This window comes from Exiguobacterium sp. s102, from assembly GCF_018618635.1.
Lineage (GTDB): Bacteria > Bacillota > Bacilli > Exiguobacteriales > Exiguobacteriaceae > Exiguobacterium_A > Exiguobacterium_A oxidotolerans.
In genome coordinates this window covers 457,074-683,931 of sequence record NZ_JACSML010000002.1, presented here as the reverse complement: position 1 = coordinate 683,931, position 226,858 = coordinate 457,074, and the positions used below count along the sequence as shown (strand labels likewise).

The following is a 226,858-nucleotide window of genomic DNA, read 5'->3' as shown; positions in this document are numbered from 1 at the left end:
GCAACAGAAGCTGTCGCAGGGTTGATTCAATGGGCGCGACAGACAACAGCTGTCTCAAACATCGCTGCCAAAACGGATGCAACCAATCGAGGATCGATCCGCGTATTAGAAAAAGTGAACATGGAACGACTACAAGAAACGGATTCAACGATTTATTGGGAAATACAAACAAATCCGATTAACTAGTTCCACAACACCATGTGGTAGCGATATTATTGTCGCTACTTCTTTTTTCGTGTCGCTTCAAACATTTGATTGCCTTCAAACAAACAATCGCGTAACATCAAATGTAATAAATTTCTATTTCTAAATAAAAAATTGGTTATTTACAACCAGAAGGGAGCGCCCGACTATAAATCGTACAGCTTGGAAATACCCTGCTTTACTCCTGATTGGTGTCGGAATCTCGAACTTAGGCGCCTGGGTGTACTTCATTGCCCTCAATTTGATTATTCTTGATCGAACAAGTTCTGCGTTCGCGGTGTCACTTTTATACATGTTAGTTCCTGTCGCTTCTTTAATAACGAGTTTATGGTCAGGTTCTTTGATTGACCGGGTCGACAAACGTAAATTGATGATGCTACTCGATTTATCACGAGCACTCTTCATCGCCCTTCTCCCCTTTATCGACTCGTTGTTCTTCCTCTATATATTTGTCTTTTTGATCAACGTTGGCAGCTCCTTGTTTGAATCCACATCGATGATTTATATGACGAAGCTTGTCTCAAAAGGTAATCGTCAACGTTTTAATGCGTTGAAAAATTTCATTCAATCGTGCGGTTTCATTGTCGGTCCGACGATTGCCGGTCTCCTGTTCATCATGGGCTCACCGTCCCTTGCGATTCATATCAATGCTGTCGCGCTCGCCATTTCTGCCCTTATCTTATTTTTCCTGCCCGCTTTAGAAAAAGAATTGACCTTTGCGCAGGCAGAACGATTGAGTCTTCAAATGATTATCAGCGACTGGAAAGAAACGTTGCGCTTTACGAGCCAGCACCGTTACATCACGCTCGTCTACAGTCTCTTTTGCGTCATGATGATTTTCATGTCGGGTCTTGATTCACTCGAGGCTTCGTTTGCGACACGTGTGCTCGGTTTCTCGGAAAGCACCTATGGATTTCTTGTCAGTATCGCCGGGATCGGGATCATCTTCGGTTCCATCATTAATGCGACCTGCACGAAATGGCTGCGTCTTCGCTTTTTGATTGGCTTCGGTGCAGTCACTACGCCCATCGGCTATCTTCTATTCGCTACTTCCGATAACTTCATGGTAGCTTCCGCCGGCTTTTTCCTACTGACATTCGCTCTATCGTTTGCGAATACGGGCTTTTTATCGTTTTACCAAAACAATGTCCCGGTCAATCTCATGGGCCGCTTTTCAGGAGTCATCCATGTCGCCGAGTCACTCTTCATCATTCTCTTGACGGCGACAATCGGTTTACTCGCCGAAGCCTTTTCCATCCGCGCGACATACATCATCTTTTCAATTGGTTTTTTACTCATCGGTTTACTCACTATACCGCTCGTCTTTAACCGTTCGAAGCAAGATCTTTATGAGCAGCCAATCGAAGAGGAGATAAAAGTCTCGTAAGAAACAACAAACCGTTTCCTTCAGCCCTTCCTCATTTCCAATGTTTTTGACGGTTGTAAACGCGGCGCCGTCGCCTCGTACCAGTGATAACAGAGAATGATGATGAGCGCGAGATCAACGACATCTCCCCCGTAATACATCAGCATGGCCCCTTGTTCCGCTTCCACCTTCCCCACTCCACCGGGTGGATGAGCGTAGAGATATTTCGAAAGAATCTTATGCCCCGCCAACGCCAGTATTAAAATACCCGCCCGGTAGACGTGACTGTAACGGTGCGGCGTCAAATCGATATAGATCAGGGCACTTGTAAACAAGTAACCGGCCAGGAAGACGTGGAGATGGATCAGGGCATAGAGTGCAGTCGACTGATGCATCATCGGATAGAGTCCTGTCGTATAAAGCAGGTACAAGCCGCCGATGTTTAAAACCGTTGCCGTCATCGGGTGCGTCAAGAGACGAAGCGGCTGACTGTTCAAGACGCCCGTCACCCGTCTTGCCGCCTGCACGGGTAGCGTCCGTAACAATAACGTCACCGGCTTCGCAAACACGAGCAGGAGTGGTGCGAGCATCCCGAGTAAGAGATGCCCCGTCATATGTCCCGCGAAGTTCATGTGTGCCCAGTCTGCAACCGGACCGACGAGCGCAGCACCGGCACTCAGTATCCCGCTTCCCCAAAACACGTACCGATGGATTGGCCAGCGCCGGTAGTGATTGTTCGTTTTCCAGGCGGCAACCGGATAAACGAGAAGTAAGACGAGCACGAGGAGCATCACACTCGTTTCAAAACCGTTTCCCATGCCTTCATGCGTATGCATCACTTATTTTACCTCCTCTGTCGTCCGCAGTTGTTTCCCGGTCTGCAGGAATAACACAATCCCTCCCGCTAAAATAAGCGCAGCGATTGCATTCCAAGCGATATCATACGGAAGAAGTTCCACACCGTAACGAATTTGATGAATTGCGAAGACTTTATGATTGATCAGACCATCGTACAATTGGAAAAAACCTCCGCCGATCATCACACCACTGATCCACCGCTTCATCCAAAAGGCGGATCGTCTCCGTAAGTCCGCAACTAGAAACAGGGCTGCCACTGTCGCGAACCAACTGAATGCGTGAAACAGACCATCGGAAAACAGTCCGACCGCGGTCGTTGATTTGTCATAAAAATGATGCCAGCCTAACAATTGGTGAAAAATGACTTCGTCTAAAAATGCGACGAGACCCAGACCGAATAAAAAACCGGACCCGAGGTTGCGCAACGCATAACGCTGTTGATTTTTCTGCATGAACGGACACTTCCTTTTTTTAGATATACACTTCAACACGAATTTTCCCTCTTACAGGTGTGATAAACGTATATCTTCCAGGAAAATGACCGCCTGGAATGAAAAGATGCTTTCCCCCTGTCCATTTTTTTGATTTTGGTTAAATAATATTAATACCGTTCCTTTTATAATTTTTCCAAAAAGTGTATATTCAAAGTACTAGTCAAAAAGGAGGTTCCACGCATATTATGAAATTCATCAGGACACCCCGGAGGCCTGCACTAAAATGGATTCCCGAAAATGAATGGCCGGATGTATGCAGGAGCCGCTCCCTTACGATTCAGGATCATCCACAGGAATCTTTAATAGGACTGGCTTACAACAACGAAAATCAAGTCGTCCAAGTTACGCGCAATGTACACAAGTTAGATTTTATCTATTACGTCACGCTATTAGAGAATCCGCAAACGACCAAGTCGCTAATCTCATCCCGGTCACACATGACGATTGAATATACTAAAACGTATCATTGTAATCATAAAGAGGTTGCAACCTTTACGTTACTTGACGTCCACGTCCGCAAAGAAGGACTCGGCGAACGTAATCTTCTGTTAGAAGCTTTGATTAATGATGTACAAAAACGTCATCTTTATTATCGAATCAGCGGTGACTTTGAAATCGTCACGCATCATGGCCAAGTATCGACAGATTGTTTTACCCGGTACGGTTTTCAATTACATCAAAATGCATTGATCCTTCAAAATTTCAATGCCGAACTTTTTGTGACGTAACGATCTGATGATCAACGTCAATTATTTTTGGAGAGTGCGGTGACACACTATGAATCATATTCAATCATTTTTACAAAAAACGATTTATTTGACGGGGTTTTGTTTACTCGCCGTCGCTTGTATCGATTTGTTTAAGCGTCAGCAGACACGTGGACCGAAGTGGGTTTGGGGTCTCACCATTTTCAGTGTCAATTACATCGGCCCTCTCCTTTATTTAGCTTGGGGCCGTCACCCGGCAGACAATGTAAACAAGCAAAGCGCCGATTAAAAACACATCGCTATACAACGCCTGTCCTGCTACTGGAACAAGTATTGTACAGCGATGTGTTTTTTCCAAAAATAAGAGCTAGTCCCGCCCCCTTTTTTGTGTTATTTTGTATCTAATCAAATCGTACTATCACTTTAAAACAAGAGGTTACATATGCAACCCAATACAGAGACATTACCGATCGCATGCTGGAACACGATTACGACGTACCACAATCATCAAACGAAACAAGTCAATGCCTTCTTAAAGACGTGGGACCTCTCGCACACGATGTTCGAGGTCTTGCGCTGCTTAAAGTCGACGACGTGTACAAGTCAAAAAGAAATCGCCCGCCTGATTCATGTCACGGACGGGACGATCTCTCAAGGGATTAAAAAGCTGTTCGCCAAGCGACTGATCGAAAAACAACGTCACCGCAAGGTCAACTATTTCCATCTGACACCGGCTGGAGAACGGTTTTTAAACGAAGTCTTACCGAAGTACGAACGTTTTCAAGCGAATCAATTTCATGCCTTGACCACATCGCAACAACACGCGTTACATCAACTTGTAATGCAGCTCCATAGTACACAACAACAGGAAGGGGAAGTTCGATGAATCCACATGCTGCCTTTTCATCGATTGGACACTGGCAATCGATCCAACGCATCCACAATCGTTACGTCAAAGAAGTCAATGATACGTTAAAACAATGGGAACTCTCACGTTCTCAATTCGATATGCTCTATACGTTGTACCAACTAGAGAGCGCGACACAAAAGTCGCTTGAGACGACACTCGAGCTCTCGAGCGGATCGATTTCACAGACGCTTAAAAAACTGATGCAAAACCGACTCTTAACCCGTAAACGGATTGACCGTGAAAAACGGATCGTTCTGACGGCGGACGGGGAAACACTCGTCCAGGCATCCGCGCCGGTCATCGAAGTCATCGACGAGCGTTACTTTCAGTCCTTTACGAAAAACGATCATCAAACGTTTGATCAATTGTTGAACAAAATGCAAAACAGTCAATTTTGATAGCAAAAGGAGGCCGGCCGGCATGATTCTCAGACACTACACCCATCGTCAGTTTTTACCGGCAATCGTTGCCCGGGGCGGCATCTCTACAAACCTTCACACGGAAAGTCCGCATAGCGGTTATTTACTGTTTGAGCTGAACCCTATAACAAATCAACTCGCACAGACCGTCCATCAGTTCTATTCGAACTCAGAACCCCCTTGGGACGAGACGGATACGGTCGTCCTCGACTTTGACTTCGTCAAACTGCAGGCTGCCGGCATCGAGGTGCACAAGACACCGCATCACTTCGCTGACGACCTGGCGCCGAATCAACCTGCGGATTCTTTCCGCTTCGTTCAAAGCTTCTTGTCGCTCGGTTATTTAACGGAAGCGTCACGAGAGCAGCTGTCGGAATACTATTAGAATGCGATATGACTAGCTGACTTAGAATGGAAAGAAGGAATTGCTATCGTCATAGATGCGCAATTCCTTCTTTTTTCGTTCTATATTATCAGATTGGCCCTCAGGCAATAGTCTGAATGGGCCACTTTCTCAGGTTTGCCACTACAAGAGTGAAGCCTAGTTTACGTTTCATCTTCGGTTTTCCTCATAGAAAAATACCCTCGAAACCGTGCTCTGTTCCAGCCTCAATTCAAATTATTTTAAGACTTATTTTTTAGCAGTCGACAATACACCATCTGCAGTAAATTTTACAAATGCACCTACACAAATGGCTAGCATTACTGCACCTGCTTTTGTCTCATATGTACTCGTAAAGAATAATACAGCCGATATGATGATCGCTACGATGGCAGCCATATAGTATTTATTCAAAACCATCTTCTCCTTTCAATGTACCTTCACTAAATACATTACAAATACGTTGTCAATCAGTAAACGTCCGTCCGTCGCTAACGGTCGCCAAGCGTTCGGGCATTAGGAGCTTGCTAGCGTCGTTTTTAACAATTTTTAATCTTTACTACATAACGCGTTTATACAAGAACAGCATTGCCGTGTACGTAAGCATTTGCAAGCTAAACATGATCAATAACGCCGTCATGACATGTTGAATGAGATTAAAGTGAACGAGCGCTAAGAGAGAGAACGCATACACAATACTTAAAGCATAAGATGTACTGCCACTTTTCGACTGGACGGACCGTTGCCGCTCATCAACCGAATCGTTCTTCGGAAAAACTAAATCAACCGTTAACTGGGTAATGCCCGCTAAAATTAAAGCGATGCTGAGCGTGTCCGGTCCTTCAAATACAGCTAAGTATCCTCCATACAACAGAAAAGCAGCAGCTAGAAAACGCCTGAACACATTGACTCTTTTCATGATTCACTCTCCTCTTTTAGACGTCATTAACATATTTTTAATCGCGTAGACACAGTTCTACCTCTTATTTACGATGCAGCACACCCTCCCGATCAAGTCGGACATGCATCTGATTATCGATCTCTAACTCGAGCGGACTCGTCAGCGCTATTTTCGGTGAAAATAACCACGGCCGTCCGGCGCGCCCGAGCAACAGATGGGTTCCGTCTTCCGCTTCTCCGAGGAAGTTCAGGACATCCGGTTTGATCGGCTGAAGATCCCGCCGAACGATACCCAGTTCAGCAAATCTTGCCCCGACACCGGCGACGTCCGGCGTCGTCACGTTCATTTCACCGATATCGAGTATATCCTGTACGCTAAACGTTGAAAGCGACTTATCCGGATTGACATCACGCCGGGCAATCAATTCGACGACGTTCTCGTCCGGATCGTAAAAGTAGACGGAATGGGCATCGATGTTTTCGAAATAGATTTCGTCCGCACCGTCCTCGATCAATAACGGTACGTGCTGCTGCAACCAATTCTTCGCCAGCTGAAACGCATCTCCCGGAATATTGAACGCAAAGTGATATTGTTTCTCTTCCTGCATCGTGTCCTGTTCAAACCGAAGCTGACTCGTTCCGATTTGGACCGCAAAGGATGTTTCCGTTTCCTCGACGAGCGGAAAACTGAGTGTCCCAGTGTAAAAGTCCTGCATCGGTTTTACCTGATCCGTCCAAAGTGTCGCCACTGTAATTTTCATTCCGCATTCCCTCCATAGTGTTTCCCTTCAATTTCTTAGCTTCAGTATACAGTAAATGATGTATAATAATGGTTAAAAAGTAAGAACTCACCTATCGAAACGGAGGAAGTCAAATGAAACGGTATAACATTGAATGCGCAGGTACCTCTACACAGGTCACCGAATGGGGCGAACCGGACCGTCCGGTGATTTTTTGCCTGCACGGCCTCGGCGGAACAAGCCTCAGCTTCATTGAACTGGCTGATTCCTTGAAACATGACTACCGGATTGTTTCGATTGACGCCCCGGGTCACGGGAAAACGGAACCGTTCGCAGACGAAAACGACTACCGGTTTGCCCGCTTCTCCGATTGGCTGAACCAACTGTTTGAACTTCTACAAATCCAAGATTTCTATTTTCTCTCGCACTCCTGGGGTAGTTTCATCGCGCTCTTTTATCAGAAGGAACAGCCGGAGCGGGTCCGCGGCTCGATTTTGATTGACGGTGGGTATCAGAGTAAACGATTGCGCGGCACACCGCTCGAGCAAGAAGCTGCCTTTTACGAGACCGACTTCGAAGAATCGGTTGCGACACTCGAAGAGTTTTTAGACGTCGCTGTCTATGGACCGAAGATGCGCCGGTCGCCGTTACTTGACTTGGCCGGACAAGATTTCGTCCGGATGCAGGACGGACGGTATTACTGGCATGCCCGTGCGAAAACGGCGCGTGCGATCCTGGCGGCAATGTATCAGGACGAAATTCTCGACTTCCTCGACGACGTCCCGGGGGAAAACGTGCTGTTGCTGCGGGCGACGTTACCCGTCTCGGATGAACCGTTCCGCCAAGAAGCGATTGCCATCTGGCAGGAGAAAACCGGTGGGACGGTAATATCTGCTCCGTCAACTTCCCACATCTTGCACTGGGATGATCCGGAGGTTGTCCTTGAAGCGATTCGGAAAAACTGGTCAACGGATGATGTTTCCGCCCCCTTCACGAGATAGATGACATGGAGCTAATCATGATAGCTTGCACAAAAACAACAAGAGACGTCCCACGCCGAGCATATGCAAGGCATGGACGTCTCTTCTTACGTGACCTGCTGTTAGGCCACTACGATCAGCACCATTCGATTTGAAACCGTCCCCCGGGTCCAATCTGTTGCAGCAACGGCCGATCCGCCTCGATCACGCGACCGATGACATTGACCCGTTCGTCGCCCGCAAGATTCCGTTTCGTGACTTGCAATTCGCCGGCGTACCGTCCGTACTTAAGATTGTCGATCGTGATCGAGCCGACAGGCCGGTCTGATACGGTCGCGGGTTCTAATAATCCATTGCCCGGCCGACCGGAGCTACGCGACTCGACGGACCGGATGACGTCGCGTGCCGGATCCAGTCGATTCGTCTGTACGCGCGTCAACAACGGATCACCGCTTGGACCCGTCGCCCGGAGGACAATGATTCCCTCCTGATAGGCAGCAAACTGGTTCATCGTGCTCGCCGACAAACCCGGGTCCCCAATCAGAATCCGGTCGACGGATGCTTGAAGCTCGAGATAACAGGCAAACGGTGATCTCCTGCGGTGGACTTCGAGCGTCGGTAACGTTTCGTAAAGTGGACCACGCCGTTGTCCGTCTCCCGGAATGAACGCTTGGACACGGATTCCCTGCCCACGGAGCCATTCATTTTTATCATTGAACCAGCCCAGATCGAGTCCTGTTTCCGGTCGCGGATAATAGTTGTGCCAGGCCTCGATCTGCTCAAGGACAAGCCCCTCTGCTTTCATCGCAGCGAGCTCTTCTGCCGTCAATGTACTAGCGTTTAAGGCGACCATCATCTGTTTTGACAAGTCCGCGACCTGCTTCGGTGTCACGCCGTAGTCGACCCGCAGTCCGGTCACGCCCCATTCGATTAAGGTAGCAGCATCGTCCCACGTCTTGCCGAGTGCGGCAAGCGAACTCGGTGCGATATCCGCGACGAGTTCCATCTCGAGCTCCCGAGCGAGCGCCCCGAGCGAGCGCAAGCGCTCCGTATACAGCGTCGGGTCGTCTTCCGGAATATGTAATGAGGTAAAGATTGAGGTAAAACCAATTGTCCGCATCTGCCGGATGTTGTCTTTCGCCTCATCAGTCAATGGTTCACTTAAATAAACGGCGAGTCCTTTCATCTGCTTCACTCCTCTTGATTGACTGGATATTTGCTCTTAACGAATTGTTACTAAAGTACCAATATAAGAATTTTTTAGGAGGTATTCTACAAATTATGATACCATGAGGAGGAGATACTTAAAGGAGCGATTATCAATGAAACGAATTTTAATCCCATTGCTGTCGATTGTCTGCCTCGTACTGATTTGGAACGGCTACAGCCAACGTGCTGATTCAAAGGTGGACCTGTTCCACTACAAACATACTTATGTCGGCGATAACAGTGCTGTCGGAACGATCGTCAAGCAATTGGCACACCATCAAGAGTTGCGACAGATCGCTCTTGAAACCAAACAAACACCGTACGGAATCACTTTAGACTATAAAGAAATTGAGACAGAAGAAGTCGAACAAGAAATCAAAGAAACGGTCTTGTATAATGCAACCTATCTCTTTGCACTTGTCGATAATGTCGACCACATCACCTTTTCGTTCCCGGACTATACCTTCAAGGTGACGCGGGAACAGCTTGATGGGTGGTACAACACGCAACTCAGCACAATCGAACAGGAACAGGACTTGAAAAAGCTGATCCGGAATCAGCTGAAGTCCGATAAATCAGTGAATCAGTTTTTTGCTCATTGATTTTGAATGGGCCGGGAGCCAAAAAAAAGATGGAACATCACCTCAACCGTGATCTTCCATCCTTTTATTTCTTCTGAAATCCTCTATCCCCGTTAAATCCCGTCTGCCATTTCCTCCTTAAAGCCAAACCAATACGTAAACAGGAACCCTGCCGCGTATGAGATGACGAGACCAGCGATATACGTCAAGTACATCCCGTTATCAATCAACGGTGTCAATGATAGACCGGATACACCGATTCCAAGCGCCGTCGTCTTCATCGTCGCCTGGAACGCGCCACCGACGGCCGCTCCCATACAAGCCGTCAAGAATGGACGACCGAGCGGCAACGTGACCCCGTACAATAGCGGTTCACCGATTCCGAGGAAACCGACCGGAATCGCCCCCTTGATGATGTTACGTAAACGCTGATTCCGCGTCTTGACGAAAATCGCCAGTGCCGCCCCGACTTGTCCGGCACCTGCCATCGCGAGAATCGGTAAGAGTGGCGTATCGCCAATCGTGTTCAGGAGCTCCAAATGAATCGGTGTCAAGCCATGATGGAGACCGACCATGACGAGCGGCAGGAAGAATCCGGCGAGCACGGCACCGGCGAGTGGTCCACCGACTTCAAGCGTTGCATTGATGCCTAACATGATGCCGTCGGACAAGATGCCGGCGACCGGCATGATTGCATAAAGTGCCGTAAAGCCGACAATCAAGACCGTAAACAGCGGTGTAAAGATGATATCGATCGAGACCGGCATGAAGCGGCGGATGTGTTTTTCAAGATAGGTCATCAGCCAGGCGGCAAAGATGACACCAAACAACCCACCCCGACCGACGACGAGCGGTTCCCCGTATATAACGATGTCGACGAGTAACGGATTAAATAGAATCCCGCCGGCAATCGCTCCGAGGACAGGTGTGCCGCCAAACTCCTTCGCCGTGTTCCAGCCGACGAGGATCGCTAAGTAGGCAAAGACGGTACTTCCGAGTAACAATAGAATCTGCATCCAGGTCACTGTTGCATCGACTCCGGCATTCTTCGCGAAGTTCGCTCCGCCGTTGATGATTCCGGATGCGACCAGTCCCGGGATGAGCGGGATGAAGATGTTCCCGATCCGGCGCAAGAAGCGCTTGAACGGGGACTTTTGTTTCTCTTTAACTTTTTGCCGTTCGATCGCGGCCCGTTCCTCGAACGTCAAGTTTTCGTCGACCGATTCCTCACCGATTGCAAGTCCTGTCGTGCGGCTGAGATGATCCGCGACCCGGTTGACCGTCCCCGGTCCGACGACGAGTTGTAACGTCTCGTCATCGATGACACCCATGACACCGTCGATTTGTTTAAGTGCCTCGATGTCTGCTTTCGTCGGGTCTTTCAGCGACAACCGGACCCGTGTCATGCAGTGGGCGAGTTGCCGAATGTTATCCGTTCCCCCGACCTGTGCGAGGATGGCTTCCGCCAAGATTTCTTCTTTTTTCATCTTTTATCCCCCCTTAAAGTGCATCACGGACGAATCCGTTTGCGCGGTGCAAGCGTTCGACTGCTTCATCATACGATATGTCGGCTAAAATCATCACGATCGCCGTCTTGACGTGACCGTTCGCCGAAGTGAAAGTACGCGCTGCCGTCTCTCCGTCAACCCCTGTCGCTTCGACAATCATCCGTTTCGCACGGACTTCTAACTTTTCGTTCGTCGACTGGACGTCGACCATCAAGTTTTGATAGACCTTTCCGACGCCGATCATCGCCGCCGTCGAAATCATGTTCAGGACAAGTTTTTGTGCCGTGCCTGCTTTGAGCCGAGTTGAACCGGTCAAGACTTCCGGTCCGGTTTCGACTTCAATCTTGTACTGCGCGTGCTTACTGATGACTGCTTGTTTGTTACAGGACAGGGCAGCCGTCGTCGCACCGACTTCGTGTGCATAATCCAGTCCGCCGATGACATACGGTGTCCGTCCGCTCGCCGCGATGCCGATGACGGTGTCGTTTACGTTTACTTTAAGTGCCTGTAAATCTTCGACGGCAAGCGTCTGACTGTCTTCCGCCCCTTCGACGGCTTGAATCAGTGCCCGTTCCCCACCCGCAATCAGTCCGACGACCATGTCCGGCGAGACACCGAACGTCGGCACACATTCCGCCGCGTCGAGGACACCGAGTCGTCCGCTCGTCCCGGCTCCAATGTAGATCAGGCGCCCACCGGCCTGAAACGACGTAATGACCTGTTTGACGACTTCTGCAATCACCGGAATTTCTTGTCGGATGATGCTCGCAACCGACGCATCTTCTTCATTCATGACACGCAGAACCTCTTCGACCGCCATGTCATCCAGGTGCATCGTTCGTTCGTTTCGTCGTTCTGTCGCTAATTTATCTAACATCGTCAACACCCTCTCTACTCACTATGTAACCCTTTAAAAAACTTTAGTTTACTCCACTTAACAAATCATTAAAATTTTATTGCAAAAAAAGTCAGTAGGGAAAGCCCAATCCGATTGATTGAGCTCACCTATTCCCTTCACACTTACCGGTTCCAGTTCCGGAACCCGTCTCCAAACTCGAGATGAAGCTCCTCTTTAAACAGACCGTCCTCAAATTTCGGGACATCGACCGGCAGTTCTCCCTGTGGTTTCACTTCACCAAAGATGGCACGGATTCCTGCCGGTAAATTCGGTCCGGCCGATTTCGTGTTCCCGGCTTCCGAGTCGGGCCCGTTTGGATCGCCCTTGAAACCGTAGACAAGCAGTTGCGCTTTCGCGTCCGGTTGCACGGCGACATCATACGGATTCCGGAGACTGAGCAGGACGGACGGTGTGTTGGTCCGTTTCGCCTGACGGAAGACTTCCGCCGGTACATAATGATCCGCCGCCGTCGCTTTCAGCTTGTCACTGTTGTTGACGTTTGAGCCGACGATGATGTAGTCCGCCGCATCCAGCTTTTCTTGCAGATTCGGGTTTTGCTCCAGGTGCGGCGTCGACGCCGTATAATTTCCCGTCACGATGTTGACGTGTTTCAGGTTACCGGCGTTTTTCTCAAGCGACCGGATCGTCTTGACCATACTGTCCGTCTGATCTTTTGCCGGTGACAGGACGAGGATCGTCTCGCCTTTCTTTGGTTTAAGAGGCAGTGTTTTCTTATCATTCTTGACGAGCGTGACCGCGGCTTCCGTCATTTCTCGTTCAAGTGCTTTATGCTCCGGACTGCCGACGACCGTTTTTGCTTGTACGAGTTTTTCGTCGAGCGTCACCGCGTCGACTGTTTCGTTCCAAATGCCGCGCGTTGCTTTTAACGTCAAAATTCGTTCGACGGATGCGTCAATCGTTGCTTCCGATAATTGACCGGCTTCAACGGCTGCAATCACATCGTCAAAAATCGTCTCCAGTTTCGTCACATCGTTCGCAGATCTTAAAATCGTCGGCATCAAGGCGATATCGACGCCTGCTTTAAACGTCTTGATGACGGCTTCCGACTCCGTGAAGTTGTCGGCAATCGCCTGCATGTTCAAGGCATCGGTGACGACAAGTCCGTCATAGCCGAGTTCTTCGCGCAGGACACCGGTGATGACGTCATCCGACAACGTCGCCGGTAACGGGAACGTCCCTTGTTTGGACTCGACGACTTCATCCTCGATTTGCGGCATGCCGATATGTGCCGTCATGATCATGTCGATGCCTTCCGCAATCGCCCGTTTAAACGGAATCAGTTCAAGCTGTTGTAATGCTTCAAGTGATTTATCGACGACCGGCAGACCGTAATGCGAATCGACCGCCGTATCGCCGTGTCCCGGGAAGTGTTTCGCCGTCGCAACGACACCTTGTTCCTGGATGCCGCGTGTCATTGCCGAACCGAGTTCCCCAACCAGCTGTGGATCACTCGAAAACGAGCGGACGCCGATGACCGGATTGCCCGGGTTGTTGTTGACATCAAGGACCGGACCAAAGTTGACGTTGATGCCAAGCGCCTTCAACTCGGACCCGATGATACCGCCTGCCGCTTCCGCATAAGCCGGACTGCGGGTCGCCCCGATTGCCATGTTTCCCGGTAAGTTCGTCCCCGTCCCGAGGCGTGTCACGATGCCGCCTTCCTGGTCAATCGTCACGAACAGCGGAATGTCGTTACTCGCGTCACTTTTGATGACTTCCTGCAAGTCATGGACCAGTTTCGTCGTCTGTTCCGTTGCACTGACATTTTCCGCAAACAAGATGACGCCGCCTAAGTCAAACCGGTCGATGACCCGTCCGACTTCCGGTGCCAACTGCGTATGGTTGACCCCGTCCCACAGCCGGAAATCCGGCATGATCATTTGTCCGATTTTCTGTTCGAGCGTCATCTGATCGAGTTGTGCGTCGACCCGCTCCGTGACGGAGGTTGTCGTTTCCGCCGCGACCGGTTGCATCGGTAGCGACGCAGCGAGTAGCGCCGTCGTCAATCCGAGTGTTGCCGTCCAGTTGAGTTTCTGTCCCATGTGCTCAGCTCCCCTTTAATGAAATCATTGACCGTTATAAGACAATGTAATATAAAACATCGTTTTGACTGTACATCGCTCGTTGATCCGTAATTCGTGCGCAAGTTCCCCGTGTTCACCAACAGTATAGCAAGTCCTTATTTAAGAAACAATGTTTTAATTGAAAGCGTAAACAAATTAAAATAAAATTACTGAAATGAAATAAAAAAACCTACCTCGCTAAAGGTAGGCAGGTTGTAGAACAATTAAAAATCTGGTGTTCATGAATGTTTAGCCGCTCATTTCATTCTTTTCTCAAATCGCCTCTTAGCGCCAATCTTGTACGCCGCTACGCTACGATGCAGGGCTGGTTTTGGTTACCCTTTCCCTTAAAAGCGATTCATGTCGGAAATCACGTCAATGCCCTCGCTATCAAAAGTAAGAATTGGAACTGACATTCCAACCACTGAAGCAGCGGGCTTCCTAGCCATAAATTCTGTGAAGACAGACATCTAAATAAGGAAATTAAGTTGAAGCAATGATTTCGTTGACGATATCTGATAAGCGCTCTTTATATTGTTCGATTTCATATACTTCATTAATTTTATGTCGCACATTCGGTTCATCACGGAAAGTTATATATTTATTTGTTAATGAATTAAGGTGCAAACGACAGACCCATTTCCGATTACTATCATCAATGAGAATGTTAAAGTAGCTCGCGTTATCCCGATAAAAAATTCGATTTTTATCGACTGTCGATCCAAGTAACACCTTTACGGTCGCATAACCCTCAATTTCTTCTTGTGTGGTTTCAATCGAAGGCTGTGATGGAATATCTATAGCCGGTTCATCGATGGTATTTTCTGCTTCTAACTCTGATGAGGAAGGAACAGAGACCGTCGATGATTCCGAGTCTCCTGAAATTACATGTTTGATTCGTTCATTCATATTCTCATTCATGAACTGCGTAAACGCTTTTGAAACGATAGGTCTAAACTTATCAACCACAGTTTGCGTTTTAATCCCTTGATAGCAGTCTTGAATCAGTAATCTAATAAACTCGTCGCTCGGTAACTGTGATTGTGTTTTTAACTGTTCTTTAATCGCACTTAAATATTTTAGTTCCTCTGCTGTAGAGAGAATCGTGTTGACGTTAAATTCTTGTTTTTTAAATTTGTACAGCTCTTTGATTTCATTATCCTTAATGGTAGACAGTGTAATTTCAAAGAATGGAACAGTATCCATTACGTTGGGTGTTTCTAAATCCGTGTAGAATCGATAAGTGTCGCCATTCGTTAAAATAGCAAACTTAGCTTGTGTCGTTCCATAGTACCTAAACAGTTGCGAATCATGTTTCGTGAGAGGTTCTCGAATTGATTTAGCTTCAATAAGAATAGTCGGCTGTCCCTGATCCATGATTGCATAATCAACCTTTTCACCCTTTTTTATTCCGACGTCAGCAATATACTCCGGAGTGAACTCTGCCGGATTAAATACGTCATAACCCAACGTTTGAAAAAACGGCATAATTAAAGCGGTTTTAGTAGCTTCTTCGGTAGAAATCGAATGTTGAATTTGTTGAATCCTTTGAGAGACCAAACGAATATCTGAAGAAAATTTTTCCAATGTAAAAACCTCCTCATTTCATAGTTCAGTAAAGATGTATTTAAAGTGAACTAATGTTAATTCACATTATATAGGACTTTCCATTTACCACCAAGTAAAAACAGAAATTAACGATATTTAATCAGAAATTATCCGGTTCGCTTTATTTAACTTAGTTTGACGTGTAAAAATGATAATTACATAACTCGATTCACGTAAAGGAGTACTAAAGACATGAAAAAATTCAGAGGCAAACGGCGATACTTCCGAAATCTTCAAAAAGAACAACAACTCAGCGCCCATCCGCTCGATTTCAGTCCTGACAGCTGGTTCGATTTTTGGCACGTCCACCTCGATTTTGACGGACACGGAAACGGTCACCTTAAGATGCGAACAGCACATGTCCAGGCCTTGTTTCATCTGATGGATGAGTTAAACACCGCTCTTCAAACGTGGGGACAACCGTACCAGCTCTGGATCGAACTGTCCCAGCTGGATGCAGGATCGGACGCGGTTTTTATCCATACAAATAATCCGAACGACGATAATTTTCCGATTACCGATTCAATTTTAACGGAACCGACCGAAAGATTGCCGGACTATTTGCAAACCATCGAGGGTTTGGAGCAATACGAAATCCGGTTGTCCGAACGAATCACGTATGATCCGAACCGGAAGAGATCACGGATCACATGCTCGTCATCGAACGACGAGGGAGTCGTTACCCTCTTTAACCACGTACATACGGACGGTCCTATGAAAGAAACCGTCCGTCGATTGCGACTGACCTTTAAATTCTTTTGAAAAGCATTTTGGAGCAAACAAGGAACACGATCAGAAGTACGCCACCGAATATGAGATTGATCAGCCAAGGCAACGTTCCCATCAAGACTTCTCTTGCCGCACCGTTGAATCCGTAAACTAGAGTTGTGAACAACACCGCACTCATCAGCAGGATAAACGAAAAGCCGCTGTCCTGCTTTTGTGTATTCTTGGCAATCCCGCAACCGATGAGAAAAACAACCACTGCTCCAATTGCAAAATAAATGTAAAACCATGCATCGACAGACAGCATAAACGGACCAGCTCCTATTAAGAAATGAATTTCCTTAATAAGGAATTTTCCGTTTTAATCTCTAATCCTTTCGCACGGTCAAACACTTCAATCGTACTAACAAAAACGACCGCCTGAAATCAGGACGGTCGTTTTGCTGTGCAGTATGATGGTCCGCTTTAAGAAGAAACGACTTCCTCACCCGTCAAATCGATATGTCCTTCACCCCACGCACACATGGCGTCGAGAATCGGACGCAATGACCAACCGTAGTCGGATAAGGAATAGATGACTTTCGGTGGGACTTGTTCGTAGACGGTCCGGATGATGACACCGTCCTGTTCAAGCTCGCGCAATTGCTGCGTCAACATTTTTTGCGTGATGTTCGGCATCAGCTTTTTCAACTCACTCGTGCGGCGTTCCCCTTTGATGAGATGGCACATGATGACGACTTTCCATTTGCCTCCGATGACTTGCAGCGTCGCTTCGACCGGAATGTTATAGGCCATGCTGATTCTTCCTTTCGATTCTTGGAGTACAGCGGGACAGGTACTTTTTAGTGCCTATCGTACTTAAAAGTGCGTACTTCTCAAGTGCATTTGATGGGTTTATGATAACAACTGTCAACAGAAAGTACAAGTTGCTTTCGTCCATTGATTTGATAAAAGTAGGTAAGGTACTTTTTAGTGCCTATGGTACTTGAAAGTGCGTACTTCCTTAATTCAACTTGCCACTCTATGATGGGATGCAGAAGCTTCTCCTTTTCATCAAGCAGACTGGGCCCGGTCTGCCGGCAACAAACTGTTTTTTATTCATTTCAACCTTAGGAGGAATTATCATGAATCAATTAAACCCCCGTTCCGAACAGGAACAGGTTCCTAAAAACGGTCGCCTCGCCCTGCTTGCCCTTGCAATCAGCGCTTTCGGCATCGGAACAACAGAATTCGTCCCGGTCGGATTGCTTGCTGCCATCGCCGGTGACTTAAATATCGGCATCACTCTTGCCGGGTTGATCATTTCCGGTTACGCGATTGGCGTCGCCGTCGGTGCCCCGATTCTGACTGCTTTAACGAACCGGATGAACCGGAAAACGTTACTGATGGCATTGATGGTCGTCTTTATCGCCGGTAATCTCGTCTCTGCCGTCGCTCCCAGTTTTGAACTGTTGATCGTCGCCCGTTTTATCACCGCATTCTCGCACGGTGTCTTCTTCTCGATTGGTGCGACGATTGCCGTTCAGCTCGTACCGGCAGATAAAAAAGCCAGTGCCATCGCCTTGATGTTCACCGGACTGACGGTCGCAACGGTTACCGGCGTCCCGCTTGGTACGTTCATCGGTCAAGCGTTCGGTTGGCGCGCGACGTTCTTCGCAGTAGCCGCATTAGGTCTTGTCTCAATCATCGCCAGTTTCTTCTTAATTCCAAAAGACTTGAAACAATCTCCACCAGCGAAGTTTTCCGACATGTTTAAATTGTTGACGAACGGGCGTCTGCTGCTCGGTTTCTTAATCACTGCGCTTGGTTACGGTGGAACGTTTGTCGCCTTCACCTACTTGACGCCGATCATGCAGGACGTCACGAAAATCAGTCCGAGCCTGATCAGCATCATCCTGCTCGTCTACGGCATTGCCGTCGCGATCGGCAACGCAGCAGGTGGAAAACTCGCCAACGGCAATCCGATTAAAGCATTGTTCTATATGTTCATTTTGCACGCCATCGTCATGATCGCCTTGTCATTTATGATTCCGTTTAAAGTCGCCGGTATCATCGGCATTATTCTAATGGGATTGCTCGCCTTCATGAATGTCCCGGGACTGCAACTCTATATCGTTCAGCTCGCTGAAAAATATGTCCCGGCTGCCGTCGATGTCGCGTCTGCATTAAACATCTCCGCCTTTAACATCGGGATCGCCCTCGGTGCAACGATCGGCGGACTTGTCGCCGACACGATTGGACTCGTTCACACACCGTGGGTCGGTGGCATCATGGTCATTCTCGCCGTCATTTTGACTGCCGTCTCCCGTCGTCTCGAACACCAGTAAGGAGGAAATTTCATGTTTGACAATCATGCCAGTTACCGGCGGATGTACCGGGAAGGTGAGCTGACGCTCGGTCTCCACATTCCGCTGGAGAATTTTAAGATGCAGACACCGACCCTCGCGAAACAAATCGAGCTGGCACAAAAAGCCGATCAGTTTGGTTTTACAACCCTTTGGTTACGCGACGTGCTGTTGAAAGATCCTTATTTTCTTGATCCTGCCGTCGGTCAAATTTATGACATGTTGATTTATGGTACTCACCTACTCAGTCAGACGAAACAGATTGCCCTCGGAACATCTGCTTTGGTCCTGCCGCTCCGTCACCCGTTACGGGCTGCCAAAGAACTCGCGACGATTGACGCACTGTTCCCGGAACGGCTGATACTCGGTGTTTCGTCCGGCGACCGGCAAGCGGATTTTCATGGTCTCGGAATTGATCATCCGAGTCGGGGTGTCCAGTTTAAAGAAGCGTTACGCGTGATGGAGCAAGCATTGTATACGGACTACCCGACGATTCAGTCTGAGTACGGCGACGTCACCGGTGCGACACTCGTGCCGCGACCACAGAAGCGGATTCCGACGATGATTACCGGGTTTGCCCAACAAAACATGGACTGGCTTGCAACCAACGGGGACGGCTGGATGTATTATCCGCAAGGACCTTTGGAACAAGCAAAAGCGATTGAGGATTGGCGCCAGACGAGTCAAGACGCCGGAATGACCCGTTTCCGCCCGTTTTCGATGCCAATGCATCTCGATCTATCTGCTGATCCGGATGAAGAACCGACACCGATCCGACTTGGATTCCGAATCGGACGCAATCGTTTGATTGAACTGCTCCATCTCTACCGTGACCTAGGTGTCAACCACCTTTTCTTCGCCCTGTTCGACAGTGAACGACCGGCGGAAGAGGTCATTGATGAACTCGGAACCTATGTTTTGCCGCACTTCCCGCCGTTACGTTGAGGAGGTGTATCACATGATATCTGATATACGCGCACTTGACCATACGGTCCAGATCCTCGGGACCAAGTTCGAGATGCAGATTATTCGGGTGCTGTTGCAAGCTCTCTGTTCCTTCGAACAACTGACAGCAGTCGGATCAGCACATTCCACACCTGAGTTGACCGTTTGTCTCGCGCAACTCGAACAACGCGGAGTCATCGAACGACCGGCATCCATCTATCGTCTGACACCAATCGGCGAGAGTTTGCAGCCCATCTTTCACGCCATCGAAAAACAAACCCGGCATCCGTAAATGGATGCCGGGTTTTATGTCGTCGCGACGAGCGTGAATTCCCACGGGATGTTTTCGCCGTTCCAGCCCCGGTGCTCGTCCAATTGTGCGAGGGTGAAGCCGTTCCGGATGACCGTGTTTACGATCTCACTCATCGTATAGTGCCGCAGCATCACTTTCGGAAACTCCGTTTGCTCAGCGGGATCAAAATGTGATTGATAGGCGATTTTGTCTTCGTACACATCCTGATCGAAATAACGCGGGATGTACGTGTCTTCATCAATACAATGTTTGATCGGGTGATAGTCGCTTAAAATCAGCTTCCCGCCCGGCTTGAGCAAGGCAAACAAAATCGCCGCGAACGCCTCCAGATCATGAAAATAATGTAATGTCCCGCCTTCAAGATACAGGACATCAAACTGATGCCGGTACGTCTTCAAATTAATTTCATAGATATCTCCAACGATATACTCGAGGTGCGTCCCGGCACAGGCGGCAAGCTCAAGCGCATAACGGCGGTTTTCTTCCGAGATGTCGAAGACCGTGACGTCAGCACCGAGTAACGCCAGCGGAACCGCTTTGCGCCCGTTCGATCCGCAGAGATTGGCAATTTTTTTGCCGGTAACCTCTTTAAACAAGTGCTGATGTTTCTTCAGACTCGCTTTCGGGTCGTTCCTGATTGCTTTCGCCTTGTCCGCCGGCGTCCCATCGCGTTGATTCCAAAATTCATAGGCGCGGTATTCCCAGGCGGTTTTGTTGATGGCACTTGTTTTTTCCATACCAATCTCCCCTTTTGATTTTAAGACGAAAAAGTGTCTGATTGATTTTATAAACAAAAGCAGCACACTTCCTTCTTTACTTTAAGTTCATTTGAACCTATAATTTAAATATGAACAGAACACCACTTAAAAGGAGGAAGCGCTGTTGACACTATTGATTGTATTTTTAGCGATCGTCTTCATCATGCTCGCATTGGACCTTGGCGTATTTCACAGGAAAGCCCATGAGGTTTCGCTCCGCGAAGCCTGGACGTGGACGTTCGTCTGGATCGGACTCGCCGTTGCCTTTGGCGGTTGGTTATTTTATGCGCAAGGAAGCGACGCTGCCATTGAGTACACGAGCGTCTATTTCATCGAAAAGGCACTTGCGATTGATAACGTCTTCGTCTTCTCACTCGTCTTTGCGTACTTTGCGATTCCGTTGAAGTATCAGCACAAAGTCTTGTTCTGGGGCATTCTCGGTGCCATCCTCTTCCGCGTCATCTTCATCGTCGCTGGGGTATCGCTCCTTGAGAACTTCGCCTGGGTCTACTACATCTTCGGTGCGTTCCTCGTCTACACCGGTTACATGATGTTTAAGAACATCGGGCAGGAAACGTCGCTTGAAGAGAACAAGACGGTCCGTTGGCTTGAAAAACGTTTGCCGATCACACAGGACATCTCGTCCGGTAAGTTTACGCAGCGGATCAACGGCAAATTGTTCTTCACACCGCTGTTGATCGCGTTGATCTTTATCGAAATCTCGGATATCGTCTTCGCCGTCGACTCGGTCGCAGCAAGCTTTGCCTATTCGCGTGACCCGTTCATCATCTTCTATGCGAACATCATGGCAATCCTCGGCCTTCGCAGTCTCTACTTCGTCCTCGCGAACCTGATCGACCGCTTCTACTACCTGAAGCACGGACTCAGCTTCATGCTCGTCTTCATCGGGGCGAAGATGATTCTCGGTGATGTCTACAAAATGCCACTCTGGATGTCGCTCGGTACGATCGTCCTCGTCATCCTGATCAGCGTCTTCTACAGCTTCTACAAGACGAAGCCAGGAAAATAACCGATGACAGGAAAGGGAGAATGATTCTTCCTTTCCTGTTTGTTTACGTAAAAACAGCATCCCGGCAGGATGCTGTTATATACTTACTTCTTCATGTACCGTTCAATGATTTTCGTGTACAACGCGTCTAATCGGGCGTTTTCCTCGACGACGATCGTGTCTTTCGCATACATAAAGAGTTCGTTCGCTTCTTCGAATTTACCGGCGTAAATCAACAGGAACATCTTGCCACGCGTGTCCCCTAACCGTTCTGACGATTCTTCCCGCGCGTTTAACATCCGTTCACTGTTAAGGTCGATAATATCCGCTTTTGCATCCTTGCTGTAATGATTTTCCGTTAAATAGTTGTCCAAGCGCGTGAGATAGTCCCGGTAGCTGATCAGCGTCAACGCTTCGCTGATTGAACCGTACTGGCTTTCAAACGAGAGAACTTGTTGTTGCTCATAGTCTGTGATGACTTTGTACAGAGCTTGGCCCTGTTTCAACAACGCTTTTGATTTCGTCTTCAAGCGCGCCGTCTCTTTCTTTAAGGACGCGACACGTCGATCCGTTATCTTTTTCTCCTTCGCCGTGTTCACTTCAGGAATGAATTTTTTAAGTGCTTTGACTTCTTTGACCGCAGCTGCATAGTCTTTTTTATACGACTCGACTTTTTTATCAAAATCAGGTGAGAATACGCCCACTTCTAAACGGTCCTGGTGAAGCCCGAGTGAAAGTAGGAGATGAATCGCCACCCTCTCTTTCGGGTATATCCGTTGTAAGGAGGTGAACATCATGTTGACACACAAGGCCTACAAATTCAGAATCTACCCGACAAAAGAACAGGAAATCCTGATTGCGAAGACGATCGGTTGTTCGCGCTTCGTCTTCAACCACTTTTTAGCGAAGTGGGATGAGACGTATAAAGCGACAGGTAAAGGAATGTCTTACGGTTCTTGTTCAAAAGAACTTCCGTTGTTGAAGCAGGCGTTCGACTGGCTGAAGGAAGTCGATAGCATGTCTGTGCAGACGAACGTCAAACATCTTGTTAATGCCTTTGACCGCTTCTTCAAGAAGCAGAACGAACGACACCGCTTGCTAACACATTCCGTAATGTTACTTTTTTCATATGAACCGACCCTTTTAAATTAAGTATATATAAGGATAAATATCCCATTCTTTATTTTATCACTTGACATCTGAGTCGACCTACACTTTTTTAACCGTTTTCACTTTAATTTATCTTCCGGGATGAGGAGATAGATGCCGACAATGATCAAGATGCCAAATAAGACATAATCCATTACCGGAAGACCGCCTCCCCAAACAAGATCCCCCTCATTCGTAGCGATATATGCGCCTGCTTCCGCAATCGTGTCTGTCATTTTGTCGAGTTGGATAATCAGCATGCCAAACAAGATCGTTTGTACAAGAATAATGAGACCAATCCATTTTTTCATCTTATTTCCCCCTATGTATGGTTTGTAACAGCTTAATGATTTCCGAATACCGGTGTTTCAATGCAAAGTCGAGCGCCGTTCGCCCTTTTGCATCCTGATGATCCCGCTCTGCACCGTGTGCCAGCATGTCCGTCAAGACCATACTGACTGACGAGCATCAGCGATGAGCCAGCTAACGCAAACAGGAAAAGTACTCCTGACCAGCGATAAAAGCGCTCACGTACTGATTTCCCTTCGAGATGCGTCGGATAGAAAATCATCAGAACGACGAGCGTCATATACCCGGGATTGGCAAGATACCTGTCAGCGTCAGTAACCCGCTCAACATGACGAGAACAGCGCTCAACATGCGTAATTGAATGATCCGTCGGTCTGCGCGGTATTCAATCGCTTCTGATTGCGAAAACGTTGAGCGCATATAGCCGTCTTCCAGCTTCTCACGAATCCATTCTTTTTTCTGACGATAGGCGACAATCGTATTTCGACAGGGTACGCGGACAGTCGACGACTCTTCATTGATTTCCATCATGTCTTCACTATTCTTTATCTGTTCTTTGCGGGCAATCCCTTCCCGGTAAAACAATATTCGTCCTTCCTGGTGATAGACGATGTGGTGCACTTGATTGTCGATTTGTTTTAATAATTGAATCATTGTGCTCTCCCTTTACTTCGATTTATGTACTACTTCCAAAATGAGTCAATTCCTCATCTCAATCGTTTACCAGACAGAATTGACATAGTACAGTACGAACAGTCCTCCTGCGATACATATATAACCGTACTGTCTGACGGTCAACGAACAAAAAATGATCGTTCCGATTGAGAGTAGAATGCCGAACACGAATGAATCGATGTTGTCGACGTAACTCCCATTTCCCTCTAACGGCGTCTGCTTCGCATGCTTCGACCGGATGAAGTACGTTCCTACTATCAATAAGAAGAGACCGGCAACAAGACCGATGAATGGTAAGGTCATAAATATTTCCTCCAAGATATGTATCGTGTTCTATTAGTAGCTCGGTTCGTTTCATAAAAACATTATACTACTAACAAATACGATATTTTCCTTTATTAAGTTTCATTTATGAAAAAAAACCCAAATATTTTACTCAGGCAGATGATGCTCCCTACCGATACCATTTCCTCACGCTAACGTTGAGCGGCCCTGTCAACACCCATTCTTGGAATACGACATCCATGTCAATCAAGGCTGGCCGATCCGTCTAAAGAAAAAAGGTTAAAACACATCCCATTCGGGTGGTTTTAACCTTTTTTTGTAGCATCACCGATACTATTTACAATCGAGTCAGCTATTGACGACTTTTTCAGCTGTTTCTGCAGCCATGACCGATCGGTTGATTGACAGTTGTTCCCCTTCTTTTAAACGTTTTTTGAATTCAGCTGTCGCCGTAAACAGAACGTCTGTCGAAGAGTTAAGACCTGTCTCAAACGAATCTTGCAAGACTCCGATAATGAAACCGACGGCTACAACCTGCATCGCTATATCATTTGAAATACCGAATAGACTACATGCGAGCGGAATCAGGAGGAGTGATCCGCCTGCGACACCGGAAGCCCCGCACGCACAGACCGCAGCCAGGACGCTTAAGATGATCGCTGTTGGAAGATCGACTTGGATGCCTAACGTATTTACCGCTGCGAGCGTTAAGACGGAAATCGTAATTGCCGCGCCACCCATGTTAATTGTCGCACCGAGCGGGATGGAAATCCCGTATGTTTCTTTATCAAGGCCAAGCTTCTTACAGAGTTCCATGTTGACCGGAATATTTGCTGCCGAGCTCCGTGTGAAGAAAGCCGTAATGCCGCTCTCACGAAGACATTTGAAGACAAGCGGATAAGGATTTTGACGAACATTGATGAATACAATCAGCGGATTGATGATCAGTGCAACAGCGAGCATCGAACCAATCAAGACGAGTAATAAATTGAGATAACTAAGCAAAGAGCTGAGACCATTTTCCGTGATCGCTCCGATGACAAGCCCCATGATACCGAGCGGAGCGAGCTTGATGATCCATCCGACCACTTTAGCGATCGCGTCCGAGAAATTCGAGATGAACGTCTTCGTCGTATCCGAAGCATTTTTAAGCGCTAACCCTAAGACGATGGCCCATGCTAGAATACCGATGTAGTTCGCATTGATTAACGCGTTGACTGGATTGTCGACCACATTCAAGACGAGCGTCCGGAGAACTTCGACGGCATTCCCCGGAGCAGTCAGTTCTTCTGTATTTTGAGTCAGAGTAATATCTACCGGGAACAGGAAGCTAAACACGACTGCCACGATTGCTGCTAAGAACGTACCGAGAAGATACAAGAAGACGATTGACTTCATGTTCGTCTGCTGTCCTTTTTTATGCTGGGCAATCGACGCCATGACGAGGAAGAAGACCAGGACCGGTGCAACTCCCTTCAACGCGGAAACAAACAGTGTCCCAAAAATCGTTAAGGATTTTGCGGCTTCAGGAATCGATACAGCTAAAATAATACCAAGAATCAAGCCGATTGCAATTTGTTTCACTAAACTGATTTGGTTCCACATCTTCAACACTTTCATACTTTCCCCTCCAGGCTTAAAGCAAATAAATTATTTAGAATTTGAAAAACGACGATTTTCTCTTTTATCCAAAAAATTAGATAATCTATTCGTTCATTTTTCTAAAAATTCTCTCAGTTTGTTGTCCTCTATTTTTACACAAAACCTAAGAAATAAAAACTAGTTTTTTGCAAGAGAAACGATTCATTTAATCTGCTGCTTTAATCGAATACGGATGCAATCGGTTGCATAAATACAAAAGGAAGACCCTCTCGTTACGAGACATCCTCCCTTGGCTTTTCTTTTTTTTCGTTAAATTTTGCACTTAATATTAAAATTCGTCATATACTAAAAGAAGAAATGAAAGACGAAAGGAAGATTTGTATGTGGAAACCACTTTTATTTTTTTCTGTTTGGCTCAGTATTACCGTCCCACTTCTGTTAATCGCCGTCTTTACAATCTTCCAATCGCTTCTTACTTTTGATCAGAGCGGCATCATCATGCTCGGTATCCTCTTTGTCGTCACGGTCGGAAATGTGTACCTCGGCACCCGAGTTTGGCTGTGGATTGAAGATAAACTGTACAAACGAAAGCATTTTATGTAAAGTAACTGAACTAGGATGGTTTTAAAAGTTTTTCATATTTAGTTAACACTTATATTTTCTTCAAAGATGTTAATGATGAAGTGATTAGCTCTTCGCTTTCTATAACGATTGCAGTCAACCCTGTATCTGTTTTAGTTTCATGCCATTCATCTTTATCCCAGAATACGGCTTCCCCACTATGAACTTTGATATATTCATCCGTCTCACCTCTGACCCAGCCTTCTCCGTTTACAACTACAAGAAGCTGAGAAACAACAGCCTGATGATAACCGATTAATCCATCCTCATCTAAATGCACACATCCGATATGTGCTACTTTGTCTGTCTGTGTAATACGTGACATCACAAAATCAGAGTCGAACTTTGTAATTTTCTTACCCACTTCTTTATTAAATTGATAGATTTCCATATAATCCTCCCTGACCAACCACTTTTGAGTACGACGGCTTTGCGAAGATCAACCGCTACGTTTATGAGCTTTACAACTTTCAAGTATCATGTCGTTTCACGCACAATCAGTTCGAGTGGCATCGGCTGACTGACGGGAAGTTCTTTTCCCCGAGCCAACTGATCGAGCAATTGGACTGCTTCTTTTCCGAGTCGTTCAATCGGTTGGGCAACGGTGGTCATCCCCATTGCCTCCGCAATCGCCTGATTGTCAAAACCGGTCACAGCAAGCATATCCGGAATTTTAATACCTTCTTGTTTCGCCTGATGAATGATGCCGGCAGCGACATGATCGTTGCCGACAATCATCGCCGTTGGTCGGTCTGTGAGCGTCAACAACTGATTCATGACCTTTTGTCCATCGGCAAAGGAATAGTTCTCCTCAAAATACCAATCCGGCGAAACGAGTAGTCCGTGTTCCTGAACGAACGCTTCGAAAGCATGACGGCGAATCAAACCAACTCCGCTCGCCGGATTTCCGAGACACAGTCCGAGAGAAGAATGCCCCCGTTCCACTAAATGAGATAACACTGCTAAGACTCCGCTTTGATGATCAACAGCGACCTGCGCGAGACTTTCTTCCCGCTGTTCGCAGATTACGACCGGACCATCGCGTCGAACACGCTCAAGTACTTCCGGCGGACTGACTGACGATCCGATGATCAGCCCGTCGATTTGTTTATGCCGCAGTTGTGTAAACGACAGCTGTTCCTGTTTCCTGTCATTAAACGTTTGATGAATCAGCATCGAAATGTTCTGTTCGGCACAGGCAATACCGATGCCCTCGATCAGTTGACTGAAAAACGGATGGTTGATTTGCGGAACCATCACACCGATGACATTTGTTTTGCCACGCGACAAATGAACCGCATTTTGATTCGGCCGATAATCCAGTTGCTTCATTGCCCGTAAGACGGCCTCCCGTTTCTCAGCAATGACATACGGCTGATTGTTCAACACACGGGAGACCGTCGAGCGGGAAACGCCGGCTTCCTTTGCGATTTCAGTAATATTTGCCATCCTGTACTCCTTTATGTCCGACTTGAATCGAACGGAACGTTTCTAACGCCATGGCAACTCCATCGTCATCATGATGTCCTGTCTTGTAAGTCGCCAGTCGTTTAACGGTGTCTTCCGCATTCCCCATCGCAATACTTGTCCCGGCCACCCGAAACATCGGCAAGTCATTGTGATGATCGCCGATCGCTACGGTTGCTGTCAGTAGAATTCCCATCCGTTCAGCAAATTGTTGCAACGCCATTCCTTTATCACTTCCGCTCGCAGTCACCTCAAGGTTAAATGGGCCAGAGCTTGTAACGGTGCAGTTTCGTGACGACAAGTCATTTTGAATCTGTTTAAGTACGACTGCTTTCGGACTGACAATCATGAATTTCATGACTTGCGTGAAATTGACATCAGAGAAATACGTTACTTCCCGGACGCCATACTGCGTCAATTGAGGGTGCACGGATTTAAGAAATTTGTCAGCTTGAAACGACGGATTGGTTCCTTGTTCTTCTTTGATTTTTTTCATCAACTGATCCGTCGCGTCATACGTCATCAGAATTTCATCTTCCAAGTAAATTTGAAGATATACGTTCTGCTTCAGCAAGCAGTTCAAGATGGCTTCACTCTCATCAGAGGGAACATAAATATTTTTCCGTATCGTTGTTCCTTCATATTCTGCCCGGAGTTCAGCTCCGTTTGAACCGATGATCGGACAGTCAAGCTGATGCATCCGTAACAGGTGCGCTGCGTCAAACGCGGCACGTCCTGTCGCAATCACGACGATGTCTCCATTCTTCTGGCATTGCTTGACCGCTGAGACATTTCGTTCTGAAATTATATGAGTTGAGTGTAACAACGTGCCGTCTAAATCAATGGCAAATAAGCGCATGGTGTTCCTCCTTGCGGGATAATGTACTGTTCGTCTTCAGTATAGATTCTGAAACGCATCCCAGAGCAACCTCTTTGTTCCCATTCCACATAGGTTAAAATGAATGTCTCTTTTTTGTGAAATGGCTCATAATTACTCAAGTAGGGCTTTAATCTGCTTTGTCAGCTGTATCCTTTAATTTTTACCTCACCAATCACTTTACTCCATCACAGAAAGGCGGGTTCCGCTTCTATGACAACTGTTTACTTTGTAAGGCACGCTGAATCTCCGAAAACCGATTTGGATGAACGAACACGAGGTTTAACTGATGGCGGACAAATGGCTGCACAACACGTCACAACCTACTTAAAGGATAAAAAGATTGATCTGTTTTTCTCCAGTCCCTATCAGCGTTCGTTGTTGACGATTGAAGCGGCAGCGCATTATTTCGGGAAAGACATCTTGATTGAAGAAAACTTACGGGAATGTGCCTTTTCCGGACAACACCAGACGATGCCGCAAGCTGACGTCTATCCGCTCGTCCAACAGATGTTTACTGATCACGATTTTTCTCGCGACGGCTCGGAAACATTTCAATCCTGTCAGCACCGTGGAATTCAGGCATTGATGTTGATTTTGCAAAAGAACGCTGGAAAACGGCTCGTCATCGGCACGCACGGTTTCATCATGACTGCGATTTTTCACCACTTTGATGCTATGTACGATTTTAATTTTCTTCGCCAAACGACAAAGCCGGATATCTATCAACTTACCTTTAAAGGAACAGAGCTCGTAAACATGTCACGCATCACGTTATCTCTTTACGATTGATGAGACGTGATGAACTCGAGCAAAATCGGTTGTTCCGGCGGATTGATTCTGTCTGGTAAATTGTCGAGACGGAAGAACTTTAAGAGCAAGAATTGGTAGTCGGTTTTCGTTTAAGATCGTTGCCATAATCGAATACCCGACAATCCGGCAAAAAGGATTGTCAGAACACCAACCCGTTGAACTTTGGATTGGTAAAGAGGATCGGTCAGATTAACATCGAGCTGAAAAACGTGTGGCCATGGCATGAACTGTCCTTTTGTGACGATTTCTAATAAGGTGTACATCAAGATTAAGGCGAGCGCGTATTCAAACTTCTGAGTCCACAACATCAGACTCATCCCGACAAATAAAAATAACAACAGCAACAAGATATGATGAACATATACAAGAAATGGCAATGCGCTAAAATCTAATTCGAGAATTGTCGCCATCAACACGATGTATCCACCAAAATAAACGAGGAAAAACCTGCCTGCGTCTATCCAAATCCACTTTCGATACTGCAAAACTAACGTGTGATACGCTCCTTCTTCAAATAGAGGTTGGAGGTGTAACATAATGGTCCACGCCACACACGGAATAAACACGGTATGAACGATTTGAATTCCGGACGTCAGGCAATCCGATAACGCAGACACCTCCAACACAAGGAAGACCAGCACCGGAAGTAATGCAGCGACGCCGTGCAGTTTCCAATCGAACATAAATAAGTGATGGAGAATCTGCCTTTTCTTCATATAGCACGTCGCATGACTATCAAGTAGCCATCCATTAACTTCGGTTCGATTGTAGAAATGCCAGTCGCCTCGTCTTCTAAAAAACGTACTTCCACGACGTCCCCTTTTTCATTTAAATGTACGACACGCTCATCCTGCATCCACCTTCCAAGATCCTCTGCCATGACGTCAACTTGTCCGAGGTAGCCAACCGCTTGTGCTTTTAACTCGGTCGGAGTACCTTCAAACTGGACGGAGCCACCTTTGATAATCCCAATCTTTGTACAGAGGAACTCGATGTCCTCGACGAGATGCGAGGAGATGACAATCGTGTGGTCTACCCCCAACTCATGTAACAGATTACGAAAACGAATCCGTTCTTCGATATCTAAACCAGCTGTCGGCTCATCAAAAATTAAAATCTCCGGTTTCCGTAACAACAGTTGCGCAATACCGACCCGACGCCGCATCCCTCCGGACAACTCATTCATCCGTGTTTGTGCTTTGTCTTGCAGATTGACGCGTCTCAATGCTTCCTCCACCCGTTCCTGCCGCTGGTTCATCTCCATGATTCCTTGCAATAAAGCAAAATGAAGAAGTACTTCTTCCACTTTTAAAGTCGGATAGACATTAAAATCTTGCGGTAGGAAACCGACTCGATCGGAAACATCGGCATACTTTCTCCGGACAACGGATTGACCGTCAATCACAATCTGTCCGCCGGTAATCGACGTCAATCCACAGAGCATTTTCATTAATGTTGTTTTCCCGGCTCCGTTTGGACCAAGCAATCCATAGATACCTTCGATTTCTAGCGAGACTTGATGCAGAATGTGTTTTTTGCGGTAAGACTTGGACAGATGTTGCACTTCAATCATCCCTGTTCCCTCCCTTCTGCTTGGCATTCAACTCACGGTACCATTTCTGTAACAGCACCAACTGCTGGTCATGACTGCGATCAGAAAACATTTTGATCCAACCGTTAAGTTGCTTCATATCCCGTCCGGTTTGTTGAAGATAAAATGAATCAATCTCAATCGGTTCGAGTTTCAGTTCGATTTGCAACCAGTAGGCAAGTGCGGCATTAAACAGCTTCCACTTTGGATCTATTTTGACGTGGCTTGATGTCTCAGACCACATCAAGCCCGGTACATAGGCCGCAATCACTTCATTTAAACTTTGATCCAGTCTGAGGTTAGTCCCCACTTGCAACAACAAATGATGACTATCACAGAAACTGTTTCGCTCAAGGTTCGGCGAAATAAGCACCACCTTATCCGGAAAAATCACTTTTTTCCCAAACGTGCGCCGAATAACTGTATTTGTATGTTTCAGTACCTGTTCGACCGGCAACCAATAAGTCGAAGGATTGGACCAGGAAGAATCCGTTACGATCTGGATCCCTCTAGCTTCATAGGTCGACAGGTTCCCACGAAGCAACGTCACACCTGATACTCGTCCTATGTACGTATTTTCATCCTGTCTTGTTAAATTCGATACGAGATCATTCGGCAACTCACCTGTGATTCGCACATTCATCAGATTAGATCGGTCAACAATCAGATCAAGCGTCTCCACGCCTAAACGATTGATGGGCTCAACTTGGCGGGCCGGGTACCAATTTGTCGTCGCCGGCAGATACCATTCTTCCTCTGTCACCGGAAAATGAGGACTGTTGTGGAGTTGATAACGGATCGTCACGGTGTGCGTTCGTGCCTGCGGAGGAAGCGACATGCTAATAAAGTCGCCGTACTGTTTATACTGCAACTTTTTTTGTCCGGCTGATACGGATGTGATGTGGTACTCGTGCCATAAAGACAAGACAATATGCGCCTGATCTGACTGGATTTTCAGTTCCGCCTCCGTCTCTATCTGATTTTCGACAGGATTTAAAGTTAAATTCATCTTTTGAATCGTATAGTCCAAATTTTTATGATTCGGCTGAAACCGATAAGGTGTTTTATAATGTTGGGCTAGCTCAGCATCGTGACTCCGGTCAAAGGTCTGTTGGTTGTTCGCCAGCGCATAAGGTGAGATTATGATCAGCAGGCAAAGCACGAGTAATGAAATGACTACTGTCATCCATTGTCGTGACAATCTGAGGTGCCACTGACCAATTAACAGAAACAGAATGATACTTTGAAGCACGATGTGAATGAAGATTTTCAACAGTAATGCTTGGTTTCCAAGATATCCAACGAGCGGCACATATACACTACCAGGTTGCAAAGGACCGATAAACAGAAAACTGCGGTCTCCTTCCAATCCACCTTCATAAAAATAAGCAGAAAAGAACTCGGTATTCAGAGGTCCGAGGAACACCCAGATGAGAACCAATACAAGCATTCCAATTTTTTGTTTCCCGAAAATCATCGCACAATTTATTCCCCATAAGGCTGCGAGGACAAGTGGAAGAAAATAAAAAATCAAGATGTGCCGTAATATGTCCAGTTGGAAGCTAGACCACGGAACTTGTTCCTGATGAAAATAGACAAACATTCCTGTGGCACCAAACAAAAGAGCCATACCGGTAAACAGAGCATGATTCATGAGTATTGCTATCACGCGTTGATACTGAATCCGGACGATGTCTGGAAAAAGAATGCTTTGTCGGTACTGGATTTCATCCGCGACAAGTCGGTACATATAGACGGCAACCAATAACATGATTCCCTGCATCGGGATGACGAGCCCATCCAGTAAACTAGCAAAGTCCATATAGGTATAGGTTTCACGAATATCGGCAACAACTTTCATGAGAACACTAAAAGGAAACACCAGTAATGCCCCTATGTAAAACAGGCTCGTCCCCATCTGTTTTCCATAAAATTTTAGCAGTTCGCCTAAGATAATTTTTTTCATGATTGCCCCCCTCTTATTACATAAAAACCATGGTAAAGAGTAGGATTTTTCTTTTTGTCTCTTATCTATTTTACCACTATATGGTTTTAATCTTAATCAAATGTTAAAATGATGGAAATGTATTTTGGTCGCAAAATCAATACATGTTTTCAGAACAGGAGTCGAGACAAGTGATTGATCATAAAAAACAAATTGAAGTCCTGCTGTACGGAAATCCATTACAGTTCGCCTGTGAAACACTTGGTGTCCCGAATATGCGAAATCATTCCTACGCAGACGTTTTTACTGTCAGTCGAGCGGAAGTCTTGGCTTATACGGCGGTACACGGTATACCTGAACCATCTTCGACCGAATCCAATCGTTTGCTGGACGGATTTCATTATTATGAAGAATACGGTACGTGGTACACGTTTTTTCGGGAACGTGGCATGACGTTTGACCAAAAGAAGTTCAGCGACGAAACAATCGCCAAAGAATACATTGTATCGATGCTTCTGAAGCTGACCATGACCGGATTATATTAAATCCATGGAAGGAAGGGATTACTTTGACTACTTCTCCATTCCCCATCCTGCAAACCACAAGACTGACGCTCCGCGAGGTGACACCGCTCGACGCTCCGAGTCTACTGACGTATCTCGCTGATGAACGTGTCGTTAAACCGATAGGGCTCGCTCCCTTCCAAACGGAAGCCGATGCGTTGGACGAAATCAACTGGTATCACGCCATCCGAACAGAACAGACCGGTCTCCGCTGGGGCATCACTGAACATGCGACTCCTGACATCATCGGCAGTTGCGGTTTCTTGAACCGTTCTTCCCGGCATCAGCGGGCGGAACTCGGCTTTGAACTGAGTCCTGCTCACTGGGGTAAAGGACTGGCACAAGAAGCCGTTCGAGCCGTACTCGCACACGGTTTTAATGAATGGAACTTAAACCGGATCGAAGCGCTTGTTCTGCCGGACAATACGGCCACTCAACGGTTGCTCGAACGGCTTGGTTTCAAGCGGGAAGGACTGTTGCGTCAATACGAGAAGACACGCGGACAGTTCGATGATTTGTATATGTATTCCTTGTTGAAGACAGAATGGCAGGACGGCTCAATCCACAATAAAAACACGTCCTTATACTAGCGACGTGTTTTTGCGTTTACCCACGCGGCGGGAACGGATCATTGCCGTATGAATCTTTATCGCGGATCTGACCTTCCTTGTTATGAATGATCAGCTCGACCTGTTGTTTTTTCGCAATTTCCCGTCCGGCTGCGATCGCTTCTATTTGTGTCGGAAATCGCTTCGTTGCTCTCGATGCCCCTTCCGCAATGACCTGATAACCGCCATCCGGATGTGGTGTAACATGCTGATTCGCCATGCATTCACTTCCTTTTGAGTGGATTGTTTTATTTTGATTCTATCTTTGATACCCTTAACTGGAAATCTTCATTCATCCGGAGACGTTCTTAAATATAATAGGAAAGTACACAACAACTGCCAAGGAAGGAACACTTTATGAAACTAAACGATTATTTCCACATTCACTTCGACAATCCAGATGTTTTGGAAGAATCTTTTGCGGAGCGTCCACTGACACTCAGTCTCGACTTGCAAAAAGGACTTTACCAAATACAGGAGGATTCCGATGAACTGAATATGGCCTACTTTGAGAAGGTCTATCAAAAATCCCTCGCCTTGTTTGAAGATCTGTTTCAGGAAGACGACCGTCTGTACCTCATTGTACGTGTCAGAAAAGAAGTCCAGTCTCCTCCGGCGAAAAGTACGGAGATCTTTGAGCGTTATCTTAAAAATAACAAGAATCGATACGCGCTTGAGTTCGAAAAAAAGGCTGTCCGCGATGAGGAAGAAGTCATTTACCAATACGCCCGCTTATTACCGAGCAGACAGTCCATTCGTTATAAAAAGTTGCTTCAAGCAATCTGCAATCAGGACTTTCCTGAATTGTATCCCCGCTTTAAGTCGAGACAGACGTACTATCCTGAAATTTTTTTCGTCAACCCTGCCAAAGACATCATCCTGTATATTTTTGACGACCGGGGTTGTTTCATTCTGCTCAATGAGAAAGAGACCTTTTATCGTCTGCACGAAAAATATAGATCTGACCAATCAGAAGGCTTTCTTAATTGCTTTGACACGCAGTAAGTTCATGTATTGCACAACTCAGGAATCCGACCTAATGGTCGAAAATTGATTAGGCTACCCCCGTCGTCCCGACGGTTGAAGAAGCTAAGATGCGTTCAGCTTCTTGTTTGAGGTTCAGTCCTGCGTTCACATCACGGTCGTAGTGGATGCCACAACTCGGGCACGTCCATTCACGCAAGCCAAGATGTTTCACATCTTTGTGTTGATGTCCGCAACTGGAGCACAGTTGACTAGAGGCGAAGGTCTTGAGTCCGACATCGACGCCGACGGACAAGCCCGTCTTCGGCATTTCGTTGATCTCCTGCTTCAACAACGGGAGTTCTTTTGAGCAAGAACCGTAAGACAGTCCCTTACCTGTCGTGTTATACCTCTCATCCCACTTCGCTAAAAAGTGATTGAAGACGAAGCGCGAACAACCAATGGTTTTCGCAATCAGGATTTCATGCTCTTTTGTCGGATAGATTCTGAATGTGTAGGCCTTCTGTGTCAACATGATGTTCACCACCTTACAAAGGATATACCTAAAAGAGAGGGTCGCGATTCATCTCCCACTTTCATTCGGGCTTCATCCGGATCGTTTAGAAGTGGGCGTTTTTCCGCCTAATTCTGGTAAAGTATCCTCTAGTTCTCCTTTAATAATTGATAAGCTACCGTCTGTTTCAAGAACAACAGCTTTCACCTCCTCTAATCCCCCGATTCCTTTATTACGCACGGCTTGTAAGATTTCGTTCTTGCTGATTCTTTCTTTTTTCATAGCCCTTTCAAGAAATTCGCCTCTTAAATATAGCAATCGTGGTTCTGACTTAATGAGTTTATTGAATTTTTCAAAACGAACAGCTATGAATGTCATTATGAATTGCATTAAAATTAATAGAGTAAGTGCAGTCAATCCTTCTAATAAACTGACATCCTTACTAAGTAAAATAGTAGATAAAGTAGAACCAAGTGCGACTGTAATCACTAAATCGAAAGCGTTCAACTTAGTTAATGTCCGCTTCCCAGAAATTCGTAAAAAAATTATTAGACTGATATAAGCTAAAAATCCTACAGTGGTAATGCGTATAAAACTCTCTATTGTTATTGAAAACATTTAGTCATCCCCTGTCTTTTCAAAATTTCATGCTACTGAACCGTTAGTTCAGTCTGTCGTGGAAAGGCTCAAATTGAACTACCTCTACCTACGTTTCGCTTAGAGGTTAAGGTCTTGCCGTACCATTCCGCTTTGTATTCGAGCATGCGGAAAGTTTTCCTTTCTTATCCAAGGCCAACCGTTGACGACGAGAAAGCTTGCGTTGCTCACGCGCCAGCTTTTTCTCAAGCTAACGAAAAAAAAACGGTCATTCTTGTACACCGTGCCGTTCGACAGGATGGCGAAGGTCTTGAGTCCGACATCGACGCCGACGGATGAGCCCGTCTTCGGGAAGTTGAGACTTGCCCTGAATGTTCGTCCTATACGATTGAACAGGGTTGCACTTTGACTTGAAGCGTGGCCGTTCGTTCAGCTTCTTGAAGAAGCGGTCAAAAGCACCGTCAAGATGTTTGACGTTCGTTTGAATAGACGTGCTATCAACTTCTTTCAACCAGTCGAACGCCTGCTTCAACATCGGAATTTCTTCCGAACAAGAACCGTAAGACAGTCCTTTTCCTGTCATTTTGTATGTCTCATCCCACTTCAATAAGAAGTAATTGAAGATGAAGCGCGAACAACCAATGGTCTTCGCTATCAGGATTTCCTGTTCTTTTGTCGGGTATATTCTGAAGTTGTAGGCCTTGTGTGTCAACATGATGTTCCTCTCCTTGCAACGTATATACCCGAAAGAGTGGTTAGCGATTCATCTCCCACTTTTCACTCGGGCTTCACGCGGATCGTTTAAAAGTGGGCGTATTCTCGCCTAATTTTGAAAAACTGTCAGATAGACGTCACCGTGCTCTTCGAATAAAAATTTTTTGGTCAGCTTTCTCTTAACGGAAGAGGCGTTATCTGATAATCCTAATTACATTGCTTATGCTAAGCCTGACGACAAGACGACAATTGTGTTCTCTGATAATAATGGTAAAGAACTTGGTCAAAATACGATCATATTTGGTACAGACCCTGTCGATTTTGAAATCAACGTCAAAGGACTTCGGGTGACGGCTGAAGGACTAGATACAGTGTAGACAGTCATTTCACCCGTGTTAACAAAGTAATTTCCTTTCATACACCATGAACTCTCATCTTTGAAGTATTTCTTAAATTTAAGTGGCGCACTCAAAGGAGATCACACACGAAAAATACTGCACAATAAAGCACGTCCAGTTTGTATGGACGTGCTTTATTGTGCAGTTCTACCAAACTTCGGTCATCCACGTGGCGGAAAAGGATCATTTCCGTAAGAATCCCGATCGCGGATTTGACCTTCTTTGTTATGAATTATTAACTCTACCTGTTGCTTCTTCGCAATTTCACGACCTGCGGCAATAGCTTCTTTTTGCGTCGAAAAACGTTTTGTGGCTTTGGAAGCCCCTGCCGCTTTGACTTGATATCCACCATCCGGATGTGGTGTGACATGCTGATTTTGTTTCGTCATGAGTTCACTTCCTATCGTTAAAAATTCTCTTGCAAAAAAATGCTTTTATAGAAAGTACCCTTTAAGTTTAATTTTTATTTTCTTGTCTGAAACTTTTAAAATAATCGTTCCAATATTGATGAGATCTACCTGCCGCTTCAAAGTAGTGACTCGTGTTGTTTGACTTACCTTCTCTGATTCCTTGATAAATTCCAGCCACAACTGTTCCAATAAATTCACCTAACTCGGCAATTCGTTCTTCTTTAAATTTTTCCACACTGATTGACGTGTAAGTTAAATCGACATCAAAAGCATTGCTCAAATAATTTGCAAGTTCGTATTGAGTAATGGCTTCGCCATGAAGATTGTATATTTTAGAATCATGCTTATCTTCTATCATCATTTTTGCATACGCATAAGCCAGTTCAGTTCTTGTCGTATAGCCGCATCTGTTGTCGCCTGCACAATTTCGAATGCCACCTTCTTTAATATAGGAGTCGATGTATTCAACATCGGGTTCAATATATATTCCATTGCGCCCAATAACCCACTCTAACCCGCTATCGATTACATCTTGTTCAGTCTGTCGATTACTCTTAACAATTGGTGAAAATGCAGTCCCCTCCTCTGCTCCTTGTATACTAGTGTAGACAATTTTCTTGACACCGCTATTTTTAGCAGCTCGAATGACATTGCGGTGTTGAATTACCCTCTTATCAGGTGCATCCATACCGGATACAAGTAACAACACATCAATCCCTTGAAGTGACTTCTCTAATGCTTCCAGATCGTCGTAATCGCCAGGACGTACTTCAATCCCAATATCCATTGCTTTTTCAGGCGTTCGCGCTAGTCCGATCACATCGCTTTTAGGTAATAGCGAGACCGCTTCTTTAATTATTGCTTTTCCCAACTTACCATTCGCAGCCGATATTGCTATTTTCATTTTTTCTCCTCCTTCGCGTTTTTTAACTGTTTCTTAAAATACAGACTAAACGTAGTAAAAATCCCAAAATGAATCGAGTCTCAAATAAGAAACAGAATATCTTTTCACTACTAAACCTATCCGGATGATAGTGAGTATTTCCCTTACACGCCGTGCTTCAATCTGTTTACTTGTTAAATGACTATTTTAAAAAATCACTACTTTTTCGCAAATCATTTCCTACTCCCAGCCCGGTAAAGGGCGTGGCAATTGTTCTGCAAAGGCCCGGTAGCCGTCATACCGCATGATTTGGGTTTGCGGATGTTCGACTCGTTTCGCGATCTGTTCACCGATGATCCAGTAATGACCATAGTCTTCATCAATCAGACCGTCTTCCTTGGCCTCAATCGTCTTTTCAATTACTTCTTCGAGTGGATACAAGACCAGCCCCTCGTCACCTAACATAAACAGTTTTGCTCCGTCATGCAGTTCAAGAAAAGTCTGGTATTCACTTGGTAACGGTTGCTCGAACTCGGCTTGGAACGCTTGAAGTGTTTCCGGTCTGACCGGTTTTGGCAGATGGAACGTGGCTTGACCGATTGAATTGTAACTGCGCTGGATGAATGTCGATCCGTGGTTGATTTTCTGTTTGAGTCCATCTAGGACAACTGCGATTTGATTCATGATCTCCATCCTTTTTGTATCTCTATCTGAGGTTTGCTGATACGTCTTCCTCGATTCTACCATTTTACCAATAATTTGGGTGATTCGTCTTTCCTGTTTCTGTGGTATTCTTTTTCTAATCATAACGGTGCCTGTTTCACATCAGTCACCGATTCATTTGGAGGTGAACCATGCAGAAACAATCGTCGATGTTGCTGATTTTACTCGCAGCGATGCTGTGGGGCACGACCGGCACGTCGCAAGCCTTTGCGCCGGAAGCGGCTCATCCGATTGCAATCGGCGCCGTCCGATTAGCGGTCGGCGGATTCTTTTTACTGTGTCTCGTCTTACTGACGGGAAAGTTGACGCTGAAAGCTTGGCCGCTACAGACGATTTTTCTAGCCGCCCTCAGCATGGCCGCCTATCAGCCGTTGTTCTTTTCCGCTGTTCTCATGACCGGTGTCGCCGTCGGAACGGTCGTCGCGATCGGCAGTGCGCCGATTTTTTCCGGAGTCATTGAATGGTTGGTCTTAAAAAATCGTCCCGGTACGATTTGGTGGCTGTCGACATTACTTTCGATTGCCGGCTGTTTGCTGCTCGTCATGAATCAAGCGGCAGTCTCGGTCAATCCGCTCGGCATTTTGCTCGCTCTCGGTGCCGGACTCTCCTTCGCCGCCTACACGTTCGTCAGCCGGGATCTGGTGAAAACCCATCCGCCGCTGTCGGTCGTCGCCGTCGTCTTTACGCTCAGCGCCGTCCTGTTGTCGCCGCTCCTGTTCCTGTTCGACCTGTCATGGGTCTTCAGTCTGCGCGGTGCCGGTATCAGTCTGCATCTCGGAGTTTTTGCGACCGGTCTTGCCTATCTCTTGTTCGCAAAAGGGCTCGCGCATGTCTCGTCTTCGACTGCCGTCACGCTGTCTCTTGGTGAACCGTTGACCGCTGCCTTACTCGGTGTCTTTGTCCTCGGGGAAACGCTCAGCCTGTTGTCTTGGATCGGCATTTTACTTTTATTCTGCGGCATCGGATTACTCATCTGGTCGTCGCGTTCTTTACGTCAATCGGATATCCTCGAACTTGCTAAAGAAAAACACTCTTAAGGAGGAATAGTCATGCACATCACATTTGAGAAACTGTTGTACCGGGAAGACTATCAGATTGCACTTGATCACTTAGTCATAGATGAGAAAAACAGCGATCGGTTAGCACTTTATTTTCGCGGCCATACGGACGAAATCATGGTGCTCATCGGTGACTATTCCTGCAATTATTTTGAACTGTTGTTTGAAGCAGATTGTGTCTTACTCCGGTCGTCGGATTTGCATGAACTGGATGACGGACTGGAGTTCAGTACGGTTCCGCTCACCCTGTATCAGGACTCGGCACTTCTGACCTTTGCGACGGCCTGGATGGGCTTGAAGCGTGATCCGTCGCGCGACGGGACCCACTACGCCATCCGGGCATTCGAACAAGACTTTCATGTCCTGTCCCCGCGTCCGCCGGTCTTTACGGACCTTGGTCATAAGATGAGTGATTTTACCGTCAGACATTCTTTTAATCTGCCAAAGCAGAGTTGACATAAAAAAAGCCCTACCTCGCCAAAGGTAGGGTGATGCGATACGCCTGTCCGACGGCTTGCGCCGGACAGGACGTGGTTTCATTATACATAGCGCGCCAGTGTTTTTTCAATCGTCTGGATTGAATCGACCGGGGCAAACCGCTTAACGACCCGCCCTTGACGGTCGACGAGAAACTTCGTGAAGTTCCATTTGATGGTTGACGAAAGCAGTCCTCCCTGTTGCTGCTTCAAGTACGTATACAATCGGTGTTCTGCCGGGCCGTTGACGTCAATCTTCTGAAAGATCGGGAACGTCACGCCGTAATTCCGCTGGCAAAACTGCATCGTTTCCTCTTGATTGGCGAATTCCTGACGGTTGAACTGATCACACGGGAAACCAAGCACCTGAACGCCTTGCTCGGCATACGTGTCGTACAACCGTTGCAAGTCTCCGAGCTGACCGGCGAGCCCGCATTTGCTCGCTGTATTGACAATGAGAAGTACCTCTCCCGCGTAATCTTGTAATGAAACGGTCTGTCCGGTTGCGTCTTTCACCTCAATCTCATAGAGTGATGGCATCCCGTCGCACCCCCTTTTCCGTCAGTATACGCCGCTAGAAAAACTCCGTCTTTTTTGAACACGCGGCGAGCTGCTTACCAGACAGATTCTTCCCGGTCACTCAGCTTAATGACGAACGGCATGATCAGTAAAAAAAACATGCTGACATATCCGAGCGACAGATAATGCTGCGTATCTTTTGAAAGATACTGCTTCTCGCCACAGTTTGGGCATGGCTTGCCATGCTTCGCAAAGCCGACAGCCAGTACGTCTTTCGTCTTCCACTTGTAGTCACAATTTGTACAGCGTACCATCTCATCATCCCCTTTGCCCTCTTCTACTTCTTCTTCTCAAAGCAGGTTTCACGATTTCGATAATTTCTTATTTGATTAGTTTTCAAAATAATTTGACACATCATATTTTTTGTAAATAAAAGGAATTTTCGAAACCTTATGCAACGGTCTACCGTATAAAGTAATGTCGCTTCACTACATTGAGCTTACGTTCACTGAAGCGTTCATTCCTACATATTGACAACATACTAAACACTGATGGAGGTCATCCCGTTGAAAAAAGTAATCGTTCCTTTGCTCTGTGTCCCGTTCCTTCTGTTATCCGCATGTTCAGATGAAAAAGAAAAAGCAGTGACACATTCTGAAAGTAAAGAATTCAAATCGGAAACTGTGAAAATCGGTAAGGATAGTGAATTAAACATCGTGCCGCTGTACACGCCATATCAAACGTATTTGAAGGCATCTCTTAAAGCCGATACTTCAGAAATGGATGTAAAAAATTACGCAAAATATGTTCTTGGTTACATAGATGAGATCGGAAAGAAAGAAAACTTTGATACGACCAGTTTAAAAGGCTACTTCATGTTGCAATCAACTGCTTACGAGCAAGATCTGGTGGATCGGACAAACGAATTGATGAAACACCATGACGAAATCAAAGACATCATCATAAAAAACTATACCGCTGCAAATAAGGTACTTCCTAAAAAGAAAAGTACGATTTTCATCGCACCTGCCAACTCGGAGTATTTTTCTATGAGTGAATCCATGAAGGGAGTATTCGGCGCAGCATATAAAGACACGTTCATTCTGTATCTCGATACAAACTTCGATAAAAATATACTTGCCTATTCAATCGCGCATGAATACCATCACTTGATCCTTCATGATACACCTGAATATAAAATGAATGCGATTCTTGATTCAATCATCACCGAAGGCAAGGCCGATGCCTTTGCCGATCGTGTCGTCAAAGACGTTTCAACGCCATGGAACGTCCGAATGGATGACAAGACCAAGAAACATGTAGCAAGTCTGATTGAAAGCGGTGAAGCTACTTATGAAGAAGTTGTAGGCGGTAACCACCAAAAGGACATTCCCCAATGGAGTAACTACATCTTAGGACGGGATGTCATGGATCATTACTTTAAAACGAATCCTGACCGTTCCATATCGGACTGGACATTTGCAAATCAACACGATATTTTAAAAGGCTACAAGTACCAGGATCTTCTTGAGTGATGCGTAAGCAAAATAGTAGTGAAAAGAGCACAGATTCAATTGAGTCAGGTTCGGTGAATACAAAAAAATATCGTTGCAGGATGCTTTCTTAATCGTCAAGTCCGTCCTTACATTACGTTTGATAATGGCCGAATTGTCTTTTCGATGATGTCGAGAGAAGCCGGAATCTGAATCCATCTTTCCATCTCCGGGTCAAAATAAAGTCCCTGTTCTCGCATGGTTTCTTTACTGTTCATTTCATCATATTCTAAAATTTGATCCAGATTTTGATCGGACTCCTCAAAGTCATCGAACGGTCCCGACCCATAATAAAAGAGTAAGCCTTCTTTTGTATATCCCTCTAATTCTTGAACCGTTTCTTCCATTAATTCGAGTGGACGTATGCGGGCTTTCGCGTAATCAATAATTGTCGGATAAACGTCAAATGGTATGTCGTGTTCTAAAAATCGTTTCGAATACCATTGCCAAATCCATTTCCACTTACAGATGAAATACACGATGTATTCGACTTGTGATGTTTCTTCCAGCTCATGCATTTCGTAAGACAACGTGATAGTGTCTTGTTCAAGCTTGAATTCAATAATAAATTCACCATTCCGATTTTCATCTTTTAGAAGTTCATTGATTCGTAAATCGTTTAGTTCAAGATAGTCCAACAATGGGACTGGTCGTTTCGCTTCTTCGCGAAACAACACCCTTATATTTTTAATTACTTCGATTGTCATTTGGAACCTCCAAAAGGAATCAAACAAAAAAATCTTGCTTGATTCCAGTAGTTTTATCAAAACCAGGCACAAATCTGCCTATTTCTAAACATTAAGGACTAAATCTTCATGAAAATCATCACCGCGGTACCTAATGACTCTCTGTATTTCGTTGCATCAATTGATATCATACGTTTTTATTTTTTCTAATTCTTTTTCCTGATTCTTTTTCATTGCCTTTCGTCCGCGTGACCATTCCTCGAAAAGAAGGATCAGTCCGAATCCTAAAATTAAAATGTATGCAAGAAAACTGTTATACCCACCCTCAAGATAACGCCATGTCATTCCTGTCACGAAGAGGACTGGAATGATGACTCCGAGATATGGATTATTTTTACTTGATAAAAGGTACTGTAATCCCAAACCTGCTGCGATAAACAAAGCTGAAACAAGAACATCCATTAAGTATTGCTCCTTTCTTGTCTATATTTATCAATTATTTTTTTGGCATCATCTATGCTAATGCGGTCCTCAATAGCCATTTGCTTGATATATGCGATAAAGGGTTCATTCTCTGCCTTAGAGTTTAATTCGATTTTTTGAATGATTCGATCGACCCGAATTCTGACGGTCGGATAAGAAACGTTATAACCTTTAGCTAATTCTTTCAGTGATCCAGAACTCAAAATAAACTTTTTAATGAATTCTATTTCGTCAAGTTCTAGAGATAAAACCCACGCAGGAACTTCGTTTTTATTCATTATCCATCTCCTTCCTGTATATGTAGAATAGCCAAAAAATAAATAAAGTTAAAGTATTTTTTACATAAGTTAAAAAAATAAAGAATATTTTTTTGAATTATATTCAATTTTCACTTGAATACGTTAACTTATTCGTGTTAGTTTGGAGTTGTCAAATCGGAAAAATAAGGAAAAGGAGTTGTTGAATTTGAAAAGAACTGGAGAAATCGTGTTTTCTTTTATCGGTATCATTTTATTTGGGTCGCTTTGTATTGGTGGTTTTATGCTCTATGGAACGATTGGTGAGAGTGCTGGTACAAAAGATTTAGCAAAAGAATTTATTACAGACGAAAATATTAAGGACGTAACAGCTGCTCAAATCATCACCTTCTTACAAAATTTCTTTTTATACTTAGGAGCCATTTCACTTTTATGTACAGCAGGAGGAATCCTCTCAATCATACGTATCAGAAAAAATGAATCTGTCGGAAAAGTCTTAATCGCGACCGCCATTCTTGGAGGTGTACTCACCTTATTCGCAGGTTTCTTAGGATCAATCGCTTATTTGATTGCAGGAATCACAAACGTATCGAAAAATAAGAAGTTAGCTCGACAAAATTAAATCAACTTATAGAGATGAGGTAAATCAATGTTGGCTATTACACTTCGAGAATTTAAATCACTCTTCCAAAGCATAAGAGCAATCATCATCATTGTTGTTCTGTTCGGAGTGACGGTTGGATCCGCTAAACTGGTCAGTCAGTTTAAAAGTGAACTGAGCGGCTTAGGGTTAGGAGACAATGCTTATGTGATTGGATTGATGCTACTTCTCTTCTTGGCTGCACCGTTATTTGTGACGAGCATTTCGCATAGCAGTGTCAACAAAGAGATGGAATCTAAAACCATTCGATTCTTAGCGACGAAAACCTCTCGCGAAAACATTATCTTCGGGAAGTTTTTAGGGAATATCTCGTTTTGGGTACTTTGCTTAAGTATCGCACTCTTATTGATTGTTCCATTTTCTAAGTCATTTTATTTTGTAGATTTGATTCAAAGCATTATCTTCGTATCTTACTTCATTGGTCTATCGCTGTTCCTTTCGACAGTAGTAAGTAACTCTTCTTTGACCATGTTCGCAGGAATTGTCCTTTCTATCGCTTTACCAGTAATCGGCATGTGGAGTCTTCTTTCAAAGAACGTAGCAATCGATACAATTTCCTATTTAACTCCGTATTTTTACTACACTCATGCAAACACTTCTTACACGTATTTCGTTTTAATACATACAGTAGTCTTTGTCATGCTAAGTTTAATCATCTTTAAAAGGAGAGATCTCTGATGATAGCCCTTCGCGCAACGAATTTAACTAAGAAGTATGGAAACAAAACGGTCGTGAACAATTTAAATTTAGAAATAACAAGTGGCTCTATTTTTGGTTTTTTAGGTCAAAACGGCGCTGGTAAATCAACATTTATCAATATGATTACAGGACTTGTACGGCCTACCTCAGGTACTTTTGAAATATTGGGAGCGGCAGGAAATTCTTTAAATGATGTTCGAACACGGATAGGCGTTTTACCCGATTACTCAACTTTTTACGAAAATTTTACAGCGCTTGATCACTTGAAGTATTTCAGTAAGGTGCTTGGCCTCAAATTGACCACGGAAGAATTAAAAAATGTCTTAAGAGATGTTCAGTTAGAAGAAGCAATGAATACCAAAACAAAAAACTACTCATTTGGAATGAAAAAAAAGCTGGGGATTGCCCAAGCTTTGATCAATAAACCAGACATTTTATTTTTGGATGAACCGACTTCAGGCGTAGATGCGAACTCTATTCTGGGTATTCACTCTTTAATCAGAAAGGTAGCTGCTGAAGGTACTACTATTTTCTTGACTTCTCACAACCTGGACGAGGTCGAAAAGCTTTGTACAGAAATTGCAATCATGAACAAAGGTTCGATTCAGACAAAAGGTACCATGAGTGAATTAAGAAGTCAGTATCAAAAAAGTATCACCGTTTATGTGAAACATGAGATGATCGATAACGAAACTCAACAGAAGCTAACAATCGAGCTATCGAAATTAGTAAAAGTCTTAAGCATCTCCGCTACACATTCTGAATTCATCGTGCAACATGAAAGTGCTATTCCTGAGCTGAATAAGTACCTGGTTATGCAACAAGTAAATGTCTATCGATTAGAGGTAGAAGAAGCTTCCTTGGAAGAAATTTTCCTAAACTTAGGTGTAGAAGTACGTTCAGCATAATACAACACGTATTATACAAGCGTTTTATGCCGAAATCATTTTATGCGTTACTTGGATACAGAAAAGAATAGCCATAATTCTGAAGTAAATAAAACCTTAATACCGCAGGATAAACACGTATATCGTGGAAAGGAATACAGAATATAAAAAATAAAAGCTTGGAGACAAAAAAACATGTTTTATGATGAGTACGAACTGCTTGAGTTATTCGAATCCGAACCTGAAGAACTTTATCAAGAAGGAGCAGGGTCCTATATGTATAGTAAAATCGATAAGCTCGGGTTTCAGATATTACTGTATATCTCGCAATATGAAAATAAATGCATCGTCAGTCTAAGTAGTGATATATACAATTGGACGATCTTCGATTTTGAACTATATCATATAGAATCAATCAGAAATGAAAATGAGTGTTTAAAAATCCGAGACAATTCAGGAAAAACGGAAGTTGATATCCGATTTAAGCCACATTTCAGTTTAACTCACATCAGATGATCTGATTAAAAATATGATTGATTTTTTAAGATACTACTTGCGTAGGAGAACAGTTTCAAATGCGTAAATACTTATTGACTGGTTCTGTAATGATCATCTTTGCGTTTTTTTGTTCAATTCGAACCCTTATGTAATGAGCCGCCAGATCCCCGTGTCGAGATAAAGGGACAAAGTATTTTAACGGTCCAAGGTACATTTTGCTGGAGTGGCTTGTTTAGCAGTCAATGTGTAGACAAAATCTACGTAGACGGTCTGCATATGACTGAAAAAAGTAAACCGGTCACCGTCATGCCTAACGAGAAAATCCAGATTTCCTTCGATCCAGAACCTGATACAATCAAAATTTTTCAGTTTAACAACAAGAAGACCGGTAACTCTGTTACGTTAAAAAATAATCAACTGGTAACACCAAAAAATAGCGGAACGTACGCATATGAACTTCAAGCAAGATGGTCGGAGAACGGTGATGATCAGTTTGCTTTCTTGATCATGGTAAAATGAATAGCGAACGAATAGAGCTCGTGTATACTAACATCTAAATATATATTACAAAGGAGATGATAAGTATGAGTACGATTTCTAAACTTGTTCGCGATGCCGTCCTCGATCGTATTGAAGATGAGATGGATTTACAACTCTATCATGATTCCATGGCAGCATACCGTAAAAAATCAGAATCAATTTCGTTTGACGATATGATGAAGGAACTTGATTTAGAATAACAGCACCTGGTCGGGATGGAAAGAGACTTGTTGCAAATCGTTCGGGTGAATGGCATTATTGCATCGGCGACCCCCTTCTGATTGCTGACATCCAAAAGGAGAAAGTCGTCTTCTTGGTTCTTGAGATTGAATACCGTCGTGAGGTTTATAAATGATTATTATGAACAATTTATCAATTAACCCAGCAAGTATCACAATTTACTATAGTAAGAAGTCCACATCATTCCTCAAGTGTGGACTTCTTTCTTTTTAAATCCTGTTATCACAAGTTAGCAATAATTATCAAAAATTGATTAATCTAAACGACTATACTGAAGAAGAAATCAATACAGAAGAGGAGAGATTCAATTGATTATCGAAATCTGTACGTCTATCATCTCTGAAATCGTACGCAATATCGTTTTCTCAATGTCATTCAAGCGACGTCAGAAGACAAACGATTCAGGAAATAACTAAAGCGTCTTTGAAAGGATCTGACAGTAAAATATGAGTAGTACTCCTAATCAAGTAATGTTTGCTTATACATTTTTAAATCAACCTACTGCTCTTTCAAAACGTTCTGCAAAGGATATCCCAGCCATTCTTTCAATCGAAGCATCGTTCACTATAACAATGAACGATGACATTTATTTAGAAACCTCATTGTCCATTTTAGAGTTTTACAAATCTCTATACCGTTGGAAAGAAAAAATAACGGAAACGTCAGTCCCTGAGTTTCATTATTACTCAGTTGAATTTGATGCGAACGAAAAAGAAGCCATTATTTCGATGATTCCCTTTTCTAATCGAGGTCGTATTAAATCCATATGGGGTGAACATGATCGATATAATGTATTTCCGTTAGACATGTTAGTTTCATCCTTACTTGACCTAGAACAGAGGCTAAAGTCAGACATTGAAACCTACTTCAATGTCCAGTTAGATAAGTTCATACATCATATTCCTTACACTTTATTAAAGGAATGAATTTCTAATCAAAATTTGTATATTAAATGTTTTTTATCAAAATTAGACGAGAATACTCCCACTTCTAAACGTTCAGGGCGAAGCCTTAGTGCAAGTGGGAGATGAATCGTCTTCGGGCAAGGCGTGTCTTGCGACACGTCAATTGTCCAACACTCTTGGTTTGAAAACAATTAAAACCAGGAATAAAAAAAGTCATGTTCTTTGAAAACTGAAGATATGGCGTTGTGACAGGAAGTTCGTCTGTCACGTAAAATCTTCAACGTTCACCTTGCGGATGACCGAAGTAGCGAAAACCAAGCAGAGTAGGCATCCGTATAAAAGAAACGGACAAGATCAACGTTCAACCGTCGGGACAACGGGGTTAGCCTGATAATTTTTTGACCGCTAGGTTGTTGAATAACTCAAGAATCCTCCACCTCTTAGCGCAGCGTAGGTGGAGGTAGTTCAAGAACCCATGAAGAAAATTCGATTGTCAACACTAAACTAGACAATCTTCTTAAGGAGTGATTGTCTAGTTTAGTGTTGACAATCCAGCTCTAATTATCGGTCCGGCAGGGGGGCAGCGGTGCGATGAGGCCAAAAAATCTTTTCATGTTGTACATAAAGTAGAAAGAACATTACTACCTATCTAACAGGAGGATCAATTCACTTCGATCAGCTATCTACCCTCAAACCTTCATACACTTCACTACTTGTCTCACTAATACATGCTCCATAACACTCTTCTACATAGAAAAACAAGATGTATTTTCTTACCCGCAGTGGATCCGTCCACTGCGAATCTCTCATTGCACTTGGATTCGGGACGAATCCATTCCTTACTCGCTTGCACTCTCTTAAAAGAAAAACGTTTCGCCGTTTTTCGTCCATAAATCAGTAGAACATTTATTGACAACCAATTAATTAAAGGAACCGTGGATTTAGGATTTGAAGGGATTGACCCTTATTTCGGCTCGGGAAAAGTTAACATTTATGACACTCTATCTAAAAAATAAAGGGGAAGATTAAAATTAAAGAAATTAAAACTCTATCTATAGGCGCTTTAATCATTTCTGTCATACTTCTTGTATTTACCTCTCTTGAATTTGTTTTTTTAAAGATACTTGGTCTACATTACGAATCTTTATCAAGTTTACTATTCTTCTTTGGTGTATATCTAGTTTTGGAAATTCCAATCAATTTATTTTTAAAGTCATTATTGAAAGCCCTAGTCACTCTAAATTTTATAAAATCAAGTAAAGGTTTTATAGAGTTGATCCTAAATATTGCTAGTACGTTTGTACTTTTAAAAGTAATCACTCAATTTATAGATACTGTTTCTATTTCTCAAATAGGTATCCTCATTTTTTCTCTAATCACAGGCTTAATAGGATGGTTAGCAATTCAAAACGACTCTGAACCTCCAAAGAGAGGCACCAAAGAATTTGAAAATTTTAAAAAAAGAGGAAAATAATCTGAGAGTCATACGACCAATCAAATACAGTCCTATTTTAAAGTGCACCCCAGGAAACTTAAGAATGCATTTTTTCTATAACTATTACGACAGATTCACATGAGAACGAGACGTACTCTCTTAAATGATGCATATAACAATCAATTGAATGGGAACTTTTCCGTCGTAGTGACAAGTGTCGGTAACCAAGCTCATTATACTTCTTGACAGTTCGCTATTTTAGGTGAGGAGAACGAGCGATTGCATTCAGAGACATGCCCTTTTGATACATGGATTGAACAGAAGAGACAAGCATTTTACGATTAGAATCATCGGGCAAAAATTCTGTGATAGAGGATGAAAGTTCCTCTACCACAGACTGGCTCTTACAGATTGGTATACGACCAGATAGCACATTTCTACAAACAGTAACAATCAACTCCCACAGATTGTAAATCAGATAGAAACGATTACTCACTACTACAACGCCTTTTTTCTGAAATGTTTCTTGGTATCCTAGGAACCTGTCCGAAGAAGCTCGAACAGGCTTTTCAATCAATCCATCTATACATGTAATCATCTCGTCGGGATTCCATGAACGGAATAATTCGGTTGGACGATGGGTCTATGCATTGCAGATGATTGTCCCGTAACGATGTCCTTTTTTGAAGGCGAAGTCGTCAACCCCAATGATACACGGCTGTTCCGAAGCAAGATGAAGGAACTTGATTTAGGATGACTTCATACACCGTAGAGTTTGAGCACGGAGCTCAAAAGTCTCTCAAGAAGATGGGTCCCCAACAAACGCGGATCATCATGGAAAGGGACTCGTCTCGAATCGTTCGGGTGAATGGCGTTATCGCATGATGGCTGACATCCAGGATGAGAAAGTCGTAATCTTGATTCTTAAAATCGGCCATCGTCGTGATGTCTATAAATGATTATCACGACGAATACTGACTATTTAACGTAGCAAAAGCATAGTTACTATAAAAAAGAAGTCCACATCATTCCTCAGGTGTGGACTTCTTTCCTTTCATTTTGCTTCCCTTTACGCGATAGTTGTCTCTATCGGCATTTAAATCTAGAGATACTAGCCAATAACGGTCTCTTATCTATTGGTCAAAAATTGTTTATCATATTAAAGAGCCGAATCATGCTGAAACTAAAACCCAAATCCGAGAAGATTTTCATTTCGATCACTGATCAATTGATATTGCTACAACGGCACTGGCTTATTATTGATGATTCCGTTTTCATAATAGAAGCATTAATCCGGAAGAACTATTATGAAACTATCAATGGCTATAAGTAGTTCTAAATGAGTGAAAAGAACTTCAGTTTGTAGATGCTGCTAGACGAAGGAATGACAAATGCAGACAATAACGTTCCATTTTCTTATTTGTATAACAATTCCACATCCATTCATTCAGTCAACTGCGCCTTAATTCGTCATACGCCACTAGCGGAACTTTCTTCTTTGATCACTCTAAACTTCCCAAGATCACGTGTATTCATCACATGCGGGCCACCACAAATCTCTAGCGAGAAGTCACCCATCGAATACACCTTGACGTTTTCATCGTATCGGCTTTCGAATAGTCCGGTAGCCCCCATTCCTTTCGCCTCGTCTACGCTCATCTTCTTGATACTGATTGCTAGCCCTTTACTAATTTGTTCATTGACTAAATCCTCCACCCTCTTTATTTCTTCTTGGGTCACCTTTCGATGGAACGTAAAATCAAACCGTAGTCTTTCGACCGTGATATTGCTACCACGTTGTTCCACCGACTCCCCCAACACTCTTCTCAATCCTTCGTGCAGAAGATGTGTCGCAGTATGAAGCCTTGTCGTCTCAGTTGAACGGTCTGCTAATCCATCGTGTAATCCCCTTTTAAAATCCATTCACGCCTCAATTAAGATCGGATTTTTCGATATTCGAGCAACAGTGGTGTCAGATTCAGTCCAATCGACACAATCGTTAAGAACCACCAGGCGCGTTCCATTCCGGGAACAACGTCTGCCAAGGCCGCCCAGTCCTCCGCTTCGACCCAGCTCGCCAGTTGACTGTATTCCGCACACAGTGTGAGCGCCGTAAGCGATAACCCGGCAGCCATCGCCAGCTTATAGTCCTTGCCGATGAAGTACAAAATCAGATTCACCGCCGTCGCGAAGATGGCAAGTATCCCAAACAGTAGCCACATGACACAATTCCTCCTCTCCTTGTTGTGTTTCCTATTGTTATTCCTTTCGACAATCAATCAAATATTTTATTTCTTATCTTCGAGATAAAGTGTTTCGTCGATTTCTTCATACGTCGAAACATCACCATACGTTACAGTTAGTTCAGTGTCTTCTGACCACTCCCAAAAGTAGTCGCCTTGCGCGATGATAGCACGTTCTAAAAAACATTCGAAATTTAAATTTAACGCAACTGCAGTGTCCAGACCATCTGATGGATGCACGACCGTGATATATGGTTTTTTAAAGGAGTCTTCTGCATCTGTACATTGATTTTTATCAATTAAAATCCATTTCTCATCTATTTGACCTATGATCCAGTAGTTTCCTTCTGAGAGGATACCGTCTTCTGAATGGTGCTCTTCCGACATTTCGAGCATTTCCTCAAGAGGAAACAATTCTAGGATTAAATCAGATTCTGTTTCAAATAAACCGCATCCATTATGTAACGTTAAAAAATGTTTGTAGTCCCTTGGTAAAGAAAACGTATCTTTCAGGAAGTGTGAATCAATCTCTTTAGAAGTTAACGGTGTATTGAAGGTGCAAGTTGCCCATCCATTTCTCCCGTATCTCCCCATAATAAATCTCGGTTCGTTTTTGAACATTTGTTTGAGCAAAATCAACGTTCTTTCAATCAGTTTCATTTTATCTCCTCCTCATTTTTTTCGAACTATCATCACGCCAAAATATCCTCTTCAGTTTATACCTTTAGTTGGAAATAAAGATACTAGATTACAGACTTTATGATATGATCAACTCAGTGCTTTTATTACATTTATTACCTATTTTATCATTAGAAGGAGGGCTTTAGATGAGTGGTGATGGACTACTTTGGAGTGTATTATTACCAAGCTTAATCGCATTAAATGTATCAGCTATCCTTTTATACAAAAAAGGGAAAATGCCTTTATGGGGATCCGGCTTACTAATTGTCATACTCGGACCAATCATCGCTTTGATAACCGGTTCTGTTTTTTTAAAAATCGACCATAGTACGGGCGGATACGGTTTTGGAGCAGCTTATGCAGCAGCTTTTATTGGGTTCGTGATCGTTGGTAACGGGATCCTGTATCTCATCATCGGTCTCGTATTAGGGATTAAGAACTTCATTAAACGACGGCAAGTAAATCAGTCAAGATGAAAATACAGAATAGAAAAGGAACCCTAACTTCGAATCATAATGCACGGTCTGTTCACTTCAAATCCTGTATGCTCATGCGCTCCAACTCTTTTTCCTGTTTTTTTCTAAACACCTCTCGGCCTTTCCCCCACTCCGCTACCAAACAAAGCAAACCAAACCCTGTGATTAGCAAGTATTGTATTGTACTAACCGACTCGACGTTAACATATCGCCAAGTCATTCCTGCAGAAAACAACAATGGAACAACTGCCCCTAAGTACACATTCTTTTGACTCGATAATACATACTGCGCTCCGAGCACAGCTGCATAAAGTAAACCTTTTAGCAGAATATCCATTCCATTTTTCCTCCTAGTCGAGCATATTTTAAAACCACCAACCATTTATCAATATCAATAATTTACCATATTGAAACGGATGTTCATTCGATATTTATGATGATTACAATAATGTAAGTGAATACCTAAATGGAGAAAAACTAAAAAACAATTCTTCTCTTAAACGAGAAAAATCGCTTTTCGTCTTCACTCTCAAGTCCTTTTGGATGCTGTTCTCTATCCATATAAGGATGATGATTTGACTAACTTTAATGAAACCAAGCATAATGATAAACAGCAAAGTGTTACACAACTCGCTCTGCAACGAAAGGATGTTGGTTATGTCATCAAAAAAAGTCTGGACAGTCGAAGGTTATGAAGAGCACGGTGTCGAGAAACATGGAGAAGCAAGTTTGACTGAATCGTTTACGAATGAGGCCGATGCTCGTAAAGCTGCTAAAAAAATGGCGGATCAGCACGATGATCTCGATGTATATGTCATTTATACAAATACATCAAGCGGAAAAACAGAAGAACGCTTCTTCAATTCGGATGGATCTTACAGTGAAGAAGGATATGAATGGTAACAGCTTAGCCGTCGATTTGACGGCTTTTTTTGTATGACGAATTGTATGATTAAACACAATACCTAACTGAATACACAAAAAACGCTCTGTTGAGCAGTTCGCGGGGAAATTCTTGAGGCTGACTCATATGTGGGATATCTATCGATTAAAACGAATCAGTGTTTTTTTCATGCGTGATTCAGTCACAGACTAAAGCGTTATGAACACTACGAATTTGTACCAAAATGGCCGATATTCCCGTGAAAAGTGGGATTATCGGCCATTTGATTGATGGAGGACGGAAACGTCCGTCACAAACATAGTTTTTAGACTGACTTATATCAGTCAAATTTCAATAAAACAACAGGAGCGACTTACGCTTGCGGACGTTTCCGGCGCAATCCGTAGTACTGATAAAACTGAACTTCGATGTTCCCGTTATACAGCTTACGGCGTTTCGTCGCCGGGCGGCCGAACGCTTTCTCGAACTCGACGTATGACGTGATCATATAGACACTGTAATACGGGAATTCCTTAAAGGCGTTACCGACTTTCCGGTACAACTGATGGACTTCACGTGCGTCTTCGAGACGTTCCCCGTACGGCGGGTTGCCGATGATGACACCAAAGTCTTCCTTCGGCTTGAAGTCGGCTGCGTCCCGTTGCATGACGTTGATCGCGTCCCGGACGTCCGCGAGCTCAGCGTTTTGTTTCGCGAGCTTGACCATCTCCGGATCGGTATCGTTGGCATAGATTTTGAGCGGCTTGTCCCACTCGGCTTTTTCGTTTGCTTCCTTGATTGCGTCGAACCAAGCTTTTTTCGGAATCGATGCCCATTCCTGCGAGACGAACTCACGGTTGATCCCGGGTGCGATATTGCGTCCGATCATCGCCGCTTCGATTGCCAGTGTTCCGGAACCCGTAAAGACGTCGTAGAGCGGCATGTCCGGCTTCCAGTTCGTCAGCATCAGCATTGCCGCTGCCATCGTCTCTTTGAGCGGTGCCGCCGAGTGGAACTCGCGGTAGCCGCGTTTATGGAGCGCGTCACCTGACGTATCAATCGTCAGCGTCGCGATGTCTTTTAAGAGCGCGACTTCAATCGGGAAGCTGGCGCCCGTTTTCGGCAGCCACTCATCCCCTTTGTTGTACGCTTCCTGCATGTGCGAGACGATCGCTTTTTCCGTGATTTTCTGACAGTCCCGGATTGAGAACAGCTTCGATTTGACGGACCGCCCGTTGACGACGTAGTTCGCTTCCCACGGGAGCAGTTCGCTCCACGGGAGGTCTTTGACTTGATCAAATAATTTTTCGAACGACGTCGCCTTAAATTCCGCGACGACCAGTTTGACTCGGTCTGCCGTCCGGAGCCACAAGTTCAAACGTGGAATGTCTTCCATCTCACAGTCGATGTAAACTTTTCCGTCTTCGACCGTACACTCATATCCTAAATCGCGGACTTCTTTCGCGACCAATGCCTCGATGCCCATCGCTGCCGTCGCGATGACTAAACGTTTTGCCATGATTGTTCACGCTCCTACCTGTTTTTAAGATTTCCAAAATCATTTCAATAAAAAAAGAGCCCAGTTGGACCTGGACTCTCGTTCAAAGTAAAAATAACAGCCTATGTGGTCCTGTAAGCCATGTTCTGTTCCCTAGTGTTGCAAACGGTTTGACCCTCACACGTGGGCGACAATCATCTATCTCCGTATTTACATACGCTCTCCTTCGCGTTCAGTTCCGCTCCGGAAATTCCCCTACCAAATTTGGGTTTCTCGCTCGTGGGGTTTACCTCGTTCCACCCTTACTGTTTCCAGTAAGGCTCCGTCACTGTGGCACTTTCAAGAAGTTTCGGCCCTATCCGAAGACTTAGGCGTTCCTTCTGCCGTCAGCACGACGCTGCCTACACTTATCTTTTCGTGTAGCACGATCACTACAACCATCGCAGGTTGTGCGAGCATGGACTTTCCTCAAAGCACCGAAGTGCCCCGCAATTGTCCGAACCAACATAGTCACTGCTTAACAGTGTAGCGTACTCCCCTGTTTCCCGCAAGGTTTATTTTCAAAAACGACAATCGAAAAAGTTGCGTGTTCACGTGATTTCGCGGTATAGTACAATGGTTCAGAAGGGGGCATGTACTATGAAAAAACGACGCTCTGGTACGAACCAGCGTACCGTCCGGAAGCTGACGTTCTTGATCGAAATCGATGAAATCAAGGCGCTGCATCTCCGCAACGGCATCTTTGCCTTTTATCGTAAAGGAGAACTCATCCATGCGTTCGAGCCATTTAACGTCAAACAACCGGATGCGTTATCAAAACGAAGCTATCATTTCGACCAACACGATATTCTTTTGATGAACGAACGATTCCCACAACAAATTCCACTCTATGATGAAGCGATGACATTACGCTCATGGGCGGAACAGGTTGAATTCGGTTTGTATCAACTAATTGATTCGGGACGCCTCTCGTTTGTCCATGAGGATGATACCGGGTATAAAATGGAAGCTAAAATCGAGTGGACAGGTGAGACCCTCACTGTGCCGACTCCCGTTTATAAAAAAGGAAAAGACCCAAAGCAAGATCTTTGAGTCCTTTCTTCGAGCCAGTTCCTCACATGAGGAATTGGCTTTTTTTATTTGATTATTTGACCGTCAGGACACGTTCGACCGTTCGTGTATGGCGGCCGGCAGACGTCGTGAAGACGAGTTTGTACGTCCCTTTGTCCTTTAGCTTGTAGGAAAATTTGTGAAGCCCGTTGCGTAAGTTCGAGTCAGAAAACGTTTTGACGACGGCACCGTCCTTATACAGGCGGGTCCGGGTCGACGCACTCGAATACTCATTAAAATAGAACGAAAACGTCTGGTTCGGTTTAATGACGGACGGCAACGAGATTTTCGAAATCGGAGCCGGTACTTTCGCCAGCATCCCGGCATTCAGGCGACCTTTCCCGTAATGAAGCGACGTATCGCCTGATTTTTTCGATGCGGCCGCATAAAGCTTACTGCGGAGCGTATGGTTCGAAATGAACGGGTTCTTTGACTTCGCAAGCGCCATGACGCCACTGACGATCGGTGTCGCCATCGACGTTCCGTCGAGGTAGCCGTATTTGTTCCCGACGATCGTCGAGTAGACGCCCTCCCCTGGTGCCATGATGTTCAGTCCACGTCCGTAGTTCGAAAATGTCGATGCCCGACCGAGCGTTCCGACCGAACCGACGGCGACGACCGACGACATCGACGCCGGGAAGAGCAATTTATTGCGACCGTCGTTGCCGGCAGCGCCGACGACGATGATGTTATTCGCTTCCGCCTTCTTGATCGCTTTTTCCATGTACGGATCAAATTCATATTGACCGAGCGACAGATTGATGACGTCCGCGCCTTGCGCGATCGCATATAAAATCCCGTCACCGATATCAATCGAACTGGCATAATCACCGTCAAAGACGTCCGCGCCGATCAGCTTGACACCGGAAGCGACACCGACGATGCCTTTTCCGTCTTCTGCAGCTGCGACGATTCCGGCGACATGCGTCCCGTGATCATCCGGTTTACGGATTCCGGAAATCGTCGTCGTCTTATAGATAACGTTCTTGAATTCCGAGTGTTTCGTATCGATCGCGTCATCGATGATTGCGACGCGGATATCTGATTTCCCATGACTGTACTTCCAGTAAGTAGGGATGCGTGATTGATCAAGATATGTTTGTTGCAATTGTGCCGAATCGGTCGCCTTCTCGACATCCGTGACGGGAATCAAGTCAACTTTGACTTCATCCGCATCGAGGTGTGCGAGTGGCTCGACGAGCGAAAATCCGTCCTGTTTCAGCGGACGTACTTCTTTTAGGCCTTGGTCTTTTAACCAGGTTTGTTTTTGTTGGTCAGTGAACGTCGGATCGTACTGGACATATTGGGAACTAGCGAATGCCGTCGTCGGTAGACCGACCGCAAGCGCGACAGTGAGTGATACAAGTTGCTTTTTCATATGGACCCTGCCCTTCTGTTAACACACGCCGATTCGATTGATTTGCTGATTCAACGGACTTAAAAAGGAACAGTGCCACCTGATTCTTCGCTGACTTCAAATGAAGTGATTTTCCCAATCGTGACATACGCATAGTACCGTGCCAGGACGGCGCGCCAACGCGCGGCGTCAATCCCCGTCAAGTCTTCTCCGAGCGGAGAACCGTCAAATGTCTCAAACTGCTGACAAAAAAACGCTTCTTCGTCCTCGTTCCATATTACAGATTCGCCAATGAAACCCGTTGAAAATCTGACGAAATCCGCAATCGAGGGACCGATTACTTCTGCCGGGAGGCGTTCACTCATTCTCCCGACCAGTTCATAGCGGTCGCGCTGAGCTTGATCCGCGTCTTCTAACGTCTGACAAAGTAATACTTCGCGATTGATTTCAACTAGAACGATGTAGTCACCGCTCGGTACATTGACGTGTATCATCACTACACCCCTTGGATTAAATTCGTGTAGTTTCTTGATGTGACTTGCTGTTCACTGCCTTATAATGTCCATTTTCGATCAAACATCAATTCAATCGGTTCGTTGTTCTTAGACTTTAACACATGGACGCGCGTCGTATCAATTTGATCGAGTAAATCAGACTTTTGGAGCGAGCGGATTTCAGTCGCTTCCGACTCGGCGATGCGCGCCCGGTGTGGCTCAAGCAACGCTTGTTGCTGACTTGCGAGAGCGTACCAGGCAAGCCGCGCAAACGGCTCGTCTTTCGCCGTCTCAAGAGCGTAACTTTCAAAAATGTCCGGCAAGTAGCTGCTGAATTGATCGAGCGCATCAATACGTTCCGCTAAATCGAGGACCGTCAACCAGCTCGGTAACGATAACAACGATTCACTTGACCACCAGTCGATTAAATCGACGTGCTCTTTAAAGAGTTGTTGTGCTTCCGTCCGGTCGATGAAGTGGTGCATCGTTTGAATCAATTCATTCCAGGCGACCGTCCAATATTCTTCAGACGGGTTCGCCGAGATGAAGAATTGACGATACACCGTCAACAGCTCCGATACGTCACGGAGCGTTTCGACTTCCAGCCGCTGGTTGAGTCGACTGACTGCTTTCGTGAAATAACTTGGTTCTAATGTTAGCGCCATATAAAGTAATTTCGGGACATCTTTCAAATCTCCTTGATCGACAGTCTCAAATAATTCTTGAATCCACTCTGGTTGTTCGTTCGTCATAATAAATTCTCCTCTACATAGTAAATTTATTTACTATACCCGAAAAGAAATAAATGTAATCCTCTTCTTTAAAAAGCACCAATCCGTTTAGCTGTTTCTTCTCCACATAATACGATCAACAATGAGCCGGGCGGAATCGTTTCGTCGAGCCGCCGGTTCAGGTCGAGTCGCTTTCCGTCAGACAAAATCGTCACGCCTTCTTCGAGCATCGCATGGAACGCTTCACGGTACGTCGTCCACTCCGGCCGTACCGGAATCGAGAACATTCCGTCCCCGTGTTTCGTCAATAAGTTCGTCACGACTTTCGTCACGCCCGGGTGATGGGAGGCGAGAATCGCCATCCGGGAAATCGTTTCGTCCCCGAGAATGACTTCGTCGACCTTGATTTGTTCAAAGCTGTCGAGATGTTCTTCAAGCATCATCTCGACGATTGTATAGATGTCAGGATTCGCGCGTTCGATACTCGAAGCAATCAGCAGCGTCCGGCCGTCCGCCAGCGCCGGTGGCATTGAATGATCGGCGAGGACGATTGCACGCGCCGCCTGTTTGACGTTCGCCCGTTGTAACGTCGAGGCGAGTGCCGGGTCCCCGTTGACATAGTGGAACCGTTCGTGACTGAATGGTTCTCGCTCCAAATCATCGACGAGGATGACATCCGTCGTCTCGAGCAGTTCCTCGATGACATGTTTCGACCGGCGGCTGTAGCCGAAGACGATCGTATGGCCTGACTCTTTCACTTGCAACAACCCTCTCTCTTTTTGATCGCGGATCACTTGGACTCCGTCGACGAGCTTCGAAATTAAACTCCCGACGATCCCGATCCCGAAAATGAATACAAAAATCGTCATCATCCGCCCGAAATCCGTATTCGGGAAGAAATCACCGTATCCGACCGTGACGACGGTCGTCATCGTCCAGTAGACGGCACGGAAATACGAGCCGAACGTCTCCGGTTCGACGAGATACATCAGCAAGGCGACGCCGAACACAAAGAAAAACGACGCATAGCCTAACGTCCGCATCTTTAAAAAGGACATCTTTCGTAAAAATCGAAACCAAATCATCCTTTTTTTCACTTCCTTTCGAACAATATCTCTTCGCACCCTGTTAATAGGGGCGAAGGAGGTGATACACATGACACAAGCGGAAGAAATCAAAACGAGTCTCGTTGTCGTCTTCGAACGAGCGGATAAAGTTTCACCGAACGGAGATGCCCTCATCGCCCGTCGTCGCTTCAACGGACTCCGTCCAGACTTAGCACCTGAAGCTGTCGCTGCAATCGGTCAAGCCATCGGCGCAATGATCACAGGAACATACACACACAGTGAAATCAGTCGTGACTACGCTCTACTCAACGCCTAATCTTAAAGGAGGATTCTCATGGAACATACCATTTTATTGACGTTCGACACATCGACGAACAAACCGTTTCGCCTTCGGTTATCCGGTGCGAAAGCAGACACGACGGTCGCTGAGGTCAAAGCCCTCGGCAACTTGATGGTCGCACACGATCCGTTTTATAACGGCATCATCAAACTGCGTGAAGCCGAACTGCAAAACAGCTCGGAATCCGCCTACGTCCTCTAACACGCACCAGTTGTCATCATCACCGATTGAGGTGATGATGACTTTTTTTTGGTATACTAGTGTTATCAACCAGCTGGAAAGGAAGTCAATTTATGGCCAAACGCCCTCTTACCCCTCGCGAATGCGAACTCGTCGTCTGTAGTCTCTATGTAATGGAACTGATTCCATTCGAAGGAATTATGGAACGACTCGAGTCGATCACGCTCCGAGACATCATCGGACCGGTCGCGACCGGTGACGCGACCCGTCAACAAGCAGCGGAGTCGCTTGATCAATACATCAAGGTGCGGCGCCGCCGTTTCCGTAACGTCCCTCCGGAACATTTATGGTCGCTCGACGACCGGATGGAGCAGGAAGCATTACGGATGATCCGTAAACGCTCTCCCCTCTCTGCCGGAGAGAAGCTCCAACCGAAAGCAATCCCGTTCGAGATGGGTGACACCGTCGAGATGAAGGTCACGGAGATTCAGGAACGCAACAGTAAAGTGACCGTCATCGGGAAAGTCGGACAAGTCACGGCAAAACTTCCCGTCGCGAACCGCCAAGCGCTCAAAGGCAGTAAAACGATAGCAGCTTGGGTGACGGGCATCGAGAAAAAACCGGCCTTGATCCACTTGTCGACTTCCGACTACGGAAAACACCAACCGTCGGCTGAAGTCCTCGCGGCATATGTGACGGCCATCCGGGGCTTACGTCAGTTTTTCGAAACGAACGAGCTGCCTTCGACAGAAGAAGTCGATTTAGCGAAATCCCTGTTCCAACGGATGATCCGCCGCGATCAAAATGACTGGTTCACGGTCTATGTCGCAATGGGCCGTCCCCAACTCGACCATGTCCGCCGCTGGGTCAAGGTCATCCAAATGCTCGGCAAGTCACTGCGTGGCGACGAAGATGCGACACGCCAACTGGCTTCACAGGAAGATCGCTTCTTCAAGGACGCGTTACTCCGTGCCTGCCGCTCCGTCGAGAAGAATCTCGATTCGCGTACGTAACCTCTTTCGACTCTCACGCATGAAATACCTATTAAATGAAACCGATTTTCCGAAACAAAAAAATGCCGCTACCGTCGAACACTTACTTCGAGGTAGTGGCATTTTGAAATTAAGTGATGTCGAGCGTCGACTCGAGGGCCCGACACGTTCTGCGGATCGTCGGTAAAAAGTCCGTTCGTTTCGCGACGCCGCCTTTAATATGAACATGATGAATCCCTTTCGTCCGTTGAATCGCCGTCAGGACCGTGACGAGTTCGACGAACCAATTCGAAATCAGTTCTACGACCTGCTCATCAAAAGCAGCCGCTCCATACACATCATACCCGTTCTCGCAGAGATGGTTCGGGAATTGTTGCTTAAACCGAAAAATTAACGTCTCCGTCGTCGGAATCGACCATTGCTGAAAGAGGATGCGTCGCTCATGATCCATCGACGTTTCAATCACTCCGTCCGTCTTTAACTTTGGCTGACTACCGATGTTCAAAATCCAACTCGTTTTCTTTCGTTCGCCAGTGGAAGTGATCGTTCGCATGGTTTCGTCCATCTCCTTTGATGTGTAAGCGTTTACTCTCTTATTCTACAAGCCGATTGACCTTTCGTGCAAGTGACAAACTAATGAAACTGAACGATGCCTTCGTCTGACGTTCAGTCTAACAAACTTTTCCGCTGTTGACGATGGCAGTAATTAACAACATTCCCCGCGTCTTGCTTTTTTTAACCGCCTGGACGCAAATCGGCAAAAAATGATCGAATCCTTCGACACCATCCGTCCCGTAAAGAAATAGCTACTAGCCCCACTAAAAATGTGATACCATTCAGTGGAATCATCGAAAGAGGAGAGAACATTATGCGAAAGTTTTTACGAGTTAGCATCTTGTTCGTACTGTTCGTCCTCATCGCCGGCAGCTTCGTCTACTGGCAGAATCGGGAACGTGTCCAAAATGAATTGTATCGTACCTATTACGGGCAATACGGCGTCCCTGCCGAGAACATCGACATCTACGAACAAGCCGGTGACCGTTATGAAATCGATTGGAAGCTGTTAGCAGCAATCCATCGGGTCGAGACGATTTTTTCGAACTCTTCCGCGATGCAGTCGTCCGTCGGCGCCATCGGTCCATTCCAATTCATGCCGAAAACATGGGTCGGTTGGGGATATGAAGGTGGTACGTCGCTTGGTGACATCGAGCACGACGGGATTGATTTGACGGATCCGGAAGCAATTGAAAAGTATGGCGGTCTTGGGGTCGATGCTGACCAGGACGGCAAAGCCGATCCGACAAACCTGACGGATAGCGCCCATACGGCAGCGAAGTACCTCAACCAGCATGACGTCACGAAAACATCTGAACGCCAGACGCTCGAGTCCGCACTGTTTGAATACAATCGCAGTGAACAATATGTCGTTGACGTCCTCGCACAATACGATAATTATCAACAGCAAGTCGAGACGATTGATGCGAACGACCTCGACTTCAAACAAAAGACACTCGCCCTACTTCTTCGCGTCAGCTCACGTTTACTCAATTAAAGGAGGCACCACCATGACACAACCCGATCTTTCATCACTTCAGATCGAGGAATCGTCGATCCGCGTCAAGACGACATTTGATGCAGACAAGACGAAACGTTATTTGCGAAGCTACATCTTTGACGACATCGAGGAAGGGACGCACGTCGCCGCATTGATTTATACACCGCGGACGACGGACGCCTTCTTGTCCGGGACGACGACACAACGGGCGTATAACTTGATGAAGAAACACGTCAGTGCTCCCGTCAAACAATACGATATCATCAGCTTGATGCCTGATTTACTCGTCAGTGAAGATTTACCGTTCGCCCAGGCGAGCTATGACGAAATCAACTACCAGTTCGTCGAACAGACGTTACAGCAAGTCCGCGCCAAAAATGGAGTTGTCTTATGCGGATGGGGCTCCCCCGGTCGCTTGATGCACCACTTGCCTGCATTCGAAGATTTATTCAACGAATATGCCGACATATTATACTGCTCCGGCATCACGTCTAAAGGCGAACCGAACCACTTGCGTCTGACCGTCGACGACAGTCCGATGATTACGTATCGTGAGATGCAACAAAAAGCGAAAAAACTGCGGCGTAAATAATGCGTCAACAAAAAGGTGTTCTTCCCGGTTCTTACACACGGGAGAACACCTTTTTTTAGGACGATTAAAGCATTTACGTCTGGATGCTGTCTTGTCTCATCGGTAAAGCGGTTCGAATCACTTTTCGACTTCGACTTCCAGAATAGCTTCGATTTCTGCTTCGACTTCTTTATTCACCATCTGCGAACGTTTTTTTCTCAATTCAAGATCCATTTCTTGATCGATGAACTGGTTCGTATGCTTATCAAAACAGCTGTAACAAACCGCATGAAAGTCTTTTTCATCTGTCTTCAAAGATTTAAATTCCCACGTCTCCAGTTCCAGATAACTGACTTGGTTATTCGTTTCTTTTCCACATATTTCGCACGTCATGTTCATTCCGCTCCCCTTTTCAGACATCTTGCTTACTTTTTCCTAATTGGCGTTCTTTGATTCGTTTTAGACGTCCATGATATTTCATGATGTTCGCTTGTGATTGTTTGGCTTCTTCACTCGTCGGTTCCAAGTTCTCGATATCCCAGTATTTCACGACGACATCTAATACTTGGTCGAAGTATTGGAGTGGTCCGTAATTCGTATCGACGGCGATGGTTTTCATGCGCTCGGTAAAGTCCGGCATGACGGCACCCGGCATCGAGAAGTTAATGATGACATCTTCAAAGAACACGATGAAGTTCGGATCGAGCTCAAGGTGCGCCTTCACCGTGTCGCGATAGAACGCATAGTGAAGGGCTTCGTCTTTCGCCAAACGGCGAAGCAGCGTCGCCAAGTCTTTGTCATGCGCCCCTGCCACTCTCGCGACGTTGTTATAGAAAACGAGTGTCGCAAGCTCCTGCAACGACGTATAGGCCATTGTTGCTAAAGGATTCGTAAAGTCCGGGAACCAACCACTTTCAACGACGCGTCTTCTTAATTGATGCAACCGTGTCGGATTGACGTTTCGTGTCACAAGTAAATACGTTTCGAGTAAGCTCGAATGCTGATCTTCCTCCGCCGTCCACGTACGGACGAAATCATTGATGACCTCCATCGAGTTTTTAAAGGTGTAATCCAAATGCGACGTGTACCAAGGTAAATTCACTTCTGTCAGCAAGGCCGTTTCCACCGCAACGATGACACCTTCCGGAAGCGTGACTTGACTTTCCTCCCAAGGAACCCGTTTAAATGACATCGCCTTGTCCCAAGGAATGAATTCGTGATAGCTCCAGTCGATATGTGCAGAGCGTTCCTTATGTAATCGATATAATTCTTGAATGCGCGGTTCTAAACGAATATCTAAATCTGAATTTAACATGATCATGTCTCCTTTAAGATGTTTTTTTAACCTTAACCCATTTAAATGTATTTAACCATTATAATGATTTAAATCAAACTTGTTTATGGCTATAACATTTTAAAGAGCAGGTCGTATTAGCTACTGTAGACATTATAAAGTGAGACGCCGTCCTATCCAAGAAAAAAAACCTGCATTCACAGATTTTTTAAAAATCCATGCATACAGGCTTATGACTCACTTGAGAAAAATCGCTAAAATGATTTGAATACTATTCACCCTGTCGTTCATTTTCGCGTCAGTACAGCATCAATTCAAGTAAACAGTCGACGAGATCCTTCTCAAGATCCAGTGCCTGGAGCTGATGCATCAAATTGATCGGCTCAAGACGTTGCGTCAACAGACGATAGAGACGGTCCTTCAAGTCGTAGCCGATTTCCGCCTGATCGAGGAACTCATATAAGCGTTCCATCCGATTATCGTTCGTTGACATTTCGACTTGGAGCGATAACGTGACCGTTTCCGTCACTTCACCGAGCGAAACCGTCAACGATTGTTTTTTCGGGTCATATTCGCCCGGTAACGTTTCTCCGTCACGGACGATATACCCTTCGTTGACACCACGTAAAATCACAGTGATGACCCGTTTTTCAGGCAACAGTTCCTGTTTTCCGATTGGTGCTGCGATCGTCATCGTCCGGGCGACCCAGTCGAGTTCGAACGATGTCTCGACGTTTTCCCCGTCCCGGTGGGCGACACCGACACTGTCATCCTCAAACAGCGTGAATTGGTTCGAGGCGCCAGGGAATACGTGAACATCGAGGTGTTCCGGATTATGCAAGGCGTTCGAGTGCTCGACATGTCGACCGAGCGGAATGATCGCACCTGCTTTCGCGAGAACCGCCTGTTCGTCAAGCTTTCGGAACAGACGCATTTGTTTCCCGCCTGTATAACGGTGACCGGAGAAGAAATCGAACCATTCCCCGTCCGGCAACCACGCCGTCGTCGCCGCGACGTGTAATTTCTGATTCATCGGTTCGACGATCGGTGCGACCATCATTTCCGTTCCGAAATAATACTGGTTCGGGACGGCATACGCAAGTTCGTCTTCCGGATGCTCATAATACATCGGTGAGACGAGCGGCAATCCGTCAAAATGATTGCGGGCATTCATCGTGTAAATATACGGGACGAGTTGATGACGCAACCGTAAATACCGTTTCATGACTTGTTCCGCCTCGACCGAATACCGCCACGGTTCCTTCCCGTTAAAGATGCTCATCGTACTGTGCAAACGCATGATCGGGCTGAAGACGCCATATTGGAGCCAGCGCGTCGATAATTCATCATCTTTTTCACCGCGCTGGTGTCCGCCGATATCGTGGCTCCACCAGCCGTAGCCGATGTTCGACGCCGTCGCCGTGAAGTACGGCTGGAACTTGAGTGATGCCCAGGAGATGATCGTGTCACCGGAGAACCCGACCGGATAACGGTGACTACCGGGTCCTGCGTAGCGTGAGAAGATTAACGGACGATTGCCGTCACGGGCGATATCGAGCGCATGGTAATGATTAAGCATCCAGAGCGGGTCGAGCCCTTTAATCTTCGAGTTCGCTCCCTGTTGCCAGTCGATCCACCAAAAGTCGACGCCGTCCGCCTCATGCGGGTGATGCAGTTTCGTGAAGTAGTTTTCGATGAACGTCTTGTCCGAAAAATCAAACGGAATCCGGTCTTCCGTATCCGGATCAAGTCCCATCGCGACAGCCATCGCTTCATAGGCCTCTTCAAACCCGCGAACACCGTCCGCCGGGTGCAGGTTGAGCGTCACCATCCGGTCATCATCCTTTAACCATTTCAGGAAGCCTCGCGGATCGGGGAACAAGTCGCGGTTCCACGTATAGCCGGTCCAGCCGCTCCCGTATTTTTCCGGAATGTCGGTCACGTGCCAATCCATGTCGATGACGCTGACGGAAAACGGGACGTCTTCTTTTTTGAAACGTGTCATCAAGTCTTTGTACTCTTTTTCGTTATAGCGCCAGTAACGGCTCCACCAGTTCCCAAGGACTTGACGCGGCAGCATCGGCGTCGGTCCTGTTAAATGATAGAAGTCCTTCAACGCTTGTTTATAGTCATGACCATAACCGAAGTAATAAATATCTTTTGCCCCGGCTTGGCGCGGCTCGACGAAATGATCTTCCGTCAGGACGAACGAAGCCGAGTCGTCAATCGCCGCGTACCCTTGGCGGGAGATGATTCCTTCTTCGAGCGGAATCTCCCCGTCCGCATGGTCGAGTGTCCGCGCCGTCCCTTTGAGCGTCCGGAGCGGTCCGCCGAATGTATAGCGGCTGTAGTACGTACTGAAGTTCCCGAGCACGTCGACATATAACGTGTTCTCAGCGAACGGACCTTTCGTATAGTGGAGGTGCACATGTTCCGTGATGATTTGCAATTCCGTATCGTCTTCAACGATTCGGAATGACGGGACGGGAAAATCGCGGTTCCAGACCGTTTGCGTCGGCCGGTCCTCAAAGCGACCATCCTCCGCGTATTCCATCCGAATCATCCGACTCGTTAAAATCGTGAAGCGGTAATGATCACCTTGAATGATCGCTTCCGGTCGTGCCAGTGGTTTCATGTCTCGCGTATAGAAATGGGATTCGTCAATTGTTCGCATACGGGATCAGGACGAAATCGTCCTTTTCACTTCCTTCCAAAAAGTAAGTAGTGCAACCGATGTACACCCTAAGTGTATAAAACTGTTTGTTCCCGTTTCAAGTTCCAACTAATCCATTATTCAAAAAAAGTAGTCCCGCCAATGCATTATCGACGGGACTACGGACTCTGCTTTTTATAATAAAGGTGAAATCAGCCGCGAGAATGACTCGAACAGACGGAAACGAAGCGATCGCTTGACATAATCATTGGACGACAACTGAATCGAAACTTCGAAGTCATCGATGAAGTCCCGCTCAAGCTTCGATGCACTTTCCGTATCATAGAGAAACGCCATGATTTCGTAGTTGAGGACGAAACTGCGAATATCCATGTTCGCCGTCCCGACGACGCCGATCTTGCCATCAATCAACACGATTTTCGCATGGATGAAGTGACGGTTATACGTATAAATTTTCACTCCGTCTTTGAGCAATGGTCCGAAATAAGAGCGTGTCCCGTAATACGACGTGAAGCTGTCCCCTCGTCCCGGCGTCAAAATCCGGACGTCGAGCCCGGCCCGTGCTGCAAGCCGCAGCAATGTCATCGTTTCATTGTCCGGAATCAAATAGGGCGTCGCAATCCAAATCGAGCGCTGGGCAGAGATGATTGCTGCAATCAGGGCATTACGGATCGCCGGATCTTTTGACGTCGGTCCACTCGTGACGACTTGTACCGCCCCGTCCGTCTCAGCGTCATGTTTCGGGAAGTAGCGTGCTAATCCGTCCTCGCCACCGAACGTCTCCCATGTATCCGTCCCTTCAAGATGCGCATAAATCCAATCATCCAAAAACGTCGCCTGCAGCTCCTTGACGGCACGCCCTTCGAGTCGAAGGTGCGTATCGCGCCAAAATCCAAATTTCTTGTTTTTACCATCGTATTCATCACCGACGTTCAATCCACCGGTAAAGCCGACTTTGCCGTCGATGACGACGATTTTCCGGTGATTCCGGAAGTTCGCCGTGAAGATGAACAAAGGACTCGAAATCGGATCATACGCGGCGATTTTTGCTCCGGCGTCACGGAGCGGACGTAAAAACCCTTCCCCGAGCATATAACTGCCGAGCCCGTCGTACATGAAGCGGACTTCGACCCCGGCTTCTAGCCGTTCAATCAATGCTTCACGGATCGCTTTCCCCGTCTCATCGTTGCGGTAGATGTAATACTGGATGTGGACGTGATGCTTCGCACTCCGGATCGCCTCAAGAATCGCCGGGAACGTCTCCGTTCCGTTCGTCAAAATTTTACTTGCCGTATGGACATCGACCCCACCGCCACCGAAGTTTCGAATCGTGTTGGCGAGCTTCAGGTGATTTGCCGGCAATTCACTGACGGCAAGCGAACGGACCGGCCGGGTCGCTTGTTTGAGTAACATCCGCTCATCATGCGACCGGCGGTTCCGGCGACGGCGACGCGGGTTCCGACCGAACATCATCCAGATGATGACCCCGAGAATCGGTAAAAAGATTAAGACTAGAAACCAGGCAATCGTCGATTCTGCCGTCCGATTTTCAATGAAGATGATCATGATGACGGCGAGCGGCACGACGACCGCGGAAATCGTTAATACAAAATAGAGGTAATCCAATTGATACAATGTCCAAATGATACCTCCAGCGACTAAAAACACGAGCGCGAACTGTAAAACCCGATTGCGCACTTTACTTCCCCCTCTATGAAACATACTCTCTTATCGTCATTTCCCTGTTCCCTTTAAAAATATAGCAAAAAAAGAAACCACAGATGTGATTTCTTCAAAAGTTGACCTGAATTTAAAAAACGTCATCGTACATCGCGCGACCCGGAAGCGGATCGGCGAGCGAGGCCCAATCAGTTTCATCCCGCTGAACGAGGCAGGCATCGAATTGTGCTTCAAGCCGTTTTTGATCCAAACCAATCCCGATCAGGACGAGTTCCGTCCGGCGATCCGCTTGCGTCTCGAACCGTCCGGCGTATTCCATATTCGACGCATATCCTGCCTGATGAAACAAGAGTGCCACTTCCGGTCGTGTCGCGAGGAACAAAAATCCTTTCGCGCGGACGATTGTTTCCGGCCACGTCTCAATCAACGCAAGCAGGCGCTCCGGATGAAACGGTACCTCCCGCCGATAAACAAAGGATTGAATCCCGTATTCTTCCGTCTCCGGGACATGTTCCTCGGCATTGAGCTCACGGATCCAACCGGCACTTCCTGCCGCCTGCTCAAAATCAAATAAATCGACGTCAAGAATTGCTGCCGGGTCGACTTGTCCGTAGGTCGTCTCGATCAGTTTCGCCACCGGGTTCAGTGCTTTCAAATAACGGATGACTTCGAGACGTTCTTCCGCCGTCAGTCGGTCCACTTTGTTCAAGAGAAGGATATCCGCAAACTCGACCTGGTCGACGAGCAAGTCAACGACTTCCCGGACGTCCTGTTCATCAACTGCCTGTTGCCGTTCAATTAGTGATTCGCCGGACTCAAAATCTTTCAGGAAACTGTACCCGTCGATGACCGTCACCATCGCATTGATTTTCGTCGCGTCCGTCAAATCGATTCGGCTGTCTTCATCGACGTACGTAAACGTTTGGGCAACCGGAATCGGTTCCGAGATCCCGCTTGATTCGATGACGATGCCATCCAGATCGCCTTGGTCGACGAGGCGACGGACTTCAACTAATAGATCATCACGAAGCGTACAACAGATGCAACCGTTCGATAACGTCACGAACGACTCCTCCGTCCGTGAAAAGCCGGCCTTTTCAATCAATGCCGCATCGATATTGACTTCACTCATATCGTTGACGATGATGGCGAGCTTCCGCCCTGCCCGATTATGTAATAAGTGATTCAAGACTGTTGTTTTTCCTGCACCAAGATAACCGGACAGGACCGTGATCGGAATGCGTGACATGTAAATCGTCTCCTTTATAAATCGTAATGATTACGTTTTAAATAGTAACGATTCCGATTTAGACTGTCAAGTCCCGAAAAATAAAAAAAGTCAGGACAACGACCGTCCGTTCATTCAAAAAACGTCGTCCGGATCAACTGGACGATTCTTTCGGCAGCCTCTTTTGAAAAACCGGCAATCGTGTAATGGTTCGTATTCGCAATCAGATGGAATCTCGCATCCGGCAAACTATCGGCAAACCGTTCATGAGCTGCATTGATCCGTTTCGTCAAATCTTTGTTCAGCCATTTTTCAGGCATCCCGCCCGCCCAATCAGAAGCTGACAATACAAGAACCGGTGGCGTCACGTGCGGGACGAGCTGCAAAATCTGCTGATTGTTGTGTGCGACGGTGTCCCACTCGTCAAGCGTGCCCCGCCAGTGATGCGTCCGGCTCAACTGTCGCCACAGCGGGACACGGTCCGCTTTCGGAAGGCTTTTGAACATCCGCGCCCCAAGATTGTCCGGAATCAACCAGGCGAGAGGACGGATATGACTGAGGACATACAAAAAACGGTTCCACTTTTCCTGCATCCGCTCATACCAGTCCGGCAGTTCAACATCAACTTCCGGATGTGACGGATCGAGCAAGACGATGCCAACCGTCTCGTCCGGACGACGGCGCCCGAGTTCGAGCGAGATATAGGCACCGAGCGAATGACCGATGAACAGAAACGGTCCGTCGATTGTGAGTACATCCAGGACGCGTCCGAGTTCAGCCGCCTGTTGACTAAAAAATCGTTTCGTTTTGCCGCGCGAGGACTTGCCATACCCGAGCCGTGAATATTCAAAGACGCGTCCGAGCTGCAATAACTCGCCGCGCAACCAGCCCCACTGGTGGTGGTTCGACATCATCCCGTGATCGAGGATGAACGTCACATTTCCTGTTCCCGTCAACCGGGTGTCAAACCGTCCGTCAACCGTCTCAACAATCCGTTCCACTTTAAGCCCCCCCCTTATTCAAATAACGCCAGCTCGATATCGTACCCGAGCAGATTTAAGTAATCAAACAATTGTGACCGGTGATGATACAAGTGGACGGCTGCTTCCACCAACCAACCGGACGAACTGTCTCTGACGCCCCAGTAGGTCGGTTCCGTCGCAAAATCACCCGCCAGCCGGTCTTGATAATACTGCCATGACTGGTCCAAGCGGTCGACAAGCTGACCGGTCGGCACCGGAATCGCATAAAACTGCGCCATCTCCTCTGCCGTCGCGCCGGTCGCAATCCGCAAATCCGCTTCGAGCAACACGGCAAGATGGGCGGCGACTTCATATACGGACCGCTTCCCCGCAATCGGTTGCTTCTGCCAATCGTCCGGTTGAATCACTTCCATCAATCGGCTTGTCGTCCGGACACCAACGGCGACGTGCCGTTGTAACGCCTGTTGCCACTCATCCACGGGACCACCACGTGAGCGCCCGGTGTTCCATTTCCTTGACGAACGCATCCTTACCGGCGATGTAGGCACTGATGTCGACCGGATGCTGCTTCGCCAGTTGTTCCTTGATGTCGCTGTAAGCTGTCGCTTCTTGCGGATGCTGCCGTAAGTAATCGCGAAAGACGACATGACGCCTGATTTCCGGACTGCCGTCCGCATAGAGATGGATGTGATGCGTCCGCGCATCGCCGCCCTTGCGGTAGTAACGCCGTCCCGGCATGCCGAACTCGCCCATGACTTCGTAACCGAGTGCTTCCATCGCCGTGTCGAACGACTCAATCTCACCCAGCGTATCGACGACCGGTAAAATGTCGATGATCGGTTTTGCCGACAGTCCCGCGACCGATGTACTGCCGATATGATGGATGCCACGCAACCGTTGCCCGAAAATCGCCCGCAGTTGTGCCGCTTCCGTTTCAAACATTTCTGCCCATACCTCTTGATACGGTGTAACGATGACTTGTCTCATACCAATCCTCTCCTTTGTTATTTAGTATGCCAGTTCTTTAAGCAAAACAAAACGACCTCACGCGTGCGAGGTCGTTTTCGTTCGGTTATTTTTTCGTGATGAAGTAACGGGATTGATCGAGACGATCCGATGCCGTATAGACATTCATCTTGTACGAACCTGTCGCAAGACCCGTCCGCATTTTCAGGACGTAGTTGCCGTGGTTGTCGGCGACGTCTTGAGCAATCAATCGATAGCCGCTGCTCGTTTTTTCGAACAGACGGACGATTTGACGTTTTTCGACTTTGCCCGTCAACGTCTTTTTACCTGTCCATTTTTTGACCGGGTAGGTGTTTTTAATCGTGAATGATGCTTTTTTCGTGACTTTGTGCGAGATATCCGTCGATTTGACCGTGTATGTCCCTGTCGTCAAACCGTTTTTGACTGGAATCTTAAAGCCGCTCGCTGTCGTTTTTGCTTTGGCAATTTTTGTCGACCCTTTGTACAGCGTGACATCAAGTCCTGCTGTCGCTTTACCCGTCAAGACCGTCGAACCGTAGACGGCTGATTTTTTATCGATCGCCGGTGTCGCGACGAAGCCTGTTCCGACCGTGACGGTTGCTGATTTTTTCATGAATCCGAGTTCCGAGACGACCGTCAGTTTGTCACGGAGCTTGACCGGACGAACCGTTACCGCATACTTTCCTGTTTCGTCAGCAGTCGCCGTTCCGAGAACCGTCGTTCCGAGTTTGACCGTAATCTTCGCTCCGGCAACAGCTGTTCCTGTGACGACTTTCGCTCCCGGTTTGACGGTTGCGACGTTAACATTGAAGTTTTTCATCGGCACGTTCATTTCGAACTTCAGGAACGTTCCCGTTTCACCGGCACGTGTCACGCCTGTATTCGTGATTCCTTCGTAACGTTTCGTATATGCTGCTGCCGCTTCCGCTGAATCGAAGTTGACCGTCATCGGTTTACTGGCAACAAGCGACCAGTTCGCATCGGCCTTATAGTCGACCGGCTGCTTGGCTTGGATGAAGTCTGAGATGACGTTCCGTGTTTCGTACGCTGACTTGTAGACGATGTTTTTTCCGCCACCAAGACCCGGGAACGACGCACTGCCTGCACGGTAGTTGTTTGTCGCGACGAGGAATTCCTGCTCATCCGTGATTTCCTTGCCTTCGTACTTGATGTCTTGGACACGACTCGCATCCGCGTTGACGACGACGCCGTTGTAGTCATACTTCGCCGGTTTCGTAATGTCGATTTCATACGTCAATCCGTCGAGGATATCGAAGTTGTAGCTGCGGAAATCCTTGTTCAATAAATCGGTTTGTTCGCCTGATACTTCATTAAATTGCCCGGCCGACATCTCGAGCCAGTTCTTGACGTCTTTGCCCGTCACCTTGACGACTTCAAGCGTGTTCGGATAGACATATAGATCGGCGACGTTCTTCAGTGCAATCGGGCCTTTTTTAATCAACGTGTAGTCTGCCGCGTTGACTTGATTGCGTCCGCCCGTTTTGAATGGTGCACCGGCAGATAAGAGTGGCAAATCTTTATATTTCGCGAGTTCCGCATTGTCTTTTAACTGTTTTTCGACGTACCATTTTTGAGCGTTCGTGACGAACTGGACGGAATCATCATCCTGGACGAGTGCAAAGAAACTTTGGATATCGTCGTTGATCGTTCCGACTTCCTGACGGATATAGTCGAGTGTTCCTTGATGCGACTTCTCGATCAGCTTGACCGCACCGGCATCAGCGACCGTCTCTTTCGTGACGTCAGCAAGTTTCGCAGATGACGTATCGATCGTCCACTTGCCGTCGACTTGTTTTAATTGCAGATCGATGACACCGACATTTTTCCCTTGCGTGTTCGCCATGACGACCGGTTTTCCGTTAATCAGTCCTTTTTCGGCATCGACGTTCGGTAACTTATTGAATGCCGAGTCAGCTGCCGGGAACTTTCCGTGCTGGTGACCGGTCATCAAGACATCGATGTCGGCCAGTTTCGATAAGGCATACCCGACGTTCTCATCGCCGTCTTTTTGGTCGATCGTATCCCCGATTCCGGAGTGGGCCAGCGCAACGACGACGTCCGCACCAGCGTCTTTTAGTTTTTTCGCCGTCGCTTTAGCGACCGGGATGATGGCTTCCGCCGTCACTTTACCGGTCAAGTTCCCCGCGTCCCACGCCATGATTTGTGGTGTGACGACACCGAAGACGCCGACTTTGATTGTTTTCGGTTGATTGTTTTGATCCATCACTTGCCGTTCAATGATTTGATAGTCTTTTCCGTCTTCATTGTATTCCGCGACGATTGGTTGTTTCGTCACGGCGTCGAGGACGTTCGAGTTGACGAACTTGATTGAACCGCTTGAAGCACTCATCGCTGACTTCAGGAAGTCGAGTCCGAAGTTGAACTCATGGTTACCGAGCGTGACGGCGTCGTAACCGAGGTATTCCATTAATTCATACATCGGGTGTTTGCCTTTGTTGCCTTGATCGTACTGATTTTTGACATAATCCCCGAACGGCGTGCCTTGGAGTGTGTCCCCGTTATCGAACAGGAAGCTGTTCGTTTCGCCGACGACGTTTTGTTGCTGTTTGATGACTGTCGCTGCTTTGACGAGACCGATCGACTCATCTTGCGCGTCTTTGAAGTAATCATAATTCATCGAGTTTGTATGTAAATCTGTTGTTTCTAGAAAACGTAGTTTGACGACACTGTCATCTGCTGCGAGTGTTTTGACTTGGATGACGGGTGCTAACATCGGTGCGATCAACGTGGTAGCGATAATAATTTTTGTAGCCTGTTTCATCTGGTTTCCCCCTAAGATATAAATGACTGCTCAATTAATTTAACACGCTTTGATTGTAGCTTATAGCCTCTTTGAATAGGTCGGACATCCGTCTTATTTAACCTTCTTAACTAATTCCACAAATTGGCTTTACATTAACCTTGAACCTTTACAAATTTACTTGTAAAAAAGAAAACCGCTCCCCGAACTTACGGGAAACGGTTTTCACCCTTCATCTATCACCATGATGCTGTCGTTTGATTGCGTAACCGATGAAACCGGCAATCAGTGCCAGTACCGTCGCATAGAGAATCGTCGTCACCGTCACCGTCTCTTGACTGAACCGGACGAGAGCCTCGTCCTGCCATAAGAGTGCAAACGATGTCCCCGTCAGCGAACAGATGAACCAGCTAATCAAACCGGTCGCAACAGCGAAAACGACGGGATCGTATATTTTCTTAAAGGCCCGGATGCTGACAAGGAGATAGACGACGAACGGGACAATCAGAAACAGCCAAAACGGGAACGGCTTATCCTGTTCGACTTGATCAGCGGCCGCCGCAAGGACGACATTTCGTGCCGTTCCGTAATCGACTGCGTCAAGCGTCAAACGCGTATTCGATAAATCGGGACGTTCTCCCCCGATGACAGTCAACAGTTGATTCGTGACGCGCTCGGCGTCGATTCGGTTGACGACGTCCTCCATCGATCGTTTCAACCGCGTCACGTCGGTTTCCCCGTTCAAAAACGTCACCGGGACATTTAATCTTGCACCAAGGACATTTGCCTTGTAGGTCACTTGACTGCCGTGCATCAAATCATACCAGCCGTCACTGCCTGCGTTTAAACTCGAAACAGTCAACCACGTCCGGGTCGAGGCGTCCCCCTCATATTTCGCTTCATCCGTCACCGTAAAGAACAGTTGTGCACTACTTGCGACCATCAGGATAATGATCGCAGCACGGGAGGCGGCTGACATACCGGACAGTTGTCGTGGATAAAACGCGAGATAAAACAGACCTGTCAAAAAGAGTAAAATGAAGATTCCGTTCCAGACGGTCGCTTGATCAATTGTCAGCACATCAATCCCGAGTGCTGTGTTGAACGTAAATGCAAACAAGACGAAACTCGCCGCTAAAAAGCTGATTGTTCGAATCGTCCAGGTCACACGCGTTGCGCCGATCCGTAAAACTAAGAATAAGATTAGGAATAGACCGATTCCGAAAATCGATAAGAATGGACTGCCATATTCGGCGCGGAAGGATAGCGGTTCCAAGACTTGATTGAGATCGATTCCGAAAACCGACAAGATGTTCCCCGTATCATTTGCGCCAATCAGTTGATTCGTCAATCCCTCTTTGACGGCTTCCGGCAACGTGACAGCCATTCCGCTGATGAAAAACAGGAGGAACACGAGGGTCAATTCCAATGTCGTCCACGAGACGTCCGTGTCCTGCATCAGTTCGACGAACGCCTGATAATCGGCAGACTTCTCGATTTGTTGGACGAGAACGGTCATGACACCGAACAGGACGAGAAAACCAATACAAGCGAGTCCTATACCAAACAAGATATTGCGTAACATATGCGAGCGTTCCTTTCGCTGTTGCCTCCGCTCCATAAAAGCGCCTCCCCTTGACTAGATTGTTTGTATAGTTATTCCTGTTCCAGGTGATTTGAAAACGAATCTTCTGCAGTAAATACAAAAAGTAGCCCGTTCATGACGAACGGGCTACTTCCCAGACGCCGAACTCCGATTGGCAGGAACGCTTACTTTACGATTTTTTTCACGTCCGACTGCCCCACCTGAGCTAAACCAAAATGTTCCCGAAGCGTAGTCCCTTGATAGGCTTCTCTAAACAACCCTCTTTTTTGCAGTTCAGGAACGATCAGGTCTACAAAATCCTCTAAGCTTGACGGGAGTGACGGCGGCATCAGATTAAATCCGTCTGCGATACCCATTTCAAACCACAGCTCCATCTGATCGACGATTTCTTCCGGTGTACCTATCAGTGTCAGGTGTCCCCCACCAGCTGCCAGATAACCTAACAGTTCTCTTAGCGTAGGCTTTGTATCATCGATGATTTCAAGAATCGTTTTATAGCGTCCGACCGGTCCTGAAAACGCATCGACAGGCGGTAAGGACGGCACCGCTTTGTCAAGATCCCAATCAGAACAGTCCTGTTGCAAAAAGAAACTCAGTTGCTTCAAGGCATTCGCGACCGGTAATTTCTCATCCAGTTCGGCTTTCTTCGCCAGCGCCTCTTCCCGGGTTCGACCGACGTATGTAACCAATCCTGGAAAGATTTTAATCTGCCGCTCCGGTGACTCACTTTCTTTGATTTGTGTCTGTAGACTTTCCCGGAATGCTTTCGCTTGCTTTACATTCCACGACACCGAATAGACGGCATCCGCGTGCTTTGATGCAAGTGCAATCCCTTGGGCAGATGCACCCGCCTGCATCGCCACCGGCTTCCCTTGAGGACTACGCGGTGTAGACGAAGGACCTTTTACGTTGAAGTAGGTCCCGCTATGATGGATCGGTTGAATCTTTTCAGGATCAATTAACCGGTTGTCCGTCCGGCTCGAAAGGAAATCAGCTCGATCCCAGGATAAAAATAATTTTTCCATTACAGATGCAAATTCATCCGCCTTTTGATACCGTTCGTCCCTTGCAGGGAGCGCATCCATACTATGGTTTAACGCTTCCCAGTCCGTCATCGACGTCACCAGGTTCCAGCCGACACGCCCGTTCGTCACGTGATCAAGGCTTAACAGTTGTCTCGCCGCTGTATACGGATTTGAAAACGTACTCGATATCGTTGAAACTAACCCGATATGGCGGGTTACTTGAGAAATAGCGGTTAAATTGATTACAGGATCGAGCCAAAAGGCCGGTAGTTCAGTTGCGTTTGCAGCAGGAAAAGATTGATTGTCAGCAAAAAATACAGCATCCAGGCAGCCCGCTTCCGCTAGTTGAGCCAATCGCTGATAATAACCGCTCTCCCCGATTTCTTCAATCGCAGAATCCGGCATTAACCATGCCGCTTGATGATGGCCACAGCCGTACAATAAAACACCGATGTTTAACTGCTTCGTTTTCGTCATCTTTAGGTCCCTGACTCCTTTCTCCTGAGCGCTGACATCAGTTCATCGTCAATCCGCCATCTACGGTTAGATTTTGACCGGTAATGCCAGAGGCTGCTTCTGACGCTAAAAAGGCGACCAATTGCGCAACCTCTTCCGGCGTCGTCACTCTTTTTAACGGAGTTGATTGGGCAATCAATTCGAATACTTCAGCGGTCGTCACAGCACTGGCATCCGTCACTTTTAACAAGCCGCCGGAGACGACATTCACGTTTATGCCGTACTGTCCTAGCTCTGATGCAAGATTACGCGTAAAGCCGATCAACCCTGCTTTTGCCGTCGTATATTCGTGATAGGGAACTACCGGGTTTTGATACAGATTCGTGCCGATGCTGATGATGGTGCCGTTATTTCGTTCAATGAATTGCGGCAGAACACTTTGCACGACGTGGAACGCTGCTTTCAACGTGCCATCCAACTGTTTTTGATAATCTTCCCATTCCAAATCGATGAATGATTTTTGAGCGCGCGGATCGAACTTAAAATCGACTAAGGCATTATTGATTACGACATCGATTTGTCCGTAATGAGCTGTCGCTGACTGCATCAATGTCTCGACGTCTTCTCGCTTCGTGACATCCGCATACAGGGCAATGGCATGTTCTGCACCGAGCTCATTTACGAGTTCCTCTGCCGCATCCTTGCTCTTATAATAATTAATCACAACTTTAAACCCATTGTTCACCAATACTCTTGCAATCGTCGCGCCAAGTCCCCGACTGCTTCCCGTCACTACTACCGTTCTGTTCACTGTCTTCCACTCCTTCATCGTCTTTTGCAACTTAAATAGCGAAGTCGTAAACAAAAAAAGCGCAACTCTCCAAAAGGAAAGTTGCGCACGTCTAAATAATCACATAGCAAAAAACCGACAGACTGGTCTTCGCTGGTTTATTAGAGTCTACACTTCCCTACGCTAGTACGAACTAGTTCAGGTTCAAAGGGTTTGAGTATCTACTCATCTCAGTTTAGCAACACCCCTAGTGATTCTATTCAAGTTACCTTCACTTTAGCGGTCTTAGAAATATCTGTCAATAATGACAAGACAGTTTTATCGGTGTCTCTTCTGATTACGAACGAAAGCCTTGCCTCCGTCGACCGGAAGCAAGGCTCTTTTGAATTGCCATGATTTTTTTCTCTGTTATACGCCTTCGTACGCAAGCTCCATGATGTTCCGAAGTTCCGTCACGAGCGGCATTTTTGGATTCGCTGTCGTACATTGATCTTCGAATGCATCGACGGCCATCTTGTCGAGTTTTGCTTCAAAGTCGGCTTTTTTGATGCCTTGGGCTTTGAATGACATTTTGATGTTCAACTGTTGTCCGAGTTCTGTGATCGCTTGGATTAGTGATTCGACACCTTGTTCCGTTGTCGCTGCCGGTAGTCCGAGATAACGCGCGATTTCTGCGTACCGTTCATCAGCGATAAATGATTCATATTTCGGGAACGAAGCGAGTTTCGTCGGTTTCGCTGCATTGTAGCGGATGACGTGTGGCATCAGAATCGCATTCGTCCGACCGTGTGGCGTGTGGAACTCCCCACCGATTTTGTGCGCGATCGAGTGGTTAATCCCGAGGAAGGCATTGGCAAACGCCATTCCGGCCATCGTTGACGCATTGTGAACTTTTTCGCGTGCTTCGGCATCGTCACCATTCGCATAAGCGCGTGGCAAGTAGTCGAAGATCATCTTGATCGCTTTTAGCGCCAGTCCATCCGTATAGTCGTTCGCGAGGACGGAGACGAAGGCCTCTGTCGCATGTGTCAAGACGTCCATTCCGGTGTCTGCCGTGATTGATGCCGGGACCGTCATGACGAATTCCGGATCGATGATTGCGACGTCTGGTGTTAATGCATAGTCAGCAATCGGATACTTGACGTTTTTCTCTTTGTCCGTGATGACGGTAAACGGTGTGACTTCAGATCCTGTTCCGGACGTCGTCGGAATCGCGACGAACTTCGCTTTGTTACCGAGCGCCGGGAATTTATAGGCCCGTTTCCGGATATCGAGGAACTTTTGACGTAAGTTCGAGAACGTTTCGTTCGGTTGCTCGTAGAAGAGCCACATGCCTTTCGCTGCATCCATCGCTGATCCGCCACCGAGGGCGATGATCAAGTCCGGTTTGAAGTCGCGCATCGCTTGCGCTCCTGTCTGAACCGTTGCAACCGATGGATCCGGTTCGACTTGGTCGAAGATCCGGTAGCTGACGCCTGCCGGTAAGTTGCGGATGACTTTATCCGCGTAGCCGAACTCGACCATCGCTTGATCGGTGACGATCAACGCACGTGAGACATCTTGAATCGATTTCAAGTATTGGACTGAATTTTTTTCAAAGAAAATCTTTTCCGGTACTTTGAACCACTGCATGTTCACGCGTCGTCTCGCCACCTTCTTGACATTGAGTAGATGTTTCGCCGTTACGTTTTCAGAGACGGAGTTTTTCCCGTAAGAGCCGCAACCGAGTGTCAGTGATGGTGTCAATTCGTTATACAGATCACCAATCCCACCGTGTGCTGACGGGCTGTTGACGAGAATCCGGCAGGCTTTCATCCGCATTCCGAATGCCGTCATCAAGTCGTCATTCGTCGTGTGGATGACTGCCGTATGACCGAGGCCACCGATTTCAAGCATCCGTTCGGCGACATGGAACGCATCTTCCGTTGACTGGACGCTATACGCACCAAGGACAGGGCTTAGTTTTTCGTGTGAGAGTGGTTCTTCTGAGCCGACTTTTTCAAGTTCTGCGACGAGCATGACGGTGTTGCTCGGAACGTCGATGCCGGCTTTTGCTGCGATCCAGGTTGCCGGTTTCCCGACGATGTCGGCATTGACGGCACATGTATCGGTTTTGATGACGAGCGCTTCGAGACGTTTTTTCTCATCTGCTGTACAGAAGTAGCAACCGAGTGCTTCCATCTCCGCCCGGACTTCCGCGTAGATTTCCTGATCGATGATGACCGCTTGCTCCGATGCACAAATCATGCCGTTATCAAACGTTTTGGAGAGGACAAGGTCACTGACGGCACGTTTGATTTTTGCTGTTTTTTCGATGTAGCACGGGACGTTCCCCGGTCCGACACCGAGTGCCGGTTTTCCTGTTGAATAGGCTGATTTGACCATGCCGGCTCCGCCGGTCGCAAGGACCATCGCGATATCCGTGTGGTTCATCAAGACTTTTGTTGCTTCGAGTGACGGTTGTTCGACCCACTGGATACAGTCACGCGGTGCGCCGGCTTTGACAGCCGCGTCACGTAACGTTTTCGCTGCTTCGAGTGAGCAGTTTTGCGCTGACGGGTGGAAGGCGAACACAATCGGGTTTCGTGTTTTAATCGCGATCAACGCTTTGAACATCGTCGTTGATGTCGGATTCGTCACAGGTGTGACGCCACAGACGACACCGACCGGTTCTGCGATATAGGTGATGCCGTTTTGAACATCTTCTTCTAAGACGCCGACCGTTTTTTCATCACGGAGACTGTTATAGATATATTCCGTCGCAAACATATTTTTAATCATTTTATCTTCAAAGACACCACGTCCTGTTTCTTCAACGGCGAGTCGTGCCAGTTCAACGTGACGTTCGAGACCGGCAAGCGCCATGTCACGGACAATCGTATCGATTTTCTCTTGATCAAATGTTAATAATTCCTGTAATGCGGTTTGACCTTTTGCAACGATTTTATTGATCGTTTGTTCGACAGGTGATACGTCTTGTTTGATTTTTTCTTTGACAGCCATGTTAGGTTTCCTCCCTATTTTGGAACGAATCTGAGTCTGCATTTCCCTACTAAATGTTAGGAATGCCAAGCTGATATTCAATAGTTTGTGCTTTCCTTCACAAATCAATCATACCGCCTTTTTGATGATTTGTGCATGACCATCCTGTGAACTATTTCACATCATTGAAAACGTTCTCATTCTCAAAAGGTGTTGTCGGACAAGGCATCCTTTTTGAATCCCTTGCCTGTGACTTTTCTCACAGCACCTATTTTCTTTGCTTGTCTGACGGACAAAACATCGTGTAATCTATTAAAAGATACATATTTATTTGTTTTGAAGGAGGAAGTTTCATGACAATCGTCAATCAAATGCTTGCGTTCAACGAACAATTCGTCGAAGAAAAACAATACGAACAATTCATCTCGGATAAATTCCCTGATAAAAAGGTCGTGATCTTAACGTGTATGGATGCCCGCTTGACGGAACTCCTCCCGCACGCGCTCGGTCTAAAAAACGGCGATGCGAAGATCATTAAAAATGCAGGGGCCGTTCTGTCACACCCATTCGGTTCCGTCATGCGCTCGATCCTCGTCGCCTTGTACGCACTCGGGGCGGAAGAAGTCATCGTCATCGGTCACCACGACTGCGGCATGAGTACGATCGATCCGGCAAACATGATTGCCGAGATGGAAGGACGCGGCATCAATCAACAAGTCCTAAAGACACTCGAAGCATCCGGCGTCGACTTGAAGCAATGGTTACGCGGGTTCACGTCAGTCGAAGAAAACGTCAGTCATTCCGTCGGTCTGATTAAAAACCATCCATTATTACCACCGGGCACGAACGTCCACGGGCTCGTCATCGACCCGGGAACAGGGAAACTCGACCGCGTCGATTGCTAAACTTGTCCTTATATAGTAGAAAGAAGGTACGACCGACACCGGTCGTGCCTTTTTATGTTTTTTTCTTGACAGCAAAAAGAACGGTCTGTATGATACTTTAGTATAGTACAGTGATACCAAAAGAAAGCGTGGTTTTATAGTTATGTTCAATGCTGTTGTTTTAGCCGTTATCCTTTTATTTGTCTTAGCCATCTTCCGTGTCCACATCGTCCTCGCGATGGTCATCAGCGCTCTCGCCGGTGGTTTACTCGGCGGTCTTGGTTTAACGAAAACGATCGAAAGTTTCTCAGGCGGTCTTGGAGCCGGCGCAGAAATTGCCCTCAGTTATGCCTTGCTTGGTGCGTTCGCCGTCGCCCTGTCGAAAACAGGTTTGCCGGACGCCCTCGCACATAGCTTGATTGCTCGCTCAAAAGGAAGTGCCGATGCGACGTCGGTCAAGAAGTTAAAAGGGTTCATCATGTTCGCGATTTTATTACTCGCAATCAGTTCACAAAACGTCTTGCCGATTCACATCGCCTTCATTCCGATCATCATCCCGCCATTACTCGGTCTGTTTAATGATTTGAAAATTGACCGGCGCCGGATGGCCATCATCATGACGTTTGGTCTCGTCACACCGTATATGTTTTTACCAATCGGTTTCGGTGATATCTATCTCAATCAGATTCTGTTACCGAACTTACAAGAAAACGGGATGGACACCGCTGGCGCATCAGTCATCAAAGCGATGGCGATTCCGGCGCTCGGGATGTTGTTCGGATTGTTACTCGGTTTATACAATTACCGGAAACCGCGTGAATATGAGATGCGGAACATCGCACCGGACGATTACGAGATTCCTGTCGTCACGAAATCCAAATTATTACTGAGTTCAATTGTCGTCATCGCGACGCTCGTCGTCCAATTGACGACGGAATCGATGATCATCGCCGCGACGACCGGCCTCCTGCTCTTCCTCGTGTTACGACTCGTCCGCTTCAGCGAAGCAGACGATGTCATCACACGCGGTATGCGGATGATGTCGTTCATCGGATTCGTCATGATTTCAGCGAATGGCTTCTCAAACGTTTTACGTGAGACAGGTGATATCGAACCACTCGTTGAAAACTCAAAATCGTTAATGGGCGATTCGCAGCTCGTCGCTGCCTTCGTCATGCTATTGATTGGATTACTTGTCACTGTCGGAATCGGTTCAAGTTTCTCGACGATTCCGGTCATCGCCGCCATCTTCGTGCCGCTTTGCATCCAGTACGGATTCAGTCTCGAGGCGACGATTGCCATCATCGGTACAGCCGGTGCACTCGGTGACGCCGGTAGTCCGGCAAGTGATTCGACACTCGGACCGACGAGCGGATTGAATGCTGACGGACAACACGATCACATGCGTGAAACGGTCATTCCGACATTTTTACACTACAACTTACCATTGCTGATTTTCGGTACGATTGCTGCTGTCATTCTTTAATGAAGAAATCATCTCGTTTTAACGACGGGGTGATTTTTTTCTTTCCATTTTGCGTGGACTTCTCTAAAATGAAGGGATGAAGTGCAATTAAAGGAGTGTGGAACGTGTTATCTAGCGTCGTCAATACCGTCTTACTATATTTAGCCGACTTAGGTTATGTCGGAATCGCGCTTGGCTTGATGATTGAAATCATCCCGAGTGAGATCGTCTTATCCTATGGTGGGTTCATGATTTCTCAAGGGACGATCGGCTGGCCACTCGCTATCGTCGCCGCCGTCATCGGTGGATTGTTCTCGCAATTGTTTTTGTACTGGTTCGCCCGCTACGGCGGTCGTCCCCTCATCTTGAAGTACGGAAAATATGTATTGATCACGGAACACCATCTTGATCTCGCAGAACGTTGGTTCGTCAAATACGGACAAGGGGTCATTTTCGGGGCACGATTCATCCCCGTCGTCCGCCATGCGATCTCCATTCCGGCAGGTCTCGCCAAAATGGATCAAACAAAGTTCTCAATCTACACGATTCTCGCAATCATCCCGTGGTCGATTTTATTTCTCTATCTCGGTGAGACACTCGGAACGAACTGGCGCTCGATTAAAGGCGTCGCCGCTCCCTATACGAACGGCATCTTAATCGCAGCGGTCGTCATGATCGTCTTGTACGTCGCCCTCAAGAAACGCCAACGTACGACGTAATCCGTTTACAGCCTGTCCTACTGCGACAGGCTTTTTTTAAAAGGAGTGATTTCTATTGGAGACATCAAAAACCGTAACCATGCATCTGGATCGTGTCACTGCCTCACATATCCGTGGAACGCATATCGCGACGGGACTGACGATTGCCGGTCATATTCTACTCGTCGAACAAATCTACGATGAAAAACGACACCGCCCTTTCTTGCATGTCCATCGGATTCATGACCAGTGGCGCAATACGATCATCATCGCCCAGGAAGACGTTGAATTCAGTTATGTCGAATCGTTTTCCGACGGACGGATCCTGCTCGTCGCCTCGCGTTGTGATGACGATGTCGACGGATCATGGTTACCAAATGCTTTTATTTACGATCAAGTCGGTCATCTGATTAACAGTTATTGTCTAGACGACGGAATTCAAAATGTCCAAGTCGATGAGCGTGACCACATTTGGGTCAGTTATTTCGATGAAGGCGTCTTTGCTGACGCCGCGACCAATTCAGTTGGGTCGTTCGGCCTCGTCGCTTTTAACGACCAGGGGAAAGTCGTCTTTAAAAATCGCGACTATCCCATCGATGACTGTTATGCAATGAACGTCTCGTCTGCGAATGATGTCTGGTTCTTTTATTACTCCGACTACCGGATCGTTCAACTGCAAGGAGGAACGAGTCAGGCGTTCCACGCACCGAAACGGCCGTTCACAGATTTTGCTATTTATAAGGACTATCTCGTCTCGACGGATAATACGCAGACCCACGTCTTACAGCAACAAGGAAAACGGTATGTCGAGCAAGGACGGATGTCCTTCATGTCGGAGCAGGATGAATGCTTGTCCGGAACCATCAAGATGCGAAAGAATCAAATTGTGTTGACGACAGATACACGTCTTTATACAGGTGCTTTAAGTGATATGATTTTTGACGCGTAACGAAAGCACCTGTCAAAGAACGGACAATCGTCCTCTGACAGGTGCTTGTTTGTGTCATTTTTTTAATGCTCCCCGTGCATTCAGTGCCGCAAACACGACCATCGCAAGACTGAGAACGGCCGCGACAAGCACCCCTTGCGTATAGATACTCCAGTCAATCGTCTCACGTAATAAAACGGCACGCATCCCTTCCATGATGTAGGTCGTCGGATTGAGTGTCGCCGCGATTTTTAACCATTCCGCTTCAATCAACTCTTTCGGGACGAACGTCGTCGATAAGAAAATCAATGGGAAGAACAACAACGTTCCGGCTTGTGCGGCCTGTGCATTGCGTGTTTTCAGGGCGACCCCGACCGAATAGCCGGCAAAGGCAAGTCCGAAGCCAAGCGCAAGGACAATCGTCAAGAAAAAACCTGCAGCTCCAGCAGGAATCGATAATCCAAGTAAAAAGCCCATGCCGAAGATTAACAACGTCTGAACGAACAATTGTAACATCCCGGCAAGCATCGGTCCGAGGACGATTGCTGTCCGCGAAACCGGTGTCAACAGCAGCCGTGCAAAATACCCGCTTTCGATATCCTTGACGAGGGCTTGTCCCGCGCCCCCTGCTCCACCGACGGCACCGGAGACGATTGAGACGGGTAAGATGAAGTTCAAATAATCGACGCCCCCGAACTGGGGTAAGCTCGAGATGCCGGATAATCCGCTCGTATAGACGAGCAGGAAAAAGACGCTGATGATTAAATTCGGGATGAATGAGAATGGATTCCGTAACGTCACGAGTAAACTGCGTTTTGTCAAAATCAAGGTTTCCCGCCACATGTCACTTGTCCTCCTTATACGCTTGACCGGTCAACTGAATAAACACATCATCGAGTGACGGCTGTTTGACGACGAGCGAGCGTGCCGTCAGCTGGTGATCATCCAAATAGCGGACGACTTGTTTGAGCGTCTCTGTTCCATCTGACGGCAGGAGAACGGTCTCTTTTTCAATCCGTCCCGAAAATGCCGCTCGAAACGCTTCACTGGCGGATTCGTCTTCAAGGACAACTTCAATTCGTTCAGCTCCGTTCATCGCTTTCAGTTCTGCCGCTGTTCCTTCAGCGATCAACTTGCCGTCATTGATGATCGCGATCCGGTCCGCCAGCTGATCCGCTTCTTCCAAGTATTGTGTCGTCAAGAAAATCGTCGTCCCGTATTCTTCATTCAAGCGCCGGACTTCCGTCCAAATCTGTAACCGGCTTGCCGGATCAAGACCCGTCGTCGGTTCATCGAGAAACAGGACGGTCGGTTGGTGAACGAGCGTCAGTGCCAAGTCGAGCCGCCGCTTCATCCCGCCGGAATACGTCCCGGACCGGCGTTTGCCATCTTCTGCTAAACCAACAAGCTCCAATAATTCATGGGCTCGTTCGACTGCTTTCTCTTGGGAAAAACCGAACAACTTTCCTTGCAGTACGAGCAACTCCTGCCCCGTCAAATCATTATCAATACCTGTTTCCTGCAGAGCGACGCCGATTTGGAGCCGGACGTTTTTTTGATCACGTTCGATATCGTATTGATTGATCGTCGCGTGACCGGACGAGACGGCAATCAACGTCGTCAGCATTTGAACCGTCGTCGACTTGCCGGCGCCGTTCGGTCCAAGAAAAGCAAAAATCTCTCCTTTTTTTACGTGAAACGATATCTGGTCGACTACTTTTTTCCCGTTGTACTCCTTCGTCAACTGCTCTACTTCAATCACGGTCATCCGTCCTTTCGGCTATAGAGTTTGCTGAACGTATTTTTCTTCTATCTTTTCCCGCTTTGAGGTTAGGATATGCGAACAATCCAAAAGGAGCTGACACAACGTTCGGTCTCTAGGTCTTTCGAAACCTTCATACTTTTTTACTGCCGTGTTTAAAGCGTATATAAAAAAGACGAGAGCGATTTCAATTCGCCCCCGCCTGTCATTTGATTAACAACACCCTGCTGTTTGAATGCTCCAATTATTTCATTCCTGAAATATTGTATCCTTCAATGATGTATTTTTGGAAGATCATGAAGATGATAATAATCGGTACGACCATAAATGTTGCTCCGGCCATTTGCAGTCCATAGTTCCCACCATGCTGTCCTTGTAACAACGCAAGACCAACTGACAATGTGTACAGCGATTCATCATTCGCGATGATAAGCGGCCAAAGGAAACTGTTCCAAGCACCAATGAATGTCAAAATACCTTGAACTGCCAAGATCGGTTTCGACATCGGTAAAATGATCGAGAAGAAAATCCGAAATTCGCTGGCTCCGTCGAGGCGGGATGCCTCCAAAAGTTCATCCGGTATCGTCGTCATGAACTGCCGGAACAAAAATACTCCGAACGCACCGACTAATCCCGGCAATACGATTCCGGTCATCGTATTCGTCAATCCCATCTGGTTTAACATCAAATAGACCGGAATCATCGTCACTTGTCCCGGAATCATCATTGTCGCCAGAACACCGATAAACAGGACTTTGCTGCCTTTAAACGTAAATTTAGCAAATGCATAGCCGGCCATCGCAGTCAGCAATAAACCAAAAAACGACGCAACGACAATCAGGATTGTATTTTTTAAATAGGTCAGGAAGTTTAAATTTACAAACAGGTTCACGTAATGTTCAAACGTGATTTGATCTGGCCAGATCGTCAAGGGTAGAGCTAAAATTTCAGCATCTGTCTTGACTGAAGAGATGACCATCCAGAAAAACGGTAACATGAAACATAGACCAAGTAAGGTTAACACCAGTCCCAGTAACCATTGCGGACGATTACGTTTTTTTCCTATCCTTACTTTCGGAATCGGAGAAAATCGTTCCGGTTTTACGTTAACCGCAACCGGTTTTTCTTTTGGAATCATGACGGTCCCTCCTTAATATGGATTCTCATTCTTTTGCACTCTAAATTGAATCATCGTCACAGTAATGATCAGAACGAACAGGACCACCGACCCGGCCGCTGCATATCCAAAGTTACTCAGCTGGAACCCGTTCTGATAAATGAACAGTGCAAGGGAAGTCGTCGAATTTAAGGGACCACCTTCCGTCATGATGAACGGTTCTTCAAAAAATTGAATCCAGCCAATCAAGGTCGTGACGGTTACGAAGAAGATCGCATACCGAAGCAACGGAATCGTGATTTTAAACATCTGTTGAAATGTATTTGCCCCGTCCAATGCTGCAGCTTCATAATAAGTACGCGGAATCCCTTGTAGAGCAGCCAAGAAGATGATCATGTTGATCCCAACCGCACGCCAAAGTGCAAGCAAGATCAATGATAACTTCGCGACGAACGGATCCTGAAGCCAAGGAACATCCGGCAAACCGACCGTGTTCAGAATAAAGTTAAACAACCCATACTGGGGATTAAATAAAAAGCCCCATACGACGGCGACAGCAACGACATTCGTAATTGAAGGCATATAGAAAACCACCCGGAACCATTCAAAGACCTTTCCTCTACCAAAGTTAATCGCGATCGCAATTGATAAGGACAAGGCAATCACAAGCGGTACACCGATCACAACGTAGACGACTGTATTTGATAAGGCTTGAAGGAATACTTCATCTTTGAAAATTTCCAGATAGTTCGTCATTCCAATCCAGTCAACATTAGCGAAATTGGCGATACCCGCTAAATCCATATTCGTAAAACTCATGACAAAGGCGACGAACAACGGCGTAATCGAAAATAAAAGTAATAATAAAACCGTCGGAGCGATTAGTAGATAGGGCGCGCGATCGTTCAGCAAACGTCTCATGAAGTGACTCCTTTCACAAAACAAGAGGGGATAAGCATCCCCTTGTTTTGATTACTTGAGGATGGTTTCAGCCTTTTTCTGGAATACATTTACCTCGTCTTCGACCTTTGCCTTGCCTCGATACATCTTCTCAAAACTCTGCAGATAGGTTTGTGATACTTTTTCCCACGAACTGATCAACGGCATCGGCTGAGCATTTTCCATTTGTTCGCCAAACGTTTTCAACTTTTCATCATTTTGTAACGTCTCATTTTTCCATGCTTCTTTTGTCGACGGCAATGATTTCGTCATCTCCATCCACTTCGTTTGTGTTTCGGGTTGACTCATGTAAGAAATGAATTTGGCAGCTTGATCTTTTTTCTTGCTGCTTTCGAAAATACTGAGGTTGGCGCCGCCTAAAAACGAAATGTTATTTTCTTTGGCAGGTAAAACAGCAGTTCCCCACTGCTTCTCAATACCCGGCATTTGCTCATTGATGATGTTAATCATCCATGGTCCGCTGATGAACATCGGAACGTTCGGCTCCTTCGCGCCAAAGGCCTGCACGATGTCCATTCCGAAGTCGATTGGCGCATATCCTTCTTTAAAGTAGTTTGATAGATAGTCCGCACTCTCCACGAATTCCGGCTGATTGAACAACGGTTTGTTCTCATCCGTCAGCAGTTCAGATCCGTTTTGACGGGCAAACATGAAGGACAGCATTTGATCATTCGTATCGAGTGTGATTCCATACATATCGTCACCTTTACGTTCCGATAATTTAGCCGAGACTGCCTCCAGTTCTTCCCACGTTTTCGGTGCTTCTTTATAACCGGCCTTTTCTAATGTATCTTTCCGGTAATAGAGCACACGTGTATCGGTATACCATGGTGTTCCATAGACGCTGCCTTTCAAGTTGACTGTATCGAACGAGCCTTTGTAGAATTTATCTTCCGCAAGTTCCGGATATTTTTTGACGTAGTCCTTCATATCCGCTAGTGCACCCGCTTCAACAAACTCAGGCATCCATGACGTCCCCATCTGGACGACATCTGGTCCGTTTTTAGAGGCGACTGCTGTCAGTAACTTATCATGTGCTGTATCCCAAGGAATGGCTTGAACTTTGACCGTGACTCCTTTGTTTGCCTGTTCATACTCTTTGACCAGTTTAGGCAATGCTTTTCCTTCTTCCCCCATTGCCCAGACAGTCAATGTTTTTTCATCTTCTTCAGATCCCGATGAACACCCTGCCAACATACCCGATAGTGCCAACGTACTTACAGCTACAGCGATTCCCACTTTTTTCATCATTTGTTTCCTCCCTTTCTTCATTCAATCGAAACGTTTCGATTGAATATCAAAAAAATAATGTTTATACAAATGTCTTTCTGCAAAAAAACAGGTTAAACGTTTCTATAAACATTATAATCATTAATGTATACGCTTACAATAGATAAATAAAATTTTATTTTCTTTGACAAACAGATTCAGCCACAATGAATTTTGAGTCGATTTTTTCGATGCCGTTTTCTTTTACATCAATCAGTCGCATGAGTGAATGAGCTGCTTTTTGTCCCCACTCCAATTTAGAATAACTGACACTCGCGATTTTCGGGTGTGTATAGTTCGTAATCTCCAGTTTGTCGAATCCTGCCAATGAAACATCCTGCCCGATACGAAAAGACGTGTTTTGTAGTACATCATATACACCTAGCGCCATGTCATCATTGAGACAGACGATGGCATCGCCGTCTTTCAAGTCTTCCAACAAATCACTTGTCGCCCGAATGCCCGAACGTTTAGTGAAGTTGCCGTCCCATTCCATGACGATGATTCCAGCCTGTAATGCATGGGTCATGACGATTTCACGCCGCTCGATCGCATCATGGTTTCCGACGGGACCATTCAACAGATGAATGTGATTTGGACGTGTCGCTACGATTGCTTCCATCTCCTGCTCCATTCCCATCGCATTATTCAAGAGAACGCAACTGATGTTCGGATGGATGATTTCCCGATCAAGTAATGTCAGCGGGTGCCCTCGGTCGGCAAAACTCATAATTTGTTCTTCCGTGAAACGATGTCCTAAAATAATCCCTCCATCCACAATCCGCTCCGTCATGAGTCGATGGGATTCCGGACCATTGCAGACGATTAGTTCGTAACCTGTGTTTGATAATTCCAAGTTGATTCCTTTTAACAATTCTCCATAAAATGATCCCGAGTAATCCCCGAGAAATGCACCGATGATATGTGTTTTCCGCGTCTTGAGCGTCCGTGCCGCCGCGTTCGGAATATAGTTAAGCTCATTGGCGATTTGAACGATTCGTTGTCTTGTCTTCTCCGTTACTTTCGTACTGCCATTAAGTGCGTATGAAACAGTTGAAATTGAGACCCCTGCTGCCTTGGCGATATCTTTTATCCCCGTCATTTTCATCACTTCCTTCTTCAAAAAGTATAGCATATGACCGCTTCATACGGTCTTAAAAGTGATGATGGTTGCTCGTGTGTCGCACAAAGTACACGTTCGATTTCAAAGGGATGTTTTACTTCCTGATCCGTCAGATTCACTAGAACCGTCACTGCCCGTTCCTCGGGGTCAGTTCGTTGAAAACAAAGGAGACGTTCATTCGTTTCCATCACGCAAAACTGCCCTTTCATCAGGACGGGATAGGTTTTTCGCAATCCAATCAATTGATGATACAGGAACATCAAACTGCTTTTGTCTTGTTGCTGATTTTCTACGGTTCTTCCGCTTTCTATTTCCAGTGTTCTTAACCAGGGTTCGGATTTAGAAAATCCAGATGATCCACTTTTCCATGCCATCGGAATCCGGGCATGGTCGCGTCCTTTCATCCGGACTCCTTCCAGATTATCGGATGTTTTCAAGTAATTTAATGTCTCGATATCCTTATAATCCTCCAGTTGAATCAACCCGTTCGTCATCCCGATCTCGTCACCTTGGTAAATGAAAGGCGTTCCCCTCAGACCGAACTGGAGGACCGCCAGCATCGCTGCGGCCTCCAGACTGTCAGCGTACCAACGAGAAATTGCGCGTGGTTGATCGTGGTTATTCCAAAATAAGCTGTTCCATCCACCGTCCTGCAACCGCTCCTGCCAGCTGATCAGTGTGTCTTTGAAGCGTCGTCTGGAAAACGGAGCCAGCTCCCATTTCCCTTTCCCCGTCTGTTCATCTAACGCCGTCACCTCAAAATTAAAGACCATATCAAGCAGAGATGCCTGTTGAAGTTCGATGATTTGTCCGGCGTTTAAAGCACCGGCTTCACCGACCAGCACCAATCCGGATGAATCGACACGCGACAGCAGCGTCTTCAAACCGGCTTTTACTTTATCGAAACAAAACCACTCCAAAGTGTCGACATCTTTTCCGATTAAATCGATCACGTCGAATCGAAACCCCTTGACGCCCTGCTTTACCCAATATGACAGGACTTCGGCTAATTCTTTCCCCATTTGTTCCTGTTCCCAATTCAAGTCCGGTTGTTCCGGTGCAAATGAATGAAAGTAGTATTGTTTACGGATCGGAGAATACGTCCAGGCACTGCCTCCAAAAAATGAGTTCATCGCATTCGGCTTGTCCCGCCAAATATAATACTCTCCGTACGGACCGGACGGGTCCAGTTCAGATGCTTTAAACCACTCATGTGTATGGGAAGTGTGGTTCGCGACAATGTCCATCATGACACCTATCTGCCGTGCTTTCGCGTCTTTCAATAAGAACGTCATGTCTGCGCGTGTTCCGAAAATCGGGTCAATATCATAATAGTCGCTGATATCGTACCCGTTATCAAAACCCGGTGAACGATAGACAGGACCGAGCCAGATGAGGTCCACCCCTAACCAGGACAAATAATCCAACCGACTGCGAATCCCGTTCAAATCACCAATGCCGTCGTCATTGGAATCTTGAAAACTTTTTGGATAGATGTGATAGATAATCTTATTTTGAATATGTGTTTTCATGATTTACCTCCCAAAAAAAGGAAGACGCATTGCGTCATCCCTCCACTGTAATGATGATTTGGTTGATGTCCCCGGTCGTCTGCTCCAGTTCTTCTCGCGAGACACGGCGTCCGGATGTCCGGTAAGGGTTCAATACGGACGTTCCGATTAATTCTTGTCCGTTACATGCAATGGAAAACGACTTCCCTTGTTTAATTTGAATCTGATAAGGAGTTCCAAAGAGATGCAGCGAAAACTCGACCGGCTCCGAGACAACGGGATCAAATTCCAATTCGTCTTCATGTATACGAATACCTAAGACATGTGACAGTAATTGATTAAACCAGATACCTGGACCGCTGGAGTAAATGCGCCAGCCTCCCTTGACAGCAACACTGCCTTCTTTTAAACGATTAAACTGGTCTTGAGCTTCGTAGCGGGTCTTAAAGTCTCCGTCTGAACTGCTGAAATACGCATTTCGTTGTCGTAAAGCTGCATTTGGAACGGCAGTCATCGAAACCGGATTAATCACTTCAAGTGCAGTGACCGTCTCAGCCGACCGACCGAGTTTTGTTAATGCTTCGATATATCGGATATGCGCATGGACATACTGAAGACCGATTTCCCGTCCGAAATTGGCAGCTTGTTCCGCCCGCATAAAATGATGACTGATGCCGCCGCGATATGCAGCCGGCTTATCCATCAAACGAACGCCATCCGGAAACTTCAGGTGTTCGGCAATCAGCGACATGTTTTGATTCGCCTGTTCTTTTGAAACCAGTTCACTGATAATACTCCGTGTCATGGGCAGGAGTCGATACTTCATCCGGAGAGTCTCATCGGACGGATGAATCATCGGTTGGTAGCCTTGATCCGTCACATGAAGAAAACCCGGTATCACGTCATCAAGAATCATCTCTTTTTCGAATTGGCGTTTGATTTCTGCACTGAGTCGTTCCAGTTTCAAACTGAGCGGCTGTATGCTTGAGAGCGCACTCGACAGTTGATCCATCATCTGATAGGTCAGGGCGACCGTCCATGTACTGATCAAATTGCGTTTCAATTCCTCATCCGCCGGCTGCAACGTGTCGTCCCAGTCACCTCCACCGTAAGCTGAAAACACGGAATCTCCTACGAAATCGTCCTCGATTTTCTGAATCGCCTGTTCAATATGATGTATCAATGACTTCTCGCTGACGACCTCGCCTGTTTTGTTACGAAACGGAATGATTTCTTCCAAACAGGAGAGGTCGTTTGTTCGAATCAAGTAATCGGAGACAGCTTTAAGCGGCCAGACAATGACATCCCCGTGACTGTCTTCCTGCTGAATCCCTTCGTATTCATCGAACATAAACCATTGCGGCCAGTCCCCTGCTTCAAACTGATGTGAAAAGATGGTCAACACGAGCGCACGGGCTTCCTCAAAATGACCCGTTGCCAACAAAAATTCCATTGGACCTTGCGAGACATCACGCGTTCCCCAGGCTGCACCACCATACTGTTCCAACCCATGCGGTGATTGATAATGAATCCGCATATTTTGTACATACCATCGCACCTGCATGTCCATCGCCTGCCATTTATCGGCTTCGCTTTCAAAATGAAGACCGTTTCGGTAACGGTTCATCCAGACGTCATACAAACGCTTTTCCTCTTGTTCTTCGAAGGCAAGCCGGTCCTTCCCTACACCAAGGCGAAGTGTCAGTATGTTCGTTTCATCAAATTGCATCCAGATCAAATCATCCTCGAAGTCCCGGTCAAAACCGTCTGATGATTGTCGGATCGTAAACTGTTGATCGGCTTCGATCGTATACGTCAAATCCGGCAAGTGTGCCGAACTGTCCGCATCGGGATCAGCCGAAAACAGCAGACGTTTGTCCTGTTGCTGCATTTGAAACGGCACTACATATTCCTGAGTGTGCATCGCAATCTGTTGACTCACCTTAAATCGAAGCGGCTGTGTACTGTTGATTGACAATTGAATCACCGGAGATTCAGCACCAATCATCGTCCGTACCGTGATGGTCTCGGAACCGATGAAGTAATGCCATACTGCCTCCTGCATTCCCATTTCAAACAGTGAGGGAAGTGTCAACAAATGATCGGTTCCTTCGTATTCGACATAAATTCGTTGGCCGGAAGTTTTCGGGATATTCAAGGGGTTGCGAATGTTCGTCATCCATTTATTGTAGTTGGTATTACCCCAGACGATATGTGAATTGAAGACCCCGTTCATGAAGACCGTCGTCGCGAGTTTGGGCGCAGCAGGCATCAGACTGCCGGCAGTCAATAAAATGTTCCCGTGGCTTCGTTCCACAAGCCGTTCCTTCTCCTGCAAGACAATGTGTCCTCCATCCGGCGTAAAGAATGACAACAATTGTCCGTCCACGTACTCTTCCAGCTGACGATTGGGATATAACTCCTGTAAACGGTCCTCAGATACTGGGTCACCGCTTAATGTGATGTTTTGAGTATGAGCGAACGGCCGGGTTATCTGTTCCCATCCTGCTGAAAGTTTCGTTCGAAGCTCCGGCATGGATCCGATTGTGTCTTCAGATAAGGCTTCTTCAAGATGCGGAGCAATCCGCAGTTCAAACCATAACGTGTCTGTTTCGGACAGATCGAGTTCTCTCGTCCGGATGGTCGGTAAGGCAAACTCATACTGGTAAATGCGGGACGCCAGCCGTCCATTTAACCCTTCCGGACGATTCGTCTTTCGGTAGTCCGTTCCGTAGACATCGAATCCGTCTGTCGCATACTCTGCAATGTCTTCAGAACACGCCATCAGAACACCTGGGAACCCCGTTGACTGTTGTTGGTTTTGCCGTGCTAAAAGAACCGAATCGTATTTAGCATAGTCGATGTACTGTGCCATATAAGCTTCATTCGTTCTGACACCCTCCTCATCGGCGAGACCGAGATCCTGCACATACGTCACGTCATACCGTCCCTCACCGTCAAACGATAGATCAAACCGAAGTCCGTCCGAGTGTACAAGTGCAGTCACCGTGTAAGTGAAATCGCCATGATTTCCAGACCAACGAATGTGGGAGTCCGACAATTCAAACGTGCTGGGTGAAGCGATTCCGAGTAACGGCAGTGCTTCGCCGCCATTGAAGCGGACATAAAAGTTCATCAAGGAACCGTCCAGCGGATGATGAATCAGCTGATTGATCATCAATTGACCGTATTTAAGTTGTTGGATATCTCCGAACGGAGTCAGCGTGACCAACGTTTCACCTTGCTGAAGTTGAAGTTTTTTCGTCATCATGTTCATGTTGAATCTCCTTTACGACTCGATTTAATGCAAATTCAGCAGATAATCCTTCCGTGCTGCTTGGTCCGACAAACAGCGTGAAGTATCCGTCGTCCGCACGGCGGCTTCCGTCCGGATGCAGATAAGCCAGCATATCCAAACTGATCGTCAACTCGACCTCGATGCTCGTCCCCGGTGCAATCGTCACTCGATTAAACCCTCTTAACTGTTTGACTGGACGCGACACTTCTGCTACCTGATCCTGAATGTACCATTGGATGATTTCATCACCTTCCACCGTACTCGTATTGCTCACTTTAACGGTAGCGGTGATGTCCCCGTGCCCACAATCACGATGTGACAAGGTTAATTGCTCATAGTCAAACTGCGCATAACTCATTCCAAAACCGAACGGGAACAACGCTTCGTTTGGTGCATCTAAATATTTGCTCGTGTAACGCATATCTGCATTTTCAATATCTGCCGGGCGTCCTGTCCGCAAGGCATCATAACGAAGCGGCATTTGACCGACGTGATGTGGGAATGACATCGTCAGCTTGGCAGAGGGTGATTGATGACCATATAAGAGATTGTAGACCGCATGTCCTGTTTCCGTTCCCGGATACCACGCTTCGAGAATGGCCGTAGAATAACGTTCGACTTCACGTAAATCAAGTGGACGTCCATTAAAGAGTACTGTAACGATTGGAATATTTAACGCGGCTAATTTTCGTAATCCATCCACTTGTGTCTTTGGTAAACGAATATCCGTTTTGCTGCCCGCTTCACCGCTCATCCAAGAAGCTTCACCTAACGCGAGGACGATCACCTCTGCTTGCCGTGCCGTTTCGACTGCCACCTCCCAATCGATTTCCTCTTCTACATCAGAACCCGGACTATACGAGAACGGTATCCCCTTCTCCCGAAATGCTTGTATCAACGGAATGGCTTCTTCCGTTTTCCCGCTTTCGGCCCAAGGACCAAGAACATCAGTCGAGGTGATAAAAGGTCCAATCAAAGCAATCTTTTGATTCGAAAGCGGCAAAATATCCTCATTTTTCAATAAAACAATACTCTTTTCAGCCAATTCCCGAGCATGAGCACGATGTTCTGGTGCGAGATGGACCGCTTTCTCCGTCATCGTCTCGATTCCCCGGTATGGATGCTCAAATAAGCCGAGTTCATCTTTTAATCTTAAAATGCGTAAAACAGCTTCATCCAACTTACCGACTGAGATTCTCTTTTGTTCAATCGCTTCTTCTAAGTGATTGAGGTATGCTCCTGACATCATATCGATATCGACACCTGCCTCCATCGCCAATCGACCGGCGTCCGCCAAGGATTCTGCTACACCATGAAAGATGACTTCTTTGATTGACGACCAATCCGATATCGTCACACCGTCAAACGCCCACTCTTTCCGGAGAATGTCCCGTAGCAGATAGGTACTGACAGTCGCTGGAATACCGTCTACGACGTTGAAGCTTGTCATGACCAGTTTGGCACCTTCGTCCAACGCACGTTTGTAGGCCGGCAAATAAAATTCCCGTAACTCGCGGTCGGACATATCAACCGTATTGTAATCACGTCCGCCTTCAGGGGCACCATAAGCAGCAAAGTGTTTGACACATGCTGCGAGGGTTCCTTCATTTTTTAAATCCGTTCCTTGATACCCTCTGACGAATGCCGCTGCCATTTCTCCGTTCAGCCAAACGTCTTCGCCTGTCGCTTCCATGACGCGACCCCATCGAGCATCACGTGTCAAGTCAGCCATTGGTGAAAAGGTGACGTGTAATCCGGAAACCGTTGCTTCGAATGCCGATTGTCTTGCCATTTGTTCGATTGCCTCTATGTCCCAAGACGAAGCCATCGCAAGAGGAACGGGATAGATTGTCCGATGACCGTGAATGATATCTGCCATGAATAGTAAAGGAATTTGTAATCGATTGTGTTCTAAGTATTGGGATTGGATGTAACGTGCTTGCGCAGCATTGTTTATCCCGATGACCGAACCAATCTCCCATCGATTTTCGCTTGTGATACCACTTTCTTTCATCAATTGCGCGACCGGTCCAGTGATGACGTCTTCATGATCGTCGCTATATACGGACGGTAAAATTTGAATCAACTGTCCGATTTTTTCTTGAAGCGTCATCTGCTTGATTAAATGTTCCACGTTCATCTCATCCCGCCCTTTTTAGAAAAATTGTTATTTTGTCGAAACGTTTCACCTGTTATTTAAAATTATAAGCGCTTACATTAAAAGGCGCAACCTTTTTATCGAAACGTTTCGAAAGATTACTTAATTGTTCTTATAAAAAAGAAGTTTCCCTTTTCATCTCAAATAAAAGCAACGCTACACATCAGTTTTGAGATGTGATTTTTCTTATTTTTTCTCCGTATACATAAAGTACAATTTGATCGACTGTTTGTCTCGTTATCCCTCTTTACTTCATTCACGGTCATCCGTCCTTTCTTTATTAAGACAATTATTTTATTGTTTCATCATCTGTTAACTTGTTTGCACAACAACGGGCAAATCCCAAATGGATTTGCCCGTTGCTTTGATTTTCTTCTATACCACGTCGTGTGCGACCGAAGCGACACACCACTTGTCTTTTAATTGTTCGATTCGTTGTTTTCCTTCATAGGAGTTCATCCAAAGATTCATGACATCCAGGACTTCCGTTTGCCGATCTTGAATGAGATAACTTTTTTCGGCCGGAATCCATTTTTCCTTAATTTTCGGGGCACCTAACCGGACATCAAGCGATGCGTAATAAATCGCTTCGACGGTATCCGTGATCATGACATCCACTTCTCCCGTCGCGACTGCCGCCGGAATCGCCAAATTATCCGCATACATAACGATATGCGCCTGATCGAACGTCTGCCGGACAAACTGTTCATTTGTACCGCCCGGATTCAGGCCGATTGTCACATCGGGACGATTGATTGTTTCGATTGACGTCAATACATCGAGATCGGAAGCGCGGACAAGAGGTGTCTTTTGAAACGATAGATAGCTTTTCGTGAAGTCGCCGACGATCTCCCGTTCGATGTTCTTCGTGACGCCGCCAACGACCATATGGAATTTCCCGGCACGTAAGTCACGTGTCAGCGTCCCCCATGTCGTCGGGACGAATTCGACTTCCAGTCCGGCTTTCTCGGCAAACGAGCGGATGACGTCGATATCGAACCCTTCATATTGATTCGTCTGACGGTTCAAGTACGTAAACGGTTTATAATCTCCGGTCGTTCCGACGACGATCTTTTTCGTCGTGAAGACGTTTTGTTTCCCGACACTGAACGGACCGGTGATATCTTTTAATCGTGTTGCTGCCAATAGACCAGAAAGCAACAGACTTCCTCCAAGTGCTAATCCTCTTTTATTCACTCTGCTCGCTTCCTCTCTCTGTCTGACGCTTTTTTCTGTGTAATACTCAAAACAGTATCATATTGCGTTATGTTATCCAAGATTTTTTTGATTATTTCGTCAAATCGGTTCCATTCGATGCGTTGTGCCAAGCCCTCTCGATTGCATTCCGGCTTACCGTTCTTCCATAATAAAAAAGAATCAATTAGCGAAATGGAGGAATGTAAGATGAGTAAAGTATTCATTATCGGAGCGAACGGGAAAGTAGGACGGCACGTCGCCAAACAATTGAGTGACTCAACTCATGAAGTCCGCGTCGGTCTGCGGTCACCTGACCAGTTTTCTGACTTTGAAGCACTCGGACTGACTCCTGTCCTGCTTGATCTCGAGCAGAACATGGCATCGATCCAGGACGCACTCGGAGATAGCGACGTCGTCATCTTCACAGCGGGATCCGGCGGACACACCGGTGCCGATAAGACGATGTTGATTGACTTAGACGGTGCCGCTAAATCAATCGCGGCAGCAGAGCAACAAGAAGCGAAACAATTCATCATGGTCAGTGCCTTGAACGCCGACTCGCCGGAAACTTGGTCTGACAGCATGAAACCGTATTATGTCGCAAAACACTATGCCGACCGGTTGTTACGTGACAGCAAACTCAACTATACGATTTTGCGTCCCGGCGGTTTATCAGACGATGCCGGAACAGGTGCCGTCACGACCGACCCGTCTGATGCGGATACAAAATCGATTGCCCGTGAAGATGTCGCAGCCGTCATCGTTGCTTCAATCGGACAAGAAACGGCATCCCGTCAAACAATTACACTCCTCGAAGGCGATACACCCATCGCTGACGTATTTGCATAAAACGAAAAACGAGCGACCCCGATTCCGGAGGTCGCTCGTTTTTTCATGACGCTTGTTTCACTTCAACGATGTGTGCTTGTTCGCGACGGATTGCCGTTACAATCAACGTAACGCCTAACGTCACAATTAAGATCATTACCAGGTTAAAGGCATACTTCGAGATATCTCCATCAAAGTAAATTAATCGTGTCAGTCCTGCGACTGCATTCGGGACGGGAAGAAACTGACCGAGCAACTGATAGAACGGTGCGAGCATCGATGGTGGCACGATATTTCCTACCGTCATCAACTGGAACGGAATCAACGCGACGTTGACGAGCGGCGCGATCGGTCCAAATATCGCAAAGTTCATTTGCGTGACACTGATACAGGCTGCTGTTAATAAGACTTGGAATCCCCAGACTTTTAAAAAGGATGCTGCACTATCCGAGAACAAGAAGGCAATCGTCACCATGACGAGTGGAACGACGACAAGAACGATGCCATGCAACAATTGTTTACTCCAAAAGAGCGACCACTTTTGATGTTGCTTCTGAAGAGTTTGTGTCACGAGATTAAACTGAATCCCCATCGTCATGACAGCGATGTAAATGACGAAGCCAAGGATGATCGGTAACATCGACGTCGAGAATTCTGACACGTGATGTTCGATGATGATATCGGATGTGAACGGGACGTCTCCATTCAGTTGATTGACGATTTGTCCCGCTCCCTGTTTCAAGATTCCATTAGCAAACTCTGCATTGGCCTGATTGACATGGAACGTCAAGCGCTGTTCATTCGTCAAATCCGCGACGAGGACCATTTCGACATCCCCCTGGTCGAGTTGCTTCAGTCCGGCTTCTGTTGAATTGACTTGCAAGACGGTAAATGGACTTTCAGCTTTAAACTGTTGATAGAAATCTGCCGAGCCTTGATCCGCTACGACCGCGACGCGTAATTGATCCAGTCGTTCCGTCGCACCCTGGTACCCTGTCATCCAGACGACCAGGAAGAGAACCGGTACGACGAGGGCGAACATCAGCCCGACTTTTGTTTGTGTGATTGCAAATACGTCTTTCATTGTCTTCATTTTTTGTATCCCCTTTTTATATGCATTGCTTATAATAGCATGTGCAACTATTAAACCAAAAAAGAAAACCACTCACGTCACATTTTTGTGAATGGTTTCAAGCGTCCGAATGAACTGTTCAATCTCCGCTTTCGTCAGCCCTTGAAACGCTTGTTCTTGCAACGCATCAAGCGTCGGTTCAAGCAATTCAAGCACGTGGACACCCTCTTTTGTTGTCAAAAGAATGAACGCACGGCGATCTCTCGGATCAGACGTTCGCATGACGAACCCTTTTTTGACAAGCTTATCAAGAATCTTCCCAACTGTCGTTTGATCCCGTTCCGTCACGAGCGCTAACTGTTTTTGGGAAACACCTTCTTGCTTATGCAATTCACTTAAGACAGAGAGTTGTTCCGGTGTCAGACCGTGCACGTCCATCCGCTTCGTCGCCGCCCGTTTAAATGAATGATAGCTGCGCGACAGCTGCATGCCAAGCGACCAATCGACTTCCTTCACATGCTTCCCCTTCTTTCCGATAAATAGTTGCACTACTTATTATTTCGACTTACTCACTATACTGGTCAGGAAGAGGAGTTGTCAATGAAATTAAAATTAAACAATCATTCCGGTTTGTCTGCAGTTTTTGCTTTATCATTGTATGTTGAATTTCGATTTTTCAACCGTTCCATTGCAGTTAACACTTTTTCTAAGTCCGAAAGATCGTGTGGTGTATTTGGCGTCGTCAAAATGTGAGCAACTCTCCGATAAGCTAATTTTTTACCATATCCCATCAAAACATAAATGGCCCGTTTAAAATCCCCGTTTTCTTCCCAGTCGACATCACCATAAATTATCCGATAGTACGCATCTCGACTATGTTGAGGTGCATCGATGTCAATATAATCGATAGGTTCTTGATGAATAGCCATGCTCTCACTTCCTTTTCATTAACGTGTCTCACTTGATTTTTTACGACGTAAACGATTTTATCGATTCGATATGCGCGTCTTTAATCATTTGATCGACTTGCGACCGTTGCTTGAGCTCCTCGTAAACGTTATCGACTTGTGCTCGTGTCAAACGATTAACCGTCGCCAGTTTATTGATGGTCCGGCGTAACTCATTCCGCTTGATGACATGGACATGGCTCGAATCGACCGTGATTTTCTTCAGTTCGCACCGTTCACTGAAGACGATCAGTGATTTAAAAACATCTGCCTCAACCATTTCAGACAAAAACTTTTGAAGACTCTTCAAGTGCTGTTCATTTTGTTTGATCGGGTTGTAGAATTTTTGCTTGAACCGATTCTTGAACATCTGTGTCCACTGGCGGTCCGCTTCTTTCCCGAAAATCCAGCCGCTGTAGTTTTTCGATTCGAGGACGTAAATCCCGCTCTCATGAATGAACGTGACGTCGATTTCCGTCAGGCCTTTCCCCCGTGCTTTTGGTACATATGTATTGATGACAAACTTTCCGTATCCGTCGATCTTTTCTAGTTGGCGTGTCGTCAAATATTCGCCCCACAGCCCTTTGTCACGGACCGCTTTGAGGAATCGTTCTTGTGTTACTTGCTTATATGTACTTCGTTCAAATGAGCGGCGCCGTAAGTAATACAGACTTGAGAGCGTCACGACGAAACCACCGAACATGACACCACCTATGAGGACTAACAACGGAATTAACGATACAATGATTTTTTCCACTTTTTTCATTCCTTTCACCTAAAAAACCTTTATTTACCACTTATTAAGAATAAACGTATTCTCATGACTTTTCCACTATTTGTTACATGGTACAATCTATGCTACGGTGAACAAAAGGAGGTGGATGCATTGATGGATGCTTTATTCACATGGTTGCCCGTCTTGTTTCTTGCCATCATCTGGCAATCGATTTCACAACAACTAGCCAAGCAACGGATCCAGCAACAGCAATTAACGAAGGAAATTAAACGTATTCAAATTCACCTTGGAATGCCGGGAGTAGATGCGGATGAGGTTAAACTCCAACATCAAGTTAAACACCTTCTTCAAGAGGATCAGATGGTGGAGGCTGTTAAACTAGTCCGAAATCAACTTGGTTATTCATTACTCGAAGCTAAGCAGTATGTCGATTCTCTTCATTTTGATTCATCAAACTAAAAAGACAGGCAAACCTTCCCTAAGTGAGTGGAAAGTTTGCCTGTTTAATTCGGTGGATAAATTATTTGCTTTACTTCAATCATAGTCATAATTTAAACATCATTATGAATTATATCCAAATGACAACGTGCTGACGATGAAACCAATCGTCGCAAAGATGAAAAACGTACAACACATCGTCAACAGAACCAACAACGGTTTTGGCAGCTGAACTTTTACTTTCCAAATTGCCACGAGGAGCAGGGCGTTCAGGAGCAGGAATCCGAATAAAAATGCAAATAGACCGAGCCGTTCCTTCATCATGAAGATTAAATCCATGTCATTCTTCCCTTCTTCGATTTGTCAGTCAAACGCGTTAGCGATTACTTTCTTCAACCTATCCATTGTTACAAAAACATCCAAAAATGACAACGCGATTGATTCTTTCCAAGCAAATGATAGACTTCCTTATATGTCAAAACCCGACCATTCTTATAAGCTTATAAATGTTTGCGTTAAATCAGGACGAGTCTTTTTAAACTTGTAATTGCGCGTGTCTTATTCCCTAACAAGATTCAAAGCGCTCGTTTTGCTTCTTGTGAAAAGTGAGCTCATCGGCTATTCGATTGAAGCGGGATGGAAACGTCCATTCTCGACTCCTATGGGAAAAAGAAGCGCGGTTCGCGCTTCTGTCAGGAATAGGTAAGACCCGGCATGCGAGCATGAAATGCGGGATGCCGCGGCTTACCTTCCGCCCGTGGAAAGCGAGGATGACGGAAACATCCGTTTCAAGGATTTATCTGGGGATAATTTATGGATCAACCCTGCCGCCTTGCGCCTCGCCCGAGGAAAGCACGGGAAGAAAAAAGCATTTACCCAGCAACGCTCTATCAAAAAAAACATCGTCCCCGTCAAAACGGAAACGATGCGTTAAACAGAATTTAGTCACGAGCCGCTAAACGATACAACAAATCAAGCAACTCGATGTACAGCCAGATGATTGTCACGATCAAACCGAATGCGGCGACCCATTCCATCGACTTCGGTGCCCGTGCCTCGACTTGGCGCGAGATGAAGTCGAAGTCCATCACGAGTGACAGCGAGGCGACGATGACGATGACGAACTGAATCCCGATCGCGAGTGGCGAGCTGCCTGTCATGAACGGAAGGTCGACACCGAACAAGGCGAGCAACAAGTTCACGCCGTATAAGACGAGAATCGACAGAATCGCTGCCGTGACAGCCGAACGGAACCGTTGTGTCACTTTAATCATGCCGGTCGTATAGACGAACCACATCGCGAACGATACGACGAACGTCGCGACGACTGCTTTTCCGACAATGCCTGGGTACATGCTTTCGAACATCAAGGAAATCGCTCCGACTGCGACCCCTTCGACCAGCGCATAGACGGGCGACAGGACAGGTGCTGTTTGAGGTTTAAAGGTGATGACGAGAGCAAGGATCAGTCCAAGGACAATCCCGCCAATCAAAGCCGGGAATAAAAATTGCGGATTCGCGGCTAAAAAGAACCATGTTCCTCCGGCTGCTGCCGTGACGAGGGCGAGCATTAAGAAAATCTTACTCATCGTCCCACTTTTCGTCATCGACCGTTCGCCAGCCCGTGCCGTCTCAAAACCTCGGCGCAGCGCTGGGTTAACTTTAAATCGTGATGCCATCTTGCGTTCACTCCTTTTAATTTCTCTGTGTCTTATTACGAATCGTTCCCGAAAATGTTTCAGCTTAACCAGCTATTTAAAGCACTCAGCTGGAACATGACGACGGGAATTGATTCTTTGGCAGAAACGAGGTGCGACGTCGCACGACCGATTTTTCCGCTCGTGACGAACGGTTCGTCCGTGAACCCTTCGCCAATCGGACCGAATGGGTCACTATCAATCAAGCGGTGCCAATAGTGAACGAATACTTCGTCATCGCCTTGTTTGATTTTACACCCGCTCTCAATGTCCGGACGCTCAATCCCGTATTCGGCATAATGCCAGACCGTCGTCGCATCCCACGGTGAGCCGATATGCAGAATCTGACCGTCCGCCTCGATGAACCGTTCAATCGGTGAGCCGGGACCGAATCCGTTCTCGAGCGTGTGGTCCGCGACGAACTCGGCCGCATCTTTCCCCCAGGCTGCGACCGACCACATCGGGTGGTCGCTGCGTTCGACATCCGGAAATGTCCGGAACAACTCCGGCACTTTGCCGACGCTCCGCGTCGGCGTCTTCCGTTTATCATACGCCGGCATTTCTTGACGGACCGTCTCCCACCACTCCTCCGGTACCGCAGGACGACTCCAGTTTTTCGGGTCCGAGTTATCGGTACTTTGTGTCGCCATCATGATCAAGCCCGTCTCGGTGACGACTTCCTGGACGGCTTCGATGACCGCTTGCGCCCCGCCCGGAACCCAGCCGATCTGTTTCATCGCACTGTGCACGAACACTTTCATCCCTGGTTCGACCCCGAGCTGTTTCAGGTCGCGGATTAAATCCGACTTCGTTACCATTTGATTGACTTCCATCCGTCTCACTCCTTATTCAACGACAAGCTGTATCGTCGAGCCTGTTTTTCCTTGCGTGACTTCAATTTTAGCATCAACGCGTGACTTCAGCTCCTGGACGTGACTGATGATCCCGACCATCCGTCCGCTCGCTTGAATCGACAGTAACGTCTCGATCGCTTGTTCGAGCGACTCAGGGTCGAGTGTCCCGAATCCTTCATCGATGAACATCGTCTCAAGGGAAACGCCGCCACTCGCTTCTTGGACGACTTCCGAGAGACCAAGCGCGAGCGCAAGCGACGCTTTAAAGCTTTCGCCACCGGACAATGTTTTGACATGCCGTGTCTGTGACGTATAAGCATCAAAAACATTCAGGTCGAGGCCATACTTCTTCAAGCCTTTACCGGCTTCCGTCTTCCGCTCGAGCTGGAAGCGACCTGACGTCATCTCCGTCAAATGGCGGTTCGCCGCCTGGAGAATCTCATCGAAGTACGCCGTCTGGACGTAGGTTTCGAACGTCATCCGTTGCGCATTTTCACCGACTCCAACCCGTGCCAGCTCCCCGATGATCCCGTACCGGGCGTCCTCGGCTTCAATCGTTTGTTGGAGCGTCGCCCAGGCATCGATCAGCTGTTTGACATGGATGTGTTCCTTCTCGGCACCGACACGTTGGTCTGTCGCTTCCGCCAAGCGTCCTTCCGCTGTTTCGACAAGCGTCCGTAAATGCGCGAGATCCGGACATGCCGCGGCATTGATTTGTTGTTTCAAGCGTTCGAGTCCTGTCGCGACTTCCTGGCGCTTGACACGATCCGCTTCAAGCATCGCTGCGAGTTGTTGCATCTCCTGCCGGGACAATCGCGCCTGTTCGAATTGTTCTAACGTCTCAAAATGCTCTTCCGACAGGGCCTGTTCCAAGTCAGCCTTCGCTTGCGTCCGCGCTGCAACATGTGTCGTCGCCTCTTCGGTAATGTGTTGAAGGCGTCCCTGTCGTTCTGCGACTTCCCGATTGAGTTGATTTTTTTGTTGATCGACCATCGCCCGGTCGGTTTCATATTGTGTCTGTTTCGCCTGCAATGTCTGTTGTTCCTGTTCGAGAACCCCTTTCGACGCTGACGGCTCGCCTGCTTTCGTCAGCAATGCCTCAAGTCGGGCAAGCTCAAGTTCGAGTTTCCCTTGTGCCGCGAACTGCTGATCGATTTGACTCGTCAGTGTCTCAAGTTCTGTTTCGAGCGTCCGCAAGCGTTGTTCGAGCTGACGTTTTTTATCTTGTTGCTGTTTTTGTTCTGCTTCTGCTGCGACGAGGCGGTTGATTTCCGTCCGAATCAGATCGAGTTCCGTCGGCAGCGTCTGTTCTTGCCCGAGTATTGCGATATCGTGCTCGAGTTGTCGTTTCCGTTCGACGATTGTCCGGTACGTCGCCTGTAATTCCTGGTGGGCCGTCTGCGCTTTTAAATACAGCTGATGCAACGCTTCGACGTCATCCAGCTGTGTCTTCACCGCTGGTTCCGGGTGCTCACGGCTCCCGCAAACGGGACACGCTTCCCCGTCGTGCAGATGTTCAGCAAGCTCGGACGCGAGTTGCATCCGTTCTTTTCGCCGCCCTTCCGCATAGGCCGCTTCCGCTTCATCCTTTTCTTTCCGGACACGGGTCCCGCGTTCAATCAATTGTTGCCGTTCCGTTTCACTCCGTTGCCACTCGAGCCGCTTTTGTTCGAGAGTCTGAAGGCTGAAGCGCCGTTCCTGCAACGTCAGTTGCGTGTCCGAGACGTCAGCCAGTGCCGCGAGTTCTGCTTGGATGCGGGTCCGTTCCGCACGTTTGGTCTCACGCTCTGTCAGTAATGCTTGCGGGTTCAGGCGTGCGACGTCCTCCGCTAAACTTTTTTGTTTTTGTTGCAGGTGTTCCTGTTCGCGCAGTTGCTTCAATTCCGTCTCGATTTGGTCGATCCGTCGGGCCCCGTCACGAATTTCTTGTTCGCGACTCGCTAACTGTTCCGCTTGACCGGTGATTTGGTCAAGACGTCCTTGCAACGTCGTCAGTTCTGACGTCAATTGCGTTTGCGCCGTCTCCAGGCGGACGACCGTCTGCTGCTCTGACAAGAAGGCATCGTATCGTCCCGTGATGGCCGCGGCACGTGTCGCAATCTCATACCGGTTCGCTTGTCGCGTGATGTCGGGTAACGTCACGGCGAGTTCTTGCTCGAGTCGCGACAGCCGTTCATGTTCGACGAAGGCATGTTCGAGTTGTTCCGCCTGGCGGAAGCGTTCGCTAACCTGATTGACGTCTTGACGCACCTGCTGTTCGACTGTTTTGGCGGCAGTGATCGTTTCATCGAGCGACGCTAACAATTCATCCGTCACGCTCCGGATCGTCGTCTCATTTTGATTGACCCAATCAACTTCTAACGGCAATTCCTCCAGTTTTGCGAGCTGTTTCGTTTTTGTCTCTTTGATTGCTGCAGCAAGATCGAGTGCTTTCCGGTGCAAGCGTTGCTGGAACTCACCGTACTGCTCCGTCTTGAACAGTTGCTTCAGGATTTGCAGTTTGTCTTTTGATTCCGCCATCAACAGCTCCCGGAATTTATTTTGCGGCAACAGCAAAATTTGCGAAAACTGTTTATGGTCGAGCTGCAAGAGACTTTGAACCCGTTGCTTGACTTCGGGGATTTTGACGGCGAGCGGTTGCCACGCCGTCCCGTCGAACCGTGCCAGTTCTGCCTCGTGCGCATAGTCCGTTTTGTTGACGGGATGCGGTTGGCTCGGTTGGCGAATCACACGATAGCGTTCACCTTTCAGTAAAAATTCCAGTTCGACTTCCGTTTTGACATCAGGGCGCGCGAAATGACTCCGTAAATCCGTCATCTCCCGTTCGCCGCCTGACGTCTCCCCGTAAAGGGCAAACGTCAAGGCATCAAAAATCGTCGTTTTGCCGGCTCCCGTATTACCGGAAATGACGAACATCGTCCGTCCGGCGAGTGCCGTGAAATCAATCGTCTGTTCTTCTGCGAACGGGCCGAACGCCCGTAAGGTCAATCGTTCTGGCCGCATGTCGCTTCCTCCTCTAGGACGGTCTGCATCGCATCCGTCGGTCGTTTTTCCCGGACTGCTTCATAAAATTCACTGAATAAATCGGTTAGCGTCGCCGTCTTGACCTGGTCGCGCGATGCTTGGACGGATCGTGCGCTTTCCCTAGTAAAACCGGTCCGCTCAAGATGCAGGATGTTCGGATAAACTTTTTTCAGCTTACCCATCGGATCAATCAACGCTTCCGCGTCCGTCAGGTTGATTTTGATGTAGTCGTCCGTCGATTGTGTCGCGACGAACGTCGGATCCATCAGTTCGGCAAGCGTTCCCGTCAACTCCCGTAAATCACGCCGCGGAGCAATCGGTTCAAAGCGACGATCAAACGTTCCTGCATCATTGAGCGTCAGGATATCGACGCCTTTGACGTGACTCGCTTCCGAAAAGGAATACTTTAAAAGTGATCCACTGTACCGGATCGTCTCGGAACGGATCGCGAGCGGGTTATGTAGGTGACCGAGTGCCGTGTAAGTGAACGGCGCAAACGTACTGGCACTGATTTGCCCTGCCGTCCCGACCGACAGTTGACGCTCCGAGTCGGTCTCGAGTCCACCGATGACGAAGGCATGACCGACGAGGACGCTTGGTCCTGTAATCGTTAAGGGTTCGATGATTTTTCGCATCGCTTCGTCATGATTCCGAATCGTGTCGTCCTGATAGACGTAACGGACGATCGCCGGATCTGCGAACGGGACCGGATAAAACTTGACGCCTTTAATCTCGATCGGCTCAATCACCGGTGTTAATTTACCGGCGAGATGCAGACCTGACCGTTCGAGCAGGGTCGTCGCGAAACTGAGCCGTTCCGCCGAATCGTGGTTACCGCTGATCGCGATGACCGGAATCCCGCGATCGAGGACGATGTCCGCGAGTGTCGCGTCGAGCAGTTCGACCGCCTCGGTCGGTGGGACGGCGCGATCATATAAGTCGCCCGCAATGACCACCGCGTCCGGGCGTTCCCGGTCGAGTAACGCTAAAAATGCTTCGAGCGCGGCGCGTTGATTTTCAATCATCGATTCGCCGTGGACGATTTTTCCTAAATGCCAATCCGCTGTATGAATCCATTTCATGTTTCCTCACCCTCACTTTACTAATATATTAAGTCCAGTTTAACACGTCTGAAACGATCAAGACGACTCTCGTCCGCACATACGTTTCGAACCGGCATGCGTCTATAATCAAAAAAAAAGACAGTAAAGACCGGACGCGACCGGACCTTACTATCCTTTACATTCCATGCATTCATTTCCTTAATGTTTGTGCCGCAACCGCTTGACAGAAGTGATGATGGAGACGGATCCTCCGATGATAGCACCGACTACAATTCCTGTCGTGAATTTTGAGCTCTGATGTTTGTTCGGTATATGGGCTGTGTGTTGTTGTTCGAAAACTTGGGCAAGAGGGGACGCGTCTGGTTCAACTTCGATCAGATGATTGGCATGTGCTTCAACATCTTCCCGTCGTTCGACGCTACAAGGTGACAGATAGAACGGATTTAAGTTCGTCCGGTACCGATCTGGATTCCAATTCGCCTGCTGAACCGGTTCAGCTGTCTGTTCTGTCCGCTTCGTCTGGTCCGATGATTGGACCACTTTATCGAATTCTTGTTTCATCCTAATCACTCCTCTTCGCTTTCAGTCTACCTAAAACGCCATTTTGTGTCTTGAAGTCTTATTTACCTCTTTTCAAAACATCTAAAACATATATTTTGAATGTTAGTTTGATTTTTTTATGACTTTTTAACCGAAAAAGGCGTGATAGAGCTGTTTTGCACGGACGAGTTCCTGTTCCCCGTGAATCAGGACGCGTCCGTCACGAAAGGCGACGAATCGATGCGTCTCCGTCTTAAAACTGAGCAAGTACGGATTTTTCGCGACGATACTGACAACCGGGCTCAGATTCTGTTCAAGACGTTCTAAGTCACGCGCCTCATCTCCACGGACCTGGACGGCGTCGCGTCCACACAATGTTGTAAATTGCACCGGCATGTGCGTCAAATACGGATAGGTCCGGTTCTTTCCGCAGGACGGGCATGATGCCTTCTTCAAAGACGCGACATTGATGCGGCTCTGTTCATTCGTCCAGACGTCGAACGCGAGCAATTCCCGCCGTAACGCGTCCGTCGCACCGACGAGGAGCTTCAAGGCTTCCGCGACTTGATACGCGGCGACGAGTTGAATCGCCGGACCAATCACACCCGCCGTCTCGCACGTCGCTTGCCCGCGTGGTAAATGTTCGAGCAAACAATGCAGGCACGGGGTCTCGTCCGGGAGGACCGTATAGGTCATGCCGTAACTCCCGACGCAGCCGCCGTAAATCCACGGAATCTTGTGTTGCGCCGCCACATCATTGATCAGCATCCGGATATCGAAGTGATCGGTTGCGTCAAGAATCAAATCGACACCAGGAATCAATTGCGGTAATTCGTAACGCGTGACATCGGTGACGTGGGCTATAATCTCGACTTCCTGATTGATGGCATTTAAGCGGCGCTCCGCCGCGATCGCTTTCGGGACATGCTGCGCGGCATCGTCCTCCGTGTAAAGGTGCTGCCGCTGGAGATTGCTCCACTCGACGTAATCACGGTCGACGATCGTCAGCTTGCCGATTCCGGCACGGACGAGTTGTTCGGCACTTGCCGTTCCGAGTGCGCCCATGCCGATGAGGAGAACATGTTTTTTTGTCAGCTCATCTTGTCCCGCCTGACCGATCGGCCGAAACCGGATTTGCCGTGAATAACGATCCGTCATCGACTCATCCCTGTCTCGGGACTACTCGCCGTCGCGTACCGTTTCTTTTCGATCCGTCCCGCTTCAAAGCCAAGTCGTCCCGCTTCGACGGCAAGCTTCATCGCTCGCGCCATCTTGACCGGGTCTTTCGCATGGGCGACGGCCGAATTAAGTAAGACGGCGTCTGCACCGAGTTCCATTGCGTAGGCGACATCGGTCGGTGAACCGATTCCTGCATCGACGATGACCGGGACCGTCATCTGTTCGATGATGAAGCTTAAGGCCAGTGGATTAAGAATCCCTTGTCCGGATCCGATCGGGGACGCGGCAGGCATGATGGCGTGACACCCGAGTTCTTCCAGTCTTCGTGCCAACAACAGATCGTCTGACGTATACGGTAAGACGGTGAATCCTTCTTTTAATAATTCTTCCGATGCCCGCAACGTTTCGATTGGGTCCGGTAACAGCGTTTTATCACAGCCGATGACTTCAACTTTGACCATGTCGCACAGTCCGGACGCGCGGGCAAGTTTTGCCAGCCGAACCGCTTCTTCCGCTGTCTTCGCCCCCGCCGTGTTCGGTAATAAATGATACTGACTCAAATCAAGCGCCTCTAAAAAGTTCGGTTGACTCGCTTCGAAGATATCCATCCGGCGAACGGAAAAGGTCAGGATGTCTGCTCCTGATGCCTCGACTGCTTGCTGCTGTGTCGTCACGTCGGGGTATTTGCCCGTTCCGAGTAATAACCGCGACTGAAATGTCGTTTGACCAATCGTTAACATGATTAACCGCCTCCTACGAAGTGAACGATTTCAAATGAATCGCCTGTTTGAATGGGTGTGTTTTGGTATGCTGTCCGCTCGACAATCTGTCGATTCTGTTCGATGATGACCATTTTTTCCGTCAAATTGAGATGATGAATCAATCCGTCGATTGTCGAAATCGTTCCGTCAAGCGTATACGGTTGACCATTAATGGTGAGTTGCATTCGTGTTCCTCCTCGATTCATGTAATGAAAACGGACGAAGCTCATATTTCGGCGTGATTCCCGTTACCTCGTCTGCCAGGACGGACGCCGTGATCGGGGCGAGTAATATCCCGTGCCGATGATGCCCGGTCGCGACGAATAGGTGCCCGACTCCCGGGACCTGCCCGAGATAAGGCAATCCGTCCGCTGTTTGTGGACGAATCCCGGACCAGATGTCCACGATTTCCGCTTCTCTGATTGCTGGGAACAGTCGCACCGCCGCCTGCAGGAGATGTTCAATCCCGCTGACGCTGACCCCTGTCGTCTCGTCACCGATCCGTTCCGTCGCCCCGATGATGATCCGTCCGTCAAACTTCGGGACGAGGTACACGTCGTCGCTAAACAACGTCTCGGTCAAGACATGCCCCGGAAGCCGGACGGCGAGGCATTCGCCTTTGACCGGTACCGTCGCGATCTCGACACCACTCGTCGCGAGTAACGCTTCTGATCCCCGACCGCTTGCGACCACGACGTTCCCGGCTTCGCGCTTACCGTTACTTGTCGCAACGCCGACGACGGTCGCCCCTGCCCGGTGCAGTCCCGTGACCATTGTCTGTTCTTCAATCACACCTCCGCGGGCTTTAATCGCGTGACGGAGCGAACGCGTCAACTGGACGGGATCGATTTGACCGACTGAAGCGAACCGGATGTCCCCGTCTGCACGGATCAGTCGAAACGGGTTTTCTTTATAGCCACTATCAATGCCGGTCTCATTAAACAGCTCACGGACGAGGTCGGGATAAAGCTGTCGACTCGCTGCCGCCAGTTGATGTAAGGCAGGGATCAGTTCATGATCCGTCGCAAGCATGCCGGCTGCCGCTCGCGTCGCTCCTTCACTGGAACGATTTTGCTCAAGCACGCGTACCGGTTGTCCTCGTTTGAGCAATTCGTAGGCGAGTGTCAAACCGATTACGCCTGCGCCGACGATTAACGTCTCTGTTGCTTTCATTGATCAAGCACCTCGCGATACGACCGGACTGCTTCGACCGGATTTGCCTGACCGAGAATCCCTGACATCACAGCGATGCCAGCAACTCCGGTCGCGAGGACACCCGCGACATTCTCCGGCTGAATCCCGCCAATCGCGATGACGGGGACTTTTGAAAACGTGACGATTTGCGCGAGTGCCGCTAGTCCGCGCGGGGCGACGTCCTGTTTTGACGCCGTCGCAAAGACATGACCATACATGACGAAGTCGCTGCCCGTCTCAAGCGCTTCCGTCAAGGAGTGGATTGATCGGCCGATTTGTAGCTCGCTGAATTGACGCCGCACGACAGCGACGGGAATACTGCGCGATGTCAACTGGACACTTGACTTCGTCACGAGGGCGACATCGAGCCGGTCATGGACGATTAGTTTTTCACTTGGAACACCGGCGCATACTAGCTCCTCGATCAATTGGACGAGTCGGTCCGCCGACCAACCCGGTTCCCGGATATGAATCATGTCGACATAAGGCACAACAGCCGGCAAGACTTCTAGAAGATGTGTCAGCTCTTTTGTCCCGGTCGTCACAATATGTAACTTCGGACGCATACCTTCTCCTCCTTGCTACACAAAAAGGACCACCCCATGAACATGATGGAGTGGTCCGAAAAATGTCCAGGTAAGACCTGAGACAGGATGATAATCAGAAGCCACTTCCCTCCGCTAGTACGAACTAGATCAGGTTCAAAGGGTCCGGATATTTCCGTCTCAGTCTGCTGCGAGACTCCCCTAGTGTAGAACTATTTAGTGTTGGTTGGTTCATTCGTAGTCTACCATGACCGCTCGCTTGATTTCTAGTCTGACTTGTCAGTTCAGCCGATCCGTGACCGTTTTGACCTGTTCCGTCAATTGTTCACGCGTTGGAATCAGCTTCGTGTCTGCTAAATCATACGTTTGTTTCAGACGTAAGACACGTGTCACTTTCGCGTCGAGGTCAGCCTGTGATAGTGACTTGTCCTTGATCCCCTGCATAATTGCCGCATGAACATCCGTGTAAGCACCGGCTTGCGAGAACATCGCCATGTCGGCACCACGTTCGAGGGCGAGACGCGAAGCTTGGGCGAGACCATATTGTTTCGTGATCGCACCCATTACGAGGTCGTCCGTCACGATGACGCCATCGAACTTCAACTCTTCACGCAACAGTTGTTGCATGACCGGCTCTGATAACGACGACGGATTGTCTGGGTCGAGCGCCGGGAATAAAATGTGTGCGACCATCACCATTTCCGCTCCGGCATCGATTGCCGCTTTGAACGGGACGAGTTCCAGTTGCTCGAGTTGCGCTTTCGTCTTCGTCACGGTCGGTAAGCCGACATGCGAATCGACGGTCGTATCCCCGTGTCCGGGAAAATGTTTGATGACCGGCACGACATCTTCCGACTTGATTCCCAGCATTAACGGGACACCGAGCCGGGCGACATCATCCGGCTCAGCACTGAGTGCCCGGTCACCGATGATCGGGTTCACCGGGTTACTGTTGACATCAAGAACCGGGGCAAAATCCATATTGAATCCATAAAACCGTGACATCGCACCAAGCGCCTGTCCGGCCTTTTGCATCAATGCCGGATCGTTTTTCTGACCGAGCGTCAGACTCGGAGGTAAATGAAACGTTTGATCCGGGACACGACTGACACGTCCTCCTTCTTCATCGAAGCCGAGGAACGCGAGCGCTTCGTCGTCTTGTGCGTCCTTGATTGCTGCCGTCAAGGTTTTCAGCTGGGCGTCTGACGTGATATTGCCTCCGAGTAACAGGACACCGCCTATCGCGTGATCGTTTAACAGACTTCGGTCCGCGTCCGATAACGTCGTCCCACTGATCCCGATATACAGCAATTGATCGACCTTTTCAGCAGTCGAGAGTTTGGCGAGCTGACGTTTGATGTCTTGCTCCGCCTGGTCGGCAGCCGTCGGTTCGTCAGCGACCGGCTGTTGCTGACTCGTCTTCGGTTCCGGTTTCGTCTCGGTTTGGGGCGGTTCACTCGCGCATGCCGTCAAAAAGCAAGCCGTTAAAAGCACGTAAATCGGTTTCAAAGCGGTTCCTCGTTTCGGACGCCATTGATTGAATAATAGACTTCAATTTCAGCATTCAGTGATTTCGAGACAGAACAGTATTTATCTTTTGATAACGACACGGCCCGGCGGACTTTATCATCCGGTAAGTCGCCTTCGAGACGATAATGAATCGAAATCGTCGTAAAGCGGCGCGGGTGTTCCGTCGCCCGTTCTCCCTCAATGTCCATCTCAAACGAGGTTAACGGTAAACGCATTTTTTCTAAAATGGAGACGATGTCCATTCCCGTACAGCCGGCGACGGCGTGTAACAACAATTCAGTTGGTCGTGGTGCTCCGTTCTCCCCGTTATTTTCAGGTGCTGCATCCATTGCCAGTTGGTGTCCGGACTCCGTCACTCCACTAAAGCCCATCTTGTGATTCCATGTAATCGTCGCTTGCATTTTTCTCACTACCTTTCGATTTTTAGTTCGGTTCGCTTCGCTCTCCTTCATTATAGCGTAGTCTCACCTGAAGAAAATTGACATGCTATTCAAAATAATTCTTCTTTTCCGTTTCCATCCGATTCCCGTTCACCTGACACACGAATCATGCTATTCTGAAAAACGATAGTTTCGCGCTGCTTAGCGCTAGAATTGAGGAATTGATATGTCATCTACTACCCGTTTAAGTAAAACGGACTGGCTTTTAATCGCCACCCTCTCCTTACTGACGTTCGTCTTAGGCACAAGCGAATTCGTCATTGTCGGGATTTTATCAGAAATCGCTTCGGCCCTCGGAATTACGATTGCGAAAGCCGGCACACTCGTCTCCGCCTTTGCGATTGCCTTCGCGATCGGGACACCGTTCACGATGTCGATCACGGGACGCTTCGAACGTCGCAAATTGATGCTCAGCCTGATCTTTGTTTGGGTCGTCTTGAACTTTTGCAGCAGCATCGCCGACACCTACTCGCTACTGCTCGCAACACGGATCGTCACGGCCGTCCTGACCGGTGTCTTGATTTCGCTTGCGATGGTCGTCGCGAGTGACAGTGTCCCGGTCGCGAAACGCGGTGTCGCCGTGTCGTTCATCTTCGGCGGCTTCACGCTCGCGAACGTCTTCGGCGTCCCGATCGGCACGTTCATCGGGCAACATGCCGGTTTTGAAGCGACGTTTTGGCTGACGACAGCTCTCGGACTGATTGCTTTTTTCGCCGTTTTCAAAGTCGTTCCACGGCAACAGGCGACGGCGACAAGTTCCGTTAAGGATCAACTGCGCCTGCTCGCGAACCCACGTATCATGATTGCCTTCTTCATCCCGTCGTTCGGATTTGGTGCGACCTATGTCGTCTACACGTACCTCGTGCCGATTCTCGAACTTGAACTCGAGCTGCCGCGGGCCTGGATCAGTCCAATCCTCCTCGCGTACGGCGTCGTCTCGATTTTCAGTAACATTCTGGCCGGGAAAATCGCCAGTCATAATCCGATCGGTCGGTTACGGTTTGTGTTCGTCGTGCAAGCGTTCGTCTTGGCGGCCTTATATGTCACGACGTCATCCGTCACGCTCGGACTGATCAATATCGCTTTGATGTCACTGATGTCGATTTTATTGACGACATCGACACAAATCTATCTGATTGACTTGGCGGAAAAGTTCAACCCGGAAGCAAAAGGACTCGCTGCGTCCTTGATGCCGGTCGCAAGTAACGTCGGGATCGCCTTCGGCTCCGCGCTCGGTGGACTCGTTTACGCGAGCGGACCGATGATGAATACGGCGCTCGTCGGCGGACTTGTCGCTTTGCTTGCCGCGTTGTTGACTGCAATCAGCTTCCGACTCGACCGGCGCTCATAATCAAGTAACTTGAACATAATGATCCAATGAACCCGCATCCTATACACTGGTAACTGGTAGTACGAAAGGGAAACTAACGTTTGAGCTTCTATTCATACCCATAATAAAAGCACGATGCCCCTTTCTTCCAGGACGGCATCGTGCTTTTTCGATTATTTTTCAAACTCTAAAATCGTTTGTTGCATCGGAACACCAGACATCGAAACCGTCCGTTCAACGAACAGATAACGTTTCCCGCTTACTAAAAAGCGGCGGTTTCCTAAGTACTCGACCTGTTTTCCGTCCTGCTTTAATTTCTGCTCAATTGCTTTGACATGCTCATCGAGCGTATAAAAACGATCGTCAAACGTCATCGTGATATTTTTCTTTTTGAAGCCAAGTAAGTAACTGAAGAAAAACCAAAATGCTGCCCCGACTGCAATGATCCCCAAAATGATTTCCATCCGAACTTCCCCCTTTGTTTAACCTATTCTACGGATACCCACCTAAAAAGTTCCTGTTTTTTTGATTATTTTGTCATTTACCAAAGGCTTATACGATTCTTTTATAAAGGGGTGAAGCGTCTGCATCAAAAAAAGAGCCTTATCTACATAATGATTGAAGTCATACGTTATTTTGACGACGTCAAAAGGACCTCCCGCAACACTGGAAGTCCTTGACTATTCTTATTTCCGGTCCCAAAAACGTGCTTGGGCGATGCCTTCGATGAACGAATCAAAATGATCCAAGTTATGTTCTTTGAATAAGAAGACACCCGGTTGATCCGTTTCAACACGGCACTTATCGAGTACTGAGTCATCATGGAGATGTAACGCCAGCGGTTTAGCATGTTTATACGTGTTCTCGATAAATTCGAGCACGTCGTCCGCTACTTTTGAAGATGCGCTGATTAAGAATGCGGCGTCAAACAAACTTGAATCGACCGTATCATACGTTTCTTTTACTTTCATTTCACCTAGTGTATAGGCTTTTTTACCAACGAGGCTGTAATTGATGTTATGCTCCGCCAGTTTTTCGACCCACGCCTTCACCTGATTTGCATCCACGTCCCCTGCAAGCAACAGAGCAACACTGCGCGTATCCGTTTTTCGAATCGTATGTTCCATACTGAGGGCATCTGAGCGTTTCTCTGATTGAACCCCTTCATCCGTCGTCGGTACCGCAACGTCAATGTTCTCCGCAACCTCTTTCGCGAGGGCATGGTCGATATGATTCAGCAAATCCACGGCATTCGTTTTGACAACATCAGATTCACACTTTCCGAGCTCGAAGCTGTAGGCATCACGAATGTGTTGTTGTTCAACAGCAGTCATGCTGTTGTAAAAGAGCTTCGCCTGTGAATAAAAGTCGAGGAAACTTTCACTCCGGCCACGCACTTTATGGCCGTCGACTTTTTCCTGGTAATGTTCAAAACCGCCTTCTTCGACCGGGACAGGCTCAGGCTGATTTTCATTCAAACCATTTTTGTGATAGCTCGTCTGTCCTTTATGGACCGCCATCTGATGCATGCCGTCCCGCTGATTGTTATGGTACGGACAAACCGGCTGATTGATCGGGATTTGATGGAAGTTCGGTCCTCCGAGTCGGGACAACTGTGTGTCCGTATATGAGAACAACCGCCCTTGCAACAACGGATCATTTGAAAAATCAATTCCCGGAACGATGTGTCCTGGGTGGAACGCTACTTGTTCTGTTTCCGCAAAGAAATTGTCGACATTGCGGTTCAATGTCATTTTACCGACGAGTCGGACCGGTACTTCTTCCTCCGGCCATAGTTTCGTCGGATCGAGAATGTCAAAATCGAACTTGAACTCATCCTTTTCCGCAATCAATTGCAGTCCGAGCTCCCATTCCGGGAAATCCCCCTTATCGATTGCTTCATATAAATCAACGCGGTGGAAATCAGGATTTTTACCAAGTGCTTTTTGTGCTTCATCCCAGACTTGCGAATGAACACCAAGTTTTGGTTTCCAGTGGAACTTAACAAAGTGCGCCTTCCCTTGTGCGTTGACGAGTCGGAATGTATGGACGCCGAACCCTTCCATCATCCGAAGGCTCCGTGGAATTCCACGGTCACTCATCGCCCACATGACCGTATGTGCAGTCTCATGATTTTGACCGATGAAATCCCAAAACGTATCATGCGCGCTTGCGCCTTGCGGAACTTCCGTATGTGGCTCCGGTTTGACGGCATGGACGAAATCAGGAAACTTGATGGCATCTTGAATGAAGAATACCGGAATGTTATTCCCGACTAAATCGTAGTTGCCTTCATCCGTATAAAACTTCGTCGAGAAACCACGGACATCACGGACCGTATCTCCTGAACCGCGTGACCCTTGGACCGTCGAAAAACGGACGAAGACCGGTGTCGTTTTCGAGGGATCGTTCAAAAAGCCCGCTTTCGTAATCTCAGCTAGCGGTTCGTATACCTGAAATTCACCATGTGCCCCGACACCTCTAGCATGGACGATTCGTTCCGGAATCCGTTCATGGTCAAAGTGTGTCATCTTCTCTCTAAAGTGGAAGTCTTCAATCAATGTCGGTCCCCGTAGTCCTGCCTTTAGCGAAAATTCATCTTCCGCCATTTTCAACCCTTGATTCGTCGTCAGTCCCGCTTTTTTCGTGTTATCGATTTGGTGCGCCTTCATTTGTTCTTCTTTTTTATTCGTCATACTGTTACCTCCCCATAAGTAAAAGCAATCGGTGTCAATCAGCTAGTTAGGTCATCGCTACCATCAATACGGTGTCGGATCTTCTTGTGGTGCATCCGGTATTTCTGTCGGTTCCGGAAAAGTATCCGGCTCCGGCTGACGGATTGGATCTTCTTGCGGCGTGTCCGGAATTTCCGACGGTGGTGTTCCCGGCACTTCATTCGGTTCGTGATTCGGTTCGTGCTCCGGTACTTCGTTCGGATTCTTCTTCATAAAAAAGACCTCCTTATGATGTAATATAATCGCCGCCATTGATATGGATGGTTTGTCCCGTGACGTAACTCGAGTCGCGTGACGCGAGGTAAACATAAGCTGGAGCATTTTCTGAAGGTTGTCCCCGACGCTTCAGTAACGTGTCTTCCCCATGTGCTTCGACCTTCTCTTTCGAGAACGTCGCCGGAATTAACGGTGTCCAAATCGGACCCGGTGCGACGGCATTGACACGAATGCCTTTTTCGACGAGGCTCGATGCAAGCGAACGTGTTAACGTCGTAATCGCCCCTTTTGTCGCCGAATAATCGATCAACGTCGGTGCCCCGCGATAAGCCGTCACGGACGACGTATTGATGATTGTATCTTCTTCTTTCAGATGCGGTACGGCAGCCTGCGTCAAATAAAACATCGAGAAGATGTTCGTTTCAAACGTTTCCTGCAACTGTTCCGGTGTGATGTCTAAAAAATCATCTTGCGGAAATTGTTTTCCTGCGTTGTTGACGAGAATATTCAGTTGACCGAATTCCTGAAGCACCTGATCAATGACTGGTTTTGCGTTTTCCGGCCGGCTGACGTCTTTCGCAAATGCAAGGGCCTTAACTCCGTACCCTTCAATTAACTGCTTCGTTTTTTCCGCGTCCTGTCCTTCATTTAAGTAAACGATCGCGACATTTGCGCCTTCTTTTGCGTAAGCGACCGCGACGGCGCGACCAATCCCGCTGTCACCGCCAGTGATAAGCGCGACTTTCCCTTTCAGCTTCCCGGAGCCGACATACTCGGGATCGTCATAAATCGGTTCAGGATTCATTTCGGACTCGATTCCTGGTTGATGATCTTGTGTTTGCCCTTTTGCTTCTTCATGCATATCCCTCAGTTGCTTTTCGCGCATCTCACTCATCCCCTCTACTGTGATAATTGACTTCCTTAGTTAACATTCCCTTGCCATGTATGAATAAACGTCATTCCATAAAAAAAATCCCCTTCAAAAAGGGGATACAGACTACAGACAAACTCTTATGAAGCGTGAACAGGCTATAAAAAGAGGCAATTCGTTTGCGCTGCCTTATCTCGCCTCGTCTCCAAAGCTGCAGAGTCGCGACCGATTGCTTTTCGCGGTTCTAAGCGATTCGAGACGAATTGCGCGCTAAACCGTCTGCATGCCTAGAGTTCTGTCACGGTATTACCTAAAAAGCGCCATGTTTCGTTGACTCCTATGGGAATTTAACGCGACTTGCCAAAGGCAGGCAAGACCCTGCTCGTTGTCCGTGAAGATCAAGGAGCAACGACTTGCGCCTCGCTCGGGGAAAGCAACGAAAAAAGACGCTTGATCTCCCAATCGCACGTTGTCTACAGCCAGAATCTCCTTCAAAAAAAGGTGCATACAAGTCTTACTCCAGGAATTCATTCTTTTATTAGACGGTCCCACTCACCTGTCTTCAGCATCGTTTTTAGCTGTAGGGGATAGAATTCGATGGATGGCAATTCGTCGATCGGGACGAACCGGTAAATCAGTTCCTCGCCCTCGACACCGTAAAAATCTTCCGTCGTCACATTGATCTCATCTAACAACTCGACTTCGTAATAAAAACCGACTTCATGAAAAGCGACGTCTTCATATGTAAAGAAATTTTCGTGAACGCACAAAAAACGTTTAACTTGTGCTTCTAATCCTAATTCTTCTTTGATTTCACGGACAACCGCTGTCTCCCCACTCTCCATCAGTTGAATCCGTCCCCCTGGTAATGCCCAAAAAGCATCTCGAATATTCCGATGAATTAAGAGACACCCTTCCTTGACGATCACGGCAGCCGCCCGGTGATTGAATCGTTGCTTCTCAAACTTAAAGTTAATATCCAACTGTCCCACACTCCTTTGTTATGTTTCGATACAATATCATAATTTCCCATAATTGACTTTGTAATAAAAAAGTCAAACAGATGACATGGACAAACCCTCGTCTCAAGGGATTGCGTAATTATCCCAAAACGAAGATTACAATATATATTATCTAAAGATATTTTAGAAATAAAATTGAAATATCGATTTGTAAATTCCGAATGCTATACTCAGTTTGTTCGAAAGCACCACTCACTCTACTAACTCAATCTACTCTATATACAACACATCCTATTTAATGACTCAGTCATTTCATTTTTCATTAACCCGTCACTTTGTTTTCACATCAGGAGGATTTACAACATGAAACGTATTTTGACAACTATGACGATGAGCGCGCTTGTCGTTTCAGGATTTGCAGCTACGGGTACAGGTAAGGTTGAAGCGGCTGGTACTTCTTATAAAGTAAAAGTCATGGCAGACGGACTTCGCGTTCGGACCGGCCCTTCAACAAAATACCGGATCATCGGAGGCGTCAACTCGGGCCAAACGTTTAAGTACCTTGGACGTAAAGGAAACTGGACGAAAATCATCTACGGTGGAGAAAAACGCTACGTATACTCAGGATACGTTAAAAAGTACAGCCTCAAGTCTAAAACTAGCACTGCAAAAAAAGCATCCGTCTCGTCTAGCTTTATTCGCCCGACAAGCGGGACTCTGACGCAACGCTATGGCAATGCAAGCGGCCGCTACGGATATACGTTCCATAACGGTGTCGACTTCGGAGCGAAGACAGGAACTCCTGTCTATGCGACAGCCACTGGGAAAGTCATCTCCTCAAAATATCAAGGCGCGTACGGAAACTACATCATGATGTCACATAAGGTGAACGGTTTAACCTACACAAGTGTTTATGCCCACCTCAATTCACGTAAAGTTTATGCGGGTCAAACGATTGCAAAAGGAACGAAGATCGGAACAGTCGGTAGCACAGGTAATGCGTTCGGTGCTCACCTTCACTTCGAACTTCATCGTGGCAGCTACGTCTACAGCAGCTCTTCAGCCGCAAGTAGTGTCAACCCACTCAACTTACTTTAAACCAAAGAAAGGCACCTCTAATCAGGTGTCTTTTTTGTTTGGATTCCTATTTTGAAAACTTAAAAAATTTTTTAAACATCAAAATTACAAAAATTCAAATTTTAAAAAATACTATTATTTCCATTTCAACTTTATCTTAAACGACCTCAACTTGTCACACTTTTTTATTAATTCCCTAGTGTGTGAACATTTTTTAAACATCTAAAATGTGTTGATATATATAGAAAAACCAATAAATGTCATATGTTATTTTTGGATAGCTTAAATATATTCTATTGAAACATTTCCGAAATGTTAATGTAATATTTAAACATTTTAAGTAATGTTATACTCATTTATGAAATTTAGTAGAACATATTTTCAACAAACAACTGACCTATCGTGTTGAGTTTCAAGGAGGACATACATAGATGAACAAATTATTAACGACTTTAACAGTATCTGCCATTGCAGTAGCTGGACTGACAACATTTGCAGTCCCGAAAGTCGATGCTGCGACAACTTACTATAAAGTTAAAGTCATGGATGACGGTTTACGCGTCCGGACCGGCCCCTCTACTTCATCAAGCGTCATTACGGGTGTTGCTAAGGGAGAAACCTACAAGTATCTCGGGCGTACCGGCAACTGGACAAAAATTTTATACGGGTCAAGTAAAGTTTATGTTTCTTCGTCTTATGTCAAAAAATATTCAGTCACACGTTATTATAAAATCAAGGTAATGGCGGATAACCTTCGTGTCCGGACAAGTTCTTCGACAAACAGCCAGCAGGTCGGTTCGGTCGATAGTGGAGAAACGTACCGCTACCTCGGCAAAAAAGGCGACTGGATTAAGTTCCTTTATAATGGCGAAAAGCGTTATGTGCACGCCGACTATGTAAAAAAATACGCGGTCTTAAAATTAACGAATTCAGGTGCTAGTAAAGCCTCAAAAGATTTCGTCACACCGACAAGCGGACCGATTACACAAGGTTACGGGGCAGCGAGCGGCGTTTACGGTTATACGTTCCATAACGGCATCGATTATGGTGCAGCAAAAGGAACGCCCGTCTATGCGACAGCTGCCGGTAAAGTCACGACGTCTAAAAACTATGGCGCGTACGGGAACTACATCATGATGACTCATACAATTGACGGATCTTCCTTCACAAGCCTCTATGCTCACTTAAACAGCCGGAGCGTCTCAGTCGGTCAAACGGTCTCGCAAGGACAACTGATCGGAACGGTCGGCGAAACAGGAAATGCTTTCGGAGCACACCTTCATTTCGAGCTTCACCGTGGTACATATGTCTACAGCGCAACCTCCGCTGCAAGCAGTGTCAATCCGCTCGATTACTTATAAGACAACACCCCCGACCACATCCGGTCGGGGGTGTTTGTTTTCTGACTCATTTTAATTTTGCTTGATAGGCTTTCGAGTAACGGTCCGCGGCGATGATCGCATCAGCCACTTCTTCCGCCGTCACATCGAATCCATCATGGATTGTCTCACCATCTGCCGTCGCCGCTTTCCCGACTTTCAAGATGTCGTCGCGCGAGGCATCTTTGAGTTTGACGTCTTCGAGCGTGACCGGTAACCCGAGGTCCATATAAAATGCGATATACCGCTCGATTTCTTCTTGACTGTGTTGCTCAAGTGCGAGCTGGACGAGCGTCCCGAACGCAACTTTTTCACCGTGCGTCAAGTGGTGGATGTCCCCGTCAAGTGCTGTAAAGCCGTTATGAATCGCGTGTGCCGCGGCTAGTCCCCCACTTTCGAAACCAAGTCCACTCAGTAACGTATTCGCTTCGACGACTGCTTCAAGAGCCGGCGTAACGACTTTTGCTTGAACCGACTCATACGCGAGTCGACCATGTTCGAACAACACTTCCTCACAGCGTTTCGCGATCGCTTCCGCCGCAATCGTCGGCCGACCACCGGCCATTGTCTTCCCGCCGAATGCGATGACACTTCTGACCTCGACCCAGGTCGCGAGCGCGTCGGCAATCCCGGACGCGAAGAATCGCGCCGGTGCTTCCGAGATCAGCTTCGTATCGACGAGGACAAGATCGGGATTCTTTTTATAGAAGCGATAGCTCTCAAAAATCCCGGCGTCTGAATAAATGACTGATAACGCGCTCGTCGGTGCATCGGTCGAAGCAATCGTCGGCACGATGACGACAGGCACCGTTAGTTCGTCCGAGACGGCTTTCGCCGTATCCAGCGTCTTCCCGCCGCCGACCCCGACGACAAAGCGGACGTCCGCTTCTTTCGCCTGCTTCGTGATCCGTTCGACTTCATGGCGCGATGCTTCGCCGCTAAAGTCGACTTGTTCGATACCAATTTTTTCTGTTTCAAAGGAGTCATGAATCCGTTGCCCGACGATTTTAAAGACGACATCGTCTGCGATCAACAGAGCTTTGTCACCGAACGAGCTCACGTATGTACCGAGCCGGTCGATGACGTTTTTTCCTTGGACGTACTTGCTTGGGCTGATGAAGACACGTTCTGACATAATCAACATCCTTTCCGAGAAAACACGAAACAATGACGTACACAATAGTGTTTCCCTGTTCGCGCCGCTTCTTAAACGCTGATCTGTATGACCATTACATGAACTGCAGTTGTGATTTTTCTAATACATCGCGTACTTTACGACAATCTGTTTTTAATTGTTCATCCGGACTATCACCGAACCATTCAAGACTGGCCGTTTTCAATGTTAACGCTTGCTTCAGTTCTTCGAAAAATCTTTCGTAATCAATGATTCCATCAAACAGCGGTACCATACCGTCACGTGTTCCACCTGCCGCATATACGTTTGCCGGATTAAAGACTTCGAATTGATCCGTCCGGGCAATCGACTTCAAGTGAAGATGTTCGATGACTGGTTCAAGACGACGGTAAGCAGTGACCGGATCAGCACCTGATTCGACGACATGCAACACATCAAAGTTCAGCCGGCAAGCCGGATGGTTCACTTCGCGTACTAACCGTTCCGTCGATTCAATCGTGTCCGCTGCCGTATTTGGATGAATTTCAATTAACAGCAGTTGCTTGCTTTGATCTAAAATCTTACAAACGCCCTGCAACTGATAGACGAGCCGGACCCGTTCCGGTTCGGTCAACTGCTGACTTGACTTGTTGCCCGCAAAAATCCGAATACGCCTTGTTCCGATTCGTTGTCCTAAACGGGATAACGCTTTCGTCTGTTCAAGCAACACCGATAATGGTGCGTCAAACGATAGATAATGACTCAGCATACTGACCTCTATAGCATGCTCGCGTAAACGCAATATTTCATCGTCCTGTAAATGCTTCGCATGAACCCCCCAAACATCTAACGCATCAAACTGCTCCGCCAATGCGTAGGATAATAAGTCGTCAAACGAGCGGAGATGATGGCGATAGCTGATGGTACACAGTGCAATTTTCATCTGTTTCCCCTTCTTTCCGGCAGTATTCGTTAAATAATCCGATGAGCTGTTGTTTGATCGTATCTTCTAACATCGCCTGATCTGCGAGCAACGCTTGAATCTCAGTCAAAACAGCTGGATCGCACGTCATACTGTATTTAATTGTCCGGTACTGGATGACAGTATATTGATTGACGAGTCGTTCGATTCGATCACACCACCCGTCGAAATCGGAAGAGCCTAAATCGAGACCTAACTGTTCATAAAAATAAGCAAAAGCATGTTCATAGGCATATTTACGGATCGCGATGACCGGAAGTTGTTTTAGCGCAGAAGGTAAGCGATTTGGTGTTTTCTTATGATGCGAGACAATTTTTCCGACTGCTTCCGTCAACGGGTGGTGCCGCTTGAGACCACTCATGAAGTAAGCTGCGACCGTTTCCCGATCCGGAAGTTTGACGTGACTCCCGTCAAACCAGAACCCTCCGGCGACAGTCGGCTGATCGATTGCCTGGATGATCCGTACGCGATCCATTTCACCTTCATATCTAAAATCCGGGTCCATCATCCGCCATGTCTTTTCGTCATCCGTTGGTTCAAGCATCACATAATGTGGAAACACGTCATGGTGAAACTTGTTTTCCCGCTCCGGTAACTGCGCGAGATCCAGCATGACGATAATCGATTGTTCCGGTCGTTTCGTTTTCATGAGTCGTTCGAGGTTCATGATATTCGTAGCCCGTGACAGGGTCCGGTCATACCACTGATGGACTGTGATCCCGTACAGTAAACGGTACCACTCGAGCATCGCTTCATGATTAATCTCCGGGGCATGATGCGATAAAACAAAATCGGACGTCAAGCCAAAGTCGGCGTCCCAAATCCCGAAATAATACGGACGATGATCTGCTTGCGACCGCTTGATTGTTTCACAGACACAACTGACGAGACAGTGAACTTTTATCATCAAAGCACCTCCTTTTTTGTTAGCGCAGCTAAGAACATTTCAACCGTCATCTGTGGAAGCTGTCCGAGTTGCTCGTCGGCTAGAACGAGACCGTATTCAAGCTCCAGATGAACGAGCAACTGCAACAACCGCATCGAATCCAGTTGCAGTTCATCGCGAAGCCGCTCCTGTCCCGTCACTTCCATCGGTAAGATGACATCGAGTTGCGCCTCGACGATTTGATGAAATCTTTGCTGGTCGAGGAAGGAACTCATGACGTCACCCCCAGTCGGATTCGACTGATTTTTCCGTTCGGCAGTTTTTTTATTTCCGTAACAAACGTCCAGTCAGTCGGACATTGATGTGGAGCAAGATGCGCATGGCAAAACGAGCGTAATGTCTCCTCGGTCGCCGAACTGACGATCTGGACACAGACTCGTTCGCCTTGCAGACGATCACTTTTCTTGAAGACGACGGCTTCGTTGACGTCGGCGCGACGTAGTAATACATCTTCAACATCTGCTGGATAAACGGATAGACCAGATACATTTATCATTTCGTCCAACCGGCTGAAGAAGAACAATTCGCCGTTTTCCGACGCTCCGACCAAATCCTTCGTACCCGTCCAGGTTCCATCTGATTCGACTAGCAATTCAGCCGGTTGATTTATAGTTCCAGCCTCCGTTTGAAGATGTGGTAACGGATAGCCAATCGCCTGCGCTGTTTTCGGATCAGGGTGTAATGCGATGCAACCGGTTTCTGAGCATCCGTATTGCTGTAAAAGATGATCGGTCACGTCCTGAATCGCTTCAAACCAACTATTCGGCAACGTCATACCGGAAATCATCACTGCAAATAGCCGCTGCTTAAACTGACTGAGCAGATAGACAAGCCCCGGTCCCGCATACAAAATCGCATCCGGATGTGCCCGACAGACACGCAAGACATGTCGCGGTGCCGTATGTTCGAGAATGACGGGTACTGCCCCCCGATATAGCGTCGCCATGACACCGCAAATCAAGCCGAATGAATGTGATGTCGGACAGGCGACAATCGTTCCTGTTGCATGCGGTAACGGAAAACATTGATTGTATGCTGTCACTTCTTGTTCAATCGACAACCATGTCCGGTGAATCACTTTCGCCTCTCCGGTCGTACCGGAGCTGAATTGAATCAGACCTCCCGGACGAGGTTTTGCCTGCGTCAATCGAACCGGTTGTTGAAAATCACCATAAATTAAAAAGTCACACCCTGCTCGTTCCGCCATATCGCGTGCACCGGCTTCCGGTAAGTCCGGATGAAGCGGTACGACCGTTCCTTGTGTTCTTTTCATAAGTAAACAAAAGGCAATCCAGGCTGCCGTGTCTTTAGTACAAACTGCAACAACTGTAGTCCCGGGGTCAGCGAGCCAACTTAACTGGCAAACGGGATGATCTGTCAGCATTTGTTCGGTATAAAGCGTCTCTTCAATGTATAACATGCGTTTCGCTTCCCTTCTGCGTCCTTGTATATAATGTATTGCAAACAAGATGCCGGCACTGCCCTGTCTCGAATTTACGCGCGAAGAGGGACTCCGTGTACATGGTCGCTTCGCCGAATCCTAAGGCGGCAAAGCGATCCGGCGACAGCTCGAGTCGGTCGAGTACCGCGGCAGCCCATTTGAAAAATGTTGTTTCTTTCAAGCCGTACTTGTCCTCCAACTGATGCGATAATTCCGTCAAATGAAATACAAATACCGTATCGCTGACGAGCTCGCGTAATGCCTCGACCTCTTTCATTTCGTAATATGTCCCGACCGGCGAATTAAAAGCGGGATGGATGGTCTTAAAATCAGGTATCTCCTCCGGATGCCGGACAAATTTCCCGACATATTCGACGCTATCATGAAAATCCCGCAAAATTAGTCGCGTTGGCCAGCCGTCTTTTAACACGAGTAAACTATTTTGGGCATGTGCTTCGAGAGCAAGCCCTTCTTCGGCGACGAGACGGAAGACCGGTTGTAAATAAACGGTCAGAAACTGTTTTACCCACTGTTCCATCCCGTATTTCTTGAACCACGGGTCAAGAAACAGTCCCCCGTTCGCTTCGTTGAGGGCAAGCGCCGTAAAAGGGATGACTGTTTCCTCAGCTGTGACATTCGTCAGGACATTGTCGCGATAGAGACAGCCGATGCGGCCTGATAATTTTCCGTCCTTCGTCTCGACGACCTGACTGGCGAATTCGCGGAGCAACGTTACGGGAAGCTTTTCCGCTCTTCTGATCAGCCAATCGGATAAAACCGGTGCCGCAACAATGCTCGGGACGTCAAACGTCCGTCTCGCCGACGTCTGGATGAGATCAAGCGGGAGCTTAATATGCGGAGCATCCGGTACGCCTGGTTGGAAAACAGTCCGGATTGATTGAGTCGCTTGAAACAGGGGACCGCTTTCTCCAAGGTCAATGCCGCCCGACTCGAGGACATCCATCCCGACGCATCTCCATTGCCACGGGTGGACCGGAACAATTTGATAATCGGCGGAATCATTTGTTGCGCGGATTAGAAGTGCATTTAAGCACTCAAGAGTCGCTTGACCGAATGCCTGTTCCATCACGCCATTCATTTGTGTCATGTGGACAGTAGTAGCCGGAAGTGCGACGAACCGTAAACGAAACCGCTGTCCTGACTCCGGTCCATATCGCCAATGATCGGCGCGCGAAAATCCGATGCGGGACTTGAAGCATGGATGATACGGATGTCCTTCGATCAACGCCTGCTCTAAAGCACTGTATGTCATTTGCGTTCGTACAACGATGGGGACGGGACAGCTCTCATCAAGCGCGACCGTTTGCTCGAGCTCTTGCCGGAGCGAATCCTTAATTTGAAAACACGCGATGATTTGCGCCAGTGTCATCGGTTGAACTTGATTGTTTTTGGTCAGCACACCTGTAGAAAGTTCGAGCCAAATCCGGTCAAATGCCCCACGCCTCCCGTTAATCGTCAGTTCATACGGGGGACGGATGAATCGAAACGTCGCATTGCCGTCTTGTCGCGGATGTTCACTGAACGGCTCGATCCGTTCGAATAAAAGTGCTTCAAGAAGTTGTTTGCAGACACGTTGTTCGCTCGTTTGCCTCATGAGGGACCTCCCGTTGTAATGGATTAGCGATTTCAATAAAGATGACCCGCTCCCCGCTGACTTCCAGCTCGTCGAGTGCATGCAGACGTGTCAGCAAGTTCGCCTTGTACGGTAGCGTCTGACGTGAGCGGACATAGTGAATCCAGTCTTGAGCCGGACCCGACAATGTTTGCTGTCGTTGATCAAGCCAAGTTCCGAGCCAATCGAGCATGTCCTGTTCCCGTAAGAGTCCGTCTCGGTCAAAACGGTGAAGCAGTCCGCCCAAATGGTTCCAGACCATGTAATACGTTAACCGTTCCTCAATCGTCGACTCGTCATAAAACAGTTCTCGTGCCTGATCCAATGATGGTTCCAAAGACAATAATTTCTCTTCGCAGGACAGGGCGAGATAATACCCTTGGTTATCGCGGAACTGATAACGGATAGGCCGTCCCTGTTCAACAGTAATCAGGCTGTTTTGTTGGTGTGCCTCAAGCGCGATGCCGTAGTTGTCGTACAACTCGAGCAACGCCCCGAGTGTCAGTTCAATATACGTTGCAAACCAGTCCCATGCAGCTTCTTCCAATGACTGATCCGCTTGTTTCGCTTCGAGGACGAGCGACATCAAAACGGAAGGTTCATTTTCCAGCGGTTCCTGGACGAGTGCAGCGACATTGACCGCGTCGGCTTGTGCTTCCCGGTAAATTACTTCAAAACCGGATTCTTCCGTATCCGTCCAAAGTGTGGCGTATGCCGGATCATGCGTAATTGAAAATCCTCGGGGCAACGTCAAATGCCCGGCGAGACGTTTCATGACTATCCCTGCCGTTAGTTCATGTCGTTTGTTGACTCGTCGTGAATTCGTTACCTGGACGGGAATTGAAAACTTCAACATGTGCAGGCCGTCGGTATGTAAAACCGTCCGGATTGAAGATGTCGCATAATACAGTGGACCGAGCTGCCCGAGGTGGCGAATCCGTCCCTGTGCCACTAATGCTTTAACAATCGTTTGCGTCAACAAAAACTGAGTTTGCAGAGGGTGTGCCGGCAGAAGCGCTTCCCCAGCTGAAAGTTTTACCGTTGATTCGAGTTGCTTGCACATCTGCTCACTGATCAGCCGATCCGTCGCACTTTCCTCAATCAGTAAAGTCCGATCGACGGCAAAATAATCGAGTTGGAAACCGTTTTTAAATTCCGGAGCATATGCGATTTGTTCCCAGTCATGCATTCCCACCCGACTTTTCGGCGTCGGGTGAAACCAATGTCCGAACCGAACTGTCTGTTCATGTTCAAGGAATGTCTGAGCTCGCGTCGTCTCGTCCAACTGATGTGTGATGACTTGACACATTACCCGATGGCTATCGAGGACCCGGTATAGTAAATCCGTTAATCCCGGTACAAGCCGTTGAAGATGTTGGCAACACGCTATGATGAAGACAAGAGGTGCTTCTTCCACCAATCCGCTCGGAGTCTGGCGATAAATCCGCCCGATTTCATGTCGTCCAATGCGTGAACGATGACGGATTTCGAGGATATAGACTGTTGTCACATCAATTCGGCAACCACTCTTACCGCACTTCTCTCTCTCCTCCTCTTTCGGAATGAACCAATCAACTGTTTTGACTTCACGGAGATAACTATTCGCAAATGCCTGGAGCGTTGCCCGGGTTGCAATCTCATCGATACGTTCTTGTCGTGTTGTCATGACTGCCACTATCCTTCCATCAATTGATAACGATTCTCATTGTAAAAAAAGAGAAAAACGGGTTTCCCCGTTCCTCTTCCTGCTCTGTAATTGATTATTTCAGTAAGACGTCTTCCAGCTCTTTTAACCCTTTTTCACGTTCAATCGGGTCCCAAAAGCCCCATGTCGTTGATAGCTGATGGACTTGATCTTTTTTTACTGCCGTTAATCCTTTCCAGACCTTTCCGTTTGTTACTTCATCGTAGTAAGGACCGCTGCTGAAGTAGGACAAATCGATGATATGGTCCGGATTGTATTTCGCCAACCCTTCGATGGAAATGTTCTCCCCGAAATCTTTTGGTAAACCTTTCGTCGGTGTTAATCCGATATCGTCAAACAACAATGAGTTTGTCGCATGATTTGTCAGACCGTAAACACGAATATCTTTTTTATTGACCGATACGGCCATAAACGTTTCGTCTTTGACACTGTCCTTGATGCGTTGTCCGATACTCTTCGCTTCTTCCGACAAGTCATCGATGACTGCCTGCCCTTCCGCTTTTTTGTTGACAGCTTCCGCAACTTTCAAATGATCTTCTTTCCAGTCCCCGCCGACTTCGACTGCTACAGTCGGAATCGTTTTTGCCAGTTTATCGTAAAGTGGTTTGTAACGGTCGCTGATGATCAGTAAATCCGGATTGAGCTTAACGATTTCTTCCGGATTAATTTCGTCGGCATATGGTAAGGCTTTCGTTCCTTGCAGTTCTTCCGTCAAGTGGGGCGGAAACTCATTGTCATACGCCATGACCGCATACGGTTTAACGCCGACTGAAACAAGTGAGCCTTCCCATGAGACGTGCGATAAGACGACGACCTTCTTCGGATTATCCGGAACTTCTGTTTTCCCGAAAATATGTTCGACCGTATGGACGGCTGTTGTCTGCTTAGCCGGCTGTTCGCTTGCTTCCCCTCCACATGCAGCTAAAATTGCACATGTCGCAAGGACTGATGTTACCCCTATGATTTTTTTCATTATTATCTTTTCTCCTCTCAAACTCGTTCTTCATTAGTAATGATAATCATTATCACTTAAAAACGACATGGACGAACCCGTCAACTTTCATGGACAAATCAATCGTTTGTCCTGTTCGATGTAAATCAGGAATTGGCGTAACATATGAATCCGTCCGAGCGGTCCCCATGGATCCCAGTCAACACTGTCCGGACAAAAGACGCGATGCGTGCTGACTGCTTTGAGCGTTTGCCAGGCGGCATCATGTTGAATCCGTTCGATATCCGTCTGTTGGCTCCATAAAATCAATAGATTGTCCGGTTCAATCATTTTCAGTTCTGATAATGTGACAGATTGGTAAACCGTCTTCGGTAAACCGGTCGCACTTGTCATCCCTACATCGTGAAACAAAAAATCAAGCATCGTATGCTGACCCGTTCCATAAAGCCGCACCTCGTCCGGGCGAATCCAAACTACCGCCCACGTCCCCGTCCGGTGCCACGCTATCCGTTCCCGAACGGTTTGTTCCAACCGGTCGACCTCTTTCATAATCGGTTCGAGGCGCTCTTCCCGATCTGTTGCGATTGCCAGCAGACGCAGATACTCGCTCCAACACGTCTGGCGGGGCAATTCGAGGACGTGTTCTGGCGGCGACCAGCTGACATCATGCTGTTTATCGAGATCTGGTGTCTTGATGATCAAATCCAGTTGCATCGATTCAAACACTTCCCGCGGTGCGGGGCGATTGGCGTCATAAAACTGGGTACCTTCCAAATCGGTTAAAAATACAGGTAGGCCACTCGCACCGTATTCCGTCGGATAACTTGGTGCAAGAATCGGTTGCAGACCAAGCGCCAGCAAGTGGTCCTGCAATAAAAGACGGCTGGCGATACCGATGCGGGGTGAAGCACGCTTCAAAAAATGGGTGGGAGACGAACCTGTCCGCTTTTTGAATAAACGGCTAAAATAAAATTCATCTTGCAAACCAACCTTTTGAGCGATTTGTGCCAACGTCATGTCCGGCGACGTCAGCATCCACTCTTTCGCCGTTCGAATGCGGAGTTGATTTAAGTACGCTTTAGGTGTTTCGGCATATCGCTCCTTAAACAGCCGATTAAATGTCGGTACAGACATCCCGAGCTCCACTGCCAGTTCGTTGACGGGACGGTTATCGCCTAGTTGTTCTAGCCATTCTTTCGTCACTTGTTCGAATACATGTTTTTCCTGTTCGTGGCTTAATGTCTCAAGCAACTCATAAACGAGACGCTGTTGGCGTAGCATCCCCTTGACGGTCGTCGGACTCGTACTCATTCTTCGCAACTGTGCGTGAAGTTGTTCTGGATCCTGCCGGTAAAGTGGGCAACGGTCTCCGGTTACGGCAAGATGATAAACAAGACTGCTCTCTTTCGTAGCTGCCAGTACCTCCTGCGTTTGATCGACCCAGGCGCTTTCACCCGGTTGTAGCCGTTGGCGGCCGTCATATAAAAACACCTTGCCGACAACAACAATGATGATGCCCGAATTGACCGGTTGCCGGTCCCCTTCCAGCAACCAGTATTTTTGGATGATTAATGGCTTTAAATTCACTTCCATAGTGTTTGCTCCCTAAAAAAACATTTGACAAAAATTTGCTATTCGATGTAAGTTTAATCGCGTTGATAATGAATATAATTCTCATTTAAAAAGGAGAGACGATTATGGATGCATCTGCACGCCCTCACCCTACAGCTATCGTTCTTTTGATTACGCTTTTTCTGTTTTTCTTATGTAGCGGATTATCACTCTTTTACGGAGCTTTTCCGGTTTCTTCGGATACAGTCCTCGCATCGTTCCATTCGTTTGATGCCAATAACCTGCAGCACCAATTGATTCAAGAAGTCCGCCTGCCGCGTTTAATCTGCGCAGGACTTGTCGGAATTGCCCTGGCTTTGTCAGGAACGATGATGCAGGGATTGACCCGTAACGCATTGGCCGACCCGTCCCTGCTCGGCATTACCCACGGGGCTGGTCTTGGGGTCGCGATTTCCCTGGCTTTTGTTTCTGCCCATTCCTTCTTCAGTTCGCTGATGTTCTCTTTTGGCGGTGCAGCCCTTGGTACAGGGCTCATCGTTCTAATTACGGTTTTTGCACGTGGCTGTTTTTCACCTGTCACGTTGACCGTCGCCGGAGCCGCACTCAGTGCATTGTTCGGTGCGCTTTCAACATGCATCACTTTGTTCCATCAAGTTGCCCAAGATTTAAGTTTCTGGTATGCTGGCGGGTTATCCGGCTCTAAGTGGGAACATGTCCATGTTCTTCTTCCCATCGTCTTAATCGGTATGGCGATTTCCTTACATATCGCGAGAAGCATGACCGTTCTCTCGCTTGGAGAAGAGGTCGCGGCAGGTCTTGGATCGTCGTTAACGAAAGTCCGGGTTCTCGGATTTTGCAGTATCGTCCTGCTTGCCGGGAGTGCTGTATCCATCGCTGGTGTCATAGGTTTCGTCGGTCTTGTCATTCCACATATCAGTCGTTTTCTTGTCGGAACGAATTATTATCTTCTCCTGCCGGTCAGCGCATTATTCGGGATGACACTTCTCATTGTCTCCGATTTACTCGCACGACTGGTCAATCCCCCGTTTGAAACACCACTTGGAGCCATTACGGCCGTAATCGGGGTTCCTTATTTTCTTTACCTTGCACGACGGAAGGAGTTGGCGATCTGATGGATATGTGGAGCGCTCTTCAAAAATCACGTTTTACGTTTCTTAGCTTATGTGTTCTTCTTATCGTTACATTTTTATACAGCCTCTCAACCGGCATTCTTCCCGTTTCGTTCAGTTCAATCAGCCGGACCATAATCGGGCAAGGAACGGATGCAGAACGGTTAGTCTTGATTGACCTGCGACTGCCCCGGATGCTGCTGGCTCTCTTGATCGGATCAGGTCTTGCTGTTTCCGGGACACTGCTTCAGGGCATGTCACGCAATGCTTTGGCCGACCCGGGTATTCTCGGGATTAATGCAGGGGCCGGGCTGTTTGTCGTCATGACCCTGTTTTATTTTCGCTCCGCTTTACATCAGCTCCCGCTTTTGCCATTCGTCGCTTTTTTCGGTGCAATACTCGTCGCCTGGACGATTTATCGGCTGGCAGGAGCGACTTCACTACAGCCTGCCCGCCTGTTGTTGGTCGGCGTCGGGATCAATGCTTTATGCGGTGCCCTTTTAATCATTTTTCAGTTGAAGATGGATCCAAGAGATTTCCAGCAAGCAACCGTCTGGCTGACCGGAAGCATCTGGCAGGCAGATTGGTCGTCCGTCTTCATGCTTACGCCCTGGATCGTCCTTTTCATCCCACTCGCATTTATGCATAGTCGTTCGTTGAACTTATTGCAATTGAGCGGTTCACTGCCACAAACCTTAGGACTTCAGGTTGAACGTACCCGTAAACGTATTCTGTTCGTGGCTGCGGCTCTTGCTGGAGCCTGCGTGGCGGCTGGCGGAGGGATTTCATTTATCGGTCTGCTCGCCCCTCATATCGCGAGACGACTCGTCGGTCCGAACCATTACAGTCTGATTCCGGTTGCCGCGCTTGTCGGTAGTCTACTCGTATTGTTAGCTGATTTAATCGGAAAAAATCTGTTGGCCCCGGCCGATATTCCGGTCGGGATCGTCATCGCCGTTCTCGGTGCACCGTACTTTATCGTATTGCTTTTTCGTAAATGAAGTGTGACCGATTCGTCAAGGCTTTAACGAATCGGTCACATGTTACACACTTTTCGTTTTTTGACCGAGCATCTCATAATATACTTGAATGCTATCGAGTATATAGGACGGTGCCGGCTGACCACGGCGCTCCCGATGACCTGCGAGATGGACATCGCTTGTTTCCCAGGCTTTCCAGTCCTTTTCGGATTCCCAGAGGATTAAAATCACGACTTCCTCATCGCCGCGTGTCCGCTTTTTTTTCAAAACGCTCAGATCAACGAATCCTGGCTGCTGTTCGATGATGCCTTCTCCTGCAAATCGTTCAATCATTGTCTCCGCGTAGCCGTGCTCAACACGAATGGTTTTCAGTTGGATAAACATATGTCTCACTCTCCTCAATTGATAATGAATCTCATTTTCATTATCAATATAGCATTATACTCCTTAAATTTGTCAATCCCGTACTAAAATTTATTTCATTTTTTTGAAATTCGAGTAATTCAACGCAAAAAAAAGATACACTCGCGTTCGAATGCATCTTGAACAGGTTAGTTTAGGCGGTTGGTTGCTCCGACAAGAAACGCTCAAACGCGATGTCTGGATTATCGGTCTCATAACGCGCGATGAAGGCATGATAGGAGCCGCTGTAGACGATTTTTCCGTGATGGAGAAAATGCATCTTGCACGGCAGGTGGGCGACTTCATGCAGTATGTGCGTCGACAATAACACGATTTTTTGACGGTCGAGTAGCGCACCAATCGCCTCGACGACGAAACGCCGTGACTCCGGGTCGAGCCCGACCGTCGGCTCGTCAAAGATGTAGAGTGTACGATCGAGATGACAGACCGTCCGGATGACCAGCCACCGTTTTTCACCGGCTGACATCTGACCGAGCCGTAAGTCTTGCAGACGCTCTAACCGGCTTCGTTCCTGTTCGCGTAACGAGGCGACATATGTATCCCATAACGAACGGAACGGCTCCGTCCGGTCACTTTTCAAAATCAACCGGACTAAATCTTTTCCTTTCAGCATCGGCGGAAGCGGTGCCTGCTGCAATTGATAAAGAATCTCCGTCCGTTTAAACGGCGGTTGAAACCCGTCCGCCGGGAGCGCCCCGGCGACGACGTCAAACAACGTCGATTTACCTGAACCGTTTAAACCAATCACGACGTTCAACCGTTCCGGATCGAGCTCAAGATCCGCTTTATCTAAAATCATCCGTTTTTCATCATAGCTGTACTCGATTGTCCCGAGTTGCATTTGTCCGTCCCCTTCCGTTAACGATTTGTTTTTGACGTAATCGACAACCGCTGATAGGCAACGTAGCCGACTACTAAATAAACCATGATACCTGTCAGAATCGACAAGCCCATCATCCCGTCACTGACACTGCCTGTCAGGAAGCGGGCTTCATTCAAGATTAAATTCGCCGGATTCAGGAATGAAAAATACGCAAGCAATCGATTATCCGTCAGTTCAAATACATCGATGAAAATGAAGACGGCAAAAATTAAAATCGTCCCGAGCGGTGTCATCGTCTCCGGCTTCAATGGGAGTGCTGCAATCAGCAGGCTACAGGCAAAGACCGGTAACGGGATGATGAGCGCAAGCAATCCGGTCATCAGCATAGTCTTTAGCAACGGTTGATGAAACAAAACCGCCATCATCAGGCTGGCAGCGAACATGTTCAACGTGAGGAAAAACCATTGCGATATGAGACGTCCGAAGATGACCGGGAATTTTTGCCCGGACAAAAACGTATACATCTTCAAAAAGCCGCTCTCCCGTTGGTTGAGTAATGATATGCCAATTCCATTGATTGCAGTCAACACAATCATGATCGCAAAGAATTGAATCATCGCCGACTGAAAGACCGTCCACGTCGGGGAATCCTTGAACCAGTCGAAGTGATTGAGGAGAATGATGACGAGGGGTACGGCGAGCGTATAGAGGTAAGCAAACTTATTGAAGAACATTTCTTTGTTGTAAAGCAAAAAGAATTCATAACTTTTCCGCACGCGGTTCCCTCCTAGTGTGTAATCCAATAAAATCCATAATCAAATTGATTCTTACATTATCTTACTATACGCTAACAAAAGAAGAAATGTTTCAAAAAATGGTTTCTTCGAACGTTCTCCCACAGACCAAAAGAAAGGATGTGATCGGAATGAAACGATTGATCGTGAGTGCCGCCTTGGCCAGCTTACTCGCCGGGTGCTCCGAGGAACCGGAAGCACAAAAAACCAAGCCGACGGGTATTACCTTCACGCAAGATGATAAAACAATTAAGATCATCCCACTGTATGATGCCTATCAGTCATATGTCGATGCAGCACTGAAAGCTCCGACTGAAAACGGAGCGCTGTTCGAAAAATACGTTTTAAAGGAAAACGATCGTATCCGTGAGCAGGAGCAGGTTTCGGAACAGCTTGGTGTCTATAATCCGCTCGACCGACCGATGAACGATCTCAAACACTTAAAAGAAAATGTTACCTACTTACAGCAGCATCAAACCGAGATACAGCAACAAATCAAACAATCGTTACAACAAGCATTGAAACAGTTACCCCGCCAAAACGATTTAGTCATACTAGTCGCTCCAATTAATTCAGATAATCCCGTGAATAACAAGCGGATGGGTGGTGTGACAGGAATTGCACTCGCCAAAAACCTGTTAGTGCTTTACATCGATCGTGATGTCGATCAATCGATGCTTGCCTATACAGTTGCCCATGAATACCATCACACCGTTTTACTCGAAAAGCTTGGAATTTCATCGATTGCCGATAATATCATTTCGGAAGGAAAAGCGGACTTATTTGCGAAAGGTCTTTATCCAGATGTCAATCCAGCTTGGACAGAACCGCTGCTCGACCATTCCTTTAAGCATGTTCTGCATGAAATAAATTCGTATCACGCCAAATTCTCAGACTTACAGAACGGCAATTCTGATTTGCAGATCCCCGGTTGGTCGAATTATGCAATCGGAAATACGATTATGACCGACTTCATTCAGAAAAATCCCGACACTTCCGTTGAAAAATGGACGCATCTACCGACAGGCGATATTTTAGAGCAAAGCGGTTATGCAAAACAATTGACGGCACAATGAAGCGGTTTTGAGTTGATCAGGGAGACCGTCCACTTTGCTTTAATCAACAATCGTTTTAAAAAATCACCCGCTTTACACGACGCCAAGCAGACGTGTGAAGCGGGTGATTTTTTAAACTGAGTTCTAGCGATTGTCGACAAGTCACTTTTGTTTGAGTATCAGTTGAAAGCCGGTATCGCCGTTTCATCATAATTTTCTTCTAAGAACTTTTTGACTTCCGGACTCGTCATCTCTTTCGCAAGCTTCTGAATCGCTTCCGCATCCTGATTGTCCTTCCGGGCAACGAGGGTAATCGCAAAGTCATTCTCGATGCCTTCCGTGACGAGTGCATCTTGTTTCGGCGTCAGACCGAGCGGTGCTGCATAAGCCGGTGTCATGACGACCGCGTCAGCATCATCATAAAGACGCGCGAGCATCAATAAGTCCACTTCCTTGAATTTGTAATCTTGTTTATTCTCAACGACGTCCTTCATCGTATAGTAAGATCCTGTCTTCTTTTTCAATTTAATCGCGTCATGCTGGGCGAGTAACGACAGCGAACGGTCGATGTTCGAGACGTCGTTCGCCATCGCGATGACGGCCCCCTTCGGTAGTTGATCGATTGATTTATATTCTTTCGAGTAGACACCGTAATTGGCAAAATAGATTGGTTCGATCGGAACGAGGTTCGCATCGTTATTCCGATTGAATTCCTCCATATACGGAACGTGTTGGAAGAAGTTTGCATCGACCTCTTTCGCTGCCAGCGCACTGTTTGGCTGAACGTTATCGCTCAGAACGACGACTTCCAGGTTAATCCCGTCTTCCTTTAACTGTGGTTTCACGAGATCAAGAATTTCCGTCATCGGTTTAATCAGTGACGCGACCTTCAAGGTTTTCGTCTCTTCCGTAGAACCGGTATCGCTGTCATCACTATTTCCGCAACCTGCTAAGGCCAGGACAACTATTGTCAACATCATCATCAGTTTTTTCATTTCATTTCCTACTTTCTTTTAACGTTTGTCAATCAATCGTGCTACTGTCGTACCTATGAATTGAATCAATTGAACGAGGATAACCATAATCAGGATCATGTACATCATCAACTCAGTCTGGAATTGCTGATACCCGTACCGTACGGCAAAATCTCCGATGCCCCCTCCACCGACCACTCCCATGATCGTCGAGTAGGAGATAAAACTGACGATCGATGTCGTCAGACCGAGAACGAGTCCGGACCGGGCCTCAACGAATAAAAATTTCACGACAACTTCTCGTGTCGACGCGCCCATTGAGATCGCTGCTTCGATGACGCCTTTTGGTACATCAAGTAACGATTGTTCGACGAGCCGGGAATAATGGGCGATCGCGATAATCGCAAGTGGAACGGTCGCTGCTGCCGTCCCGATGGCTGTACCGATAATCAACCGTGTAAACGGAATCAAAAAGACGACAAGTAACAAAAAAGGAAAGGAGCGGACCGTGTTGACTAGCAGATTCAAACCGGAGAACAGGAAACGATTTTCGAGTAACTGATTTTTCCGCGATACAAACAGCAACGTTCCGACCGGCAGTCCGATCAGCACTGCAGCAAGAATCGAGACCCCTACCATCACGAACGTTTGTCCGATGGCAAGTCTGATTTCCCCTGCGTACTTGATTAATATGTCAGGCATCCGCGCTCCCCCGTTCGGTCAACTGCGTTAAGAACCAACCCGCATCACTCGTGATTTCGGCAACACCTGCAGGTTCTGTCGCGACCGTATCGCGAATCTGACCGTTCTCCATAATCGTGACGCGATTGCAAATACTCTGAATCACGTTCATTTCGTGGCTGACGAGCACGATGGTGACACCAAGCGTCCGATTAATGTTTTGAAGAACCCATAAGATCTCCGACGTCGTACTTGGGTCGAGGGAGGACGTTGGTTCGTCACATAAGAGTACACGTGGCCGATTGGCAAGCGCACGTGCAATTGCAACACGTTGCATCTGACCGCCGCTCAGTTCGGCTGGGTACTTGTCAGAAAAGGATTCCAATCCGACGAATCGGAGGCAGTCCTGAACCCGCGCGGAACGCTCCTGCTTCTGCACGCGCGCGAGTTCGAGGGATACCAAAATATTCTGTTCGACCGTCTTATTCGCGACCAGATTAAAGTTTTGAAAAATCATCCCGATGTCTTGGCGAACACCCCGCAATTTATGGTGCGGTAAAGCAAGCAAATTGATGCCATCAAACTCAATGTCGCCTTCATCCGGTCGTTCGAGCAGGTTCATCAGCCGAAGCAGTGTCGATTTACCTGCTCCGCTCGCACCGATGATGCCATGTATCTCCCCCTGTTCAATCATTAAGGATACTGATTGAATAACGGGTTGTTTGGAAAATGCTTTACTGACCGTATGTAATGTAATCATGTGCCCTCCCCCCTTTTGCCATTTTCCATTCTATCGTAAGCTCCCATTCCTTGTCATGCCGAATGCTTTTTTTCTTTCCCGCGTTATCTCGCTAATTAAATAAATCATTCAGTCAAATAAACACATACATCTCATGTTCACCGTTGAGGTCACCTGTATTTTTTTGAAGTCATGAGAGCATATGCCCACTTCTCAACGATTAGACGAAGCACTAATGATTTTTTTTTGAAAATCGATGTCGGCATTATAGTACAATAGACATAATCGGTTTAAAAGGAGTCCACGACATATGAAAACAATCATCTACGATGTTCTTCACAATATCACTTTTTTAATGAGTGGATTTTACTTACTCGGAAAATTATCTTCTCAACCGATTACACAGGATTCTAAACAGTCACTGCGTATTTTGTATGGTCTATGTTTGAGTGTCCTCGCGATTGTGTTGATGCAGATGACGATTGAACCGGCCCCTGGAATTTTAGTCGACTTACGGCATATCCCGGTCATTGTCGCCGCCTATTTCGCTGGCCCATTGCCGACGTTCATCGTGACTGTCGCCATCATCGTTTACCGCTTTACCATCAGTACGAATTTTGCAGCTTATGCAGCATGTTTTTTCATCATCAGTCTCGCTGTCGGCATCTCCCTGATTGTCAAACTGATGCCTTTGTATTCAAAAAAGACCTTCATGACGGTGACGCTTTATGCGACGCTTCTGCACGCTGTCATTTTAGGAATCGTCTTACGCGATACCGGTCAAATCGTCGAAATCCTGTCAGTCATCACCCCTGCGTCTTTCGTCAGTAGCTGGTTGACTTTGCTCATCATCCAAGACATCCGGATGACGAAGCTTGCGTTACGGACGTTCCAACATAAAGCGCAAATCGACTTTTTGACGGGTCTTCACAACTCGCGTGCTTTTTCAGATTACTTAACGGACATTAAACGGCAAAGTATCTTCAATGAGCAGCAGGTCGCCCTCGTCATGATTGACATCGATCACTTTAAGTCGGTCAATGATACGTACGGGCATGAGGCTGGTGACGACGTGTTACGTCAATTCTCAAAACGGTTACGTGATGGAGTCGGAGATACTGGCTACCTGTCACGAAACGGCGGTGAAGAATTTTCACTCATCATCACAAATCTTGCGTTAACGCGCGTCTTGACCCTCGCTGAAGAATTGCGTGAGCGCATTGAAACTGCCCCTTTCACGACACAGACCGGCCAAACACTCCGCGTGACGGCATCCTTTGGTGTCGCAAGCTTTGAAGAGACGACTGCAAATATTGATCATTTAGTCCGCCATGCCGATCAAGCACTGTATGCTTCTAAACAATCCGGTCGAAACCAAGTCACGCTCCATTCCGTACAAGAAGAGATCGCGACGACGACGTGATTCAATTAAGGATGGACGTAATCAAAAAAATCAGCTACGTTTGATAGTAAGGCAGGTGAAGAATATGAAGTTAACAAAAGGACCGTACATTTTCATTGGTCTTCTCCTCGGTTTATTGTTTGGATTTATCGGAGATAATTTTTATCTGTATGTATCCGCCGGGATTTTAGTAGGTGCCTTACTTGAGCTCTATGTCGCGATTCAGCAAAAAAAAGACCGCAACAACAAGAAACGTTCTTAAGGGGGAAATGGTATGGCATTCAGTGACTTGTTTTTATCAACACTCGCCTATATCGGTGTAGCGACGCTCTTGCTCGCAATCGGTGTTGTCCTGTTTGAAGTGACGACGAAATCAAAGGAAATGGAATTGATTCGTCAAGGTAAAAAAGCAGCCGTCTATGCGTTCGGCGGACGGATTCTCGGACTTGCGATCGTGCTTTATTCAAGTATCGCAAACTCTGTCAGCATCCTCGACATGGTTTTGTGGGGGGCTCTCGCGATCGTTTTCCAAATCGTCCTGTTTTATCTTGCCGATCTGCTCATTCCGCGTCTCAGCATGACGAAGGAAATCGATGCCAACAACGAAGCCGTTGGTTTATTGTTATTGTTCCTCTCGTTATCAATCGGCTTAATCATCGCCGGGTCTCTTACATACTAAAAAAAATGACAGAAATCCGGAAGCGGACTTCTGTCATTTTTTTATTTATCTAATTCATCGAGTTCTTGTTGCGAACGCGGGAATCCGTTCGCTTGCCACTCTGATCGGTATATCGAATCAAGCTTCGTCAATCCTACTTCATCCTCGTCTTTATCCGCATCTTGACTCTCATCTTGATCGAGGTGGTCCAAATACTCCTTCAAATGACTCGGCGGGCGGCGTGATTTCATTTTTTTCATGACAAGTCCTGTACCTGCCAATACACCGGCTCCAAATAAAAATCGCTTCCGTAGCTTCATGACTGTTCCTCCTTAAAAAAACGAGTAATGATGCACTACTTATCTATCCCGACTACGTTGAGTCAAGTTCAAACGATTCCGCCACCGCTCCGTAGCGTCGGGTGGGCAAGCAGTTTGATATTTCCGTGTTCTAGAGTCAACACATGATCCGGTTGCCGCTCAAAATAACCGGTTTCGATGACACCGCTCCATGACTTCAATTCCCGGACGAAATGGGCGACGTCCGGGACACGATCCAGGGCGACATCCAAAATCAAATGGCCTCCATCCGTCACGAATGCTTCTCCCGCCGTTTCGCGGTGTGTATAGGAAATTCCTTTGTCCGCAAGAAGTCGTTCGACGTGTGTCTGTCCGAACGGTTCGACTTCGACCGGTAAAGGTCCCGTCAACTGGCGGACGAACTTCGAGCTGTCTGCGAGATACAACACTTCGCGTGCTTGCAGCGCGACGAGCTTTTCCCGGAACAATGCGCCGCCGCCACCTTTGATGACTTGGAACTGTTCATCAATCTGGTCAATCCCGTCGATGACGAGATCAAGCTGTTCGACATCACGTAACTGACGCATCGGTATTCCGAGCCGCTTGCCCTGTTCTTCCGTCTCAATCGACGTCGCGATCGCTTCGATTTTTAATCCTTCGTCCACTGCTTTTCCTACAGCATCAATAAAATAGCGTGTCGTCGAACCCGTACCGAGCCCGAGTGTCATACCGGGTTTTACATATGCGAGTGCAGCTTGCGCAATCAATGCTTTATCCTGTTCTTGCATCGTTCACCCTCCATTCTCTAATTCCAGTTCACTGATAGTTTTCCCGAATCCTGCGCCCTTTAACCAAAAAACCGGGTGCGACGTCTCCATCGTACCCGGTTCATGAACGTTAAATGACGAAGAAATAGACGCAACAGAAGTGCGCGAGACTTCCAAGTAAGACAAAGACGTGGAAAATTTCGTGGAAACCAAGGTGCTTGAACGATAATGCGCTTGGTTTCAATCCGTAAATGACTCCACCGACAGTATAAAAGATTCCGCCGAGGAACAGTAAGCCGATTCCGACTGGCGACAGAACTGCGGCAAGCGGCGTGATCGCGAAGACCATGATCCAGCCCATTCCGATATAAAGCGTCGTCGATAACCAACGCGGACTGTTGAACCAGACTAACTTAAATGTGATTCCGAAGACGGCAATCAACATGACGATCGAGAACAATACCCAACCGGTCGGTCCGTTCAAACTGATGAGACAAAACGGTGCGTAGGATCCGGCAATCAATAAATAAATCATCGAGTGATCAAGGCGGCGCCAAATCGCGATCGCCCGGTCACTTGCAAGTACCATATGATAAGTTGCCGAGACGGAATACAGGGCGATCATACTGACTCCGAAAATGATGGCTGCGACGATGGCGATGGCCGCGCCCCGCTCAAGTGAGGCCTTGATGACTAGAGCAAGAAGTCCGACAAAGGCAAAGACGGCTCCCCCGAGATGAGTCAATCCATTAATCGGTTCGCGCATATACGTTTTCATAAGTTACCCTCCAAAAGTTATGTAGTTTTCAATACTACATGGCGTTATATAGATATCTTATCATATAGTAGAGAAATAGAAAGCATTACCTGTAAATTTCATGGAGGTTTTTTTAATGACACACGATGACGACAAATCGCGACCGCTCGATCGCCAACTCCAGTTAGACGATATTCCGAACATCGACTTATATATGGATCAAGTCATTCAATTGTTCGAACGGACATTTGAAGCAACGACGCGGACAGAAGGCGAAACGATTTTGACGAAGACGATGATTAACAATTACGCGAAAAAGAAACTCTTTTTCCCCGTCACGAATAAAAAGTATACGAAGAATCATCTCATTCTAATCAGCTTGATTTATCAACTGAAAGGAACCGTCTCAATTAATGACATCAAAGCAACATTGACTGAATTGAATCAAGGTGTCGCAAACGAGACGCTCAATCTGGAAGCCTTTTATGCAAGCTACCTGGAAAACACGGTACAAAATCTCGAGACATTCGAAGCTGAGCAAGCGTCGGCTGATGAAAACGAACCAATCGATCAGCTGCAACAGATCCTTTCACTTGCACATATGAGCAATCTCTATCGACGTGCTGCCGAACGGATGATTGATCAACTCGACGGTTAACTTCTACCGGGTGCTCATGGTAAAATAGGGAAAATGGAGATGGGGGTGGGCTGTGATGGAGGAAAGCACACGCTTTTTGCATCAGCTTGAAGACGTAGGACAGTATTTTGTTAGCTACCAAGACACTATCTTGATCGAACTCGCTTTTGATCAAACGATTGGTCATTATGCGACAGAATTTTCGACGCTCGAACAGACTGCTGATTACATCGAACTTCACTTACATTCGCACCAGACCCAGGCACTGCTCCTCGCGTCGAAAATCCACGCTTTTGATGCGTCTCCGTTTGAGCGCATCACGGAAATGATGTCGATTCAAAGTTTTTTTGCGACGCATCGCATGACGCATCCTGCAAATGCCTTCTCGACCGCTCTGCTGATCAGCCGGCTTAATCCATCGGATGCTCACTTACATCGGACGTTATCCCTTTACCGACTCGCCAAACAACAACACCGTTTCATCGTCTCCCCTTTACTCGGCTCATTCTTCTTTTTCCAATGTTACAAGCGCGGTGAGGTCGAGCATCTTCTTGCACGAGTGGAAGATGCTTACGATCTGTTGAAGAAACGGTTTGGTCGCGCCCAACAGACCTATATCGTCGCTCTTCTATTTTCACTTTTACCTGAAGACGATTTCGAGGCGTATGTCGACCAATTACGGGCGTCGCGCGCACGTTATCGTAAATCTCACATCCCACTTGCATTCCACGGTCTGCTCGCTTTACTCGGTGATCCTGCCGAACATGCTTCAAAACTCGACCAAATCGTCGAGCAACTCCGCTCGGATGTCCACTTCAAGCATCGAAAAGACTTACTTTTTTTAACGGCTGTCCGGCTCTATCTTGCGAATCATCCGACACTGCAACAACTGTTTGCTCAACTCGCTCCGACGATCGACGACATGGCGACGGAAACAGTCCCCTTTTTACTGTTTCCAATCGATATTACTGACATGTCGCATGCGACAGATGGCGGAATGGTCGACGGCGGATTTGACGGCGATGCGGGGAGTAGCAGTAGCGATGCTTGACGATGATCCTACAGGAGGTTTCCCATGAAAAAAGTTGCGTACGATACGTATTATTTAGATGAAAATTATTTCGGACAGCCTTATCCGGGACTCGTCTCTTTTTTCAGTGAATATCAACCGAAGGGACACGTGCTCGATTTAGGATGTGGTCAAGGACGGGACGCCTTGTTACTCGGACAGTTGGGTTATACCGTGACGGGTGTCGATCATTCCGTCGTCGGCATCACCCAGCTCAACCAACACGCTTCAGTAAAGGGCTATGCTGTCGAAGGCATTGTCGGCAATGCTTATGCCTTTCCGATTTCCGAACAGATCGATGTCGTGTTGTTAGACTCGATGCTGCATTTCCATAAAATTGATTTAAAGAACGAAACGACGTTCGTAAACAACATCTTGAACCAGTTGCGCGAAGGCGCAGTCTTCGTCAATTGCATGTTGCAAGGGACAAACCGCGAACAGGTATTAAAAAATATTCTTTCTGATTCTCCTTATGAATGGGAAACGCTCGCTGACACATATACTGAATATGCAGAAGTAAATGCAACATTCCATCTGCTCGCCGTAAAAAAGCGAGGTCCCGTTCCGCCCGATTGAACGAAAAAGAAGTCTTTGCCAGACTACCTCTTTATTTGCATTCAAAAAGGCATCGACTCATCTGAAAGAGTGGATGCCTTTTAGGTGCGTGGAACGAATACGGTTCGCTCACTTAGTTATCTTGATTCGTTTCCTCGTTCGCTTCGACGTCAGAGTCATCGTCTGCTTCATGCGAAAGATCCGGTTGTTCGGACGCATCGTCTGATTTCTCAGCATCCGCTTTTTGGTTTTTTGCTTGATCGTGCTTGTCGCGAGTATCCGGTGCCGCGTCTTTATCACGTCCCGCAATTTCATCGTTCGTCATCTGATTACCTGATGTAATCGGATCTGTTTCTTTATCGTGTTGTTCATTCATGAGAAATCCCCCTTAACAAAATTAAGCTACAGTTAAGAGTATTCCCTGAACGATTTCCGTTAAACATCAAGAGGTTGCATTTTCTTCGCAAAGTCCGTAATCAACTTATCGAGCGGTTGCGGATGATGCAGATAGTGCCCCTGGACATATAAACGTTCGCCTAGCATTTCTACCTGCTTGTATTGCGATAATGTCTCGACCTCTTGAATGACAAGTGAAATCTTTAATGTTTCCGTCAAAGCATAGACCGAACGAATCATCGACTGTTCGAGCTGATTTTGAGCCAAACGTCGGGTGAAGATCGGATCGAGCTTGACCGCCTGGACCGGTAGATGAAGCAATGAATTGAGCGATGCATAATGGCTACCGAAATGATCGACCGTCAAGCGGTATCCCGCGCTTCGTAACAGTTGAAGGCGCTCAATTGCTTTTTTCCGTCCCGTCTGCAATACTTCTTCCCGAATCTCGAGGACGACACGATCTTGTTTAAAGTTTGCTTGCTTCGAAAAGGACAAGAGTTCTTCTAACAGTTGATTCGACTGGAATTGACTCGCGGAAAGATTGACCGCAACCGAAACCGGTAAGTCGAATTCTGCTTCGAACCGTTCGCGATCGGCAATCGCTTGGCGAATCGTAAATCGACCGATGTCGCCAAAGACCCCCATACGTTCTGCAATTGGAATGAAGTCAGTCGGGCTGACGAATCCGAGCACAGGATGATTCCAGCGTAATAAGGCCTCGACCGCAACGGTCACCCCTCGCTTCATATCAAGAATCCGCTGGTAATACAGTTCGAATTGCCCGCGTTCTAACGCATGCGTCAACTCTTCTTCAAGAACGGAAGCGAACGGATGCTGTTCGAACTCCCGCTGTTGATTGACGAACAGCATTCCATTTTTCCCATCGAGCTTCACTTGTTGCATCAAGGCCTCTGCCGCATAGACTTGCGTCTGTCGGTTCGTATAATCCCCCGTCAACAAACTGACACCGGACGACGCCGTCAAATGAATCGGTTCAAATCCGATGTCCGCGATCGGCGCCTCGATTGCTGCCATGATGTAATCGGCATACATCGCACCCGTTTGTTCAAACTCTCGTTCATCAAGCGGCGCAAGAATGATGAATTCATTGCCGTCCTTCCGTCCGACAACATGATTCGGAATCGGAACATATTTCAGCCGGTCGGCGAGGACTTGTAAAACCCGGTTGCCGACACGGTATCCGAATTTGGCATTGACAGCGTGAAAGTTATCCAGGTTCAAGACCATTAAAAATGCCGGATGAATCGTCACACTTGAAATCAAACGGTTCATGTACCGTTCATTGTACACATCCGTCAAGGCATCTTTAATGACGTATGTTTCGACACTGATCGATTTGCTGATGATATCAGCGTAATGTTCAATCAATGCTAAATCGCTCGCTGAGAAGTCATATGGTCGATCGTCAAAAGCACAAAGCGTTCCGATTTTCTCATTGTCGGCGTTTTTGATTGCGACGCCAAGAAAGCTCCCGTTTCCTAATGCCTTTGTGACGGGATGGTCGACCGTCAATGGACTCGTCAACAACTCATTGATTTGAATTTTTCCTGCATTCTCATCGATGACCAGTTTACAAAGGACGTGGTTGAACACATGCGTCGATCCTTCTTCAATCAATTCTTGATCTTGATTGATTGCTTTGACGATGAAGTTGCTACTTGAATCATTCAGTGCGAAAAATAACGAATTGACGCCAATTTTTTCACTGAGTTTCTCTAAAATTTCTTCGACGAGCGGATGTAAGGCTTCGTAGCGGCTTTGAGAATTATCCATTGTGCTGCCTCCTTTCGTATCATGACATCGGATGAATCGGGAACTCAACGATGAAGCGACTTCCGACACCAACTTCTGACTGAACAGAAATCGAACCCCCATGGTCCATGACGATCATTTTACAAATCGCAAGTCCGAGACCTGTTCCGCCAATTTTCCGGGTATCCGAGTTATCGGCCCGGTAGAATTTATCAAAAATGAACGGTAACGCCTTATCCGGAATTCCAATTCCTTCATCTTCGACTTCAATCCGGACGTCCTGCGCTGTCACTTCAGTACGTATCTCGATGTTTCCACCATTCGGTGAGTATTTGATTGCATTCATGATTAAGTTCGTAAACAATTGCTTCATTTTTTCTTCGCTTGCCATCAAGAGATGCGCCCCTGAACCGAACGCCATCCGAACTGTATGTTCACTGCTCGCTAACTCGAACATCGTTTTCATTTCAATCAGCAGTTTCTTTAAATCAATCGTTCTTTTCGTTGCCCCTTGCGTCAAATCTTCACCCTTTTGAATTTCGAGGATGTCGTGGATCAGCTCAGACAAACGGACGGTCTCGGAATAAATCGTCTCAAGGTATTTCTTTTGACGGGGTCCGTCGAGGGAACGCTTCATCAACAATTCTGTGAATCCCATGATTGAAGAGAGCGGCGTCCGCAGTTCGTGAGAGACGATGGACACGAATTCAGCTTGCTTCAAGTCGAGTTCTTTATCTTTCGTCACATCGCGCAAGACGAGCATCATGCCCCACTCGACGTTTGCAATCGCAATCCGCTCCGCATAGGCACTGAGCAAGAGATTGCCTCGAAATGCTGACAGTTCAATCGTTTCACCCGGTATATCACCGTTCATCAGCTGACCAATATAATCGTGCAACGCATCCGGTTGGTCGACGTGCTCAAACAGCGATGTCGCCCGCTCGTAGGCATGCCGAAATCCTTGTGCTTGATTCAACAGTTTTGGCGGGAACATATCGAGCAACGCTTGGTTGGCATAGATTTGTTCGCCACTACTCTCGATGTAGAGGACTGCTTCGCGAATCGAATCGAGTAACTGGTACGTCTTGATTTTTTCATGCTCCATCTGATGGAACAAGAGGTGTCGCTCTAACGTCATCCCGAGCTTGCGTGACAAGTCTAAGATGTCTCCGACTTGTTCTAAATTAAATTGCTCGAACTCATGCTTTAAATAAATCAACCCGACGACACTGTTGTTACTCGGTGACTGGATTGGAATCGCGGACTCATATCCTCCTGTTTCAATCGGCAGTTGGACGGACTTTCGCATCACGAATGCACGGCGCAAAACGGAATATTGATCTAAGTCCTTTTCAATCAACTCCATCTCTTCCACCGCCTCTGTCACGACATGACTGAGTTGTTCGCGCCGGTAGAGAATGATTGCACCACGCGTCAATCCGATGAGCGGAAGCAGCTTCAACAGAAGCGTCTCGCACGCAGATTCGACGTTTTGTGTCGCGAGTGTTTCCATGATTTCATTTCGGTGTCTTAATTTATCTTCGGCTGCGAGCAAGTCGTGTTTCAGCTGACCGATTTGTTGCTGATCCGTCGTGACATCCGCACTTTGCTCGATCGAAGGAAACGATCCACTCTTCAAACGATATGGTCGTGTTTTTTTAGTTGGACGGTACCGCATGACTTTTTTCAATGAATTTTTTCCTCCTAGCTGAAAAATCGTTTCTAAAATTATACCACGCGTATGAGAAGGCCGGCATACATCATTTGAATTCTTCTTGCTTCAGTAAGGAGCGGAAGGACACTTCAAATTGCTCGTTTTCTAGGCGCGTTCGCTTTTTCGGTCCCTTCGTCCGTCCGCCGGCCCGACGAATTTGTTGGCCGACATGCCGCGTATGCAAGAGAAAATCAATATTGTCATCTGTAAAAATTCGTCCATTCTGGTCAATCGGTCGTCCTTTACGCGCTAAGGCAAGTGCCGCCAGTCCATAATCTTGTGTGACGATGATATCACCCGGTGAAATCCGGTTGACGATTGCATAATCGACCGCATCCGGACCTTGTCCAATTGTAATCGTCGTCGCCCCCGCCCGGTTAAATTCATGCGCTGTATCACAGACTAAAAACACGTCCACCCCGGCGCTTAACCGGATTGTCAAATCAACGACCGGACACCCATCGGCATCGACTAATACTTTCATTTCCCTCTTCCTCTCTGTTTACCTATCTGTCCTAAGTGTCCGCGAGAAACAGAAACACTGTCAAGCGAATCGCTATAAGTTGACCCGAGTCCGATTTCGCAAGACAATAGATAGGAAAGGAAGTGCCCGTATGGAGCAAGCTACATTCAAATCATTTTTACATCTTCTCAAAAAAAGTAATCCCCCGGTCGGTCTGCTATCAGCAGCCGTCGCCGTCTCGGTCATCCAGGCATTAGCGGCACTGATGATTCCGTGGTTTCTGAAATCACTGATTGATAATTTCTCGGTCGATCGGCTGACACCCGGACTGATTTCCTTATTCATCGTCGTTTTTCTCGTCCAACTCGTCAGTAATGCCTTTTCGATTTACTGGCTCCAGATTGCCGGGCAACGCATCGTCGCCAACTTGCGGACATTACTGTGGAAACATCTCCTCGGTCTACCGGTTCCGTTTTATGATGAAACAAAATCAGGGGAGCTCGTCTCCCGCCTCAACAATGACGCGACGACGTTACAACAGTTGTTGTCGGAGCAGCTCGTCCGCCTGTTGACATCCGTCGTTTCCATCATCGGGGCCATCACGATTTTATTTTTCCTCGATTGGCAGATGACGCTTGTCATGGTGATCGCCGTTCCGTTGACGTTACTGATCATCATCCCGCTCGTCCGGAAACTGCATGAGATTTCCCGGGCGACACAAAAAGAACTCGCCGGATTATCCGGCTTCTTCGCCGAGATGTTGAGCGAAGTCCGGCTCATCAAATCGCAAGCGACCGAGTCTTACGAAATGGACCGTGGAAACGAAAAGATTGAGAATCTCTTCGGCTTCGGCGTCAAAGAAGGTCGGATTCAAGCGATTCTGTTACCGCTGTTCAACGTGACGCTGACATCGATGCTGATCATCATCATCGGCTTCGGTGCTTACCGGGTCTCGACGAACCAAATTTCTGCCGGTGAGCTCGTCGCCTTTTCACTCTACTTGTTCCAAATCATGACCCCGCTCGTGACGATGACCGAATTCATTTCGAAGCTCCAAAAAGCACGCGGGGCGACAGAAAGAATTTCGGAACTGCTCGAAGAACAGCCGGAGCAACAAGGAACGCGTGACGTCACCCGTCCGTTCGGAGCGGTTCAATTCAATCAGCTCTCGTTCGGCTATGATGAGACGACGTTACTGCATGACGTGTCCTTTTCTTTGCCGCACGGCCAGACGACGGCGATCGTCGGACCAAGCGGTTCTGGAAAATCGACGTTGTTTGCGTTACTCGAACGGTTTTATCAACCGACGTCAGGTGATATTTCACTCGGACCGGACGGCATCGAGACGTTCCGACTTGAAAGCTGGCGCCGGGCAATCGGCTACGTCGCCCAGGATTCACCCGTCTTGTCGGGAACGATTCGTGATAATTTACTGTACGGACTCGTCCGTGACGTGACGGAACAGGAAATCCGCGATGCTGCAGAAATGGCGAATGCCGATGCCTTCATCGAGTCGTTCCCGCACGGCTACATGACGGAAATCGGCGAACGCGGGGTCAAACTGTCGGGTGGACAACGGCAACGAATTGCGATCGCCCGTGCCTTGCTGCGTGATCCGGAACTCTTACTGCTCGACGAAGCGACGTCAAGCCTTGACTCAGAATCGGAACGTGTCGTCCAGGAAGCACTCGAACGTTTGATGCGCGGACGGACGACGTTCGTCATCGCTCACCGCCTGGCGACAGTCCGTCACGCGGATCAAATTATCGTTCTTGAGGACGGACGGGTTTCCGGCATCGGGACACACGACACCCTCGTCGAGACGAATGTTTTGTATAATAAACTCGTAACGCAACAATTCATCGGTCAGACCGATGCAATCAGGGGGAATCACGGATGACGAAAACGGTAGGATTTATTGGACTCGGTGTCATGGGGCAAGGAATGGTGCGGAACTTACTGAAATCCGGTTTTGCCGTCAAAGGCTATAACCGGACAAAAGAAAAAGGCTTACCGCTCGAACAGGACGGGGCGACGATCGTCGACACGATTAAAGAAGCCGTCACCGGCGCAGACGTCGTCATTTCAATCGTCGGGTACCCGGAAGACGTCGAACAGATTTACTTCAGTGAAGACGGAATTTTAGCGAATGCTGCGCCCGGGACGATCGTCATCGACATGACGACATCAAGCCCGGCGCTCGCCGTCAAAATCGCGGAGCAGGCACAAGCAAACGGGCTCGTTTCACTCGATGCACCTGTCACAGGTGGTGACCTTGGTGCGAAAAACGGGACACTCGCGATTCTTGTCGGTGGTCAAGAACAGGCTTTCGCTGACGTCAAACCATTGTTTGAGGCGATGGGACGCTCGATTTCATTATTCGGCGGTCCCGGAAAAGGACAATCGGCGAAACTCGCAAACCAGATTGCAATTGCCGGTTCAATGATCGGGACAGCTGAGATGTTATTGTTTGTCACGCGCTCCGGTATCGACCCGACGCAGTTCGTCGAGACGATTAAAAGTGGTTCTGCCGGCAGCTGGTCACTCGAGAACTTGATTCCGCGTGTCATCGCGGAGAATTATTCACCAGGATTTTTTGTCAAACATTTCATCAAAGACATGCGTCTTGCACTTGAACGGGCGGATGAGATGGGAATTTCGACACCGGGTCTCGCGCTCGTCAAATCACTGTATGACGAGCTCGCAGCGATGGGGCACGGTGAGTCTGGTACACAAGCACTCTATTTATTACTCGCTGAAAAGTCACAGCAGCAGCAACCGTAACAAAAAGGTCCGCCCGATTCAGTTGGGTGGACCTTTTTTGATTACTTGATATCGATTAATGAGAAATCGTATGTGGCAACTACTTCTTGCTTCTCGTGCTTTTCATGCAGGAATCATAAGAAGAGAGTGCCTTCGTTGTGGCAACCGCTTCTTGCTTCCCGTGCTTTCCACATAGAAATCATAAAGGGCAAAGTCCGTTTGTTGCGGCAACCGCTTCTTGCTTCCCGTGCTTTCCTCGGGCGAGCCGCAAGCCGTTGCTCCTTGCTTCTGACGAACAAGGAGCAGGGTCTCGCCTGGCTCTGACAGCGCAAGGTGACCTTGCGCTTTTTCCCGTAGGAGTCACGAAAAGCGAAGCGATTCTGAACATATTATCTTTGGCTTCTTGAAAATAGAACAATTCAACCGAGCCGTCCGTCTTGAATCGCTCCCTAGCGAATAGCAGTGCATTTGTGACCCTGCAGCGCAGCGAAGCGGCACAAATCACTGCCGCTTGGGAGACGAGGCAAGACTGGAACGAGCGACCGGTCGGTTTACTCCGAATTTACCATTACATGACTCACAAACAGCATACCTCTGAGCATATTATCTTTGCCTTCTTGAAAAACAGAACGATTCAACCGAGCCGTCCGTCTTGAATCGCTCCCTAGCGAATAGCAGTGCGTTTGTGACCCTGCAGCGCAGCGAAGCGGCACAAATTCACTGCCGCTTGGGAGACGAGGCAAGACTGGAACGAGCGACCGGTCGGTTTACTTCGAATCCAGTCCAACTCAAAAGGTCCTCCGATTTCTCAGAGGACCCATCCGTGCCAATCATTCAGCCGCTGTCGGCCGTTCTGCTTTTAATTTCTCATAAAAATGCGCCATCGTCGTATCGAAATACGGCGTCAGGAAGATGACACCGACCGTACTCAACAAGGCGAGAATTCCCCAACCGATGAAGCTGATGTAGAGTTTGATCAAACGTCGTTTCTGTCCACGCATCATCCGTCGGCTCTCTCCTAATACTTGAATAAACGACAGTTCCGGACGATCGACGAGAATATACGGGACGAGTCGGTAAACAAGATAGAAATAGATCGCCGGTAAAATCAAAAATGATCCTGCATAGACGAGCAGTGTGACGACCGTGTACGAAAGAATCGTCCGGACATATGATTTCAACGAAGCGAATCCTTCGAACAACGTTCCGATGCCGGCTTTTTCACCTCGAACGAACCGTAAGTAGGAAATCGTCCGTCCGACCGTGACCGGTGCCAAAATAATCGTGACGACGATGTTCAAGCCAACGAACTTCATCATACTTCCGATGTCTTCTTGATCAAACGACATTCGACTGGCCGCTAAGGCAAAAATCGCAAAATAGACGATTGAAATGCTTAGCCCAACAAACCAGTTGCCTTTTAATGTCGCGAGTGCTGTTTTTTTGTACGCTGAATTTGTCATCATAAACCCCTTCTCACTTCACTTTCCCATTTGATTTTAACGTAGTCCCGCTTGAAAAAATAGGGACGTGCTTCGATTTCAGAGAAAGTTGTGACAAACTACTGAAAGATGGACGGACGACAGCAACAAACAAAAGGAGAGGCACACCCTCCCATTCAGGGAAGATGCGCCTCTCGTAACCGATGTTTCTTTAAAGAAGTGATTTCAAAGCCGACACTCTTGATGCATCGACTTTTCCGTTGACGAGAACTGCTGAGCCGACGTGGAGTTCGGTCGCTTTCGTCGTTTCCAATAACTCTTTTGCTGCTTCGACGGTAATGCCGGAGCCCGGTAAAATCGTCAATTCCTCGTGGCGTTCAACAAGTTCCGCGATGACCGCTTGTCCTTCGAGCGCCGTTGCTTTGGTACCCGACGTCAAAATACGGTCGACTTCCGGGAAGTCGGCTAAGACCTCTGCTGCTTCGTGGATATCACGGCTGCTGTCGATGGCCCGGTGGAACGTCAGCGACAGCTCCCCTTTGTGTTTGATGACGCGACCAAGGAATCCTTCATCAATCCGTCCATCCGCTGTCAACGAACCGACGACGATGCCGGCAGCCCCTAATTCACGAATCAGATCGATATCGGTGATGATCGTTTCCTGATCCGCTTCTGAATAAACAAATGACTTACTATGTGGCCGGACAAGGACATGGACCGGGATTTCGACCGCTGAAAGAACTTGACGAATCAATCCGTAACTTGGTGTCAGTCCACCTTCCGATAAGGCAGATACGAGCTCGAGTCGATCTGCGCCTGCTTGTTCTGCAGCCGTCGCCTCTTCGACGGTTGCTGCGATTACTTCTAACATGTACATCCCTCCCGCATCAGTGTATCACGAGACGACGGTCCAGTTCACCCGTTCGTTAAACAACTTCATCTCCCATGATGGTGGATAGGTCGAAGGACTCAGGACGATTTTAGCCCGTCGGAACTCGGCGACTTTATACTTGCGGTTCCCCTCAAACTCGTCACATGCTAAAAAGGCATAGACGTCTTTCGTACAACCGATGACGGCTTTTTGAATCAAGGATGACTCGATGTCGTCACTAACGAAGCCTCGTTCGATTTCTGCGCCGTCAAATGCAAGGAAACAGGCATCAAACGCATAGGAATCAAGTGCTTGCAACACTTCGACACCGACCGTTTGACCATAGGTGTCGACAGTTCCCCCAAGTAAGCGGATTTCACCGCTGAACGGTCCATTTTTACGACATTGTTCCAGATGGTTTGCGATCGACAGCGAGTTCGTCACAATCGTCGCCGTTCCCGTTAAGTACGGCAATAAGTGCTCGACGGGTTCCCCTTTTCCTAAAAAGATACAGGAGTATTCACTGAGCCAGCCTTTCGCGTAACGCGCGAGGCGACGCGACAATTGATCCGTCCGACGGGAAATCGGCGATTCCGGTTTCCCGCCTTGATAGATGGCTCCCCCATAAACACGTTTGAGTTGGCGGTCCCGCTCGAGTTCCTCCAGGTAGCGACGGACGGTCTCCCCTGAAACATCCAATCGATCAATTAAATCTTTCGTCATGACTTTCCCTTCTTCTTCAAGCCATTTCATGATTTGTCCTTTTCGTTCTTCTCCGAGTAACGACACACGACCTTCCCCCTTCATTAACGAGTACTAGTTCTAGTGTACCGAACGTCTGTAAAGGTCTTGTAAATCCGGTGTAAAAAAACGTGTGCTTCCTATGAATTGTTGTTGAATTCCTCATTTTTTCAGAATTAACACGTCCCTCAGACAAAAAAAGTCCACCTTTATTCACGGATGACATGAATAAAGGTGGACTAAAGTCAGACTGTTATTGCTTTTCTTTATCGAACAACGGAATCTTCGACTCGGTCCCTTGACGAATCCGACCGATGTTATCGCGGTGTTTGAAGATGACGAACAAAGCAAGTACGGTAAAGAACGTCGGAACGATCCAGTCGTGTTGTACGATGCCGATCGACACGGCAGCGACGATTCCGATGCTTGCCGCGACAATCGAGCTGAGCGACACCATTCGACTGAAACGAAGCGTCGTTAAGAACGAGACGAGCAAAATCAAGAATAAGAGTGGACTCGTCACGAGCAACATCCCACCTGATGTCGCGACAGCTTTTCCACCTTTGAACTTTGCGAAGATCGGATAAATATGTCCGATGACTGCCGCAATACCGGCAAAGAGTGGATGGAGTTCTGACGCGAGCAGAATTGGGACGAGACTCGCGACCGCCCCCTTACCGAGATCCCCAATCAAGACGATGATCCCGGCTTTTTTACCTAAGACACGAAACGTATTCGTCGTTCCTAAGTTACCGCTCCCGTGCTGGCGGATATCTATCCCGTGTCCCCATTTTCCGACAAGTAACGCAAATGGTATCGATCCAAGCAGATAGCCGAGAATCAAAATCCCAATGATTTCAATCATGGTCAACCTCCAAAGTATTAATGACCGACCTTCATATATTCTTCGAGAGTCTGTCCATTATTTTTGATTTGTGTTGCAGGACCGACACCGACGTAACGAATATGCCATGGTTCATACGTATACCCTGTCCGCGCTTGGAACCCTTTATCATAACGAACGATGAAACCATACTTCGCCGCATTGTTCGCAATCCACTTACCTTCTTTTGTGTTGCCGAGTTCAGCTGTCAAGCCATTTCCGACGCTCGGGGCTGAAATATCGAAGACGAGCCCTGTCTGGTGTTCACTGTGACCAGGACGTGCCGAATATTGATCGGCTGCTGCTTTCCCGTCTCGTGCGACATAGTTATTGTACAGGACCGTCTGGCGTTGACCAGACCGGAAACCACTGACCGCATTCAATGTCACGCCGTCTTTTTTAGCGGCTGCGAACATCTTCTCAATTTGTTTTGCGGCAGGTGCGCGCATGTAACTTTGTTCGAGCACACCCGAGTAAGAGAAGCTGATGTCTGGAACGACGAGATCAGACGGTTTGTAGTCGATTGGCAGACTGTATTTCTTGTTGACGACGACGAGTTCATTGAGTCCTAAATCGGCTTTCGTATCCGATTTATCGACGTCCGGTGTCTCTGATTCCGGTTCAGACTTTTTATCCGGCTCAGGATCTTGCGACGATGTTGTTTTACCATCATCCTTTTTATCCTCAGTTGCTTTATCTTCCGTCGCTTTATCGTCTGCGGCTTTTTTATCAGCAGCGGCTTTCTCTTCTGCTGCCTTCTTGTCTGCTGCTGCCTTATCTTCTGCTGCTTTTTCTTCCGCAACCTTCTTGTCAGCAGCTGCTTTCGCGTCCGCTTCTTTTTTTGCTTCTTCTGCTTCTTTTTCTTTCGCTACTTCTGCGTCTGTCTTCTTATCTTCTTGGGCGACGTTGTCATCCGTTTTTTCTTTTGTCGCATCTTCTGTTTTAGTGGCATCTTCTGCGCCTTGATCCCCAGGATTACATCCTGCAAGGAGGAGCGCTAACGTGCTGACTGCTACGATTTTCTTCATCGTGTATTCCCCTCTTCCTTCGTGCTATTCTATGTTACCTCTAATTGACGCAATAGAAAAGCCCTCCAGCAAGAAATCCTGCTGAGGGCTTAGGCTTAGTTCGAAACGAGTCGTGCATCCTCAGCACTCATCTGTTCATAGATGGCATGCCAGTTCGGAAAGACCTTTGGTAAACGAATCGGTCGGAAATTCTCTTTTTTGACGACGACATGCGTCGTTTTTCCAGCGACGGCAAGTTGACCATCCGCATTTTTGACTTCATAGCCGTAAATCGTCCGAAGTCCGTCGTAATGGCTGATCCAGACTGAGACCGTCGCCGTATCGCCATACGTCAATGACCGTTTGTAGTCGAGATTGACGTTCGTAACCGGTGAGACGTAGCCTGCCTCTTCCATTTCCTTATAATCAAGACCGAGCGACTTAATCAGCTCCGTCCGGGCGATTTCAAGATAAACGAGATAGTTCGAGTGATAGACGATCCCCATCATGTCCGTTTCCGCATAGCGAACCGGTATTTCAATCGTGTGCATGTAGCTTCCCCCTTAAAAATCCTCTTTTTCAAGATAGGACCATTCTGAACCGCTGACACTCGCTTTGTCAATCAATCGGACGGACTGTTTCGCGATTGCCCGCTCGACGATCGTAATCGCGGCACGGGCGTTTCCGTTCGGCACGACCTGAATCTGTTCATCTAACGCCAGACGCGCTTCTTCCGTCAAGACATACCCGTAGCGTTCCGCGTAATTGACGATGATTTCAATCAACTCGTCTTTCGCGTAGTTCGGGAAGTGAAGTTCCCGCTTAAAGCGTGACTTCAGACCGGGATTGCTTGCAAGCAGTGCCTGCATCGGTTGCTCGTAACCGGCGAGAACGACGACGAGATTATCGTTATGTTTCGTCATCTCATCGACGAGCGTATCGATTGCTTCTTTTCCGAAGTCATTCGCTCCACCGTTCAACGAATAGGCTTCATCGATGAAGAGGACACCACCGAGTGCGTCACGGATGACGTCCCGTGTCTGTTGCGCCGTCTGTCCGACATAACCGGAGACGAGGTCGGCGCGACTGACGACTTTCAAATGTCCGCGTTTCAAATATCCCGCTTGACGCAAAACGTCAGCATAAAGGGCGGCGACCGTCGTTTTACCCGTTCCGCTGTTGCCGCTAAAGACGGCATGCAGTTCGACCGGTAAGACTTTAAAGCCTGCTTCCTGGCGACGCTGTTGCATCGAGAGCAGTGCCTGGATTTGTTTGAGTTCTGCCTTGAGTTCCGTCAGACCGACGAGTGACGCTAACCTTGCATCAATCGACTCGTCTTCCGGTGCCGCGAGTTCGAAATCCGCTTGTTCGAGCAGGGCAAAGTCTTCATGACTCGCACTTTCGCCGAGACTCGCACCCTTTTTGAAGATTGCATCGAGAACGATGTTGCGGACGGCACGCCCGTTTCCGAAACTCGAGTCGACCCGTTCGCGCTCGAGTCGCGCAAGTAGCGTCCGCTCCGCTTGATCCGTCAGGACATAATCGTTAGACGTCGCAATCGACCGACCGATTTCAAGCAATTCCTGATCCGTATAGTCGGCGAGCAGATAATGGTTCGATTCCGGAAAACGGCTCCGGAGTCCCGGATTCGCTTTTAGGAAGTCACGCATCTCTTCCGGATAACCGGCGAGGACAACGGCGAAACGTCCCGCGTATTCCCCGCTCGTCATCGCCGCGACGAGCGTATCGATTGCCGCCTGTCCGTAATCATTCCCGCTTTGACCGGACCGTTTCAAGGCATAGGCCTCATCGATGAAGAGGACACCACCGACCGCCTCGCGGACTTTACTCATGACCTGTTCTTCTGTCTGACCGACGAATGCACCGACGAGCGACGACCGATCCGTCTCAACGACTTCCGCCCGTTCAAGCAGTCCGAGTTCATGATAGATTTTCGCCATCAGACGAGCGAGCGTCGTTTTCCCGGTACCGGGGTTGCCCATGAAAATCATGTGCAGTGACGGCTGGTCACTCGACCGGTAACCATCTTCCGTCCGTTTTTGCTGGTACTTCAAGAAACGGTACATTTGATGGACACGTAACTTGATGTCTTCGAGTCCAATCATCGCATCGAGTTCCTCGAGTGCCGAGCGTTCGACTTGTTTGATCTCAATCGGGAGCAGTGAGACGACACGGCGTAATTCTTCCGTCGCCGTCACCTTCAGCTCTGTCATCTCCCGAAAGGCTTCGCGTGAATAAAAGCGTTCCTGTAAACTGTTGACAAAGTCCGTCGCCGTCTGTTCGAGTCGGGCACTCGACAAGAGGAGCGCTTTTGCCGCCTCAAACAACTCCGTCCAGCGCGTCGCATCGATCCGCCGCAGCCGTTCCGTCAATTCGACGACTTGTTCTGTTTCTTGTACGATTTGACTCGCCTGCTGAATCATATCTTTTGTCGCCGATCGTTTCGCATTGGCATTATCCGTCTCACGGATCGTCGGGAACGTGTTCGCGACGAGCAGTTGATAACTGCCTTGTAATTGTTGTTCAATCATCAATTGCTCCAAGCGTTCCGGTAAGCGACCGTGTTGTTTGATTTCTTGAATCCAGCTTTCTGCCAGCGCATCAATCCGTCCCGTCATGATGTACCGGTGTTCGACGAGTAGCGCGAGAATCCGGACGAGTGCTTCCGTCTCTTTTAACAGCCGACTACTTTGTGCGTAGCGTAAGGCGCGGACCTCCTCGACTTTTTCACCCTGTTCCCAGGCTTCAATTTGTTTGAACATCTCCTCTTTCGAGAATGCTTCCATCGCTTTAGTCCCTCCTACTTCTCGAAAAAACCGACTTTTGTCGCCACGATGTGCGACGTTCAAGTCGGTTTTTCGATTACTTCATTTTTAACCAAGCTGGATCAAATTCATCCAACGACTCGATTTTTTTCATTTTGACGGAATAGAATAACTTACCGTTATTCCGTGACTCCGCCCCTAAGACTTTCGAACGGTCGGATGCGACATAATATGTCGCTTCTTCTTGATTGTCTTCTTTATCGAAGAACGATGGATACTGTTTAATCCACTCATCCGGAACCGTGCTTGCCGGTTCTTTTTTGACGTAGACGTCTGCTGCATTGCCGGCAATATCCGCCTCGCCCTCGATTTGACCAAAGTCACCTTTATCGATGAAGTCGAGGATTTGTTCATTGAAGCCACGCGATAAGAATGGGCGCGGCGCACTGACACTTTTCGATGCTTCCGTCTCATTGACTAGCTTGCCGTCAGCGTCGTATTCCCGGAACATTTCACCGTCCCAAATCGCCGTCGTGCCTGTCGAAGGTCCTTCAATGACTTCCGTTCGGAAATGACCCTGATCGTCAAATACGACTTCGTACGTCCGTGCTTCGAGTGCATCTTCCTTCGTCGATAATTTCTTTTCGACATACTGGATGCGGGACATCGTATAGAACGGTTTGACGGGAGTCGCTTCATCCTCTTTAGAGGTCTGTGTCGTATTCAGTAAATAAAAATTATAGGCAAGGAGTATCGCCATTGCCACGATTGCTACAGCAATCCATGTACTCGTTCGTTTCGTCATGCCATGTACACCATCCTAATCAGTCTCGATTCATAGTTAATGGTATCGGTTTTACGCCTAGAATACAAAGGGTTTGTCTAAGTTCAACTGATTTCTGAGGAAATACGGCAGACTTTTGAACGATTCCGTTCATCGAACATACAAATTGACAAAAAAAGACGAAATGAATCACGTGCTCGCGATTCATCCCGTCTTCGGTTAATTTTCTTTTGGTTCACTTGCGATGATCATCGATTCGTCGACGAGATAATACGAATGCTGTGGCAATTCGCGTAAATAGCCTGTCGCAAACAACATCGCACAATCAACTTGAAACGTTTTCGAATACTTCTTTAATGGTAACTTACCCTCTTTATCAAAATAGCGATCGACGGCGAGCTGGACGTGATCCATCTCATAGACGATGTCCCGGTCTTTTGCTTCCATGATCGCGAACGTCTCCCGCGACATGTAAAAGCTTTGTGTCGACCGAACACCGAGGTGGACAGCCAGGCGGTCTAAATCAATTTTCTGTGCTTCGTCGAGTAAGACCGTCCGGTTCGTCCCTTTCGGTAACGTCAACTCAAATTCGTGGGTCGCTTGTTTGACTTCATCGAGCGTAACATCACGAATCGGTAAAGGTTCTTCCTCTTTCGGCTGAAACCACTTTTTGAACCGACTCATCGGCTGGCCTCCCTCCTATAGAAAAAGGCGGGGTTCCCCCCACCTTTTCAATCAACGACAATCCCTTATTTTTGAAGACGTTCGCGAAGGACCATCGGTAAGATTCCACCGTGGCGGTAGTAATCGATGTCGACCTCCGAGTCAAAGCGGGCAATCGCTTCGAACTTCGTGACTTTTCCGTCAGCAGCTGTCGCTGTCAACTGAATGATGTCACGTGGACGGACAGATTCGTCGATTGTGATACTGACTGCTTCCTCACCTGTTAAACCAAGTGACTCAGCAGACGTACCGGCGACGTATTGAAGTGGTAGGACACCCATCATGACAAGGTTCGAACGGTGAATCCGCTCGAAACTCTCAGCGATGACGGCTTTAACGCCGAGCAAGTTCGTTCCTTTTGCTGCCCAGTCACGCGACGAGCCCATACCATAGTCTTTACCAGCGAGGATGACGAGACCTGTGCCATCTTCTTTATATTTCATCGCAGCATCGTACATCGCCATCGTTTCACCAGTTGGCCAGTACGTCGTGAATCCGCCTTCTGTTCCCGGTGCGACTTGGTTACGGATCCGGATGTTCGCGAATGTCCCGCGCATCATGATTTCGTGGTTACCACGACGTGATCCGTATGAGTTGAAGTCTTTTGGTGCAACGCCTTTATTGACGAGGTATTGACCGGCTGGTGTCGTTTTCGAGAATGATCCGGCTGGTGAAATGTGGTCTGTCGTAACAGAATCCGCAAATTTACCGAACACACGTAGATCATTCAATGCTTCAACATGTCCAGCTTCCTTCGCCAAGTTCTCGAAGAACGGCGGGTTTTGGATATATGTCGACGCTTCGTCGAAGTCATATTGATCGCCTGTCGGGACGTCGAGGTTGTTCCAACGTTCGTTTCCTGTGAAGACTGAATCATATTCAGCACGGAAGCTTTGTGGTGTGACGACTGTGTTGATGATCGTCTGAATTTCGTCACGTGACGGCCAGATGTCAGCGAAGAAGACTTCTTGTCCGTCTTTACCTGTTCCGAGTGATGCGTTCATGATATCAACATCAACTGTTCCCGCGATTGCGTATGCAACGACGAGCGGTGGTGATGCCAAGTAGTTGGCTTTGACGAGCGGGTGAACCCGACCTTCAAAGTTACGGTTACCAGAGAGGACAGATGAGACGAGCAGATCTGAACCGAGAATTGCATCTTCGACAGCACGGTCGAGTGGACCCGAGTTCCCGATACATGTCGTACAGCCGTAACCGACCGTGTTGAATCCGAGCTCATCGAGGTACGGTTGAAGTCCTGATTTCTCAAGGTAATCCGTTACGACTTTTGATCCCGGAGCAAGTGACGTCTTGACGTATTTTGGAACCGTCAAACCAAGCTCGATTGCTTTTTTCGCAACGAGTCCGGCACCGATCATGACGTACGGGTTTGATGTGTTCGTACAGCTTGTGATGGCTGCGATCGCGAGGTCCCCTGTACGCATCTCGACAGCTTCGTCTTCATACTGGATAACTGCGACTTTATCTTTTTCGTCTTCAGAAAGACCGAATCCAGCATTGCCTTGCGGCGCTGTCAACGCTTTTTCGAATGACGTGTGGACGTCTGTCAAATCAATCCGGTCTTGTGGACGTTTTGGTCCAGCAAGCGCAGGAACGATTGTTGAAAGATCAAGTTCAACTGTTTTCGTGAACGTTGGATCTTCGTTTTGTGGTGTGTAGAACAAGCCGTTTGCTTTCGAGTAGTTTTCAACTTTCTCGATCAACTCTTCTTCACGACCTGTCAAGCGAAGGTACGTCAACGTTTCTGTATCGACTGGGAAGAATCCACATGTCGCACCGTATTCTGGTGCCATGTTAGCGATCGTCGCCCGGTCAGATAATGACATCAAGTGAAGTGATGGACCGAAGAACTCAACGAATTTACCGACAACGTTTTGTTGACGGAGCATTTCCGTCACGCGAAGTGCGACGTCCGTTGCTGTTGTTCCCGGGTGCATTTCACCTGTGATGCGGACACCGATAACTTCAGGAACTGGGAAGAATGAAGGTTGTCCGAGCATGCCGGCTTCCGCTTCGATTCCACCGACGCCCCATCCGAGGACACCAAGACCGTTGATCATCGTCGTATGTGAGTCTGTTCCAACGAGTGTATCCGGATAGACGTCGACTGTGCCGTCTGCCGTTTCTTTTTCAAGGACGACCGATGCCAAGTACTCGAGGTTGACTTGGTGGACGATTCCTGTTGCCGGTGGAACGGCACGGTAGTTGTCGAATGCCGTCGTTGCCCAGCGTAATAATTTGTAACGCTCTTCGTTGCGTTCAAACTCTAAATCCATGTTTTCAGCGAGTGCGCCAGCGAAACCGTAGGCATCGACTTGGACCGAGTGGTCGACGACGAGATCAACTGGAACTTCCGGGTTGATGACTGATGGATCTCCACCGAGGTCCTGCATCGCTTTACGGAGTGATGCGAGATCGACGACAGTCGGAACACCTGTGAAATCTTGCAAGATGACGCGTGACGGTTTGAACGGGACGTCGATATCGTTCGAAACTTGGGCAGTTCCCCATTTCGCCAAGTTTTCGACGTGTTCTTTCGTGATTGAGCGACCATCTTGTTGACGAAGAACCGATTCAAGCAGGACACGGATTGAATATGGAAGACGTTTGACTTCCGTTAGTCCGAGTTCTTCTAATTTTTCCAGGCTGTAATAGTTGTAATTTTTACCGTTCGCTTCAAACGAACGGCGTGCACCAAACACGTCTTGCGTTGATTGCGTTTGTTTCATGCTGATTCCCCCTTTAAGTGTTGACGACATCAAGCCCCTGATACCGCTTACTTGTACAGCTCTATCATAGTATAATATGGGTCTCGTTACAATTTGAAAGAACAAAAGACTTGTGATAAGTTTTCCTTATCGCCTAATTGAGAAGTTATATCAATCATATGCTTAGGCGGAGTTAACGTTTCTAGTTTTCGATACTTCCGTTCCGGGTACTACTAAACTGTAGAACGACATCAGAACTTTCTGGAGGCGGAAATTATGGCAGAATATAAAAATGATGCAACCCACGTCGTTACGACGATTATTTTCAACGATTTAGAAAAAGCCAAAACTGGCTTTGAGATGATCAAGGACCTCGAAGCGATTAAAGAAATCGAGATGGAGCAGATGGTTTTAGCGAAACGCGATGAGACGGACGGGTTTTCGTTCATCGATGCGATCGACTTTACGCAGCAGGATCAATCGTTCAAAGGCTCAATGATCGGGATGGCAGTCGGTGTCGTCGGTGGACCATTCGGGATGCTCGTCGGTTCTGTTGCCGGATACTTGATCGGCGCAAACCGGGACGAAAAAAACGAACGCGATTCGTTTGATTTATTTAACCGGACGCTGAACCAAATCAGTGCCGATCACTACGGTGTCATCATCATCAGTGAAGTCAATGAAGATTCAGAAGCGATCAATGCGATTGCGGCTGAACTCGGAGCGACCGTGCGCCGGACCGGTGAAACGTTTACGGATGAGACGGTGTGAACTGAAAAGATAAAGTATATGCTTCGCCCCCGTTTTTTCGGGGGCTTTTTTTAGCCATGTTACTCTGTGTGACAAATTACGATCTTTAAGTAAACGCTGCTTCAAATCGAAGCAACACACCGTATAATTCTTCGTCTGACAGTACTATCTTGTCCGCCATTATCGCTAAATCCTCAATCAGTTTATCTTCAGGAAAATATAGCTGCAGTATCGACAGGCTGTCCTCAATGGTTGATACAAAACTTTGATCTTTTACATTGATGTTTAAGTAAGCACCACGGATCATCCGCTTAACGAGAGATCGTTTTTCCGTTTGAGCCATGTCGCCTGCCTCTAGTTTTTCATGAGCTTTACGCAACTGGGCAGCTAGCTCCCGATTTAGAGCACGACTGATCCGCACGTCCGGTTTCATATTCGGAAACTGATCAGATAAGTCGCAACCCTCGATGCAGGAACAGACATGACGTATCCAAAAGCCCCATTCATACAGATTTTCAGGACTGAGCACTGTATCAAGTGTGCCTATGTCGTAATCAACTTTTATGATTTCAGCATGCCGCTCTAACAAATTTTGTGTCACTTCTCTTAAAGAACCCATTTGAACGTCTTCTCTTAAAATCACCGTCAAATCTAAATCTGATTTTCCAGGGACGGCTGTACCGCGACCGATACTGCCGTATACGTAAACGCTGTGAAGTACTTCACCAAACTGTTTTTTTAACAGACCCATCACTTCTTCAATGACAGGTCGAAACATCGCTTGAGTACGCACGACACTCGTTTGATTCATAATATAGCCGGCCTCATCGGTGCCAAGTCGTGTAGGCAACTGCATGTCATCGACACCTCCAACTCATTTCTGTTCAGGAAATTTAAACATCGCCTACGGTAACCATTGGTAAATTGATACAATATTATCAGATGGAGCCAAAAAGAGGGAGAGTTCAAATATGTCAGATAAAAATTATACCTATTTGATAGAGGAAATCGAAAAGCTGAAATTTCACAATCAAACGTTACTGACTCTACTCGGAAATTTACAACCGGATGCAATGGAAAACACAACGATACATGAAGCTGTCATCTTATTCGATCTTTCAAAAAGTGATCTACGCGGGCTGAAAGACCTGATTATCAATTATGATCATAACCGCTTTGCTTTTGAACAAAAAGCACTACTGATTAATCCTGTTTTCAGCAAAGATAACTTACTTTTCATAGTGAAATCTTTCGTCAGCTCAGAAATGCTTACTACTTTTGGAAATAAAATTTTAGCTGATTACGAAGTGAAAACTGAATAACGTAAATTCGTTTAAAAGAAATTGGTCTTGTGGGAGTCACTTTTTTCGATGCCCGTTCCAACATCTGACGGACTTAATGTACCAACTACCTTTTATAGTGACAAAGCAAAAAGAGATTAATTAATTTCTGCTATCACGCCGTAATGATCGCTTGGAAGAACAGCATATTTGCCCAGCAACTTATCGCCAAATATTTCTACAGAATCTATTTGCCAACTTTTTAAAGATGTCTTACTTTTTAGAAGAATCCAATCGTACCGTAACGTTTTTTGTGAGGTTCCTTCGTTCTTTAGGTATGTATTGTTAGTGTAGTCTAAGGTTGGTTGAGCTTTAAATCCTCTTTTCTCATAATTTAATGCCACATCAGACCAATCATTATAGATTAAATATCTATGTGTATTAGAATCAGGCACGTCGTTAAAGTCACCACAAAGTATTTCGTAGGATTTTTGATTGTCGGAAATCCACTGGTTGACGGTCATGATTTGCTCTTGACGAATTTCTTCCGTCCTCCAATTTAAGTGAACATTAGTAATTCCATAGTCTAAGTCATCATGTTTAACTGTTATTCTAATCGCACAGTAATTAGACTCATCTGTATCCGTATTCCAAATCATATCCGTTGATGTTATTGGAAATTTGCTTAAAAAAGCCAATCCCTCGTCTGGTGAATCAGGATATTCTTTAAAAATACAGTGAAATGATTCTAGTTTTTCACTTATATAGTGAGCTACGTTCATATTACTTTCTGCACTAATAAAAGTTTTCACTTCTTGAAGAGCAATTATGTCTGGATTTATTCTTTGGATTTCACCGCAAATAACCTCTATCCTCTTTTCCCACTCAACCTGTTTGTTCCAAATATTAAAAGTGGCTATCTTCATCGTATTTCATCCTTCATTTGATTTGTTTTAAAGTTCAATAAGATAACTTTCTTCCTCCATGATGGAGGTGACAACATCCTTAGGCTCTAAATGGGTAGTATCCAAAAAGTAAGGATGTTGATTTTTTTCTGAGAGAAAATCAGTTCTCAATATTTTTACCCGCTCCCCCATTTGTTCATTTTCAGAACGCGTTTTGTCGCGATTTACATTGACTTTCTCATCCGTCCACAAAATGACGAATTTCATCTCAACATCTAAAGAGAACAATTCAGGGGCATAGATACGGATATCTTCTAACGAAATTATCCAATCAATAATCACATCGAAATCAGACTTAATAAAGTTTTTTGTCAGTGCAATCAGGTTCTCCCACACGAGTTTTTTTGCTTGAACTGATTCCCAAGGTTTTTCATGTCCCGAAACTGGGAGGTGGCTTATAAGATCACCCGAAATATAAGCACTTCTCTTAATTCTTTCAGCTAAAATGGTTGACGTCGTTGATTTCCCTACTCCTGCTGGACCTGATATGAAATATATTCTGTTTGTCATTTCTGTTCTCCCTTTCGGTCAGGGGATTCAATGTATGTTTAATTGTCCTAACTCCTTGATGACTCGCTCAACTGCAAGTTTTGTCGTTTCCGGGTCTACTTTACTTAATTTATTTTGTTGGACGGAAATCACTAAATTCTTGTAGCTGATAAGTATTAAATCAGATTGATTCGCGAGTTTTTGATTCAATTTGTCATAGCCCGAGCTGCTGGGATACTGGATCATATCTTCGCCTATGTAGTGGTCGGTGTAGGCAAAGTGGACCGACAACTGCGTCGTCTGTTTTTTATCTTCGAGATATAGGCTTTCTTGTGTTGAGGCACTATCACTACTTCCATCAACGGTTAACCAATTTCTTTTACCAAAGCTTAATTCCTTGTCGATGATTGTGAAATCTGAACGCCGCGTACTTGCTTTTAGCTGAAAATGATCAATCTTCAAGTGTTCGTTCATGTGTGCAAACAGCTGTTCAAACTGGTCATGATTCATGATTTGATTTTCATCTGTTTTTTGATTCGAAACAGTGACTTTTTTCTTTTCTGATTTAGGCTTAGATGTCACAGCATCGTCTGTGCATCCCGCAATCAAAAAAACACTGGATAACAAAATCAAGTATTTTTTTCTCCATTTCATTTAATGTTCTCCCTCCAGGACTCCACATACGAAACGACATACTCTTTTTTCGTCCGACTGTACTTCATCTCGAAGAAGTACAGAATATTCTCTTTCTGATTCAAGACAGAATACGAATACGTCTTGTACGCCTTTAAAAAAACAGGCTGTTGTTTACCGGCTTGCTTTCCGACTTTTGAATAGTCGATATACGAGACGGCTTCGTATCTCCCGAGCCCTGTTCCAGTCAGCACGTCATCCAACTGCTTTTTCGTCATGCCTTTTTCAATTTTTTGATTGTTGTAGACACGTTTCGAATTTTCGACGGATACGTCAAACCAATGTTTTTCGACAAGCTTTAACTGCTTGCTGTGCTCTTTCGACTTAAATACGAGCAACATCCGGACGGTTTGGAACGTCACTTCATCCGTATTGTCCGATTCATTCGGCACCTTTGGATTCGGATACAAATAAAACTCATACTTCAAATATTTTAGCTTCCCGCTTTTATCGTATGTATTGGAATCGTATACCTCTCCACTGCATAAAAGATTAACTTTCACCTCATCTTCTGAGCGGTCACACAGATGTTTTTTATAGTTCTTGCCATACATGACTTTCGCAACACTGGTCATCGAGGCATTCATTTTTAACTTTTTAAAGGTGTCATGTTGTGTTTCTTTTTTGTTTTTCGCCACGGCTTCGTTTGACGGAAAACCTGTCAACATCAGACCTATTGAGACGGACAAAACAATCAGTACTTTAATTACATTTTTCATGTTACCCCCCTCCTTCAACAGCGTTAATCAACCGAAAGTAAATCCTTGAACTGGATGATGCTGCTGCCTTTTTTCTCATAGTATTCAATCATCTCCGGAAGCTTCTTTTTGTCATAGCTGGTAATCCCGTCCGTAATCACTGTCACGTCATAATCCAGTTTACGTAAGTTGAAGCAGGTCGATTTGACACAAGCTGTCGCGTCTCCACCGGTCAGATAAAAGGCGGTGATCTCGTGCTGCTCAATAAACGCCGCGAACGCTTCGCTTGTTAAAGCATTCCCCTTATATTTTGTGAATACATGATCTGAAACGATATTTAAATCGGGTGCTAACTCGGCACCACGTGTCCCGGTTTTAAACGTTCTTGTCCCGGCTGATAAATTTTCGTGCCGGATATAGACCACATGCATGTCCTGTTCAACTGCCCAATCAATTGACTGATTGATCGTACCGATGACTTCCTTATAATTTTTTGTCATGTCATTTTGAATATCAATAACGACTAACGCTTTCTTTTGCATGTAAATTCCTCCTGATCAATGAACGGATTTTTAGTTTTGATGATGTTATGCTTCCGATTCGTATCGGATAACGTACACTTGAGGTAAGAAGCAAATTCAAGGAGGAATGCCCCATGAAAGAAAAATACTATTTTGACGTCTTTCCTGAACTGACGAGCGAACGGCTGTTATTAAAAGAAATTCGATTAAGTGAAGCGAATCAAATGATTGAGATTACGGTCTATGATGGGCAACAGGCAAAAAACAGCCTTGACGTAGTCAACATCTTGAGTCAGATTGCCCGCGATTATTTCAATGGGGACGGGATTACGTGGGGACTGTACTTAAAGTCGACCGGTGAATTCATCGGGAACTGCTGTTTTTGCCGCGGCTACAAAAACAACATTGCTGAGATCGGCTATGTCCTGAAACCGGACTTCCGCGGCCACAGTTACATGACGGAAGCCGTCAAGACCGTTACCGAGTTTGGACTGCGGGAGATGAAAGTTTTACAAGTCTGCGCGTATACAGAACATGATAATCGTGCCTCCCAATCCGTACTTGTAAAAGCAGGCTTTCTCCGCAGCGCTGATGATGGGGCGTCTTACAAATATCTAAGTAACTAGCGTCTTCGGATGAACGGATGATCTACATTCTATGATAAAATTTAACTAATACACGGATGTTTAAAAGCTGCACTGAAAAACCTCTGAAGTGGAGTGATGCACATGAAAACAATCACGAAGATTCTCCTTAGCGTCGTCATCGTCGGTATCCTGGCAATCAGTTGGCGGTTAGTCTCGCCGCTTCTTTTTGATAAAGCAGTTGACGAAGGACTTCCCCCGACTTCCTCTGACGTCAAAACGGAAGAACAGACACCGGATACTGAAGATGAAACGGAAACTACGACACCTGGCACGCAGGAGGAAGAGCTTACGTTCTCCGGTAAATTCGTCGATGGAGAAAAAAACTACAAAACCTCAGGAACACTCAAAACGATTCAAGCAGATGACGGTCAGTATCTCCGGTTTGAAGATTTCAAGACGACGAATGGTCCAGATTTATTCGTCTATCTCATTCAACCGGGTATGGAGCCAAAAGAAGGCATCAACTTAGGGGCATTAAAAGGCAATACCGGCAATCAAAATTATGCTGTCCCTCCAGATGTCGATTTCACGAAGTACAATACCGTCGTGATTTGGTGCCGTGCCTTCAACGCCGACTTTGGTACGGCAGTAGTAAAGACTGACAACGAGTAAATATTATGTAACCGATCCCCTCACCACTGATTCATTTCCAATCAGAAGGTCGGGGGATTTGGTCTGGTTCAAAGTCGCAGACACCTGCCGGCTCACTTCGCCTTAAAGTTATAGAGCGGCTTGATGACTTTGAGTAATTCGACCGTATCTTCTGTGTTCCGGATGATTTCCTCCATCGGTTTATAGACGAATGGCGACTCATCACGTGTCGATTCGACGACCGAACTCGACCAGACGTCCTGCATCGTCGCTTCAAATTCTCTCAGATCAACGGATTTAAAGGCTTTCGAACGGGACATGATCCGTCCTGCTCCATGCGGCGCCGAATAGTTCCAGTCCGGATTGCCTTTTCCTTTAACGATCAGTGAACCGTCACGCATGTTCATCGGAATGATGGCGACTTCACCGGCTTGCGCTGAAATCGCACCTTTGCGGAGAATCATCCGCTCGAGATCGATATAGTTATGAATCGTATCGAACTGTTCCGTGACCGACCAGCCCATCGCTTCAACAATGACGTCGGTCATTGCTTGACGGTTCAGCGCTGCGTACGTTTGAGCGATTTTTAAGTCATGTAAGTAGTTGTCCATATCGGAACCGGACACGTACGCTAAATCTTTATTCGTTTCATTGAACTGACTCTTCAGCTCGACCAACGTCGATTGGATGTCCTGCTCCCGTCCCTGATCTTTCAGTGAGGCGACGACCGACGCCGTATCGACGGTGAATTGTGAGCTTTCCGCCAGCTTTTGATAATGCTCGGCAATCGTTTTCCCGAGGTTCCGGCTGCCGGAATGAATCACGAGATAGAGATTGTCCTCGTCGTCCGCGTTCAGCTCGATAAAGTGATTCCCGCCGCCTAACGTGCCGATTGATAACCGGGCCCGTGTTTCGTTAAACGGTGCCAACACCTGCTCAAACGGAATCTGTTCCGACAACCGGTGCGGCTGATTGCGAACCGACATGCCGCTCGGAACCAGTGCCTGAATCGCAGCATCCAACTTCTCATAATCGACGCCGGCTGTTCCTTCACGGTTGATTTGTGTACATAACATGCCGCAGCCAATGTCGACACCGACGAGATTTGGAACCACTTTATCGTGAATCCGCATCGTCGTGCCGATGACCGAGCCCTTGCCGGCGTGACAATCGGGCATGATTCGGACATTGCCGTCGACAGCAATGTTTTCGTTCAGCATCCCCGTCACCTGTTCAATCGTCGTGTCATCGACATTGTGTGTAAAAATCTTCGCTTCGCCGTACTTTCCGCGAATCGTCTTCATTTCATCCTCCCCCTTACCTTCCTGTCTCTTGTTCAAGTATCCTATAAAATCCCTTTTTTAACAATTCGTTCTTACTCGTGGACAATCGAGACCCATTGTTGGGTCAGCGCCGATTGACCGTCCTCCGTCAACCAGACAAGAGCCGTCGTACTCGTCGCGTCCGGTAACCGTTCCCGCACCAGTCCCGTCATGTCGAGTTCGCGGAGCGTACTTTCCGGTAACAGCGTCACCGCTTGTCCACACCGGACGAGGCCAATCAAGGTCAAGACGTCGGAACACGTTTCCTGTGAGACGACCCCGAACTGTTGGCTGAGCGTCTGAAAGACACCCAGTCCTTCCTGACTCGGAATAATCATATCGGCATCCGGAAAATCAGGATGATGGATTCGGTAAAACGGTTCCTCTTCCATCCACTCGATCGTGACACCTTGCGCCTCAATCGGCAGCCGGACGAGTGCCACGTCGATCGCATGATCCTTCAAACGATCAATCAAAGCAGCAGACTCGCCCTGATGAATCTGTAACGTAATCCGCGGATGCCGTCGTTTCATTTCTCTCACCCAGCCTGTCAAGCGGCCGGCGGACAACGTATTGACGCCGATCCGTAAGATGCCGGTCCGCCCTTCCTTGATGTCACTGACTTCGATCCGCGTTTCCGCTTCATAGCGCAATAGTGAGACGGCCCGTTCATAGAGCCGCTCACCGCTCGCTGTAATCCGGATGCCGCGTCCCGCCCGTTCAATCAGCCGTACGCCAAGCAACTCTTCCATCTTCCGAATTTGTTGCGTCAAGGCAGGCTGAGCCATCCGCAGGCGTTCTGCTGCCCGCGTGACCGATTGTTCTTCGACGACTGCACAAAAATAGCGATATTGCCGTAAATCCATATTCATCATCTCTCTCATATGTTTTCAGTCATAAATATGTATGAATCATAACATCAATCATATGATACGATGCTGAAATCAGCGATTTTTAAAGGAGACGATTTTTGTGAAACGTACGACGTCCACAGTCCAGTGGATTATTTTCTTATTAGCCAATACGATTGCCTTGCCGATCGTCGTCGCGAGTCTGTTCGACCTCTCAAGTGTCGAAACGGCCGCGCTTGTCCAGCGATCCTTTTTTGTCGGCGGGATTGCCTGTTTTCTTCATGGTGTGTTCGGTCACCGGTTACCGATCGTGTCCGGCCCTGCCGGTTCATGGGTCAGTATCTTTGTTGTCATCGCCGCTCTGCCGGTCGATTCAAAGACGGCCTTCACGATTGCGATGGCCGCGGTCGTCATTGCCGGTGTTGTCCTGATTTTCCTCGGGTTGACAGGATGGACCCGCTTTTTATTACCGGTCTTCACCCCGCTCGTCAGCGGCACGTTTTTGCTTTTATTATGTATTCAACTGACCGGCGTCATGCTGGGTGCCGTTCTCGCCGTCGAAGCGACACGTCTTGCCGGTGTTCTGACATTCCTGCTTGTCCTCGGACTGAGCCAGTTTGGTCCGGCACGGCTCCGTCCGTTCGCTTTGATGATCGGCATTGTCGTCGGCTGGTTGGTCAGTCGCCCGTCACTGCCGGAAGCATCCGGTGTCTTTTCCGTCCCGACCGCTTTACCGTTCGGGATGCCGCAATTTGACGGCAGTGCGTTTCTCGTCGCGATTCCGTTTGCAATTCTTTTAATCGTCAACTTGATTGCTGCGCTCAGCGCCGTCGAAGCGACGATTCAGAAACAAGGCGCCTTGCATCAAGGACTGACGATCGAAGGGATCATTCACTTGATCGCGGCGACGTTCTCGACACTCGTTCCGGTTCCCTTGCCGATCACGAGTGGTTTCATCGCCCAGACAGGCAGTAAGGACCGCCGACCGTTTTTGATTGCCTCACTCGTCATTGCCTTGGTCGGTTTTTTCCCGAGCATTATCGGCATCATCGCGACACTGCCGCGCAGTGTTGCCAGTGCGGCGTTGCTCGCCACGTTACCGCACATGTTCCTGATTGCCTGGCAGTCGGCTGAAAGTAGCATGACGACAAGCCGCCGGAAACATGCCTTTGCGATTTGTGCTGTCATCGGAATCAGCATTCTGTTGCAATCGACGGTCCTGGCAGAAATTCTGCCACTGACGTTACGTCCGTTCTTCAGTAATGGCTTATTGATCGGGACGATGCTCGTCCTCGGTTTTGAAGTCATCGAACGTTTGCGCGTGCGACGTGATGCTCAATCAGAACGGCTTGCCAGTTAATTTATATGTCAAAGTAAAATCCCCACTCTGTCGTAAAACACGACAAAGTGGGGATTTTGTGTTTGAAATCAGATGAAAGCAGTCCATCAAACTCGGCTTCTTCCCGTGACTCCTACAGGAAAGCACAGGAAAGGACGACGAGTTTCACTTAACTTAACCTAACTTCACCGCACTTCGCGCCACCATTTACGGGTCTGACTTGCAACCGTCACGCTTTCGCCGATCATCGGTGTCACGACCGGTACGTCGTGTTTCGCCGCTTCCTTCAACAGCCGTTCGACCGGTTCGTACCACGGATGAAACGCCAGTGTAAACGCCGACCAATGGACAGGAATCATCACGTCCCCTTTGACGTCAAGATGTGCCGCGAGTGTCTGTTCCGGTAACATGTGCGAACTGGACCAACGGGTATCGTATTGACCGCACTCCATGATCGTCAAGTCAAACGGACCATACTGGTCACCGATCGCCTCAAAGTGGGGACCGTAGCCGCTGTCGCCGCTGAAAAAGACTTTCTTCGATCCCTCAATTACCCATGATGCCCAAAGCGTCGAAAATTGATCAAGCCCGTTACGACCGGAGTAATGCCGGGCCGGCGTCGCCGTCAGACGGAGGCCATTCGTCTCAATCGATTCGTGCCAATCGAGTTCCGTGATCCGGCTTGCGTCGACGCCCCAGCCTTTCAGGCGGCTCGCGACACCAAGCGGAACGATAAATTGTCCGACCCGGTCTTTTAATGCCAGGACCGAATGGTAATCCAAGTGGTCATAATGGTCATGCGAATAAATGACGAGATCGATTGCCGGCAAGGCATCGAGGTCGACCGGTGCCGTCGTCTGGAACCGTCCGCCTCCGAGTTTCGGGAACGGTGACGGCGCACGACCGAGCATCGGATCAAAGAAAATCGTCTGGTGATCGAGTTCGAGCAGGAATGCCGAATGCCCGAACCAGGTCACACGCGGTTCTGTCCCGTCCGTCCGCTGTTCAAACGGTTTGACCGGTAACGGTTTGACCGGTTTTAAAGACGGCAATTTCCGCCCATAATCTTTTAAGATACTTTTTGTTGTCTCCCATTCCATCTTCAGTTGAAACGGCAGTTCATTTTGAAACTTTCCATTTTTGAACTGGGCGGATCGTCTGTAATCCTGTTGATCGGCTTTAGACGGTCGGCGACCGAATAATGGATAACGCGTCATAAAGACCGTTCCGAGTAAACCGAGCCCTGTAAGTGTTGCGACTGTTTTTTTCATGTTTTCACCTCTTCAATAAGTGCTTCCAGTATAGCACTCGCCTTTTTCCTGGCGGTAGCGAAGACACTTCTCCAACAAAAAACACGGGTTACTTTTAGAAAAAGCAATCCGTGTTCGTCCCTTATTTATTTAAATCGTCTGCGTCCCATTTCGTCCGCGTACTTTTTTCGTGATTCGCATCCTGCTCCGCCTCATAGTCATTGACGCCGGGATTTTCGACTTTTCCCTCATGTCGATGTCCTTCATCATGGTCATGGTCATGATTGTGGTCGTGATCGTCCCGTTCCTTGACGAACAAGGCGATGCCGCCACGCTCGACTTCTTCGTAATGTTTTGCCGCTTCGTCGTCCGAATGACCGACGCGTTTCAGCGTCTCACGTAACGGTGGTTCCTTGCTGAACTTCGCTTTCATTTCATCGACCCAAGACGCACCCGATGTCTCTTCGGCCGCTTCATCCCGTCCGACAACTGAAAAATCAGAGTCCTTATGTCCGTGTTCTTTTAAAGCATGCATCTTTTGCTCCAAGCTGGATTGATCATGAAAAACGCCTACGAATTTTTTCGCCATCGTTACCACCATCCCTCTCACAAAATGTATGAATCGGACTACTTCCCTTTTTTACCCATGTTCTTCTGAAGCAAAACAGTGCAGTAAAAAAAAGAACTCCTCCGCTGACGCGGAAAAGCTCTCTCAAGATTCGATTAATCGTTCAGCTGTTGCGGCGAATCGACTAATGTAATCGTACCTTCATTTTTTTGGACGAAGCGTTCGTAGACGAAATCATTCGCAAAGAGGAGAACCGGGTTTTCCCAACGGTCATAAACGAGGACCGTCCGTGAATCCGTCAATTTCTTCACTTCATTGATTTCTGTCACCTTGACCCACTTCGCGACCTGGAAGTTCGCCGCATCTTTTAAGATATCGACGCCATACTCGCCTTTAAGGCGGTGTTCGAAGACTTCGAACTGCAGTTGACCGATCGCACCGAGGATGACCTCGTTGTATTCCGTCTTATAGACTTGAATTGCCCCTTCTTGTGCCAATTGTTCAATCCCTTTTTGGAACTGTTTTGACTTCAGGGCATTTTTCGTAAAGACCTTCAAGAATAATTCCGGTGCGAATGTCGGCAAGGCTTCGTATTGGAGTGACGGATCACCATTCGTGATTGTATCGCCAATTTGATAGTTGCCCGAATCATAGAGACCGATGACGTCTCCAGCAAAGGCTTCGTTGACCGTTTCCCGCTCATCTGCCATGAACTGCGTCGATTGCGACAATTTCATTTTCTTACCTGTCCGCGTCAGGACGACATCCATCCCACGGTCGAATTTGCCGGTACAGATGCGGATGAACGCAATCCGGTCCCGGTGATTCGGGTTCATGTTCGCCTGGATTTTAAAGACGAATCCGCTGAAGAATTCTTGTGCCGGTTCGATCTTCCCTTTGTTCGATTCCCGTGGTGTCGGTGACGGGGACAAGTTGAGATAGTGCTCGAGCAGTGGTGTGACACCAAAGTCGACGAGTGCTGAACCGAAGAAGACCGGTGTCAGCTCACCTTTCGCAATCAATTCCTCGTCATAGGCATTGCCGGCACCGTCGAGTAAATCAACTTCATCGACGAGCGTGTCGTACATTTCATTGTTGATTGAGTTAGCGAGTTCGTCGCTTGCGAGCCCCTCTTCCCCAAGCTCAATCGTCTTCCGGTCTTGTTTGAAGCAGTGGAACTTCTCGTTGACCCGGTCGTAGACCCCTTCGAACTGTTGTCCTGAACCTGCCGGCCACGTGACGGCAACCGACGGGATCCCGAGGACTTCTTCAAGCTCTTCCATCAGTTCGAGCGGATCGCGTGCTTGACGGTCCATCTTGTTGATGAATGTAAAAATTGGAATACCGCGCATCCGACAGACTTGAAAAAGTTTTTTCGTTTGTGACTCGATCCCTTTCGCCGCATCGATGACCATGATTGCCGAGTCGACGGCCGTCAAAATCCGGTACGTATCTTCACCGAAGTCCGAGTGACCCGGTGTATCCATGATTGAGACGATTTTTTTATCGTATTCGAATTGCATGACCGATGACGTCACCGAGATTCCACGTTGTTTCTCGATTTCCATCCAGTCGGATTTAGCAAATTTTGAATTTTTCCGGGCTTTGACCGATCCCGCTTCCCGGATTGCCCCTCCGTGGAGTAAGAATTTTTCTGTTAATGTCGTTTTCCCGGCATCCGGGTGGGAGATGATACCGAAAATCCGGCGTTTCTCGACTTCAGTTTGTAATTTTGTCATGTATAATAAGTCCCTTCACGATAAATTCAATACTTGTAACCAGCTCATTTTTCGCAACTAATCTATCATACCGAATTTTCAGCTATTCGTCTATTTCACACGATTGACTCAATTTTCAGATTTTTAGTTGACAACTCGTCCTGATGTTCTATAAGATGACGAGGAAGTTAACTAACTAGAAGGAGGAGACGTACACATGAAACAGCCACAAGCACAGCGACAGATTCAGGTATCAAACTCATCTGCGATCATTGTACGTCACCCAATCGTTTAATTTTTTAAAAATTAAGCAGGGTGTGCGTATGCGTATACGTACATGCTGCCCCCTTATATCAGGACGGGTATGCCCATATTTGTGCGTATCCGTCTTTTCTATTGTCTAAAAACGGAATAATAAGGGGTTTTATTTATGTTCAACTCATTAAAACTGCTCGACCGTAACATCTGGATCCGGTTCGTCGGGGAAACGTTAACCGGCATCATGATGTTCATGATTGCACCATTTCTTGTACTCTATTACGCCGATCAACTCGATTCGTACCTCCTCGTCGGCGTCATCATGGCGATCGGGCCGATTGCCGCTTTATTCGGCTCTTTCCTCGGAGGGCACCTCGCCGACATTTACGGCCGCAAACCGTTGATGGTCATCGCCATCGTCGGGGATGCGCTCGCCCTAATCGGTTTTACGTTTGCCGATACATTTTGGCCGTTGCTTATCTTAAATGCGACGCTCGGCCTGACGAATTCTCTGTTCCACCCGGCAGCGAGCGCAATGGTCGCCGATGTCACACCACCGGAACGGTTGAATGAATCGTTTGGTCTCTTACGGATGGGACATAACATCGGGGCCGCGTTCGGTCCATTGATCGGCAGTGCCGTCCTCTTCATCGATCGGTCCTTAATTTTCTATGGAGCAGCTATTGTTTATGTACTTTATGCCCTCGTCCTCCTGCTGTTCATCGGTGAGACGAAACCTGAAAAAATCGAGCATCCGGTGGATACGCCACAACTTTCTTCACTGACTGTCTTACGAAAGGACCATGTCTTTTTAATCTTCATCGCGGCTGGTGTCTTCATCTCGATGGGCTTCACGCTCGTCGAAAACATGTTACCCGTCTTCTTAAAAGAAGCCTTACCGGGATTACCGGATGAAAAAAATCCTTTCCCGTACTTGATGGGACTGAACGGCATCATGGTCGTCTTGTTCCAATTTCCGATTGCTGCGAAGCTATCCGGGAAATCGTTCGGGAAAGTCATGTTACTCGGCGCAAGCATCTTCGGACTCGGCATGATTTTACTCGCCTTCGTCCCGTCCTACTTCTTCTCGCTCGGAACGGATTATATCGTCATCGTCATTCTCTTACTCGTCATATACGCCCTTTATACGGTCGGTGAAATGATCATGTCACCGGTCCAAATGACATTCATCGCTTTAATCGCGCCGGTTCACTTACGGGGAACGTATAATGGTGCCGCGAGCGTGCAGTGGTTGATTGGTGGCGTAACGGCACCGCTCCTCGGGTCGTTGTTCCTCGAATCCGGTCACGGCGACTATGCGCTTGGCGCCATCGGGGTCGCGTGTTGTTTATCTGGACTTGTCTACTTGGCACTCGATCGTTCGATTCGCCGTGCGAAACGGTTGTCCGAGTCGGCGTAAGTTAACGTTTATTTTAAAAAGGCGCATCTGACGAAAAGTCGAATGCGCCTTTTACTGTTTTAGAAAGAAGAGGTCCCTGTTTCTTATGTTTAGGGCGGAACGCTCTTCCTCGACTCGTCTTCAAATCTCCCCATTTCCGTTAGTTTCGTTAGTTTCATCGGGAAAAAGCGACTAAACGCACGCTGCTCAAGAGACAGGCAAGCCGAAGGTGATTTTAGTCTCCCCCCTTCGATTCATTCCTCACAACGGCAAGTTTCGTTTCCGGAAAAGGACGATGGCAAGACCATAGCTCAGCAGACCAATCAAGATTAAAATGATTACTGAGACGAGGACCTCTCCTTCCCCACTGGCGATTTTTCCGGGTTCATAAAGCGAAAACGGCGTAAAATGCCGAATCCAGTCGATTTTCGTGACAATTTTCCCCATCATGTTCATCCCGTAAAATAGAAAAGTTATCCCACCCGCGACCGCAAAAGCATTTTTTTCATCGTTGAACAAACAGGAAATCAAGAACGAATAACCGCTGACGGCTAAAAATAAGCAAAACCCGACGTAGTTGATTTGGAAAAACTCAGTGAGTGCGATTCGGTCCGTATCGATTAAGAACCGTGCTGCGAGCGCCCCGCCTGCGAATGTCAAAACATGAATCACAATTAAACCACTGATTAAGACGAGCATTTGTGTGACGATGACTTTCGTTCGTGAGACCTGCGTCGATAAAAGATAGGCCATCGAACCGCGATCGACGAGCCGTGCGACGAGTTGAATCGCGACCATCACGCTAAAGACACCCAGGATTAAAAGATAAAACAGACCATAGTATTCGGCCGAGATGAATTGACCGTAGTTGCTGATCGACTCCATTCCGAATGCCCGCATCATTCCTTCCGGTAAGATCTGCATCATGTCGTCAATCTGTTCCATGTTGTCGTCGAGCAACGGATAAAGGGAGGTAATCAACGTGACATACATGGCTGAGCCGACCCCGAAACCAAAAAACATCTTCAGATGGAGCTGCATCATATGACGATAAAGGGCGAGATTCATTTCCCCAACTCCTTTTGATTATAATAATCCATAAAAATTTGTTCCAAGCTTTGGTCATCGGCACTGATGTTCTTGACGTGATACGGGGCGAGCGTTTGGATGAGTAAATCATAATTCCCACGGAGTTCGACCCGGACCGTCCGCACGTCGATTCGCTCCGTCGTCAAGGCGGAAGCAAGCAGAGCGGCTACAGCCACTTCTTCATCGAGCGTGACGTTAAATGATTTTCGTTGCATCGTCTGCAACTCATGAATATTTTTTGTCGCGACGATTTTGCCGTCACGAATAATCGCTGCCCGGTCGCATGTCCGCTCGATTTCAGCAAAACTATGAGACGACATCAAGAAGGTCTTGCCACGTGCTTTTTCTTCAAGGACGAGTTCGATGAACAAGTTCTGCATCAATGGATCGAGTCCCGACGTCGGCTCGTCGAGGATATAGATTTCCGGGTCATGCATGAATGTCGCGACGATCCCAATCTTTTGCTTCATTCCTTTTGACATCTTGCGAATCGGTGTGTTCGGGTTGAATTGGAGCTTTTTAATCAACTCGTCACGTCTGCCCGGATTGTCTGATCCTTGCATACCGGCCATCATGTTGAGGAACGCAAGCCCCGTCATTCCGTCAAGGAACGCCATTTCGCCGGGTAAATAACCGACGTGACTTCGCGCTTGCGCCTGATTTGCCCACGTATCGAGCCCTTTTATCGTCGCCCGCCCGCGTTGCGGCTTCATATATCCCATCAAATGACGAATCGTCGTTGATTTTCCGCTACCGTTCGGTCCGAGAAAACCGAATACTTCGCCTTTCTCCACATTGATCGTGACATCAAAAATTCCTTTTCCGTTTGAAAACTGTTGCGTCAGATTCTCGATGTTAATCATGTCACCCCTCCTGAAAGTTTGAAAGAATACTCCGGCATTGATACTTTTAATACCTTTCAAGAAAAACGATCAGTTCTCCTCTTTCAGCTGAAAAAGTCCGCTGTTCCAACCAGCTTACGCACGAGCAACGCTAATTCGACAAAAAAAGCGGACATCCCTCGAAAACATCGGGGTATCCGCTCTCGTACCTGAAATAACTCGATTCAGGCAATCCTTCATTAAGACGGCAATGCATTATCTGCGATAAATGGACCAAAGATAACCGGTAGCGGTTCCAGCGTCCTTTGCACATCCGCGATGAACCGACTCGATCCACTGACGAATACGATCGGGTCGTCGCTTGCAATCATCTCTAAAAATTCAACCGCCCCTTCATCCGTACTATTTTGGTGCATAGTATGGAAAACAAGTCCCTTTTGAATAAGTCCTTCGAGTGTCATCATCAACTTAGCCGAGAGCGCCTTCATGTCGTTAAAATGGACAAGCGTCGTTTTCCGATGATTCGTCAAAGCATACCTTGCTTCGTCAATGACAGCACCTAAATGATGTGTTTCTGCAATCAACAACACTTCGAGTTGTCTCCAGTCTGCGTTTGATGAATATTTGCAAAAGTGACGACACGTATCAACGAGTTGGTGATGGACGACAGACCATGCCTCGAGCAACGGGTCTGTCGCTTCAAGCTCAAATTCCCATTGCACGGCGAGCAGGATCTCCTGACTGACGATTTCTGGGTAAGACAGAATGAACGATTTCGTTTGATTGATTTCTTCGAGTAAAATGAGTTTAAACAACTCGCTCGGTTCTTGTTGGTTCGTCACGTGATGCAACAGGCGACTGAGGCGTAAAATCCGAAGTTCACGATTTTGTAAACGCATGTCCTGCTGTCCCATTTGTTCAAGCTGTCGGCTATGATTTTTTTCTAACTGATCATAAAACCGGCTCGCGATGCGGAAACCGCGTTTATCCACTTCCGGACCCATCTTTTGTAAGAGGTGTAATGCTTGATCAAAATGCATACCATGACCTACCTTTCCCCCCTCATTATGCCCGAACCCCTAGATAAAAACAATCTTCAAAAAAGGTATAAAAAATACTTGTTTTATACAACATATTTAAACTTGTTCTTCCTTCCTATCCATTTTAGAATCTAGGATAAGTAGGTGATATATATGCGCATGACACGTTATACGGACTATGCGATCCGGTCGCTTTTATTTGCAGGCACACATGCGGATCGACTTGTCCGAATCCAGGAAGTAGCGGATTGTTACGACATTTCTAAAAATCATCTGATGAAAGTCGTCTATCGTTTAGGACAAAATGGTCTGATTCATTCTGTCCGTGGTCGTGGTGGTGGATTTCGCTTAGCAAGTCCTCCGGATGAAATTTATCTCGGTGACGTCGTACAATTGTTCGAACCAACGACTCATTTTTTGGACCCGCAAGAGGGAATGGTGGAACATCCATCTCTTGACCCTGCACGAACTGCCTTTGATGAAGCGATTGAAGCGTTCCATCAGGTACTTAATAGTTATACGATCCAGGATTTATTGCATCCGGCAAATGAACTGCATCCACAAATTCTTGAAATGATTCCGAGGCGCAATTGATGCGTAGCGGAATCATTTTTTGTTGCGCCCGCATCATCAACGATTTCTCATCCGCTGCGTGGTATACTCATATAAGAAAGGAGGGGTACAGATGAACCCTCATGAAGAACTCAATAGCCTATATCTTCGATTGAAAGAGGAAAATCCGTCACTCGAACGTGGCGAATCACTTTGGACGATTTTTGAAGATACGACCGACGATTCACTTCGCCCCTTAGCATTATGGACCTTTTCTCAAAACCAGTTTGATCTCGGACATTTCCGCTCGTTCCTCGTCTCGTTTTCATTATTGATGGACTGGATTCGTAAGGACGAACTGACACTGACACATAAACAGGAGCTTGACCTGTACTGGAACTATAAATCGTATTTGATTTATGCCGCTGAACAAGAAGACGTCTCAATCGCTTTGTTAGAGGCGGATTATGAACGTTTTAGCGACTTTTGTGACGCCAACGGATTTGCGCGGACCCGTGATTATATCGGTTTCATGATTTACAGTAAACTTGGTGACGAAGAACAAGCGGATCAATACTTGGAAGAATGGATTGATGCCCCTTCCGATGAACTGAGTGATTGTCCTTCGTGTGAAGGATTCAGCCGGATGACGTACGCGATTGAACGTGGTTTCGAAGACCGGGCACTTCTATTGTATGCAGCAATCCGACACGAGCGCGGTTGTTCACGGATGCCGGACCAGGCACATCCGTACATCTTGCCATTGTTCATCAGTCGTAAACAGGACCGATTCGATTGGATGGAGAAACTCACACAAGAAGTACGCCGCGTCAAGCCGCTCTTCACAGGTGGCGACGAACCGTATCACCTTTATGCCGAAATGTATTACAACCCGAATTACGTCTGGTCGATGGAAGAGAAAAAACAATTGATTCCGCTTTTGACAGATCGCGGCTACCTTCAGTTCTTACTCGCTCATTACGCAGCCTCTTACCGATCAGCCCGTAAAGAAGAAGCCGGCTATCTCGGATTGCTCCGTTCGAATATTTATGAAATTGCCCAAAGTCTTGACCACCGCATTGACGGTTCCTTCTATCTAGACTTTGTCGAACGTGAACTTAAACGGGTCACACAATTTGTCGGTTGATGCACCACGAAAGGAAGTGTCGTCATGCTTGATCATGTTCAGTTAGCTGCGCCACCTGCTTCAGAAGATGCGACCCGGGCTTTTTATGCCGGGCTATTACATATGAAAGAAGTCGAAAAGCCCGTCGGTGTCCGTGCGACGGGTGGCGTTTGGTTTACAAGTCACGCTGCAGCGATTCACGTTGGCATCGAACAAAATTTTCAGCCGGCTAAAAAAGCACATCCCGGCCTTACGTTTCCCGACTTGGATGGTGTCGCCGAGCGCTTGAATAAAGCCGGTCACCCGGTCACGTTTGACGATCGGCTTGCACCGCGCCGGCGATTGTTTACGGAGGATCCGTTCGGAAACCGGATCGAGTGTATCGAAAGCCAGTTGACGCCGATTACTCCGGATAAACTAAAGGCAGGTTCGCATGTCCGTCTCCTTGCGCCTGCTTCGAGCTTAGCGAGTGTCGATGAAAAAATCATCAATGACGCCATCGAACTGTTAGAAACGCTCGGACTCCGCGTCTCAATCAGTCAACATGCCCGCGCCGTCAATCCGTTCGGTTCGAGCGACCCGGCTTGCCGAATCGACGATTTACATGCCGCTTTCGCCGACAGCGACGTCAACGCGATTCTTTGCGTACGCGGTGGCTTCAGTTCAAACGAATTGCTTGCGGGACTCGATTACGATTTAATTCGGACCCACCCGAAGATTCTTTGCGGTTTCTCTGACATTACGGCGCTCAGTAATGCGATTTTCACAAAAACAGGTCTCGTCACCTACTCAGGACCGATGTTACGGGCACTCAGTTCGCGTGACGCCTATACGCTAGACTACTTCAAAAAAATGTTCTTCGACGTCCAAGTGATCTCCGTTCGTCCGAGCGTCAACTGGCATGACTCGTTTGACGGCCGGACCGTCACGTCGTTGAACGACGGGCACCTCGTTTTAGCGAGTGGAAAAGCGAGTGGTCGGATTCTCGGGGGGAACCTTTGTACGTTGAACTTATTACAAGGAACGCCGTTTTTCCCCGATTTACGTCAAGCCGTCCTTTTCTTAGAAGACGACTACGAAGTCCATCCGGCGACGTTTGCCCGTGATTTTGCTTCGTTACTGGCACAACCGGGCGCTGACGAAATCCGCGGGATCGTCTTCGGCCGGTTCCAACTGACAACGAAGATGACGGAAGAACATTTACGTTATCTCGTCAGTCTCTACCCGCAACTTAAAACAATCCCCGTCATCGCGAATGCGGATTTCGGTCACACGGAACCTTTATTTACGTTCCCGATTGGCGGGATCGCCGAGCTTGACCATGATCAAATCACGCTGAACGCGAAATAAAAAGAAGGAGTCGCGGCAATCCGCGTCTCCTTCTTTTTTTAATAGTCGAGCAATCTCGAAGCGTCGATTTGGCGCTTCGATCCATCGGCGAACATTTCAAGTGTCGCGAGGATCTGATGATCTATAAGGTCATATTTCACTAATGTAAAATCTTCAAGAGTCGAGATCGTCTTAAACGTCTTCCCGACGGTAAATGCCCGCTTGCGACTGGCATCAAAAGCAGGAATTGTCACGAATACGACCGTGATTTCCGTTCCACTCGTATCATAATAAAATTCGACGACGCGACCGTCTGCTGTCTCGGGTAAGTTCCCCTTTTGCGGTCGTCCGGATTCATCTAATTGTACATATGGCTGTAACATCTCTTCTCCTCACTTTCTCCGTCATTCATCATAGCATGAGAAAACCATTTATGCTAATCTATAAATGATGTTGAAAGGGGGATGAGTCACGGATGGCATGGTTCATGAACGGAATTTTGCTCTGGGGCTTTATCATGATTACACTAATGGCGATTGGCGGCTTCTTCATGTTCCGGAAGTTCTTAAAAAAACTCCCGAAAGAAGACGGCAAATCGATGATGGATTGGGAAGATGAGTACATCGACCAAACACGACACTTGTGGACGGACGAGACAATGGAGTTATTGAATGCCCTCGTCATGCCTGTTCCGGCGGCGTTTCGTGACGTCGCACGGCGGAAAATTGCCGGACGGATCGGTCAGTTCGCACTTGAAGAACGTGCATCGGTCATGACGTCAGAGCTTGTCGTCAAAGGATATATTTCAGCGACTCCAAAACGTGATCATAATTTTTTGAAAAAAGCCTTAAAAGAACACGCAATCGATTGGCGTGAATACGAACTCTACTTCCAACGTTAATGATGGCAGAATCAATCCACTTTGAGTGAACGAGATTCTATATGATGGATTCAAAAAATGACCGCTTTGTCCAGTAAATCGGACAAGGCGGTCATTTTTCATGATTGTGGTAAATGTTCGACGGGAACAATCCCCGACTTAACTTGTTTGTACTTCAGATACATGGCGATCCGCCACGGGACGATCATTCCGAACGCGACGAGATAGAAAATTCCACCTGTCTCAAAAATATCGATTTGACCCCCGATCATAAATTTTGCGACCGTCCGTACGAGTAAGATTCCGAATAAGACGATAAAAAATGCTTTTGAACGTTGCAAATAAATTTGACCTTCTGCTTCATAAAAATTTGACGTCTTAATCAAGAAGACACTGAAAATCATCCCGACAATCAATGCTTCTGCGACCTCCGTCCATGTCAGACGAGATGCCGGGTATAAAAATTGCAACATCCCGGTCGACATCGCGAACGGAGGGATTAAAATCTTTTTGGCATTTGTCGGTTTCGCCGACGCCTTCACCCGTATGAAGCTGATGAGTAACCCCATCACGAGCGCGCCCCCTGTTGATATCCAAATCATCTCATCACTTCCTCGATTAAAATCCTGTAAATCCAACGATATCACTCATCCAGGCCGCAAATTTACTCAAGCCATTGAAATACAACATGACCCCGAAGACCATCATCAAGGCGCCACCGAATTTCGTCATCTTGAGACTGTACTGGACAAGGAGTTTCGAACGTCCAACAAAAAAGGCCATTAATAAGAAGGGAATCGAAAATCCAAGGACATAAAACAGCATGTAGAGCATACCTTGGCTCGGATTCGTCGCCGCTAGACCGATGACACCAGCAAGGATTGGACCTGTACATGGTGTCCAGCCTGCCGCAAATCCGATTCCGACGAGGACTGTACCGATGTAACCGCCCTTGCGTTCACCAAGATTCAATTTTTTTTCACGCATCAAGAACGTCGGCTGCCATAAACCGACTAAGACGATCCCGAAGACGAAAATCACGAGGGCCCCAACCATCCGTAATGTATCGCGATACGTGATGAAGACGTCCGCAAAGAGTGACGTCGATAATCCAAGGACGACGAATACGAGTGCGAACCCGACTAAAAAGGCGAGTGTATGGAAAAGTGAACGTCTTTCCCGGACACCTTTTTCTTTTAAATCCGTTACAGATACTCCGGTAATGTACGAAAGAAATACCGGATACAACGGTAGCGTACAGGGAGACACGAATGACAGTAACCCTGCCCCAAATGCTAACCACAGCGAGAGCTCCATTTCAGCAGCTCCTTTCTATAAGAAGAAGTTCTTCTCTATTTTGCCAAACTCCGCATCATTTAGCACCTATTATCTCACAAAAGATAAGAAAGATTCGTGACTTCTCAAATTACAAAAAAATTACATTTACTTTATCTTACTAAAATTTCGTTGCACTCCGAATAATCACTTGCTAGAATATGGATACGACACCAATGTAAGGGAGACTGCTATGACAAGCCAACAATTACTGACCTTAGCAATTGAAGCAAAACGAAGCGAACTGTATCTTCAAGCAGATCGGTCTAGTTTCACCTCCCCACATGTATTGAAGCTCAGTCATGAACTCGATCTGTTATTAGTCGAGTACACACGGATTATGCAAACTTATGCCGTTGGCTCTTCAAATGAGCGGCTCCTCACATAAAACGAAAATTCAATGCAGTCATTTCGTGGCACCTTCCATTAAGTGTACTTGTTTGATCACTAATCCTTTTTAAGCAAACCCTCTTTCCATTCAGAGGGTTTGTTTTTGTTCAATCGCTTTTTCATTGTCATGCCCTCCTTCTTCTCTCAAACTTCGCCTCCGGTTTGATTAGAAGATGGTTCAACTTATTTTTAGACAAGGGATTGATTCATGACTTTTGTACATTACAATCGCTTCCGTTTATTCTTTATATAGGCATAAAGACTTATGAACCTAATTAAAAACCATGCTTTATGACCTACTAATGACAAAAACACGCTTTTTGCAATCTGTTTGTCACACTGACCTCTTTTGTAACTTTAATGACATTGACCTGTAAACGCACTACCCGGTTTCGGGGTGTAGAGTAGGAACAGTAAACACAGCATATGTCAGGAGGACATCAATAATGAAAAAAGCAGTTTTCGCTGCAGGACTTGCAGCAACGGCTCTATCAGTAGGATTCGCCCAAGAGACAGAGGCTGCCTCAGAGACGGTAAAAGTAGACACAGCAGTACTCAACGTTCGCACAGCACCTACAACAGCATCAGCAGACGTAGGTAACGTATATAAAGGGCAAACTTTAAATGTCGAAGGACGTTCTGGTGCATGGATCAAAACAAGCATCAATGGCCAAAAACGTTATGTACATGGCGCATATACTACTGCTGCCTCATCATTCGACTTTAAAAAAGCTACAGTCACTACGGCAGTATTAAACGTTCGGACACAACCTACTACGAACTCGAAAGATGTAGGTAACTTGTATAAAGGTGAAACAGTAAACGTAGAAAGTAAAGTCGGTTCTTGGATTAAAACAACAATCGATGGTAAAACGCGCTATGTGCATAGTGCTTACACTACACTTTCTGGTTCTACTGCTTCGACTTCAGCAGCTCCAGCTCCTAAAGCAGAAGCAAAACCAGCAGCTAAGCCAGCACCAAAACCAGCGGCTAAACCGGCTACTGCAACTAAACAAACGACTTCAGCGAAGTCTGGTACTAAAGTGACGATGAACGTAAGTGCATACACGAACGATCCATCAAGCAACGGTAGCCAGCTTTACAACGGTCGTGCATTGACTGCTAGCGGTTATGATGTAACAAACACGATCACGTACAATGGTATGCGTATCGTAGCAGCTTCTTCACAATACCCGATCGGCACACGGATGCACATTTCAGGTATCGGTGAAGCAATCGTTCTCGACCGTGGTGGCGCAATTCAAGGTAACAAACTTGACCTTCTCGTTGGTTCACAACAAGAAGCCATCAACTGGGGACGCCAAAACGTCACAGTAACTGTCTACTAATTAAAAAAAGTAACAGCAAAACCTGCCGGGCGAGATCGCCTGGCAGGCCTTTTTGTGTGCATTTACGTAATCGAAGTCACATGACCCGACTGTAATTGATACATTTTTTTATAGAGTCCGTCTTTCGCAATCAACGTTTGATGATTTCCTTGTTCGACGACTTCCCCTTGATGTAACACAAGAATCAAGTCGGCGTCCTGAATCGTCGATAACCGGTGAGCGATTGCAATCGTCGTCCGCCCTTCCCGCATTCGTTTCAATGCCGTCTGGACTTTCTCTTCCGTCTCCGTATCGATTGAACTTGTCGCTTCATCCAAGATTAAGATTTTCGGATCACGCGCCATCGTTCTTGCAAATGAAATCAATTGCCGTTCCCCGGCTGAAAACGTTGCCCCGCGCTCGGCGACCGGGCTATCGTATCCCTCGTCAAGTTGGTGAATGAAACCATCCGCCTGAACGAAACGGGCCGCCTCTTCAACGGTTCCGAACGAAATCCGATCGTCAAACAACCGAATGTTATCAGCGACACTTCCCGTAAAGAGGAACGAATCCTGCAGGACAAGTCCGACGTGACGCCGTAATTCATCTTCCGGTAACTGTTCGAGCGGCTTTCCATCAATTAAAATTCGTCCCGACTGATAGGCATAAAACCGCATTAAGATGTTGATGATTGAACTTTTCCCGCTTCCCGTCTGACCGACAAGGGCAATCGTCTGTCCTTTTTTCGCTTCAAAGGTAATCCCTTTCAAGACTTCCGTCTCTCCATCATAACTGAACCGCACGTCTTCAAAGACGATATGTCCATCCGTGACGCTCGCTGCACCAGGCAACCCTTTCGTCGGTTCCGGCTCATCCGTATCGAGAACCTTAAACACACGGTCGGCCGAAACAATCGCCTGTTGAAATTCAGACAACCGTTGCATGATTTGTTGAACGGGTTGGAAAATGCGTTCAAGATAACTGATGAAGGCATAGACGACACCGACTTGAACCGTCTCCGTAAATGATAAGAACCCAAAGTACGTGACGAGTGTCGCGATTGAAAGCGCCAGCATCAGTTCAATGATTGGACGAAGTAACCAACTGTCGAGCTTTAAGTTTTTATAACGACCATTTTGGTGGGCGACGTTCGTCTCTTCAAATTCCGCCATCAATCGTTTTTCTTGGCGGAATTGCTGAATGATCGCCATCCCGTTGATTGATTCATTTAACTGCGCATTGATTTTCGATAACAAATCGCGGACTTCTGCATAATATTTCGTCGAGTACTTGCGGTAGATCCAGATGACGAAATAAAATACAGGCAGTAGGACAAGTGCGATTGTCGCAAGCGTCGGGTCCAAGAAATAGAGGAAGATATAAGTTCCGATTAATTGGACACCACTTTGGACAAACGTCGAGAGGACGCCGATGTAGAGTTCCTTGATCGCTTCCGTATCATTCGTGATCCGCGAGACTAAAACCCCAGCCGGTGTCCGGTCAAAGTAAGCGAGTCGCAGGTGCATGACGTGACGAAACACATCAATCCGTAAGCGCTGAATGACTTTTAACGCGATTTTTTGAAATTCAAATGCTTGCAAATAATCGACGATAATCCCTGTCGTATGCAAGATGAGGTAGGCACTAAATAATAAGGCGACTTCCTGGACTGGATAATTGCCAGTCGTGACATAGTTGTCAATGAAGATTTTAACTAAATAAGGTCCTCCGAGTTTCGCACCCGTCGTGACCAATAAGAGAAGGAATGCCAGAAAGACTTGTTTCTTAAAGGGACCGACAAACCGAAGCAGACGCTTCAAGACGTCTTTTTCATTGATATCATGATTCAAACGGTCCACCCCCTTGTTCAACTAATGATTCGAGTTGTTGATGGTCATACGTTTCTTTATACCAGCCTTTTCGCCGCAACAATTGTTCATGTGTCCCCCGTTCGATAATCCGTCCCGCGTCGAGAACGATGATTTCGTCCGTATGGGAAACGGCCGACAAACGATGGGCGACGATGATTTGCGACTGTTCGTTATCAGCTGTCCGGAAATGATCGATGATCGCCTCTTCTGTCTTCGCATCGACGGCCGATAACGCGTCATCGAGCACTAAAATCGGACAGTCGGCGAGTAACGCCCGGGCAATCGAAATCCGTTGTTTTTGTCCACCGGATAACGTCACGCCGCGTTCTCCAACCATCGTCGCGTAACCTTCTTTAAAACCAAGAATATCGTCATGGACAGCAGCAACACGAGCTGCTTCCATGATTTGTTCCATCGAAGCGTCCGGTTTCGCAAAAGCGATATTGTCCGCAATCGATGCTGAGAACAAGAAATGGTCTTGCGGGACGACGGCGATCTGCTTCCGGACCGTTTCGCGGAGGAGTTGTTTAATATCTTGCCCTCCCATTCGAATAGCCCCTTGTTTGACATCATATTCGCGGGTTAATAACCGGACAAACGTCGACTTCCCAGCACCTGTCCGCCCGACGATTCCGAGCGACTTTCCAGGCTCGAGTGTGACATCAATCTGTTCGAGAACCGGCTGTGTGTCATAGATAAAACGGTCAATCGCGATATCGAGTCGTGGTGAATCGACGGTCGTCACCGCTTCCTTCGCATCTTTAATTTCCGGCTCCACGGCAAGCATCCGTTCGATTCGATCATACGAAGCACGTCCTCGTTCGACGATATTGAATAACCAGCCGAATGCAAGCATCGGCCACGTCAAGAGACCTAAGTATGTAGTGAAGGCGACGATGTCACCGATCCGGATTTCCCCTTGTTGTAACAAATATGCTCCGTACCCGACGGCGATGATATACGATAAACCGACGAGTCCAAAGATCGTTGGATCAAACAACGCATCAATTTTCGCGACACGACGGTTTTTTTGAACGACATCGTCCGATAACGACGTGAATGTCGTCACGTCCGACTCGACTTCACCCGTCGCTTTTAAAACACGGACGCCACTGATACTTTCTGCTACTTTGTCATTCAAGTCAGAAAAGGCTTCCTGTGCATCATGAAAACGGGAATGCAGCATCTTTCCGTAACGCGATGTCAAGTAGACCATCAACGGCATCGGCAGAAGGGAAACGAGCGTCAGTTTCCAACTGATTGTCGTCACCATCATGACAACGACAAAACCTCCCATTGTCACAGAATCGACGAGCGTCAAAATCCCTGCCCCTGCCGTCATTGAAACCGCTTGGACATCATTCGTCGCATGCGCCATTAAGTCTCCACTTCGATATTTCTTATAAAACGATTGGTCTAAATCTGAAAAGTGACCATAAAGCTGACTCCGCAACAACCGGCCCAGCCGGATCGATGCGCCGAAGATGTGAAAACGCCAAAAGTAACGGATAACGTAGGTCGAGACTCCGATCAACACGAGCACCCCGGCGAGTGTAAACAATCGCTCTTTCGTCAATGTACCGTCACTTAATCCATTGACCGTCGTCCCGATGACTTTTGGTGGAATCACTTCGAGACCTGCGACAAAAATCAAACAAATGATGCCGATGCTATATGCTTTCCATTCAAGTCGGAAAAACCAACTTAATTTCTTGAAGACTCCCATTCAAGTCTCCCCCCCTTTTTCAAATCAATTGAGTATTTTAAATAGTCTCACATTTTAGATTAGCCATCTTTCCAGTAAATAGCAAACAAAAAGGAGACCACAAGGGTCTCCTTTTGAAACTGCTTATTTTTTAGGTGATTTCATCGAACCACTCATTGAACGCATCACTTGGTTGACTTTCTTTTGTGATGGCTTTTGACCCATTTGCATCATCAATGTCTTAATCATATCTTCGTTGATTGGCGGGTTTTGCTCCAAATAGTTCATCATGTATCGACGAGCGATATAGAAACCAAGGGCGACACCTGCTACCAAGCAAAGAAGGGCAATTAAAATCCAAATCCATGTAGCCAAGTTGCTTCCTCCTCTAACTTAAAACGTCGCTTTTTACTATACTATAATTCTAACCGTTTGCATAGATAATGCATGAAAAAGGTGCGCATGAACGCGCACCTGTTCCACTTATCCGAGTTGCTTGACTGTTTCCAAGATATTTTCGACAGACATGCCGTACTCTTTTAATAGAAGGTCTCCTGGAGCTGATGCGCCGAAACGATCGATTCCGATGACTTGTCCTTCTGTTCCCACGTACTTGTACCAACCGAGTGACGCGCCTGCTTCGATCGCAAGACGTTTCGTGATCCGTTTTGGTAAGACAGATTCTTTGTACTCAGCTGTTTGCGCTTCGAACAACTCCCATGATGGAAGTGAAACGACCGCAACCTTTTCACCCAGTTGTTTTTGTGCTTCGACGAGCAAGTGAACTTCTGAACCCGTTCCCATCAAGATTGTATCTGCTGTGTTTACGTCACCTGCGATGACATAACCACCCTTTTCAGCACCTTCGACTGTCGTGCCTTCAAGTTCAGGTAAACCTTGACGTGTCATAACGAGCAACGTCGGTTTGTTTTTCGATTGAACAGCTGTTTTCCAAGCGGCAATCGTTTCTTTTCCGTCTGCCGGACGATAGACCGTCAAGTTCGGCATCGCACGGAAACTCATCAAGTGTTCGACTGGCTCGTGTGTTGGACCATCTTCTCCTACTGCGATCGAGTCATGCGTCAAGACGAAGATTGATTGAATCCCCATCAATGCTGCAAGACGGACTGCCGGGCGCAAGTAATCTGAGAAGACGAAGAATGTCGCACCGTAAGGGATGACGCCACCGTGAAGTGCCATTCCGTTAACAGCTGCTGCCATCGCGAACTCACGGACACCGAACCAAATGTTACGCCCGCTTGGATCGATATCGAAGTCAGCTTCGCCTTTTAGCATCGTGTTGTTCGAACCAGCTAAGTCAGCTGATCCCCCGAAGATTGATGGAATGTTTTTCGCAAGAGCGTTTAAGACTTCCCCACTCGTCTGACGTGTCGCTTTTTTCGATGTCAGATCATATGTCGGAAGATCTGCTTCCCAGTTGCTCGGCAATTCATTGTTGATCGCTTGAACAAGCTCAGCGTGCAATTCCGGATGTGCTGCTTTGTATTGCTCCATTTTTTCCGTCCATGCTGCTTCTGTATCAGCGCCACGTTTTTCGATGCGCTCCTCGAACAAGTCTTTGACTTCTTCCGGTACATAGAATTCTTCATGATCCCAAACGTAGCTTGCTTTCGTCAACTTGATTTCCGCATCGCCGAGTGGTGCACCGTGTGAAGCCGATTTCCCTGATTTGTTCGGCGAACCGAATCCGATAACCGTTTTGACTTCGATCAATGTCGGTTTTGTTGTTTCCGCTTTCGCCGCGTCGAGTGCTTTTGAAATCGAATCGATATCCGTTCCATCTTCAACACGGATGACTTGCCAGTTGTATGCTTCAAAACGTTGTTGGACGTTTTCAGAGAATGACTTGTCCAAGTCGCCATCTAACGAGATATCGTTTGAATCATACAGGACGACGAGTTTACCAAGACCTAAATGTCCTGCGAGTGAAGCCGCTTCTGCAGAGACACCTTCCATTAAGTCACCGTCTCCGCAAATGCCGTATGTGAAGTGATCGACGACGTTTAAGTCGTCACGGTTGTATTTCGCTTCGAGGTGACGTTCTGCCATCGCCATACCGACGGCCATCGCGATGCCTTGTCCGAGTGGACCAGTCGTCGCATCGACACCTGCTGTGTGACGGTATTCCGGGTGACCCGGTGTTTTTGAGTTCCATTGACGGAATGACTTCAAGTCATCCATCGCGAGGTCGTATCCTGATAAATGGAGGAGTGAGTAGAGAAGCATTGAACCGTGTCCTGCTGAAAGTACAAAACGGTCACGGTTAAACCATTCTGGATTTTTAGGGTTGTGGTTCATATGATCCGCCCATAATGTAAATGCCATCGGTGCTGCACCCATCGGCATTCCCGGGTGGCCCGAGTTCGCTTTTTGTACTGCATCAATTGATAAGGTACGAATCGTATTTACTGCTAATAATTCTACTGTTGTCATGTTCGTCAAAACAATCATCCTCTCTCTTTTTCACAAATTCTATATCATTTTAGCACACACAGAAATGTGATACAACTTTTCTAAATAGTATGTCACATTAAAATGAATGCGCTCTCTATTGCCCTTTACAAGCGACTTTCATGATACACATTACTGATTTTCCCATTAAAAAAGCTACCTCGCTCACGGATTGAGCGACGCAGCTTTCGTTCATACAAAACTTGCTTACTGTTTATTGCGTTCTTCTTCTTGTGCTTGCTTCAATTTTTCAGGCGTAACATCCGTTCCTTCTTCATCAACGATTTTGATGCCCATCATTTGATTTTTGAACGAACCACGAAATGCTTCTAAATAGGCCGTTCTTAATTCTTTTTGTTCCGCCGTCTCAGCTTCCGTTAACGGTTCGACTTTTGATTTATTGGCAAGTTCATTAATTCGATCGAGTTGTTCTTGTGATAACATAATATCCCTCTTTCTCTTTGACTCAACGCGGAGCACTTTAATAGTAACCTTACTGTAAAAGACCCGAAAAAAAAAAGCAAGTTTGTCGCGTCAAGATGACACAACACCTGCTTTCATTCATAAGACTGGACAACTTCTTTATATTCAAGATAACGCCGGTTGACCGTCGCTTTCGAAATATCATGCCCCATGCCGCGTAAGGTCGTCGCGATGTCAGCAAACGTCAAACCAAGTTCACGTAATCGAACGATTTCTTCAATCGGGACTTCCTTTCGACTGCGGCCGGCATTCTCGCCTTGCCGATTGAGATTTTGTTCGGGTCTAAAACCATTATCGACAGCCCGTCGCATGCCGCGTGCGATTTTTGCATTGTGGAGCTTACGCTGGTATTCCTCAACGAGTGAAACGATTTCGAGGACCATCGCTTCCGCATCTGCCAGTTTGTATTCACCGTCTGACTCCATCGTCATCAACTGGACATCATGTTTTTTGAACGTATGCAAAATCGCGATTTTGGCGTTTCCTCTTCCGATTCGTGTATCGTCCGTCACGAGCACCGCTTCCACCAGATGACGCGTTACATAATCAAGAACGGTCAACATCCCTTCTCGCTCTACATCATAGCCACTTTCTTTTTCGACGATGATATCTATGATTTCAAATCCTTTTGTTAAAGCGAGTCCCGACAGTTCTGCTCTTTGCCGCTCCAGTGAGCTCTCTTGTGCTTCTTTTTCCGTCGAGACGCGACAGTAGATTACTACTTTCATCGTACCTCACACCCCTGTTCGTTCATTCAACAACTTTTATATTCTGTCATTGTTGTGCGATTGGTACAACGATTTTGTCTTTCGAAATGACATGTTTTGTTTCGAGTTCATTGTTCTTGATCAGCCAGTCGATGTATTCCTGGTTCGTCATCGAACCATCATTGTAGACTTCTGCAACTTGTTCGACCGTTACGTTCTCATCGACCGTGACTGACGCCGTGAGTAATCGGTGGACCTTTTCATCCGGTCGTGGTGTTAAAAGAAAAAGAATGAAAGCAAAACTGAGCGTATAAAACAGAATTGAAAAGGCATGAGTACGAATAGAATGAATCATCATGAATCCCTCCAAATAGGTTATTAGAATAAATGTTCTCGGAACAATTGTTCGCATAATCTATAATAAACACAGAACCAGTGTTCGGTCAATACAAAAACATCGAACAATTGTTTGTACGCTCATTTGTTCTATGTTATAGTAATTCTAGAAACATATATTCCTAAATCCTAAAAAAAACCAATCCGGAAAGAGGTGGCAATTCGTATGCGGAAAATGTCTAAACGTCAACAAGAAATCCTTGACTACATCATCGCTGAAGTGAAGTTAAAGGGCTATCCACCTTCAGTTCGCGAAATTGGTGAAGCTGTTGGTCTTGCTTCAAGCTCAACGGTACACGGTCATTTGGATCGTCTAGAAAAACGTGGACTGATTCGCCGTGACCCGACGAAACCACGCGCGATTGAAATATTGCTTGATAAACCTGAAGAAATCAACGAAGCGATCGTCCATGTCCCCGTTATCGGCAAGGTAACTGCCGGACTTCCGATCACTGCGATTGAAAACATAGAAGAGCATTTCCCACTCCCTGCACATTATGTAGGAAATGAAACCGTCTTTATGTTGACGATTGATGGCGAATCGATGATTAATGCAGGTATTCTTGATGGCGATCGTGTTATCGTGCGTCAACAAAACACAGCAGAAAACGGGGAGATTGTCGTTGCGATGACCGAAGATAGTGAAGCGACAGTCAAACGGTTCTTCTTAGAAGATCAACAGGTACGTCTTCAACCAGAAAATGACTCGATGGACCCGATGTATTTCGATAACGTGTCGATTCTTGGCAAGGTCATCGGCGTTTACCGGACGATTCACTAAGAGAGGGACCAGCTAAGCTGGTCTTTTTTCATGCCTTCTGGAAATGTACATGATACGGTCAACTCCGTTGCCCTAACGGGATATGTTGTTTATTCGGTCGCAACGAACCAAACGGATTGGCTCCCGACCGCTGTCGGAATCGCCGTCGGGACCTTATGGCTTTCGCCCGACTTAGACTTAAAATCGGAACCTTACTATCGTTTTGGCCCTTTGCGTGTCCTTTGGATGCCATACGTTAAAATTATGCCGCACCGCTCCATCTGGTCGCATGGCTTAATCATCGGAGATGTCATCCGCCTACTCTACAGTGCCGCTTTATTGATTCCGCTACTCTTTTTAGCCTTCTATAGTGAAATCATCCAAGCAAGCACGGTCGACTCATTGATTGACGTCATGCCTGCTTTTATTATCGGTGTGATGACCGCAAGTACGATTCATATCATCCTTGATCATACGAGTAGTTGGTTCCGCCCTAAAAAGAAACGAAAAAAACGTCGATCCTGACTTTTTCCATTCAATCATGGAAAAAGTCTTTTTATTATCCAATTCTAATTTTTTTAAACCTAAATATTGAAAATTTCGATTCCTATATTTCAATTATTTGTATTGAAAACGTTATCAATTCGGGTTAGGTTTAAATAGAAAGGCATTATTCGCTTTAATCCAAAGGGAGGGTTTTTGCATGAGTAATTTTATTAGTGAGATGATGGGAACATTGATTCTCGTCCTACTCGGGGATGGCGTCGTCGCCGGTGTCGTTCTGAAGAAAACCAAGTCTGAAAATGGTGGCTGGATTGTCATCACGCTCGCTTGGGGTCTCGCCGTTATGACCGGTGTTTACGTCGCGGCATCCAGTGGTGCCCACTTGAACCCAGCGGTTACTTTGTCGCTCGCGCTCAATTCTGACTTACCGTGGGCAGATGTACCTATCTATATCGCTGCTCAACTTGTCGGAGCATTCCTTGGCGCAGTACTCGTTTGGCTTCATTACATGAAACATTTTGAAGCGACAGAAGATCAAGCCGCAAAACTCGGTGTCTTCGCGACAGGTCCAGCAATCCGTCATACGGGATCAAACTTAGTATCTGAGATCATCGGGACATTCGTTCTCGTCTTTGGTATCTTGGCGCTTGGAGCGAATACGTTTGCAGACGGACTCAATCCATTGATCGTCGGTCTCCTCGTAGTCGTCATCGGTCTTTCGCTCGGTGGTACGACGGGTTATGCAATCAACCCTGCCCGTGACCTTGGTCCACGTATCGCCCACGCGATCTTACCGATTCCGGGTAAGGGATCATCAGACTGGGGTTACTCATGGATTCCGATTGTCGGACCAATCATCGGAGGCGCAATCGCCGTCTTCATCTATCAACTGCTATTTTGATTGAGCATTAGGTATCTTAACTATTCAAGGGGGACTCACAGATGGAAAACAAGTATATTTTAGCACTCGACCAAGGAACGACAAGCTCACGCGCCATCATTTTCGATCATGATGGTCAAATCGTCAACTCTGCTCAACGTGAATTCAAACAATACTTCCCACAACCAGGCTGGGTCGAGCATGATGCAAATGAAATCTGGGGTTCGATTTTAGCAGTCATGGCGGATGCACTCGGAACGGCTGACATCAAACCGAGTCAAATCGCGAGCATCGGAATCACGAACCAACGTGAAACGACAGTCGTCTGGAACAAGGAAACGGGAAAACCAGTTTATCATGCCCTTGTCTGGCAATCGCGTCAAACGGCCGACATTTGTGATGAGCTAAAAGAACAAGGACTCAATCAAAAATTCCGCGATAAAACTGGCTTACTCATCGATGCCTACTTCTCAGGAACAAAAGTCAAATGGATTCTAGATAACGTCGATGGTGCACGTGAGCAAGCAGAGAACGGGGAACTGCTCTTCGGTACAATCGATACGTGGCTCGTCTGGAAGCTCTCAGGTGGAAAAACACATATCACAGACTACACGAATGCCTCACGGACACTCATGTACAACATTTACGAACAACAATGGGATGACGAGTTACTTGAAATCCTGACAGTCCCTAAATCGATGTTGCCAGAAGTCCGTCAATCAAGTGAAGTCTATGACAACACAGTCCCGTATCACTTCTTCGGCTTCGAAGTTCCAATCGCCGGCATCGCCGGTGACCAACAAGCTGCCTTGTTCGGTCAAACGTGCTTTGAACCGGGCGAAGGGAAAAACACATACGGTACAGGTTGCTTCATGTTGATGAATACGGGCGAAAAAGCCGTTTCTTCAGACCACGGACTCTTGACGACGATCGCTTGGGGCGTCGACGGCAAAGTGGAATACGCACTCGAAGGTTCAATCTTCGTTGCCGGTTCTGCAATCCAGTGGTTGCGTGACGGTCTCCGAATGTTGAAAAATGCAAAAGACTCAGAAGGCTACGCTTTGAAAGTCGATTCAACAGACGGCGTCTACGTCGTTCCTGCTTTCGTTGGTCTTGGTGCACCGTACTGGGATAGCGACGTTCGCGGTGCCATCTTCGGATTGACACGCGGGACGGAAAAAGAGCACTTTGTCCGCGCAACACTCGAGTCACTCGCTTACCAAACTCGCGACGTCTTGACAGCGATGCAGCAAGATTCCGGCATCGAACTGAAAACGTTACGCGTCGACGGTGGTGCCGTTGCCAACGACTTCTTGATGCAATTCCAATCGGATATTCTCGGTGTTCCAGTTGACCGCCCGGAAATCAATGAGACGACGGCACTCGGTGCAGCCTACCTCGCTGGACTCGCTGTCGGCTATTGGAAAGATAAAGCTGAAATCAAAAAGCAGTGGAAACTCAACCATCAATTCACACCTGAAATGAAAGAAGACGATCGCGAAAAACGTTATGCCGGATGGCAAAAAGCGGTCGAAGCGACAATGGCATTCACACCGAACAAAAAAGCAGCCAACGCAAACGTCTAATCGAACAACGATGACTTTTGCACCACTCTATTAAAAAGAAGCGATTTCGATATCACTCGAAATCGCTTCTTTTTTTGTCTTTGACCTCTTAATTCATACAACTTCTCAATCCACACCAAAGAACTCCCCTCTAAGCGAACAGGCAGATACCTGACTTAGAAGGGAGACGGTCTTACGCGAATCATTTAGGCGAATTCATTTTTCAATCCGTCAACGACTTCAGTCAGTGACTTCGATTGACCACTTAAAACAGCCGCGAGGAATGCCCCTTCGACGAGCGGCGCCTCGACAAATTGGACCGTTTTATCACCGCTATACAGTTCAAGGGCCAACTCCGTATTCATTGTTGCAGAACCGATATCCGTCAAGATGACACCGTCATCGTCGAGCGCATTCAACGTCTCTTCAATGCGCGAAGCATCTGTCCCGATGCTTCCATCCGCTAAACCGGCCGCTAGCAGGATTGGTGTATCCGGTGCCATTTCGGCAAGCAGTTCCTTTAGACCAGTCGCCAGTTTTTCACTGTGTGAAACGAGAATTACATTAACCATGTAGCACCTCCACGATTTCTTGTAACAAGAGTGCACTCGATAAAGAACCTGGATCTTGCACGCCGACTGTCGCGTCTCCAAAGTAGGAAGCCCGCCCTTTCGTCGCGACACGTTCTTTTGTATCACGGAGCGCTTGTTCGAGTGCAGCGTTTAAATCCGCCTCTTTGCTCAAGGCCTCATGGAAAGGTGTCCAAATGTCGACCATTGTTTTCTGACCGAATTCAGACTTTCCACGCATCTTGATGCCTTCCGTCGCTTCAACAAAAGCTTGTGCCAGTTCTTGCCCTTCCACTTCTTTTTTCCCTTTAAAGGCTCCGGCGAACTTGACGAACGCTGTTCCGTATAACGGACCAGACGCCCCACCGACCGTCTTGATTAACGTCATCCCAACTTGTTTTGACAAATCACCTAAATCTTCATACTCACCATGTGCTTCTAGTTCTTTTTGGACGGCTTGAAAACCACGTGACATGTTAATCCCGTGATCACCGTCGCCGATTTCACGATCAAGATCGGTCAGTTCATCTTTATGGGCTTCAATCTGTGCTGCTGCCTTCAGTAAGCTTTCACGAAACTGTTCTGTCGTTAACTTCATTTCAATCCACCTCTTCTATTTCTTTTAAAAATTTTTAGTTTGATTAAAAACCGATTGCATTCGTTTTTGCGTCAAGGTAACCGACGAGCTCGTCGTCGACCGGAAGTAACGTAATCGAGAAACCGTGCATCTCAAGCGATGTCATATAGTTTCCAATGTATGGACGGACGATGTCGTAGCCTTTTGCTCGTAATTGTTCCGCGACATACTTGTAGGTGATGTAGAGTTCCGATTCCGGCGTTCCACCCATACCATTGACCATGACAGCGACTTTTTTGTCTGTTACTTCTGCTGTCAGTCGGTCGAGCAGTTCCGTGACGATTGCTTCAACGGACGCAACCGGTTTCCGGTCGATTCCTTTTTCACCATGGATTCCAATTCCGATTTCCATCTCATCTTCATGTAAGTCGAAACCAGGTTTTCCGCTTTCCGGCATGTAACACGGTGAAAGTGCCATCCCAATCGAACGCACGCTTCCGATGACTTTCTCGGCAATTGCTTTGACTTCAGCAAGCGACTTGCCTTCCGCCGCTGCCGCACCAGCAATTTTATGGACAAAGACTGTACCCGCGACACCGCGGCGATCTTCTTCTTTTTTGATGGCGATGTCATCCTTTACGACAACCGTCTCGACTTCGATATCTTCAAGTTCTGCCAGTTCCTTCGCCATATCAAAGTTCATGACGTCCCCGGAATAGTTTTTAACGACGAGAAGTACGCCTTTACCAGCGTCTGCTGCCTTGATCCCTTCAAGGACCATATCTGGTGTCGGCGAGGTGAAGACCTCTCCACAAACTGCTGCAGCTAACATCCCGTCACCAATGAAACCAGCATGGGCTGGCTCATGCCCACTGCCGCCACCCGAAACGAGGGCAACTTTTCCGTTCAGTGGTTCTTTTCGTTTTACGACATTGACGCCGTCGACTTTCGCATATAAATCCGGATGAGCTAAAACGAGACCTTCCACCATATCTGATACGAATCGGTTGGCATCTTGCATTAATTTATCCATCTTGAACGCTCCTTCGTCTAACGAATTTTTGCACTACCACTTAGTCTTTACCACAATTCAAGCAAACTTATGTCAAGAAAACATATGAAAATATTGACCACTTAGTGTCCATTTTTGAGTACGGATGCTATGCTCATCTTACATGTCAAAAAAGGAGGAATTGTATCGTGTCTTCTTCATTCCAAGCAGGAATCAAAGCCTGTTTACCAACTGTTCTCGGTTATATCGGAATCGGCTTTTCTGCCGGCATCGTCGGTCGTGCCTCCGGTTTATCCCCTCTTGAAGTCGGATTCATGTCCGTCTTCATTTACGCCGGTGCCGCCCAGTTCATCATCACAAGTCTTTTATTATTGAATAGTCCCGCTTCTGCCATCATCCTGACGACGTTCATCGTCAATCTCAGGCACTTATTGATGAGTCTGACGCTTGCACCGCATGTTGAGACCCGGCATATCCGTGATCGGATCGGCGTCGGGACATTACTGACAGATGAGTCGTTCGCTGTCGCGATGAATACTGCGCAAAAAGGAACGCTTTCCCCGTCTTTCATGCACGGCTTGAACCTGACTGCGTATCTCAGCTGGATCGTCGCAACTGTTCTCGGAGCACTCGTCGGCAGTTGGTTCCCTGATCCGGAGCGCTTCGGTCTCGACTTTGCCCTGACGGCGATGTTCATCGGCTTATTGTACTTACAGTTCGAAGGAGAACGTTCCCGCATTGCCGTGAACAGTTGCCTCTTACTGATCGTCTTACTATTGCTTTACATAACCATGCGCTACTTTTCTCCAGAAGTCGCCGTTCTTTGCGCGACGCTCGGTGGTGCAAGTATAGGAGTCGTGATCACACGATGGAAATCCGTCCAGAATTAATCGCTCTTTTTTTAGCTTGTGGACTCGTCACTTGGATTCCACGCGTCTTACCGTTTCTTGTCCTTCATGGACTGACGTTACCACGCCTCGTAACGGAATGGCTCTCCTTCATTCCGGTCTGCCTGCTTGGTGCCCTCTTTTTTCAAAATCTACTCATCGCGCAAGACGACGCGTTTCCGACGATTTCGACGCTTCATGTCTTCGCAGCACTACCGACGATGGCGGTGGCAATTTTCAGCAAAAGTCTATCCTGGACGGTCGTGACCGGTGTCGTCACCATGGCATTTCTACGATTGTATCTGTAAGCACTTCATTCATCTTTAACATGTTTCGATGCATCCTTTGTGTTATCTTTAAAATAGAAATTAATGGATAGTGAAGGAGGTCCTGATGTGCCGAATAAGCAGTTTGTATCCTATTTGATATTGCTGTGCGCGATTTTTCTGATCGCGAGTCAAATGGATATCCCCTATATGCTAAAACAAGGACTGGTCGCGTTGTACGTCGTCGCCTATTTCGGCGCGATGGTTGTTTCTCGCAAAATGAAAGTCAGGGCTCACAAACAATGACTCGAAAAAATCTCTTCTGGTCTTGAGAGACTGGAGGAGATTTTTGTGTTCACGTATTTGCTTGTACGTCCTGATAATCCGATTGATGTTCAAACTCTTTTTTCGCAAACGGACATAACGGCAGTAGCTTGACGTTAACTTCCCGTGCCCAGTTGACGATTTCGGCAACGAGTTGTTCGCCGATTTGCTGGTTCCGGTGCGCGGGATCGACATACGTATGATCGATGATCCACATGCCGTTGTTCGTGTCGCTGTAGGTGATTTCTCCAATCACTGCACCTTCCTGATGCGCTTCGATTTTACGTTCTGCTCGTTTCAGTTCCATTTGCTTCCCTCCGTTCATAAGATAAAGCACCACTTGGACAGCCATCAATCACACGCATGACTTCTTCTGCTCCCGCACGGTTCGCTTCAATCCATAGTCATTTTTTGACATCGAACACGCTAGGCAGGCTCTTGACGCAGTGACCGGAATGAATGCACACTTCTGGATCAAAGTAGACAGTCACGTCTTTTCCCTCATAGCCTTTCTTCATATGGAACGCCTCCTTAGTATATTTTTCTATTCCCTAAATAGACGCATGCACCTTTCGAAAATCAAAAAATTAATAAAATCACAAAAATGTAAGCATCCATCAATTGAATTCTCACAAAAAACGCCCGAAATAAATTCAGACGTTCTCAGGCTGTAGATAAACTCTAATGAAAGGTTTATACCGATATGCTTGCGTGTTGCACTTTCCTGTCTCGTCTCATCTTCAAAACGGCTGCACGACGGTCTAAAAAGCATCTCTCTTCCATTGACTCCTACGGGAAAAAGTGCGTTTTTAACGCACTGTCAGAGGCAGGCAAGACCCTGCTCATTGTCCGAGAGGATAAAGGAGCAACGGCTTGCGCCTCGCCCGAGGAAAGCAACGGAAAAGAGAGATGCTTTTATCACTTTATGTTGCTTTGTCCACACGCTAAAAAACGCCCGAAATAAATTCGGGCGTTTCCAGTAGACTTAGAACAAGACCATGTACTGATCGCGTTCCCATTCCGTGACTTGTGTCCGGAACATATCCCACTCGATTTCTTTGAGCTCAACGAAGTGTTCCGCGATGTGATCGCCGAGTGCGTGCATGACGACGTCATCTGCTTTGAGTACTTCGAGTGCATGGCTGAGTGTTGATGGTAAATCATCGATGCCGTTCGCAACACGTTCTGGTTTGTCCATGACGTAGATGTTACGGTCGATTGGTGCAGGTGCTTGCAAGTTGTTTTTGATTCCGTCAAGACCTGACGCAAGCAATGTCGCAAGTGCAAGGTACGGGTTAGCCGCCGGGTCAACTGAACGAACTTCGATTCGAGTTGAAAGACCACGTGCAGCAGGAACTCGGACGAGCGGTGAACGGTTACGGGCTGACCATGCGACGTAGCAAGGTGCTTCATAACCAGGAACAAGACGTTTGTACGAGTTGACTGTCGGGTTACAGACAGCTGTAAAGGCACGAGCGTGCTTCAGGATACCTGCTGTGAAGGCGCGTGCATCGTCAGAGAGTTGCATGTTGCTGTTCTCTTCGTCGAAGAAGACGTTTTCGTTTCCTTTGAAGAGGGACATGTTCGCATGCATACCTGAACCGTTGACACCGAAGAGCGGTTTCGGCATGAATGTCGCGTGCAAGTTATGTTTCGCAGCAATCGTCTTAACGACGAGTTTAAACGTTTGGATGTTATCGGCAGTCGTGATCGCATCCGCATATTTAAAGTCGATTTCGTGTTGACCCGGTGCGACTTCGTGGTGTGACGCTTCGATTTCAAAGCCCATGTTTTCGAGCTCGATGACGATTTCTTTACGGCAGTTCTCACCGAGATCGACAGGTGCGAGGTCGAAGTATCCACCTTGGTCGTTTAATTCAAGTGTCGGGCGACCGTTTTCATCCTTTTTGAAGAGGAAGAATTCCGGTTCTGGTCCGACGTTGAATGAAGAGAAACCAAGCTCTTCCATTTCTTTAAGTACGCGTTTCAATTGACCACGTGGATCACCTGAGAACGATGTGCCATCTGGATTGTGAATGTCACAAATGAGACGTGCGACTTTACCTGTTCCATCTTCAGTCCATGGGAAGACAACCCATGTATTTAAGTCTGGGAAGAGATACATATCTGATTCTTCGATCCGGACGAATCCTTCAATCGACGAACCATCGAACATCATCTTATTATCAAGTGCCTTCTCCAATTGACTTACTGGAATTTCAACGTTCTTGATTGTACCGAGGATATCTGTGAATTGTAGACGAATAAACCGTACGTCCTCAGCTTTAGCGATTTTCATAATGTCTTCTCGTGTAATGTTGCGGCGTGTCATGTAACAGTTCCCCTCTCCGATTCTGTTTTTCATATATGGTAACAGGTACTTACTTGAAGAAACGCCCGAGCTCACCTTGGATGAGCGACGTTTTTCCAGGTTGACCTGCTTCCTTCAGTTGATTTTTCAGGAGTTTATACAACTCTCCATCGGATAGTTCCGGACGTGTCTTGACGACCGTTTCCGCAACGCGTTCTCGTTTGATGAGATCATTGTCAAAAATCATTTTAATCCCTGCGATATTCAGTCCCTGATCCAAATATTCCTTGATCGACAGTAAACGATCCACATCGTTGAACGAGTAGAGGCGGCGTTTCGTCTCTGTCCGTTCCGGTTTGATCAGTCCCTGTTCTTCATAGTAACGGATCTGCCGGGCAGATAACGCGGTCAACTCTTGAACGACTCCGATCGGAAACAGTGGCTTGGACTGTCGTGTTACGTCTGCCATGTCGTTCCTCCTTTTTCCTTACTCCATGAGAATAAACCTCTGTGAGGCAAGTTGTCAAGCTATGTCAGGAAAGTTAACACAACTTTCCCACAAGTCAGACAACCTGTCATCAAAGGTCTTTTCACAGTTTGTAATTATTTTAAACCCGCGTTTGCGGAAGCAATTGTTTTTCCATCAAATGGTCGACGGCAGAAATGATGGCGATTTTGACGTGACTAAATGTCAACCCGCCTTGGACGTAAGCCGTATAGGGCGCACGAATCGGTCCGTCTGCCGACAATTCGATCGACGACCCTTGGATGAATGTCCCTGCTGCCATGATGACATCATCCGCATATCCGGGCATATAGTCCGGAATCGGTAAAGCATGAGCATTGACCGGTGACGCCGCTTGAATCGCCTGACAAAAGGCAATCATCGGTTCCGGGGCATGGAACGAGACCGATTGAATCAAATCCGTCCGCTCTGCTGCGTAATGCGGTGCCGTATCGAAACCGAACTGCTCCATCATGCTCGACGTGAACATCGCCCCCATCAATGCCTGGCTGACCGTGTGCGGCGCCATATAGAAGCCTTGATACATGTCTTGGAGCGAGTAGAGCGACGGTCCCGCTTCCGCGCCGATGCCCGGAGTCGTCATTCGGAACGATGCCCGTTCGATCAAGTCCGTCCGTCCGACGAGGTAGCCGCCTGTTTTCGCGAGACCCCCACCCGGATTTTTAATCAGTGAGCCTGCCATCAAGTCAGCCCCGACGTGGGTCGGTTCCATCGTCTCGACGAACTCGCCGTAACAGTTGTCAACAAAGACGATGACGTCCGGATGGACGGCTTTAATCGTCGCAATCGCGTGACCGATTTCTTCGACCGGTAAGCTGCGCCGTGTCGCATAACCTTTCGACCGTTGAATCCCGACGACTTTCGTCTTGCTTGTGATCCGGGCGAGAACGGCATCGATATCAATCGTCTCCGCCTGTTTCATCTCGACGACATCATAGGTGACACCGAGTTCTTTTAGCGAGCCCCGCCCGTCACCCCGGATGCCGACGATTTCTTCGAGCGTGTCGTACGGTTTGCCTGTGATATACAGTAATTCGTCGCCCGGCAAGAGTAACCCGAACAACGCAATCCCGATCGCATGGGTCCCACTGATAATTTGCGCACGGCAAAGTCCGGCTTCTGCACCGAAGACGTCGGCATAAATCCGTTCGAGCGTATCGCGCCCTTCATCGTTATAGCCGTAACCTGTCGACGGCATGAAGTGAAAATCGCTGACTTTGTGTTTCCGGAACGCGTTCAAGACGCGAAACTGATTGTATTCCGCGATTTCTTGCGTCCGTTTAATCCCGGGAGCGATTCGCGTCTCCGCCGTCTCGATGAAGGGACGAATCGTTTCATAATGCGTTAATTCTGTAAACATGCTTACACCTCGTATTGTTTCAATGTCGAGTAGAGACGCGTGTCTTTACGCAAGTACCCTTTGAGCGTGACCGATCCATCCTCTTCATATTGTTCTTTTAAATTCATCATGACTTCTTTTGCCGGGTTGTAGTGGGCAAACGCCTCGACCGGAATCCGGATTTCGAGATATTCCAAAATCTCACTGATCGACTTTTCGATTTCGAGCGTTAACCGTTCGATATCAGTCGGATCGAGTGCTGAAATCAGCAATTTTCCGCCGGCGAACAAGTCTGTCAACTGGTCTTTTTTATTGAAGACTTCGAGTTGCGGAATATCACCCGCTCCGAGCTCATCGAGGACATCGTTCGTCGTCTGCATTTGGTTGAGATAATGTTCACTCGAAGCATCAATGACATGGAGGATCAAATCGGCTTCAAGCACTTCTTCGAGCGTCGAACGGAAGGCAGCAATCAGTTTCGTCGGAAGGTCCTGGATGAAACCAACCGTATCCGTCAACAGGATTTGTCCGCCTTCCGGTAAATCGAACTGACGTGTCAATGGATCGAGCGTCGCGAACAATTCATTTTTTTCATACGTGTCAGCATGCGTCAAGCGATTGAAAATCGTCGACTTCCCGGCATTCGTATACCCGACGAGCGCGATTTGGAACGTCTGATTTTCTTTACGGCGTTCCCGGTAACGGGCCCGGTGTGCGACCGACGTCTCAAGCTGTTTCTTGATTTCATCGACACGGCGACGGATGTGTCGACGGTCCGTCTCAAGTTTCGATTCACCCGGACCACGTGTCCCGATTCCGCCACCAAGACGTGACAGTTGCGTTCCTTGTCCACTGAGACGCGGTAACAAATAACTCATTTGCGCGAGCTCGACTTGAAGTTTCCCTTCCCGTGACTGGGCACGTCCGGCGAAGATATCGAGAATCAATTGGGTCCGGTCAATCAATTTGATCGATTCCGGGTCTTCAAGTGCAATCCGGATGTTCTTCATCTGACCGGGAGTGACTTCTGCATTAAAAATAATTAAATCCGGTTCGAGTTCTTCCGCTAGCGCGACCAGTTCCTCGACCTTCCCTTTTCCGATAAATGTACGCCGATCGACTGCCTGCCGTTTTTGATCGAGTCGTCCAACGACGACCCCGTGCGCAGTCGTGACGAGTGCTTCAAGCTCCGCGACCGATTCTGCATAAATATGGTCTGCCACATCGGGGAGCTGACAACCGACGACAATAACGCGTTCTGACATAAAATCATTCCTTTCAAGATAAAGACATTCTGCGTCCCTAATCATACCACACGCCGCTATCCGTCTGAACTTTTTTGGACAGGAAACATTCGTTCGGTTTATGATAAGAATAACAAGGTTGAAGGAGGCGGAACATGGCACGCGAACGACTGGATTATACGTTGCCCGAGTTCATCGAACGGTATCTCCTCTATTTAACGGTCAGCGGTCGACAGGACTCGACCGTCCGACGCTACCGTTATGATTTAATCGAGGTTCACCGGTACATGACGGAAGTCGACCAACCGCTCGAGACGATTGATGATTTCAAAGCAATTTCGCTCGATGCCTGGAAGACATTCATCAACGAATACTTGATCGAAGAAAAACTCTATAAACAAGCGACGGTCGCCCGGATCGTCACCGTCATCAATCAATTGAACTATCAAATCCGACAATCAAAAGCAAAACTAATTGAGTATGCCCAGCCGACCCATGAGCTCGGTCCACACCATGTCGCGTCGCAGAAAGAATATGACCAGTTGATCCGGACGAATCAGTCCGACCGCGGTTTGACCGATCATCAGCTCGTCGCCCGCCCGTACTTGATCGACCGCAATGAATTGATTTTACGGTTGTTCTACCGGTACGGACTACGCGTTCACCACATCATCGGGCTGAAGATGCAAGACCTCAATTTTGCCCAGCAAGAGATGCTCGTCCACGACCGGCTCGGGAACACGTACAAATTGCATATCGAGCGCGAGGATCAGGACGTCATGCTCCGTTACTTGAAGACCGTTCCGGAACCCGTCCGTCCACGTTATCATACAACGGACCCGTTTTTCGTCGCCTTCGACTTCGCCCGGATGACGTTCCGCTGGCTCTATAGTAAAAATGCGCCGAAGCAGCTCTCGATCGTCATGATCACGAAAATGATGCGGCAACTCAATGAACGGTCGGATAACAAACGATTGATCACCCCGTCGATGCTCCGTAACAGCTTCATCTTGAAAACGTATGTCGACGAGATGACGACAGAAGACCGCCTGACGAAGACATGTCTCTATAAAGACGTCTCGTTAAGACGATACGCGGAAGCATTTGAAGAATTAAAAGAGTTATTATGATGAATGTGCTGTAAAGGCAAATGGTACAAGACGCCGGCATCTTTTTCTTGGACCATTCGTCATCCTCCACAAAAAAAGATGAAGAGTCACTTCGCAGTGACCTTTCATCTAAATGGATTGCATTTCTTACAAGACGGCCCCCGCGGCCGTCTTGTTTAACGCGATACTTCTTCCGTTTCCTCTTGTTCGTACAACGTCACGTTACGTGCCGGCGCGAACGTCGAAATGGCATGCTTATAAATCAGTTGTTGTTTTCCTTCTGATTCTAGGATTACCGTGAAGTTATCGAATGATTTGATTAATCCCCGTAATTGATACCCACTGATTAAGAAGACGGTTGTTGGAACCGCATCTTTTCGTAATTGATTTAAAAAATAGTCTTGAATGTTGTATGTCGCTTTCATAAGACCCCGTGCCCCCTCTATTTTATCTGTTTCTGTCTTCAGGCCAGTCCGAGTTAACCGCTTTCAGAAACCCTACTGTTCTATCATAGATAATTTTGAAGTTTTGTTCAAATGAAATCGTTCCCATTTCTACCCAAACGCCATCAAATTGATGACGGAACCAGGTTAACTGCCGTTTTGCGAAGCGTCGCGTGTTACGTTTGAGCTGTTCGACCGCCGGTTCAAGTGGCGCGCCACTCAAAACAGGGACGATTTCCTTGTAGCCGATTGCTTGCATCGCTTTCGTATCGGCGAAGCCGGCGTCAACAAGCTGCCGGACTTCCTCGACGAGTCCCTGCCCCACCATCAAATCGACCCGCTCATTGATTCGGTCATATAAGCGATCCCGGTCGTCCATATGTAAGACGAACAGCAAGCTCTCATATAAGCTCGGTTCACTACCGGACGTTTGTGTCTGTCCACTCTCGGCGACTTCAATCGCCCGGACGACCCGTTGCACATTGTTCGGATGAATTTCCTCTGCCCGATTCGGATCGAGTTGACGCAAGCGTTCATGGAGTGCGACTACGCCTTGCTCCGCTGCAAATTGTTCCAGCTCCTGCCGCAATTCTTTATTTTCCGCTTGTGCTGTAAATTGATAGTCATACAAAATCGCCCGGATGTATAACCCGGTCCCGCCGACGATGATTGGCAATTTCCCTCGACCTGCAATGTCCGCAATCGCCTGACGTGCCAGCGTCTGAAAACGAGCAACACTCATCTCATCATCCGGATTGACAAGGTCGAGCATATGATGCGCTACACCGTCCATTTCTTCTTCTGTCACTTTCGCTGAACCGATGTCCATTCCTTGATAGACCTGAACGGAGTCACCGGAGATGATTTCACCATTCAAGCGCTTCGCTAATTCTATACCTGTCTTCGTTTTTCCGACCGCAGTCGGACCGACGATGACGATGACTGGTTGTTTCACTATGCATCACCATTCCTACACTGATCATTTTTGATGTCAGTGTACCATAATTCACAATTCTGCCGTAGCCGTTTTAAGACAAAAAAAGAGCACCTATCCTGAAGAAAAAGGACATGTACCCTATTTGTTACGAAAAAAATATTAGACACGACGAATGAAGTCGTCATAAATTGCGCTGAATACACACCATCCGCAAATCACTAACCCTGTCAACATAATACCCCAATCTGCCATCATAGCCCCTCCTCTTTTATCTGTTATCTACCTTTTTACAATTTGCGACAACTGTAAACCCATTCGAGCATGTTTGACACCAATTAATGGAATCGCTATGATTAAGATACGATTGGTACGTAGCGCGGAAGTTGACCTGCATCGGCTTTCCATTAGAGGCTCTGCCTCTCGATTCCAAGTGACGGGCTTGCCCGTTGCGAAAACCCCCTGTTCCGAGTTCGGGACAGGGGGTTTTTTATTAATACATATCTTTTTGCGTAAAGTTCCAAAAGGCGATTCCAAGTGTCGCGACTGTCCAACAGCCAAGGACGGCAAGCGAGAATGGCAACGTCATGCCTTCAATCGGTGGTGCTTGACCATCCAGATAATTGATTAGTCCAAAGTTGACGTTAACGAGGTATTTCGAACTTGTCCAGCTCGAACCGAGTGTCGTCAACAATGTTCCGGAAATCAAGACTGCCATCATGATGCCAATCCCGGTCGCCGTATTCTTGACGAGGACAGAGACCATCAACGCAATCGTTCCGACGACGGCTGTGACGATCCAGGCGAGACCGATTGCCATCAGGAGGTATTCCCACATCGGAATCGTATGCACGAATTCGGTCGAGAACGTCCCGCTCGGCGATGCTTGGAACCCGGTCAAAATCGGGGCGGTCCAGCCGTCATACCCGAGGACGATGCCGGAAATCGCGTAACAGACGAACGCGGTCAATGCCATCAGCATCGAGGTATAGAGTAAAACCGTGATCCATTTCGCCATCAAAATTTTCCAGCGCCGGACCGGTCGCGACAGAAGCGTCTTGATCGTTCCGTCGTTTTGCTCCCCGCTGACGATGTCCGCCATGATGACGATGATGAAGAGCGGTAAGATTAACGTTAATCCTTGTGAGAAGAAAATGCGGATGAACGTCGGCGCACCCGGATAGTTCGGATTGATATCATTATCGAGGTAGTATTGATTCTGTTTTAAATCAAATTCTAAAAACTGGCGGAACTCGTCTTGAATACTGCTCGAGGCCAGGCGATTCTGTGTATCGACGATGTCTTGTTGCAGTTCGACACGCCAATCGAGCGTACCTTGTTTCTTAATTTGTTCTTGGATGTCACGATACTGTGCATACGTAAACATCGACACAAGAACGACTAAAATGATCGCGACGACGGCGAAGCGCTTTTTCGAAGCAATTTTCGTCACTTCGTTGCGGACGAGACCAAGCATGTTCGGATTACGCAATATGATCTCCCCCCGTCAAGGTGATGAAGAGATCTTCGAGCGTCTGGACTTTTCGTTCAATCGTCCAGACTTCGACGCCGGCTTCAAACAGCTGTTTATTGAGTGCCGGTGTCTTACTTGAATCCATCAATGTATGGACGGTATTCGCGTCAACGACTTCAGAGACCTGGACGTCTTCAGACGCGGATAAAATTTCATTTGCTTTGAAGGCATCATCGACCCGCCAGTCGACACCTGGAGCAAGCGACTCGACGAGCTCCTTGACCGTCCCGACTTGAACGATTTTGCCGTAACTCATGATGGCGACCCGGTCAGCGAGCATCTCAATCTCAGCCAGGATGTGGCTCGAGACTAAAACTGATAATCCTGTCTCATCAACGAGCTTCCGAATGAATTGCCGTAAATCACGAATCCCCATCGGATCGAGTCCGTTTGTTGGTTCATCGAGTATCAAAACACTTGGACGACCGAGCAAGGCTTGGGCGATTCCAAGGCGTTGACGCATCCCGAGGGAATACGTCCGGACTTGATCGTCGACCCGCGCCGTCAAGTCGACCAAGTCAATCACTTCTTGAATCCGAGCTTCATCGACATTCGGTAACATCCGGGCGAAGACACGCAAGTTTTCGCGCCCACTCAAATATTTGTAAAGCTCTGGGTTTTCGACGATCGAGCCGATCCGCTCCATCGCTTGAACAAATTGTTTGCGGACGTCAAAATCACAGACCGTGATTTTACCCGACGTCGGTTTAATCAATCCGACGAGCATCCGGATCGTCGTTGTTTTCCCTGCCCCGTTCGGACCGAGAAATCCAAAGACTTCACCTGGGAAGATTTCAAACGAAATGTTATCGATAATCGTTTTCTTTCCAATCACCTTCGTGACCGATTCTAATTTTACAGTTGGATTCACGTTTCTCACCTCTTATGGTCTATTCTAGCGGAATAATGAATGATTTGACTCGTCTAAGCACTTCAAAACCGCACATTTTCTAAAGTTTTGCTACAATCATCGTAACAGTAAAAGGAGGAACGATTCATGAAACGATATGCTTGGCCTTTATTTTTAAGCGTTTCGCTCATCTTGACCGCACTTTTCGGGTACGGATTTGCAAGCGCCTATAACGACGTCGTTAATCCACCAAAACGGGCGGTCTTGACACCAACGAAAGAAGAACCCGTTGCAAAAGGCGGGACTTACGTCGCTTTAGGTGACTCGTTGACACGCGGCGTCGGTGCTTCGAACGGAAACAGTTATGCAGCAATCGTCGGTCAAGAACTTACAAAAGACAACACCGTCGAACGTTTCCAAAATCTCGCCGTCAGCGGAGCCCGGACGGAAGATCTACTGAAGCAACTTGAACAAAAAGAAGTCCTTCGCTCCCTTAGCCAGGCAAAAGTCATTTCGGTGACGATTGGCGGGAATGATTTGTTCAACCGTGGTGAAGGTGTCGCAAACTTTGATGCAAAAAAGACTGCTGATACGATTAAATCAGCTCAAACCAACTTGGAGAAGACCTTTAAAATCCTCCGAGATGAAAATCCGGATGCCGTCATCTTCTACGTCGGACTGTATAATCCTTTCCGTGCCAGTGAAAATGGGGAGGCATTTGACGCAATCGTCCAAAATTGGAATGCCGAGTCGCGTCAACTCGGACTCGAATATGATATTGAAGTCATCGATACGTTCAACCTAGTCCGTGACGTCAAACGCGATCTCTCAAGTGATCAGTTCCACCCGAATGATTCAACGTACGAACAAATTGCGAAAGCTTCCCTGCTCGCTGTAAATAAACGTTTTTAATCCAAAGAAAGCCGCCGAATCACATCGACTCGGCGGCTTCATTTCATTTCAGACGTTTGGCTAAGGCGATTAAGACCCATTGCAGCGGCAAACGTGTCCATAACGCCCAGGCCGGCAATTTTTTACCGTTGATGGGTTGTGGATTGACGGCCATGTTGACGTTCGCCGGTAAGACGGCATATAAAAAGCCAGGTAGTGTCTTGCGAACGATATCGACACCTTTACCTGTCAACAACATGAAGCCGTACAAAACTTCGATGATACCCGTCACTTGAACGAAAAACCGCTTAAACGGAATAAAGGACGGCATGATGCTGACAAATCCTTTTTCGTTTCGAAAATGACCGACCCCAGCAAATAATAATCCTCCACCGTACAACAAACGTAAAACATACTTCATGACTTCCATCTCCCCGTTGATATAAGTAAGAACCAAACTCAGTGTAACGGACGAATCCTTTTCGCTCAACTATAAGAAACTGTCGATCAATTGTGGGGAATGATGAGTCATTTTGGAAAAACGTCCGCAATTTCATTTTCAGTTTGGTTATCTGATACAGTAAAAATAGAAATTGATACGGAAGGAATGGTCGATATGGCAGGAAAAACAAAACAACTTTTACCCGGACTGACAGGAGGCATCATCGGTGCCGTTTTGACGGCAACGATCGCCTTTCCACTTTTGATGGATCAAGAACAACAAGTTGCCGATACACCTCTTTCAAACGGGATGCCGAAACAAGTTTCAACGACATCAAATGACCCTGTGACGAACGCCGTCGCATCCGCCCAAAAATCGGTCGTGACCGTCACGAACTACCAAACCGGTAACAGCATGACGCAAGAAGAAGCGGCGAGCGGCTCTGGTTCCGGTGTCATCTATAAAAAAGCAGACGGAAAGGCCTACATCATTACGAACCACCACGTCGTCGACGGTGCCTCGAAACTCGAAGTGACATTAAACGACGGTAACACTTTGAGTGCAAAGTTACTCGGTAGCGACGCAACATACGATCTTGCCGTCCTCGAGGTCGACGCAAAAGACGTTCCCGCTGTCATCACGGTCGGAAAATCGGCTGACTTAAAAGCCGGTCAAACCGTGCTCGCCATCGGAAACCCGCTCGGTGAATTCCAAAACTCCGTCACACGTGGAATCGTCAGTTCAAATGACCGGACGGTCCCTGTCGACACGAACAGCGATGGGCAAGATGACTTCAATACGACCGTCATTCAGACCGATGCAGCCATCAACCCCGGTAACTCTGGTGGTGCCTTAATCAACGAACAAGGTCAGCTCGTCGGAATCAACTCGATGAAGATTGCTGAAACGGGCGTCGAAGGCGTTGGTTTCAGCATTCCGATCGACGATGCGCTGCCCATCTTAAAACAGCTTGAAACGACCGGTGAAGTCAAGCATCCGACGCTTGGTGTCGCCTTGCAGGACGTTTCCGCCTTCCCGGCCGGTTATTTGCTTGATCAAGTCAAGTTGCCTGAATCCCAAAAAACCGGTGTCGTCATCATGTCAGTTGAACCGAACAGTCCGGCTGCCTCCGCGAAGCTGAAAACAGGTGACGTCATCACGAAAATTAACGGATCGGCGATTGAGAGTTTTGTCGACATCAAAACGGCACTGATTAAATCGGACGGTGACATCACGTTGACGATCATCCGCGATGGTAAAACATCAACTGTTAAAACAACGACGACGACAACCGATCAGTTATAATCTTCCACATCAAGACGTTTCAATTGCCTCCCATATCGGGTATTGTTTTAGAACAATATCTTTGGGGGGCTCTCTTTATGTATGATTTGATCGGCATCGGGATTGGACCGATGAATTTAGGGTTGAGCGCACTCGCTCATCCGACACCATTACGGACACTTTTTTTTGATGAAAGCGAACAATTTTCGTGGCATCCCGGGATGATGATTAAAGACTCGATGATGCAAACGAGTTTCATCTCTGACTTAGTCACACTTGCTGATCCGACGTCTTCTTTTACTTATTTAAACTACTTGCGTTCCATCAATCGTTTGCATACATTTTATTTTTATGAAAAATTATTGATTTCGCGCCAAGAATACAATTCGTATTTGAAATGGGTCGCGACCCAACTCGATGACTTATGTTTTTCGACCCGCGTCATTGATGTTCAGGACACGGGTGATAGTTATGAGGTGCTTGTCGAAGACGTCAAGACGGGTGAACGGAAGACATATGAAACACGTAACGTCGTCATCGGAACAGGGGCTAAACCTTCAATTCCCGATACGTTTGATTCAAGCGTCATTCACAACACACAATATGTCATGGAAAAAGAACAGCTCCTGTCGAAAAATAAAATTTCCATCGTCGGATCGGGTCAAAGTGCAGCAGAAATTTTCCTTGATCTATTGACGAGCGACCGCTCGCCGGATCTCGAACTCGAGTGGATTTCACGTTCGACGATTTTTGAAACGCTTGAGACCGGAAAACTCGGCGAAGAAATCTTTTCACCGAGTTATGTCACGTATTTTAATCAATTACCACTTGAAACACGGCAAGAGGCCGTTTCGAAATTCACGCGGTCGCAAAACGGGATCAGTCCGGAAACCTTACAGGCCATTTACGAACACCTCTATGATTTGACGACGGATCAAAAAGACCGCGTCCAGATTCGCGCAAATCTTGAGGTCGAACAAATTACGCACGATACGTCATTTGCAATTAAAATGCGTCATACGGAACTCAACCAAGTCCGGACATCGAACACGGATGCCGTTGTCGCAGCAACCGGTTTCGTCCCGGCATTACCGCGCTTCATTGACCGATTGAACATCGAGTTCGAAGGTGATCAGGCTTGGAAAGTCGATGCGAATTACCGGATTGTTCGTTCCATCGCAACAAATCATCAGTTGTACGCGACGACGAACTTAGAGCTTTCGCACGGTCCTGCCGCCGACAATCTAGGGATGTCGGTCTCGCGAAATCAATTGATTTTAAATGATGTCGCCGGGAAAGAGTTGTATCCTGTCGAACAGCATGCAACGTTTACGACGTTCGACTGACCAAAAAGTAGCTCGCCAAATATATGGCGAGCTACTTTTTAGCGTTTTTTCGTCAATTCAAGCGTTTCGAGTACAAGTAAGGTTGACTGCAACCGGCTATGCCCCGCTTTAGCGAGTAATAGATGAAACGCAAGCAACCAGTTGACTTCTTCGGAAAACCGATTCCGCGACCGTTCCCGGTCGACGACCCGTGTCACGTATATCAAGTCGACACGATCAGTCGAACGTAACAGGGCGAGTAGCGGGAATAGGCGTTCAAACATGCGAACTTCCCGTTTTTCAAGCATGTCCACCCAATTTTCAATCCGTTTTTTTTGTTCTGCTTGATTGTTTGACGTAGCAAGGATTTGAGCGGCAATCAATCGTTCGCTTGACGGTCCCATCCATTTACTGAGCCATTCTTCACTCGTCTTGACATCCTCGACGAAGGATGCGAGCAATTGTTTTTGGTCCATCAATGCTGCCGTGACGACGTATTGTTTCGTCACATTCAACCCCGTGCGTTCTGCTCGAAAGTGTTCGACGACCGGCAAAGCGTCCGTACCGCGCTGTCGATTCAAGAGCTCTCCAAGGGCAAAAAACGGGCGGACGGCTTTGTCTTTGATGAAGCGCCGTTTAATATGCTTTTCAGCTTCAATCACTTGCTCGACTAACTGTTCCGGTCGGTCGCTATAAAGTTGAAGTTGCGAAATCAGCAGTGGCGTATAACGACTTTGAAGTGCTGAAAAGCGTGTTGTCTTCCGTTTAATGGCATGCGCTAAGCGATCGTAGGCCGCCCGGTCGAACACGACGTCTTGAATCGTATACGATAAGGCAAAAAAACGGCGGAAGTCGTGGGACGTTTCCTCGCGGAGAATGGCATAGGTCTTATTGTAGTTTTCACAAAATAATCCGTACATCAAAGCGCCCTCCCTTCGGTTCTGTTTTCCCCTTTTCCTGACAAATCATTCCCGAATCTGACTATGCGCGTCGAAGTTCCTCAAAAGAAAAAACCGGGTTCACCTCGTCTTTCAAATGAAAAGACAGCCGGTACCCGGTTTTTAAAGGCATGTCAGACCCGTTGTTTTTCAAGTAACCGGGAGAAATAACCACCATTTTTAATCAATTCGTCATGTGTACCGTCTTCAATGATGCCCTCTTTCGTGACGACGAGAATCCGGTCCGCATTTCGAATCGTCCCGAGACGATGGGCAATGATTAAAGTCGTCCGGTTTTTCGAGAGTTCCGCGAGCGATTCTTGAATGATCGCTTCCGTCTCCGTATCAAGAGCAGATGTCGCTTCATCTAGAATCAATAGCGGCGGATTCTTCAAGAACATCCGGGCAATCGCCAGCCGTTGCTTTTGTCCCCCGGATAATTTCAAGCCCCGCTCCCCAATCTGTGTATCATACCCTTCCGGTAAATCAGCGATCATCTGTCCGAGATGGGCGCGCTCGGCAGCTGCGATGATGTCTGCCCGATTCGCCGTTAAATCTCCGTAAGCAATGTTCTCAGCGATCGTCCCTGAAAAGAGAAAGACGTCTTGTTGAACGATACCGATTTGTTGGCGGAGCGAAGCTTTTGTCATCTGCCTTACATCGATGCCGTCAATCGTAATCGCTCCTTCTAAAACATCGTAAAAGCGAGGGATTAAGGAACAAATCGTCGTTTTCCCGGCACCCGACGTTCCGACGAAGGCAATTGTCTGACCGGGTTCAACGGACAGGTTGATATTTTTTAAAATCAATCGATCGGCTTCGTAGCCGAAACTAACATCATCGAACTCGATTGCACCATGCAGACGATCGACCGTGATTGCGTCTGGCGCATCCTTCAGCTCATCATCCTGATCAATCATTTCAGCGAATCGCTTAAAACCTGCCATCCCTTTCGGATAAAGTTCGAGAAGTGCCGTGATTTTATCAATCGGTTTCAGCAAAATATTCATGTAGAGAATGAACCCGACAAGTTCGCCGTAACTAAGGCGGCCGTTGTAACTTAAATAGGCACCGTACACAAGAACGGCGAGCGTCATCAGCCGCGTCGTCAAGTAAATACCGGACAGACTCGTACTCATGACTTTATAGGCATTGATCTTCGATTGACGGAACGTTGCATTGTCTTGCTCGAACCGTGCAACTTCATGGGCTTCGTTCGTAAACGACTGGACGACACGAATGCCTGAGACGCTATCTTCGACACGGGAGTTGACTTCGGCGATATTGCCGTACAT

At 47.3% G+C, this 226,858-nt stretch carries 242 protein-coding genes, 1 other RNA gene, 4 pseudogenes and 2 riboswitches (2 of these 249 only partly in view); of the genes and pseudogenes, 81 read left to right on the top strand and 166 right to left on the bottom strand.

The window, feature by feature from the left end; genetic code table 11:
• Together KNQ02_RS08570 and KNQ02_RS08565 are read left to right on the top strand one after the other, a co-directional pair.
• A protein-coding gene (locus KNQ02_RS08570; protein ID WP_214765802.1) for a GNAT family N-acetyltransferase crosses the window boundary here: on the top strand, nt 1-186 show its 3' portion. 276 nt of this gene lie to the left of the window's left edge; the window shows 186 of its 462 coding nt (coding positions 277-462); the start codon falls outside the window, past its left edge; the stop codon is at nt 184-186.
• Between the two features lie 124 nt (nt 187-310).
• A complete protein-coding gene (locus KNQ02_RS08565) occupies nt 311-1,591 on the top strand; it encodes an MFS transporter (RefSeq protein WP_371816417.1) in 1,281 nt (426 codons plus the stop codon).
• 20 nt (nt 1,592-1,611) lie between these two features.
• Here the strand turns inward: KNQ02_RS08565 and KNQ02_RS08560 are convergent, their stop codons facing one another.
• Together KNQ02_RS08560 and KNQ02_RS08555 are read right to left on the bottom strand one after the other, a co-directional pair.
• Nucleotides 1,612-2,406, bottom strand: coding sequence for a cytochrome c oxidase assembly protein (locus tag KNQ02_RS08560; RefSeq protein ID WP_214766186.1), 795 nt, complete (start codon nt 2,404-2,406; stop codon nt 1,612-1,614).
• A 3-nt stretch (nt 2,407-2,409) separates the two neighbouring features.
• Nucleotides 2,410-2,880 carry a DUF2243 domain-containing protein gene (locus KNQ02_RS08555; protein WP_088836960.1) on the bottom strand — a complete coding sequence of 157 codons (471 nt, stop codon included), beginning with the start codon at nt 2,878-2,880 and terminating at the stop codon, nt 2,410-2,412.
• 227 nt (nt 2,881-3,107) lie between these two features.
• On the opposite strand from KNQ02_RS08555, the gene KNQ02_RS08550 reads away from it, so the two are divergent.
• The 5 genes from KNQ02_RS08550 to KNQ02_RS08530 all read left to right on the top strand — a co-directional run bounded on the left by KNQ02_RS08550 (nt 3,108) and on the right by KNQ02_RS08530 (nt 5,343).
• Complete coding sequence (locus tag KNQ02_RS08550) at nt 3,108-3,650, top strand: hypothetical protein (RefSeq protein WP_088836959.1); 543 nt, start codon at nt 3,108-3,110, stop codon at nt 3,648-3,650.
• Between the two features lie 49 nt (nt 3,651-3,699).
• Nucleotides 3,700-3,918 carry a PLD nuclease N-terminal domain-containing protein gene (locus KNQ02_RS08545; protein ID WP_088836958.1) on the top strand — a complete coding sequence of 73 codons (219 nt, stop codon included), beginning with the start codon at nt 3,700-3,702 and terminating at the stop codon, nt 3,916-3,918.
• A 153-nt stretch (nt 3,919-4,071) separates the two neighbouring features.
• Nucleotides 4,072-4,515 carry a MarR family winged helix-turn-helix transcriptional regulator gene (locus tag KNQ02_RS08540; RefSeq protein WP_214765795.1) on the top strand — a complete coding sequence of 148 codons (444 nt, stop codon included), beginning with the start codon at nt 4,072-4,074 and terminating at the stop codon, nt 4,513-4,515.
• The gene (locus tag KNQ02_RS08535; protein WP_088836956.1) at nt 4,512-4,937 is read left to right on the top strand and encodes a MarR family winged helix-turn-helix transcriptional regulator; all 426 of its coding nucleotides are present in this window, start codon (nt 4,512-4,514) and stop codon (nt 4,935-4,937) included. Before KNQ02_RS08540 ends, KNQ02_RS08535 begins: the two co-directional genes overlap by 4 nt.
• 22 nt (nt 4,938-4,959) lie before the next feature.
• Nucleotides 4,960-5,343, top strand: a complete 384-nt coding sequence (locus tag KNQ02_RS08530) for a hypothetical protein (RefSeq protein WP_214769434.1) — start codon at nt 4,960-4,962, stop codon at nt 5,341-5,343.
• A gap of 246 nt (nt 5,344-5,589) precedes the next feature.
• Here the strand turns inward: KNQ02_RS08530 and KNQ02_RS08525 are convergent, their stop codons facing one another.
• From KNQ02_RS08525 to KNQ02_RS08515, 3 genes are all read right to left on the bottom strand, one after another.
• Complete coding sequence (locus KNQ02_RS08525; protein WP_214769437.1) at nt 5,590-5,754, bottom strand: hypothetical protein; 165 nt, start codon at nt 5,752-5,754, stop codon at nt 5,590-5,592.
• Between the two features lie 145 nt (nt 5,755-5,899).
• Nucleotides 5,900-6,259 (bottom strand): DUF2178 domain-containing protein, encoded by a 360-nt coding sequence (locus KNQ02_RS08520; protein ID WP_214769439.1) that lies wholly within the window; start codon nt 6,257-6,259, stop codon nt 5,900-5,902.
• A 64-nt stretch (nt 6,260-6,323) separates the two neighbouring features.
• Nucleotides 6,324-7,001 carry a glyoxalase gene (locus KNQ02_RS08515; RefSeq protein WP_214769442.1) on the bottom strand — a complete coding sequence of 226 codons (678 nt, stop codon included), beginning with the start codon at nt 6,999-7,001 and terminating at the stop codon, nt 6,324-6,326.
• Between the two features lie 113 nt (nt 7,002-7,114).
• On the opposite strand from KNQ02_RS08515, the gene KNQ02_RS08510 reads away from it, so the two are divergent.
• A complete protein-coding gene (locus KNQ02_RS08510) occupies nt 7,115-7,981 on the top strand; it encodes an alpha/beta fold hydrolase (RefSeq protein WP_214807995.1) in 867 nt (288 codons plus the stop codon).
• A 115-nt stretch (nt 7,982-8,096) separates the two neighbouring features.
• Here the strand turns inward: KNQ02_RS08510 and KNQ02_RS08505 are convergent, their stop codons facing one another.
• Nucleotides 8,097-9,146 (bottom strand): DUF871 domain-containing protein, encoded by a 1,050-nt coding sequence (locus tag KNQ02_RS08505; RefSeq protein ID WP_214807992.1) that lies wholly within the window; start codon nt 9,144-9,146, stop codon nt 8,097-8,099.
• A gap of 136 nt (nt 9,147-9,282) precedes the next feature.
• On the opposite strand from KNQ02_RS08505, the gene KNQ02_RS08500 reads away from it, so the two are divergent.
• Nucleotides 9,283-9,771: a DUF4825 domain-containing protein gene (locus KNQ02_RS08500; RefSeq protein ID WP_214807990.1), complete on the top strand. Its 489-nt coding sequence runs from the start codon at nt 9,283-9,285 to the stop codon at nt 9,769-9,771.
• Nucleotides 9,772-9,863: 92 nt separating this feature from the next.
• Here KNQ02_RS08500 and KNQ02_RS08495 read toward each other — a convergent pair whose 3' ends face one another.
• The 4 genes from KNQ02_RS08495 to KNQ02_RS08480 form a co-directional block, all read right to left on the bottom strand.
• Nucleotides 9,864-11,237: a PTS transporter subunit EIIC gene (locus tag KNQ02_RS08495; RefSeq protein WP_214807988.1), complete on the bottom strand. Its 1,374-nt coding sequence runs from the start codon at nt 11,235-11,237 to the stop codon at nt 9,864-9,866.
• Nucleotides 11,238-11,250: 13 nt separating this feature from the next.
• The gene (murQ, locus tag KNQ02_RS08490; protein ID WP_214807985.1) at nt 11,251-12,135 is read right to left on the bottom strand and encodes an N-acetylmuramic acid 6-phosphate etherase; all 885 of its coding nucleotides are present in this window, start codon (nt 12,133-12,135) and stop codon (nt 11,251-11,253) included.
• A gap of 143 nt (nt 12,136-12,278) precedes the next feature.
• Entirely contained in the window at nt 12,279-14,219 is a 1,941-nt protein-coding gene (locus KNQ02_RS08485; RefSeq protein WP_214807983.1) for a glycoside hydrolase family 3 protein, read from the bottom strand.
• Nucleotides 14,220-14,723: 504 nt separating this feature from the next.
• Nucleotides 14,724-15,827 (bottom strand): type I restriction endonuclease, encoded by a 1,104-nt coding sequence (locus tag KNQ02_RS08480; RefSeq protein WP_214769455.1) that lies wholly within the window; start codon nt 15,825-15,827, stop codon nt 14,724-14,726.
• Between the two features lie 213 nt (nt 15,828-16,040).
• Here KNQ02_RS08480 and KNQ02_RS08475 point away from each other — a divergent pair, with 213 nt between their 5' ends.
• The gene (locus KNQ02_RS08475; RefSeq protein WP_251135043.1) at nt 16,041-16,610 is read left to right on the top strand and encodes a hypothetical protein; all 570 of its coding nucleotides are present in this window, start codon (nt 16,041-16,043) and stop codon (nt 16,608-16,610) included.
• Here KNQ02_RS08475 and KNQ02_RS08470 read toward each other — a convergent pair.
• Both KNQ02_RS08470 and KNQ02_RS08465 read right to left on the bottom strand, forming a co-directional pair.
• Nucleotides 16,597-16,881, bottom strand: a complete 285-nt coding sequence (locus KNQ02_RS08470) for a hypothetical protein (protein ID WP_214807981.1) — start codon at nt 16,879-16,881, stop codon at nt 16,597-16,599. The two genes, KNQ02_RS08475 and KNQ02_RS08470, sit on opposite strands and share 14 nt — an antisense overlap.
• A gap of 158 nt (nt 16,882-17,039) precedes the next feature.
• Nucleotides 17,040-17,369: a winged helix-turn-helix transcriptional regulator gene (locus KNQ02_RS08465; RefSeq protein WP_012370213.1), complete on the bottom strand. Its 330-nt coding sequence runs from the start codon at nt 17,367-17,369 to the stop codon at nt 17,040-17,042.
• Between the two features lie 329 nt (nt 17,370-17,698).
• On the opposite strand from KNQ02_RS08465, the gene KNQ02_RS08460 reads away from it, so the two are divergent.
• The 3 genes from KNQ02_RS08460 to KNQ02_RS08450 are packed head-to-tail and all read left to right on the top strand — an operon-like array spanning nt 17,699 to nt 20,156.
• The gene (locus KNQ02_RS08460) at nt 17,699-18,901 is read left to right on the top strand and encodes an MFS transporter (RefSeq protein WP_214769459.1); all 1,203 of its coding nucleotides are present in this window, start codon (nt 17,699-17,701) and stop codon (nt 18,899-18,901) included.
• 12 nt (nt 18,902-18,913) lie between these two features.
• A complete protein-coding gene (locus KNQ02_RS08455; RefSeq protein WP_214807979.1) occupies nt 18,914-19,864 on the top strand; it encodes a TIGR03571 family LLM class oxidoreductase in 951 nt (316 codons plus the stop codon).
• Between the two features lie 13 nt (nt 19,865-19,877).
• Nucleotides 19,878-20,156 (top strand): winged helix-turn-helix transcriptional regulator, encoded by a 279-nt coding sequence (locus KNQ02_RS08450; protein WP_214807976.1) that lies wholly within the window; start codon nt 19,878-19,880, stop codon nt 20,154-20,156.
• 14 nt (nt 20,157-20,170) lie between these two features.
• Here the strand turns inward: KNQ02_RS08450 and KNQ02_RS08445 are convergent, their stop codons facing one another.
• Nucleotides 20,171-20,914: a class I SAM-dependent methyltransferase gene (locus KNQ02_RS08445; protein WP_214769464.1), complete on the bottom strand. Its 744-nt coding sequence runs from the start codon at nt 20,912-20,914 to the stop codon at nt 20,171-20,173.
• Between the two features lie 145 nt (nt 20,915-21,059).
• Here KNQ02_RS08445 and KNQ02_RS08440 point away from each other — a divergent pair, with 145 nt between their 5' ends.
• Entirely contained in the window at nt 21,060-21,965 is a 906-nt protein-coding gene (locus KNQ02_RS08440) for a TerC family protein (protein WP_214769467.1), read from the top strand.
• 83 nt (nt 21,966-22,048) lie between these two features.
• On the opposite strand, the gene KNQ02_RS08435 is transcribed toward KNQ02_RS08440, so the two are convergent.
• On the bottom strand, nt 22,049-22,699 hold the full coding sequence (locus KNQ02_RS08435; RefSeq protein ID WP_214807973.1) for a hypothetical protein: 651 nt from the start codon (nt 22,697-22,699) through the stop codon (nt 22,049-22,051).
• A 40-nt stretch (nt 22,700-22,739) separates the two neighbouring features.
• Here KNQ02_RS08435 and KNQ02_RS08430 point away from each other — a divergent pair.
• A pseudogene (locus KNQ02_RS08430) lies at nt 22,740-23,039 on the top strand (helix-turn-helix domain-containing protein); the annotation flags it as partial.
• A 134-nt stretch (nt 23,040-23,173) separates the two neighbouring features.
• Here the strand turns inward: KNQ02_RS08430 and KNQ02_RS08425 are convergent.
• The 5 genes from KNQ02_RS08425 to sstT all read right to left on the bottom strand — a co-directional run bounded on the left by KNQ02_RS08425 (nt 23,174) and on the right by sstT (nt 25,982).
• Nucleotides 23,174-23,404 (bottom strand): hypothetical protein, encoded by a 231-nt coding sequence (locus tag KNQ02_RS08425; protein WP_251131952.1) that lies wholly within the window; start codon nt 23,402-23,404, stop codon nt 23,174-23,176.
• Between the two features lies 1 nt (nt 23,405).
• Nucleotides 23,406-23,531 carry an ankyrin repeat domain-containing protein gene (locus tag KNQ02_RS15815; protein WP_214765733.1) on the bottom strand — a complete coding sequence of 42 codons (126 nt, stop codon included), beginning with the start codon at nt 23,529-23,531 and terminating at the stop codon, nt 23,406-23,408.
• A 147-nt stretch (nt 23,532-23,678) separates the two neighbouring features.
• A complete protein-coding gene (locus KNQ02_RS08415) occupies nt 23,679-24,056 on the bottom strand; it encodes a hypothetical protein (protein WP_214807970.1) in 378 nt (125 codons plus the stop codon).
• A gap of 66 nt (nt 24,057-24,122) precedes the next feature.
• A complete protein-coding gene (locus KNQ02_RS08410; protein WP_214765727.1) occupies nt 24,123-24,380 on the bottom strand; it encodes a hypothetical protein in 258 nt (85 codons plus the stop codon).
• Nucleotides 24,381-24,710: 330 nt separating this feature from the next.
• Complete coding sequence (gene sstT, locus KNQ02_RS08405; RefSeq protein ID WP_214807967.1) at nt 24,711-25,982, bottom strand: serine/threonine transporter SstT; 1,272 nt, start codon at nt 25,980-25,982, stop codon at nt 24,711-24,713.
• A 363-nt stretch (nt 25,983-26,345) separates the two neighbouring features.
• Here sstT and KNQ02_RS08400 point away from each other — a divergent pair, with 363 nt between their 5' ends.
• A complete protein-coding gene (locus KNQ02_RS08400; RefSeq protein WP_214807965.1) occupies nt 26,346-26,567 on the top strand; it encodes a hypothetical protein in 222 nt (73 codons plus the stop codon).
• 49 nt (nt 26,568-26,616) lie between these two features.
• Here KNQ02_RS08400 and KNQ02_RS08395 read toward each other — a convergent pair whose 3' ends face one another.
• The 3 genes from KNQ02_RS08395 to KNQ02_RS08385 all read right to left on the bottom strand — a co-directional run bounded on the left by KNQ02_RS08395 (nt 26,617) and on the right by KNQ02_RS08385 (nt 28,911).
• Nucleotides 26,617-26,976: a cupin gene (locus KNQ02_RS08395; RefSeq protein WP_214807963.1), complete on the bottom strand. Its 360-nt coding sequence runs from the start codon at nt 26,974-26,976 to the stop codon at nt 26,617-26,619.
• Nucleotides 26,977-27,062: 86 nt separating this feature from the next.
• On the bottom strand, nt 27,063-28,034 hold the full coding sequence (locus tag KNQ02_RS08390; protein ID WP_214807962.1) for a LacI family DNA-binding transcriptional regulator: 972 nt from the start codon (nt 28,032-28,034) through the stop codon (nt 27,063-27,065).
• Nucleotides 28,018-28,911, bottom strand: coding sequence for a Cof-type HAD-IIB family hydrolase (locus tag KNQ02_RS08385; protein ID WP_214807960.1), 894 nt, complete (start codon nt 28,909-28,911; stop codon nt 28,018-28,020). The genes KNQ02_RS08390 and KNQ02_RS08385 overlap by 17 nt, the downstream gene beginning before the upstream one ends.
• A gap of 231 nt (nt 28,912-29,142) precedes the next feature.
• Between KNQ02_RS08385 and KNQ02_RS08380 the strand changes: the two genes are divergently transcribed.
• Entirely contained in the window at nt 29,143-29,721 is a 579-nt protein-coding gene (locus KNQ02_RS08380; RefSeq protein WP_214765701.1) for a histidine phosphatase family protein, read from the top strand.
• Between the two features lie 110 nt (nt 29,722-29,831).
• Here KNQ02_RS08380 and KNQ02_RS08375 read toward each other — a convergent pair whose 3' ends face one another.
• From KNQ02_RS08375 to KNQ02_RS08365, 3 genes are read right to left on the bottom strand one after another with little or no spacing between them, the layout of a single operon-like run.
• Nucleotides 29,832-30,458 carry a hypothetical protein gene (locus KNQ02_RS08375; protein WP_214801344.1) on the bottom strand — a complete coding sequence of 209 codons (627 nt, stop codon included), beginning with the start codon at nt 30,456-30,458 and terminating at the stop codon, nt 29,832-29,834.
• The gene (locus KNQ02_RS08370) at nt 30,455-31,315 is read right to left on the bottom strand and encodes an ATP-binding cassette domain-containing protein (RefSeq protein WP_214765695.1); all 861 of its coding nucleotides are present in this window, start codon (nt 31,313-31,315) and stop codon (nt 30,455-30,457) included. Before KNQ02_RS08370 ends, KNQ02_RS08375 begins: the two co-directional genes overlap by 4 nt.
• Complete coding sequence (locus KNQ02_RS08365; RefSeq protein WP_214769532.1) at nt 31,308-33,299, bottom strand: hypothetical protein; 1,992 nt, start codon at nt 33,297-33,299, stop codon at nt 31,308-31,310. The genes KNQ02_RS08370 and KNQ02_RS08365 overlap by 8 nt, the downstream gene beginning before the upstream one ends.
• A gap of 170 nt (nt 33,300-33,469) precedes the next feature.
• Between KNQ02_RS08365 and KNQ02_RS08360 the strand changes: the two genes are divergently transcribed.
• Nucleotides 33,470-33,823 (top strand): hypothetical protein, encoded by a 354-nt coding sequence (locus tag KNQ02_RS08360; protein WP_214765689.1) that lies wholly within the window; start codon nt 33,470-33,472, stop codon nt 33,821-33,823.
• Nucleotides 33,824-33,846: 23 nt separating this feature from the next.
• Nucleotides 33,847-34,431 (top strand): GNAT family N-acetyltransferase, encoded by a 585-nt coding sequence (locus tag KNQ02_RS08355; protein WP_214765686.1) that lies wholly within the window; start codon nt 33,847-33,849, stop codon nt 34,429-34,431.
• Nucleotides 34,432-34,447: 16 nt separating this feature from the next.
• Here the strand turns inward: KNQ02_RS08355 and KNQ02_RS08350 are convergent, their stop codons facing one another.
• Nucleotides 34,448-34,669, bottom strand: a complete 222-nt coding sequence (locus tag KNQ02_RS08350; RefSeq protein ID WP_214765683.1) for a DUF2188 domain-containing protein — start codon at nt 34,667-34,669, stop codon at nt 34,448-34,450.
• A 137-nt stretch (nt 34,670-34,806) separates the two neighbouring features.
• Between KNQ02_RS08350 and KNQ02_RS08345 the strand changes: the two genes are divergently transcribed.
• A complete protein-coding gene (locus tag KNQ02_RS08345) occupies nt 34,807-35,454 on the top strand; it encodes a DUF3885 domain-containing protein (RefSeq protein ID WP_214807958.1) in 648 nt (215 codons plus the stop codon).
• A 49-nt stretch (nt 35,455-35,503) separates the two neighbouring features.
• Here KNQ02_RS08345 and KNQ02_RS15865 read toward each other — a convergent pair whose 3' ends face one another.
• The 7 genes and pseudogenes from KNQ02_RS15865 to KNQ02_RS08315 form a co-directional block, all read right to left on the bottom strand.
• A complete protein-coding gene (locus KNQ02_RS15865; RefSeq protein WP_034801303.1) occupies nt 35,504-35,743 on the bottom strand; it encodes a zinc ribbon domain-containing protein in 240 nt (79 codons plus the stop codon).
• A gap of 9 nt (nt 35,744-35,752) precedes the next feature.
• Nucleotides 35,753-35,947, bottom strand: a pseudogene (locus KNQ02_RS15860) (helix-turn-helix domain-containing protein); the annotation flags it as partial.
• A 72-nt stretch (nt 35,948-36,019) separates the two neighbouring features.
• Nucleotides 36,020-36,544: a DUF421 domain-containing protein gene (locus KNQ02_RS08335; RefSeq protein WP_214804831.1), complete on the bottom strand. Its 525-nt coding sequence runs from the start codon at nt 36,542-36,544 to the stop codon at nt 36,020-36,022.
• Between the two features lie 178 nt (nt 36,545-36,722).
• Nucleotides 36,723-37,238: pseudogene (locus KNQ02_RS08330) on the bottom strand (helix-turn-helix domain-containing protein); the annotation flags it as partial.
• Between the two features lie 558 nt (nt 37,239-37,796).
• The gene (locus KNQ02_RS08325; RefSeq protein WP_088836900.1) at nt 37,797-38,024 is read right to left on the bottom strand and encodes a DUF2188 domain-containing protein; all 228 of its coding nucleotides are present in this window, start codon (nt 38,022-38,024) and stop codon (nt 37,797-37,799) included.
• Between the two features lie 67 nt (nt 38,025-38,091).
• Nucleotides 38,092-38,949, bottom strand: a complete 858-nt coding sequence (locus tag KNQ02_RS08320; RefSeq protein WP_214765671.1) for an SDR family oxidoreductase — start codon at nt 38,947-38,949, stop codon at nt 38,092-38,094.
• A gap of 219 nt (nt 38,950-39,168) precedes the next feature.
• On the bottom strand, nt 39,169-39,612 hold the full coding sequence (locus KNQ02_RS08315; RefSeq protein ID WP_214807953.1) for an SMI1/KNR4 family protein: 444 nt from the start codon (nt 39,610-39,612) through the stop codon (nt 39,169-39,171).
• Nucleotides 39,613-39,782: 170 nt separating this feature from the next.
• Here KNQ02_RS08315 and KNQ02_RS08310 point away from each other — a divergent pair, with 170 nt between their 5' ends.
• Entirely contained in the window at nt 39,783-40,688 is a 906-nt protein-coding gene (locus tag KNQ02_RS08310; RefSeq protein WP_214807950.1) for an EamA family transporter, read from the top strand.
• 12 nt (nt 40,689-40,700) lie between these two features.
• A complete protein-coding gene (locus KNQ02_RS08305; protein ID WP_214807948.1) occupies nt 40,701-41,165 on the top strand; it encodes a hypothetical protein in 465 nt (154 codons plus the stop codon).
• An 83-nt stretch (nt 41,166-41,248) separates the two neighbouring features.
• Here the strand turns inward: KNQ02_RS08305 and KNQ02_RS08300 are convergent, their stop codons facing one another.
• Nucleotides 41,249-41,725, bottom strand: a complete 477-nt coding sequence (locus KNQ02_RS08300) for a glutathione peroxidase (protein ID WP_214807945.1) — start codon at nt 41,723-41,725, stop codon at nt 41,249-41,251.
• 74 nt (nt 41,726-41,799) lie between these two features.
• On the bottom strand, nt 41,800-42,018 hold the full coding sequence (locus KNQ02_RS08295) for a hypothetical protein (protein WP_214807942.1): 219 nt from the start codon (nt 42,016-42,018) through the stop codon (nt 41,800-41,802).
• Nucleotides 42,019-42,270: 252 nt separating this feature from the next.
• Here KNQ02_RS08295 and KNQ02_RS08290 point away from each other — a divergent pair, with 252 nt between their 5' ends.
• Entirely contained in the window at nt 42,271-43,239 is a 969-nt protein-coding gene (locus KNQ02_RS08290) for a DUF2268 domain-containing putative Zn-dependent protease (RefSeq protein WP_214807939.1), read from the top strand.
• Between the two features lie 107 nt (nt 43,240-43,346).
• Here the strand turns inward: KNQ02_RS08290 and KNQ02_RS08285 are convergent, their stop codons facing one another.
• The 3 genes from KNQ02_RS08285 to KNQ02_RS08275 all read right to left on the bottom strand — a co-directional run bounded on the left by KNQ02_RS08285 (nt 43,347) and on the right by KNQ02_RS08275 (nt 44,704).
• Entirely contained in the window at nt 43,347-43,964 is a 618-nt protein-coding gene (locus KNQ02_RS08285; protein WP_214807936.1) for a hypothetical protein, read from the bottom strand.
• A gap of 156 nt (nt 43,965-44,120) precedes the next feature.
• Complete coding sequence (locus KNQ02_RS08280; protein ID WP_214765654.1) at nt 44,121-44,405, bottom strand: hypothetical protein; 285 nt, start codon at nt 44,403-44,405, stop codon at nt 44,121-44,123.
• Nucleotides 44,405-44,704 (bottom strand): DUF2089 family protein, encoded by a 300-nt coding sequence (locus KNQ02_RS08275; RefSeq protein WP_026833232.1) that lies wholly within the window; start codon nt 44,702-44,704, stop codon nt 44,405-44,407. The genes KNQ02_RS08280 and KNQ02_RS08275 overlap by 1 nt, the downstream gene beginning before the upstream one ends.
• A 187-nt stretch (nt 44,705-44,891) precedes the next feature.
• On the opposite strand from KNQ02_RS08275, the gene KNQ02_RS08270 reads away from it, so the two are divergent.
• The 7 genes from KNQ02_RS08270 (at nt 44,892) to KNQ02_RS08245 (ending at nt 50,587) form a co-directional block, all read left to right on the top strand.
• Nucleotides 44,892-45,305, top strand: a complete 414-nt coding sequence (locus KNQ02_RS08270; RefSeq protein WP_214765651.1) for a DUF4064 domain-containing protein — start codon at nt 44,892-44,894, stop codon at nt 45,303-45,305.
• Between the two features lie 27 nt (nt 45,306-45,332).
• Nucleotides 45,333-46,022: an ABC transporter permease gene (locus KNQ02_RS08265; protein WP_214807933.1), complete on the top strand. Its 690-nt coding sequence runs from the start codon at nt 45,333-45,335 to the stop codon at nt 46,020-46,022.
• The gene (locus tag KNQ02_RS08260) at nt 46,022-46,951 is read left to right on the top strand and encodes an ABC transporter ATP-binding protein (RefSeq protein ID WP_214765646.1); all 930 of its coding nucleotides are present in this window, start codon (nt 46,022-46,024) and stop codon (nt 46,949-46,951) included. The genes KNQ02_RS08265 and KNQ02_RS08260 overlap by 1 nt, the downstream gene beginning before the upstream one ends.
• Before the next feature lie 174 nt (nt 46,952-47,125).
• Nucleotides 47,126-47,446: a hypothetical protein gene (locus KNQ02_RS15810; RefSeq protein ID WP_371816407.1), complete on the top strand. Its 321-nt coding sequence runs from the start codon at nt 47,126-47,128 to the stop codon at nt 47,444-47,446.
• A gap of 566 nt (nt 47,447-48,012) precedes the next feature.
• Nucleotides 48,013-48,168, top strand: a complete 156-nt coding sequence (relB, locus tag KNQ02_RS08255; protein WP_251132550.1) for a type II toxin-antitoxin system RelB family antitoxin — start codon at nt 48,013-48,015, stop codon at nt 48,166-48,168.
• A gap of 486 nt (nt 48,169-48,654) precedes the next feature.
• Nucleotides 48,655-49,134 (top strand): DUF7878 domain-containing protein, encoded by a 480-nt coding sequence (locus KNQ02_RS08250; protein WP_214765643.1) that lies wholly within the window; start codon nt 48,655-48,657, stop codon nt 49,132-49,134.
• Nucleotides 49,135-50,125: 991 nt separating this feature from the next.
• On the top strand, nt 50,126-50,587 hold the full coding sequence (locus tag KNQ02_RS08245) for a YrvL family regulatory protein (protein WP_214808312.1): 462 nt from the start codon (nt 50,126-50,128) through the stop codon (nt 50,585-50,587).
• 1,431 nt (nt 50,588-52,018) lie between these two features.
• Here the strand turns inward: KNQ02_RS08245 and KNQ02_RS15805 are convergent.
• The 3 genes from KNQ02_RS15805 to KNQ02_RS08230 form a co-directional block, all read right to left on the bottom strand.
• Complete coding sequence (locus KNQ02_RS15805) at nt 52,019-52,354, bottom strand: hypothetical protein (protein ID WP_214807930.1); 336 nt, start codon at nt 52,352-52,354, stop codon at nt 52,019-52,021.
• A gap of 128 nt (nt 52,355-52,482) precedes the next feature.
• Nucleotides 52,483-52,770, bottom strand: a complete 288-nt coding sequence (locus tag KNQ02_RS08235) for a hypothetical protein (RefSeq protein ID WP_214807928.1) — start codon at nt 52,768-52,770, stop codon at nt 52,483-52,485.
• 66 nt (nt 52,771-52,836) lie between these two features.
• A complete protein-coding gene (locus KNQ02_RS08230; protein ID WP_214769571.1) occupies nt 52,837-53,451 on the bottom strand; it encodes an SMI1/KNR4 family protein in 615 nt (204 codons plus the stop codon).
• Nucleotides 53,452-53,618: 167 nt separating this feature from the next.
• Here KNQ02_RS08230 and KNQ02_RS08225 point away from each other — a divergent pair, with 167 nt between their 5' ends.
• Nucleotides 53,619-53,948: an ABC transporter permease gene (locus KNQ02_RS08225; protein WP_214769574.1), complete on the top strand. Its 330-nt coding sequence runs from the start codon at nt 53,619-53,621 to the stop codon at nt 53,946-53,948.
• Nucleotides 53,949-54,000: 52 nt separating this feature from the next.
• On the opposite strand, the gene KNQ02_RS08220 is transcribed toward KNQ02_RS08225, so the two are convergent.
• The gene (locus KNQ02_RS08220; RefSeq protein WP_214801298.1) at nt 54,001-54,285 is read right to left on the bottom strand and encodes a hypothetical protein; all 285 of its coding nucleotides are present in this window, start codon (nt 54,283-54,285) and stop codon (nt 54,001-54,003) included.
• 320 nt (nt 54,286-54,605) lie between these two features.
• Between KNQ02_RS08220 and KNQ02_RS08215 the strand changes: the two genes are divergently transcribed.
• On the top strand, nt 54,606-54,851 hold the full coding sequence (locus KNQ02_RS08215) for a hypothetical protein (RefSeq protein ID WP_214801295.1): 246 nt from the start codon (nt 54,606-54,608) through the stop codon (nt 54,849-54,851).
• Between the two features lie 353 nt (nt 54,852-55,204).
• Here the strand turns inward: KNQ02_RS08215 and KNQ02_RS08210 are convergent, their stop codons facing one another.
• Together KNQ02_RS08210 and rnpB are read right to left on the bottom strand one after the other, a co-directional pair.
• Nucleotides 55,205-56,350 carry a THUMP domain-containing class I SAM-dependent RNA methyltransferase gene (locus KNQ02_RS08210; protein ID WP_214807925.1) on the bottom strand — a complete coding sequence of 382 codons (1,146 nt, stop codon included), beginning with the start codon at nt 56,348-56,350 and terminating at the stop codon, nt 55,205-55,207.
• 109 nt (nt 56,351-56,459) lie between these two features.
• Nucleotides 56,460-56,833: RNase P RNA component class B (gene rnpB, locus KNQ02_RS08205), an RNA gene on the bottom strand.
• Nucleotides 56,834-56,968: 135 nt separating this feature from the next.
• On the opposite strand from rnpB, the gene KNQ02_RS08200 reads away from it, so the two are divergent.
• Entirely contained in the window at nt 56,969-57,421 is a 453-nt protein-coding gene (locus KNQ02_RS08200; protein ID WP_235195231.1) for a hypothetical protein, read from the top strand.
• 52 nt (nt 57,422-57,473) lie between these two features.
• On the opposite strand, the gene KNQ02_RS08195 is transcribed toward KNQ02_RS08200, so the two are convergent.
• The 4 genes from KNQ02_RS08195 to KNQ02_RS08180 all read right to left on the bottom strand — a co-directional run bounded on the left by KNQ02_RS08195 (nt 57,474) and on the right by KNQ02_RS08180 (nt 61,106).
• Nucleotides 57,474-58,817 carry a S8 family peptidase gene (locus tag KNQ02_RS08195; RefSeq protein WP_088836882.1) on the bottom strand — a complete coding sequence of 448 codons (1,344 nt, stop codon included), beginning with the start codon at nt 58,815-58,817 and terminating at the stop codon, nt 57,474-57,476.
• Nucleotides 58,818-58,876: 59 nt separating this feature from the next.
• Nucleotides 58,877-59,290, bottom strand: a complete 414-nt coding sequence (locus tag KNQ02_RS08190) for a hypothetical protein (RefSeq protein WP_088836881.1) — start codon at nt 59,288-59,290, stop codon at nt 58,877-58,879.
• Nucleotides 59,291-59,349: 59 nt separating this feature from the next.
• The gene (locus tag KNQ02_RS08185) at nt 59,350-60,042 is read right to left on the bottom strand and encodes a hypothetical protein (RefSeq protein WP_159172631.1); all 693 of its coding nucleotides are present in this window, start codon (nt 60,040-60,042) and stop codon (nt 59,350-59,352) included.
• 68 nt (nt 60,043-60,110) lie between these two features.
• Complete coding sequence (locus tag KNQ02_RS08180; RefSeq protein WP_236549986.1) at nt 60,111-61,106, bottom strand: potassium channel family protein; 996 nt, start codon at nt 61,104-61,106, stop codon at nt 60,111-60,113.
• 70 nt (nt 61,107-61,176) lie between these two features.
• On the opposite strand from KNQ02_RS08180, the gene KNQ02_RS08175 reads away from it, so the two are divergent.
• The 3 genes from KNQ02_RS08175 (at nt 61,177) to KNQ02_RS08165 (ending at nt 62,621) form a co-directional block, all read left to right on the top strand.
• Complete coding sequence (locus KNQ02_RS08175) at nt 61,177-61,404, top strand: DUF1659 domain-containing protein (RefSeq protein ID WP_029333476.1); 228 nt, start codon at nt 61,177-61,179, stop codon at nt 61,402-61,404.
• An 18-nt stretch (nt 61,405-61,422) separates the two neighbouring features.
• Nucleotides 61,423-61,629, top strand: a complete 207-nt coding sequence (locus KNQ02_RS08170; protein WP_029333475.1) for a DUF2922 domain-containing protein — start codon at nt 61,423-61,425, stop codon at nt 61,627-61,629.
• 92 nt (nt 61,630-61,721) lie between these two features.
• Nucleotides 61,722-62,621 carry a hypothetical protein gene (locus tag KNQ02_RS08165; RefSeq protein ID WP_159172632.1) on the top strand — a complete coding sequence of 300 codons (900 nt, stop codon included), beginning with the start codon at nt 61,722-61,724 and terminating at the stop codon, nt 62,619-62,621.
• A gap of 109 nt (nt 62,622-62,730) precedes the next feature.
• On the opposite strand, the gene KNQ02_RS08160 is transcribed toward KNQ02_RS08165, so the two are convergent.
• Nucleotides 62,731-63,153: a hypothetical protein gene (locus KNQ02_RS08160; protein WP_088836877.1), complete on the bottom strand. Its 423-nt coding sequence runs from the start codon at nt 63,151-63,153 to the stop codon at nt 62,731-62,733.
• 315 nt (nt 63,154-63,468) lie between these two features.
• Here KNQ02_RS08160 and KNQ02_RS08155 point away from each other — a divergent pair, with 315 nt between their 5' ends.
• Both KNQ02_RS08155 and KNQ02_RS08150 read left to right on the top strand, forming a co-directional pair.
• Nucleotides 63,469-64,152: a lytic transglycosylase domain-containing protein gene (locus KNQ02_RS08155; RefSeq protein WP_029333472.1), complete on the top strand. Its 684-nt coding sequence runs from the start codon at nt 63,469-63,471 to the stop codon at nt 64,150-64,152.
• Nucleotides 64,153-64,165: 13 nt separating this feature from the next.
• The gene (locus tag KNQ02_RS08150) at nt 64,166-64,747 is read left to right on the top strand and encodes a DUF1643 domain-containing protein (protein WP_214807923.1); all 582 of its coding nucleotides are present in this window, start codon (nt 64,166-64,168) and stop codon (nt 64,745-64,747) included.
• A 117-nt stretch (nt 64,748-64,864) separates the two neighbouring features.
• Here the strand turns inward: KNQ02_RS08150 and KNQ02_RS08145 are convergent, their stop codons facing one another.
• From KNQ02_RS08145 to adhE, 13 genes are all read right to left on the bottom strand, one after another.
• A complete protein-coding gene (locus KNQ02_RS08145) occupies nt 64,865-65,125 on the bottom strand; it encodes a hypothetical protein (RefSeq protein WP_029333470.1) in 261 nt (86 codons plus the stop codon).
• A gap of 13 nt (nt 65,126-65,138) precedes the next feature.
• A complete protein-coding gene (locus KNQ02_RS08140) occupies nt 65,139-66,041 on the bottom strand; it encodes an acyl-ACP desaturase (RefSeq protein WP_088836876.1) in 903 nt (300 codons plus the stop codon).
• Between the two features lie 277 nt (nt 66,042-66,318).
• Complete coding sequence (locus KNQ02_RS08135) at nt 66,319-68,655, bottom strand: glycoside hydrolase family 31 protein (RefSeq protein ID WP_239456870.1); 2,337 nt, start codon at nt 68,653-68,655, stop codon at nt 66,319-66,321.
• Between the two features lie 213 nt (nt 68,656-68,868).
• Nucleotides 68,869-70,392 carry a cardiolipin synthase gene (locus KNQ02_RS08130; protein WP_088836874.1) on the bottom strand — a complete coding sequence of 508 codons (1,524 nt, stop codon included), beginning with the start codon at nt 70,390-70,392 and terminating at the stop codon, nt 68,869-68,871.
• Between the two features lie 112 nt (nt 70,393-70,504).
• Nucleotides 70,505-71,623 (bottom strand): GTP-binding protein, encoded by a 1,119-nt coding sequence (locus KNQ02_RS08125; RefSeq protein WP_214765614.1) that lies wholly within the window; start codon nt 71,621-71,623, stop codon nt 70,505-70,507.
• Nucleotides 71,624-71,733: 110 nt separating this feature from the next.
• The gene (locus KNQ02_RS08120) at nt 71,734-72,603 is read right to left on the bottom strand and encodes an alpha/beta fold hydrolase (protein WP_214807921.1); all 870 of its coding nucleotides are present in this window, start codon (nt 72,601-72,603) and stop codon (nt 71,734-71,736) included.
• A 14-nt stretch (nt 72,604-72,617) separates the two neighbouring features.
• The gene (locus tag KNQ02_RS08115; RefSeq protein WP_214807919.1) at nt 72,618-73,064 is read right to left on the bottom strand and encodes a DinB family protein; all 447 of its coding nucleotides are present in this window, start codon (nt 73,062-73,064) and stop codon (nt 72,618-72,620) included.
• Entirely contained in the window at nt 73,057-73,572 is a 516-nt protein-coding gene (locus tag KNQ02_RS08110; RefSeq protein WP_214769590.1) for a GrpB family protein, read from the bottom strand. The genes KNQ02_RS08115 and KNQ02_RS08110 overlap by 8 nt, the downstream gene beginning before the upstream one ends.
• Nucleotides 73,573-73,657: 85 nt before the next feature.
• The gene (locus KNQ02_RS08105; RefSeq protein WP_214807916.1) at nt 73,658-76,375 is read right to left on the bottom strand and encodes a bifunctional 2',3'-cyclic-nucleotide 2'-phosphodiesterase/3'-nucleotidase; all 2,718 of its coding nucleotides are present in this window, start codon (nt 76,373-76,375) and stop codon (nt 73,658-73,660) included.
• A gap of 211 nt (nt 76,376-76,586) precedes the next feature.
• Nucleotides 76,587-77,975, bottom strand: coding sequence for a hypothetical protein (locus tag KNQ02_RS08100; RefSeq protein WP_214807913.1), 1,389 nt, complete (start codon nt 77,973-77,975; stop codon nt 76,587-76,589).
• 149 nt (nt 77,976-78,124) lie between these two features.
• Nucleotides 78,125-79,462 carry an LLM class flavin-dependent oxidoreductase gene (locus KNQ02_RS08095; RefSeq protein WP_214804867.1) on the bottom strand — a complete coding sequence of 446 codons (1,338 nt, stop codon included), beginning with the start codon at nt 79,460-79,462 and terminating at the stop codon, nt 78,125-78,127.
• A 37-nt stretch (nt 79,463-79,499) separates the two neighbouring features.
• Entirely contained in the window at nt 79,500-80,270 is a 771-nt protein-coding gene (locus KNQ02_RS08090; protein WP_251131945.1) for a 3-oxoacyl-ACP reductase, read from the bottom strand.
• A gap of 119 nt (nt 80,271-80,389) precedes the next feature.
• Nucleotides 80,390-80,490, bottom strand: a riboswitch (TPP riboswitch).
• Between the two features lie 149 nt (nt 80,491-80,639).
• Nucleotides 80,640-83,234: a bifunctional acetaldehyde-CoA/alcohol dehydrogenase gene (gene adhE, locus KNQ02_RS08085; RefSeq protein WP_214804869.1), complete on the bottom strand. Its 2,595-nt coding sequence runs from the start codon at nt 83,232-83,234 to the stop codon at nt 80,640-80,642.
• A 332-nt stretch (nt 83,235-83,566) separates the two neighbouring features.
• Between adhE and KNQ02_RS08080 the strand changes: the two genes are divergently transcribed.
• From KNQ02_RS08080 to KNQ02_RS08065, 4 genes are all read left to right on the top strand, one after another.
• Nucleotides 83,567-84,118, top strand: coding sequence for a beta-class carbonic anhydrase (locus KNQ02_RS08080; protein ID WP_088836864.1), 552 nt, complete (start codon nt 83,567-83,569; stop codon nt 84,116-84,118).
• A gap of 142 nt (nt 84,119-84,260) precedes the next feature.
• Nucleotides 84,261-85,583, top strand: coding sequence for a Na+/H+ antiporter family protein (locus tag KNQ02_RS08075; protein WP_088836863.1), 1,323 nt, complete (start codon nt 84,261-84,263; stop codon nt 85,581-85,583).
• A 104-nt stretch (nt 85,584-85,687) separates the two neighbouring features.
• Nucleotides 85,688-86,281 carry an undecaprenyl phosphate transporter UptA gene (uptA, locus tag KNQ02_RS08070; RefSeq protein WP_214765590.1) on the top strand — a complete coding sequence of 198 codons (594 nt, stop codon included), beginning with the start codon at nt 85,688-85,690 and terminating at the stop codon, nt 86,279-86,281.
• A gap of 55 nt (nt 86,282-86,336) precedes the next feature.
• On the top strand, nt 86,337-87,209 hold the full coding sequence (locus tag KNQ02_RS08065) for a hypothetical protein (protein WP_214807910.1): 873 nt from the start codon (nt 86,337-86,339) through the stop codon (nt 87,207-87,209).
• A 54-nt stretch (nt 87,210-87,263) separates the two neighbouring features.
• On the opposite strand, the gene KNQ02_RS08060 is transcribed toward KNQ02_RS08065, so the two are convergent.
• The 10 genes from KNQ02_RS08060 to KNQ02_RS08015 form a co-directional block, all read right to left on the bottom strand.
• A complete protein-coding gene (locus KNQ02_RS08060) occupies nt 87,264-88,031 on the bottom strand; it encodes an ABC transporter permease (protein WP_214807908.1) in 768 nt (255 codons plus the stop codon).
• Nucleotide 88,032: 1 nt separating this feature from the next.
• Nucleotides 88,033-88,956, bottom strand: coding sequence for an ATP-binding cassette domain-containing protein (locus KNQ02_RS08055; protein ID WP_251135041.1), 924 nt, complete (start codon nt 88,954-88,956; stop codon nt 88,033-88,035).
• 238 nt (nt 88,957-89,194) lie between these two features.
• Nucleotides 89,195-90,088: a carbohydrate ABC transporter permease gene (locus tag KNQ02_RS08050; protein ID WP_081776981.1), complete on the bottom strand. Its 894-nt coding sequence runs from the start codon at nt 90,086-90,088 to the stop codon at nt 89,195-89,197.
• A gap of 12 nt (nt 90,089-90,100) precedes the next feature.
• Entirely contained in the window at nt 90,101-90,988 is an 888-nt protein-coding gene (locus tag KNQ02_RS08045) for a carbohydrate ABC transporter permease (RefSeq protein WP_214807901.1), read from the bottom strand.
• A gap of 51 nt (nt 90,989-91,039) precedes the next feature.
• A complete protein-coding gene (locus KNQ02_RS08040; protein WP_028106544.1) occupies nt 91,040-92,278 on the bottom strand; it encodes a sugar ABC transporter substrate-binding protein in 1,239 nt (412 codons plus the stop codon).
• 154 nt (nt 92,279-92,432) lie between these two features.
• Nucleotides 92,433-93,398 (bottom strand): LacI family DNA-binding transcriptional regulator, encoded by a 966-nt coding sequence (locus KNQ02_RS08035; protein WP_214807898.1) that lies wholly within the window; start codon nt 93,396-93,398, stop codon nt 92,433-92,435.
• Nucleotides 93,399-93,415: 17 nt separating this feature from the next.
• On the bottom strand, nt 93,416-94,951 hold the full coding sequence (locus KNQ02_RS08030) for an alpha-amylase family glycosyl hydrolase (RefSeq protein ID WP_214807895.1): 1,536 nt from the start codon (nt 94,949-94,951) through the stop codon (nt 93,416-93,418).
• Between the two features lie 34 nt (nt 94,952-94,985).
• A complete protein-coding gene (locus tag KNQ02_RS08025; protein WP_214807891.1) occupies nt 94,986-98,207 on the bottom strand; it encodes a GH36-type glycosyl hydrolase domain-containing protein in 3,222 nt (1,073 codons plus the stop codon).
• The gene (locus tag KNQ02_RS08020; protein ID WP_251135040.1) at nt 98,167-100,368 is read right to left on the bottom strand and encodes a glycoside hydrolase family 3 N-terminal domain-containing protein; all 2,202 of its coding nucleotides are present in this window, start codon (nt 100,366-100,368) and stop codon (nt 98,167-98,169) included. The genes KNQ02_RS08025 and KNQ02_RS08020 overlap by 41 nt, the downstream gene beginning before the upstream one ends.
• Nucleotides 100,369-100,761: 393 nt before the next feature.
• Nucleotides 100,762-101,583, bottom strand: a complete 822-nt coding sequence (locus KNQ02_RS08015) for a transporter substrate-binding domain-containing protein (protein WP_214807888.1) — start codon at nt 101,581-101,583, stop codon at nt 100,762-100,764.
• Between the two features lie 207 nt (nt 101,584-101,790).
• Between KNQ02_RS08015 and KNQ02_RS08010 the strand changes: the two genes are divergently transcribed.
• The gene (locus tag KNQ02_RS08010) at nt 101,791-102,432 is read left to right on the top strand and encodes an SDR family oxidoreductase (RefSeq protein WP_088836855.1); all 642 of its coding nucleotides are present in this window, start codon (nt 101,791-101,793) and stop codon (nt 102,430-102,432) included.
• A 43-nt stretch (nt 102,433-102,475) separates the two neighbouring features.
• On the opposite strand, the gene KNQ02_RS08005 is transcribed toward KNQ02_RS08010, so the two are convergent.
• The 4 genes from KNQ02_RS08005 to KNQ02_RS07990 all read right to left on the bottom strand — a co-directional run bounded on the left by KNQ02_RS08005 (nt 102,476) and on the right by KNQ02_RS07990 (nt 105,187).
• The gene (locus tag KNQ02_RS08005) at nt 102,476-103,504 is read right to left on the bottom strand and encodes an ABC transporter permease (RefSeq protein WP_214807886.1); all 1,029 of its coding nucleotides are present in this window, start codon (nt 103,502-103,504) and stop codon (nt 102,476-102,478) included.
• Between the two features lie 72 nt (nt 103,505-103,576).
• Nucleotides 103,577-103,999 (bottom strand): MarR family winged helix-turn-helix transcriptional regulator, encoded by a 423-nt coding sequence (locus KNQ02_RS08000; RefSeq protein WP_088836853.1) that lies wholly within the window; start codon nt 103,997-103,999, stop codon nt 103,577-103,579.
• Nucleotides 104,000-104,103: 104 nt separating this feature from the next.
• The gene (locus KNQ02_RS07995; RefSeq protein ID WP_214767559.1) at nt 104,104-104,412 is read right to left on the bottom strand and encodes a hypothetical protein; all 309 of its coding nucleotides are present in this window, start codon (nt 104,410-104,412) and stop codon (nt 104,104-104,106) included.
• 40 nt (nt 104,413-104,452) lie between these two features.
• Nucleotides 104,453-105,187 carry a nuclease-related domain-containing protein gene (locus KNQ02_RS07990; protein WP_214767556.1) on the bottom strand — a complete coding sequence of 245 codons (735 nt, stop codon included), beginning with the start codon at nt 105,185-105,187 and terminating at the stop codon, nt 104,453-104,455.
• A gap of 132 nt (nt 105,188-105,319) precedes the next feature.
• Here KNQ02_RS07990 and KNQ02_RS07985 point away from each other — a divergent pair, with 132 nt between their 5' ends.
• The gene (locus tag KNQ02_RS07985) at nt 105,320-105,625 is read left to right on the top strand and encodes a hypothetical protein (RefSeq protein ID WP_088836850.1); all 306 of its coding nucleotides are present in this window, start codon (nt 105,320-105,322) and stop codon (nt 105,623-105,625) included.
• Between the two features lie 102 nt (nt 105,626-105,727).
• On the opposite strand, the gene KNQ02_RS07980 is transcribed toward KNQ02_RS07985, so the two are convergent.
• From KNQ02_RS07980 to KNQ02_RS07920, 13 genes are all read right to left on the bottom strand, one after another.
• On the bottom strand, nt 105,728-105,943 hold the full coding sequence (locus KNQ02_RS07980) for a hypothetical protein (protein ID WP_214767553.1): 216 nt from the start codon (nt 105,941-105,943) through the stop codon (nt 105,728-105,730).
• 602 nt (nt 105,944-106,545) lie between these two features.
• Nucleotides 106,546-107,283, bottom strand: a complete 738-nt coding sequence (locus KNQ02_RS07975) for a Bax inhibitor-1/YccA family protein (protein ID WP_214807885.1) — start codon at nt 107,281-107,283, stop codon at nt 106,546-106,548.
• Nucleotides 107,284-107,342: 59 nt separating this feature from the next.
• Entirely contained in the window at nt 107,343-108,134 is a 792-nt protein-coding gene (locus KNQ02_RS07970; RefSeq protein WP_214807883.1) for an AAC(3) family N-acetyltransferase, read from the bottom strand.
• 12 nt (nt 108,135-108,146) lie between these two features.
• Entirely contained in the window at nt 108,147-111,158 is a 3,012-nt protein-coding gene (locus tag KNQ02_RS07965; RefSeq protein WP_214807881.1) for an AAA family ATPase, read from the bottom strand.
• Nucleotides 111,140-112,261 carry an exonuclease SbcCD subunit D gene (locus KNQ02_RS07960; protein ID WP_214807879.1) on the bottom strand — a complete coding sequence of 374 codons (1,122 nt, stop codon included), beginning with the start codon at nt 112,259-112,261 and terminating at the stop codon, nt 111,140-111,142. Before KNQ02_RS07960 ends, KNQ02_RS07965 begins: the two co-directional genes overlap by 19 nt.
• A 180-nt stretch (nt 112,262-112,441) precedes the next feature.
• Entirely contained in the window at nt 112,442-112,804 is a 363-nt protein-coding gene (locus KNQ02_RS07955; RefSeq protein ID WP_214807877.1) for a hypothetical protein, read from the bottom strand.
• A 126-nt stretch (nt 112,805-112,930) separates the two neighbouring features.
• Nucleotides 112,931-113,941, bottom strand: coding sequence for a ThiF family adenylyltransferase (locus KNQ02_RS07950; RefSeq protein ID WP_214807875.1), 1,011 nt, complete (start codon nt 113,939-113,941; stop codon nt 112,931-112,933).
• On the bottom strand, nt 113,938-114,702 hold the full coding sequence (locus KNQ02_RS07945; protein WP_088836837.1) for a thiazole synthase: 765 nt from the start codon (nt 114,700-114,702) through the stop codon (nt 113,938-113,940). Before KNQ02_RS07945 ends, KNQ02_RS07950 begins: the two co-directional genes overlap by 4 nt.
• A gap of 2 nt (nt 114,703-114,704) precedes the next feature.
• Nucleotides 114,705-114,908: a sulfur carrier protein ThiS gene (thiS, locus tag KNQ02_RS07940; protein ID WP_159172662.1), complete on the bottom strand. Its 204-nt coding sequence runs from the start codon at nt 114,906-114,908 to the stop codon at nt 114,705-114,707.
• Nucleotides 114,892-115,896: an NAD(P)/FAD-dependent oxidoreductase gene (locus tag KNQ02_RS07935; RefSeq protein ID WP_214807873.1), complete on the bottom strand. Its 1,005-nt coding sequence runs from the start codon at nt 115,894-115,896 to the stop codon at nt 114,892-114,894. The genes thiS and KNQ02_RS07935 overlap by 17 nt, the downstream gene beginning before the upstream one ends.
• Nucleotides 115,893-116,483 carry a thiamine phosphate synthase gene (locus KNQ02_RS07930; protein WP_214807871.1) on the bottom strand — a complete coding sequence of 197 codons (591 nt, stop codon included), beginning with the start codon at nt 116,481-116,483 and terminating at the stop codon, nt 115,893-115,895. Before KNQ02_RS07930 ends, KNQ02_RS07935 begins: the two co-directional genes overlap by 4 nt.
• A gap of 89 nt (nt 116,484-116,572) precedes the next feature.
• A riboswitch (TPP riboswitch) is annotated at nt 116,573-116,675 on the bottom strand.
• Between the two features lie 66 nt (nt 116,676-116,741).
• Entirely contained in the window at nt 116,742-117,971 is a 1,230-nt protein-coding gene (gene nagZ, locus KNQ02_RS07925) for a beta-N-acetylhexosaminidase (protein ID WP_214807869.1), read from the bottom strand.
• Nucleotides 117,968-118,393, bottom strand: coding sequence for an OsmC family protein (locus tag KNQ02_RS07920; protein ID WP_088836833.1), 426 nt, complete (start codon nt 118,391-118,393; stop codon nt 117,968-117,970). Before KNQ02_RS07920 ends, nagZ begins: the two co-directional genes overlap by 4 nt.
• Nucleotides 118,394-118,598: 205 nt before the next feature.
• Here KNQ02_RS07920 and KNQ02_RS07915 point away from each other — a divergent pair, with 205 nt between their 5' ends.
• A complete protein-coding gene (locus KNQ02_RS07915) occupies nt 118,599-119,783 on the top strand; it encodes an MFS transporter (protein ID WP_214807867.1) in 1,185 nt (394 codons plus the stop codon).
• A gap of 152 nt (nt 119,784-119,935) precedes the next feature.
• On the opposite strand, the gene KNQ02_RS07910 is transcribed toward KNQ02_RS07915, so the two are convergent.
• The 5 genes from KNQ02_RS07910 to KNQ02_RS07890 form a co-directional block, all read right to left on the bottom strand.
• Entirely contained in the window at nt 119,936-120,226 is a 291-nt protein-coding gene (locus KNQ02_RS07910) for a hypothetical protein (protein WP_029333417.1), read from the bottom strand.
• A 222-nt stretch (nt 120,227-120,448) separates the two neighbouring features.
• The gene (locus KNQ02_RS07905) at nt 120,449-122,458 is read right to left on the bottom strand and encodes a catalase (protein WP_214807865.1); all 2,010 of its coding nucleotides are present in this window, start codon (nt 122,456-122,458) and stop codon (nt 120,449-120,451) included.
• Between the two features lie 63 nt (nt 122,459-122,521).
• Nucleotides 122,522-122,710, bottom strand: coding sequence for a hypothetical protein (locus KNQ02_RS07900; RefSeq protein WP_029333410.1), 189 nt, complete (start codon nt 122,708-122,710; stop codon nt 122,522-122,524).
• 13 nt (nt 122,711-122,723) lie between these two features.
• A complete protein-coding gene (locus KNQ02_RS07895; RefSeq protein WP_214767516.1) occupies nt 122,724-123,599 on the bottom strand; it encodes an SDR family oxidoreductase in 876 nt (291 codons plus the stop codon).
• 512 nt (nt 123,600-124,111) lie between these two features.
• Nucleotides 124,112-124,576 (bottom strand): NUDIX hydrolase, encoded by a 465-nt coding sequence (locus KNQ02_RS07890; protein WP_214807862.1) that lies wholly within the window; start codon nt 124,574-124,576, stop codon nt 124,112-124,114.
• A 333-nt stretch (nt 124,577-124,909) separates the two neighbouring features.
• Between KNQ02_RS07890 and KNQ02_RS07885 the strand changes: the two genes are divergently transcribed.
• Nucleotides 124,910-125,644, top strand: coding sequence for a peptidoglycan DD-metalloendopeptidase family protein (locus KNQ02_RS07885; protein WP_088836827.1), 735 nt, complete (start codon nt 124,910-124,912; stop codon nt 125,642-125,644).
• A gap of 410 nt (nt 125,645-126,054) precedes the next feature.
• A complete protein-coding gene (locus tag KNQ02_RS07880; protein WP_214767509.1) occupies nt 126,055-126,984 on the top strand; it encodes a peptidoglycan DD-metalloendopeptidase family protein in 930 nt (309 codons plus the stop codon).
• A 46-nt stretch (nt 126,985-127,030) separates the two neighbouring features.
• On the opposite strand, the gene KNQ02_RS07875 is transcribed toward KNQ02_RS07880, so the two are convergent.
• The 9 genes from KNQ02_RS07875 to KNQ02_RS07835 form a co-directional block, all read right to left on the bottom strand.
• Entirely contained in the window at nt 127,031-128,137 is a 1,107-nt protein-coding gene (locus KNQ02_RS07875) for a glycerol dehydrogenase (RefSeq protein WP_214807859.1), read from the bottom strand.
• Between the two features lie 94 nt (nt 128,138-128,231).
• Entirely contained in the window at nt 128,232-129,059 is an 828-nt protein-coding gene (locus KNQ02_RS07870) for a sugar phosphate isomerase/epimerase family protein (RefSeq protein WP_088836824.1), read from the bottom strand.
• Nucleotides 129,007-130,005 (bottom strand): DUF6005 family protein, encoded by a 999-nt coding sequence (locus tag KNQ02_RS07865; protein WP_214807856.1) that lies wholly within the window; start codon nt 130,003-130,005, stop codon nt 129,007-129,009. The genes KNQ02_RS07870 and KNQ02_RS07865 overlap by 53 nt, the downstream gene beginning before the upstream one ends.
• Nucleotides 130,005-130,259 (bottom strand): phosphopantetheine-binding protein, encoded by a 255-nt coding sequence (locus KNQ02_RS07860; protein WP_214807853.1) that lies wholly within the window; start codon nt 130,257-130,259, stop codon nt 130,005-130,007. The genes KNQ02_RS07865 and KNQ02_RS07860 overlap by 1 nt, the downstream gene beginning before the upstream one ends.
• Nucleotides 130,256-131,464, bottom strand: coding sequence for an AMP-binding protein (locus KNQ02_RS07855; RefSeq protein WP_088836822.1), 1,209 nt, complete (start codon nt 131,462-131,464; stop codon nt 130,256-130,258). Before KNQ02_RS07855 ends, KNQ02_RS07860 begins: the two co-directional genes overlap by 4 nt.
• Nucleotides 131,451-133,100 (bottom strand): IucA/IucC family protein, encoded by a 1,650-nt coding sequence (locus KNQ02_RS07850; protein WP_214807851.1) that lies wholly within the window; start codon nt 133,098-133,100, stop codon nt 131,451-131,453. Before KNQ02_RS07850 ends, KNQ02_RS07855 begins: the two co-directional genes overlap by 14 nt.
• Nucleotides 133,057-134,784: an IucA/IucC family protein gene (locus KNQ02_RS07845; protein WP_214807848.1), complete on the bottom strand. Its 1,728-nt coding sequence runs from the start codon at nt 134,782-134,784 to the stop codon at nt 133,057-133,059. The genes KNQ02_RS07850 and KNQ02_RS07845 overlap by 44 nt, the downstream gene beginning before the upstream one ends.
• Before the next feature lie 94 nt (nt 134,785-134,878).
• Nucleotides 134,879-135,796 (bottom strand): ABC transporter substrate-binding protein, encoded by a 918-nt coding sequence (locus KNQ02_RS07840; RefSeq protein WP_088836819.1) that lies wholly within the window; start codon nt 135,794-135,796, stop codon nt 134,879-134,881.
• Between the two features lie 87 nt (nt 135,797-135,883).
• Nucleotides 135,884-137,368 (bottom strand): helix-turn-helix domain-containing protein, encoded by a 1,485-nt coding sequence (locus tag KNQ02_RS07835; protein ID WP_214807844.1) that lies wholly within the window; start codon nt 137,366-137,368, stop codon nt 135,884-135,886.
• Nucleotides 137,369-137,472: 104 nt separating this feature from the next.
• Here KNQ02_RS07835 and KNQ02_RS07830 point away from each other — a divergent pair, with 104 nt between their 5' ends.
• Together KNQ02_RS07830 and KNQ02_RS07825 are read left to right on the top strand one after the other, a co-directional pair.
• A complete protein-coding gene (locus KNQ02_RS07830; RefSeq protein WP_214807841.1) occupies nt 137,473-138,480 on the top strand; it encodes a FecCD family ABC transporter permease in 1,008 nt (335 codons plus the stop codon).
• The gene (locus KNQ02_RS07825; RefSeq protein WP_214807838.1) at nt 138,480-139,478 is read left to right on the top strand and encodes a FecCD family ABC transporter permease; all 999 of its coding nucleotides are present in this window, start codon (nt 138,480-138,482) and stop codon (nt 139,476-139,478) included. The genes KNQ02_RS07830 and KNQ02_RS07825 overlap by 1 nt, the downstream gene beginning before the upstream one ends.
• Before the next feature lie 42 nt (nt 139,479-139,520).
• On the opposite strand, the gene KNQ02_RS07820 is transcribed toward KNQ02_RS07825, so the two are convergent.
• From KNQ02_RS07820 to KNQ02_RS07810, 3 genes are all read right to left on the bottom strand, one after another.
• Nucleotides 139,521-139,841, bottom strand: a complete 321-nt coding sequence (locus KNQ02_RS07820; RefSeq protein WP_214807834.1) for an antibiotic biosynthesis monooxygenase — start codon at nt 139,839-139,841, stop codon at nt 139,521-139,523.
• Nucleotides 139,842-140,013: 172 nt separating this feature from the next.
• A complete protein-coding gene (locus tag KNQ02_RS07815) occupies nt 140,014-140,721 on the bottom strand; it encodes an AAA family ATPase (protein ID WP_214807831.1) in 708 nt (235 codons plus the stop codon).
• 17 nt (nt 140,722-140,738) lie between these two features.
• Nucleotides 140,739-141,479 carry a hypothetical protein gene (locus tag KNQ02_RS07810; protein WP_214807826.1) on the bottom strand — a complete coding sequence of 247 codons (741 nt, stop codon included), beginning with the start codon at nt 141,477-141,479 and terminating at the stop codon, nt 140,739-140,741.
• A 149-nt stretch (nt 141,480-141,628) separates the two neighbouring features.
• On the opposite strand from KNQ02_RS07810, the gene KNQ02_RS07805 reads away from it, so the two are divergent.
• The gene (locus KNQ02_RS07805; RefSeq protein WP_214807823.1) at nt 141,629-142,573 is read left to right on the top strand and encodes a DUF2268 domain-containing putative Zn-dependent protease; all 945 of its coding nucleotides are present in this window, start codon (nt 141,629-141,631) and stop codon (nt 142,571-142,573) included.
• Nucleotides 142,574-142,731: 158 nt separating this feature from the next.
• Here KNQ02_RS07805 and KNQ02_RS07800 read toward each other — a convergent pair whose 3' ends face one another.
• The 3 genes from KNQ02_RS07800 to KNQ02_RS07790 are packed head-to-tail and all read right to left on the bottom strand — an operon-like array spanning nt 142,732 to nt 144,967.
• On the bottom strand, nt 142,732-143,547 hold the full coding sequence (locus KNQ02_RS07800; RefSeq protein WP_214807820.1) for a MetQ/NlpA family ABC transporter substrate-binding protein: 816 nt from the start codon (nt 143,545-143,547) through the stop codon (nt 142,732-142,734).
• Between the two features lie 18 nt (nt 143,548-143,565).
• On the bottom strand, nt 143,566-144,228 hold the full coding sequence (locus KNQ02_RS07795) for a methionine ABC transporter permease (RefSeq protein WP_214807817.1): 663 nt from the start codon (nt 144,226-144,228) through the stop codon (nt 143,566-143,568).
• Nucleotides 144,221-144,967: a methionine ABC transporter ATP-binding protein gene (locus KNQ02_RS07790; RefSeq protein ID WP_214807813.1), complete on the bottom strand. Its 747-nt coding sequence runs from the start codon at nt 144,965-144,967 to the stop codon at nt 144,221-144,223. Before KNQ02_RS07790 ends, KNQ02_RS07795 begins: the two co-directional genes overlap by 8 nt.
• Nucleotides 144,968-145,256: 289 nt before the next feature.
• Between KNQ02_RS07790 and KNQ02_RS07785 the strand changes: the two genes are divergently transcribed.
• The 3 genes from KNQ02_RS07785 to KNQ02_RS07775 all read left to right on the top strand — a co-directional run bounded on the left by KNQ02_RS07785 (nt 145,257) and on the right by KNQ02_RS07775 (nt 147,027).
• Nucleotides 145,257-146,369, top strand: a complete 1,113-nt coding sequence (locus tag KNQ02_RS07785; RefSeq protein ID WP_214807810.1) for a GGDEF domain-containing protein — start codon at nt 145,257-145,259, stop codon at nt 146,367-146,369.
• Nucleotides 146,370-146,433: 64 nt separating this feature from the next.
• Nucleotides 146,434-146,610, top strand: a complete 177-nt coding sequence (locus tag KNQ02_RS07780) for a hypothetical protein (RefSeq protein WP_167331096.1) — start codon at nt 146,434-146,436, stop codon at nt 146,608-146,610.
• 12 nt (nt 146,611-146,622) lie between these two features.
• Complete coding sequence (locus tag KNQ02_RS07775; RefSeq protein ID WP_029333388.1) at nt 146,623-147,027, top strand: DUF350 domain-containing protein; 405 nt, start codon at nt 146,623-146,625, stop codon at nt 147,025-147,027.
• A 41-nt stretch (nt 147,028-147,068) separates the two neighbouring features.
• Here the strand turns inward: KNQ02_RS07775 and KNQ02_RS07770 are convergent, their stop codons facing one another.
• The 3 genes from KNQ02_RS07770 to trhA all read right to left on the bottom strand — a co-directional run bounded on the left by KNQ02_RS07770 (nt 147,069) and on the right by trhA (nt 148,850).
• Entirely contained in the window at nt 147,069-147,326 is a 258-nt protein-coding gene (locus KNQ02_RS07770; protein ID WP_214801210.1) for a hypothetical protein, read from the bottom strand.
• A 68-nt stretch (nt 147,327-147,394) separates the two neighbouring features.
• Nucleotides 147,395-148,093 (bottom strand): ribose-5-phosphate isomerase RpiA, encoded by a 699-nt coding sequence (gene rpiA, locus KNQ02_RS07765; protein WP_214801206.1) that lies wholly within the window; start codon nt 148,091-148,093, stop codon nt 147,395-147,397.
• A gap of 109 nt (nt 148,094-148,202) precedes the next feature.
• Nucleotides 148,203-148,850, bottom strand: a complete 648-nt coding sequence (gene trhA / locus KNQ02_RS07760) for a PAQR family membrane homeostasis protein TrhA (protein WP_088836805.1) — start codon at nt 148,848-148,850, stop codon at nt 148,203-148,205.
• A 115-nt stretch (nt 148,851-148,965) separates the two neighbouring features.
• Between trhA and KNQ02_RS07755 the strand changes: the two genes are divergently transcribed.
• The 3 genes from KNQ02_RS07755 to KNQ02_RS07745 are packed head-to-tail and all read left to right on the top strand — an operon-like array spanning nt 148,966 to nt 151,111.
• Entirely contained in the window at nt 148,966-149,487 is a 522-nt protein-coding gene (locus KNQ02_RS07755; RefSeq protein WP_088836804.1) for a DUF1836 domain-containing protein, read from the top strand.
• Nucleotides 149,488-149,542: 55 nt separating this feature from the next.
• Entirely contained in the window at nt 149,543-150,517 is a 975-nt protein-coding gene (locus KNQ02_RS07750; RefSeq protein ID WP_214807807.1) for a DUF4003 family protein, read from the top strand.
• A gap of 24 nt (nt 150,518-150,541) precedes the next feature.
• Nucleotides 150,542-151,111, top strand: a complete 570-nt coding sequence (locus KNQ02_RS07745; RefSeq protein ID WP_214807804.1) for a class I SAM-dependent methyltransferase — start codon at nt 150,542-150,544, stop codon at nt 151,109-151,111.
• A 112-nt stretch (nt 151,112-151,223) separates the two neighbouring features.
• Here KNQ02_RS07745 and KNQ02_RS07740 read toward each other — a convergent pair whose 3' ends face one another.
• The 4 genes from KNQ02_RS07740 to KNQ02_RS07725 all read right to left on the bottom strand — a co-directional run bounded on the left by KNQ02_RS07740 (nt 151,224) and on the right by KNQ02_RS07725 (nt 155,457).
• The gene (locus tag KNQ02_RS07740) at nt 151,224-151,466 is read right to left on the bottom strand and encodes a hypothetical protein (protein WP_214801197.1); all 243 of its coding nucleotides are present in this window, start codon (nt 151,464-151,466) and stop codon (nt 151,224-151,226) included.
• A 59-nt stretch (nt 151,467-151,525) separates the two neighbouring features.
• Nucleotides 151,526-153,280 carry an EAL domain-containing protein gene (locus tag KNQ02_RS07735; protein ID WP_214807801.1) on the bottom strand — a complete coding sequence of 585 codons (1,755 nt, stop codon included), beginning with the start codon at nt 153,278-153,280 and terminating at the stop codon, nt 151,526-151,528.
• Between the two features lie 19 nt (nt 153,281-153,299).
• Nucleotides 153,300-154,949: a sensor histidine kinase gene (locus KNQ02_RS07730; protein WP_251135039.1), complete on the bottom strand. Its 1,650-nt coding sequence runs from the start codon at nt 154,947-154,949 to the stop codon at nt 153,300-153,302.
• Nucleotides 154,950-155,019: 70 nt separating this feature from the next.
• Nucleotides 155,020-155,457 carry a YaiI/YqxD family protein gene (locus tag KNQ02_RS07725; RefSeq protein WP_088836799.1) on the bottom strand — a complete coding sequence of 146 codons (438 nt, stop codon included), beginning with the start codon at nt 155,455-155,457 and terminating at the stop codon, nt 155,020-155,022.
• A gap of 130 nt (nt 155,458-155,587) precedes the next feature.
• Between KNQ02_RS07725 and KNQ02_RS07720 the strand changes: the two genes are divergently transcribed.
• Nucleotides 155,588-157,336 carry an ABC transporter ATP-binding protein gene (locus tag KNQ02_RS07720; protein WP_088836798.1) on the top strand — a complete coding sequence of 583 codons (1,749 nt, stop codon included), beginning with the start codon at nt 155,588-155,590 and terminating at the stop codon, nt 157,334-157,336.
• Nucleotides 157,333-158,220, top strand: a complete 888-nt coding sequence (locus tag KNQ02_RS07715; protein ID WP_088836797.1) for an NAD(P)-dependent oxidoreductase — start codon at nt 157,333-157,335, stop codon at nt 158,218-158,220. Before KNQ02_RS07720 ends, KNQ02_RS07715 begins: the two co-directional genes overlap by 4 nt.
• An 809-nt stretch (nt 158,221-159,029) precedes the next feature.
• Here the strand turns inward: KNQ02_RS07715 and KNQ02_RS07710 are convergent.
• From KNQ02_RS07710 to acnA, 10 genes are all read right to left on the bottom strand, one after another.
• The gene (locus KNQ02_RS07710) at nt 159,030-159,662 is read right to left on the bottom strand and encodes a DUF975 family protein (protein WP_088836796.1); all 633 of its coding nucleotides are present in this window, start codon (nt 159,660-159,662) and stop codon (nt 159,030-159,032) included.
• A 190-nt stretch (nt 159,663-159,852) separates the two neighbouring features.
• A complete protein-coding gene (locus KNQ02_RS07705) occupies nt 159,853-160,512 on the bottom strand; it encodes a copper homeostasis protein CutC (protein WP_214807799.1) in 660 nt (219 codons plus the stop codon).
• A gap of 24 nt (nt 160,513-160,536) precedes the next feature.
• Nucleotides 160,537-161,301: a DeoR/GlpR family DNA-binding transcription regulator gene (locus tag KNQ02_RS07700; RefSeq protein WP_029333368.1), complete on the bottom strand. Its 765-nt coding sequence runs from the start codon at nt 161,299-161,301 to the stop codon at nt 160,537-160,539.
• A gap of 205 nt (nt 161,302-161,506) precedes the next feature.
• Nucleotides 161,507-162,118, bottom strand: coding sequence for a glycerol-3-phosphate 1-O-acyltransferase PlsY (gene plsY / locus KNQ02_RS07695; RefSeq protein ID WP_214767442.1), 612 nt, complete (start codon nt 162,116-162,118; stop codon nt 161,507-161,509).
• A 17-nt stretch (nt 162,119-162,135) separates the two neighbouring features.
• Complete coding sequence (locus KNQ02_RS07690; RefSeq protein ID WP_214807797.1) at nt 162,136-163,164, bottom strand: M15 family metallopeptidase; 1,029 nt, start codon at nt 163,162-163,164, stop codon at nt 162,136-162,138.
• Between the two features lie 95 nt (nt 163,165-163,259).
• Complete coding sequence (locus KNQ02_RS07685; protein ID WP_034801290.1) at nt 163,260-163,694, bottom strand: acyl-CoA thioesterase; 435 nt, start codon at nt 163,692-163,694, stop codon at nt 163,260-163,262.
• A 12-nt stretch (nt 163,695-163,706) separates the two neighbouring features.
• On the bottom strand, nt 163,707-165,950 hold the full coding sequence (locus tag KNQ02_RS07680) for an AAA family ATPase (RefSeq protein WP_214769726.1): 2,244 nt from the start codon (nt 165,948-165,950) through the stop codon (nt 163,707-163,709).
• A gap of 76 nt (nt 165,951-166,026) precedes the next feature.
• Nucleotides 166,027-166,734, bottom strand: coding sequence for a hypothetical protein (locus KNQ02_RS07675; protein WP_088836791.1), 708 nt, complete (start codon nt 166,732-166,734; stop codon nt 166,027-166,029).
• A gap of 198 nt (nt 166,735-166,932) precedes the next feature.
• Nucleotides 166,933-167,397: a DUF3939 domain-containing protein gene (locus KNQ02_RS07670; RefSeq protein WP_214807795.1), complete on the bottom strand. Its 465-nt coding sequence runs from the start codon at nt 167,395-167,397 to the stop codon at nt 166,933-166,935.
• A 65-nt stretch (nt 167,398-167,462) separates the two neighbouring features.
• Nucleotides 167,463-170,186, bottom strand: a complete 2,724-nt coding sequence (gene acnA, locus KNQ02_RS07665; RefSeq protein ID WP_214807793.1) for an aconitate hydratase AcnA — start codon at nt 170,184-170,186, stop codon at nt 167,463-167,465.
• 255 nt (nt 170,187-170,441) lie between these two features.
• Here acnA and KNQ02_RS07660 point away from each other — a divergent pair, with 255 nt between their 5' ends.
• Nucleotides 170,442-170,936 carry a hypothetical protein gene (locus tag KNQ02_RS07660; RefSeq protein WP_159173715.1) on the top strand — a complete coding sequence of 165 codons (495 nt, stop codon included), beginning with the start codon at nt 170,442-170,444 and terminating at the stop codon, nt 170,934-170,936.
• 85 nt (nt 170,937-171,021) lie between these two features.
• Here the strand turns inward: KNQ02_RS07660 and KNQ02_RS07655 are convergent, their stop codons facing one another.
• The gene (locus KNQ02_RS07655; protein WP_214801189.1) at nt 171,022-171,771 is read right to left on the bottom strand and encodes a nucleotidyltransferase domain-containing protein; all 750 of its coding nucleotides are present in this window, start codon (nt 171,769-171,771) and stop codon (nt 171,022-171,024) included.
• A 115-nt stretch (nt 171,772-171,886) separates the two neighbouring features.
• Here KNQ02_RS07655 and KNQ02_RS07650 point away from each other — a divergent pair, with 115 nt between their 5' ends.
• A complete protein-coding gene (locus KNQ02_RS07650; protein WP_214801185.1) occupies nt 171,887-172,237 on the top strand; it encodes a hypothetical protein in 351 nt (116 codons plus the stop codon).
• 116 nt (nt 172,238-172,353) lie between these two features.
• Here the strand turns inward: KNQ02_RS07650 and KNQ02_RS07645 are convergent, their stop codons facing one another.
• Genes KNQ02_RS07645 through KNQ02_RS07625 form a run of 5 tightly spaced genes read right to left on the bottom strand, consistent with a single transcriptional unit; the run spans nt 172,354 to nt 175,582 of the window.
• Entirely contained in the window at nt 172,354-173,121 is a 768-nt protein-coding gene (locus KNQ02_RS07645; protein WP_214807791.1) for an endonuclease/exonuclease/phosphatase family protein, read from the bottom strand.
• Between the two features lie 27 nt (nt 173,122-173,148).
• Nucleotides 173,149-173,670, bottom strand: coding sequence for an AAA family ATPase (locus tag KNQ02_RS07640; protein ID WP_214801180.1), 522 nt, complete (start codon nt 173,668-173,670; stop codon nt 173,149-173,151).
• 27 nt (nt 173,671-173,697) lie between these two features.
• The gene (locus tag KNQ02_RS07635) at nt 173,698-174,303 is read right to left on the bottom strand and encodes a hypothetical protein (protein ID WP_214807789.1); all 606 of its coding nucleotides are present in this window, start codon (nt 174,301-174,303) and stop codon (nt 173,698-173,700) included.
• Nucleotides 174,300-175,061 (bottom strand): hypothetical protein, encoded by a 762-nt coding sequence (locus tag KNQ02_RS07630; protein ID WP_214807786.1) that lies wholly within the window; start codon nt 175,059-175,061, stop codon nt 174,300-174,302. Before KNQ02_RS07630 ends, KNQ02_RS07635 begins: the two co-directional genes overlap by 4 nt.
• Before the next feature lie 23 nt (nt 175,062-175,084).
• Complete coding sequence (locus KNQ02_RS07625; RefSeq protein WP_214801174.1) at nt 175,085-175,582, bottom strand: cysteine hydrolase family protein; 498 nt, start codon at nt 175,580-175,582, stop codon at nt 175,085-175,087.
• Between the two features lie 113 nt (nt 175,583-175,695).
• On the opposite strand from KNQ02_RS07625, the gene KNQ02_RS07620 reads away from it, so the two are divergent.
• Entirely contained in the window at nt 175,696-176,187 is a 492-nt protein-coding gene (locus tag KNQ02_RS07620) for a GNAT family N-acetyltransferase (protein ID WP_214807783.1), read from the top strand.
• Between the two features lie 102 nt (nt 176,188-176,289).
• Nucleotides 176,290-176,820 carry a DM13 domain-containing protein gene (locus tag KNQ02_RS07615; protein ID WP_214807779.1) on the top strand — a complete coding sequence of 177 codons (531 nt, stop codon included), beginning with the start codon at nt 176,290-176,292 and terminating at the stop codon, nt 176,818-176,820.
• Between the two features lie 92 nt (nt 176,821-176,912).
• Here the strand turns inward: KNQ02_RS07615 and KNQ02_RS07610 are convergent, their stop codons facing one another.
• Entirely contained in the window at nt 176,913-178,103 is a 1,191-nt protein-coding gene (locus tag KNQ02_RS07610) for an RtcB family protein (protein WP_214807776.1), read from the bottom strand.
• A gap of 71 nt (nt 178,104-178,174) precedes the next feature.
• Nucleotides 178,175-178,987, bottom strand: a complete 813-nt coding sequence (locus KNQ02_RS07605; protein WP_214769777.1) for a LysR family transcriptional regulator — start codon at nt 178,985-178,987, stop codon at nt 178,175-178,177.
• 106 nt (nt 178,988-179,093) lie between these two features.
• On the opposite strand from KNQ02_RS07605, the gene KNQ02_RS07600 reads away from it, so the two are divergent.
• Nucleotides 179,094-180,332, top strand: a complete 1,239-nt coding sequence (locus tag KNQ02_RS07600; RefSeq protein ID WP_214807773.1) for a purine/pyrimidine permease — start codon at nt 179,094-179,096, stop codon at nt 180,330-180,332.
• Between the two features lie 164 nt (nt 180,333-180,496).
• Here KNQ02_RS07600 and KNQ02_RS07595 read toward each other — a convergent pair whose 3' ends face one another.
• From KNQ02_RS07595 to KNQ02_RS07585, 3 genes are all read right to left on the bottom strand, one after another.
• Entirely contained in the window at nt 180,497-181,582 is a 1,086-nt protein-coding gene (locus KNQ02_RS07595) for an MBL fold metallo-hydrolase (RefSeq protein ID WP_214807770.1), read from the bottom strand.
• 121 nt (nt 181,583-181,703) lie between these two features.
• On the bottom strand, nt 181,704-182,150 hold the full coding sequence (locus KNQ02_RS07590) for a general stress protein (RefSeq protein ID WP_239456864.1): 447 nt from the start codon (nt 182,148-182,150) through the stop codon (nt 181,704-181,706).
• 134 nt (nt 182,151-182,284) lie between these two features.
• Entirely contained in the window at nt 182,285-183,868 is a 1,584-nt protein-coding gene (locus KNQ02_RS07585; protein WP_214767409.1) for a peptide chain release factor 3, read from the bottom strand.
• Nucleotides 183,869-184,277: 409 nt separating this feature from the next.
• Here KNQ02_RS07585 and KNQ02_RS07580 point away from each other — a divergent pair, with 409 nt between their 5' ends.
• Nucleotides 184,278-185,525 carry an MDR family MFS transporter gene (locus KNQ02_RS07580; RefSeq protein ID WP_214767407.1) on the top strand — a complete coding sequence of 416 codons (1,248 nt, stop codon included), beginning with the start codon at nt 184,278-184,280 and terminating at the stop codon, nt 185,523-185,525.
• 240 nt (nt 185,526-185,765) lie between these two features.
• Here the strand turns inward: KNQ02_RS07580 and KNQ02_RS07575 are convergent, their stop codons facing one another.
• From KNQ02_RS07575 to KNQ02_RS07565, 3 genes are all read right to left on the bottom strand, one after another.
• Complete coding sequence (locus KNQ02_RS07575) at nt 185,766-186,572, bottom strand: ABC transporter permease subunit (protein ID WP_088836771.1); 807 nt, start codon at nt 186,570-186,572, stop codon at nt 185,766-185,768.
• Nucleotides 186,569-187,456, bottom strand: a complete 888-nt coding sequence (locus tag KNQ02_RS07570) for an ABC transporter ATP-binding protein (protein WP_214801155.1) — start codon at nt 187,454-187,456, stop codon at nt 186,569-186,571. The genes KNQ02_RS07575 and KNQ02_RS07570 overlap by 4 nt, the downstream gene beginning before the upstream one ends.
• 218 nt (nt 187,457-187,674) lie before the next feature.
• Nucleotides 187,675-188,475, bottom strand: coding sequence for a hypothetical protein (locus KNQ02_RS07565; RefSeq protein WP_214807768.1), 801 nt, complete (start codon nt 188,473-188,475; stop codon nt 187,675-187,677).
• Between the two features lie 153 nt (nt 188,476-188,628).
• On the opposite strand from KNQ02_RS07565, the gene KNQ02_RS07560 reads away from it, so the two are divergent.
• From KNQ02_RS07560 to KNQ02_RS07550, 3 genes are all read left to right on the top strand, one after another.
• Nucleotides 188,629-189,069, top strand: coding sequence for an RrF2 family transcriptional regulator (locus tag KNQ02_RS07560; RefSeq protein ID WP_088836768.1), 441 nt, complete (start codon nt 188,629-188,631; stop codon nt 189,067-189,069).
• A gap of 91 nt (nt 189,070-189,160) precedes the next feature.
• Nucleotides 189,161-190,174 carry a hypothetical protein gene (locus KNQ02_RS07555; protein WP_029333318.1) on the top strand — a complete coding sequence of 338 codons (1,014 nt, stop codon included), beginning with the start codon at nt 189,161-189,163 and terminating at the stop codon, nt 190,172-190,174.
• A 24-nt stretch (nt 190,175-190,198) separates the two neighbouring features.
• Nucleotides 190,199-191,503, top strand: coding sequence for a VOC family protein (locus tag KNQ02_RS07550; protein ID WP_214807765.1), 1,305 nt, complete (start codon nt 190,199-190,201; stop codon nt 191,501-191,503).
• Between the two features lie 38 nt (nt 191,504-191,541).
• On the opposite strand, the gene KNQ02_RS07545 is transcribed toward KNQ02_RS07550, so the two are convergent.
• Nucleotides 191,542-191,865: a hypothetical protein gene (locus KNQ02_RS07545; RefSeq protein WP_029333315.1), complete on the bottom strand. Its 324-nt coding sequence runs from the start codon at nt 191,863-191,865 to the stop codon at nt 191,542-191,544.
• Nucleotides 191,866-191,957: 92 nt separating this feature from the next.
• Between KNQ02_RS07545 and KNQ02_RS07540 the strand changes: the two genes are divergently transcribed.
• Nucleotides 191,958-192,383: a DUF2621 family protein gene (locus tag KNQ02_RS07540; protein ID WP_088836766.1), complete on the top strand. Its 426-nt coding sequence runs from the start codon at nt 191,958-191,960 to the stop codon at nt 192,381-192,383.
• 98 nt (nt 192,384-192,481) lie between these two features.
• On the opposite strand, the gene KNQ02_RS07535 is transcribed toward KNQ02_RS07540, so the two are convergent.
• Together KNQ02_RS07535 and KNQ02_RS07530 are read right to left on the bottom strand one after the other, a co-directional pair.
• Complete coding sequence (locus KNQ02_RS07535) at nt 192,482-192,964, bottom strand: CcdC family protein (RefSeq protein WP_214801149.1); 483 nt, start codon at nt 192,962-192,964, stop codon at nt 192,482-192,484.
• 16 nt (nt 192,965-192,980) lie between these two features.
• Nucleotides 192,981-193,679: a cytochrome c biogenesis CcdA family protein gene (locus KNQ02_RS07530; protein ID WP_214801146.1), complete on the bottom strand. Its 699-nt coding sequence runs from the start codon at nt 193,677-193,679 to the stop codon at nt 192,981-192,983.
• A 211-nt stretch (nt 193,680-193,890) separates the two neighbouring features.
• Between KNQ02_RS07530 and KNQ02_RS07525 the strand changes: the two genes are divergently transcribed.
• Together KNQ02_RS07525 and KNQ02_RS07520 are read left to right on the top strand one after the other, a co-directional pair.
• Entirely contained in the window at nt 193,891-194,085 is a 195-nt protein-coding gene (locus tag KNQ02_RS07525; protein WP_029333310.1) for an aspartyl-phosphate phosphatase Spo0E family protein, read from the top strand.
• A 448-nt stretch (nt 194,086-194,533) separates the two neighbouring features.
• The gene (locus KNQ02_RS07520) at nt 194,534-195,436 is read left to right on the top strand and encodes an SH3 domain-containing protein (protein ID WP_088836764.1); all 903 of its coding nucleotides are present in this window, start codon (nt 194,534-194,536) and stop codon (nt 195,434-195,436) included.
• Between the two features lie 62 nt (nt 195,437-195,498).
• On the opposite strand, the gene KNQ02_RS07515 is transcribed toward KNQ02_RS07520, so the two are convergent.
• The 7 genes from KNQ02_RS07515 to yneA all read right to left on the bottom strand — a co-directional run bounded on the left by KNQ02_RS07515 (nt 195,499) and on the right by yneA (nt 203,008).
• Nucleotides 195,499-197,265 carry an ABC transporter ATP-binding protein gene (locus KNQ02_RS07515; protein ID WP_214801143.1) on the bottom strand — a complete coding sequence of 589 codons (1,767 nt, stop codon included), beginning with the start codon at nt 197,263-197,265 and terminating at the stop codon, nt 195,499-195,501.
• Nucleotides 197,255-199,012, bottom strand: coding sequence for an ABC transporter transmembrane domain-containing protein (locus KNQ02_RS07510; RefSeq protein ID WP_214807762.1), 1,758 nt, complete (start codon nt 199,010-199,012; stop codon nt 197,255-197,257). Before KNQ02_RS07510 ends, KNQ02_RS07515 begins: the two co-directional genes overlap by 11 nt.
• Before the next feature lie 123 nt (nt 199,013-199,135).
• On the bottom strand, nt 199,136-199,366 hold the full coding sequence (locus KNQ02_RS07505; RefSeq protein WP_012370001.1) for a YneF family protein: 231 nt from the start codon (nt 199,364-199,366) through the stop codon (nt 199,136-199,138).
• A 108-nt stretch (nt 199,367-199,474) separates the two neighbouring features.
• Nucleotides 199,475-201,463: a transketolase gene (tkt, locus tag KNQ02_RS07500; RefSeq protein ID WP_088836762.1), complete on the bottom strand. Its 1,989-nt coding sequence runs from the start codon at nt 201,461-201,463 to the stop codon at nt 199,475-199,477.
• Between the two features lie 207 nt (nt 201,464-201,670).
• Nucleotides 201,671-201,907 carry a DUF896 domain-containing protein gene (locus tag KNQ02_RS07495; protein WP_029333302.1) on the bottom strand — a complete coding sequence of 79 codons (237 nt, stop codon included), beginning with the start codon at nt 201,905-201,907 and terminating at the stop codon, nt 201,671-201,673.
• A gap of 113 nt (nt 201,908-202,020) precedes the next feature.
• On the bottom strand, nt 202,021-202,674 hold the full coding sequence (locus KNQ02_RS07490; RefSeq protein WP_214807759.1) for a YneB family resolvase-like protein: 654 nt from the start codon (nt 202,672-202,674) through the stop codon (nt 202,021-202,023).
• A gap of 46 nt (nt 202,675-202,720) precedes the next feature.
• Nucleotides 202,721-203,008 (bottom strand): cell division suppressor protein YneA, encoded by a 288-nt coding sequence (yneA, locus tag KNQ02_RS07485; RefSeq protein ID WP_214767387.1) that lies wholly within the window; start codon nt 203,006-203,008, stop codon nt 202,721-202,723.
• A 207-nt stretch (nt 203,009-203,215) separates the two neighbouring features.
• Here yneA and lexA point away from each other — a divergent pair, with 207 nt between their 5' ends.
• From lexA to glpK, 4 genes are all read left to right on the top strand, one after another.
• Nucleotides 203,216-203,830: a transcriptional repressor LexA gene (gene lexA / locus KNQ02_RS07480; protein WP_029333297.1), complete on the top strand. Its 615-nt coding sequence runs from the start codon at nt 203,216-203,218 to the stop codon at nt 203,828-203,830.
• 30 nt (nt 203,831-203,860) lie between these two features.
• Nucleotides 203,861-204,334: a metal-binding protein gene (locus tag KNQ02_RS07475; RefSeq protein WP_088836760.1), complete on the top strand. Its 474-nt coding sequence runs from the start codon at nt 203,861-203,863 to the stop codon at nt 204,332-204,334.
• 178 nt (nt 204,335-204,512) lie between these two features.
• Entirely contained in the window at nt 204,513-205,214 is a 702-nt protein-coding gene (locus KNQ02_RS07470) for an MIP/aquaporin family protein (RefSeq protein ID WP_088836759.1), read from the top strand.
• Between the two features lie 41 nt (nt 205,215-205,255).
• Nucleotides 205,256-206,779 carry a glycerol kinase GlpK gene (gene glpK / locus KNQ02_RS07465; protein WP_088836758.1) on the top strand — a complete coding sequence of 508 codons (1,524 nt, stop codon included), beginning with the start codon at nt 205,256-205,258 and terminating at the stop codon, nt 206,777-206,779.
• 185 nt (nt 206,780-206,964) lie between these two features.
• On the opposite strand, the gene dhaM is transcribed toward glpK, so the two are convergent.
• From dhaM to dhaK, 3 genes are read right to left on the bottom strand one after another with little or no spacing between them, the layout of a single operon-like run.
• Complete coding sequence (gene dhaM, locus KNQ02_RS07460; protein ID WP_088836757.1) at nt 206,965-207,330, bottom strand: dihydroxyacetone kinase phosphoryl donor subunit DhaM; 366 nt, start codon at nt 207,328-207,330, stop codon at nt 206,965-206,967.
• Nucleotides 207,323-207,925, bottom strand: a complete 603-nt coding sequence (gene dhaL, locus KNQ02_RS07455) for a dihydroxyacetone kinase subunit DhaL (RefSeq protein ID WP_029333286.1) — start codon at nt 207,923-207,925, stop codon at nt 207,323-207,325. The genes dhaM and dhaL overlap by 8 nt, the downstream gene beginning before the upstream one ends.
• Nucleotides 207,926-207,968: 43 nt before the next feature.
• Nucleotides 207,969-208,937, bottom strand: coding sequence for a dihydroxyacetone kinase subunit DhaK (dhaK, locus tag KNQ02_RS07450; RefSeq protein WP_214807756.1), 969 nt, complete (start codon nt 208,935-208,937; stop codon nt 207,969-207,971).
• A gap of 167 nt (nt 208,938-209,104) precedes the next feature.
• Here dhaK and KNQ02_RS07445 point away from each other — a divergent pair, with 167 nt between their 5' ends.
• The 3 genes from KNQ02_RS07445 (at nt 209,105) to KNQ02_RS07435 (ending at nt 210,375) form a co-directional block, all read left to right on the top strand.
• Nucleotides 209,105-209,806, top strand: a complete 702-nt coding sequence (locus tag KNQ02_RS07445) for an AzlC family ABC transporter permease (protein ID WP_214807753.1) — start codon at nt 209,105-209,107, stop codon at nt 209,804-209,806.
• Nucleotides 209,785-210,111, top strand: coding sequence for an AzlD domain-containing protein (locus KNQ02_RS07440; protein WP_088836755.1), 327 nt, complete (start codon nt 209,785-209,787; stop codon nt 210,109-210,111). Before KNQ02_RS07445 ends, KNQ02_RS07440 begins: the two co-directional genes overlap by 22 nt.
• Before the next feature lie 87 nt (nt 210,112-210,198).
• Nucleotides 210,199-210,375 (top strand): hypothetical protein, encoded by a 177-nt coding sequence (locus tag KNQ02_RS07435; protein WP_157898466.1) that lies wholly within the window; start codon nt 210,199-210,201, stop codon nt 210,373-210,375.
• 49 nt (nt 210,376-210,424) lie between these two features.
• Here KNQ02_RS07435 and KNQ02_RS07430 read toward each other — a convergent pair whose 3' ends face one another.
• The 6 genes and pseudogenes from KNQ02_RS07430 to hflX all read right to left on the bottom strand — a co-directional run bounded on the left by KNQ02_RS07430 (nt 210,425) and on the right by hflX (nt 215,834).
• The gene (locus KNQ02_RS07430) at nt 210,425-210,700 is read right to left on the bottom strand and encodes a GNAT family N-acetyltransferase (RefSeq protein WP_088836754.1); all 276 of its coding nucleotides are present in this window, start codon (nt 210,698-210,700) and stop codon (nt 210,425-210,427) included.
• Nucleotides 210,675-210,911 (bottom strand): annotated as a pseudogene (locus KNQ02_RS07425) ((4Fe-4S)-binding protein). The gene KNQ02_RS07430 and the pseudogene KNQ02_RS07425 overlap by 26 nt, the downstream one beginning before the upstream one ends.
• 467 nt (nt 210,912-211,378) lie before the next feature.
• A complete protein-coding gene (gene glnA / locus KNQ02_RS07420; protein ID WP_088836751.1) occupies nt 211,379-212,725 on the bottom strand; it encodes a type I glutamate--ammonia ligase in 1,347 nt (448 codons plus the stop codon).
• Between the two features lie 49 nt (nt 212,726-212,774).
• Nucleotides 212,775-213,173 (bottom strand): MerR family transcriptional regulator, encoded by a 399-nt coding sequence (locus KNQ02_RS07415; RefSeq protein ID WP_029333272.1) that lies wholly within the window; start codon nt 213,171-213,173, stop codon nt 212,775-212,777.
• 139 nt (nt 213,174-213,312) lie between these two features.
• Complete coding sequence (locus tag KNQ02_RS07410) at nt 213,313-214,590, bottom strand: methionine gamma-lyase family protein (RefSeq protein WP_088836750.1); 1,278 nt, start codon at nt 214,588-214,590, stop codon at nt 213,313-213,315.
• Between the two features lie 2 nt (nt 214,591-214,592).
• A complete protein-coding gene (hflX, locus tag KNQ02_RS07405) occupies nt 214,593-215,834 on the bottom strand; it encodes a GTPase HflX (protein WP_088836749.1) in 1,242 nt (413 codons plus the stop codon).
• A 134-nt stretch (nt 215,835-215,968) separates the two neighbouring features.
• Here hflX and KNQ02_RS07400 point away from each other — a divergent pair, with 134 nt between their 5' ends.
• Complete coding sequence (locus KNQ02_RS07400) at nt 215,969-216,943, top strand: tyrosine-type recombinase/integrase (RefSeq protein WP_088836748.1); 975 nt, start codon at nt 215,969-215,971, stop codon at nt 216,941-216,943.
• A 155-nt stretch (nt 216,944-217,098) separates the two neighbouring features.
• On the opposite strand, the gene hfq is transcribed toward KNQ02_RS07400, so the two are convergent.
• The 4 genes from hfq to KNQ02_RS07380 form a co-directional block, all read right to left on the bottom strand.
• A complete protein-coding gene (hfq, locus tag KNQ02_RS07395; RefSeq protein ID WP_029333264.1) occupies nt 217,099-217,347 on the bottom strand; it encodes an RNA chaperone Hfq in 249 nt (82 codons plus the stop codon).
• 22 nt (nt 217,348-217,369) lie between these two features.
• On the bottom strand, nt 217,370-218,323 hold the full coding sequence (gene miaA, locus KNQ02_RS07390; RefSeq protein ID WP_088836747.1) for a tRNA (adenosine(37)-N6)-dimethylallyltransferase MiaA: 954 nt from the start codon (nt 218,321-218,323) through the stop codon (nt 217,370-217,372).
• Nucleotides 218,324-218,792: 469 nt separating this feature from the next.
• Entirely contained in the window at nt 218,793-219,791 is a 999-nt protein-coding gene (locus KNQ02_RS07385; RefSeq protein WP_034801277.1) for an ABC transporter permease, read from the bottom strand.
• Nucleotides 219,784-220,704: an ABC transporter ATP-binding protein gene (locus KNQ02_RS07380; RefSeq protein ID WP_029333260.1), complete on the bottom strand. Its 921-nt coding sequence runs from the start codon at nt 220,702-220,704 to the stop codon at nt 219,784-219,786. Before KNQ02_RS07380 ends, KNQ02_RS07385 begins: the two co-directional genes overlap by 8 nt.
• Before the next feature lie 126 nt (nt 220,705-220,830).
• Here KNQ02_RS07380 and KNQ02_RS07375 point away from each other — a divergent pair, with 126 nt between their 5' ends.
• A complete protein-coding gene (locus tag KNQ02_RS07375) occupies nt 220,831-221,595 on the top strand; it encodes an SGNH/GDSL hydrolase family protein (protein ID WP_088836746.1) in 765 nt (254 codons plus the stop codon).
• 43 nt (nt 221,596-221,638) lie between these two features.
• Here KNQ02_RS07375 and KNQ02_RS07370 read toward each other — a convergent pair whose 3' ends face one another.
• On the bottom strand, nt 221,639-221,995 hold the full coding sequence (locus KNQ02_RS07370; protein WP_214801127.1) for a DoxX family protein: 357 nt from the start codon (nt 221,993-221,995) through the stop codon (nt 221,639-221,641).
• Nucleotides 221,996-222,097: 102 nt separating this feature from the next.
• Between KNQ02_RS07370 and KNQ02_RS07365 the strand changes: the two genes are divergently transcribed.
• Both KNQ02_RS07365 and KNQ02_RS07360 read left to right on the top strand, forming a co-directional pair.
• On the top strand, nt 222,098-223,321 hold the full coding sequence (locus tag KNQ02_RS07365) for a S1C family serine protease (protein WP_235195225.1): 1,224 nt from the start codon (nt 222,098-222,100) through the stop codon (nt 223,319-223,321).
• Nucleotides 223,322-223,398: 77 nt separating this feature from the next.
• Complete coding sequence (locus KNQ02_RS07360) at nt 223,399-224,646, top strand: lysine N(6)-hydroxylase/L-ornithine N(5)-oxygenase family protein (protein ID WP_214807751.1); 1,248 nt, start codon at nt 223,399-223,401, stop codon at nt 224,644-224,646.
• Nucleotides 224,647-224,684: 38 nt separating this feature from the next.
• Here the strand turns inward: KNQ02_RS07360 and KNQ02_RS07355 are convergent, their stop codons facing one another.
• Both KNQ02_RS07355 and KNQ02_RS07350 read right to left on the bottom strand, forming a co-directional pair.
• Complete coding sequence (locus KNQ02_RS07355) at nt 224,685-225,545, bottom strand: DUF4003 family protein (protein ID WP_214807749.1); 861 nt, start codon at nt 225,543-225,545, stop codon at nt 224,685-224,687.
• Between the two features lie 152 nt (nt 225,546-225,697).
• Nucleotides 225,698-226,858, bottom strand: partial view of an ABC transporter ATP-binding protein gene (locus KNQ02_RS07350; RefSeq protein ID WP_214771770.1) — the 3' portion only. It continues 552 nt past the right edge of the window; only the last 1,161 of its 1,713 coding nucleotides appear in the window; its start codon lies beyond the right edge, outside the window — the gene reads right to left on this strand; its stop codon occupies nt 225,698-225,700.

Coding starts and splice junctions, on each gene's coding strand:
- KNQ02_RS07555 (WP_029333318.1), top strand. CDS start 189,161: ATGAACCCTCATGAAGAACTCAATAGCCTATATCTTCGATTGAAAGAG.
- KNQ02_RS07855 (WP_088836822.1), bottom strand. CDS start 131,464: ATGTTATACATTGAAGAGACGCTTTATACCGAACAAATGCTGACAGAT.
- KNQ02_RS07740 (WP_214801197.1), bottom strand. CDS start 151,466: ATGAATGAACAACACGATAAAGAAACAGATCCGATTACATCAGGTAAT.
- KNQ02_RS08295 (WP_214807942.1), bottom strand. CDS start 42,018: ATGGTACGCTGTACAAATTGTGACTACAAGTGGAAGACGAAAGACGTA.
- KNQ02_RS08200 (WP_235195231.1), top strand. CDS start 56,969: ATGAAAAAACGACGCTCTGGTACGAACCAGCGTACCGTCCGGAAGCTG.
- dhaM (WP_088836757.1), bottom strand. CDS start 207,330: ATGGTTAATGTAATTCTCGTTTCACACAGTGAAAAACTGGCGACTGGT.
- KNQ02_RS07495 (WP_029333302.1), bottom strand. CDS start 201,907: ATGTTATCACAAGAACAACTCGATCGAATTAATGAACTTGCCAATAAA.
- glnA (WP_088836751.1), bottom strand. CDS start 212,725: ATGACACGCCGCAACATTACACGAGAAGACATTATGAAAATCGCTAAA.
- KNQ02_RS07775 (WP_029333388.1), top strand. CDS start 146,623: ATGGCATTCAGTGACTTGTTTTTATCAACACTCGCCTATATCGGTGTA.
- KNQ02_RS08460 (WP_214769459.1), top strand. CDS start 17,699: ATGAATCAATTAAACCCCCGTTCCGAACAGGAACAGGTTCCTAAAAAC.
- KNQ02_RS08165 (WP_159172632.1), top strand. CDS start 61,722: ATGGCCAAACGCCCTCTTACCCCTCGCGAATGCGAACTCGTCGTCTGT.
- KNQ02_RS07580 (WP_214767407.1), top strand. CDS start 184,278: ATGTTCAACTCATTAAAACTGCTCGACCGTAACATCTGGATCCGGTTC.
- KNQ02_RS08055 (WP_251135041.1), bottom strand. CDS start 88,956: ATGACCGTGATTGAAGTAGAGCAGTTGACGAAGGAGTACAACGGGAAA.
- KNQ02_RS08160 (WP_088836877.1), bottom strand. CDS start 63,153: ATGCGAACGATCACTTCCACTGGCGAACGAAAGAAAACGAGTTGGATT.
- KNQ02_RS07575 (WP_088836771.1), bottom strand. CDS start 186,572: ATGAATCTCGCCCTTTATCGTCATATGATGCAGCTCCATCTGAAGATG.
- relB (WP_251132550.1), top strand. CDS start 48,013: ATGAGTACGATTTCTAAACTTGTTCGCGATGCCGTCCTCGATCGTATT.
- KNQ02_RS08475 (WP_251135043.1), top strand. CDS start 16,041: ATGAAAAAATTCAGAGGCAAACGGCGATACTTCCGAAATCTTCAAAAA.
- KNQ02_RS08345 (WP_214807958.1), top strand. CDS start 34,807: ATGAAACTAAACGATTATTTCCACATTCACTTCGACAATCCAGATGTT.
- KNQ02_RS08215 (WP_214801295.1), top strand. CDS start 54,606: ATGTCATCAAAAAAAGTCTGGACAGTCGAAGGTTATGAAGAGCACGGT.
- KNQ02_RS07825 (WP_214807838.1), top strand. CDS start 138,480: ATGGATATGTGGAGCGCTCTTCAAAAATCACGTTTTACGTTTCTTAGC.
- KNQ02_RS08545 (WP_088836958.1), top strand. CDS start 3,700: ATGAATCATATTCAATCATTTTTACAAAAAACGATTTATTTGACGGGG.
- KNQ02_RS07850 (WP_214807851.1), bottom strand. CDS start 133,100: ATGAGGCAAACGAGCGAACAACGTGTCTGCAAACAACTTCTTGAAGCA.
- KNQ02_RS07830 (WP_214807841.1), top strand. CDS start 137,473: ATGGATGCATCTGCACGCCCTCACCCTACAGCTATCGTTCTTTTGATT.
- KNQ02_RS07690 (WP_214807797.1), bottom strand. CDS start 163,164: ATGAAGAAAATCGTAGCAGTCAGCACGTTAGCGCTCCTCCTTGCAGGA.
- KNQ02_RS08495 (WP_214807988.1), bottom strand. CDS start 11,237: ATGAAAAAAGAAGAAATCTTGGCGGAAGCCATCCTCGCACAGGTCGGG.
- KNQ02_RS08335 (WP_214804831.1), bottom strand. CDS start 36,544: ATGTTTTCAATAACAATAGAGAGTTTTATACGCATTACCACTGTAGGA.
- KNQ02_RS07570 (WP_214801155.1), bottom strand. CDS start 187,456: ATGATTAACATCGAGAATCTGACGCAACAGTTTTCAAACGGAAAAGGA.
- KNQ02_RS08535 (WP_088836956.1), top strand. CDS start 4,512: ATGAATCCACATGCTGCCTTTTCATCGATTGGACACTGGCAATCGATC.
- KNQ02_RS08155 (WP_029333472.1), top strand. CDS start 63,469: ATGCGAAAGTTTTTACGAGTTAGCATCTTGTTCGTACTGTTCGTCCTC.
- KNQ02_RS07560 (WP_088836768.1), top strand. CDS start 188,629: ATGCGCATGACACGTTATACGGACTATGCGATCCGGTCGCTTTTATTT.
- KNQ02_RS15810 (WP_371816407.1), top strand. CDS start 47,126: ATGTTTTATGATGAGTACGAACTGCTTGAGTTATTCGAATCCGAACCT.
- KNQ02_RS08465 (WP_012370213.1), bottom strand. CDS start 17,369: ATGGCCTATAACATTCCGGTCGAAGCGACGCTGCAAGTCATCGGAGGC.
- sstT (WP_214807967.1), bottom strand. CDS start 25,982: ATGAAAGTGTTGAAGATGTGGAACCAAATCAGTTTAGTGAAACAAATT.
- KNQ02_RS07530 (WP_214801146.1), bottom strand. CDS start 193,679: ATGGAGCTCTCGCTGTGGTTAGCATTTGGGGCAGGGTTACTGTCATTC.
- KNQ02_RS07920 (WP_088836833.1), bottom strand. CDS start 118,393: ATGCAAGCGACGATTACATGGAATCACAAGATGGGCTTTAGTGGAGTG.
- KNQ02_RS08560 (WP_214766186.1), bottom strand. CDS start 2,406: ATGCATACGCATGAAGGCATGGGAAACGGTTTTGAAACGAGTGTGATG.
- KNQ02_RS08350 (WP_214765683.1), bottom strand. CDS start 34,669: ATGGCGAATCAGCATGTTACACCACATCCGGATGGCGGTTATCAGGTC.
- KNQ02_RS07755 (WP_088836804.1), top strand. CDS start 148,966: ATGACACACGATGACGACAAATCGCGACCGCTCGATCGCCAACTCCAG.
- lexA (WP_029333297.1), top strand. CDS start 203,216: ATGCGGAAAATGTCTAAACGTCAACAAGAAATCCTTGACTACATCATC.
- KNQ02_RS08005 (WP_214807886.1), bottom strand. CDS start 103,504: ATGAAGACAATGAAAGACGTATTTGCAATCACACAAACAAAAGTCGGG.
- KNQ02_RS08445 (WP_214769464.1), bottom strand. CDS start 20,914: ATGGAAAAAACAAGTGCCATCAACAAAACCGCCTGGGAATACCGCGCC.
- KNQ02_RS08045 (WP_214807901.1), bottom strand. CDS start 90,988: ATGAGACGTTTGCTGAACGATCGCGCGCCCTATCTACTAATCGCTCCG.
- KNQ02_RS07710 (WP_088836796.1), bottom strand. CDS start 159,662: ATGACAAATTCAGCGTACAAAAAAACAGCACTCGCGACATTAAAAGGC.
- KNQ02_RS07805 (WP_214807823.1), top strand. CDS start 141,629: ATGAAACGATTGATCGTGAGTGCCGCCTTGGCCAGCTTACTCGCCGGG.
- KNQ02_RS07875 (WP_214807859.1), bottom strand. CDS start 128,137: ATGTCAGAACGTGTCTTCATCAGCCCAAGCAAGTACGTCCAAGGAAAA.
- KNQ02_RS07355 (WP_214807749.1), bottom strand. CDS start 225,545: ATGTACGGATTATTTTGTGAAAACTACAATAAGACCTATGCCATTCTC.
- glpK (WP_088836758.1), top strand. CDS start 205,256: ATGGAAAACAAGTATATTTTAGCACTCGACCAAGGAACGACAAGCTCA.
- KNQ02_RS07960 (WP_214807879.1), bottom strand. CDS start 112,261: ATGAAATGGATTCATACAGCGGATTGGCATTTAGGAAAAATCGTCCAC.
- KNQ02_RS08455 (WP_214807979.1), top strand. CDS start 18,914: ATGTTTGACAATCATGCCAGTTACCGGCGGATGTACCGGGAAGGTGAG.
- KNQ02_RS08180 (WP_236549986.1), bottom strand. CDS start 61,106: ATGATTTGGTTTCGATTTTTACGAAAGATGTCCTTTTTAAAGATGCGG.
- KNQ02_RS08500 (WP_214807990.1), top strand. CDS start 9,283: ATGAAACGAATTTTAATCCCATTGCTGTCGATTGTCTGCCTCGTACTG.
- KNQ02_RS08140 (WP_088836876.1), bottom strand. CDS start 66,041: ATGTTAAATTCAGATTTAGATATTCGTTTAGAACCGCGCATTCAAGAA.
- KNQ02_RS08375 (WP_214801344.1), bottom strand. CDS start 30,458: ATGAAGAAAAGGCAGATTCTCCATCACTTATTTATGTTCGATTGGAAA.
- KNQ02_RS07595 (WP_214807770.1), bottom strand. CDS start 181,582: ATGAAAAAAACAGTCGCAACACTTACAGGGCTCGGTTTACTCGGAACG.
- KNQ02_RS08110 (WP_214769590.1), bottom strand. CDS start 73,572: ATGAGACAAGTCATCGTTACACCGTATCAAGAGGTATGGGCAGAAATG.
- KNQ02_RS07975 (WP_214807885.1), bottom strand. CDS start 107,283: ATGGCATCACGATTTAAAGTTAACCCAGCGCTGCGCCGAGGTTTTGAG.
- KNQ02_RS08470 (WP_214807981.1), bottom strand. CDS start 16,881: ATGCTGTCTGTCGATGCATGGTTTTACATTTATTTTGCAATTGGAGCA.
- KNQ02_RS07650 (WP_214801185.1), top strand. CDS start 171,887: ATGTCAGATAAAAATTATACCTATTTGATAGAGGAAATCGAAAAGCTG.
- KNQ02_RS08380 (WP_214765701.1), top strand. CDS start 29,143: ATGACAACTGTTTACTTTGTAAGGCACGCTGAATCTCCGAAAACCGAT.
- KNQ02_RS07945 (WP_088836837.1), bottom strand. CDS start 114,702: ATGTTAACGATTGGTCAAACGACATTTCAGTCGCGGTTATTACTCGGA.
- KNQ02_RS07680 (WP_214769726.1), bottom strand. CDS start 165,950: ATGGAAGCATTCTCGAAAGAGGAGATGTTCAAACAAATTGAAGCCTGG.
- KNQ02_RS08325 (WP_088836900.1), bottom strand. CDS start 38,024: ATGACGAAACAAAATCAGCATGTCACACCACATCCGGATGGTGGATAT.
- KNQ02_RS07870 (WP_088836824.1), bottom strand. CDS start 129,059: ATGAAAATTGCACTGTGTACCATCAGCTATCGCCATCATCTCCGCTCG.
- KNQ02_RS15865 (WP_034801303.1), bottom strand. CDS start 35,743: ATGCCGAAGACGGGCTTGTCCGTCGGCGTCGATGTCGGACTCAAGACC.
- KNQ02_RS07935 (WP_214807873.1), bottom strand. CDS start 115,896: ATGAAAGCAACAGAGACGTTAATCGTCGGCGCAGGCGTAATCGGTTTG.
- KNQ02_RS08415 (WP_214807970.1), bottom strand. CDS start 24,056: ATGATTCAATTATTAAAACAAATCGACAATCAAGTGCACCACATCGTC.
- KNQ02_RS08100 (WP_214807913.1), bottom strand. CDS start 77,975: ATGGAGCGGAGGCAACAGCGAAAGGAACGCTCGCATATGTTACGCAAT.
- KNQ02_RS07640 (WP_214801180.1), bottom strand. CDS start 173,670: ATGACAAACAGAATATATTTCATATCAGGTCCAGCAGGAGTAGGGAAA.
- dhaK (WP_214807756.1), bottom strand. CDS start 208,937: ATGGATAAATTAATGCAAGATGCCAACCGATTCGTATCAGATATGGTG.
- KNQ02_RS07815 (WP_214807831.1), bottom strand. CDS start 140,721: ATGCAACTCGGGACAATCGAGTACAGCTATGATGAAAAACGGATGATT.
- thiS (WP_159172662.1), bottom strand. CDS start 114,908: ATGCAACTCACCATTAATGGTCAACCGTATACGCTTGACGGAACGATT.
- KNQ02_RS08125 (WP_214765614.1), bottom strand. CDS start 71,623: ATGTCACGCATTCCGATCACGGTCCTGTCCGGTTATCTTGGTGCAGGA.
- KNQ02_RS07930 (WP_214807871.1), bottom strand. CDS start 116,483: ATGCGTCCGAAGTTACATATTGTGACGACCGGGACAAAAGAGCTGACA.
- KNQ02_RS07770 (WP_214801210.1), bottom strand. CDS start 147,326: ATGAAGCTACGGAAGCGATTTTTATTTGGAGCCGGTGTATTGGCAGGT.
- KNQ02_RS08425 (WP_251131952.1), bottom strand. CDS start 23,404: ATGAAAAAATGGATTGGTCTCATTATTCTTGTACAAACGATCTTGTTT.
- KNQ02_RS07375 (WP_088836746.1), top strand. CDS start 220,831: ATGAAACGATATGCTTGGCCTTTATTTTTAAGCGTTTCGCTCATCTTG.
- KNQ02_RS07725 (WP_088836799.1), bottom strand. CDS start 155,457: ATGAAAGTATTAGTCGATGCCGATGGGTGTCCGGTCGTTGATTTGACA.
- KNQ02_RS08385 (WP_214807960.1), bottom strand. CDS start 28,911: ATGCGCTTATTTGCCATTGATTTAGACGGCACGTTGTTACACTCAACT.
- KNQ02_RS08235 (WP_214807928.1), bottom strand. CDS start 52,770: ATGTGGCTACTGTTTGGGATACTTGCCATCTTCGCGACGGCGGTGAAT.
- KNQ02_RS07970 (WP_214807883.1), bottom strand. CDS start 108,134: ATGGAAGTCAATCAAATGGTAACGAAGTCGGATTTAATCCGCGACCTG.
- KNQ02_RS07510 (WP_214807762.1), bottom strand. CDS start 199,012: ATGGGAGTCTTCAAGAAATTAAGTTGGTTTTTCCGACTTGAATGGAAA.
- KNQ02_RS08320 (WP_214765671.1), bottom strand. CDS start 38,949: ATGAAAATAGCAATATCGGCTGCGAATGGTAAGTTGGGAAAAGCAATA.
- KNQ02_RS07370 (WP_214801127.1), bottom strand. CDS start 221,995: ATGAAGTATGTTTTACGTTTGTTGTACGGTGGAGGATTATTATTTGCT.
- KNQ02_RS07880 (WP_214767509.1), top strand. CDS start 126,055: ATGAACAAATTATTAACGACTTTAACAGTATCTGCCATTGCAGTAGCT.
- KNQ02_RS07475 (WP_088836760.1), top strand. CDS start 203,861: ATGCCTTCTGGAAATGTACATGATACGGTCAACTCCGTTGCCCTAACG.
- KNQ02_RS07965 (WP_214807881.1), bottom strand. CDS start 111,158: ATGCGGCCAGAACGATTGACCTTACGGGCGTTCGGCCCGTTCGCAGAA.
- plsY (WP_214767442.1), bottom strand. CDS start 162,118: ATGATTGAAATCATTGGGATTTTGATTCTCGGCTATCTGCTTGGATCG.
- KNQ02_RS07840 (WP_088836819.1), bottom strand. CDS start 135,796: ATGAAAAAAATCATAGGGGTAACATCAGTCCTTGCGACATGTGCAATT.
- KNQ02_RS07885 (WP_088836827.1), top strand. CDS start 124,910: ATGAAACGTATTTTGACAACTATGACGATGAGCGCGCTTGTCGTTTCA.
- KNQ02_RS07715 (WP_088836797.1), top strand. CDS start 157,333: ATGACGAAAACGGTAGGATTTATTGGACTCGGTGTCATGGGGCAAGGA.
- KNQ02_RS07565 (WP_214807768.1), bottom strand. CDS start 188,475: ATGCATTTTGATCAAGCATTACACCTCTTACAAAAGATGGGTCCGGAA.
- KNQ02_RS08310 (WP_214807950.1), top strand. CDS start 39,783: ATGCAGAAACAATCGTCGATGTTGCTGATTTTACTCGCAGCGATGCTG.
- KNQ02_RS07590 (WP_239456864.1), bottom strand. CDS start 182,150: ATGGCGAAAAAATTCGTAGGCGTTTTTCATGATCAATCCAGCTTGGAG.
- KNQ02_RS08505 (WP_214807992.1), bottom strand. CDS start 9,146: ATGAAAGGACTCGCCGTTTATTTAAGTGAACCATTGACTGATGAGGCG.
- KNQ02_RS07610 (WP_214807776.1), bottom strand. CDS start 178,103: ATGAAGACGATTCGCGGAAAGTACGGCGAAGCGAAGATTTTTACACAC.
- KNQ02_RS07790 (WP_214807813.1), bottom strand. CDS start 144,967: ATGATTACATTACATACGGTCAGTAAAGCATTTTCCAAACAACCCGTT.
- KNQ02_RS08210 (WP_214807925.1), bottom strand. CDS start 56,350: ATGGCAAAACGTTTAGTCATCGCGACGGCAGCGATGGGCATCGAGGCA.
- KNQ02_RS08260 (WP_214765646.1), top strand. CDS start 46,022: ATGATAGCCCTTCGCGCAACGAATTTAACTAAGAAGTATGGAAACAAA.
- KNQ02_RS07795 (WP_214807817.1), bottom strand. CDS start 144,228: ATGCCTGACATATTAATCAAGTACGCAGGGGAAATCAGACTTGCCATC.
- KNQ02_RS07685 (WP_034801290.1), bottom strand. CDS start 163,694: ATGCACACGATTGAAATACCGGTTCGCTATGCGGAAACGGACATGATG.
- KNQ02_RS08025 (WP_214807891.1), bottom strand. CDS start 98,207: ATGAACATGATGACGAAAAAACTTCAACTTCAGCAAGGTGAAACGTTG.
- KNQ02_RS07470 (WP_088836759.1), top strand. CDS start 204,513: ATGAGTAATTTTATTAGTGAGATGATGGGAACATTGATTCTCGTCCTA.
- KNQ02_RS08550 (WP_088836959.1), top strand. CDS start 3,108: ATGAAATTCATCAGGACACCCCGGAGGCCTGCACTAAAATGGATTCCC.
- KNQ02_RS07660 (WP_159173715.1), top strand. CDS start 170,442: ATGGCAGAATATAAAAATGATGCAACCCACGTCGTTACGACGATTATT.
- KNQ02_RS07360 (WP_214807751.1), top strand. CDS start 223,399: ATGTATGATTTGATCGGCATCGGGATTGGACCGATGAATTTAGGGTTG.
- KNQ02_RS08075 (WP_088836863.1), top strand. CDS start 84,261: ATGTTCAATGCTGTTGTTTTAGCCGTTATCCTTTTATTTGTCTTAGCC.
- KNQ02_RS07745 (WP_214807804.1), top strand. CDS start 150,542: ATGAAAAAAGTTGCGTACGATACGTATTATTTAGATGAAAATTATTTC.
- KNQ02_RS15815 (WP_214765733.1), bottom strand. CDS start 23,531: ATGCTGGCACACGGTGCAGAGCGGGATCATCAGGATGCAAAAGGGCGA.
- KNQ02_RS07525 (WP_029333310.1), top strand. CDS start 193,891: ATGACAAGCCAACAATTACTGACCTTAGCAATTGAAGCAAAACGAAGC.
- KNQ02_RS07905 (WP_214807865.1), bottom strand. CDS start 122,458: ATGACGAATAAAAAAGAAGAACAAATGAAGGCGCACCAAATCGATAAC.
- KNQ02_RS07410 (WP_088836750.1), bottom strand. CDS start 214,590: ATGTTTACAGAATTAACGCATTATGAAACGATTCGTCCCTTCATCGAG.
- KNQ02_RS08520 (WP_214769439.1), bottom strand. CDS start 6,259: ATGAAAAGAGTCAATGTGTTCAGGCGTTTTCTAGCTGCTGCTTTTCTG.
- KNQ02_RS08530 (WP_214769434.1), top strand. CDS start 4,960: ATGATTCTCAGACACTACACCCATCGTCAGTTTTTACCGGCAATCGTT.
- KNQ02_RS08225 (WP_214769574.1), top strand. CDS start 53,619: ATGAGTGGTGATGGACTACTTTGGAGTGTATTATTACCAAGCTTAATC.
- KNQ02_RS07785 (WP_214807810.1), top strand. CDS start 145,257: ATGAAAACAATCATCTACGATGTTCTTCACAATATCACTTTTTTAATG.
- KNQ02_RS08275 (WP_026833232.1), bottom strand. CDS start 44,704: ATGAATAAAAACGAAGTTCCTGCGTGGGTTTTATCTCTAGAACTTGAC.
- KNQ02_RS08190 (WP_088836881.1), bottom strand. CDS start 59,290: ATGATACACGTCAATGTACCGAGCGGTGACTACATCGTTCTAGTTGAA.
- KNQ02_RS07365 (WP_235195225.1), top strand. CDS start 222,098: ATGAGTCATTTTGGAAAAACGTCCGCAATTTCATTTTCAGTTTGGTTA.
- KNQ02_RS08410 (WP_214765727.1), bottom strand. CDS start 24,380: ATGACCTTACCATTCATCGGTCTTGTTGCCGGTCTCTTCTTATTGATA.
- hflX (WP_088836749.1), bottom strand. CDS start 215,834: ATGTCAGAACGCGTTATTGTCGTCGGTTGTCAGCTCCCCGATGTGGCA.
- KNQ02_RS08515 (WP_214769442.1), bottom strand. CDS start 7,001: ATGAAAATTACAGTGGCGACACTTTGGACGGATCAGGTAAAACCGATG.
- KNQ02_RS08220 (WP_214801298.1), bottom strand. CDS start 54,285: ATGGATATTCTGCTAAAAGGTTTACTTTATGCAGCTGTGCTCGGAGCG.
- KNQ02_RS07430 (WP_088836754.1), bottom strand. CDS start 210,700: ATGGAACTGAAACGAGCAGAACGTAAAATCGAAGCGCATCAGGAAGGT.
- KNQ02_RS07860 (WP_214807853.1), bottom strand. CDS start 130,259: ATGAGTTCCTTCCTCGACCAGCAAAGATTTCATCAAATCGTCGAGGCG.
- KNQ02_RS08540 (WP_214765795.1), top strand. CDS start 4,072: ATGCAACCCAATACAGAGACATTACCGATCGCATGCTGGAACACGATT.
- KNQ02_RS07900 (WP_029333410.1), bottom strand. CDS start 122,710: ATGAAGAAGAATCCGAACGAAGTACCGGAGCACGAACCGAATCACGAA.
- KNQ02_RS08370 (WP_214765695.1), bottom strand. CDS start 31,315: ATGATTGAAGTGCAACATCTGTCCAAGTCTTACCGCAAAAAACACATT.
- KNQ02_RS07995 (WP_214767559.1), bottom strand. CDS start 104,412: ATGGCTATTCATCAAGAACCTATCGATTATATTGACATCGATGCACCT.
- hfq (WP_029333264.1), bottom strand. CDS start 217,347: ATGAAAGCGACATACAACATTCAAGACTATTTTTTAAATCAATTACGA.
- KNQ02_RS07540 (WP_088836766.1), top strand. CDS start 191,958: ATGGCATGGTTCATGAACGGAATTTTGCTCTGGGGCTTTATCATGATT.
- KNQ02_RS07535 (WP_214801149.1), bottom strand. CDS start 192,964: ATGATTTGGATATCAACAGGGGGCGCGCTCGTGATGGGGTTACTCATC.
- KNQ02_RS07780 (WP_167331096.1), top strand. CDS start 146,434: ATGAAGTTAACAAAAGGACCGTACATTTTCATTGGTCTTCTCCTCGGT.
- KNQ02_RS07655 (WP_214801189.1), bottom strand. CDS start 171,771: ATGCAGTTGCCTACACGACTTGGCACCGATGAGGCCGGCTATATTATG.
- murQ (WP_214807985.1), bottom strand. CDS start 12,135: ATGTTAGATAAATTAGCGACAGAACGACGAAACGAACGAACGATGCAC.
- KNQ02_RS07950 (WP_214807875.1), bottom strand. CDS start 113,941: ATGACGGATCGTTATTCACGGCAAATCCGGTTTCGGCCGATCGGTCAG.
- KNQ02_RS08305 (WP_214807948.1), top strand. CDS start 40,701: ATGCACATCACATTTGAGAAACTGTTGTACCGGGAAGACTATCAGATT.
- KNQ02_RS08030 (WP_214807895.1), bottom strand. CDS start 94,951: ATGAAAACACATATTCAAAATAAGATTATCTATCACATCTATCCAAAA.
- adhE (WP_214804869.1), bottom strand. CDS start 83,234: ATGGCTGTCAAAGAAAAAATCAAACAAGACGTATCACCTGTCGAACAA.
- KNQ02_RS07670 (WP_214807795.1), bottom strand. CDS start 167,397: ATGAGTCGGTTCAAAAAGTGGTTTCAGCCGAAAGAGGAAGAACCTTTA.
- KNQ02_RS07845 (WP_214807848.1), bottom strand. CDS start 134,784: ATGACAACACGACAAGAACGTATCGATGAGATTGCAACCCGGGCAACG.
- KNQ02_RS07915 (WP_214807867.1), top strand. CDS start 118,599: ATGTCATCTACTACCCGTTTAAGTAAAACGGACTGGCTTTTAATCGCC.
- KNQ02_RS08150 (WP_214807923.1), top strand. CDS start 64,166: ATGACACAACCCGATCTTTCATCACTTCAGATCGAGGAATCGTCGATC.
- KNQ02_RS07545 (WP_029333315.1), bottom strand. CDS start 191,865: ATGTTACAGCCATATGTACAATTAGATGAATCCGGACGACCGCAAAAG.
- KNQ02_RS07490 (WP_214807759.1), bottom strand. CDS start 202,674: ATGAAAGTAGTAATCTACTGTCGCGTCTCGACGGAAAAAGAAGCACAA.
- KNQ02_RS08510 (WP_214807995.1), top strand. CDS start 7,115: ATGAAACGGTATAACATTGAATGCGCAGGTACCTCTACACAGGTCACC.
- KNQ02_RS07550 (WP_214807765.1), top strand. CDS start 190,199: ATGCTTGATCATGTTCAGTTAGCTGCGCCACCTGCTTCAGAAGATGCG.
- trhA (WP_088836805.1), bottom strand. CDS start 148,850: ATGAAAACGTATATGCGCGAACCGATTAATGGATTGACTCATCTCGGG.
- KNQ02_RS08555 (WP_088836960.1), bottom strand. CDS start 2,880: ATGCAGAAAAATCAACAGCGTTATGCGTTGCGCAACCTCGGGTCCGGT.
- KNQ02_RS08080 (WP_088836864.1), top strand. CDS start 83,567: ATGACAATCGTCAATCAAATGCTTGCGTTCAACGAACAATTCGTCGAA.
- KNQ02_RS08035 (WP_214807898.1), bottom strand. CDS start 93,398: ATGACGGGGATAAAAGATATCGCCAAGGCAGCAGGGGTCTCAATTTCA.
- acnA (WP_214807793.1), bottom strand. CDS start 170,186: ATGAAACAAACGCAATCAACGCAAGACGTGTTTGGTGCACGCCGTTCG.
- KNQ02_RS07400 (WP_088836748.1), top strand. CDS start 215,969: ATGGCACGCGAACGACTGGATTATACGTTGCCCGAGTTCATCGAACGG.
- KNQ02_RS08315 (WP_214807953.1), bottom strand. CDS start 39,612: ATGAATCAAATCGCAGTTGTCCTAGATGGACTCAAACAGAAAATCAAC.
- KNQ02_RS08145 (WP_029333470.1), bottom strand. CDS start 65,125: ATGAACATGACGTGCGAAATATGTGGAAAAGAAACGAATAACCAAGTC.
- KNQ02_RS08250 (WP_214765643.1), top strand. CDS start 48,655: ATGAGTAGTACTCCTAATCAAGTAATGTTTGCTTATACATTTTTAAAT.
- KNQ02_RS08105 (WP_214807916.1), bottom strand. CDS start 76,375: ATGAAACAGGCTACAAAAATTATTATCGCTACCACGTTGATCGCACCG.
- KNQ02_RS08265 (WP_214807933.1), top strand. CDS start 45,333: ATGTTGGCTATTACACTTCGAGAATTTAAATCACTCTTCCAAAGCATA.
- KNQ02_RS07835 (WP_214807844.1), bottom strand. CDS start 137,368: ATGGAAGTGAATTTAAAGCCATTAATCATCCAAAAATACTGGTTGCTG.
- KNQ02_RS07865 (WP_214807856.1), bottom strand. CDS start 130,005: ATGATAAAAGTTCACTGTCTCGTCAGTTGTGTCTGTGAAACAATCAAG.
- KNQ02_RS08365 (WP_214769532.1), bottom strand. CDS start 33,299: ATGAAAAAAATTATCTTAGGCGAACTGCTAAAATTTTATGGAAAACAG.
- KNQ02_RS07585 (WP_214767409.1), bottom strand. CDS start 183,868: ATGACAAAATTACAAACTGAAGTCGAGAAACGCCGGATTTTCGGTATC.
- KNQ02_RS08400 (WP_214807965.1), top strand. CDS start 26,346: ATGTGGAAACCACTTTTATTTTTTTCTGTTTGGCTCAGTATTACCGTC.
- KNQ02_RS08185 (WP_159172631.1), bottom strand. CDS start 60,042: ATGACGAACGAACAACCAGAGTGGATTCAAGAATTATTTGAGACTGTC.
- KNQ02_RS07520 (WP_088836764.1), top strand. CDS start 194,534: ATGAAAAAAGCAGTTTTCGCTGCAGGACTTGCAGCAACGGCTCTATCA.
- KNQ02_RS08390 (WP_214807962.1), bottom strand. CDS start 28,034: ATGGCAAATATTACTGAAATCGCAAAGGAAGCCGGCGTTTCCCGCTCG.
- KNQ02_RS08485 (WP_214807983.1), bottom strand. CDS start 14,219: ATGGGACAGAAACTCAACTGGACGGCAACACTCGGATTGACGACGGCG.
- KNQ02_RS08300 (WP_214807945.1), bottom strand. CDS start 41,725: ATGCCATCACTCTATGAGATTGAGGTGAAAGACGCAACCGGACAGACC.
- KNQ02_RS07910 (WP_029333417.1), bottom strand. CDS start 120,226: ATGGAAATCATTTTGGGGATCATTGCAGTCGGGGCAGCATTTTGGTTT.
- KNQ02_RS08170 (WP_029333475.1), top strand. CDS start 61,423: ATGGAACATACCATTTTATTGACGTTCGACACATCGACGAACAAACCG.
- KNQ02_RS08040 (WP_028106544.1), bottom strand. CDS start 92,278: ATGATGAAAAAAGTGGGAATCGCTGTAGCTGTAAGTACGTTGGCACTA.
- KNQ02_RS08195 (WP_088836882.1), bottom strand. CDS start 58,817: ATGAAAAAGCAACTTGTATCACTCACTGTCGCGCTTGCGGTCGGTCTA.
- yneA (WP_214767387.1), bottom strand. CDS start 203,008: ATGATTCATTCTATTCGTACTCATGCCTTTTCAATTCTGTTTTATACG.
- KNQ02_RS07980 (WP_214767553.1), bottom strand. CDS start 105,943: ATGGATTTAATCTTCATGATGAAGGAACGGCTCGGTCTATTTGCATTT.
- KNQ02_RS07630 (WP_214807786.1), bottom strand. CDS start 175,061: ATGAAAAATGTAATTAAAGTACTGATTGTTTTGTCCGTCTCAATAGGT.
- tkt (WP_088836762.1), bottom strand. CDS start 201,463: ATGATTGTTTTGACGAACATGACAACAGTAGAATTATTAGCAGTAAAT.
- KNQ02_RS08060 (WP_214807908.1), bottom strand. CDS start 88,031: ATGTGGCGGGAAACCTTGATTTTGACAAAACGCAGTTTACTCGTGACG.
- KNQ02_RS07415 (WP_029333272.1), bottom strand. CDS start 213,173: ATGGCAGACGTAACACGACAGTCCAAGCCACTGTTTCCGATCGGAGTC.
- KNQ02_RS08135 (WP_239456870.1), bottom strand. CDS start 68,655: ATGAAACCACTGGCACGACCGGAAGCGATCATTCAAGGTGATCATTAC.
- KNQ02_RS08010 (WP_088836855.1), top strand. CDS start 101,791: ATGAGTAAAGTATTCATTATCGGAGCGAACGGGAAAGTAGGACGGCAC.
- dhaL (WP_029333286.1), bottom strand. CDS start 207,925: ATGAAGTTAACGACAGAACAGTTTCGTGAAAGCTTACTGAAGGCAGCA.
- KNQ02_RS07675 (WP_088836791.1), bottom strand. CDS start 166,734: ATGACGAAACGAACGAGTACATGGATTGCTGTAGCAATCGTGGCAATG.
- KNQ02_RS08280 (WP_214765654.1), bottom strand. CDS start 44,405: ATGGATGTTCTTGTTTCAGCTTTGTTTATCGCAGCAGGTTTGGGATTA.
- KNQ02_RS07895 (WP_214767516.1), bottom strand. CDS start 123,599: ATGCGCGAAAAGCAACTGAGGGATATGCATGAAGAAGCAAAAGGGCAA.
- KNQ02_RS07705 (WP_214807799.1), bottom strand. CDS start 160,512: ATGTTAGAAGTAATCGCAGCAACCGTCGAAGAGGCGACGGCTGCAGAA.
- KNQ02_RS07735 (WP_214807801.1), bottom strand. CDS start 153,280: ATGGATAATTCTCAAAGCCGCTACGAAGCCTTACATCCGCTCGTCGAA.
- KNQ02_RS08050 (WP_081776981.1), bottom strand. CDS start 90,088: ATGATTCCAAAAGAAAAACCGGTTGCGGTTAACGTAAAACCGGAACGA.
- KNQ02_RS08020 (WP_251135040.1), bottom strand. CDS start 100,368: ATGAACGTGGAACATTTAATCAAGCAGATGACGCTTCAAGAAAAAATC.
- KNQ02_RS07645 (WP_214807791.1), bottom strand. CDS start 173,121: ATGAAGATAGCCACTTTTAATATTTGGAACAAACAGGTTGAGTGGGAA.
- KNQ02_RS07605 (WP_214769777.1), bottom strand. CDS start 178,987: ATGGATTTACGGCAATATCGCTATTTTTGTGCAGTCGTCGAAGAACAA.
- KNQ02_RS07955 (WP_214807877.1), bottom strand. CDS start 112,804: ATGAAACAAGAATTCGATAAAGTGGTCCAATCATCGGACCAGACGAAG.
- KNQ02_RS07440 (WP_088836755.1), top strand. CDS start 209,785: ATGGAAATCCGTCCAGAATTAATCGCTCTTTTTTTAGCTTGTGGACTC.
- KNQ02_RS08095 (WP_214804867.1), bottom strand. CDS start 79,462: ATGACGAAAACGAAGCAGTTAAACATCGGTGTTTTATTGTACGGCTGT.
- KNQ02_RS07625 (WP_214801174.1), bottom strand. CDS start 175,582: ATGCAAAAGAAAGCGTTAGTCGTTATTGATATTCAAAATGACATGACA.
- KNQ02_RS08090 (WP_251131945.1), bottom strand. CDS start 80,270: ATGAAGGAGTGGAAGACAGTGAACAGAACGGTAGTAGTGACGGGAAGC.
- KNQ02_RS07720 (WP_088836798.1), top strand. CDS start 155,588: ATGGAGCAAGCTACATTCAAATCATTTTTACATCTTCTCAAAAAAAGT.
- KNQ02_RS08395 (WP_214807963.1), bottom strand. CDS start 26,976: ATGGAAATCTATCAATTTAATAAAGAAGTGGGTAAGAAAATTACAAAG.
- KNQ02_RS08175 (WP_029333476.1), top strand. CDS start 61,177: ATGACACAAGCGGAAGAAATCAAAACGAGTCTCGTTGTCGTCTTCGAA.
- KNQ02_RS07615 (WP_214807779.1), top strand. CDS start 176,290: ATGAAAACAATCACGAAGATTCTCCTTAGCGTCGTCATCGTCGGTATC.
- KNQ02_RS07635 (WP_214807789.1), bottom strand. CDS start 174,303: ATGAAATGGAGAAAAAAATACTTGATTTTGTTATCCAGTGTTTTTTTG.
- KNQ02_RS07820 (WP_214807834.1), bottom strand. CDS start 139,841: ATGTTTATCCAACTGAAAACCATTCGTGTTGAGCACGGCTACGCGGAG.
- KNQ02_RS07800 (WP_214807820.1), bottom strand. CDS start 143,547: ATGAAAAAACTGATGATGATGTTGACAATAGTTGTCCTGGCCTTAGCA.
- KNQ02_RS08230 (WP_214769571.1), bottom strand. CDS start 53,451: ATGAAACTGATTGAAAGAACGTTGATTTTGCTCAAACAAATGTTCAAA.
- KNQ02_RS07985 (WP_088836850.1), top strand. CDS start 105,320: ATGGATGCTTTATTCACATGGTTGCCCGTCTTGTTTCTTGCCATCATC.
- KNQ02_RS08450 (WP_214807976.1), top strand. CDS start 19,878: ATGATATCTGATATACGCGCACTTGACCATACGGTCCAGATCCTCGGG.
- KNQ02_RS07620 (WP_214807783.1), top strand. CDS start 175,696: ATGAAAGAAAAATACTATTTTGACGTCTTTCCTGAACTGACGAGCGAA.
- KNQ02_RS07750 (WP_214807807.1), top strand. CDS start 149,543: ATGGAGGAAAGCACACGCTTTTTGCATCAGCTTGAAGACGTAGGACAG.
- KNQ02_RS08285 (WP_214807936.1), bottom strand. CDS start 43,964: ATGACAATCGAAGTAATTAAAAATATAAGGGTGTTGTTTCGCGAAGAA.
- rpiA (WP_214801206.1), bottom strand. CDS start 148,093: ATGCAAGAACAGGATAAAGCATTGATTGCGCAAGCTGCACTCGCATAT.